222 protein-coding genes, 3 tRNA genes, 7 pseudogenes and 1 other annotated feature (1 of these 233 running past the window's edge) are annotated in these 221,896 nt (G+C 68.2%); of the genes and pseudogenes, 103 read left to right on the top strand and 129 right to left on the bottom strand.

Annotation, left to right across the window (positions count from 1 at the left end; translation table 11 throughout):
• The 5 genes from JOE48_RS14080 to JOE48_RS14060 form a co-directional block, all read right to left on the bottom strand.
• Nucleotides 1-192: the 5' portion of a hypothetical protein gene (locus JOE48_RS14080; protein ID WP_210030652.1), read on the bottom strand. The gene continues 72 nt to the left of window position 1, outside the view; 192 of the gene's 264 nt are visible here — the first part of the coding sequence; its start codon is at nt 190-192; its stop codon lies beyond the left edge, outside the window.
• On the bottom strand, nt 192-479 hold the full coding sequence (locus JOE48_RS14075) for a hypothetical protein (RefSeq protein WP_312893204.1): 288 nt from the start codon (nt 477-479) through the stop codon (nt 192-194). The genes JOE48_RS14080 and JOE48_RS14075 overlap by 1 nt, the downstream gene beginning before the upstream one ends.
• A gap of 58 nt (nt 480-537) precedes the next feature.
• Nucleotides 538-720, bottom strand: coding sequence for a hypothetical protein (locus JOE48_RS14070; RefSeq protein WP_210030650.1), 183 nt, complete (start codon nt 718-720; stop codon nt 538-540).
• Nucleotides 721-787: 67 nt separating this feature from the next.
• Nucleotides 788-967, bottom strand: coding sequence for a hypothetical protein (locus JOE48_RS14065; protein WP_210030648.1), 180 nt, complete (start codon nt 965-967; stop codon nt 788-790).
• A 149-nt stretch (nt 968-1,116) separates the two neighbouring features.
• Nucleotides 1,117-1,356, bottom strand: coding sequence for a hypothetical protein (locus JOE48_RS14060; protein WP_210030639.1), 240 nt, complete (start codon nt 1,354-1,356; stop codon nt 1,117-1,119).
• A 77-nt stretch (nt 1,357-1,433) separates the two neighbouring features.
• On the opposite strand from JOE48_RS14060, the gene JOE48_RS14055 reads away from it, so the two are divergent.
• The 5 genes and pseudogenes from JOE48_RS14055 (at nt 1,434) to JOE48_RS30825 (ending at nt 3,874) form a co-directional block, all read left to right on the top strand.
• The gene (locus JOE48_RS14055) at nt 1,434-1,826 is read left to right on the top strand and encodes a cytochrome b (protein ID WP_210035756.1); all 393 of its coding nucleotides are present in this window, start codon (nt 1,434-1,436) and stop codon (nt 1,824-1,826) included.
• 5 nt (nt 1,827-1,831) lie between these two features.
• Nucleotides 1,832-1,954 (top strand): annotated as a pseudogene (locus JOE48_RS14050) (VIT family protein); the annotation flags it as partial.
• Nucleotides 1,955-2,073: 119 nt separating this feature from the next.
• Entirely contained in the window at nt 2,074-2,847 is a 774-nt protein-coding gene (locus JOE48_RS14045; protein WP_210030637.1) for an SDR family NAD(P)-dependent oxidoreductase, read from the top strand.
• Nucleotides 2,848-2,903: 56 nt separating this feature from the next.
• Nucleotides 2,904-3,683 carry an alpha/beta fold hydrolase gene (locus tag JOE48_RS14040; protein ID WP_210030633.1) on the top strand — a complete coding sequence of 260 codons (780 nt, stop codon included), beginning with the start codon at nt 2,904-2,906 and terminating at the stop codon, nt 3,681-3,683.
• Nucleotides 3,684-3,748: 65 nt separating this feature from the next.
• A complete protein-coding gene (locus JOE48_RS30825) occupies nt 3,749-3,874 on the top strand; it encodes a hypothetical protein (protein ID WP_280921316.1) in 126 nt (41 codons plus the stop codon).
• 153 nt (nt 3,875-4,027) lie between these two features.
• On the opposite strand, the gene JOE48_RS14035 is transcribed toward JOE48_RS30825, so the two are convergent.
• The 3 genes from JOE48_RS14035 to JOE48_RS14025 all read right to left on the bottom strand — a co-directional run bounded on the left by JOE48_RS14035 (nt 4,028) and on the right by JOE48_RS14025 (nt 7,299).
• Complete coding sequence (locus tag JOE48_RS14035) at nt 4,028-5,740, bottom strand: FAD-dependent monooxygenase (RefSeq protein ID WP_210030631.1); 1,713 nt, start codon at nt 5,738-5,740, stop codon at nt 4,028-4,030.
• On the bottom strand, nt 5,737-6,261 hold the full coding sequence (locus tag JOE48_RS14030; RefSeq protein WP_210030629.1) for a MarR family winged helix-turn-helix transcriptional regulator: 525 nt from the start codon (nt 6,259-6,261) through the stop codon (nt 5,737-5,739). The genes JOE48_RS14035 and JOE48_RS14030 overlap by 4 nt, the downstream gene beginning before the upstream one ends.
• Before the next feature lie 144 nt (nt 6,262-6,405).
• Nucleotides 6,406-7,299: a LysR substrate-binding domain-containing protein gene (locus JOE48_RS14025; protein ID WP_210030626.1), complete on the bottom strand. Its 894-nt coding sequence runs from the start codon at nt 7,297-7,299 to the stop codon at nt 6,406-6,408.
• Between the two features lie 111 nt (nt 7,300-7,410).
• On the opposite strand from JOE48_RS14025, the gene JOE48_RS14020 reads away from it, so the two are divergent.
• The 3 genes from JOE48_RS14020 to JOE48_RS14010 all read left to right on the top strand — a co-directional run bounded on the left by JOE48_RS14020 (nt 7,411) and on the right by JOE48_RS14010 (nt 10,850).
• Nucleotides 7,411-8,166, top strand: coding sequence for an SDR family NAD(P)-dependent oxidoreductase (locus tag JOE48_RS14020; RefSeq protein ID WP_210030624.1), 756 nt, complete (start codon nt 7,411-7,413; stop codon nt 8,164-8,166).
• 720 nt (nt 8,167-8,886) lie between these two features.
• On the top strand, nt 8,887-9,387 hold the full coding sequence (locus tag JOE48_RS14015) for a hypothetical protein (RefSeq protein ID WP_210030558.1): 501 nt from the start codon (nt 8,887-8,889) through the stop codon (nt 9,385-9,387).
• On the top strand, nt 9,387-10,850 hold the full coding sequence (locus JOE48_RS14010; protein ID WP_210030622.1) for a hypothetical protein: 1,464 nt from the start codon (nt 9,387-9,389) through the stop codon (nt 10,848-10,850). Before JOE48_RS14015 ends, JOE48_RS14010 begins: the two co-directional genes overlap by 1 nt.
• A 36-nt stretch (nt 10,851-10,886) precedes the next feature.
• Here JOE48_RS14010 and JOE48_RS14005 read toward each other — a convergent pair.
• Nucleotides 10,887-12,115, bottom strand: a protein-coding gene (locus JOE48_RS14005) for an IS3 family transposase (protein WP_210025736.1) whose coding sequence is annotated in 2 segments (ribosomal slippage) — nt 10,887-11,827 and nt 11,827-12,115 — 1,230 coding nt in all. Because the reading frame shifts where the segments join, the coding sequence is not laid out codon by codon here.
• Nucleotides 11,718-11,834 (bottom strand) — a sequence feature (AL1L pseudoknot). (Overlaps the previous gene by 117 nt.)
• A 71-nt stretch (nt 12,116-12,186) precedes the next feature.
• On the opposite strand from JOE48_RS14005, the gene JOE48_RS14000 reads away from it, so the two are divergent.
• Nucleotides 12,187-12,882 carry a hypothetical protein gene (locus tag JOE48_RS14000; RefSeq protein ID WP_210030620.1) on the top strand — a complete coding sequence of 232 codons (696 nt, stop codon included), beginning with the start codon at nt 12,187-12,189 and terminating at the stop codon, nt 12,880-12,882.
• A 53-nt stretch (nt 12,883-12,935) separates the two neighbouring features.
• Here JOE48_RS14000 and JOE48_RS13995 read toward each other — a convergent pair whose 3' ends face one another.
• The 6 genes from JOE48_RS13995 to hsdR form a co-directional block, all read right to left on the bottom strand.
• Nucleotides 12,936-13,562: a recombinase family protein gene (locus tag JOE48_RS13995; protein WP_210030561.1), complete on the bottom strand. Its 627-nt coding sequence runs from the start codon at nt 13,560-13,562 to the stop codon at nt 12,936-12,938.
• Between the two features lie 826 nt (nt 13,563-14,388).
• Nucleotides 14,389-16,089: a DUF262 domain-containing protein gene (locus JOE48_RS13990; protein WP_210030618.1), complete on the bottom strand. Its 1,701-nt coding sequence runs from the start codon at nt 16,087-16,089 to the stop codon at nt 14,389-14,391.
• 35 nt (nt 16,090-16,124) lie between these two features.
• Nucleotides 16,125-17,048, bottom strand: coding sequence for a restriction endonuclease (locus tag JOE48_RS13985; protein WP_210030616.1), 924 nt, complete (start codon nt 17,046-17,048; stop codon nt 16,125-16,127).
• Nucleotides 17,048-18,310: a restriction endonuclease subunit S gene (locus JOE48_RS13980; RefSeq protein ID WP_210030614.1), complete on the bottom strand. Its 1,263-nt coding sequence runs from the start codon at nt 18,308-18,310 to the stop codon at nt 17,048-17,050. Before JOE48_RS13980 ends, JOE48_RS13985 begins: the two co-directional genes overlap by 1 nt.
• Entirely contained in the window at nt 18,307-19,791 is a 1,485-nt protein-coding gene (locus JOE48_RS13975; RefSeq protein ID WP_210030606.1) for an N-6 DNA methylase, read from the bottom strand. Before JOE48_RS13975 ends, JOE48_RS13980 begins: the two co-directional genes overlap by 4 nt.
• Nucleotides 19,791-23,189, bottom strand: coding sequence for a type I restriction-modification system endonuclease (hsdR, locus tag JOE48_RS13970; protein WP_210030601.1), 3,399 nt, complete (start codon nt 23,187-23,189; stop codon nt 19,791-19,793). The genes JOE48_RS13975 and hsdR overlap by 1 nt, the downstream gene beginning before the upstream one ends.
• Before the next feature lie 187 nt (nt 23,190-23,376).
• Here hsdR and JOE48_RS13965 point away from each other — a divergent pair, with 187 nt between their 5' ends.
• Together JOE48_RS13965 and JOE48_RS13960 are read left to right on the top strand one after the other, a co-directional pair.
• Nucleotides 23,377-25,608, top strand: coding sequence for an ATP-dependent RecD-like DNA helicase (locus JOE48_RS13965; protein WP_210030599.1), 2,232 nt, complete (start codon nt 23,377-23,379; stop codon nt 25,606-25,608).
• A gap of 147 nt (nt 25,609-25,755) precedes the next feature.
• A complete protein-coding gene (locus tag JOE48_RS13960) occupies nt 25,756-25,971 on the top strand; it encodes a hypothetical protein (RefSeq protein ID WP_210030598.1) in 216 nt (71 codons plus the stop codon).
• Between the two features lie 10 nt (nt 25,972-25,981).
• On the opposite strand, the gene JOE48_RS13955 is transcribed toward JOE48_RS13960, so the two are convergent.
• Nucleotides 25,982-26,821 (bottom strand): hypothetical protein, encoded by an 840-nt coding sequence (locus tag JOE48_RS13955; protein WP_210030596.1) that lies wholly within the window; start codon nt 26,819-26,821, stop codon nt 25,982-25,984.
• 619 nt (nt 26,822-27,440) lie between these two features.
• Between JOE48_RS13955 and JOE48_RS13950 the strand changes: the two genes are divergently transcribed.
• Complete coding sequence (locus JOE48_RS13950; protein ID WP_210030594.1) at nt 27,441-28,637, top strand: hypothetical protein; 1,197 nt, start codon at nt 27,441-27,443, stop codon at nt 28,635-28,637.
• A gap of 109 nt (nt 28,638-28,746) precedes the next feature.
• Here the strand turns inward: JOE48_RS13950 and JOE48_RS13945 are convergent, their stop codons facing one another.
• The 6 genes from JOE48_RS13945 to JOE48_RS13920 form a co-directional block, all read right to left on the bottom strand.
• Entirely contained in the window at nt 28,747-29,475 is a 729-nt protein-coding gene (locus tag JOE48_RS13945; RefSeq protein WP_210030592.1) for an endonuclease/exonuclease/phosphatase family protein, read from the bottom strand.
• A gap of 20 nt (nt 29,476-29,495) precedes the next feature.
• Complete coding sequence (locus JOE48_RS13940; protein WP_210030590.1) at nt 29,496-29,984, bottom strand: hypothetical protein; 489 nt, start codon at nt 29,982-29,984, stop codon at nt 29,496-29,498.
• Nucleotides 29,985-30,024: 40 nt separating this feature from the next.
• Nucleotides 30,025-30,402, bottom strand: a complete 378-nt coding sequence (locus tag JOE48_RS13935; RefSeq protein ID WP_210030588.1) for a hypothetical protein — start codon at nt 30,400-30,402, stop codon at nt 30,025-30,027.
• 138 nt (nt 30,403-30,540) lie between these two features.
• On the bottom strand, nt 30,541-30,825 hold the full coding sequence (locus JOE48_RS13930) for a hypothetical protein (protein WP_210030585.1): 285 nt from the start codon (nt 30,823-30,825) through the stop codon (nt 30,541-30,543).
• Entirely contained in the window at nt 30,822-31,073 is a 252-nt protein-coding gene (locus JOE48_RS13925; protein WP_210030583.1) for a hypothetical protein, read from the bottom strand. Before JOE48_RS13925 ends, JOE48_RS13930 begins: the two co-directional genes overlap by 4 nt.
• Entirely contained in the window at nt 31,070-32,035 is a 966-nt protein-coding gene (locus JOE48_RS13920) for a hypothetical protein (protein ID WP_210030579.1), read from the bottom strand. Before JOE48_RS13920 ends, JOE48_RS13925 begins: the two co-directional genes overlap by 4 nt.
• A 208-nt stretch (nt 32,036-32,243) precedes the next feature.
• On the opposite strand from JOE48_RS13920, the gene JOE48_RS13915 reads away from it, so the two are divergent.
• A complete protein-coding gene (locus tag JOE48_RS13915; RefSeq protein WP_210030576.1) occupies nt 32,244-32,477 on the top strand; it encodes a methionyl-tRNA formyltransferase in 234 nt (77 codons plus the stop codon).
• 295 nt (nt 32,478-32,772) lie between these two features.
• Complete coding sequence (locus tag JOE48_RS13910) at nt 32,773-32,922, top strand: hypothetical protein (protein ID WP_210030574.1); 150 nt, start codon at nt 32,773-32,775, stop codon at nt 32,920-32,922.
• 214 nt (nt 32,923-33,136) lie between these two features.
• Here JOE48_RS13910 and JOE48_RS13905 read toward each other — a convergent pair whose 3' ends face one another.
• The 5 genes from JOE48_RS13905 to JOE48_RS13885 all read right to left on the bottom strand — a co-directional run bounded on the left by JOE48_RS13905 (nt 33,137) and on the right by JOE48_RS13885 (nt 36,960).
• Nucleotides 33,137-34,345 (bottom strand): HNH endonuclease, encoded by a 1,209-nt coding sequence (locus tag JOE48_RS13905; protein WP_280921315.1) that lies wholly within the window; start codon nt 34,343-34,345, stop codon nt 33,137-33,139.
• A gap of 148 nt (nt 34,346-34,493) precedes the next feature.
• Nucleotides 34,494-34,751, bottom strand: a complete 258-nt coding sequence (locus JOE48_RS13900; RefSeq protein WP_210030571.1) for a hypothetical protein — start codon at nt 34,749-34,751, stop codon at nt 34,494-34,496.
• 59 nt (nt 34,752-34,810) lie between these two features.
• Complete coding sequence (locus JOE48_RS13895) at nt 34,811-35,611, bottom strand: hypothetical protein (RefSeq protein WP_210030569.1); 801 nt, start codon at nt 35,609-35,611, stop codon at nt 34,811-34,813.
• 239 nt (nt 35,612-35,850) lie between these two features.
• Nucleotides 35,851-36,663, bottom strand: a complete 813-nt coding sequence (locus JOE48_RS13890; RefSeq protein ID WP_245252823.1) for an alpha/beta fold hydrolase — start codon at nt 36,661-36,663, stop codon at nt 35,851-35,853.
• A 102-nt stretch (nt 36,664-36,765) separates the two neighbouring features.
• Nucleotides 36,766-36,960, bottom strand: a complete 195-nt coding sequence (locus JOE48_RS13885) for a hypothetical protein (protein ID WP_210030567.1) — start codon at nt 36,958-36,960, stop codon at nt 36,766-36,768.
• A 184-nt stretch (nt 36,961-37,144) separates the two neighbouring features.
• Between JOE48_RS13885 and JOE48_RS13880 the strand changes: the two genes are divergently transcribed.
• The gene (locus JOE48_RS13880) at nt 37,145-37,501 is read left to right on the top strand and encodes a hypothetical protein (RefSeq protein ID WP_210030565.1); all 357 of its coding nucleotides are present in this window, start codon (nt 37,145-37,147) and stop codon (nt 37,499-37,501) included.
• A 313-nt stretch (nt 37,502-37,814) separates the two neighbouring features.
• Here the strand turns inward: JOE48_RS13880 and JOE48_RS13875 are convergent, their stop codons facing one another.
• Entirely contained in the window at nt 37,815-38,534 is a 720-nt protein-coding gene (locus tag JOE48_RS13875; protein WP_210030564.1) for a hypothetical protein, read from the bottom strand.
• A 201-nt stretch (nt 38,535-38,735) separates the two neighbouring features.
• Nucleotides 38,736-39,524 carry a hypothetical protein gene (locus JOE48_RS13870; protein WP_210030563.1) on the bottom strand — a complete coding sequence of 263 codons (789 nt, stop codon included), beginning with the start codon at nt 39,522-39,524 and terminating at the stop codon, nt 38,736-38,738.
• Nucleotides 39,525-39,711: 187 nt separating this feature from the next.
• Here JOE48_RS13870 and JOE48_RS13865 point away from each other — a divergent pair, with 187 nt between their 5' ends.
• Both JOE48_RS13865 and JOE48_RS13860 read left to right on the top strand, forming a co-directional pair.
• A complete protein-coding gene (locus JOE48_RS13865) occupies nt 39,712-40,419 on the top strand; it encodes a hypothetical protein (protein WP_210030562.1) in 708 nt (235 codons plus the stop codon).
• 296 nt (nt 40,420-40,715) lie between these two features.
• The gene (locus JOE48_RS13860; protein ID WP_210030561.1) at nt 40,716-41,342 is read left to right on the top strand and encodes a recombinase family protein; all 627 of its coding nucleotides are present in this window, start codon (nt 40,716-40,718) and stop codon (nt 41,340-41,342) included.
• Between the two features lie 53 nt (nt 41,343-41,395).
• On the opposite strand, the gene JOE48_RS13855 is transcribed toward JOE48_RS13860, so the two are convergent.
• Both JOE48_RS13855 and JOE48_RS13850 read right to left on the bottom strand, forming a co-directional pair.
• A complete protein-coding gene (locus tag JOE48_RS13855; protein ID WP_210030559.1) occupies nt 41,396-43,570 on the bottom strand; it encodes a hypothetical protein in 2,175 nt (724 codons plus the stop codon).
• A complete protein-coding gene (locus tag JOE48_RS13850; protein WP_210030558.1) occupies nt 43,570-44,070 on the bottom strand; it encodes a hypothetical protein in 501 nt (166 codons plus the stop codon). Before JOE48_RS13850 ends, JOE48_RS13855 begins: the two co-directional genes overlap by 1 nt.
• 465 nt (nt 44,071-44,535) lie before the next feature.
• Here JOE48_RS13850 and JOE48_RS31235 point away from each other — a divergent pair, with 465 nt between their 5' ends.
• The 3 genes from JOE48_RS31235 to JOE48_RS13840 all read left to right on the top strand — a co-directional run bounded on the left by JOE48_RS31235 (nt 44,536) and on the right by JOE48_RS13840 (nt 46,092).
• Entirely contained in the window at nt 44,536-45,132 is a 597-nt protein-coding gene (locus JOE48_RS31235) for a DUF6538 domain-containing protein (RefSeq protein WP_409518581.1), read from the top strand.
• Between the two features lie 185 nt (nt 45,133-45,317).
• Nucleotides 45,318-45,818 carry a Crp/Fnr family transcriptional regulator gene (locus tag JOE48_RS13845; RefSeq protein ID WP_210030557.1) on the top strand — a complete coding sequence of 167 codons (501 nt, stop codon included), beginning with the start codon at nt 45,318-45,320 and terminating at the stop codon, nt 45,816-45,818.
• Nucleotides 45,784-46,092 carry a helix-turn-helix domain-containing protein gene (locus tag JOE48_RS13840; RefSeq protein ID WP_312893200.1) on the top strand — a complete coding sequence of 103 codons (309 nt, stop codon included), beginning with the start codon at nt 45,784-45,786 and terminating at the stop codon, nt 46,090-46,092. The genes JOE48_RS13845 and JOE48_RS13840 overlap by 35 nt, the downstream gene beginning before the upstream one ends.
• A 118-nt stretch (nt 46,093-46,210) precedes the next feature.
• On the opposite strand, the gene JOE48_RS13835 is transcribed toward JOE48_RS13840, so the two are convergent.
• The 9 genes and pseudogenes from JOE48_RS13835 to JOE48_RS13800 form a co-directional block, all read right to left on the bottom strand.
• The gene (locus JOE48_RS13835) at nt 46,211-47,134 is read right to left on the bottom strand and encodes a tyrosine-type recombinase/integrase (RefSeq protein WP_210030555.1); all 924 of its coding nucleotides are present in this window, start codon (nt 47,132-47,134) and stop codon (nt 46,211-46,213) included.
• Between the two features lie 240 nt (nt 47,135-47,374).
• Nucleotides 47,375-47,536, bottom strand: a pseudogene (locus JOE48_RS31230) (DUF6538 domain-containing protein); the annotation flags it as partial.
• Between the two features lie 87 nt (nt 47,537-47,623).
• Nucleotides 47,624-47,715, bottom strand: a tRNA-Ser gene (locus tag JOE48_RS13830).
• A 12-nt stretch (nt 47,716-47,727) separates the two neighbouring features.
• Entirely contained in the window at nt 47,728-48,573 is an 846-nt protein-coding gene (locus tag JOE48_RS13825) for a glycosyltransferase family 2 protein (protein ID WP_210035752.1), read from the bottom strand.
• 11 nt (nt 48,574-48,584) lie between these two features.
• Nucleotides 48,585-49,853: a diaminopimelate decarboxylase gene (gene lysA, locus JOE48_RS13820; protein WP_210030553.1), complete on the bottom strand. Its 1,269-nt coding sequence runs from the start codon at nt 49,851-49,853 to the stop codon at nt 48,585-48,587.
• A 126-nt stretch (nt 49,854-49,979) separates the two neighbouring features.
• A complete protein-coding gene (gene lptM, locus JOE48_RS13815) occupies nt 49,980-50,333 on the bottom strand; it encodes an LPS translocon maturation chaperone LptM (protein WP_210030551.1) in 354 nt (117 codons plus the stop codon).
• Nucleotides 50,334-50,447: 114 nt separating this feature from the next.
• Entirely contained in the window at nt 50,448-50,750 is a 303-nt protein-coding gene (locus tag JOE48_RS13810; protein WP_210030549.1) for a 3',5'-cyclic-nucleotide phosphodiesterase, read from the bottom strand.
• Nucleotides 50,751-50,895: 145 nt separating this feature from the next.
• Entirely contained in the window at nt 50,896-51,612 is a 717-nt protein-coding gene (locus tag JOE48_RS13805) for a hypothetical protein (protein WP_312893199.1), read from the bottom strand.
• A gap of 94 nt (nt 51,613-51,706) precedes the next feature.
• A complete protein-coding gene (locus JOE48_RS13800) occupies nt 51,707-52,327 on the bottom strand; it encodes a DUF1134 domain-containing protein (protein ID WP_210030548.1) in 621 nt (206 codons plus the stop codon).
• 161 nt (nt 52,328-52,488) lie between these two features.
• Between JOE48_RS13800 and JOE48_RS13795 the strand changes: the two genes are divergently transcribed.
• Complete coding sequence (locus JOE48_RS13795; protein WP_210030547.1) at nt 52,489-53,025, top strand: YHS domain-containing (seleno)protein; 537 nt, start codon at nt 52,489-52,491, stop codon at nt 53,023-53,025.
• On the opposite strand, the gene JOE48_RS13790 is transcribed toward JOE48_RS13795, so the two are convergent.
• Nucleotides 53,006-53,887 carry a 3'(2'),5'-bisphosphate nucleotidase CysQ gene (locus JOE48_RS13790; RefSeq protein WP_210030546.1) on the bottom strand — a complete coding sequence of 294 codons (882 nt, stop codon included), beginning with the start codon at nt 53,885-53,887 and terminating at the stop codon, nt 53,006-53,008. The two genes, JOE48_RS13795 and JOE48_RS13790, sit on opposite strands and share 20 nt — an antisense overlap.
• Nucleotides 53,888-53,975: 88 nt before the next feature.
• Nucleotides 53,976-56,903 (bottom strand): bifunctional [glutamine synthetase] adenylyltransferase/[glutamine synthetase]-adenylyl-L-tyrosine phosphorylase, encoded by a 2,928-nt coding sequence (locus tag JOE48_RS13785; protein WP_210035749.1) that lies wholly within the window; start codon nt 56,901-56,903, stop codon nt 53,976-53,978.
• 451 nt (nt 56,904-57,354) lie between these two features.
• Here JOE48_RS13785 and chpT point away from each other — a divergent pair, with 451 nt between their 5' ends.
• The 8 genes from chpT (at nt 57,355) to JOE48_RS13745 (ending at nt 66,162) form a co-directional block, all read left to right on the top strand.
• Nucleotides 57,355-58,065, top strand: a complete 711-nt coding sequence (gene chpT, locus JOE48_RS13780) for a histidine phosphotransferase ChpT (protein WP_210030545.1) — start codon at nt 57,355-57,357, stop codon at nt 58,063-58,065.
• A gap of 103 nt (nt 58,066-58,168) precedes the next feature.
• A complete protein-coding gene (locus tag JOE48_RS13775) occupies nt 58,169-60,907 on the top strand; it encodes a chemotaxis protein CheW (protein ID WP_210030544.1) in 2,739 nt (912 codons plus the stop codon).
• A 70-nt stretch (nt 60,908-60,977) separates the two neighbouring features.
• Complete coding sequence (locus tag JOE48_RS13770) at nt 60,978-61,481, top strand: chemotaxis protein CheW (RefSeq protein WP_210030543.1); 504 nt, start codon at nt 60,978-60,980, stop codon at nt 61,479-61,481.
• Nucleotides 61,482-61,491: 10 nt separating this feature from the next.
• The gene (locus JOE48_RS13765) at nt 61,492-61,884 is read left to right on the top strand and encodes a response regulator (protein WP_210030542.1); all 393 of its coding nucleotides are present in this window, start codon (nt 61,492-61,494) and stop codon (nt 61,882-61,884) included.
• A gap of 55 nt (nt 61,885-61,939) precedes the next feature.
• On the top strand, nt 61,940-63,136 hold the full coding sequence (gene cheB / locus JOE48_RS13760) for a chemotaxis-specific protein-glutamate methyltransferase CheB (protein WP_210030536.1): 1,197 nt from the start codon (nt 61,940-61,942) through the stop codon (nt 63,134-63,136).
• Nucleotides 63,133-63,999 (top strand): CheR family methyltransferase, encoded by an 867-nt coding sequence (locus JOE48_RS13755; RefSeq protein WP_210030535.1) that lies wholly within the window; start codon nt 63,133-63,135, stop codon nt 63,997-63,999. Before cheB ends, JOE48_RS13755 begins: the two co-directional genes overlap by 4 nt.
• Before the next feature lie 371 nt (nt 64,000-64,370).
• Nucleotides 64,371-64,988, top strand: a complete 618-nt coding sequence (locus JOE48_RS13750; RefSeq protein WP_210030531.1) for a hypothetical protein — start codon at nt 64,371-64,373, stop codon at nt 64,986-64,988.
• A gap of 145 nt (nt 64,989-65,133) precedes the next feature.
• The gene (locus JOE48_RS13745; protein ID WP_210030529.1) at nt 65,134-66,162 is read left to right on the top strand and encodes an asparaginase; all 1,029 of its coding nucleotides are present in this window, start codon (nt 65,134-65,136) and stop codon (nt 66,160-66,162) included.
• A gap of 334 nt (nt 66,163-66,496) precedes the next feature.
• Here JOE48_RS13745 and JOE48_RS13740 read toward each other — a convergent pair whose 3' ends face one another.
• Nucleotides 66,497-66,778, bottom strand: a complete 282-nt coding sequence (locus JOE48_RS13740) for a hypothetical protein (protein WP_210030527.1) — start codon at nt 66,776-66,778, stop codon at nt 66,497-66,499.
• 658 nt (nt 66,779-67,436) lie between these two features.
• Between JOE48_RS13740 and JOE48_RS13735 the strand changes: the two genes are divergently transcribed.
• On the top strand, nt 67,437-67,970 hold the full coding sequence (locus tag JOE48_RS13735; RefSeq protein ID WP_210035747.1) for an isochorismatase family protein: 534 nt from the start codon (nt 67,437-67,439) through the stop codon (nt 67,968-67,970).
• A gap of 24 nt (nt 67,971-67,994) precedes the next feature.
• Here the strand turns inward: JOE48_RS13735 and JOE48_RS13730 are convergent, their stop codons facing one another.
• The 5 genes from JOE48_RS13730 to JOE48_RS13710 all read right to left on the bottom strand — a co-directional run bounded on the left by JOE48_RS13730 (nt 67,995) and on the right by JOE48_RS13710 (nt 72,479).
• Nucleotides 67,995-68,591, bottom strand: a complete 597-nt coding sequence (locus tag JOE48_RS13730) for a sigma-70 family RNA polymerase sigma factor (RefSeq protein WP_210030525.1) — start codon at nt 68,589-68,591, stop codon at nt 67,995-67,997.
• Complete coding sequence (locus tag JOE48_RS13725; RefSeq protein ID WP_210030522.1) at nt 68,588-68,845, bottom strand: NepR family anti-sigma factor; 258 nt, start codon at nt 68,843-68,845, stop codon at nt 68,588-68,590. The genes JOE48_RS13730 and JOE48_RS13725 overlap by 4 nt, the downstream gene beginning before the upstream one ends.
• 540 nt (nt 68,846-69,385) lie before the next feature.
• Nucleotides 69,386-69,886 carry a hypothetical protein gene (locus JOE48_RS13720; RefSeq protein ID WP_210030520.1) on the bottom strand — a complete coding sequence of 167 codons (501 nt, stop codon included), beginning with the start codon at nt 69,884-69,886 and terminating at the stop codon, nt 69,386-69,388.
• Nucleotides 69,887-71,831: 1,945 nt separating this feature from the next.
• Nucleotides 71,832-71,906: transfer RNA gene (locus JOE48_RS13715), tRNA-Thr, on the bottom strand.
• Between the two features lie 291 nt (nt 71,907-72,197).
• Entirely contained in the window at nt 72,198-72,479 is a 282-nt protein-coding gene (locus tag JOE48_RS13710; RefSeq protein WP_210030518.1) for a hypothetical protein, read from the bottom strand.
• A 280-nt stretch (nt 72,480-72,759) separates the two neighbouring features.
• Here JOE48_RS13710 and JOE48_RS13705 point away from each other — a divergent pair, with 280 nt between their 5' ends.
• A complete protein-coding gene (locus JOE48_RS13705; RefSeq protein WP_210030509.1) occupies nt 72,760-73,398 on the top strand; it encodes a hemerythrin domain-containing protein in 639 nt (212 codons plus the stop codon).
• Between the two features lie 135 nt (nt 73,399-73,533).
• On the opposite strand, the gene JOE48_RS13700 is transcribed toward JOE48_RS13705, so the two are convergent.
• The 3 genes from JOE48_RS13700 to JOE48_RS13690 form a co-directional block, all read right to left on the bottom strand.
• Nucleotides 73,534-73,788: a hypothetical protein gene (locus JOE48_RS13700; RefSeq protein WP_210030507.1), complete on the bottom strand. Its 255-nt coding sequence runs from the start codon at nt 73,786-73,788 to the stop codon at nt 73,534-73,536.
• 490 nt (nt 73,789-74,278) lie between these two features.
• Nucleotides 74,279-74,587, bottom strand: a complete 309-nt coding sequence (locus JOE48_RS13695; protein WP_210030506.1) for a hypothetical protein — start codon at nt 74,585-74,587, stop codon at nt 74,279-74,281.
• Between the two features lie 211 nt (nt 74,588-74,798).
• Nucleotides 74,799-75,050: a hypothetical protein gene (locus JOE48_RS13690; RefSeq protein ID WP_210030504.1), complete on the bottom strand. Its 252-nt coding sequence runs from the start codon at nt 75,048-75,050 to the stop codon at nt 74,799-74,801.
• A gap of 829 nt (nt 75,051-75,879) precedes the next feature.
• Here JOE48_RS13690 and JOE48_RS31055 point away from each other — a divergent pair.
• Nucleotides 75,880-77,259, top strand: a complete 1,380-nt coding sequence (locus JOE48_RS31055; RefSeq protein ID WP_210030502.1) for an FAD/NAD(P)-binding protein — start codon at nt 75,880-75,882, stop codon at nt 77,257-77,259.
• 105 nt (nt 77,260-77,364) lie between these two features.
• Here JOE48_RS31055 and JOE48_RS31050 read toward each other — a convergent pair.
• The 5 genes and pseudogenes from JOE48_RS31050 to JOE48_RS13665 form a co-directional block, all read right to left on the bottom strand.
• Nucleotides 77,365-77,856 (bottom strand): annotated as a pseudogene (locus JOE48_RS31050) (hypothetical protein); the annotation flags it as partial.
• Between the two features lie 224 nt (nt 77,857-78,080).
• Nucleotides 78,081-78,416, bottom strand: a complete 336-nt coding sequence (locus JOE48_RS13680) for a class I SAM-dependent methyltransferase (protein ID WP_210030500.1) — start codon at nt 78,414-78,416, stop codon at nt 78,081-78,083.
• Nucleotides 78,417-78,833: 417 nt separating this feature from the next.
• Nucleotides 78,834-79,199: a response regulator gene (locus JOE48_RS13675; RefSeq protein WP_210030498.1), complete on the bottom strand. Its 366-nt coding sequence runs from the start codon at nt 79,197-79,199 to the stop codon at nt 78,834-78,836.
• Complete coding sequence (locus JOE48_RS13670; RefSeq protein ID WP_210030496.1) at nt 79,196-80,683, bottom strand: sensor histidine kinase; 1,488 nt, start codon at nt 80,681-80,683, stop codon at nt 79,196-79,198. Before JOE48_RS13670 ends, JOE48_RS13675 begins: the two co-directional genes overlap by 4 nt.
• Before the next feature lie 517 nt (nt 80,684-81,200).
• Nucleotides 81,201-81,713: a DUF3016 domain-containing protein gene (locus JOE48_RS13665; RefSeq protein ID WP_210030492.1), complete on the bottom strand. Its 513-nt coding sequence runs from the start codon at nt 81,711-81,713 to the stop codon at nt 81,201-81,203.
• Nucleotides 81,714-81,941: 228 nt separating this feature from the next.
• On the opposite strand from JOE48_RS13665, the gene JOE48_RS30820 reads away from it, so the two are divergent.
• A complete protein-coding gene (locus JOE48_RS30820; protein ID WP_280921314.1) occupies nt 81,942-82,070 on the top strand; it encodes a hypothetical protein in 129 nt (42 codons plus the stop codon).
• A gap of 9 nt (nt 82,071-82,079) precedes the next feature.
• On the opposite strand, the gene JOE48_RS13660 is transcribed toward JOE48_RS30820, so the two are convergent.
• Both JOE48_RS13660 and JOE48_RS13655 read right to left on the bottom strand, forming a co-directional pair.
• Nucleotides 82,080-82,358: an adenylosuccinate synthase gene (locus JOE48_RS13660; RefSeq protein ID WP_210030490.1), complete on the bottom strand. Its 279-nt coding sequence runs from the start codon at nt 82,356-82,358 to the stop codon at nt 82,080-82,082.
• 57 nt (nt 82,359-82,415) lie between these two features.
• Entirely contained in the window at nt 82,416-82,664 is a 249-nt protein-coding gene (locus tag JOE48_RS13655) for a DUF6894 family protein (RefSeq protein WP_192709570.1), read from the bottom strand.
• A gap of 122 nt (nt 82,665-82,786) precedes the next feature.
• On the opposite strand from JOE48_RS13655, the gene JOE48_RS13650 reads away from it, so the two are divergent.
• Nucleotides 82,787-83,041 (top strand): hypothetical protein, encoded by a 255-nt coding sequence (locus JOE48_RS13650; RefSeq protein WP_210030488.1) that lies wholly within the window; start codon nt 82,787-82,789, stop codon nt 83,039-83,041.
• Nucleotides 83,042-83,191: 150 nt separating this feature from the next.
• Here JOE48_RS13650 and JOE48_RS13645 read toward each other — a convergent pair whose 3' ends face one another.
• From JOE48_RS13645 to JOE48_RS13620, 6 genes are all read right to left on the bottom strand, one after another.
• The gene (locus tag JOE48_RS13645) at nt 83,192-83,659 is read right to left on the bottom strand and encodes a MucR family transcriptional regulator (protein WP_210030486.1); all 468 of its coding nucleotides are present in this window, start codon (nt 83,657-83,659) and stop codon (nt 83,192-83,194) included.
• A 371-nt stretch (nt 83,660-84,030) separates the two neighbouring features.
• Nucleotides 84,031-84,675 (bottom strand): hypothetical protein, encoded by a 645-nt coding sequence (locus tag JOE48_RS13640; RefSeq protein ID WP_210030484.1) that lies wholly within the window; start codon nt 84,673-84,675, stop codon nt 84,031-84,033.
• A 29-nt stretch (nt 84,676-84,704) separates the two neighbouring features.
• Entirely contained in the window at nt 84,705-85,082 is a 378-nt protein-coding gene (locus tag JOE48_RS13635; protein WP_210030482.1) for a hypothetical protein, read from the bottom strand.
• A gap of 212 nt (nt 85,083-85,294) precedes the next feature.
• Nucleotides 85,295-85,519 (bottom strand): hypothetical protein, encoded by a 225-nt coding sequence (locus JOE48_RS13630; protein WP_210030481.1) that lies wholly within the window; start codon nt 85,517-85,519, stop codon nt 85,295-85,297.
• 386 nt (nt 85,520-85,905) lie between these two features.
• The gene (locus JOE48_RS13625; RefSeq protein WP_245252821.1) at nt 85,906-86,334 is read right to left on the bottom strand and encodes a DUF1440 domain-containing protein; all 429 of its coding nucleotides are present in this window, start codon (nt 86,332-86,334) and stop codon (nt 85,906-85,908) included.
• A gap of 580 nt (nt 86,335-86,914) precedes the next feature.
• The gene (locus JOE48_RS13620) at nt 86,915-87,064 is read right to left on the bottom strand and encodes a hypothetical protein (protein ID WP_210030477.1); all 150 of its coding nucleotides are present in this window, start codon (nt 87,062-87,064) and stop codon (nt 86,915-86,917) included.
• Between the two features lie 564 nt (nt 87,065-87,628).
• Here JOE48_RS13620 and JOE48_RS13615 point away from each other — a divergent pair.
• Complete coding sequence (locus JOE48_RS13615) at nt 87,629-88,465, top strand: outer membrane protein (RefSeq protein WP_210030475.1); 837 nt, start codon at nt 87,629-87,631, stop codon at nt 88,463-88,465.
• A 158-nt stretch (nt 88,466-88,623) separates the two neighbouring features.
• On the opposite strand, the gene JOE48_RS13610 is transcribed toward JOE48_RS13615, so the two are convergent.
• The 7 genes and pseudogenes from JOE48_RS13610 to JOE48_RS30815 form a co-directional block, all read right to left on the bottom strand.
• Nucleotides 88,624-88,959, bottom strand: a complete 336-nt coding sequence (locus tag JOE48_RS13610) for an HPF/RaiA family ribosome-associated protein (protein WP_210030473.1) — start codon at nt 88,957-88,959, stop codon at nt 88,624-88,626.
• Between the two features lie 88 nt (nt 88,960-89,047).
• The gene (locus JOE48_RS13605) at nt 89,048-89,461 is read right to left on the bottom strand and encodes a VOC family protein (RefSeq protein ID WP_210030472.1); all 414 of its coding nucleotides are present in this window, start codon (nt 89,459-89,461) and stop codon (nt 89,048-89,050) included.
• 422 nt (nt 89,462-89,883) lie between these two features.
• Nucleotides 89,884-90,381 (bottom strand): annotated as a pseudogene (locus tag JOE48_RS13600) (SDR family NAD(P)-dependent oxidoreductase).
• A gap of 80 nt (nt 90,382-90,461) precedes the next feature.
• Complete coding sequence (locus JOE48_RS13595; RefSeq protein ID WP_210030469.1) at nt 90,462-91,796, bottom strand: MFS transporter; 1,335 nt, start codon at nt 91,794-91,796, stop codon at nt 90,462-90,464.
• A 540-nt stretch (nt 91,797-92,336) separates the two neighbouring features.
• Nucleotides 92,337-93,908 carry an ABC transporter substrate-binding protein gene (locus JOE48_RS13590; protein WP_210030467.1) on the bottom strand — a complete coding sequence of 524 codons (1,572 nt, stop codon included), beginning with the start codon at nt 93,906-93,908 and terminating at the stop codon, nt 92,337-92,339.
• A 203-nt stretch (nt 93,909-94,111) separates the two neighbouring features.
• A complete protein-coding gene (locus JOE48_RS13585; RefSeq protein WP_210030463.1) occupies nt 94,112-94,300 on the bottom strand; it encodes a sensor histidine kinase in 189 nt (62 codons plus the stop codon).
• Entirely contained in the window at nt 94,297-94,428 is a 132-nt protein-coding gene (locus JOE48_RS30815; RefSeq protein WP_280921313.1) for a hypothetical protein, read from the bottom strand. Before JOE48_RS30815 ends, JOE48_RS13585 begins: the two co-directional genes overlap by 4 nt.
• 283 nt (nt 94,429-94,711) lie before the next feature.
• On the opposite strand from JOE48_RS30815, the gene JOE48_RS13580 reads away from it, so the two are divergent.
• Both JOE48_RS13580 and JOE48_RS13575 read left to right on the top strand, forming a co-directional pair.
• The gene (locus tag JOE48_RS13580; protein ID WP_210030459.1) at nt 94,712-94,945 is read left to right on the top strand and encodes a hypothetical protein; all 234 of its coding nucleotides are present in this window, start codon (nt 94,712-94,714) and stop codon (nt 94,943-94,945) included.
• A gap of 184 nt (nt 94,946-95,129) precedes the next feature.
• Complete coding sequence (locus JOE48_RS13575) at nt 95,130-95,702, top strand: hypothetical protein (RefSeq protein WP_210030458.1); 573 nt, start codon at nt 95,130-95,132, stop codon at nt 95,700-95,702.
• 28 nt (nt 95,703-95,730) lie between these two features.
• Here JOE48_RS13575 and JOE48_RS13570 read toward each other — a convergent pair whose 3' ends face one another.
• Nucleotides 95,731-96,003, bottom strand: coding sequence for a hypothetical protein (locus tag JOE48_RS13570; RefSeq protein WP_210030456.1), 273 nt, complete (start codon nt 96,001-96,003; stop codon nt 95,731-95,733).
• Nucleotides 96,004-96,048: 45 nt separating this feature from the next.
• Nucleotides 96,049-96,522, bottom strand: coding sequence for a CYTH domain-containing protein (locus JOE48_RS13565; RefSeq protein WP_210030455.1), 474 nt, complete (start codon nt 96,520-96,522; stop codon nt 96,049-96,051).
• Between the two features lie 300 nt (nt 96,523-96,822).
• Between JOE48_RS13565 and JOE48_RS13560 the strand changes: the two genes are divergently transcribed.
• Complete coding sequence (locus JOE48_RS13560; RefSeq protein ID WP_409518580.1) at nt 96,823-97,227, top strand: NUDIX hydrolase; 405 nt, start codon at nt 96,823-96,825, stop codon at nt 97,225-97,227.
• 500 nt (nt 97,228-97,727) lie between these two features.
• Entirely contained in the window at nt 97,728-97,925 is a 198-nt protein-coding gene (locus JOE48_RS13555) for a hypothetical protein (protein WP_091782746.1), read from the top strand.
• A gap of 102 nt (nt 97,926-98,027) precedes the next feature.
• Here the strand turns inward: JOE48_RS13555 and dxs are convergent, their stop codons facing one another.
• The 8 genes from dxs to JOE48_RS13515 all read right to left on the bottom strand — a co-directional run bounded on the left by dxs (nt 98,028) and on the right by JOE48_RS13515 (nt 106,967).
• Nucleotides 98,028-100,022, bottom strand: coding sequence for a 1-deoxy-D-xylulose-5-phosphate synthase (dxs, locus tag JOE48_RS13550; RefSeq protein WP_210030452.1), 1,995 nt, complete (start codon nt 100,020-100,022; stop codon nt 98,028-98,030).
• A gap of 43 nt (nt 100,023-100,065) precedes the next feature.
• Nucleotides 100,066-100,326, bottom strand: coding sequence for an exodeoxyribonuclease VII small subunit (locus tag JOE48_RS13545; RefSeq protein ID WP_192711363.1), 261 nt, complete (start codon nt 100,324-100,326; stop codon nt 100,066-100,068).
• Between the two features lie 199 nt (nt 100,327-100,525).
• A complete protein-coding gene (locus JOE48_RS13540) occupies nt 100,526-101,038 on the bottom strand; it encodes a tyrosine phosphatase family protein (RefSeq protein ID WP_210030450.1) in 513 nt (170 codons plus the stop codon).
• Nucleotides 101,039-101,089: 51 nt separating this feature from the next.
• Nucleotides 101,090-101,650, bottom strand: coding sequence for a hydrolase (locus tag JOE48_RS13535; protein ID WP_210035745.1), 561 nt, complete (start codon nt 101,648-101,650; stop codon nt 101,090-101,092).
• A gap of 41 nt (nt 101,651-101,691) precedes the next feature.
• Nucleotides 101,692-102,306 (bottom strand): DNA-3-methyladenine glycosylase I, encoded by a 615-nt coding sequence (locus JOE48_RS13530; RefSeq protein WP_210030448.1) that lies wholly within the window; start codon nt 102,304-102,306, stop codon nt 101,692-101,694.
• A gap of 48 nt (nt 102,307-102,354) precedes the next feature.
• A complete protein-coding gene (locus JOE48_RS13525; RefSeq protein WP_210030446.1) occupies nt 102,355-103,797 on the bottom strand; it encodes a polysaccharide biosynthesis C-terminal domain-containing protein in 1,443 nt (480 codons plus the stop codon).
• A gap of 127 nt (nt 103,798-103,924) precedes the next feature.
• Entirely contained in the window at nt 103,925-106,024 is a 2,100-nt protein-coding gene (locus JOE48_RS13520; RefSeq protein WP_210030445.1) for a methyl-accepting chemotaxis protein, read from the bottom strand.
• A 436-nt stretch (nt 106,025-106,460) separates the two neighbouring features.
• Entirely contained in the window at nt 106,461-106,967 is a 507-nt protein-coding gene (locus JOE48_RS13515; protein WP_210030443.1) for a GNAT family N-acetyltransferase, read from the bottom strand.
• A gap of 719 nt (nt 106,968-107,686) precedes the next feature.
• Here JOE48_RS13515 and JOE48_RS13510 point away from each other — a divergent pair.
• The 5 genes from JOE48_RS13510 (at nt 107,687) to JOE48_RS13490 (ending at nt 113,557) form a co-directional block, all read left to right on the top strand.
• Complete coding sequence (locus JOE48_RS13510) at nt 107,687-108,853, top strand: type III PLP-dependent enzyme (RefSeq protein ID WP_210030441.1); 1,167 nt, start codon at nt 107,687-107,689, stop codon at nt 108,851-108,853.
• A 227-nt stretch (nt 108,854-109,080) separates the two neighbouring features.
• A complete protein-coding gene (locus tag JOE48_RS13505) occupies nt 109,081-109,632 on the top strand; it encodes a GNAT family N-acetyltransferase (protein ID WP_210030440.1) in 552 nt (183 codons plus the stop codon).
• 318 nt (nt 109,633-109,950) lie between these two features.
• Nucleotides 109,951-110,964 (top strand): N-acetyltransferase DgcN, encoded by a 1,014-nt coding sequence (gene dgcN, locus JOE48_RS13500; RefSeq protein WP_210030439.1) that lies wholly within the window; start codon nt 109,951-109,953, stop codon nt 110,962-110,964.
• A gap of 165 nt (nt 110,965-111,129) precedes the next feature.
• The gene (gene dgcA, locus JOE48_RS13495; protein ID WP_210030438.1) at nt 111,130-112,113 is read left to right on the top strand and encodes an N-acetyl-D-Glu racemase DgcA; all 984 of its coding nucleotides are present in this window, start codon (nt 111,130-111,132) and stop codon (nt 112,111-112,113) included.
• 394 nt (nt 112,114-112,507) lie between these two features.
• Nucleotides 112,508-113,557: a ketopantoate reductase family protein gene (locus tag JOE48_RS13490; RefSeq protein ID WP_210030437.1), complete on the top strand. Its 1,050-nt coding sequence runs from the start codon at nt 112,508-112,510 to the stop codon at nt 113,555-113,557.
• A 138-nt stretch (nt 113,558-113,695) separates the two neighbouring features.
• Here the strand turns inward: JOE48_RS13490 and JOE48_RS13485 are convergent, their stop codons facing one another.
• Nucleotides 113,696-114,034 carry a DUF1491 family protein gene (locus tag JOE48_RS13485; protein ID WP_210030436.1) on the bottom strand — a complete coding sequence of 113 codons (339 nt, stop codon included), beginning with the start codon at nt 114,032-114,034 and terminating at the stop codon, nt 113,696-113,698.
• A 307-nt stretch (nt 114,035-114,341) separates the two neighbouring features.
• Between JOE48_RS13485 and JOE48_RS13480 the strand changes: the two genes are divergently transcribed.
• The 3 genes from JOE48_RS13480 to JOE48_RS13470 all read left to right on the top strand — a co-directional run bounded on the left by JOE48_RS13480 (nt 114,342) and on the right by JOE48_RS13470 (nt 117,363).
• Nucleotides 114,342-114,632 carry a hypothetical protein gene (locus JOE48_RS13480; RefSeq protein ID WP_210030435.1) on the top strand — a complete coding sequence of 97 codons (291 nt, stop codon included), beginning with the start codon at nt 114,342-114,344 and terminating at the stop codon, nt 114,630-114,632.
• A 387-nt stretch (nt 114,633-115,019) separates the two neighbouring features.
• Entirely contained in the window at nt 115,020-116,672 is a 1,653-nt protein-coding gene (locus JOE48_RS13475; protein WP_210030434.1) for a sensor histidine kinase, read from the top strand.
• Nucleotides 116,673-116,793: 121 nt separating this feature from the next.
• On the top strand, nt 116,794-117,363 hold the full coding sequence (locus tag JOE48_RS13470; RefSeq protein WP_210030433.1) for a fasciclin domain-containing protein: 570 nt from the start codon (nt 116,794-116,796) through the stop codon (nt 117,361-117,363).
• Between the two features lie 89 nt (nt 117,364-117,452).
• On the opposite strand, the gene JOE48_RS13465 is transcribed toward JOE48_RS13470, so the two are convergent.
• The 5 genes from JOE48_RS13465 to JOE48_RS13445 all read right to left on the bottom strand — a co-directional run bounded on the left by JOE48_RS13465 (nt 117,453) and on the right by JOE48_RS13445 (nt 123,398).
• Complete coding sequence (locus JOE48_RS13465; protein WP_210030431.1) at nt 117,453-118,148, bottom strand: anti-sigma factor domain-containing protein; 696 nt, start codon at nt 118,146-118,148, stop codon at nt 117,453-117,455.
• Complete coding sequence (locus JOE48_RS13460) at nt 118,145-118,696, bottom strand: sigma-70 family RNA polymerase sigma factor (RefSeq protein ID WP_210030429.1); 552 nt, start codon at nt 118,694-118,696, stop codon at nt 118,145-118,147. Before JOE48_RS13460 ends, JOE48_RS13465 begins: the two co-directional genes overlap by 4 nt.
• Nucleotides 118,697-119,208: 512 nt before the next feature.
• Nucleotides 119,209-120,033 (bottom strand): outer membrane protein, encoded by an 825-nt coding sequence (locus JOE48_RS13455; protein ID WP_210030427.1) that lies wholly within the window; start codon nt 120,031-120,033, stop codon nt 119,209-119,211.
• Between the two features lie 731 nt (nt 120,034-120,764).
• Nucleotides 120,765-121,481 carry a peptidoglycan-binding domain-containing protein gene (locus JOE48_RS13450; protein ID WP_210030425.1) on the bottom strand — a complete coding sequence of 239 codons (717 nt, stop codon included), beginning with the start codon at nt 121,479-121,481 and terminating at the stop codon, nt 120,765-120,767.
• 27 nt (nt 121,482-121,508) lie between these two features.
• Nucleotides 121,509-123,398, bottom strand: coding sequence for a sensor histidine kinase (locus tag JOE48_RS13445; protein WP_409518579.1), 1,890 nt, complete (start codon nt 123,396-123,398; stop codon nt 121,509-121,511).
• A 254-nt stretch (nt 123,399-123,652) separates the two neighbouring features.
• Between JOE48_RS13445 and JOE48_RS13440 the strand changes: the two genes are divergently transcribed.
• On the top strand, nt 123,653-123,958 hold the full coding sequence (locus JOE48_RS13440) for a hypothetical protein (RefSeq protein ID WP_210030421.1): 306 nt from the start codon (nt 123,653-123,655) through the stop codon (nt 123,956-123,958).
• Between the two features lie 10 nt (nt 123,959-123,968).
• Here the strand turns inward: JOE48_RS13440 and JOE48_RS13435 are convergent, their stop codons facing one another.
• The 5 genes from JOE48_RS13435 to JOE48_RS13415 all read right to left on the bottom strand — a co-directional run bounded on the left by JOE48_RS13435 (nt 123,969) and on the right by JOE48_RS13415 (nt 126,959).
• A complete protein-coding gene (locus JOE48_RS13435; protein ID WP_210030419.1) occupies nt 123,969-125,099 on the bottom strand; it encodes a DUF2336 domain-containing protein in 1,131 nt (376 codons plus the stop codon).
• Between the two features lie 383 nt (nt 125,100-125,482).
• Nucleotides 125,483-125,839: a hypothetical protein gene (locus JOE48_RS13430; protein ID WP_210030416.1), complete on the bottom strand. Its 357-nt coding sequence runs from the start codon at nt 125,837-125,839 to the stop codon at nt 125,483-125,485.
• Between the two features lie 70 nt (nt 125,840-125,909).
• A complete protein-coding gene (locus JOE48_RS13425; RefSeq protein WP_210030414.1) occupies nt 125,910-126,371 on the bottom strand; it encodes a GNAT family N-acetyltransferase in 462 nt (153 codons plus the stop codon).
• A gap of 60 nt (nt 126,372-126,431) precedes the next feature.
• Nucleotides 126,432-126,695: a hypothetical protein gene (locus JOE48_RS13420; RefSeq protein WP_210030412.1), complete on the bottom strand. Its 264-nt coding sequence runs from the start codon at nt 126,693-126,695 to the stop codon at nt 126,432-126,434.
• Nucleotides 126,696-126,707: 12 nt separating this feature from the next.
• Nucleotides 126,708-126,959 (bottom strand): hypothetical protein, encoded by a 252-nt coding sequence (locus tag JOE48_RS13415; protein ID WP_210030410.1) that lies wholly within the window; start codon nt 126,957-126,959, stop codon nt 126,708-126,710.
• Here JOE48_RS13415 and JOE48_RS30315 point away from each other — a divergent pair.
• On the top strand, nt 126,949-127,317 hold the full coding sequence (locus JOE48_RS30315; protein WP_245252819.1) for a hypothetical protein: 369 nt from the start codon (nt 126,949-126,951) through the stop codon (nt 127,315-127,317). The two genes, JOE48_RS13415 and JOE48_RS30315, sit on opposite strands and share 11 nt — an antisense overlap.
• Nucleotides 127,318-127,390: 73 nt before the next feature.
• Here the strand turns inward: JOE48_RS30315 and JOE48_RS13405 are convergent, their stop codons facing one another.
• Nucleotides 127,391-127,894, bottom strand: coding sequence for a MucR family transcriptional regulator (locus tag JOE48_RS13405; RefSeq protein ID WP_210030409.1), 504 nt, complete (start codon nt 127,892-127,894; stop codon nt 127,391-127,393).
• Nucleotides 127,895-128,328: 434 nt separating this feature from the next.
• Between JOE48_RS13405 and JOE48_RS13400 the strand changes: the two genes are divergently transcribed.
• The 5 genes from JOE48_RS13400 to JOE48_RS13380 all read left to right on the top strand — a co-directional run bounded on the left by JOE48_RS13400 (nt 128,329) and on the right by JOE48_RS13380 (nt 132,390).
• On the top strand, nt 128,329-128,742 hold the full coding sequence (locus tag JOE48_RS13400) for a PaaI family thioesterase (RefSeq protein ID WP_210030408.1): 414 nt from the start codon (nt 128,329-128,331) through the stop codon (nt 128,740-128,742).
• A gap of 69 nt (nt 128,743-128,811) precedes the next feature.
• The gene (hemF, locus tag JOE48_RS13395; RefSeq protein ID WP_210030407.1) at nt 128,812-129,744 is read left to right on the top strand and encodes an oxygen-dependent coproporphyrinogen oxidase; all 933 of its coding nucleotides are present in this window, start codon (nt 128,812-128,814) and stop codon (nt 129,742-129,744) included.
• Complete coding sequence (locus JOE48_RS13390) at nt 129,741-130,859, top strand: ATP-dependent RecD-like DNA helicase (protein WP_210030406.1); 1,119 nt, start codon at nt 129,741-129,743, stop codon at nt 130,857-130,859. Before hemF ends, JOE48_RS13390 begins: the two co-directional genes overlap by 4 nt.
• A gap of 82 nt (nt 130,860-130,941) precedes the next feature.
• Nucleotides 130,942-131,031, top strand: a tRNA-Ser gene (locus tag JOE48_RS13385).
• Between the two features lie 189 nt (nt 131,032-131,220).
• The gene (locus JOE48_RS13380; protein ID WP_210035743.1) at nt 131,221-132,390 is read left to right on the top strand and encodes an alpha/beta fold hydrolase; all 1,170 of its coding nucleotides are present in this window, start codon (nt 131,221-131,223) and stop codon (nt 132,388-132,390) included.
• 5 nt (nt 132,391-132,395) lie between these two features.
• On the opposite strand, the pseudogene JOE48_RS13375 reads toward JOE48_RS13380, so the two are convergent.
• A pseudogene (locus JOE48_RS13375) lies at nt 132,396-132,626 on the bottom strand (transposase); the annotation flags it as partial.
• Nucleotides 132,627-133,016: 390 nt separating this feature from the next.
• Here JOE48_RS13375 and JOE48_RS30310 point away from each other — a divergent pair.
• Nucleotides 133,017-134,546, top strand: coding sequence for a Dyp-type peroxidase (locus tag JOE48_RS30310; RefSeq protein ID WP_245252818.1), 1,530 nt, complete (start codon nt 133,017-133,019; stop codon nt 134,544-134,546).
• Between the two features lie 253 nt (nt 134,547-134,799).
• Here the strand turns inward: JOE48_RS30310 and JOE48_RS30305 are convergent, their stop codons facing one another.
• A complete protein-coding gene (locus tag JOE48_RS30305; protein WP_245253293.1) occupies nt 134,800-135,015 on the bottom strand; it encodes a DnaB-like helicase C-terminal domain-containing protein in 216 nt (71 codons plus the stop codon).
• A 274-nt stretch (nt 135,016-135,289) separates the two neighbouring features.
• Here JOE48_RS30305 and JOE48_RS13365 point away from each other — a divergent pair, with 274 nt between their 5' ends.
• Complete coding sequence (locus JOE48_RS13365) at nt 135,290-135,652, top strand: hypothetical protein (protein WP_210030405.1); 363 nt, start codon at nt 135,290-135,292, stop codon at nt 135,650-135,652.
• A 100-nt stretch (nt 135,653-135,752) separates the two neighbouring features.
• Entirely contained in the window at nt 135,753-136,724 is a 972-nt protein-coding gene (locus JOE48_RS13360) for an alpha/beta fold hydrolase (protein ID WP_210030403.1), read from the top strand.
• 14 nt (nt 136,725-136,738) lie between these two features.
• Here the strand turns inward: JOE48_RS13360 and JOE48_RS13355 are convergent, their stop codons facing one another.
• From JOE48_RS13355 to JOE48_RS13345, 3 genes are all read right to left on the bottom strand, one after another.
• On the bottom strand, nt 136,739-137,746 hold the full coding sequence (locus JOE48_RS13355) for a dienelactone hydrolase family protein (RefSeq protein ID WP_210030402.1): 1,008 nt from the start codon (nt 137,744-137,746) through the stop codon (nt 136,739-136,741).
• Between the two features lie 94 nt (nt 137,747-137,840).
• Complete coding sequence (locus JOE48_RS13350) at nt 137,841-138,098, bottom strand: hypothetical protein (protein ID WP_210030401.1); 258 nt, start codon at nt 138,096-138,098, stop codon at nt 137,841-137,843.
• Nucleotides 138,099-138,267: 169 nt separating this feature from the next.
• Nucleotides 138,268-139,629 carry a TAXI family TRAP transporter solute-binding subunit gene (locus tag JOE48_RS13345; protein ID WP_210030400.1) on the bottom strand — a complete coding sequence of 454 codons (1,362 nt, stop codon included), beginning with the start codon at nt 139,627-139,629 and terminating at the stop codon, nt 138,268-138,270.
• A 69-nt stretch (nt 139,630-139,698) separates the two neighbouring features.
• Here JOE48_RS13345 and JOE48_RS13340 point away from each other — a divergent pair, with 69 nt between their 5' ends.
• Entirely contained in the window at nt 139,699-140,196 is a 498-nt protein-coding gene (locus tag JOE48_RS13340) for a potassium channel family protein (protein WP_312893193.1), read from the top strand.
• A 188-nt stretch (nt 140,197-140,384) separates the two neighbouring features.
• Nucleotides 140,385-142,022, top strand: a complete 1,638-nt coding sequence (locus tag JOE48_RS13335) for a SulP family inorganic anion transporter (protein ID WP_312893192.1) — start codon at nt 140,385-140,387, stop codon at nt 142,020-142,022.
• Nucleotides 142,023-142,102: 80 nt separating this feature from the next.
• Here the strand turns inward: JOE48_RS13335 and JOE48_RS13330 are convergent, their stop codons facing one another.
• Both JOE48_RS13330 and JOE48_RS13325 read right to left on the bottom strand, forming a co-directional pair.
• Entirely contained in the window at nt 142,103-142,516 is a 414-nt protein-coding gene (locus tag JOE48_RS13330; RefSeq protein WP_210030398.1) for a hypothetical protein, read from the bottom strand.
• A gap of 91 nt (nt 142,517-142,607) precedes the next feature.
• Nucleotides 142,608-143,048, bottom strand: coding sequence for a hypothetical protein (locus JOE48_RS13325; RefSeq protein ID WP_210030397.1), 441 nt, complete (start codon nt 143,046-143,048; stop codon nt 142,608-142,610).
• A 461-nt stretch (nt 143,049-143,509) separates the two neighbouring features.
• Between JOE48_RS13325 and JOE48_RS13320 the strand changes: the two genes are divergently transcribed.
• The 6 genes from JOE48_RS13320 to JOE48_RS13295 all read left to right on the top strand — a co-directional run bounded on the left by JOE48_RS13320 (nt 143,510) and on the right by JOE48_RS13295 (nt 150,607).
• On the top strand, nt 143,510-144,076 hold the full coding sequence (locus JOE48_RS13320) for a hypothetical protein (protein WP_210030394.1): 567 nt from the start codon (nt 143,510-143,512) through the stop codon (nt 144,074-144,076).
• A gap of 96 nt (nt 144,077-144,172) precedes the next feature.
• Complete coding sequence (locus JOE48_RS13315) at nt 144,173-145,291, top strand: efflux RND transporter periplasmic adaptor subunit (RefSeq protein WP_210030392.1); 1,119 nt, start codon at nt 144,173-144,175, stop codon at nt 145,289-145,291.
• A 4-nt stretch (nt 145,292-145,295) separates the two neighbouring features.
• A complete protein-coding gene (locus tag JOE48_RS13310) occupies nt 145,296-148,487 on the top strand; it encodes an efflux RND transporter permease subunit (RefSeq protein WP_210030390.1) in 3,192 nt (1,063 codons plus the stop codon).
• 15 nt (nt 148,488-148,502) lie between these two features.
• Nucleotides 148,503-149,342, top strand: coding sequence for a polyphosphate kinase 2 (gene ppk2, locus JOE48_RS13305; protein WP_210030388.1), 840 nt, complete (start codon nt 148,503-148,505; stop codon nt 149,340-149,342).
• 312 nt (nt 149,343-149,654) lie between these two features.
• Nucleotides 149,655-150,227 carry a helix-turn-helix domain-containing protein gene (locus JOE48_RS13300; RefSeq protein WP_210030387.1) on the top strand — a complete coding sequence of 191 codons (573 nt, stop codon included), beginning with the start codon at nt 149,655-149,657 and terminating at the stop codon, nt 150,225-150,227.
• A gap of 14 nt (nt 150,228-150,241) precedes the next feature.
• Nucleotides 150,242-150,607 carry a PRC-barrel domain containing protein gene (locus tag JOE48_RS13295; protein WP_210030385.1) on the top strand — a complete coding sequence of 122 codons (366 nt, stop codon included), beginning with the start codon at nt 150,242-150,244 and terminating at the stop codon, nt 150,605-150,607.
• 194 nt (nt 150,608-150,801) lie between these two features.
• On the opposite strand, the gene JOE48_RS13290 is transcribed toward JOE48_RS13295, so the two are convergent.
• Complete coding sequence (locus tag JOE48_RS13290) at nt 150,802-151,722, bottom strand: DUF4344 domain-containing metallopeptidase (RefSeq protein WP_245252817.1); 921 nt, start codon at nt 151,720-151,722, stop codon at nt 150,802-150,804.
• A 405-nt stretch (nt 151,723-152,127) separates the two neighbouring features.
• Between JOE48_RS13290 and aspT the strand changes: the two genes are divergently transcribed.
• The 3 genes from aspT to JOE48_RS13275 all read left to right on the top strand — a co-directional run bounded on the left by aspT (nt 152,128) and on the right by JOE48_RS13275 (nt 157,755).
• On the top strand, nt 152,128-153,804 hold the full coding sequence (gene aspT / locus JOE48_RS13285; protein ID WP_210030381.1) for an aspartate-alanine antiporter: 1,677 nt from the start codon (nt 152,128-152,130) through the stop codon (nt 153,802-153,804).
• A gap of 26 nt (nt 153,805-153,830) precedes the next feature.
• Complete coding sequence (locus JOE48_RS13280; RefSeq protein ID WP_210030379.1) at nt 153,831-155,480, top strand: bifunctional aspartate transaminase/aspartate 4-decarboxylase; 1,650 nt, start codon at nt 153,831-153,833, stop codon at nt 155,478-155,480.
• 115 nt (nt 155,481-155,595) lie between these two features.
• A complete protein-coding gene (locus JOE48_RS13275; protein ID WP_210030378.1) occupies nt 155,596-157,755 on the top strand; it encodes a hypothetical protein in 2,160 nt (719 codons plus the stop codon).
• A gap of 282 nt (nt 157,756-158,037) precedes the next feature.
• On the opposite strand, the gene JOE48_RS13270 is transcribed toward JOE48_RS13275, so the two are convergent.
• The 4 genes from JOE48_RS13270 to JOE48_RS13255 form a co-directional block, all read right to left on the bottom strand.
• Nucleotides 158,038-158,478, bottom strand: coding sequence for a hypothetical protein (locus JOE48_RS13270; protein WP_245252816.1), 441 nt, complete (start codon nt 158,476-158,478; stop codon nt 158,038-158,040).
• A 44-nt stretch (nt 158,479-158,522) separates the two neighbouring features.
• Nucleotides 158,523-158,858 (bottom strand): hypothetical protein, encoded by a 336-nt coding sequence (locus tag JOE48_RS13265; protein ID WP_210030375.1) that lies wholly within the window; start codon nt 158,856-158,858, stop codon nt 158,523-158,525.
• Nucleotides 158,859-158,873: 15 nt separating this feature from the next.
• Nucleotides 158,874-160,007, bottom strand: a complete 1,134-nt coding sequence (locus JOE48_RS13260) for an AraC family transcriptional regulator (RefSeq protein WP_312893191.1) — start codon at nt 160,005-160,007, stop codon at nt 158,874-158,876.
• A 540-nt stretch (nt 160,008-160,547) separates the two neighbouring features.
• On the bottom strand, nt 160,548-161,783 hold the full coding sequence (locus JOE48_RS13255; protein WP_210030372.1) for an MFS transporter: 1,236 nt from the start codon (nt 161,781-161,783) through the stop codon (nt 160,548-160,550).
• A gap of 260 nt (nt 161,784-162,043) precedes the next feature.
• On the opposite strand from JOE48_RS13255, the gene JOE48_RS13250 reads away from it, so the two are divergent.
• Both JOE48_RS13250 and JOE48_RS13245 read left to right on the top strand, forming a co-directional pair.
• Complete coding sequence (locus tag JOE48_RS13250) at nt 162,044-162,298, top strand: hypothetical protein (protein ID WP_210030370.1); 255 nt, start codon at nt 162,044-162,046, stop codon at nt 162,296-162,298.
• A 382-nt stretch (nt 162,299-162,680) separates the two neighbouring features.
• Nucleotides 162,681-162,905 carry a hypothetical protein gene (locus tag JOE48_RS13245; protein WP_210030369.1) on the top strand — a complete coding sequence of 75 codons (225 nt, stop codon included), beginning with the start codon at nt 162,681-162,683 and terminating at the stop codon, nt 162,903-162,905.
• Between the two features lie 65 nt (nt 162,906-162,970).
• Here the strand turns inward: JOE48_RS13245 and JOE48_RS13240 are convergent, their stop codons facing one another.
• Nucleotides 162,971-163,645: a sigma-70 family RNA polymerase sigma factor gene (locus JOE48_RS13240; protein ID WP_210035739.1), complete on the bottom strand. Its 675-nt coding sequence runs from the start codon at nt 163,643-163,645 to the stop codon at nt 162,971-162,973.
• Nucleotides 163,646-164,166: 521 nt separating this feature from the next.
• Here JOE48_RS13240 and JOE48_RS13235 point away from each other — a divergent pair.
• On the top strand, nt 164,167-164,361 hold the full coding sequence (locus JOE48_RS13235) for a hypothetical protein (protein WP_245252815.1): 195 nt from the start codon (nt 164,167-164,169) through the stop codon (nt 164,359-164,361).
• Nucleotides 164,362-164,434: 73 nt separating this feature from the next.
• Here the strand turns inward: JOE48_RS13235 and JOE48_RS13230 are convergent, their stop codons facing one another.
• Nucleotides 164,435-164,761 (bottom strand): helix-turn-helix domain-containing protein, encoded by a 327-nt coding sequence (locus tag JOE48_RS13230; protein WP_210030365.1) that lies wholly within the window; start codon nt 164,759-164,761, stop codon nt 164,435-164,437.
• A 364-nt stretch (nt 164,762-165,125) separates the two neighbouring features.
• Here JOE48_RS13230 and JOE48_RS13225 point away from each other — a divergent pair, with 364 nt between their 5' ends.
• From JOE48_RS13225 to JOE48_RS13215, 3 genes are read left to right on the top strand one after another with little or no spacing between them, the layout of a single operon-like run.
• Entirely contained in the window at nt 165,126-166,889 is a 1,764-nt protein-coding gene (locus tag JOE48_RS13225; protein ID WP_210030364.1) for a type I secretion system permease/ATPase, read from the top strand.
• Nucleotides 166,890-166,892: 3 nt separating this feature from the next.
• The gene (locus tag JOE48_RS13220) at nt 166,893-168,254 is read left to right on the top strand and encodes an HlyD family type I secretion periplasmic adaptor subunit (protein ID WP_210030363.1); all 1,362 of its coding nucleotides are present in this window, start codon (nt 166,893-166,895) and stop codon (nt 168,252-168,254) included.
• Between the two features lie 38 nt (nt 168,255-168,292).
• Nucleotides 168,293-170,746: a hypothetical protein gene (locus tag JOE48_RS13215; RefSeq protein WP_210030361.1), complete on the top strand. Its 2,454-nt coding sequence runs from the start codon at nt 168,293-168,295 to the stop codon at nt 170,744-170,746.
• Nucleotides 170,747-170,803: 57 nt separating this feature from the next.
• Here the strand turns inward: JOE48_RS13215 and JOE48_RS13210 are convergent, their stop codons facing one another.
• The 4 genes from JOE48_RS13210 to JOE48_RS13195 form a co-directional block, all read right to left on the bottom strand.
• Nucleotides 170,804-171,265, bottom strand: coding sequence for a sigma factor (locus JOE48_RS13210; RefSeq protein WP_210030360.1), 462 nt, complete (start codon nt 171,263-171,265; stop codon nt 170,804-170,806).
• 534 nt (nt 171,266-171,799) lie between these two features.
• Nucleotides 171,800-173,125: an alpha-amylase family glycosyl hydrolase gene (locus JOE48_RS13205; RefSeq protein ID WP_210030359.1), complete on the bottom strand. Its 1,326-nt coding sequence runs from the start codon at nt 173,123-173,125 to the stop codon at nt 171,800-171,802.
• 107 nt (nt 173,126-173,232) lie between these two features.
• Nucleotides 173,233-174,531, bottom strand: a complete 1,299-nt coding sequence (locus JOE48_RS13200; protein ID WP_210030357.1) for an ammonium transporter — start codon at nt 174,529-174,531, stop codon at nt 173,233-173,235.
• A gap of 253 nt (nt 174,532-174,784) precedes the next feature.
• Nucleotides 174,785-175,807, bottom strand: coding sequence for a transporter (locus JOE48_RS13195; protein ID WP_210030356.1), 1,023 nt, complete (start codon nt 175,805-175,807; stop codon nt 174,785-174,787).
• 874 nt (nt 175,808-176,681) lie between these two features.
• Here JOE48_RS13195 and JOE48_RS13190 point away from each other — a divergent pair.
• The 3 genes from JOE48_RS13190 (at nt 176,682) to JOE48_RS13180 (ending at nt 179,775) form a co-directional block, all read left to right on the top strand.
• Nucleotides 176,682-176,972, top strand: coding sequence for a hypothetical protein (locus JOE48_RS13190; protein ID WP_210030354.1), 291 nt, complete (start codon nt 176,682-176,684; stop codon nt 176,970-176,972).
• A gap of 188 nt (nt 176,973-177,160) precedes the next feature.
• Nucleotides 177,161-178,084: a formylglycine-generating enzyme family protein gene (locus JOE48_RS13185; RefSeq protein WP_210030352.1), complete on the top strand. Its 924-nt coding sequence runs from the start codon at nt 177,161-177,163 to the stop codon at nt 178,082-178,084.
• A 110-nt stretch (nt 178,085-178,194) separates the two neighbouring features.
• Nucleotides 178,195-179,775, top strand: a complete 1,581-nt coding sequence (locus tag JOE48_RS13180; RefSeq protein ID WP_409518633.1) for an arylsulfatase — start codon at nt 178,195-178,197, stop codon at nt 179,773-179,775.
• Nucleotides 179,776-180,145: 370 nt separating this feature from the next.
• On the opposite strand, the gene JOE48_RS13175 is transcribed toward JOE48_RS13180, so the two are convergent.
• From JOE48_RS13175 to JOE48_RS13160, 4 genes are all read right to left on the bottom strand, one after another.
• Complete coding sequence (locus tag JOE48_RS13175; protein ID WP_210035737.1) at nt 180,146-182,185, bottom strand: YgiQ family radical SAM protein; 2,040 nt, start codon at nt 182,183-182,185, stop codon at nt 180,146-180,148.
• Nucleotides 182,186-182,387: 202 nt separating this feature from the next.
• Nucleotides 182,388-182,567 (bottom strand): hypothetical protein, encoded by a 180-nt coding sequence (locus tag JOE48_RS13170; protein ID WP_210030348.1) that lies wholly within the window; start codon nt 182,565-182,567, stop codon nt 182,388-182,390.
• 71 nt (nt 182,568-182,638) lie between these two features.
• A complete protein-coding gene (locus JOE48_RS13165) occupies nt 182,639-182,842 on the bottom strand; it encodes a hypothetical protein (RefSeq protein ID WP_210030347.1) in 204 nt (67 codons plus the stop codon).
• Nucleotides 182,843-182,933: 91 nt separating this feature from the next.
• Nucleotides 182,934-183,125, bottom strand: a complete 192-nt coding sequence (locus JOE48_RS13160) for a hypothetical protein (RefSeq protein WP_210030346.1) — start codon at nt 183,123-183,125, stop codon at nt 182,934-182,936.
• A 106-nt stretch (nt 183,126-183,231) separates the two neighbouring features.
• Here JOE48_RS13160 and JOE48_RS13155 point away from each other — a divergent pair, with 106 nt between their 5' ends.
• The 4 genes from JOE48_RS13155 to JOE48_RS13140 all read left to right on the top strand — a co-directional run bounded on the left by JOE48_RS13155 (nt 183,232) and on the right by JOE48_RS13140 (nt 186,042).
• The gene (locus JOE48_RS13155) at nt 183,232-183,741 is read left to right on the top strand and encodes a DNA polymerase ligase N-terminal domain-containing protein (protein ID WP_210030345.1); all 510 of its coding nucleotides are present in this window, start codon (nt 183,232-183,234) and stop codon (nt 183,739-183,741) included.
• A 14-nt stretch (nt 183,742-183,755) separates the two neighbouring features.
• Entirely contained in the window at nt 183,756-184,895 is a 1,140-nt protein-coding gene (locus JOE48_RS13150; RefSeq protein ID WP_210030344.1) for an acyl-CoA dehydrogenase family protein, read from the top strand.
• Between the two features lie 226 nt (nt 184,896-185,121).
• Entirely contained in the window at nt 185,122-185,661 is a 540-nt protein-coding gene (locus JOE48_RS13145; RefSeq protein WP_210030343.1) for a cytochrome b, read from the top strand.
• Nucleotides 185,662-185,832: 171 nt separating this feature from the next.
• Nucleotides 185,833-186,042 (top strand): hypothetical protein, encoded by a 210-nt coding sequence (locus tag JOE48_RS13140; RefSeq protein ID WP_210030342.1) that lies wholly within the window; start codon nt 185,833-185,835, stop codon nt 186,040-186,042.
• 178 nt (nt 186,043-186,220) lie between these two features.
• Here JOE48_RS13140 and JOE48_RS13135 read toward each other — a convergent pair whose 3' ends face one another.
• The 9 genes from JOE48_RS13135 to JOE48_RS13095 all read right to left on the bottom strand — a co-directional run bounded on the left by JOE48_RS13135 (nt 186,221) and on the right by JOE48_RS13095 (nt 196,213).
• On the bottom strand, nt 186,221-187,699 hold the full coding sequence (locus tag JOE48_RS13135; protein ID WP_312893188.1) for a PAS domain-containing methyl-accepting chemotaxis protein: 1,479 nt from the start codon (nt 187,697-187,699) through the stop codon (nt 186,221-186,223).
• Nucleotides 187,700-188,035: 336 nt separating this feature from the next.
• Complete coding sequence (locus JOE48_RS13130; protein ID WP_210030338.1) at nt 188,036-189,208, bottom strand: zinc-dependent alcohol dehydrogenase; 1,173 nt, start codon at nt 189,206-189,208, stop codon at nt 188,036-188,038.
• Nucleotides 189,209-189,746: 538 nt separating this feature from the next.
• The gene (locus JOE48_RS13125; protein WP_210030337.1) at nt 189,747-191,003 is read right to left on the bottom strand and encodes a cytochrome P450; all 1,257 of its coding nucleotides are present in this window, start codon (nt 191,001-191,003) and stop codon (nt 189,747-189,749) included.
• Nucleotides 190,996-192,315, bottom strand: a complete 1,320-nt coding sequence (locus JOE48_RS13120; RefSeq protein ID WP_210035736.1) for an NAD(P)/FAD-dependent oxidoreductase — start codon at nt 192,313-192,315, stop codon at nt 190,996-190,998. Before JOE48_RS13120 ends, JOE48_RS13125 begins: the two co-directional genes overlap by 8 nt.
• Nucleotides 192,315-192,554, bottom strand: a complete 240-nt coding sequence (locus tag JOE48_RS13115; RefSeq protein ID WP_245252814.1) for a ferredoxin — start codon at nt 192,552-192,554, stop codon at nt 192,315-192,317. Before JOE48_RS13115 ends, JOE48_RS13120 begins: the two co-directional genes overlap by 1 nt.
• On the bottom strand, nt 192,551-193,870 hold the full coding sequence (locus JOE48_RS13110) for a nucleotide disphospho-sugar-binding domain-containing protein (protein ID WP_210030336.1): 1,320 nt from the start codon (nt 193,868-193,870) through the stop codon (nt 192,551-192,553). The genes JOE48_RS13115 and JOE48_RS13110 overlap by 4 nt, the downstream gene beginning before the upstream one ends.
• A gap of 268 nt (nt 193,871-194,138) precedes the next feature.
• Entirely contained in the window at nt 194,139-194,771 is a 633-nt protein-coding gene (locus JOE48_RS13105) for a TPM domain-containing protein (RefSeq protein ID WP_210030335.1), read from the bottom strand.
• Complete coding sequence (locus JOE48_RS13100; protein ID WP_210030334.1) at nt 194,761-195,576, bottom strand: TPM domain-containing protein; 816 nt, start codon at nt 195,574-195,576, stop codon at nt 194,761-194,763. Before JOE48_RS13100 ends, JOE48_RS13105 begins: the two co-directional genes overlap by 11 nt.
• Before the next feature lies 1 nt (nt 195,577).
• Nucleotides 195,578-196,213 carry a LemA family protein gene (locus tag JOE48_RS13095; protein WP_210030333.1) on the bottom strand — a complete coding sequence of 212 codons (636 nt, stop codon included), beginning with the start codon at nt 196,211-196,213 and terminating at the stop codon, nt 195,578-195,580.
• A gap of 192 nt (nt 196,214-196,405) precedes the next feature.
• Here JOE48_RS13095 and JOE48_RS13090 point away from each other — a divergent pair, with 192 nt between their 5' ends.
• The 5 genes from JOE48_RS13090 to JOE48_RS13070 all read left to right on the top strand — a co-directional run bounded on the left by JOE48_RS13090 (nt 196,406) and on the right by JOE48_RS13070 (nt 201,751).
• On the top strand, nt 196,406-196,780 hold the full coding sequence (locus JOE48_RS13090; RefSeq protein ID WP_210030332.1) for a hypothetical protein: 375 nt from the start codon (nt 196,406-196,408) through the stop codon (nt 196,778-196,780).
• A 29-nt stretch (nt 196,781-196,809) separates the two neighbouring features.
• Entirely contained in the window at nt 196,810-197,751 is a 942-nt protein-coding gene (locus tag JOE48_RS13085) for a LysR family transcriptional regulator (protein WP_210030330.1), read from the top strand.
• Nucleotides 197,752-198,076: 325 nt separating this feature from the next.
• On the top strand, nt 198,077-199,270 hold the full coding sequence (locus JOE48_RS13080) for a CaiB/BaiF CoA transferase family protein (protein ID WP_210030329.1): 1,194 nt from the start codon (nt 198,077-198,079) through the stop codon (nt 199,268-199,270).
• Nucleotides 199,267-200,190: a hydroxymethylglutaryl-CoA lyase gene (locus JOE48_RS13075; RefSeq protein WP_210030327.1), complete on the top strand. Its 924-nt coding sequence runs from the start codon at nt 199,267-199,269 to the stop codon at nt 200,188-200,190. Before JOE48_RS13080 ends, JOE48_RS13075 begins: the two co-directional genes overlap by 4 nt.
• Nucleotides 200,191-200,425: 235 nt before the next feature.
• On the top strand, nt 200,426-201,751 hold the full coding sequence (locus tag JOE48_RS13070) for an MFS transporter (protein WP_210030325.1): 1,326 nt from the start codon (nt 200,426-200,428) through the stop codon (nt 201,749-201,751).
• A 32-nt stretch (nt 201,752-201,783) separates the two neighbouring features.
• Here the strand turns inward: JOE48_RS13070 and JOE48_RS31225 are convergent.
• A pseudogene (locus tag JOE48_RS31225) lies at nt 201,784-202,720 on the bottom strand (helix-turn-helix transcriptional regulator).
• A 250-nt stretch (nt 202,721-202,970) separates the two neighbouring features.
• Here JOE48_RS31225 and JOE48_RS13060 point away from each other — a divergent pair.
• Both JOE48_RS13060 and JOE48_RS13055 read left to right on the top strand, forming a co-directional pair.
• Nucleotides 202,971-203,378 (top strand): MucR family transcriptional regulator, encoded by a 408-nt coding sequence (locus JOE48_RS13060; protein WP_210030323.1) that lies wholly within the window; start codon nt 202,971-202,973, stop codon nt 203,376-203,378.
• 3 nt (nt 203,379-203,381) lie between these two features.
• Entirely contained in the window at nt 203,382-203,633 is a 252-nt protein-coding gene (locus JOE48_RS13055) for a hypothetical protein (RefSeq protein WP_210030322.1), read from the top strand.
• Nucleotides 203,634-203,719: 86 nt separating this feature from the next.
• Here the strand turns inward: JOE48_RS13055 and JOE48_RS13050 are convergent, their stop codons facing one another.
• Nucleotides 203,720-205,348 (bottom strand): inorganic phosphate transporter, encoded by a 1,629-nt coding sequence (locus JOE48_RS13050; RefSeq protein WP_210030320.1) that lies wholly within the window; start codon nt 205,346-205,348, stop codon nt 203,720-203,722.
• Between the two features lie 309 nt (nt 205,349-205,657).
• Between JOE48_RS13050 and JOE48_RS13045 the strand changes: the two genes are divergently transcribed.
• From JOE48_RS13045 to phnE (JOE48_RS13015), 7 genes are all read left to right on the top strand, one after another.
• Nucleotides 205,658-206,806 carry a ceramide glucosyltransferase gene (locus JOE48_RS13045; RefSeq protein ID WP_210030318.1) on the top strand — a complete coding sequence of 383 codons (1,149 nt, stop codon included), beginning with the start codon at nt 205,658-205,660 and terminating at the stop codon, nt 206,804-206,806.
• A gap of 28 nt (nt 206,807-206,834) precedes the next feature.
• Nucleotides 206,835-207,521 (top strand): DUF1045 domain-containing protein, encoded by a 687-nt coding sequence (locus tag JOE48_RS13040; protein WP_210030316.1) that lies wholly within the window; start codon nt 206,835-206,837, stop codon nt 207,519-207,521.
• Complete coding sequence (locus JOE48_RS13035; protein ID WP_210030314.1) at nt 207,514-208,134, top strand: chloramphenicol acetyltransferase; 621 nt, start codon at nt 207,514-207,516, stop codon at nt 208,132-208,134. Before JOE48_RS13040 ends, JOE48_RS13035 begins: the two co-directional genes overlap by 8 nt.
• 111 nt (nt 208,135-208,245) lie before the next feature.
• Nucleotides 208,246-209,094, top strand: coding sequence for a phosphonate ABC transporter ATP-binding protein (phnC, locus tag JOE48_RS13030; protein WP_210030313.1), 849 nt, complete (start codon nt 208,246-208,248; stop codon nt 209,092-209,094).
• Between the two features lie 102 nt (nt 209,095-209,196).
• Nucleotides 209,197-210,126 carry a phosphonate ABC transporter substrate-binding protein gene (phnD, locus tag JOE48_RS13025; RefSeq protein ID WP_210030312.1) on the top strand — a complete coding sequence of 310 codons (930 nt, stop codon included), beginning with the start codon at nt 209,197-209,199 and terminating at the stop codon, nt 210,124-210,126.
• A 16-nt stretch (nt 210,127-210,142) separates the two neighbouring features.
• Nucleotides 210,143-211,024, top strand: a complete 882-nt coding sequence (gene phnE, locus JOE48_RS13020) for a phosphonate ABC transporter, permease protein PhnE (protein ID WP_210030311.1) — start codon at nt 210,143-210,145, stop codon at nt 211,022-211,024.
• Nucleotides 211,021-211,890: a phosphonate ABC transporter, permease protein PhnE gene (gene phnE, locus JOE48_RS13015; protein ID WP_210030310.1), complete on the top strand. Its 870-nt coding sequence runs from the start codon at nt 211,021-211,023 to the stop codon at nt 211,888-211,890. Before phnE (JOE48_RS13020) ends, phnE (JOE48_RS13015) begins: the two co-directional genes overlap by 4 nt.
• Before the next feature lie 207 nt (nt 211,891-212,097).
• Here the strand turns inward: phnE (JOE48_RS13015) and phnF are convergent, their stop codons facing one another.
• Complete coding sequence (gene phnF / locus JOE48_RS13010; protein ID WP_210030308.1) at nt 212,098-212,841, bottom strand: phosphonate metabolism transcriptional regulator PhnF; 744 nt, start codon at nt 212,839-212,841, stop codon at nt 212,098-212,100.
• A gap of 79 nt (nt 212,842-212,920) precedes the next feature.
• On the opposite strand from phnF, the gene phnG reads away from it, so the two are divergent.
• The 8 genes and pseudogenes from phnG (at nt 212,921) to phnN (ending at nt 219,224) form a co-directional block, all read left to right on the top strand.
• Nucleotides 212,921-213,391, top strand: coding sequence for a phosphonate C-P lyase system protein PhnG (phnG, locus tag JOE48_RS13005; protein ID WP_312893185.1), 471 nt, complete (start codon nt 212,921-212,923; stop codon nt 213,389-213,391).
• A 2-nt stretch (nt 213,392-213,393) separates the two neighbouring features.
• Nucleotides 213,394-213,981, top strand: coding sequence for a phosphonate C-P lyase system protein PhnH (phnH, locus tag JOE48_RS13000; RefSeq protein ID WP_210030304.1), 588 nt, complete (start codon nt 213,394-213,396; stop codon nt 213,979-213,981).
• Between the two features lie 3 nt (nt 213,982-213,984).
• Nucleotides 213,985-215,091, top strand: coding sequence for a carbon-phosphorus lyase complex subunit PhnI (locus tag JOE48_RS12995; RefSeq protein ID WP_210030303.1), 1,107 nt, complete (start codon nt 213,985-213,987; stop codon nt 215,089-215,091).
• 152 nt (nt 215,092-215,243) lie between these two features.
• Nucleotides 215,244-216,074, top strand: a pseudogene (locus tag JOE48_RS12990) (alpha-D-ribose 1-methylphosphonate 5-phosphate C-P-lyase PhnJ); the annotation flags it as partial.
• Complete coding sequence (gene phnK, locus JOE48_RS12985) at nt 216,071-216,844, top strand: phosphonate C-P lyase system protein PhnK (protein ID WP_210030299.1); 774 nt, start codon at nt 216,071-216,073, stop codon at nt 216,842-216,844. The pseudogene JOE48_RS12990 and the gene phnK, both read left to right, overlap by 4 nt.
• Nucleotides 216,841-217,548 carry a phosphonate C-P lyase system protein PhnL gene (gene phnL, locus JOE48_RS12980; RefSeq protein WP_210030297.1) on the top strand — a complete coding sequence of 236 codons (708 nt, stop codon included), beginning with the start codon at nt 216,841-216,843 and terminating at the stop codon, nt 217,546-217,548. The genes phnK and phnL overlap by 4 nt, the downstream gene beginning before the upstream one ends.
• A gap of 9 nt (nt 217,549-217,557) precedes the next feature.
• Nucleotides 217,558-218,694 (top strand): alpha-D-ribose 1-methylphosphonate 5-triphosphate diphosphatase, encoded by a 1,137-nt coding sequence (locus JOE48_RS12975; protein ID WP_210030295.1) that lies wholly within the window; start codon nt 217,558-217,560, stop codon nt 218,692-218,694.
• Complete coding sequence (gene phnN / locus JOE48_RS12970) at nt 218,694-219,224, top strand: phosphonate metabolism protein/1,5-bisphosphokinase (PRPP-forming) PhnN (RefSeq protein ID WP_210030294.1); 531 nt, start codon at nt 218,694-218,696, stop codon at nt 219,222-219,224. The genes JOE48_RS12975 and phnN overlap by 1 nt, the downstream gene beginning before the upstream one ends.
• A gap of 7 nt (nt 219,225-219,231) precedes the next feature.
• Here phnN and JOE48_RS12965 read toward each other — a convergent pair whose 3' ends face one another.
• Nucleotides 219,232-220,335, bottom strand: coding sequence for a TAXI family TRAP transporter solute-binding subunit (locus JOE48_RS12965; protein WP_210030293.1), 1,104 nt, complete (start codon nt 220,333-220,335; stop codon nt 219,232-219,234).
• Nucleotides 220,336-220,380: 45 nt separating this feature from the next.
• On the bottom strand, nt 220,381-221,448 hold the full coding sequence (locus tag JOE48_RS12960) for a hypothetical protein (RefSeq protein WP_210030292.1): 1,068 nt from the start codon (nt 221,446-221,448) through the stop codon (nt 220,381-220,383).
• Nucleotides 221,449-221,896 lie beyond the last annotated feature (448 nt).

The following is a 221,896-nucleotide window of genomic DNA, read 5'->3' as shown; positions in this document are numbered from 1 at the left end:
CTCATAGGCCTCCTGATCCGTCGCGATCGTCTCTTTTCCCGCAGTGCAGCCGCCGGACGACGGGTGGATCACGACCAGCTGCCACGGATCCTGCGTGCCGGCATAGCGGTAGACCTCGACGTCGACGGTTTCGCCATCGCGGCTGAAGGAGCCGGACAGCGGCGAGTGCTCGAAGTCGCGGTCCTCGTCCATCAAGGATCGCCACGCGGCCGAGTAAGCTGCACCACTACGTCGTCGCCCCTCGATGTAGGCTCAAGCTCCTCGACCCGCTTGGCGACCTCCATGACGAGGTGCTCCACCGACGGTGGCCAAGGCACACCATTGTCCAGCAGCATCCGGGCGGCGCGGACGAGCATTCTGAATTGCTCCGGGGGGATCGATGTGCCCACCATCTGCTGTTCGAGGATGCGGTCGGCAATCGCCGCCGCCAGCCCGGCTACCTCAGCCATCTTGTTGGGCTGATCGCCGTCTTCGCTCACTTCAGGTAGCCCTTCGCCTTCAGGTGCTCGGTGACGCCTTCGCGTCCAACTTTGCGCGTCATGGCTTTTTGGACCCGATCTTGGCGGCATCCCTTTCGAGGCGCGCAGCCTTCAGGCGGGCGGTATTCTGATCGGCTGCACTGATTGGCGGCCGGTCAGAGGCTTTGGTGCCGGGCAGGTCCTGCGTTTTCGCGAAAGCGGCCTCAGCCTGAATCCGCTCTTTACTGTGGTTGTTAGCCATAGAAGGCTCCTCAATTCGCGCCTTCCGGATCCTCGCGGTGCCGCACGTAGCCCCGGCCGGTACCGCGTTAGGATTTCTCGTTCTCCCGCGCCAGGCGCATGGCCCGCAGCCGCGCTGTCCGATCGTCGATGCCTCGGCGCTCCGCCTCGATCTCATCCCTGACTTCAAGTGCTGCCGACTCGCGCGTCTCTGCCTTCATGCGCGAGCTTGTGCGATCGAAGTGTCGGGAAGCCTGGAAGTGGGACATGCACCTTCTCGTTGACTGACGTTGGGCCGAGATAGGGCGCCGATCCGCGCCGTCACCACCGCATCGCGTTGGACGCCTCTTCCACGGGATCGCTAACCCCACCGCTTGTATGACTCAAAGCCTTCACAAAACGCCTGGGGCTCTGCCGATCAACCGTCATGGACCAAGACGCCGCCGCCGAGCCACGACACGGCCGCCTCAAACGACTTGAACTCGTGCGTCTCTTGAGTGAACGGCGCTGGTAAGGGCAGCTCACCGCTCATGAGTTCAACGCGCCAGCCCCGGATCTGCCCACTCTTTCCGACATCGCGCACAACGCTGCCGATAACCGTGCCCTCGAGCAGCAAATCGTAGCTGCCGGCAGCGAGGCGGTGCAAAGTGTAGGGCATCAAGGTCCTTGCAAGCGTGGTGGGCTGGGAAGGTCGCCCCTACTTGAGCGCCTCTTCCGCGACGCAGAGGAGGGGTTATCGGGTCGGCGCAATTCGACCTGGGCTTTGTCCTCACCGGCTTGGTCGTCGCCCTCTTTATCTGGCGACGGGCCGACGGCCGCGACCTGCCAGTGGAGGACCCGGGACCGCTCCATCGCCTCGCCAAGGCGACCCACGCCGCGCTGTACGTCCTGCTGCAGGCAATCGTCGGCCTCGGCATCGTCAACGCCTTCGTGCGCGGCGTCTCCCTCGGTCCGGTCAGCCTGCCGCAGCTCGGCGACCCGGAATGGCGGTGGGCGCTGACGCACTGGCACGGGCTCGCGGCGAACGTGCTGATGGCCCTGGCCCTGTTCCACGCGGTCGCCGCCCTCGTGCACCACTACCTCTGGCACGACGCCGTCCTGCTGTGCATGCTGCCACGGAGATCCTAACGACCATGCGACCCGTCCACCAGGAGCGACACCTCATCGACCGTATCGGCTGGCTGCGCGCCGCCGTGCTCGGCGCCGACGACGGCCTTGTCTCCACCGCCAGCCTGATCGTCGGCGTGGCTCGGTCGAGGCGAGCATCCCGCACATCGTCGACACCGTCGATGCCAACCGGGGCTGCGCTCCCTCGACCGGTTCAATGCGAACCTGCCTTGGTAAGGTCTCCGACGGACGCTGGGGAGGTGTCGACATGGCCCGCATCCTGATCACCGGCTCGTCGGACGGCCTCGGCCTCATGGCGGGGCGGCTGCTCGCCCGGGACGGGCACGAGGTGACCCTCCACGCCCGGGACGAGCGGCGCGCGGAGGCCACGCGTCGGGCGCTCCCCGAAGCGCAGGGTGTGGTGGTCGGCGACGTAATCACGCTCGCCGGGATGCACGCCGTGGCGGAGCAGGCAAACGGGACGGGCCGCTTCGACGCCGTGATCCACAACGTCGGGATCGGCTACCGCGAACCCCGCCGGAGTGTGACCGCGGACGGACTGTCCCACCTGTTCGCGGTCAACGTGCTCGCGCCCTATCTCCTCACCGCCTTGATCGAACGCCCGGGCCGGCTCGTTTACCTCAGTTCCGGCATGCATCCGGGCGGACGGCCTGACATGGACGACCTTCAGTGGGAGAAGCGGCGCTGGAACGGGGCGCAGGCCTATGCCGAGAGCAAGTTCCTCGACGTGCTGCTTACCTTCGGGATCGCCCGACGCTGGCCGGACGTGCTGTCGAACGCCCTGGAGCCGGGTTGGGTGCCGACCCGGATGGGCGGTCCGGGTGCGCCGGACGACCTGGCCGCCGCGCCCGTCACGCAAGCATGGCTCGCCACCAGCGACGAACCGCTCGCCCGCTCGACAGGCCGGTACTTCTACCACAAGGCCTTGCGCGCGCCGCACCCGGTCACGCGGGACGAGGCCACCCAGGAGGCGCTGTTGAACGCCTGCGCCCGGCTCTCGGGCGTAACGCTTCCGCGCTGACCTTCGAACAGGTGTGAGCCCCGGGGCTCCCGGACCCCGAACGGAGACATGCACCCATGATGACCCGACGAGACCTGAGCCGCGCGCTCGCCGCGGGCGCCGCGGCGGCGCTGCTCCCCGGACCGGCGACCGCCCAGGACCTGCCGCGGGCGCGCAACGTCGTGCTCGTCCACGGCCTCTTCGCCGACGGTTCGTGCTGGTCCGCGGTGATCCCGAAGCTGCAGGCGGCTGGCCTCAACGTCACCTCGGTGCAGAACCCTTTGACCACCTTCGAGGAGGTGGTCGCCTCCGCGAAGCGGGTCTTGGCGCGCCAGGAGGGACCGACGGTCCTGGTCGGCCACTCGTTCTCCGGCATGATCGTGACCGAGGCCGGCGTCGACCCGAAGGTGTCCGCCCTGGTCTACGTTGCGGCCCGGGCGCCGGATGCGGGCGAGGACTACACGGCGCTGGCCAAGACCTACCCGACGCCACCCGCCTCGGCCGGCATCGTGTTCGACGGCGACGAGGGGCGCCTGAGCGAGGCGGCCTTCCTAAAGGACTTCGCGGGCGACCTGCCGGCGGACAAGGCCCGGGTGCTGTTCGCGGTCCAGCAACCGTTCCAGAAGGCGTTGCTGGCGGGAAAGACCACCCAGGCGGCCTGGCGGTCGAAACCGAGCTTCTACGCGGTGTCGACCGAGGATCGGACCATCGACCCGGACCTCGAACGGTTCATGGCCAAGCGCATGAACGCGCGGACGATTGAGCTCAAGGCCAGCCACCTATCCCTGATCTCGCAGCCGCAGGCCGTTGCGGATCTCATCCTGGAGGCCGCTGGCCAACGGCATGCGCACCCCTAGGCCCGAGGGGCCGGGGTAAACCACAACACCACCGACATCGTGGGACCGGATCACGTTTCGCGGGCGTGTCCCTGTCGTCGGCCTATGTCGGCGCCGGTGGCGAGGAGGCGGGCGACGTGTACGCCATAGCGACCGACGCCTTCCTGAGCGTCTGGAACAGGCCCGCAGTCTTTGGGGCGATCGGCTGCTGACTTATTCACACGCGCCTCAATCCGGGCCGCTGGAAGGTTATCCGGGCCGGCGCGTGCGAGCTTCCGGGCGGGACGAAGTTCTTGGGCGTCTACGTGAGGGATAACAAAAGCTCGTTATCCGGTATGACACCATGACAATCGGCCACGACATGCTCAGGTCGTAAGCGCCGATTCCCTTCGACGGGCGGCTGCCACGCGTGTTTCGTGCGCCGGGCCGAAAACCTTGCGGCAATAGGCCACCAAGCGATCGGCTTGGTCGGCGTCACCGCGGAACGCGATGTGGCCGTCCGGCCGGACGAGCACCAACGCCGGCCGACCCTCCAGCCCGTAGGCCCCATGCGCCTTGCCGTCGAGGTCGGACAGAACGGGCACGTCGGCACCAGCCACTATCGGGCCCGCCAGCACAAGGCGCGGCCGCACCCAGGGCCAGGGCGTGACTGCCTCAACGGCGTCGAGCAGGGCGGCGCCCGCCTCGGAGGACCGTCCGTCGAAGCACAGCAGCGCCCAGCCGGTCGTGTGGCTGTCCGGGTTGGCAAGGAACGGGAACAGGCTCGTGGTCTCGCCGCGATGCGTCACCTCCGCGTCCGGCGCCCGCTCGCCGGGTTTCGGCCCTGGCCGGAGTATGGTCGCCAGACCGGAAAGCCGTTCCTCGTTCAGGGCGCTCTTCGGGTACTCAACCCCCATCTGCTGCATGTCGTCGGTACCCTGCAGCAGCGAGCCGAGGTTCGGCAGAGCCTTCGCGGCCAAGCCCAGCACCGTATCGGTGACCGAGCCGCGGTAGACGGTCCACCGGAACCCGCGCGCCTGCTGGGCGCTGAGCCGGGCGTGTTCGCCGCCACGCTCGCCGTCGTAGGAACCGAGGATCACCGGCGCCGCCTCGCCTCGCAGGGCCATGGCCAGCCGCCACGCGATCTCGACCGCGTCGTGCAGGCCGGCATTCATGCCCTGGCCGCCGATGGGTAGCGACAGGTGCCCGGCATCGCCTGCCAGGAAGACGCGGCCCCGCGCGTAGCCCGGCGAGACACCGTAGGAGAAGCGACTGTGGGTGAGCCACTGCGGGTCCGACAGGGTCAGGGTCCCGTCGCCGGTCACTTGGCGCGCCAGCGCCTGCATTTCGTCGAGCGTCGGGTCTCGGTCCGGGACGCCGGTGTCGTCGGCGAGGAAGAACAACCGGTGATACCCGCCCCAGACCGGCAGGATGCCCGCAAAGCCCCGCTCGTAGTAGAAGAACCAAAGCTGGTCCGGCTCCAGCGAGCGGCGCCAGGACAGCTTTGCGTCGACCTGCCGGTTCATGCAGTTCGGCAGGCGCTCAGGCTCGAAGTCCAGGCCCAGCCTCGGCCGGATCGTGCTCTTGGCGCCGTCGGCCGCCACGAGGTAGCGGCAGCGGCGCCACTGCTCCGGCCCGTCCTCATCTCGCCTGAGCACCACCGTGACGCCGGTCTCGTCCTGGTTGACGCCCGTCACCCTGCAGCCGCGGTCGAGCCGGCCGCCCCGCTTTTCGAACTCGGCGGTCAGGGTTCGCTCGATGACGTCCTGCCCGCTGTAAAGGACCTTGGGGTAGGGGCTGGCGACGTCAGCAATGGGGATGGGCGTGGTCGGGGTGCCGTTGACGAAAAAGTTGATGGTGTGGATCGCATAGCTGTTCGCGGCCAGCGCATCCCGCAAGCCGATGCCGGCGAGCAGTTCCTGCGGGCGCGCCCAAAGGTTGTTGGCGCGCGAGTAGGCCTTCACGTCGGTCCGCTCGTCCAGGAGCAGGCACGAGACGCCGTGGTGGCGCAGGGCGTTGCCTGTCGTGAGGCCGATGGGCCCAGCGCCGACGACGATCACGTCGGCATGGTATCCCTGCTCGGCATCGGCATGGCTCATTCCTGGGTCTCCTTTCGTGTCGAGCTGGCGATGGTGGCGATGCGGCCGTGGGAGGCGGAGATCCGCTCCTGGAGGATGCGCAGGAGCTCGGAGGCGGCCTCGACGGCGGCGGGGGACATCCCCTCGGTGAGGACGTCCGCCCAGACGTCCTTGCGCGCCATGGCCTGTTCGTAGGCGGCCTCGCCCCTCGGGGTCATCGTGACGAGCGGCGCGCGGCGATGGTGGGGGTTGGGTTCGAGCCGGACGAGCCCGTCGTCGCGCATCTCGTCGACGACGCGCTGCACGGACTGGCGGGCGAGGCCCATGTTGCGGGCGATATGGGCAACGGGCAGCGGGACCGGGGATAGCGCAATAGCCCCTAGCACTTGCCAGCGGGCGCTGGTCAGGCCGAGGTCACGAACGAGCGCATCGCCCGCCTCGATCAAGTCGCCGTTCAAGCGGAACACGTCGATAACGAGCCCGGACCAGGCTCGGCGTGTTCGGAGGCGGTCCTCCGAGGCTGCACCGGGCTTGAGCCCCATGGAATGCTCCGGGTTGATGAGCTAACTGCTTTAATGACAGTTGGCTGTCATTTTCGCCGTAAAAAACGGGCGAGAGCGCATCCGGTTCCGGTCCACATCAGCGGCTTCCCGATGCACAGTGCGTCGACGATGGGCTTCACGCCCTCACAGGTCCGGAAACTCCTTCGCCAAGTGGTCGATGAGAGCGCGGACGGCGGGCGGCAGGCCGCGCCGGGTCGTGAACACGATGTGGACGATACCGTCCCGGCTCCGCCAGTCCCGGAAGACGCGAACGAGCTCACCGGCGGCGATGTGCGCCGCGCAGGCGTGATCGGGCAGGAAGGCGACACCCAATCCGTCCGCCGCGGCATCGCAGAGAACCGCGTAGTCGGCGCAGGTCAGCCGCGGCTCATGGCGAAGCTCATGCGCCGTTCCGTCCTCGCGCTCCAACACCCAGGTGATCTGGCCCGCCTCATCGCTCGTGCCCATCGTCGGGACGGAGGCGAGATCGTCGATGTCCACGCCGAGGCCGTTCGCGACCTGCGGGCTGGCGACGAGGATCCAGCGGGAGCGTCCGAGCGACCGCATGGTGAGGGAGGCATCGCTCGTCAGCTCGTGGCGGACGCGGAGCGCGACGTCGATGCGCTCCGCGATCAGGTCGACGGCCCGGTCCGAGGCGACGAGCTGCAACTGGACCTTCGGGTAGCGGTCAAGGAAACCCCGCACGATGGCGGATACGGCCTTCACAAGGTTGCGCGGGCAACTCATGCGGATACGCCCGTGAGGTTCGGCCTGGGCCTCCGCGACCAGCGCCTCCGCCCGCTCCGCCTCCAGCATCATGGCGCGGCAGCGCTCGTAGAAGGTCTGCCCGACTTCTGTAACGCGGAAGCGCCGGCTGGAGCGCTCGATGAGCCGCACCCCGAGCCGGGCCTCCAGCGCCGAGACGCGGCGGCTCAGCTTCGATTTCGGCTCGCGGAGCGCCCGGCCCGCGGCGGTGAAGCCCCCATGCGCGACAACCTCGGCGAAGGTGACATAGTCGTTGAGGTCTGGGCGCATCATCGTTCCCTGATTGGAACGCTACGTGCCAGATTTGCCGCCTGTCCGCATCATCGTTCCGAGCGCATCTCTCGTGGCAGCGGCTGACACGCAGCCGAATGATGGAGAACGACGATGACCGGCAGGTTTCAGGACAAGGTGGTGGTGGTGACCGGAGGCACCAGCGGCATCGGGCTCGCCACCGCCCGAGCCTTCTCGCGGGAGGGCGCCTCGGTGTTCGTCACCGGCCGTCGCCAGGACGCGCTCGACGCGGCGGTGAAGGAGATCGGCGGGCGGGTTACCGGCGTGCGCGGGGACATGGCGAACCTCGCCGACATCGACCGCCTCTACGATGCCGTGCAGCAGAAGCACGCGCAGATCGACGTCGTCTTCGCCAACGCCGGCGGGGGCGCGTTCGCTCCGCTCGGCGCCATCACCGAGGAGCACTTCGACACGACCTTCGACACCAACGTGAAGGGCACGCTCTTCACTGTGCAAAAGGCGCTGCCGCTTCTGAAGGACGGCGGGGCGGTCGTGCTGACCGGCTCGACCGCCGGCACGGAGGGGACGCCTGCCTTCAGCGTGTATTCGGCCAGCAAGGCGGCCATCCGCAACTTCGCCCGCACATGGGTCCTCGATCTGAAGGACCGCCGCATCCGCGTCAACGTGGTCAGCCCCGGCGCGACGCGCACCCCAGGGCTCGTCGGCCTCGCCGGCGAGGACGCCGAGAAGCAGCAGGGCCTGCTCGATTACCTCGGGACGCGCATCCCCCTCGGACGCGTCGGCGAGCCGACAGAGATCGCCAACGCGGTCCTGTTCCTGGCCTCCGACGAGGCGGGCTTCGTCAACGGCGTCGAGTTGTTCGTCGACGGCGGCCAGGCGCAGGTCTGACGATGTAAGCTGTGTGCTCCCCAGCCAGCGGGAACCGCTGGCCGGGGAGGGTTGGAGAGCACCCGGCGGCCAGTCGTGGCATGGAGGTGCCCGAGAACCTGACATCTGCTTGGGCGGGAGCCACGGATGGACTGCGCGTCGCCAATGTGCCCGTACCTGCTTCGGTCCTAGCTGATCCTCTCAATCCGCCCGGTCCAAAGCCAGCCGGTCAGGTCACGCCTGAGGAGTCGCGGCATCGAGCGCACGCGGGCGGTCCCTCTGTCCCAGCATTCTGTACAGAGAGGCGGATCGGCAGAGGCGTTTGGAAAATCAGGCAGCAGTAAGAGCGGCTTACAGCTAAGATGGCGGAGACGGAGGGATGAGCCGCCAGCGGCCAATTCTCCTGCTACGCCAACGATCTCGCTTCCCTCTGCTGGGGTAGCACCGTGCTGGCAGCCGTCAAGCTTCGTCTTCGCATGGGGATCGTCGTTGGTCGAATATGGTCGTCGTAGATCAGGCTGGCTGACCGAATAATTTTGACCTCAGTCAGGGTGGCCTTGGATAAGTACTCCCAGAGCGCGTTCGGCGCTCAGGCCCCTGGCGGGGGACGGCGTAAGCCTGCGACGATAAATACACCGACCGGGCAATACTCTGCCCGGCACGCTGTCGCAGGCGTCCGCAATCCCATGACCCGCGAGGTGCCGCCACCCCTCGCGGGTTGTTCATTAAAGGGATTGCAAAATGACCATCCATTACTTCGACGCGCTGGCGGGCGCCGGCAAAACCCGAGCACTGGCTCGATATGCTGACCGCTGCGCCCGGCGCGGCCTCAAGGTTCTCATCGTCCAGCCGACCCAGCACCTCATCGACAAGACGCTCTCCGACGAGCTTCTGCCCCTCGACCCGACCTATCCCTGCCGTGCCATCCACGGTGGCACGGTGCTCCGCGGTGCCTCGCCGGTCGGGGCGATCGTCGCCCACTTCCGGGATGCCGAGCCGGGCCAGGGTGAGGTCCTGCTCATCACGCACGCCGCGCTGATGCGTGCCCCCTACCTGCACAAGAAGGGTGACTGGCACCTCACCATGGACGAGGTCCCGCAGGTGGACGTGTTCGAGGACTTGCCGCTGCCAGACACGGGGCACCTGTTCCTGCCCCACCTCGACTTCCTGCCCGAGGGGCCGGTCTACGGTCGCCTCGACCCGTTCATCGCGGATCGGGCCACGATCGAGGAGGTCGCGTGATGAGCCTCGATAAGATCGCTCGCAACCAGTACGGAGACGCTCTCTACGCTGTCCTCGGGCCGCTCGCCCACCGGATCGCCTCCGAGGACTGGGATGTCTACGCCAAGCAGGCCGAGTTCGAGCGCCTGCGCCGAGGTGAGAAGACCGACGCCTCCCTCGTCACCTACTCGCTGCTCAAACCCTCGCTTCTGAGCGGCTTCGCCACGGTCACGATCGCCTCGGCCTGTATGACGGAGACGACTCTGTTCCGGCTGTGGTCGGCGATGGGAGCCACGATGAAGCCGGTGGGTGCGGGTCTGCGCAAGGATCTGCGCTACACCGAGCACGAGCACGGCGACCGGATCACCATCTACTTCGCCAGCCACGAGGCGTGGTCGAAGCGCTTCCGCGATCGTGCCGTGGAGGATGCGACGGGCGCCGAGGTGCGGATCCTGGACCGGATCCGGCAGGCGATCGCCAATCTGATTGGGGACGAGCCCTTCGTCTGGATGGGCAACAAAGACCTCGATGACGGCTTCTTCGGGCTGGCCAAGGCCGAGCGCTTGCCCAACACGCCCCATGGCCTGAACACCTACCAGGGCTACCACGCCGTCGTGGTGCTCTCTGCCCTCAACCCGCCGCCCGCGCACTTCCACTTCATGGAAGCGCATGGCGTCTCCGGCGAGGAGTTGCGCACCGGCTGCTATCGGACGGCCGTCTATCAGGCGGTGATGCGCTGCTCGATCCGCAACCCGGCCGATACGACGCCCAAGCGGGTCGTCGTCATGGATCGGGATACGGCCGAGTGGTTGGGGGCCCTGTTCCCCGGCGCCGCGGTGGTGCCGCTGCCGGGGCTCGGAGCGCTGCCGAGCAAGGGCAAAGCCGGGCGCCCGCGCCAGCACGCCGACGCCGCGGCCAAGACCAGGGCATACCGGGACGTGCAGGCGCGCAAGCTCTTGGCGCAACTCGACTTGATCAACGGGACGTCGCTCATCTGCGCGAGCTACCCGCTCCTTGCCGAGCAGGTCCGAGGCGAGATGCGTGAGTTCGTGCGTGACGATATCCCCTCTAAGGAAGGGGAATACGTCACGCCGTTGCCTGCGGCTTCGGCCACGACGTGCGGCACGGCCTACCTGTCGAAGTACGACTCGATGCCGTTCGAGCACTTCATCCACTACGACGACGACGGCTTCATCGCGGAACTGCGGGACCTGCATGACCGGCGGGTCCTCAAGGAGGAATCGGGCATGTTCTCCCCGGCCCACTTCGATCCGTCGAAGGCGGCCGACAACGGCCGCGGGCTGGACAACATCGTCCACCTGCGCGGCATCTGGCTCGACAACGACGGCGGCGACCTCACTCATGCCGCCTTCGCCGACCTGTTCCCGTACCTGCGCATCGTGGTCTGGAACACGGCCTCGTCCACGGCGGCGGCGCCGCGCTGGCGCGCGTTCATCCCGACGACCTACGCCTACTCGCTCTGAACCGCTCCGGATTTCCCGGAGGCTGTTCGGTTTGGGTCAGGCGGCCAAGGCTTGTACCTCGGCCCGAGCAAAGTAGCGCGCCTCAGCCTCGGCGGGAGGCACGTTGCCGATAGGTTCGAGCAAGCGGCGGGTGTTGAACCAATCGACCCATTCGAGAGTGGCGAACTCGACGGCCTCGAGGGATCGCCACGGCCCACGGCGATGGATCACCTCGGCTTTGAACAGACCGTTGATCGTCTCGGCCAGGGCGTTGTCGTAGCTGTCCCCGACGCTGCCAACCGAGGGCTCGACCCCCGCCTCCGCCAGCCGCTCCGTGTAGCGCAGGGCGAGGTATTGCGAGCCCCTGTCGCTATGGTGCACGAGCCCGCCGCCCCAGGGGGGACGACGTTCGTGCAGAGCCTGCTCAAGAGCATCGAGCACGAAGGCGGCGTGAGCCGTGCGGGAGACCCGCCAACCGACGATGCGCCGGGCATAGGCGTCGATCACGAACGCGACGTAGATGAAGCCGGCCCAGGTCGCGACGTAGGTGAAGTCGCTGACCCACAAGGCGTTGGGACGCGGCGCCTTGAACTGGCGGTTCACCCGGTCGAGCGGGCAGGCCGCGGCCGGGTCCGGGATAGTGGTGCGAACCTTCTTGCCCCGCACGATGCCCTGCAGCCCCATGACCCGCATCAGCCGGGCGACCGTACAGCGGGCAACCGCGATCCCTTCTCGACCGAGTTGCCGCCAGACCTTCCGCACCCCGTAGACGTGGAAGTTCTCCTCGAACACGCGCCGGATCTCGACCATTAGCGCCGCGTCCGAACGAGCCCGAGCCGGCAGCTTGCCGGGATCGGCCCGCCGCGCGGCATGGGCGTGATAGGTTGACGGGGCGATCGGCAGCACGCGGCAGATCGGCTCGACCCCGTAGGCCTCCCGGTGATCGTCGACGAAGGCGATCATGTCCGCGACCGGCGGTCGAGCTCCGCCATCGCAAAATAGGCCGACGCCTTCCTCAGGATCTCGTTGGCCTGCCGAAGCTCGCGGTTCTCGCGCTCCAGTGCTTTGATCCGCTCGCGCTCGTCCGTCGTTGGTCCGGGTCGCTGGCCCTGGTCCCGCTCGGCTTGCCGGACCCAGTTCCGCAGCGTCTCGCCCGAGCAGCCGATCTTGGCTGCGATCGAGCGGATCGCCCCATATTGCGAGCCGTGCTCGCCCTGGTGGTCGAACACCATCCGGACCGCGCGTTCGCGGACCTCAGGCGAAAAGGGTGTGCTGCGCTTCGTCATGGCTCCATCCTCTCAAGAGTTGGAGCCTCCGAAAATCCCGGGGCAGTTCACTCGACGTGTTGGCGCTGATCATGGCGCAGATCGTCAAGGTGCTGAACCGGGAGGGCTACTGGGGCAAGAAGCAGTTGGAGAAGCAGGCCAAGCGCTCGAACACCAAGCCGGGCCTCTGCCACGGCTTCGACGAGGGCAAGTTCAACGGCGCCGCGATGTTCTACCTGCCTGTCCAGGCCCGGGTCGCGGAGGACTCGTTCTTCATCGACTACGGCGCGGACAATCCGAAGCGCGGCCCCCTCGATCTGCATGCCTGGATCGAGCACTGCATCCTCGACCTTCGCCCGGAGCCCGAACCGGTGCGATCGGAGAAGGTCATCGCCCTGCCGGTGCCCGCGATCGCCCCTGCCCAGACGTCCGCGCCGGCCGTCAAGAAGCGTCAGGTCAGCGTTAAGCTCCAGGCTGCGCGCGATGCCATTGCTGCTCGGGACGCACATCTCGGTGCCGATCGTCGCGCGGCCCTGATCGAGAAGGCAGTCCAAGACTGGCGAATGACCCCACGGGGCTCGGGGCATGCGGCCTTCTTCAAGCTCGCCGCGGCCCTCAATCGGGCTGGTGTCGACCTGGGTGGGATCCAGGACAAGCTCTGGGAGGAAGCTGCCTACGGCAACTCGCCCCGGGAGCGTCGGGGTGAGATCAAGGACATCCTGAAGAGCCTTGGCCGTCGTGGGACCCTGGCGGGTGGATCTGCCCGGTCGAACCACTGGTGGAACTGACCCTGCCGGCATGAACATCGGCGACGGTCCGGAGGATGATCTCCGGACCGTCATCAAGCTGCGGCGGTGATCGTCTTCGGATCCTGGGGAGCGGTCATCGCCGCATGCACGCGCTGAACGGTCGAAACGCCTATGCCGGTCCGGCGTGCCGTCTCCCGGATCCCGACCCCGGCTGCCAGCATCGCGCGGATCGCCTCGGCCTTCCCGGCTTCCAGTGGAGGCCGCCCGAGGCGGGTGCCCTTGGCCCTGGTGCGTTCGAGCCCGGCCATGACGCGCGAGCGGATCAGCGACCGCTCGAACTCCGCAAACACCCCCAGCATCTGGAACATCATCCGCCCGCCCGGCGTGCTCGTGTCGAGGGCCTGCTGGTGCAGGAACAGATCGACGCCCCGTCCCTGAAGCTCACCCAGCAGGTTGATGAGGTTCGGCAGGGACCGCCCCAACCGGTCGACGCTCCAGGCAGCAACCAGATCGACCTCGCGCCGGGTCACCGCCTTGAGCAGCGCGTCGAGCCCCGGCCTACGATCCCGACCCTTGGACCCGGAGATGCCGTCGTCGCTGAAGATCGCCGTGACGTTCCACCCTGACCGGGCAGCGACCTCGTGGAGCGCGCGGATCTGGTTCTCCGTGGTCTGGCCATCGGCCGTGGAGACCCGGACGTAGAAGGCGACGCGCTTCATCCCCTCGACGGTGCCACAGGCCGCCGAGCCGTCAAGCGAAGGGTGATCCAGAACCAGATGGTTCCGGGACAGGCTGGAATGAGAGCCGCGCCGAAGGGGAAATGAGGGTCGGAAACGAGAGGGTTTTTGGGACAGGGGGGTGAGGGTGAGGAACGGTAGGGGCGAAGAGCCGTGGGAAGGCCGAGGTCGGAACGGTGACAGACGACGGGTTCATCGTCACCGGCCGGATCGGAGACAAGGCTGACCCTGCGCAGCGCTTCAGAAGGGCGACGTTCAACCGTTGAACGTCAGAGGACCAGATCCCGTGGACCACGGTGAACATGAGAGAGGGCCGTTTTCGCAGCGTCGCGCCCAACGGTCGGGCTGGATGTCCCTGACGTCGAGGATCAGCGCGGCCGATCCGCCGTAGCTTCGTTCGGCCGGCACTCGACAACCCGTTCACCGGGATGCTCAACAACGTGATGATCACGGTCCAGCCCATCGCGACGGACGATCGGGCATCTTGGATGATTAGACATCCTGGACGATTGGGCATCCTGGACAATCGCATCCAGCGTCAAGACGAACTCGGTGGACCGGGTACCACCGCAGGTTCATGGCGGACAGATCAAGAGGGTCGGAGCAAAGGTGAACCGATGGTGTGCCTTGCGAGTCGGCGACGATCTCGGACCAGGATCGTCTGAACTATAATCGTAGACTACAAAGACAATTCAATGAGTATAGGTTTCGGTCTCTTCGGAACTTTGTACCCGTCAGCAACGCATCGGTGCATTGTCGGCAAAATTTGCTTGGTAATGCGCCGATGCAGTCCTGGTGAATTGCGCGATTAGATTTCGTCCTCTCCGGCCTCGCCAGATAACGCCGCCGAAAGCGCGGGATCATCTAGCTCGGTTATCCGCGAAACAATTTCAAATATTTTTTCTCTCCTTTCTGAAACGAATGATCTAAATCTTCTCTGATCTAAAGAGTCTATATCGATAAGCGCATTCTTAAGCAATTTTTTATCTACAGCCGACAGAAACTCGCGAGGATCCTTGGCGCTTTTATTCCTGTTAGCGACCTGCTGTAGGATCCATAGGTTTCCTATATCGTTTACCAAGGCGCTGTCGTAGCGCTCCTCCATTTTGGATCGCGGAAATATGTGATCGATCTCAGGCAAGTTTTTGCTAAAATAGACTTTGCCGCCGCTTCTTTGTTGTAAGATGCTTAAGGCTAGCTCTACATTATATGAAATGAGACTACTATCAATGGCGTTGAAGCCGGTCTTCCAATTGACAAACTGCGCAGCGCCTTCAACAGGAAAGACAACGCTGCCTTCGTTGACGAAATCACGGATGAAGGCACCGGTCCTACTATCCGAATGTTGAGTAAAAACTTTAGAGAAGGCGAAAATATAAAGTGCTTTTCGCGCGGCACTCCCGTCGGTAGAAAATACGTCGGCCTTGTTTAGAAACGCGAAATGCACAAAGGGGATCAGTGTGTTCAGGCCGCCGATCAGCCTCGAAGAATCAATTTGACATGAAATTCTTACAAAATCTACGGTTTGCCGAATTGCGTTCAAGCAACCGTTGTAGCAGCCTCGTATTGCGTCAACATTAGATTTCTTGCGGAGGAGATCGAAATCCAATCGTGTTCCTATTCCTGACGTAGAAAATAGGCACCGTATCACAAAGTCGTTATCTATCTTAAGGTCAGATCCAGCATTTATTTCAGCAAGGAACTCCGGTAGAAGCGTGCTAATCTCGGGCCAATAAAGTCGCAGCATACTGATGATAAGGTCTGAACGACTCAAGCGTACGCCTTGGCTGTTTATGCGCACGAATATCTCAAGTATGTCGAATATTGTTTTTCGACCCTTATAGTCTGCGGGTAGGCTAGCGTCTATAATTTGCGTCTTGAGACATTCCGAGTTTTCGGTAAAAACGTACTTGATTTGGAATAGATTTTCTTCCAACTTAAGCTTTGCATCGTCAGACAAAAGATCAAGCTGCTGGATTTCCGATTTCAGCTTCATAGTTTCGATGGGTGTCATTTTTAAAAGTTTAGGCAGAGAGTACCAGTAACACGGCGATCCATCGGGCTGTATAGCAGCAGATATAGCCGAGTTTTCGGCATCGACATCTTTCTGGTCGGCAAATTTGAACGAATATTTCTCTTCGCTTGTGTCGTCATTGCTTGATCCGCTCAATAAATCGAAGAAAAATGTTTTCCCCTGGAAGGAGCCGTTAAGGGCTATATTGATGGAGGTAAGCCGCTGCTGGCCATCCAAAACGTACCTGAGACGCTTTCGATCATCGTTTTCAGCATAGATATATTGTTCGTCGTTCCGATGGTTTCTTGTAAAATTTCTATATTGAATGCGTTCGTACGTTTCCCACAAAAGAACTATCCCAACAGGGTAGCCACGCATCAAAGAGTCGAACAATTTCTCGATGCGTGATGTATCCCAGACGAAGTTTCTCTGAATTGCAGGTAGTACGATTTCGCCCGTTTCTATGTCATTAACGAGTGCGAAAATGGATGACATTTATGTGTCCTTAATTTCTCTAACTTGCGCCTGAGTTACCCGTCGAAAAATTCTTCGTCGAGTTTCTTGATAGTAAGCCGCTCCTCAATCCGGCAGCCGACCTCGTGGCGGATCATCAGCCGCGCAAGTTGCGGACCGTCGATCAGCACGATGCGCTTGCTCAGCATCTCTGCCGTCTCGCGGGCCGAGGACGTGAACGACGAGGTCGTCACGAACAGCCCCTTCGTCGCTTTGAAGCGGTCGAGACTCCCGAAGAAGTCACGGATGGCCGAGGCGCCAACCGTGTTGTCGGCGGAGTAGCGCTTGGCTTGGACGTAGATGCGGTCGAGCCCGAGAGGATCCTGGTCGATAACGCCGTCCACGCCGCCGTCGCCCGACTTGCCGACAAGGGCGCGATCAAGGTCATTGACCGAACCGCCATAGCCCATCGCGATCAGTAAGCGCACGACGAGGCTTTCGAAGAACGCAGGCGCGCCCGTCACAACGCGCTGGAGCAACTCGCTGGCCAGCGCCGCCTCAAGTTGGCGACCCGCCGCGCGCATAACCTCGTCTGGCGTCAGGCTCGCCGTGGCGTTGGCGGCTTGGACGGCTGCCTCGGCCTGTTCCTCTGCGCCGTCCTGGGCGAATCGAAAAGACTGGAACTCCGGAAACCGGGTCAGAAACTTGATGTCGATGCGATCAGGCTCTTGTGCGAGGATCTCTCGCCCACGAGGCGTGATCTGGAAGTGTGCTCGGCGGGTAAGTTCCACGAGACCAGACTTGCCAAGGTAGCTCTTGGCCCAGTGGACGCGGTTGGCGAAGGTTGTCTGGCGGCCCGATGGCAGGAGGTGGGAGCGGTCCTCAGGGCTAAGCCCAAATTCATCAGCGAGGTGCTCAACCACATCGCTGATACGCTTCTCGCCAGTGGCTGCCTCGCGCAACACCGGCAGCATCAGGGTCTGGAAGTCGGGAATGGACATCAAATCGCTGCGGAGAGACGTGGGCGACCACGTCCTCGACGAGCAGGTGTTACCCCCGTCCGTTCAGCCTTGATCCGCTCCAGCAGCACGCTTGCGGGTTCATCATCCGGATCCTGCGGTACAAGCTCGCCGCGGAACGCCTTCGAGAGGATGGCTTGATCGAGGCGGTCGATGAGCTTGCTGGCGCTGGTCGCCTCGGCGGCGAGCCGGTCGATCCAGGCAAACATTTTCTCGACACGTCGAATTAACTCAGCTTGCTCCTTAATTGTCGGCAGAGAAATATTAACCGCGTTCAAAACTGATTGATTTACATACGGCTGTCCGCTTCCACCGGCACGCGCGTTCAAGTCAGCGTGGCGAAATACCATAACCGCATAATCTAGGCTTATGATTTTCTGAGAAAAACTTGAAGCGTAAATTGCGTTGTCGGTTATCCAGGCAGGTGCTCGCGATAGGTGTACGTTCCCGCACTGAGCGCCCACTCGACCAATCACGATGGTGGGAAAGTCAACCAGCGCGGTATCATGATAGCCATTGATCCCATTTCCACCTAGAACCGGAATCGCTCCGGGCCTCATCGCTTTAGCCGTCAAATTTTTCCCGCTTGACCAGCGAAATAGCTCGGCCGCAGGCAGTGTTTTCCATTTACCGTGGTCGCTTAAATTGGCTCTCCAGGTGCGCGTCAAGTCACCTCTCAACGCAAAGTCGACAACACTTTTTTTGTACAATTCTACGAGTCTAGGCACATGACTGAGATGGCTGCGGACGCGCTTCGAGTTTGCAGAGAGTGTGTCAATCTTAGAGACGATCCGTCTCTGCTCGGGTAGGGGCGGTAGACTTAGAGACCGAGCTTCCATATCTCCCTTCGTGACATGAATCATTGTCGATCCTGTGCCATGATCCGCTTGAATATTTTTTTTATCCCAATCGAACCAATAATATAAAAACTGCTTGTGCAGCGCATGCTCTGCACAGCGCGTCTTCCAGATATGATAGTGGAAAATTGTTTTTCCGCCTTCCCAAATACGCGGCCCGAACGATGCCGACCACGCATACAGCAGATCACCATCGTCGCAATATTTGTCTTGTTCGAGTTCAAGATTAGAATAATACCAACTCTTATTTGAAAAAAAATTTCCCACTCTCAAAACCGGGTACTTGCCGCTCTCAAGAAGCTCGTCTTGTTTGTAGGCACGACCGTTTATGAGTTCGCAAACGTCGCCGAGTCGAACGGCGCTCCATCCTACGGGCAACTTGCTCACTCCGCTGCCTCCCGGAGCAAAACCGACTCGGTCGCATCCGGCTCCAATTCCTCCTGCAATGTCTCGATGTCCTCTAGTGCCGCCCGAAGGTGGCCGATGATGGCCCCAGCGATGTCCTCGGGATCGGTCAGCCCTTCCTCGGCGTCCGCCTCGGTGTCGCGCAACCACGATATGTCGAGACTGTCATTGCGCGCCGACACCTCTTCGCGATTGAAACACCGGAAGCGCCCAGTCTCGCCCTGGTCCTGGCGCTCAGCCCCGCCGTTCGGATCGGCACCATAGACGTTCTCGAAGTCCGCAAAATCCACGACGGTCAGCGGGCGTGTCTTGCCGAAGGCGGGCATGTCTGCGCGCAGGTCGTACACCCACACGGCCTTCGTATTGCCCCTATCCGTGTTCCCGCGTTGGAAGAACAGCACGTTCGTCTTCACGCCGATAGCGTAAAAAATGCCGGTCGGAAGGCGTAGGATCGTGTGCAGGTTGCATAACTCCATGAGCCATGTGCGCAGTCGACGACCGGTGTTGTCTTCGAACAGGACGTTGTCGGGAACCACGACGGCTGCCCGGCCGCCGGGCTTCAGCGCGCGCACAATATGCTCCACGAACGCCAACTGCTTGTTCGAGGTCTCGGCCGTAACCGAGAAGTCGTTCCGCGTTGGGCGTCCGCCGCCTTTCTTTGTCCCAAACGGCGGATTGGTCAGGATCAGGTCGGCCTTGCCGAGGGCCTCCCCGTCCGGTGACAGCGTGTCCACGTGCTCGACGCCCCCCTCGATGCCGTGCAGCATCAGGTTCATGAGGCAGAGACGGTGCGTGTCATGGACGAGTTCGGCGCCATGATAGGCGCCGTTGCGCTGGAAGAACGCCTGCGACTCCGGCAGCTTGTAGAGGTTGTCGGTCTTGTCCTTGATGTGGTGATCGGCGGCCACGAGGAAGCCCGCCGTGCCCGCGGCCGGGTCCTGGATCACCTCGCCGGGCTGCGGCTGCATCAGCCGCACGATGCAGTCGATCAGCGGGCGTGGCGTGAAATACTGGCCCGCCCCAGATTTCTTCTCCGCCGCGTTCTTCTCCAGCAGGCCCTCGTAGAGGTTGCCCAGACCCTCCTCGCGCGCTGAGAACCAGTCGAGCTTGTCGATCGCACTCGTGAGCGCCTTCAGGTTCGTCGGCCGGGTCAGCCGAGTCTGCGCGTCCGTAAAGATCGCGAGCACGAGGTGGTCGGTCTCGATCTTCGGGTTGCCGAGGTCGAGCAGCAGGCGCTTGTAGTGGTCGAGTTGATCGAGGCCCTCGCGCCCGGCGAGCCCCGCCCAGCGGTACTGCGCGGGCAGGCGCCCCTCGCCGCCGGTCTCGGCGAGCATCTTCAGGAACAGCAGGTAGGTGATCTCGGTGACGTACTCGTTGTAGCCGACGCCGTCGTCGCGCAGCACGTGGCAGAGCGACCAGAGCTTGGCGACGATGTCGCGTGTGGTGGGGGTGACCGCTTCCATTAGCCTGCCTGCTTCCAGAGTTCCTCGTTCACGTCGGCGAGGAGCGTCTCCACGCCGCCGCTGAAAATCTTGTTGAGGCGGTTGTAGCCGCCGTCTGCCCGGAAGGGCTCGCGGTCGAGCGCCTCGCGATCGACGACGACCTCACGCACGATCTGCTCGCCGATGCGTTTCAACCACCCACGCTGGGGATCCGTCCAGGGCTGGCGCGCCATGATCCGCTTCATCGCGGCGGCGACGCGCTCCTCGTAGGGCAGGAGCGGATCACCCAGTGCGGCTTGGCGGACGTACCCGATGATCGATGCGGCGATGTCCTCGTTCTTCGCGTCTTTCCAGGCGCGCTTGAGCGTCGCCTCGGGGAAGCCTGCGCGGTCGAGTTCAGCACGGAGTTCGCGTAGCTGCGCACGGGTGAGATCGCGCGGACGCTGCACCACCACCTTCAAGGCCGCGAGGGTGTTGACGTTCTCGTTCACGAAAGTGGCGAACCCGTCGAGGAAGTCCTCGGGCTTCTCGGCCGTCCCGTAGCCGCGCGTCACGCTGATCACCGCATCCGGGTGGTGGGAGATCGGCTTGCGGTCGGGCTCACCGTCGCCTCTGGACGCATCGAGCACCGCTCCGATGGCCTGATGCGCGCGCACCCAGGTGACGAGGTCCTCGCCGGGCGCCGTGTGCAATCGCGCCAACGTCGCCTCGGGTGTCTCGCCCGCGACCGCCTCGAAGCGTCTGCGCACCTCCTCGGACATGGTCTTGAGCCGACGCCGCAGCTTGACCACCAACTGCGCCCGCACGGTCTCACGCTGCCGCTCATCGTCGGCAGAGGCGAGTTCCGCGACCAGTTGCTCGAACCCGATCGAGGGCGAGACCACGATCGGCTTCATGTCGGTGATCTTCTGGAGATGGGGGTAGAGATCCACCGCGTCGAAGATCCGGAACACGTCCTTGCCGATGTCCGGGCACAACCGCGTCGCCCGGCCGATCATCTGCTCGTAGAGGATCCGGGAGTTCACCCGCCGCAAGAACACGAGGTTGGTGATCGACGGCACGTCGATGCCGGTGGTCAGGAGATCTACCGTGACGGCGATCTTCGGGTTGGCGTCATTCCGGAAGGCACGGATCAGGTCGCCGACCTTGTCCACCTTGCCGGTGATCTTCTTCACCGCGGAGTCGTCGATCTCGCCGTAGGCGGCCTGGAAAGCATCTTTGACCTGCTTCACCACGATGTCGGCGTGGTCGTTCGAGGCGGCGAAGATCAGGGTCTTCCCCGGCAGGCTCGGATCGATGTGCCGCGCGAGTTCCTCGGCCACGACCTTGTTGAAGTTCTCGGTGACCACCCGCTTGTTGAACTGCTCGACCTCGAAGCGCAGGGCGTCGGGCGCGTGCGCGAGGTCGATCTCACCCGTCTGGGGATTGAAGAACTCCAACTGGTCGGACTGGGCGAACTCGATGCCGTAGCGCGCCAACTCGGTCTCGATCCGGACCGGCGGCTCGTGGTCGTTGAGATGGCCGTCGATCACCGCGTCGCGATACGAGTAGGTGAAGATCGGCTCGCCGAAGATCTCGGTGGTGTGCAAGGCGGGTGTAGCGGTCAGGCCGACCTTCACCGCATCGAAGTAGTCGAGCACGCGTCGGTACTTCGAGACGTAGTCGGCCTCGTCGCGGAAGCTCAACTCGGCGTCGGAGAGTTCACGGTCGAGCAGGTAGCCGCGATGGCACTCGTCCACGACGATCAGGTCGTACTGGTCGATGGCGGGGGCCTGCGCCGGGTCGTCGGTGAGGAGGACCCGCTTCACCAGCCCCTGGATCGTGCAGATGTGCAGCCGCGTCTCGGCGTCCGGCACCACATCCCGGAGACCCTTGAGGCCGAAGATATCGGCGAAGGTTTTGCCGGTGACGACCTTGGTCGTCGAGAACTCGCCTTCGGTCTGGTCGCCCAGTGCCGAACGGTCCACGACAAAGCAGACGCGGCGAAAGCGCTTGGTGGACAGCAGGCGGTAGAGCAGCGCGATGGCGAGCTTGGTCTTGCCCGAGCCGGTCGCCATCGCCACCAGCATCGTGCGGCGGCCCGCCTCCAGGTTCTCCTCGACCGCGGCGACGGCGGCCTTCTGGTAGTCGCGCAACGGGAAGCCAAACGTCATCGGCTGGTCCTTGAGCGCCTGGGTCGCCGCCTCGACATCGACGCTCAGCTTATCCAGCAAGCCGTCTGGCGTCGGCCAGTCCACGAGCGCGCGGCGCAGGTTGGTGGAGCGGCGAACGTCGCGGAACCACACGCCGCTCTGCGTCTCGATCTGCCGGAGGTACACGCGACCGTTTGCGGCGAACACGAAGGGCACGCGGTAGGCGTGAGGTCCATCCTGCCAGGGTGCGCCCTCGGCGAACGTGATCCCGCTGATCTCTTGGATGTCGCGAGCGTAACGCTCCGCCTGATCGATGGCGCTCGACACACTGATGTTCTTGCGCTTCGCCTCGACTACCCCCACGAGGGTAAGGCCGACGAACAGCGCGTAGTCGGCACGCCCCTTGGCAACAGGCCACTCGGCGATGGCCATGTTGCGGCCTTTGAGTGGTCGGGCGCCCTCGCTCCAGCGCAATACTCGCGTGTCGGCCTCCCAGCCGTTGTCCCGTAGTTGCCTGTCGATCAGCGCACGGGTGTCAGCCTCGTCGAGGTCGATCTTCTCGGCCGCCTTCTCGCCGGATGTGACGAGAGCCTGGAGGGCGGCGACCGGTGTCCTCTCCGCCTGTGCCTGAAGGGCCGCGAGTCTGGAGGCCAACGCGGCCTTCTCGATCTCGCCCTCCTGGGCGAGCGCCTCCCAGATCGCGCGGTCCTCGCTCTCACGACGCAGGCGCTCGGACAGGCTCTCCCGCTCTCGCGCTTCCTGCTCAGCGAGCAGCCGCGCTGCTTCGGCCATCCCCTCGCTGTTGGCGAGGCTCAGCCGAAGCGCGGCGATCTCCTCGCGCAAGGTCGCCGAGGCATCGACCGGCGGCGGCGGCGGTAGAAACGGACCGGGCCTGAAGTCGGGCTGCTTGCCATAGGTTCGGTGGAACCAGATCGCGATCTGACGGGCAAACTTCAGCCCCGAGAGCGCCTCGGCGTGTGTGCCTTTAGCCTCGTGGGCGGCCTCGTTGCCGAGCTTGCGTAGGCCGTGGAAAAGGTCCGCCGTCTCGCGGGGCAAGACCCGCTCGTAGGACAGGCGCGACAGGATCGTCTCGAAGCTGTCGCGACGCTCGGGCTGGTAGAAGCCTTGGCGGGCGGCGACCTCCTTGGCGAGGAGTTCGGCGAACTGCCGCAGCTTGATCAGGGCCGTTGAGGGATCCGTCCGGAAATAACTCTCCGCGAGCGCGGGCAGCGCCTCAAGGTTCTGCCCGTACCCGCCCATGAAGCCGAAATTGGCGGTGCTGGCCATCGAGCCCCGACGCCGTTCATGATCCTCGCCGCACCGTAGGGTTGGGGTCCAGCATGCTCAACGTGTAGTTGGCTCGCTCGGGGCTTTTGGAGGTCCGGCGAGGCTTCTCTGTAACGGTCGAATTGCCTCACTGCTGTCGCTATGCAGAGGGTCATCGAACGGCTGGGGACGCGAAACGGGACCGGGCGTGGGGCAGCGAACCAGATCTCAGGAGTCTGAACGAGGCCAGCCCGTCGAGGCCCTCGCCGGGACGATCGAGCGCGTCACCTTCCACAACGCCGAGACGGGCTTCTGCGTGCTTAAGGTCCAGGCGCGGGGCAAGCGCGACCTCGTGCCTGTCATCGGCCACGCTCCTGCGATCGGCGCGGGCGAGTGGATCACGGCGACCGGGATCTGGTTCACCGATCGACAGCACGGGCTCCAGTTCAAGGCCGACACGCTGAAGGTCACCCCACCCACCGGGGTGGACGGCATCGAGAAGTATTTGGCTTCCGGCTACATGCGCGGCATCGGACCCGCCATGGCCAAGCGGATTGTCGCGCTCTTCGGCGAGGGCACCTTCGAGATTATCGAGGCCGAGCCGGACCGCTTGACCGAGGTGGGCGGCATCGGACCGAAGCGCGCCGCACGTATTGTCTCCGGCTGGGCCGAGCAGAAGGCCGTGCGCGAGATCATGCTGTTTCTTCACGCCCACGGCGTCGGGACGGCTCGGGCGGTGCGAATCTTCAAAACCTACCAGCATGACGCGATCCGGGTGATGACCGAGGACCCCTATCGGCTGGCCCGGGACATCCGCGGCATCGGCTTCAAGACGGCAGACGCCATCGCGATGAAGCTCGGATTGACGAAGGAGGCACCCCAGCGGCTCCGGGCGGGCGTCTCATTCGCATTGCAGACGGCCACCGACGAAGGTCACTGCGCCTTGCCGATCGAGCGGCTGGCGACGTTGGCGCAGAAGCTGTTGGAGGTCGAGCCCGCGCTGATCCGGTCTGCAATTGTCGAGGAACTCGCCCGCGCCGAGGACGTGATCGCAGACACGGTGAATGGCGAAGACTGCGTCTTCCTTCGCGGGCTTCATGCAGCCGAACGCGGCATCGCGGAGCGCCTGCTGGGACGTACTTCCGGATCGCCGCCCTGGCCCACCATCGCCTTCGACAAGGCGCGGCCGTGGGTCGAGGCCAAGACGGGTAAGACGCTCTCGCCGTCCCAGGCGGAAGCGATCCAGGTTTTGCTGGCCTCCAAGCTCGGCGTGATGACCGGCGGCCCGGGCGTGGGCAAGACCTCGACCCTCGACAGCCTACTGCGCATCCTGGGCGCCAAGGGCGTGCGGGTGCTGCTCGCCGCGCCCACCGGCCGGGCGGCCAAGCGCATGACCGAGCAGACCGGCTTGGAGGCCAAGACGATCCACCGCCTCTTGGAGATCGACCCCAAGCACGGCGGCTTCTCGCGCAATGAGGAGAGTCCGCTGGCCTGCGACCTGCTCGTTCTCGACGAGTGCTCGATGATCGACGTGCCGCTGATGAACGCCTTGACCAAGGCAGTGCCGGAGCACGCGGGGCTGCTGTTGGTCGGCGATGTCGATCAGCTTCCCTCGGTCGGACCGGGGCAGGTGCTTGCCGACGTGATCGCCTCCGGCGCCGTGCCCGTGGCGCGGCTGACAGAGGTGTTCCGGCAGGCTGCCGAGAGCCGGATCGTCGTCAATGCCCACCGCATCAACGCCGGACAGATGCCCGAGCGACCTCAGTCGGGCGAGAAGGCCGACTTCTACTTGATCGAGATCGACGATCCGGAGGTCGGGGTGGCCAAACTGATCGAAGTCGTGACCCGCCGTATCCCGCGCTCGTTCGGGCTCGATCCCGTCAAAGACGTGCAGGTGCTCACCCCGATGCAGCGCGGCTCGCTCGGCGCGCGCAACCTCAACCACGAACTCCAGTCCGTGCTCAATCCGAACCCACCCCAACAGGTCGAGCGGTTCGGGTGGCGGTTCGCGCCCGGCGACAGGGTGATGGAAACGCAGAACGACTACGATCGGGAGGTCTTCAACGGCGATCTCGGCATGGTAGCGCGCATCGACGACGAGGAAGGCGCGCTCATCGTGAATTTCGATGGCCGGGAGGTGATCTACCCGTTTGGCGAACTCGACACGCTGGTGCCCGCGTTCGCGACCACCATCCACAAGAGCCAGGGCTCCGAGTACCCGGCGGTGGTGATCCCGATCGTGACCCAGCACTTTACGATGCTGGCGCGCAACCTCCTCTACACGGGAGTGACGCGAGGCAAGCGGCTGGTGGTGCTGATCGGTCAGCGCAAGGCGATCGGCATGGCTGTACGCGGTGGTTCGCGAAGGCGGTACACCAAGCTTGCCGAGTGGCTGGTTCGAAAGGCGGACCGCGCTGATCGGCACGCCTCGCCCGCCTGACCGGGCGCCTCGAAGCGGAGGGAGCATGGCGCTCGCTCTCGGTCCTGGCTAGCTTCGGCATCGACACGAACTTCAATTCGTCGCCCTTGCGCGCCTAGATCGACTACCTCATCTCCTCGCCGTCGTGAGCTAAGCAGGAGATTGGCGATGCGGCGCCAGCCGTGGGTGATGTCGGAAGCGGACACTTTCGATCTGCTCAACGCGATCGACGAGCGACTCGCGACGCCGGCACTTCATCAGCACCAGCGCGATGTGCTCGTGCGCCTGCGGACCATACTGGAAGACGATATCGCGGTGGTCGAGGCCGCAATCGCGATGCGTGCCGCAAGTGACGGTCCATGCGCCGAGACGTGCACGGCTTGAACGCCAACTTTCAGTGCCTCAGTCCGCTCGGCTGCGCGATTTCGACCTCGAATGTGAGCGCCCGGTCGAACAGCGAGGTCGTGCGGTACTCGCGCACATAGCGCCACGAAAACGATCCCGGCTCGCCGACCCGGCGTGTCTCCAGGAGGCCGAACCACGTGAGTGGCCGCAGGATCCGGCATTCGAACGCGAAGGCTAGAAAGTCAGGTGCGGCCGCTTCCGCCGCCGCATCGATCACCGTGCAGACCGGCAGCAGGCCTCCGATGCTGCTCCACTCGCGCGCTGCGACCGACAAGCACCAGAGCACGAGCCCGACGTGATCCTGTGGCCAGCGGTCGATCGGCACGCGGTCAAGCGAGCCGAGGTCGATCCGCCAGAACACCAGAGCGAACAGCCGCTGGAAGAGTTCGAGGGCATGGTTCTCTACCGCCAAATCTTTCCCGACCTTCGTCGTGAGCAGCTTGCGTTCGCGACGGCGGAGGAACTTTGCCGCCTGCGCGATGAGGCGGGTGGTCTCGACCGGCATTACGTCGGCCTCGTTAAGTACCTTGTTGGCTGCCAGCACCTGGGCCTTGTCGTAGTCCGGCCAGTCGAGCGCATCGAACAGGGCACGCGTATCGGCGCGGGATACGGCATGGGTGGCGGTCAGCGTCAGCCCGCCGGTCGCCTGGGCTCGAACGAGCATGAGCCTCAGCGTCACCAGCAACGGCATCTTGGAAGTGCTGATCGCATCGAGGCCCAAACCGAGCCGGATCACCGAGGGTGGACCGCCGTCCGGTCGTGCGAGAAGTTCGGTCACGCTAGACCGAGCTAGAAGCGACCATGCGGGCAGAGGCTCGATCTTGGCCATAGGTCCGCTTCTTCCACAACGCCGCGTCGAAGGACAAGCTGGCATCCCCACGCATGACGTGCGGCGCTGGTCGCTAAGCCAGGACAGCGTTTCACAGTGGCCGGAACGAAGCGCGCAACGCCTGCGAGGTCAAAGCCTCGATGACCCAGCGTCCACCCGCCGAGAGCCCGAAGCCTTCTCCATGACGAGCCCGAAGCTCACCGAGTACCCGAGTTCGAGTCGCTTCGTAGTTCGCTCCGATGTGGGCTTGCCAGCGCGCTGCCCTCAGTTCGCGCTCGAACGTCTCTCGAACCGGCCAGAGCGGCAATCTCGCCTCACGCCGAAGAGCATTCCGGGACCAAATCCCACTTAAGATCGCCGCGCCATCCACGTCAGACGAGGTTGGTGAACGTATGCCCATCCACCCATCAGAACACGCCGCCGGCTTTGTACAAGCCAAAATTCGGCTCGGTTCGATGAACAATGGAGAGCCCGAAGGGGCTCGGCAGCAGCTATCTCACTGTAAGATGTAGCCGTTTCTCAGATCAGTGCTATATATTAAGCAGCAAACACAACCGTCGAGACGGGTACGCAGGCGCTACCTGCGGTGACCACGGCGACGCTCTCCATGGAGCGTGTCATGGCCGTTCACCTCGATGACAGCCGCATTGATCACGACACCGATCCCGACCGCACATCAGTGCCGATCACCGGTTGGCCGCTGGCAGCACTCGCCCGGCTTGATCGGAGCGGTGCTCGTGGCCTCGTCGCCGACCTGACGTTCGCGGGCGTGCTCACGAGGCAGGCTGCGTTCGTCCTACTCGCCGCCGTCGATCTTGATGTGCCCGGTGCCTTCCTAAAGCGGCTCGACATCCAAGTGGATGGCGCCGAAGGCATCGGGCTCGCGCTCCGCCTGAGACGTGCCCGTCAGATTATCGGGGCCGCCTATGACCTTGATCCCGACAACGTACCCACTGGGTTCCTGCGAGCGCTCGCGAAAGTCCAGGAGACGCGCGCTGATGAGCCCGGGTTCCAGCCGTTCAATGACCCGGCCACGTACCGTCGTCTGTTCGACATCCTCGTCGGCCAGCGAAACAGTCGAAGGGCGCAGGCGCTGCGGTACTGCGAAAAGTTGAAGTCGAGCACCATCGACGCGGCCACGACGCTGGATCCGCTGCTGCTCTGGCCTGAGATCCTCGCCGTCACCGGGACGCCGCAACGGGTTGAAGCGGCGAACTCGATGATCAGGCTCATCCGGGATTCCCACACCTCGGTGGACGAGCGATCACTCGTTACGGCAATGCGGCAGTCGTTCAAGAGCCTCGGTGTCCTGGAAGCATTCGCCAAGAAGGCCCTCGACAGTGCGGATCGACTGCCGACGCCAATCCCTGCGGCTGAAGGCGTCAGGCCGCTTCGGACCGCTGCGGATTACCGCGAGATTGGCACCAAGCTGCGCAATTGTGCGGCGACGAAGATCGGCGAAGTCGCCCTCGGGCTACTTGTTGTCGTCGAGGTGACCCATCGGACGGAAGACGGATCCGAGATGGTCTTCGCGGCGTCGCTCACGCCGATCTCCGACGGCCGCTGGACGGTCTCCGAAGTCAGCGGCGCCAAAAATAGGCGTCCGTCTAAGGAAGCCCTTCGTGATGTCCTGATGCGCCTGCAAGCCCTGGGCGCGATCATCCCCGGGCCGGCGATCGGTGGACCATATTCGAAAAGCCTCGCTAATCTCCTGGGCATCTATCGCTACGCCGCCCTCGAAGACGCCCTGCACCCGCAAGCCGTCGACGAAGCCGATGAACTGCTGGAAGCATTCGAGGCCGAGGTGGCCGCCTGATGGACACGGCGCGCCGTCAACCCGCACTCGTCCAGATCCTGCGCAATCGGCGCGGCGTCAGGACAGGCCAGCCAGAGGAGCAACATGGCCGCGCCCTTTGGTGCACGATCTACAGCGTGACTGCCACGGCCAAACCGCTGTGATCGCTCAGGCGAGGTCCTGTTCCGACGCGCCCCTCCCAGGTGCTTGCAACTGTTGAGCGACTTTCCCACACCATTGGCAGTAGTACGTGATCGATGGGTGGGTGCGACAGGGCGCCGGGCGGGATGCGCTCCGTCGCAGTGGCGCAGAACAGATCGGATTCGGCCATAGCCGCGCGTAGTAGGCGGCGGCCCTGTGTGGTGCCGTAGTAGTGCGGACCGCCGAGGTTCATGTTGAGATCGCCCGCGACGCACAGGTCGATGTTCGGATACTGGCAGCGCAGATCAGCCCATTCCTCACCCTGTTGGACAACGATCCGGTGGTGCTCGGACCAGTTCCTAACGGGCTCGTCAGACGTGTTGTCGCCACGGTCGCTCGCCCATGGCATCACCGTGCCGTAGACGAGCAGCGGGCCAGTCGGAGCACCGATTAGGGCGGCAACAGTGCGCCGTGGATCAATCAGCGGGATGGTTCTTACGATCGGAAAGCGAGTCCAGATCGTCACCCAGCGGCCGCCGTTCCGTCCAGTCGGACGCTGCGCGCTGCGGACAGCCGCATGCTGCATCGACAGGTCGAGGTCGTCGTGGGTTTCCGTGAGTACCCACACGTCGCAGTCCTGTTCCTCAAGCAGGGCAAGGCGTCGAACATTCTTCTCACGGGTAGCCGCGTACTCGACGTTCCACGTCCCGATGCGCATTCGAGAACTAATCCCATTGATCAAAGCGTCGATAGAAGCTGCGTATCCGTAATGCATCCATTCGGGAGTGGGATGCCGTGGGCATTAAGGCGCGCCTTGGCGGCCTCGACGGCGTCGTCTGGGAAGCGGTCGAAATGCGCCACCACCAGATACTCAATGGTGCAGACGCCCAGGCCGCCCGCGAGCAGAAGCTCGAAGCCCGAGCCCGCGCTTTGGCCGCGGGCGACCAAGGTCATGAACCCGATCTCGCCGTGGTTACGGATCGCCTGACGGCTGCGGTTCGACTTCCGGCCTTGTCCGGTCTCCTCCAGTCTGCACTGGTCCATCAGTAGGATCGTCCCCAGGCAGGCCCCGGCGACTGGGTCAGCGTGCGTGCGCCGCTCCCGGTCTTGAAGCTCCAGGGCCGCGGCGAGGCGGGCTGCCTGCGCCTCCGGGCCGCCCTTCCGGCGGGCGTTGCTCATAATCGTGGTCAGGCCGGTGGTCGAGCAGGTCTTCAGATCGATGGACATAGAGTTGGCTCCGTGGCGGATGAGGAGACAGGAGGGCGGATCACGCCTTCGGGTTCTTCATGGCTTCCAGAGCGCGGGGCCGCGCGCCCTCCTTCATCGCCTTCAGGGCTTGTGCCCCGCCATGCTTGCCGAGCCAGATCGTGCGACGGTTCGAGGCGGCCGAGACATGAATGTCGAATTGCTTGGCGACCTCAGTGACAGTGGCTCCTGAAGCGAAGGCGGCGTTGACGGCGGCGATGCCCGCCTCGGTCAGGCGCCCATCCTCGCGCTTGAGAGCGGCGTCACCGGATTTCGTGGTCTCCCGCTCGACAATCTGGATGAGACGCTCGGCGCGCTCTGCGTGCTTGCGAGCGGCGTCCTCCAGGGCGCGGGCGTCCTCGGCGAGAGCCTTAAGTTCGGAGAGGGTGGTAGCGCTCATGCTTCTTGCTCCTGACATCCGATGTGATGCATCGGATGTCAGGAACGTAGCAGCGTTTCCACACACGTCAAGTGTCAGAAATCTGTCTTCTGATATCAGTAATAAGTTGGAGATCTCACACCTCGGTGTTGGACCTTGTCACGACCTCCGGTGACGGCGGCGCCGATGGGCTGCGGTAACGAGGTGCCCATCGTCGGCAAGGACCGCGTAAACGTGGAGCCAGGGTTCGACCATGCGCAGGCCACGCTCGCCGCCGAGGTGGCGCGCAAGGCGGCGCTTGGCGGCCTTGTCGAAGATCAGGCGCTCGGCCTGACCGCAGCGCTCCGGGGATCCGAATTCCTCCAGAAGCTCGATCACGAGGGGCGGGATCGCCCGCTGCTGGAGGCGTTCCTGAGCGTGAATGGTCATCGTTCTCGCGATCATGCGGGCCTCCTGGCGAGATGCTTCATCGGCCGCCGCGCGGGCGAACGCTGTTCGAAGCGGCGAGCCGCGAGCTTGGCGGTGACTTCCCGGTCCATCTGCGCGATCTCGCGGAGGACCTGCTCGGAGGGGCCGGTCGGAAGCCCGCTCACCGGCTCCCGTTGCGGACGATGTCGAACGTGGCGGTCCAGCCAAGTGCCGGTGGGATCGCCTTCAAGACGGAAGAAGGTGTGTCCGCCGAGATAGCTCACCGCTGATCCCCCCCGCTCGCATCACGGCGCAGGGAGACTTCAAGCGCTTTGCCGACGAAATCCGGCACGTCGAAGTCCAGAGCCTGCGCGAGGGCCTGTGCCTTCGCCGCATCGAACGTGAACGTGCCCAGCTTCCATGCCATGACCTCCTCGTGGGACCAGTTCAGAGATGCAGCACCTCCCGCGCTCCGATCCACCTTGGCGGGAGTACGCTCGATGAAGTCGCTGTGTGGGCCAGGGGCTTCGAGCAGATCGCTATGCAGCCAGATTAGGGCGCCGAGTTCCTGGGCCGTTTTGATGGCCTTGAGCCGATCTCTCAAAACCTGATCTTGGCTCGGACGAGCCGGAGTTCGCACGAAGCCGCGCCGACCTTTGAGCCAACGCTCGGCTTCAGCCCACTCAACCTGCATAGGCTTCTTGCCGGGAACCGTCTTGAGGCTACCCTCGCCCTTGCCGGTCATGGCGTTGCGCACGGCCCCTTCCGTCATATTGGCCAACAGCGCCAGTTCACGTGCCGTGAAGGTTCCCTCCTCCTCGACCTCCAGGCGCCAGCGTGCTGCCGCGACCTCAGATACGATCTGACAGCAACCATCCGGCGTCATGAATGGACGTGTCTCACCAAACGTGCCGACGCGCGGGATACCCTGCGTGAAGAATGTAATCTGCTTTATATTCGTGTCGTATAATTCGTGAGACAAGCTTGGGCTAAAGGCAAATTCGAAGCATTTTATCAACGTCCTGGTGATAGAAAATCTTTCTAAATCTACTTTCTGCGGATCCATAGCGCTGTATTCTTCTTCCTCATACTCAAAATCTGAACTTTGTTCGCCCTCGCCTTCTAAGATGCTGTCATCGGTGGTCCATCTCGAAAACCCGATGAACTCGGCGGCGATCTCGTCATTCGCGGCCGCCCGGATGTGGTCTGCCTCGTAGAGCAGGATGGTCCGGAGTTCCGTGAGCATCTCGTCCTTAGCGAACGGGGGCATTCGGCGACCTCATGAATCACAAATTCATAAAGCAACATACTCGAGTCCTGCGCGCCCACAAGAGGCAAAATGAAAAAATTATTCATACGAGCATGACGGTCCTTGCTGTGGCCGTCCTGGGCTGTGATAATGACGCCTACCGGAGCCGTGAGTGGTCACGCACGGCTAGTTGGCGGGGATGGTGATGGCGCTGATCCGGCACTTCGAGCGCAAGGAGATGGACCGCAACGCGCTCCACGATGAGATCGACGCGACCTACAGCGTGTTCGAGCGTGACGGCCGCGTCCTCCTTCAGATCGACAGCTATGGCCGGGCCGAGCGAGAGATGCCCGGCAAGAAGAGCCAGACGCTACAACTCGATCGCGAAGGGGCCCTCGAACTGTTCGAGATCCTCAAGCGCGAATTTCACTTCGGCTGAAGCTTGCGGATTGATTGGCCCTCCCCAGCCTCGCCGCTGGGGCTCCCAATCACTGTGACCTGACCAGCTAACTGGACACGGCGCACCATCAACCCGCCCCCGTCCAGATCCTGCGGGATCGACGCGGCGTCATCGTTGGCCGGCTGGAGGAGCAGCGCTTCACCGGCAAGATCGTTGCCCGGGATGCGCGGGGCCTGTTCGTCGGGACCTTTGATCCACGGGAAGGCACAACACGCGACGCTCGCAGACTCGTAGTCGCCCGCGGCAATGTGCTGGCGGCGTTCCTGCTCAACCCGTGACGAAGCTCCACCCTATCGCGATCTACATCCTGGCGATGATCGGGCACGACGGGATAGCCGCCGGTAGCGCCCTGCCTCAAGCCGTTGAGCTTGAGAACGTGATCGCTGCCGTCGAGGCGGTGGCGGACGAAGAGGCGCGTCGATAGTTTCGAGGCTTGGCCAAAGAGATCCTCAGCGTCGGCGACCTGCGCCGCAAGCCCAAGGTTGACGAACGAGGAGATCGAGCCGGCGATGGCCGCCTACCTGAAGGACGAGGCCACCACGCCCAGCCTGCGCCGCACGATGGTGATGACCGCCGTCATCATGAACTTCCCGGTCCAGGGATGAGCGCCGACCCAGAAGCCGATCGCCTCTCGAAGCTCAGCGACCTCGCTTCTCGGCCCACGCCGTCCAGAGCGCGCGCATCTCCTCCGCGGAAACGGTCTCCTCGTGCGGCAGATCAAGTTGGTGTGCCGCAAGGCGGCCCGCCACTTCCCTGATGATCTGATCCTTCACCTCCTGAGTTGCCGAGGCGCTGCCGCTGACGATGCCGTGCTTCGCGATCACAGCATCGGTGATCCGGCTGAATTGCTTCGGCGTCATCAGCCTCTCATAGAGACGGCCCATGTCGTTGATACGCTCGCGAGCCATGTGCAGGTCGTCAGGGTATTCGGGCGCGTCGAGCCACGCGAACGGGATTGGCAGTTCCTCGGCCGCCTTATCAGTCCAGACTGCTGGTTCGAGGGGGTTCGAGATAAGGCCCGTCTGCCGCGAGGGTGTGCCACCGCTCTCAGCAAGGACGATGCGGAAGCCCAGAAGGTTGTAGAGCGTGTAGTGGCCGACAACGCGGCCGTTGGCATCGCTTGAGACGTAGATCGCATTGAAGATGGGACCGTACCGCCGCATCACCTCCGCACTGTCATAGATCTCTCGGGAGTCGAGCAAGCGGTAATCGCGCGCGAAGTCGTCGGAGCCTCGAAGCACAAAACTCCGGACCTTATTGTAGGGCGCTCGCCTCACCTCGTCGCTGCCAACATGCGTCGCCCAGAGCACCAAGCAAGCCTTGGCCATCGACCGGAGCGCGTCCGGGCCACCGAATTCGTAGGTGAAGTTCGCCACGTCGGGGCGTCGCTCAATAGATCGAGCGGTCGTACTCAGGATCTGCTCGCGCACCTGCTCCTCAGGGAGCTTGAGAGCGGCGGCTACGTTCGGGATGTGCCGGAATACCTCCTCAAGCGTGTTGACGTTGAACTGGACGTTGGCCTTGCCGTCATCCCCGTAGGTGATTTCGAACGGCTTGAGTACGAGCCGCATCGTGCCGTCGCCCTTGATGTTGATCTTGTCGTCACCTGCCTCAACGCTCCGCAGCATCGGCGCCTCGCCGCCCGAGCCCGACCGAAGTTGAAACAGGTTGCGAATATGAAGGGTCTGCTTAGCGAGTGCGTCGTCGGTCGTTCTGCCGAACGCTGAGTTGCAGGCAGAGCAGACGATTTTCCTCGTGGTCTTCCGGCCCCCGAACGCGTCCAGCAAGATGTGCTCCGGCTTGGTGTCGGGCGCCATCTCGGCATCGCAGAATATGCACTGGGGCATCGGTTCTCGGCATCCCCTTCGAGGCGATTGACCAGATCTGAAAATAGCGCGCGGCGTGGAACAGATCGACCGAGGGATGACGCAGCTAAAAGCTAGATTGGCACCTAATCTCTATCGTCGGCGGGACCGTCCCGGCGAGTGCCACGGGCTACGACGACCAGGGCATCATCGGCCAAGGGCCGCTGGAGATCCTTGGCTTCAGCATCGCGAAGGTACCGATCTTCTTCCGGATGTCGCGCTCGTGAAACACGACCTGATCATGGCCCCAGTAGGCGAACTTGAGCCGCTGGAGGGCAGGCGTCACCGTACCAACGTACTCATCACGGGTCATGACGATGAAGGCGAGCGCGAAGATGGGGTAGCCCGCGTCGATCGTGGAGGCCGTGGTCACCCCTCTCATCGGCATACACGACGAGGTCCGACAGGGTGCTGGGATCAATGCGGGCGCGGCTCACGCCGACAAGCTTAGCAGCGAACGCGATGGCTTTCGGGGTCTATCTTCTCCGCCGCGTAGAGACCGAACGCCGGGATCGCGGGATCGTCGAAGCACATCCTGACGACGCGCTCGCCCAGCGGGTAGATCTCGCGCAGATGGACGGTGAGGCCCAAGGGCTCCGCGGCTGCCTGTTCCGCCGGGTCGTACCAGCCGTCGTCGAGCGTCGCCACGACCATGCCAGCCCGCTCAAGCTCGTTCGCGGGGGCTATCCAGGAACTGAGCGGCATCGTGGCGTACATCAGCTTCGTGAAGTGGTAGGTCTTGCGCACGTCGTCCTCGACCAAGCCCATCTCCTGAGGGGTGAGGTGGTCGTTCTGAGCCCGGTAGATGGTCTGCAACAGGTGCAGCGACGGTTCGGTCAGGACATCGAGCGCGCGGGCGATTTCCAGCCGCTCGGCCGGAAGTAATTTGGACGCCCCCAACTCCGCGACCGCCCTCGCCAGAGCGTCGGCCATGTGCGGGTTGGTCTCCGTCAGCATCCGCCGGATCGCAGCCTGCGCCGAGAGTTGGTAGATCTCGTCCGCCTTTAGCCGCTCACGGGTTCCGGCTTCCATCCGATCGATGCGTTTGCCGAGATCGCCTAGCAGGCGGTCCGTCAGCCGCGCATTCCCGTAATCGACGGCGGCCTGACCGAGGTCGAAGACCAAGGCTGCCCACGGGATGGTGCTCAAGGCCGCCTTCGCACCCAGCACGCCGACCTTTTGGAGCACCTGTGCGCCGGCACCCATCGGGACGGTGCTGTTCCGGCTCGGGGTGATCTCGTCGCTCAACCTGCGGCTCCTATTGTGAAGGTCGTTCCCGCCTGACGGCGGGCGGCTGGCGCCTGAGGCTACGTCCACTCCTCGAACTACTGGCTCAGGCAGCTTCGGCCAAGGTCGCGGATGACGTTGTGTCCATTGCGTGCAGAAACACGTCGAGCAGCATCTCCTGCTCGTCGCGCGTCCACAGGATCTCCTTGGGCCCTTTCACGTACGGGCCTTCGCCAGCCGTCCCAGCGAAGACCCAGAGATCAAGCTCTGTCCAAGAGCACCGCAACGACTTTCTCGGGGTTTGCCACCTCCACATCGTGCGGCACCGGAAGCTCCCGGTAGTGCCAGCCAGCCTTCGATCGAGCCCGTTGCCGGCTCGGCTCAATCGAGGCGAGCGCCGGGTTTGTGTAGGCGACGTAGGTGACCGGCAAGCCGGCGCCCGCAGGCTTGCTCAGCCTAAGCGGACTCTCGTAGGTGCCGATTGGATGCGGCCGCAGCCGCTGCATGAACCAATCCTTGGACGGGCCTGCGGGGATTGGAAATGCATCCGGCCCAGGCACCGGCAGTGCCACGCCCGCACCCTGTTCGAAAGCCGCCTTGCGCCGCGCATTCGCCATGCCATCGGGCAGGAGCGCGAACGCGCTGTCTCCGTTCTCCGGGATCAGCGCATCAAGGTAGACGATCCGACTGATCCGGTCTGTCATACGGTCTGCGATCCCGGTGACCGCCATGCCGCCATAGGAGTGGCCCACGAGAACGATGTCGTGCAGGTCCTCCATCTCGATGAGATTCGCCACGTCCTGAACATGCGTATCGACCGTGATCTCGCGCGATAGGAGATGACTGCGGTCGCCGAGCCCGGTCTGCGTCGGTGTCCAGACCTGATGACCCTGCCGCCGCAATTCCGAAGCGACATCGCGCCAGATCCAACCGCCTCCATACGCTCCGTGCACGAGCACGTAGGTGTTGGACGGGTTCTGGGTTGGCTGCGTTTCGGCAAAGCTGCGCGATAGCGGCGCGGCTATTCCGAGAGCGGAGAGGCACGTCAGCACGCGTCGGCGGTTCATCGTCATCCCCGGTCAGCCTCCTGCACCGTTTGGGTGGAAGGGCTCAATGATCGCTTCAGCCCACGCCCACAGCAGGCGTCAACCATACCGGCTGCTCTGGAGCCGTCGTCAACTTCTACCCCCCCAGGCGATCATCGTCGCAGCGACGTGCTCGTCCCGATCGATCGCCGCGAGCACCCGGCGGATCTCGTCTGCAACGTTGCGGGGCACACGCGCGGCAACACGGACGAGATTTTCGCGTAGCCGTGCCGTCGTCACACCGTTCACTTGCCGCCAACCGCGATCCCTGAACTCGTAGTCCATCAGGTAGGTCTCTCCGCGGCCGAGCCAACGACGCGAGAAGTCGCGCTTGCATCGGACGAGACCCAGATCGCGCAAGACCCAGAATTTGCGAAGAAGGTGTGTGCCGTACATTCGTGCCGCCTTGAGTAAATACCTCTGGAAGAAGTTATCTTCCTTACGTCGCGTTACGGCGGAAAGGCGAAAGATGAAAATGTACGAACTTGTCGAAACGGCGAACAGCGCCGGCTTCCAGCACCTCGTGTCGCAGTACCTCTGTCTCCACAACGGGGAAACGACCTGGACGGTCGAGGGGGCATCCATCACCGTCCAAGACGCCCGACGCCGAACCGGGATTCCGGCTGACGCACGGCCGGTGCGTTACCTTGTCGAGCATCCGGAACAGGGGTGGTCGTTCGCCGGGCGCGCAGTGTGGCGCCTCGGGCGGCTATTCGAGCCTAAGGCGGTCCACAACTGCATCGAGCGGTACTGGGACGACCGCGAGCAGTACGGCGACGACAATGCCATCGTTGCTGCCGTGAATGAGTGGCTCAAGGCATTGTAGGAAGGTGACACGTCTTAAACTTGAGTGGACTTTGCCTTATTTGCCGGCACCCTGCGACGCCCTGTCTATTGGCCTTGTTCACCAAACATCTGATTATCGATGATAATCACTATCCATATGAGACACCCCCACCCCAAATTGTAGCCCATACGGCCATGGCCAGGAGTGCGGACGACGGCGCGTCAATCGTGCACCACTATGCTGGGACTCTGATACACGCAGACGATCGGCGCGACTTCTGCTGGTAGTCTGATCGTGATCTCGGCCCGCTGGGTTGGCAGGATTTCGAACTCGGCCGCCAAGGCTCGCACGCCTAAGCGGGATTGGCAGGCTGCCAGTCGAACTGAGGCCGGCAATTCCGGTTTGTCTGCCTCCGGCATCTTAATTGACGCCACCGCGCAGGCCTGAGCGCAACCTCATGCTCAGTAGCGAAAGCTAAGAGGACATCGCTCTTCCGAACCCTTGCGGACAGAATGATAGGAGCATCGTCGCGCCCGACTCCTCTACGGGCAAACCATTCCGCTACATCTCTACTTGTGGTCCAGCAGACGCCGAGGCCGATCATGTTTGGCGGGACCCCGTAACCACCGCGATATACCGTGAAGCGCTCAGGCAGCGCATCATAGAACGCGCGATCTTTGCCGACCAGAACATCTTCGGGTCGAACTTTGCCAAGATTGTAGAGCAACATATCGCCTTCAAATTCATAGTCATCTTCGTTCGTGGTCTTTGGATCAGGCATGTGCTGAAATCCAAACTTACCGCCGCCCCAAGTTCTGGCGATGATTGCGGCCCGCAGCTTCGAACATGGAGAATCAATCACCGACATAGCTATGCGATAAAGGAAATCATTGTTGTGCAGACTACCCGGTGTGAGGGTGGAAGCAATTCTCTGAAGTTCATCTGCGCTTTTGTCTGAATTGTCCTGAACAAGGAAATTCAATGGGTCGATAAATTGGGCAGCACTGTAAATGTTTCCATATCCTTCCCTGCACAGTATGTCATAGGCGGTTCTCGAAATATAGATGAGCATCGCCTGTAGCTCTTCCGTTCTCTGCGGTGCGATAGATTCGATCAACGTCGTCTACTTTCGGGTCGATAAGGATGCTGGCGTTTTTCGAGCCGATCTACTCGGCCAGTTTCTCGCGCCCGTTCTCCGACAATCCGACCCCGCTCATCCGTTTGCGCCGTTCGGATCGAGCCTCGACTACGAAGGGTTTAAGCCGCGACTCACTCATTTTGCCCGATGAGCTTCTTTCCCGGTCGGTTTTTGGCACACCCGGACCGCCGCAGCGGCCTTGACCAAGTCTGTAGTCAAGACGTTCAGGACTGTGACCGAGCCGTCAGCGATTTCGACTAGGGCAACTGCCCTGGCGCCCTCAGCGATGGCAGTATCATCAACTGCAAACATAGCCTCGTCCAGTCGGCCTTTGCCCGACTCCACGGTGTTGGTCAAAAAATTTGCGGCATTGCTAAGCATCTTCGATCTCTTATCCTGACGCTGCTTCTTACCCTGAGGCGTCAAGCTCCAAAGATGCTTCGTCTTCCCAAGCCCAGTCAGAGAACGGCCGCCGGTTCCTGTATCGAACGGTTCGTTCAACCATTGAACAGCGGCGCCGGGCTTGACCGCTGCTCCATCCAGCACATGGCAGGCCTGAGCGTAATGGGTGCAGAGCGACCGTACCTTCTTGGCGCCATTCCGCTCCATGACCGCTCGTGCTGTCGCGTGATACGGGTTCAGACTCTTGCTGGCTTCGACGCCGCGCTCATTCAGGAAAACCCTGTAAAGATCTCGATGCGGACTGATATTGCGGTGCAATTCGTAAATCGTCCCAATCAGCCGCTTGGCACAGTCAGCCCTCTGCTCAGGCTGATTCTCCTGCATCGCAAGCAAATCGCTCCACAGTTTGTCTGCCTCCGCGATGAGACTCGCTGAGGTCGCGGCGCTGTCGGCGTTGACATGATGGTTAATCGAGGCGTGTTCGATGGAGAAAGCTGCTTCCTGGGTAAGTTGGTCGGCCATAGCGTCGGGCTCACTCAATAGAGGAGGCACTTCCGCCGCTCTCGGCAGAAGGCTTTTGGAAGCTATTCTGTAGAAGGTCTGCGCCGCAGGTCAGCCGGCAGCCGCCAGGGACGAGCTTGTGTTAGGGCTGTTTTTTGGCTACGTCAACAGGCGTTGCAGGTTAGCAATTGCGATCGGGAGAGTGAGCATGACCGCCATCCTCGAAGAGGAGCCCAAAGCGAGGGTCGCAGCCCTGCGTCGAGCAAACGAGGTGCTGCGAGCGGAGACGGGGGTGATGGATTTGTCGGCGAGTTGGGTGCAGGTTCTGCTCTGCGTGGCGGAGCAGGAAGCTCAGCCGCTTTCCGCGATTGAGCGTGCGAGCGGACTACGAACGTCAAGTGCTCAGCGTATACTTCTAGGTCTTGGTCGGACTGATAGGTTTGGGAAGCCGGGCCTCAATTTGATCGAAGACATTGTAGACCCAAGACACGGCACAAGGAAGCTGTATTTTCTTTCCGACAAGGGCCGAACGCTGCTTACAAAAGTAGCAAAAGCATGCGGATGGACCGGAAGTGGCAACTATCCGGCGCGAACGGGTAGCGAGTTTTTGGAGAGATTTGCCGCCGAGCAGCGGAGCACACCTGCTTACGTTGATACAATGGCTTTCTCGCCACAGGAGATCGCGACAGGGAAGCGATCACTTTCGCGGAGGAAGCCAGACGGCATTGGTACTCATATCGTCGCTTTCCCACTGGCGCCCGCTTTATCGGTTATAGGCGAGATCAAGGAGTGGCTCGACGAGCACGGAGGAGAGCTTCACGAGCTTAAGTCGGTAGCGAAACCTACGGGAATGGCCATCGTGGATCTTCCGTCGGCCAAGGACGAAGTGCACTTCCGCCTCAGATGGCACGGCTGAAGGGCTTCCGATGTTCAACGGTTGAACGTGGCTCCCGGGCAGGTCCGCACCGTCGGCGCTGCGTCTGACCTTGCCGGTGACGATGAACCCGTCGTCTGTCACCGTTCCGACCTCGGCCTTCCCACGGCTCTTCGCCCCTACCGTTCCTCACCCTCACCCCCCTGTCCCAAAAACCCTCTCGTTTCCGACCCTCATTTCCCCTTCGGCGCGGCTCTCATTCCAGCCTGTCCCGGAACCATCTGGTTCTGGATCACCCTTCGCTTGACGGCTCGGCGGCCTGTGGCACCGTCGAGGGGATGAAGCGCGTCGCCTTCTACGTCCGGGTCTCCACGGCCGATGGCCAGACCACGGAGAACCAGATCCGCGCGCTCCACGAGGTCGCTGCCCGGTCAGGGTGGAACGTCACGGCGATCTTCAGCGACGACGGCATCTCCGGGTCCAAGGGTCGGGATCGTAGGCCGGGGCTCGACGCGCTGCTCAAGGCGGTGACCCGGCGCGAGGTCGATCTGGTTGCTGCCTGGAGCGTCGACCGGTTGGGGCGGTCCCTGCCGAACCTCATCAACCTGCTGGGTGAGCTTCAGGGACGGGGCGTCGATCTGTTCCTGCACCAGCAGGCCCTCGACACGAGCACGCCGGGCGGGCGGATGATGTTCCAGATGCTGGGGGTGTTTGCGGAGTTCGAGCGGTCGCTGATCCGCTCGCGCGTCATGGCCGGGCTCGAACGCACCAGGGCCAAGGGCACCCGCCTCGGGCGGCCTCCACTGGAAGCCGGGAAGGCCGAGGCGATCCGCGCGATGCTGGCAGCCGGGGTCGGGATCCGGGAGACGGCACGCCGGACCGGCATAGGCGTTTCGACCGTTCAGCGCGTGCATGCGGCGATGACCGCTCCCCAGGATCCGAAGACGATCACCGCCGCAGCTTGATGACGGTCCGGAGATCATCCTCCGGACCGTCGCCGATGTTCATGCCGGCAGGGTCAGTTCCACCAGTGGTTCGACCGGGCAGATCCACCCGCCAGGGTCCCACGACGGCCAAGGCTCTTCAGGATGTCCTTGATCTCACCCCGACGCTCCCGGGGCGAGTTGCCGTAGGCAGCTTCCTCCCAGAGCTTGTCCTGGATCCCACCCAGGTCGACACCAGCCCGATTGAGGGCCGCGGCGAGCTTGAAGAAGGCCGCATGCCCCGAGCCCCGTGGGGTCATTCGCCAGTCTTGGACTGCCTTCTCGATCAGGGCCGCGCGACGATCGGCACCGAGATGTGCGTCCCGAGCAGCAATGGCATCGCGCGCAGCCTGGAGCTTAACGCTGACCTGACGCTTCTTGACGGCCGGCGCGGACGTCTGGGCAGGGGCGATCGCGGGCACCGGCAGGGCGATGACCTTCTCCGATCGCACCGGTTCGGGCTCCGGGCGAAGGTCGAGGATGCAGTGCTCGATCCAGGCATGCAGATCGAGGGGGCCGCGCTTCGGATTGTCCGCGCCGTAGTCGATGAAGAACGAGTCCTCCGCGACCCGGGCCTGGACAGGCAGGTAGAACATCGCGGCGCCGTTGAACTTGCCCTCGTCGAAGCCGTGGCAGAGGCCCGGCTTGGTGTTCGAGCGCTTGGCCTGCTTCTCCAACTGCTTCTTGCCCCAGTAGCCCTCCCGGTTCAGCACCTTGACGATCTGCGCCATGATCAGCGCCAACACGTCGAGCGAGTAGGCGTAGGTCGTCGGGATGAACGCGCGCCAGCGCGGCGCCGCCGCCGTGGACGAGGCCGTGTTCCAGACCACGATGCGCAGGTACGGGAACAGGTCGGCGAAGGCGGCATGAGTGAGGTCGCCGCCGTCGTTGTCGAGCCAGATGCCGCGCAGGTGGACGATGTTGTCCAGCCCGCGGCCGTTGTCGGCCGCCTTCGACGGATCGAAGTGGGCCGGGGAGAACATGCCCGATTCCTCCTTGAGGACCCGCCGGTCATGCAGGTCCCGCAGTTCCGCGATGAAGCCGTCGTCGTCGTAGTGGATGAAGTGCTCGAACGGCATCGAGTCGTACTTCGACAGGTAGGCCGTGCCGCACGTCGTGGCCGAAGCCGCAGGCAACGGCGTGACGTATTCCCCTTCCTTAGAGGGGATATCGTCACGCACGAACTCACGCATCTCGCCTCGGACCTGCTCGGCAAGGAGCGGGTAGCTCGCGCAGATGAGCGACGTCCCGTTGATCAAGTCGAGTTGCGCCAAGAGCTTGCGCGCCTGCACGTCCCGGTATGCCCTGGTCTTGGCCGCGGCGTCGGCGTGCTGGCGCGGGCGCCCGGCTTTGCCCTTGCTCGGCAGCGCTCCGAGCCCCGGCAGCGGCACCACCGCGGCGCCGGGGAACAGGGCCCCCAACCACTCGGCCGTATCCCGATCCATGACGACGACCCGCTTGGGCGTCGTATCGGCCGGGTTGCGGATCGAGCAGCGCATCACCGCCTGATAGACGGCCGTCCGATAGCAGCCGGTGCGCAACTCCTCGCCGGAGACGCCATGCGCTTCCATGAAGTGGAAGTGCGCGGGCGGCGGGTTGAGGGCAGAGAGCACCACGACGGCGTGGTAGCCCTGGTAGGTGTTCAGGCCATGGGGCGTGTTGGGCAAGCGCTCGGCCTTGGCCAGCCCGAAGAAGCCGTCATCGAGGTCTTTGTTGCCCATCCAGACGAAGGGCTCGTCCCCAATCAGATTGGCGATCGCCTGCCGGATCCGGTCCAGGATCCGCACCTCGGCGCCCGTCGCATCCTCCACGGCACGATCGCGGAAGCGCTTCGACCACGCCTCGTGGCTGGCGAAGTAGATGGTGATCCGGTCGCCGTGCTCGTGCTCGGTGTAGCGCAGATCCTTGCGCAGACCCGCACCCACCGGCTTCATCGTGGCTCCCATCGCCGACCACAGCCGGAACAGAGTCGTCTCCGTCATACAGGCCGAGGCGATCGTGACCGTGGCGAAGCCGCTCAGAAGCGAGGGTTTGAGCAGCGAGTAGGTGACGAGGGAGGCGTCGGTCTTCTCACCTCGGCGCAGGCGCTCGAACTCGGCCTGCTTGGCGTAGACATCCCAGTCCTCGGAGGCGATCCGGTGGGCGAGCGGCCCGAGGACAGCGTAGAGAGCGTCTCCGTACTGGTTGCGAGCGATCTTATCGAGGCTCATCACGCGACCTCCTCGATCGTGGCCCGATCCGCGATGAACGGGTCGAGGCGACCGTAGACCGGCCCCTCGGGCAGGAAGTCGAGGTGGGGCAGGAACAGGTGCCCCGTGTCTGGCAGCGGCAAGTCCTCGAACACGTCCACCTGCGGGACCTCGTCCATGGTGAGGTGCCAGTCACCCTTCTTGTGCAGGTAGGGGGCACGCATCAGCGCGGCGTGCGTGATGAGCAGGACCTCACCCTGGCCCGGCTCGGCATCCCGGAAGTGGGCGACGATCGCCCCGACCGGCGAGGCACCGCGGAGCACCGTGCCACCGTGGATGGCACGGCAGGGATAGGTCGGGTCGAGGGGCAGAAGCTCGTCGGAGAGCGTCTTGTCGATGAGGTGCTGGGTCGGCTGGACGATGAGAACCTTGAGGCCGCGCCGGGCGCAGCGGTCAGCATATCGAGCCAGTGCTCGGGTTTTGCCGGCGCCCGCCAGCGCGTCGAAGTAATGGATGGTCATTTTGCAATCCCTTTAATGAACAACCCGCGAGGGGTGGCGGCACCTCGCGGGTCATGGGATTGCGGACGCCTGCGACAGCGTGCCGGGCAGAGTATTGCCCGGTCGGTGTATTTATCGTCGCAGGCTTACGCCGTCCCCCGCCAGGGGCCTGAGCGCCGAACGCGCTCTGGGAGTACTTATCCAAGGCCACCCTGACTGAGGTCAAAATTATTCGGTCAGCCAGCCTGATCTACGACGACCATATTCGACCAACGACGATCCCCATGCGAAGACGAAGCTTGACGGCTGCCAGCACGGTGCTACCCCAGCAGAGGGAAGCGAGATCGTTGGCGTAGCAGGAGAATTGGCCGCTGGCGGCTCATCCCTCCGTCTCCGCCATTTGGCCCTAAAGTGTTGTAAAAAAAGGGTTTTTCTCGCTTCGTCCGACCAGCTTTGGTGACACAGTGTCACCGTAGCCGTGAAGGGATGGGGCTAACGGTGCGGCGCGCCGACCATCTGCAATGCCGCCGTGGGCGCTGGTCCGTGCGACTCAGGGTACCCGCCCACCTTGTCGCCGCGGTCGGCCAGACCCACCTCGTTCGATCTCTCGACACGGTAAGCGAGACTGTTGCGCGGGAGCGACGGTGGATCGCGCTGGCGCTGCTCTGGGAGTGGATCGGTGCGCAAACCGTGTCGGACGGTTGGGAGCCCGCCTGGGCGGCTGCCCTGACCGGTTCAGGACGGTCCCGTGACGATACCGGGCGAGAGTGCCCGGACCCTACTCCTCATTCTCCTCCCCAGAGACGATCCCGACGGAGTGGCCAGGATCATGCTCACCCAGCGGGCTCATCGCGCCAGACCACGATCCTCACGACGATGGATCGCTGGTTGAAGGAGATCGAAGGGGTCCAGACTCTTGGAAGCTGCCGCTTCGACGCTTGGGAACTTCAATCCGAAATCATCTCGCTCCAATCCTTTCGGGGAGCGCAGGCGGAAGTAGAACCAAGGCGTTGGTCGGACGTGGTGAGACTGAACCCCCCACCGTGCAAACCCGCCAGAGCCGTTCCGGATCATCGAATATGACGCTGGACCAGACGCGCATCAGCGGTCATGCGGAAGGTCTGTTTTAGCCACTTCGCGGACCTTCGCATTGTCCGCTACAAAGTACGAAATCGGACGTAACGGTAACTCTCGACAGGAACGCTGCCAACCCAATTTAAGTTAACCGAGAGCCTAACGGTGGCCGGAAGCTTGAGGGAGGCCGTATCATGCCGAACCGCTTCATTCGCAAGTTGGCCTACGGTGCGGACCTCACGGAAGGTGATCGCGCCTGCCTAACCAACCTGATCCGTCGCACCCGTGCCGTCGAACCGCGCCAGTGTCTCGTGGCCGAGGACGAGGGCACCCCACGGGTGTTCGTCATGCTGGAGGGGTGGGCCTTTTGCTCCAAGCTCCTCACCAGCGGCCATCGCCTGATCACCGACCTGCTCCTGCCCGGTGACATGAACCACTGGCAAGCAAACCTGCTCGGCTACGCGGATCATTCCGTGACTGCGCTGACCAGAGGCGTTGTTGCCGAGATTGATTTCACAGAAATCTTGGAGGCGCTGGAGCGCTCGCCCAACATCGCGCGAGCCCTGCGTTGGTCATTGCTTCAGACCGACAGTATCCTGCGTCAGGCGCTCATCAACAACGGACGGCGCATGGCGGTTCTGCGCATTGCCCACCTGATTTGTGAGGTGCGAGCCCGGTTGCAGGGCCGTGGGTGAGCCTGTCGAGGGCGGCCTTGCTTGGCCACTGAGGCAAGATGATCTGGCCGACCTGACAGGCTTGACGAACGTTCACGTCAACCGCTCGCTGCGGCTGCTGCGCGACGAGAAGCTGGTTGTGGTGGAGCGCCGCAGAATAGGCTTGCCGAACCCAGATCGCCTCGCGGCCTTCTGCGAGTTCAAGCCGGACTACCTGCACCTCTCCCGCGTACCCCTCCGTGCCGGTGGGCTGAAGCCATGTCGCACTTCCACCTTCACCTGTGCTGCCCGCTAGGGCTGGAGCGGAACCTATTCGGTCCAGACCAGCCGAGCTTGAAAGCTTCCCGCCAGGAGGCATACCGCACAATCCTGCGCTCCCGATCCACTACCGACATTCAGGTGGGCACTGAGCGTTAGAGCTTAGCTACGAGGTGCTTGAGCACTTGAGGCTCGATCACGCGATCCAGAGCATCGATGGCGGCCCGGAGTTGCTCGGGCACAAGCCCGGATGAGTAGACGGCGAGGGCGAGCGTTGGCTTGGCGTGCCCCATTAGCTCAGCAATGACGCTGCTGTTCACCGCCATCGTGTGAGTGGAGGCCCGTTCAAGGTACGTCGCGAAGCACCGCCGGAAGCTATGGAAATCGACTTCCTTGTTTGGTCCAAGCACCTTCTGCCGGAAGGTCGCAAATCGCTTCACCACGATCCAGCTTCGCTTCCCGTCTGGTCCTGAGGGAGTGAGGCCCGAGAACACCCAGCCATCGAATGAGCTTGCCAACCGACGCTGCATGACGGGCCAAGCCAACGCATGAACTGGCACTATGCGCCGCGCATTCTCTGTCTTCCCGTGGGAGATGCGGAACGCCCGCTCCTCGACCATCACATCGGAAACCCGTAACTGGCAAAGCTCGCTGATGCGGCAGCCGGTCAGCAGACCGACCCGCATCAGGTCGAACAGTACCGTTCCGTACCGTTGGCCCATGATCGCGACAGGGTCGGCCGCGAGCAACGTGATAAGCTCATCAGCGGTATAGGCGCGCTTCGTTGGTTCATGCTTCGATCCATTCGCGAAGCTACCCTGGCCCTGCCACGGATTGTCGCTGACGTAGCCACGCTTGAGGAGCCACTGCCACATCGAAGAGAGCGAGGCGATCTTCCGATTGACCGTGGCCTGGGAAGCTCCACTCCGCAGGAGTACGTTGCTGACGAACTCACCTGCGGCGCGTCGATCCACCCTGCGGACAGTACAGCTTAGCGGCTGCGTTTGAGCGAACTCCCGCACGGCGAGGGCGTGTTGCATCCGCGATTGCTTTGTCTGGACCCCTTCGATCTCCTTCAACCAGCGATCCATCGTCGTGAGGATCGTGGTCTGGCGCGATGAGCCCGCTGGGTGAGCATGATCCTGGCCACTCCGTCGGGATCGTCTCTGGGGAGGAGAATGAGGAGTAGGGTCCGGGCACTCTCGCCCGGTATCGTCACGGGACCGTCCTGAACCGGTCAGGGCAGCCGCCCAGGCGGGCTCCCAACCGTCCGACACGGTTTGCGCACCGATCCACTCCCAGAGCAGCGCCAGCGCGATCCACCGTCGCTCCCGCGCAACAGTCTCGCTTACCGTGTCGAGAGATCGAACGAGGTGGGTCTGGCCGACCGCGGCGACAAGGTGGGCGGGTACCCTGAGTCGCACGGACCAGCGCCCACGGCGGCATTGCAGATGGTCGGCGCGCCGCACCGTTAGCCCCATCCCTTCACGGCTACGGTGACACTGTGTCACCAAAGCTGGTCGGACGAAGCGAGAAAAACCCTTTTTTTACAACACTTTAGGGCCAAATGGCGGAGACGGAGGGATTCGAACCCTCGATACCCATTTCTGGGTATGCTCATTTAGCAAACGAGTGCCTTCAGCCGCTCGGCCACGTCTCCGGCGCCCTGGCTCTAGAAGGTCGGATCGAGCGGGTCAACCCGATCCCGGCGGGCCGCGGCCAAACGGCGGCGCTCGACGTGCTTGGCGACGCGTAGATGCCGGGAGATGGCGTAGTTCATGGCGGTGAGGAAGCCGTAGGTGCCGCGCACGATGTGGCGGCGGCCGAGATAAGCCTTCAGGAAGTTGCCCGGCAATTCGACGAAGACCCGCCAGGTCGGGATTACGATGCCCCGCGCCTCGAGGTCGTCGGCCTGCTGGTCCGAGTAGCGGTTGAGCTTGTCCAGCTGGTCACCCAGCGAGCGCACCGAGAAATGGTGGATCGCGCCCTTGAGCCGGCCGGGCGTCACCCCGGGCTCCAGCACCACGCGGTCATGCACCGGCGAGGCCGAGTAGCGACCCCGGTCCCGGCGGTAGAGCCGCACCGGGGTCAGCGTGTAGGCGAGCGGATGCGGGCGGCCCTCGCCGGGGAAGATCTCGGCGATCGCGATCCGCCACGCCGGCCGGCGCGGCTCGCCCGCCGCGAACAGGGTGCGGATCTCCCGGGCCAGATCCTCCGGCACCACCTCGTCGGCGTCGAGATTCAAGAGCCAGATGTGCCGGCACTGCGCCTCGGCGAAGCGCTTCTGCGGGCCATAGCCCGGCCAGGGATTGTGGATCACCCGCGCGCCGAGCGCGGCGGCGAGCGCCTGCGTGCCGTCGGTGGAGCCCGAATCGACCACCACGATGTCGTCGGCCAGGTCGCGCACCGCCCGGATCGTCGCACCCAGCCGGTCCGCCTCGTTGCGGGCGATGATGAAGACCGACAGGGGCAGGCGGCCGGCCGGTTCCGCCGCCGGCGCGGCCGGAGCGGCGCCCATCGGGGTCTTACTCACGCCAGCCAATCCGGCACGCGGTCGAGGGCGACGAGCGCCGCGACCTCGACGCGCGGACGCACGATCGCCGCACGATCATCCCGAACCAGCACTTCCGGCACCAGCGGCCGGGTGTTGTAGGTGCAGGACTGGACCGCCCCGTAGGCGCCGGCGCTCATCACGGCGATCAGGTCGCCGGCCTGCACCTCCGGCATCTCGCGGTTGAGGGCGAGATAGTCGCCGCTCTCGCAGACCGGGCCGACCACGTCGGCGACGCGGCGCGGCGTGTCGGGCCGCGGCTCAAGGACGGGGCGCAAGCCGTGATAGGCCTCGTAGAGGGTTGGGCGGATCAAGTCGTTCATCGCGGCGTCCACGATCACGAAAGTGCGCCCCTCGCTGTGCTTCACGTAGAGCACCCGGGTGACCAGGATCCCGGCATTGCCGACGATCATCCGCCCGATCTCGAAGACCGGCCGCAGGCCGAGCGGGGCGAAATGGGGCCGCAGGGTCGCGGCCAGCGCGGCCGGGTCCGGCGGGGGGGCGTTGTCGTCGCGATAGGGGATCCCGAGGCCGCCGCCGAAATCGATGTGGCTCAGGGGATGGCCCGCCGCCATCAGCTCCCGGGCAAGGCCGGCGAGGAGCCGCGCCGCGTCGGCGAACGGGGCCAGATCGGTGATCTGGCTGCCGATATGCATGTCGACCCCGTGCACCGCGATGCCCGGCAGCGCCGCCGCGGCGGCGTAGACGGCCGGGGCCCGGGTGATCGGGATGCCGAACTTGTTCTCGTACTTGCCGGTCGAGATCTTGGCGTGGGTGCCGGCATCGACGTCGGGATTGACCCGGATCGAGATCGGCGCCCTCAGGCCGAGCCCCGAAGCCGTCTCCGAGAGAAGCGCGAGTTCCGGCTCGCTCTCGACGTTGAAGCAGTAGATCCCGGCCTTGAGCGCCGCCTCCATCTCGGCGCGGGTCTTGCCGACGCCGGAGAACACGATCTTGCCGGGATCGACCCCGGCGGCCAGCGCCCGATGCAATTCGCCCCCGGAGACGATGTCCATCCCGGCGCCCCGCGCCGCGAGCGTGCGCAGCACGGCCTGGTTGGAGTTCGCCTTCATGGCGAAGCAGACGAGCGCATCGTCGCCCGCGAAGGCCTCCGCGAACACGCGATAGTGCCGCTCCAGGGTGGCGGTGCTGTAGCAGTAGAACGGCGTGCCGACCTCCGCGGCGAGGTTGGTCAGGTCGACATCCTCGGCGTGCAGGCGCCCGTCGCGGTAGTGGAAATGGTGCATCTCGGCCGTGTCTCGTCTGCGCGCCGGAGCGGAGGCTGTTTCCCGTGAAACACCCGGCCGCGGGACGAGGCGGACGCGCTCCGACGACGGGTCACCGAATCGGAGCGGCGCTCCGGCCACCGCCGTCTACAGCAGCGGATCCAGAATGAAAGGTTCCTTCGGCACACGGTAGCCGCGCCGCGCGCCGCGGCTGGTCTCCACCGGCGCTTCGGTCCCGCCCGGCGGCACCGCCGACAGGGAGAGTTCGTCGCCCGCGCGCACCGAGGCCGGGTCCGGTTCGGGCGCGCCGCCGCCGAGGCCCACCGAGACCGGCAGGGTCCTGCGCCCGCTCACCGTGTCCGAGCCCGCCTGCGCGGAGGCCGGCGCAGCGGGCGCCGAGGTCTGGGGCGGCTCGAGCGCCCCGCGTCGGCCGCAGGCGGAGACCGCCAGGGCCACGAGACCGGACGCGGCGAGGAGCTTCAGGGCGGAATTCGACAACATCGCGCGAGGGTCCGGCGGGCTCGGCGCCGGCACGCGGAGGCCGGCGGGAGCGCCACCTTAGCCGTTGCCGCGCTCCGGCGCGAGCGCGGCGCCGCTACAGGCCTGGTCCGATGCTCAGCCCCGACGCTCCCGGCCGCCCTGCGAGCCCTGCCGCCCCTTGGCCGGCGCGCTCTGCTCCTGCTGGGCCTCGTAGGCGTCGATCGCGCGGCGGCAGTTCTCGCTGAGCTTCTTCCAGTTCTTCTGGAAGCAGGCATCGGTCGCCGGATCGTCGGGCGCCAAGTTGCCGCAATAGGTGAGGTAATCGCCGGTGCAGTACTTCTTCAGGGTCTCATTGCCCCGCTTCGACTGCTGCGCCGCTGCCGGCAGCGTCAGGGCACAAGCCGCCGTGACGGCGAGGATGATCGGCTTCAGGCGCATGGGTATCCGTACCATCTGTTGAGGAAAAAGTTCGCGGGACAAGTCCGGGTTGCGATGGCGTCTTTGCGTGGTCGAAACAAGGCCAACCGCACGGGTTTTCGGGCCGGACCGCGAGGCGAAGCCCGGTGCCGGGATGCGAACTCGGTCAGACCCGTTCGGGTTGCGGTTGCGGGACCGGGTATGCGGCCCTGGGCATCAGGCCCGGGCCGGTGAGGGCATCGGCGACCTCGGTGATCCGCCGACGCAGATCGGCGTTCTCCCGCTCGATCCCGGCGTGCTGCTCGCCCTGCCGGCCGGCCACCGTCAGGGCCAGAGCTTCCTCGGCCGCCTTCAGGCTCGCGCGCAGATCGTCGCGCTCGGCGGCCAGCACTGCAGCGTCCTGATCGGCCGGCGGGGTTGGACGGTGCCGCAGTGCCAGAAGGCTGTCGAGCAGATCGGCGTGGGCGTCTTCCAGGGCCTGGAGCGTGGCGAGGCTCGCGGTGCCGTCCTCGCGCGCCACGGCCAGTTCGGTCTCGAGTTCCCGGGTCTTGGCCTGCGCCTGGGCGATCTCGGCGTCGCGCGCCGCGACGTCCCGGGCGAGGGCCGCGACCCGCATGGTCCCCGCGCCGATCGCCGCCATATCGGCCTGGCGCTTGGACTCCACGGTCTCGACCCGGCGCTCCAGACGGCGCTGCTGCACGGCGAATTGCGCGCGCAGGAAATCGCGCTCGGCGGCGATCTCGGCCGGCGACAGGGGCAGGCGTGCCTCCGCCCGCCGCCGCTCCAGCCGCGCGGCGCGCGCGTTGAGGGCCGGCAGCAGCAGAAGGCCGCACAGGCTCGCCGCCAGGAAACCCAGCGCGAAGATCATTACCGTTTCGATCACGAGGGAACAGCCCGCGTATCCGGCCGGAAGACCCGGCCCGTCCTCAGTCTAGCCCAGGTCGGCCGCAAGGGTGAAATCCCGCCCTGCCGATCCCTCAGAACGGGTTCCAGGTCGGTTCGCGGGTGAACTTGAGATAGCCGACATTGATGCCGAGGCGCGCGCCGACGCCGCTGCGGATCGGCACCACGATGATCCGGTCGCTGACCACCGCGGTCATGCCGAAGCCGCCGACCAGATAGGCCGAGCCGTCGACGCCGGCGAAGCGGCGGTACAGGTCGCGGACGTTCGGCAGGTTGTAGACCAGCATCATGGTGCGCGCGCCGTCGCCGCCGACGTCGAAGCCAAGGGACGGGCCCTGCCAGTAGATGCGGCGCTTGCCGGCGTTCCGGGTGTAGAGAGTACCCTCGCCGTAGCGGACACCGGCCACCACCGCGCCGCCGCCCTCCTGGCCGAGGATGTAGCCGTTCGGCTCGCCCCAGCGCCGGCCCGCCTCCTCGACCGTGAGCGCGAGCCCGCGCGACACGCTGCCGAAGAAGCGGTGGCCCGATTCCACCACCTCGCCGGGGCGGAAGGTCTCGGGCGTGTCGAGATCCTCACCGGCCGCCAGGGCCGCGCCCACGGTACCGAGGCCGGCGAGCGGGGTGCCGAGCGCCAGGGCGAGGCCCGTGCGCAGCAGGTGGCGGCGGTCGGTGCCGCGAACGTCTCGTGCCGTCATCGTTGTCTCCTCGCCCGGTTCGATTAACGGTTCGTGCGATGGACCTGTGTCGCTCCTGCCCCAGCGCGCCGACAGCGGCCCGGGCACTGTCATCCGGCCAGGCTCGGTCCCGCCGAGGCCCGGGTGGAGGACTCGGACCAGCTTCTGAGGGAATTCGCAAGATGTGGTTAACGCGTCCCGACCCCGCACCCGGCGCGCCGCGCAGGCGGGGGCTGGCCCGCACGATCGCGCCGATCGCCGCCTTGGCCGCCGCCTTGGCCGCAGCCTTGGCCCTCCCCGCGCCGGGACGGGCGGAGCCCGTCGGGACGCGGATCGAGCTGCTGACCCTCAACGGCTTCGACCCGGTCAGCTACTTCCTGGAGGGCGGCCCTCTCGCCGGGGCGGCGCGGTTCGAGCTGACCTGGGGCGGGCGGGTCTGGCGCTTCGCCAGCGGCGCCAACCGGGCGGCGTTCCGCGACGAGCCGGCGGTCTACGCGCCGAGGCTCGGGGGCTTCGACGCCGCCGGGATCCTGGAGGGCCGGCTGGTGGAGTCCGATCCCCTGGTCTTTGCGGTGATCGGCGAGCGCCTCTACCTGTTCCGCGATGCCGAGCGCCGGGGCCGCTTCCTGACGGATCCGGACCTCGCCCGGCAGGCGGAGGCGGCCTGGCCGGCCTTGCGCAGCCTGCAGGACGTCCCGCCTAGGGACGCGCCGCGCTGAGCTGCGGGACCGCGGCTGGGCCGGCCGCGCGGGCGGGAAGGGCGAGCCGGGGCGCCAGGGTCGGGTCGCCGAGCGCCGCGAACGGGCCGTTGCGGTGGTCGGACCCCTGCCGCCCGTAGCGGATCGGGCCGCCGCCCGGCACCACCACGCAGCCCCCGGCGGCCGCGACGAGGTGATCGCCCGCGGCGGTGTCCCAAGCCATGGTCGGGCCGCAGCGCACATAGATGTCGGCCTCGCCGGCCGCGATCAGGCCGAACTTGACGGCGGAGCCGACCTGACGCGTCTCCAGCACCGGCAGGGCGGCGAGGCAGAGGTCCGAGGCGGCGTCGCCGTGGCGGCGGCTGCCCAGGGCGAGCAGGCCGGCCTCCGGCGCCGCGCGCACGTGGACGGGCCGCGCCGCGCCCGGCCGCCCTTCGAGCACCGGCGCCTCGAGGGCGCGCGGGCCCGCCCACCAGACCCGGCCGAGGCCCGGTGCCGCGAGGGCCGCCGCCACGGGACGCTCGCCCGCCACCAGGGCGATGTTGACCGAGTAATCCGGCGTCCCGGCGAGGAAGTCGCGGGTGCCGTCCAGGGGATCGACCAGGAAGAAGGTTTCGGCCGGCCGTCCCGCGGGCTCGCCGCCCTGCGCGCGCTCCTCCGCGACCACCGCGATGCCCGGGAATTGCCCGGCGAGGGCGGCGACGATCAGGTCCTCGGCCTCGACATCGGCGGCGCTCGAGGGGGAGCCGTCGGCCTTCAGGGCATGCGGGCAGGGACCCCGATGATAGCGGCGCAGGATCTCGCCCGCCGCGCAGGCGATCTCGGCGAGCACGGCGGCAATCCGCTCGCGCTCAGGCCCCGAAATCGTCGCCGCGCCCGTCATGGTCCCTCCCAAGACGTTCCTTCGAAGACCGCCCTGAATGCCCGAGCGGGCCGGCAATGTCGACGGTTTCCGGAGCGGATCGTCCGCCCTAGGCACCGCGCGGCCCCCGCACCGCGCGCCGGATCCGCGCCAGCAGGGCCTGGCTCCGGCGGCGGTGGCGGCGCAGCTCCGCCGCGAGGCTGCGCGCGTCCGGCAGGCCCACGGCCTTGGCGATCTGCCGGGACGCGGTCTCGGCCGGTTCGGCGGCCGGATCCGCCATCACCAGCCGCTGCCAGTGATAGACCGCGTCGAGGAAGCCGTAGGTCTCGGCGAGGGCCTCGGCCGTCGTCGCCGGCACAAGGCCGCGCGCCGCGGCGCCGCGGAACAGGTCCTCCGCGCCGAGGCCGAGGCAGCCCGGCCAGTCCCCCGCGTGGCTGAGCACGGTCGCCTGGGCCAGGAAGTCGAGGTCGAACAAGGCGCCCGGCGCGAGCTTCAGGTCGAACGGACCGGCATCGCCGCGCTCGCGGGCGACCAGGGCCCGCATCGCGCCCGCCTCGGCGCAGACCGTGGCCGGGTCGCGCGGGTGCCCGAGGATCCGGGCGATCTCCGCCGTGACCGCCGCGCCCAGATCCGCGTCGCCCGCCACGACCCGGGCGCGAGCGAGCGCCATGTGCTCCCAGGGCTCGGCCTCGTCCCGGTGGTAGGCGGCGAAGCCGGAGAGCTGGACGGCCGGCGGGCTGTGGCTGCCGTAGGGCCGCAGCCGCAGGTCGACCGCGTAGAGCCGGCCGCGCCGGGTGGCGGTGGTGAGCGCCGCGAACAGGCGCTGCGCCAGACGGTTGTAGGCCACCACGGCGTCGAGGGGGCGCCGGCCGTCGCTGGTGCGGTTCTCCGGATCGAAATCGTAGAGGAACACGAGGTCGAGGTCGGATTCGGCGCTGAGCTGCCGCGATCCGAGCCGGCCGAAGGCGAGGACGCAGCACCGCCCCTTCGGCACCGCGCCATGATCGCGTTCGAAGCGGCGTTCCTCCGCCTCCAGGCTCAGCGCCACCGTCGCCTCGGCGATCGCCGTGTAGGCTTCGCCAGCCTGGCGCGGGGTGAGGATGCCGGAAAGGAGGCGCGCGCCCGTGACGAACACCATCTGGCGCGTCGCGTCCCGGCAGCGGTCGAGGAATTCCTCGTGGCTCGCCGGCTGTCCGACCAGGGCCCGATACTGGGTCCGGACAGCCCCGGGATCGGTGGTCGGCACGACGAAATCCGCGTCGAGCACGGTATCGAGGACGTGCGGGCTCAAGCCCACCGTGTCGGCGAGGCGGGGCGCCGTGCCGAGGATGTCGGCGAACAGAAGGCGCAGCCGCTCGTGCGAGCGCAGGATCGCGAGCAGCTCGGCGACCGCCGGCATCTGCGCGAAGGCCCGGTCGAGGGCGAGCAGCGCCGCGTCCGGATCGGCGGTGCCGCCGAGCGCCCGCAGCAGGGCCGGGAGCATCTCGGCGAGGATCTCGCGCGCGCGGCCGGTCCGTAGGGCCGGGCGACGCCCGAGATGCCAGCCCTGCACGGTTTCCCAGGCCCGCGGTGGATCGCGGAAGCCGAAAGCGCCGAGCCGGGCGAGGGTCTCGGGCTCCGGCTCGGTCTCGCCGAAGACCAGCGCGTCGTCCTCCGCCGCCTCCGCCTCGAACAGCAGGGCGTAATGGGCCTGGACCCGGCCGGCATGGTGGAGCAGCGCGGCCTCGAAGGCCGGCAGGTCGGGGAAGCCCGAGAACAGGGCGAGCCCGGTCAGCGCCTCGGTCCCGGTGGGCAGGCGCTGGGTCTGCTCGTCCCGGACCATCTGGATCCGGTGCTCCAGGGTGCGCAGGAAGTCGTAGGCGGCACTCAGCTCGTCCCGGGCCTTGGCGTCGATCCAGCCTTCCGCGACGAGACGGCTGAGCATCGCGACGGTGCGGCGGCCGCGCAGGGCCGGCTTGCGGCCGCCGAAGACCAGCTGCTGCGTCTGGACGAAGAACTCGATCTCCCGGATGCCGCCGCGGCCGATCTTGATGTCGTGGCCGGCGACCGCGATGGTCTCGTGGCCGCGGACCATGTGGATCTGCCGTTTCAGGGCGTGGATCTCGGCGATGGCCGGGAAGTCGAAATGCCGCCGCCAGATGAACGGCGCCAGTTCCGCGAGGAACGCCTCGCCGACCGGGATGTCGCCGGCGATCGGCCGGGCCTTGATGAAGGCGGCGCGCTCCCAGTTCTGACCGAGCGTCTGATAATAGTCGAAGGCGAAGACGGTGGAGAGCGCCACCGCGGTGGAGCCCGGATCCGGCCGCAGCCGGTAGTCGATCCGGTGGACGTAGCCGTCGGCATTCCGGTCGGCCAGGAGCTTCACCAGGCCCTGCGCGAGCTTGACGAAGAACGCCTTGGGGTCCCCGCCGGTCGCGGCCGTGGCGGGCTCGGCCTCGTAGAAGACCACGAGGTCGATGTCGCTCGAATAGTTCAGCTCGCCGCCGCCCAGCTTGCCGAGGCCGAGCACGATCAGCCCGGAGCCGTCCTGCGGCGCTGCCGTGTCCGGCGGCCGGAAGCGCCCGGCCGCCATGCCCTGCCGGAGCAGCGCCTCGGTCGCGGCGCTCACCGACGCGTCGGCGAAGTCGGACAGGGCCCGGGTCACTGCGGCGAGGTCCCAGCAGCCGCCGAGATCGGCCAGGGCGACCAGCAGGGCGTGCGTTTCCCGATTCTCGCGGAGCCGGCGGCTCACCGCGGCGAGGTCCGGAGCGTCGCCGCACGCGCCTCCGACCGCGCGTTGCCGCGCGATGATCGCCCGGCTGGCCGCGTCCGGCGGTTGCTCCAGCAGGGCGACGAGGCGGTCCGGCGCGCGCGCGATCGCCCGCCAGAGGAACGGCGAATGTTCGGCGATCCCGAGCAGCAGGTCGCGGCAGGGCGCTGTCAGGAAGCCGGCCGGAAGGGCCGGCACGATCTCGGCAAGCCGGGTGCGCGCGGCCTCCGGATCGGCGACGCGGAGGCGGGGGCTCAGGCTCTCGCGCAGGGTGGGGGCGGGCGGCATGCTGGCGGGCGGCATGGGGGTGGCTCAATGGGGGTGGCTCAGCGGCGATCGAAGCCGCGGCGGGGCGCGCCGGTCCCGCGCGGGTGCGGCGGGCCCCCGGCCGCCGTGGTGCGGATGCCGGTCTCACGTCTCATGGCGCATCCTCCCTGGCCCGACGGATCGGGCATCGTACCCGATCCGCCCCGATCCTGTCCGGTGCCGCGTCACGGCCGCGGCGCGGCCTCCGAATCCGGGGCCGTCCCGTGCCATCATCCCAGCCGGTAACGCTTTTCAAAGGCGGCCGTGGCGTCTATCCGTGCGGACCGGTCGTCGCCCCCGGTTCGACCTGCGGCCGTGCGGGCTCCCTTCGGGCGACGCGATCGCCGCATCGGGCGGCCGAGAACCGGAGATCCCGTTCGGGATCCCGGCCCGCAGACGTCCGAATTCCAGATCCGCCCGCCCGGAGCGCGCCATGTCCTCCCCGAACTCGCCCACCCTGACCCTCGACGGCCTCGACCTCGCGGCTCTGCTCTGCTCCCGCGTCTGCCACGACGTGATCAGTCCCGTCGGCGCGATCGTGAACGGGCTGGAGGTCCTGGAGGACGACCAGGACGAATCGATGCGCACCTTCGCGCTGGAGCTGATCGGCAAGAGCGCCCGGCAGGCCTCGGCGCGCCTGAAATTCGCCCGGATCGCCTTCGGAGCGGCCGGGTCTGCCGGCGCCTCGATCGACGTGGCCGATGCCGAGAGCGTGGCCAAGGGCATGTTCTCCGACGAGAAGACCAAGCTGACCTGGAGCGCGCCGCAGGCCCTGTTCCCGAAGAACAAGGTCAAGCTGCTCCTGAACCTCGTGATGATCGCGACCTCGGCGATCCCGCGCGGCGGCGTGATCGACGTGACCGTCACCGGCGACGGCGAGGCGCCGACCTTCGTGTTCAAGGCCAAGGGCCCGCATGCCCGCATTCCCCCGCACGTGGAGGAACTCATGGCCGGCAGCCCCGAGAGCGGGACGGTCGACGCCCACGGCATCCTGCCGTTCTATGCCGGCCTCGTGGCGCGGGCCGCCAGCATGGCTGTTCGCTTCGCCATCCAGGATGACGAAGTGACGATCACCGCCGAATCCACAGTGATCGACGCGCCCGATGCTGCTGAGGGCGAAGCTTCGGACTCGGCGCTCGCGTGAAGAGCTGAAAAACATCGGCGCGGGGGCGGGCTGGAAACCCTTCCCTAACCCCGCGCGAGTAAGTAGGTTGCGCGAGACCTTCTCCGCGTAACGAGTAGCGACTATGGACGACCTGCTTCGCGAGTTTCTGACCGAGAGCGGGGAGCATCTCGACACGGTCGATGCAGAACTGGTGCGGTTCGAGCAGGACCCGAATAACGAGACGATTCTACGGAACATCTTCCGCTTGGTGCATACCATCAAGGGAACGTGCGGTTTCCTCGGTCTTCCGCGGCTCGAAGCCTTGGCGCATGCCGCGGAAACCTTGATGGGCCGGTTCCGCGACGGGCTGCCCGCCACCTCGGACTCGGTCACGCTGATTCTTCTGACGCTCGACCGGCTGAAGGCGATTCTCGCCGACCTCGAGGCCACCGGCACCGAGCCGTCCGGCTCGGACGACGACCTCATCTCCGCCCTTGAGCGCATGGCCGACGTGGTGGCCGAGGCGCCTGTGCAGGCGGCCCCGCCCGAGCCGGTGCTGCCCGATCCGGTGGTCCGCGAGCTGAAGCCCGGCGAAGTCTCTCTCGACGACCTTGAGGCGGCGTTCCTGGCGGCGCCGGGACCGGAGGAATCGGATTTCGTTCTCCCGCCGCCTGCCCCCGTGCCGGTCGCGAGCGAGGCGCCGAAGGCGAAGAGCGAGCCCGCCCGGGCCGAAGCCGCCAAACCTGCGGCCGCCAAGCCCGAAGCGATCGAGGCCGACAAGGCCGAGCCGGTCCGGGCCGAGAAGGCCGAAGGCGCCGAGGGCGAGACGACCGCCGCCGCCAAGAACCAGACGATCCGGGTGAACGTCGATACGCTCGAGCACCTGATGACCATGGTCTCGGAACTGGTGCTGACCCGCAACCAGCTCCTGGAGATCGCCCGCCGGCACGAGGATTCGAGCTACAAGGTCCCGCTGCAGCGCCTGTCGCACGTCACCGCCGAGCTGCAGGAAGGCGTCATGAAGACGCGCATGCAGCCGATCGGCAATGCGTGGCAGAAGCTGCCGCGGGTCGTGCGCGACCTCTCGGCCGAACTCGGCAAGCAGATCGACCTGGTGATGGTCGGCAACGAGACCGAACTCGACCGGCAGGTCCTTGAGGTCATCAAGGACCCGCTGACCCACATGGTCCGCAACTCGGCCGATCACGGCCTCGAATCGACGGCCGAGCGCATCGCGGCCGGCAAGCCCGCCCGCGGCACGATCCGGCTCGCCGCCTATCACGAGGGCGGCACGATCACGATCGAGATCGCCGACGACGGCAAGGGCCTGAACCTCGCGGCGATCCGGCAGAAGGCGGTGCAGCGCGGGCTGGCCTCCCAGGCCGATGTCGAGCGGATGACCGACGCGCAGGTCGCCAAGTTCATCTTCCACGCCGGCTTCTCGACGGCCGCGGCGGTGACCTCGGTCTCGGGCCGCGGCGTCGGCATGGACGTGGTCAAGACCAACATCGAGACCATTGGCGGCCTGATCGACATCGCCACCACGGCGGGCCGCGGCACCACCTTCACCATCAAGATCCCGCTGACGCTCGCCATCGTGGCGGCCCTGATCGTGCGGGCCGGCGAGCACCGCTTCGCCCTGCCGCAGGTGGCCGTGCTGGAGCTGGTCCGGGTCGATGCCGGGGCGCAGCGGGTCGAGCACATCAACGGCGCGCCGGTGCTGCGCCTGCGCGAGCGGCTCCTGCCGATCGTCTCGCTCACCGGCCTGCTCGGCCAGTCGACCCCGGGCACCGAGGCCGAGCAGGCCGGCTTCGTGGTGGTCGCCCAGGTCGGGCGCGAGCGCTTCGGCATCCTCGTCGACGAGGTCTTCCACACGGAGGAGATCGTCGTGAAGCCGATGTCGGTGAAGCTGCGGCACATCCCGATGTTTGCCGGCAACACGATCCTGGGCGACGGCGCCGTGGTGCTGATCGTCGATCCCAACGGCGTGGCCCGCCAGGTGGCGCAGGGCGTCCAGGGCAGCGGCGGCCACATCGATTCCGACGCCGACGAGGCGGTCGAGATGGCCGACACCAAGACGACGCTCCTGGTGTTCAAGGGCGGCCAGGGCAGCTTCAAGGCGGTGCCGCTGTCGCTGGTCACCCGCCTCGAGGAGATCGAGTGCGCCAAGGTCGAGTGGCTCGGCGGCCGCGCGCTGATCCAGTACCGCGGGCGCCTGATGCCTCTGGTCCCGGCCGACTCGGCGATCACCATCAAGTCGGAAGGCACGCAGGCCCTGGTGGTATTCTCCGACGGCGAGCGCGCCATGGGCCTCGTGGTCGACGAGATCGTCGACATCGTCGAGGAACGCCTCGACATCGAGATCGCGGCCGAGCGTTCGGACCTGATCGGCTCGGCGGTGCTGCGGGGCCGGGCGACCGACATCATCAACATCGCGCACTTCCTGCCGCTGGCCTACGACGATTGGGCGCGCGGCCTGAAGCGGCCCGAGCAGATCTCCACGGTTCTGCTGGTCGACGATTCGGCCTTCTTCCGCGACATGCTGAGCCCGGTGCTCAAGGCGGCGGGCTACCAGGTGGTCACGGCGGCGAGCGCGGATGCGGCGCTGGCGGCCCTTCAGTCCGATCCGAAGATCGAAGTGGTGGTCACCGACCTGGAGATGCCGGGCCGCAGCGGCTTCGACCTCGTCGCGGCGATGCGCCGGGCCGAGCCCCGTCTCGCGGCCCTTCCGGTGGTCGGCCTCACCGGCGCCATCGGTGCCGACGCGGTGGAGCGGGCCCGGACCCTGGCGATCAACGACCTCGTGGCGAAGTTCGACCGCAGCGGCCTGATCGCGGCGCTCGCCGAGATCGGCGCCGGGACGGTGGCGAAGGCCGCCTGATCCCCGCGCCGTCCGCCCCAAGACAATCGATACGATCGAGACGATCGACGATCGAATCCGGAGAGTTCCGATGCAGGCTGCCAACGCCAACGCCAACGCCACCAGCACCGAGACCGGTGCCACCGATGACTTCGTCACGGTCTATGTCGGCGAGACCCTGTTCGGTCTGGCGATCGAGCGGGTCCACGACGTGTTCGTTCCCTCGGGCGTGACGCCGGTGCCCCTGGCGCCGGCCGAGATCGTCGGCCTCCTCAACCTGCGCGGCCGCGTGGTCACGGCCATGAGCCTGCGCCGTCGCCTCGGGCTGCCCGAAGCGGAGGCCGACGGCGCCAAGGCCAGCCCGAAGATGGCGATCGGCCTTGAGCAGGCCGGCGAGACCTTCGCGCTCGTGGTCGACGGTGTCGGCGAGGTGCTCAAGCTCGGGGCCGACAGCCGCGAGGCGGTGCCGATCAACCTGGATTCCCGCTTCCGCGACCTCGCCACCTGCGTCCACCGCCTCGACGGGCGCCTCCTGGTGATCCTCGACGTGGACGCGCTCCTGGGCTTCACGGCCGCCGGCGCCAAGGCGGCTTGAGGAGACGATCATGAAGGCGCCGCACGAGATCACTTGCCTGGTGGTGGACGATTCCGCGGTGATCCGGAAGGTCGCCCGGCGGATCATCGAGGATCTCGGCATCAACGTCAGCGAGGCCGAGGACGGGAGCGCCGCCCTCGAAGCCTGCGCGGCGGGCATGCCGGACGTGATTCTGCTCGATTGGAACATGCCGAACATGGACGGCTACGCGTTCCTCCAGGCCCTGCGCCAGAGCGAGGGCGGCGATGTGCCGAAGGTCCTGTTCTGCACCACCGAGAACGACGTCGGGGCGATCGCCCGGGCCCTCCGGGCCGGGGCGGACGAATACATCATGAAGCCCTTCGACCGCGACATCCTGACGGCCAAGCTCGAGCAGGTCGGCCTCGTCGCCGACGCGGCCTGAGCCCACGCCCAACACACGTTTCCGCATCCGCGACTGAGTAGCCGAGGCAAGCATCATGGCCCTGAGTCCCGCGGTCGCGCCGCTTCGCAGCCCATCCACCCCCAGCACGACCGCGTCGGCCTCGGCGATCCGCGTGCTGGTGGCCGATGATTCCGCCGTGGTGCGCGGCCTCGTCGCCCGCTGGATCGGCGAGGCCGGATTCGAGCTCGTCGCCACGGCCTCGAATGGCCGCATCGCGCTGGAGCTGATGGCCAAGCACGATCCGGACGTGGTCCTGCTCGATATCGAGATGCCGGAACTCGACGGCACCACGGCGCTGCCGCGCATGCTCGCCATGAGCCCGAGCGTGCAGGTCGTGATGATGTCGACCCTGACCACGCGCAACGCCGACATCTCGCTGAAATGCCTCGCCCTCGGTGCGGTCGACTACATCGCCAAGCCCGAGAGCAGCCGCGGCGTCACCACCTCGGACGTGTTCCGGGCCGAGCTGATCGAGCGCGTGCGCGTCTTCGGTGCGGCCCGGGCCCGGACCCGGCGGCCGGCCTCCGCCCTCGCGCCGGCGGCCCACCCGGCCCCCGCCGCCCCCGTGACGGCGCATCCGGCGCCGGCCGCGCCGCGCGCACCGACGCCCTTCACCCTGCGGCCGAAGGTGCGCAGTCGCACGGCGCCCCGCGCCCTGCTGATCGGCTCCTCCACGGGCGGTCCGCGGGCGGTGGGCGAGATGCTGGAGGGGATCGGGGCGGCCGCGCTCCGCCGCCTGCCGGTGCTGATCGTGCAGCACATGCCGCCGATCTTCACGGCGGTGTTCGCCGAGCACCTGTCCACCCGCACCGGCCTTCCGGCCGCCGAGGGCAAGGCCGACGAGCGGGTCGAGGCCGGCCGGATCTACGTGGCCCCGGGCGGTCGCCACATGGGCCTCGCGGCGGGGCCGAGCGGGCCGATCATCAAGCTCACGGACGGGCCGCCGGTGAATTTCTGCCGCCCCGCGGTCGACGTGCTGTTCAAGGACGCGGCAATCGTGTTCGGCGCGGCCACCGCGACCGTCATCCTGACCGGCATGGGATCCGACGGCACCAACGGCGCCCGGGCGCTCACCGAGGCCGGCGGCCCGGTGCTCGCCCAGGACGAGGCCACCAGCACCGTCTGGGGGATGCCGGGTAGCGTCGCGCGGGCGGGCCTCGCCGAGGCCGTGCTGCCGCTGCCCGAACTCGCCACGGCGCTGCGCGCTCTGATCACGGGGCAGCCGGCATGACCGAACTCGAATTCGAATACCTGCGCAGCTTCCTCAAGCAGCGTTCCGGCCTCGCGCTGACGCCCGAGAAGCGCTACCTCGTGGAGAGCCGGCTGACCCCCGTCTGCCGCCGCTTCAGCCTCGCCAGCCTCGGCGACCTGATCGGGGCCCTCAAGCTCGCCCAGAACGGCGCGATCGAGCGGGCGGTGGTCGAGGCGATGACCACCAACGAGACCTTCTTCTTCCGCGACCGGCTGCCGTTCGACCTGTTCCGCGACACGCTCCTTCCGGAGGCCCTGGCGCGCAATGCCGGACGGCGCAAGCTGCGGATCTGGTGCGCGGCCTCCTCCACCGGGCAAGAGCCCTACTCGCTCGCCATGCTCCTGCAGGAGGCGGCGCCCCGGCTCGCCGGCTGGCAGGTCGAGATCGTGGCGACCGACCTGTCCACCGAGGTGATCGAGAAGGCGAAGCTCGGCCTCTACAGCCATTTCGAAGTCCAGCGCGGGCTTCCGGTGCAGTGGCTGATCAAGTACTTCACCCAGGTCGGGGAGCAGTGGCAGATCGCCCAGAGCCTGCGCAGCATGGTCGATTACCGCCAGCTCAATTTGCTGCACAGCTTCGCGTCGCTCGGCCAGTTCGATGTGATCTACTGCCGCAACGTGCTGATCTACTTCGACGCCCCGACAAAATCGGACGTGCTGGCGCGGCTCGCTGCCCAGCTCGCGCCCGATGGCGCGCTGCTGCTCGGCGCGGCGGAGACGGTGATCGGCCTGACCGACCGGCTGTCGCCACATCCGAAGCATCGCGGTCTCTACAGTCACGCGGCTCCCGCGGCGCGCCTGGCCGAGACGATGCCGCCGCTGCGCGTCGCCGCGGGTGTCTGACCCGGGGCGCGGCTGACGACTTCGGCCGACGTGGGCCGCACCGTCATCGCGCGCGGAGCGCGGCGGCCCTGGATGGCGCGACCCTGGGGAGGGTGACGCTGCTGGATCGCTTCGCTTCGCTCGCGAAGACGGGACCGTCGAGACTGTTCATTCATGGTGGTGTGACGCGTCGGCCGATCCCACAAAAGGCGGCTCCGGGTCATCGTGCCGGGCCTCGGGATCCGGCCTGCCGGAGGGGGGGCAGGACGGTATCGGCATCGACGGGTCGGATTACCAACCCGGCTGAAACGCGGCCTTAAGAACAGCGTGGGTAATTTGCACACGGACCCGCCGCCGGGCGATTCCGGCAGATCCGTGCCCCGAGCGACTTCATGAGTACCGTCTCATCGACCACGACATCGCAGCTCCACGCGCCGCGATGGTCCGGCCAGAACAACCCCAAGACGCAGATGTCCGACACGATCAGCAGCGCGCTGTCGGCCGGGACACTCAGCGGCACCGACGCCACAGCACTGACGAACGCCCTGTCGTCGATCGACTCGAGTCTGTCGGCGGACCGGACCGCCTCGAGCAGCACCTCCACTCCGGCGAAGCTCGATCCGTCCTCCATGAAGGACCGGATCGACAGCCTGATCTCCGATCAGGTCAGCAGCGGCGCGCTGACCAGCGACCAGGCCACCGAGCTGAAGAACCTGTTCTCCAGCCACGGCCGGAGCACGCAGACATCCGACGCCGCGTCGAATGACGGCAGCCTCTCCGGCGTCGGCGTCCCGCCTCCCGGTCCGCCGGGCGCCTCCGGATCCGGCGGCACCACGGACCGGGCTTCGTCCGCCACGTCGAGCGGGTCCGGCGCCGCGTCGACGGATGATTTGCTCTCCACCTTCATCCAGCAGCTTCAGAGCAGCCAGTCAGGCGGCGCGGGCTACGGGGCGGGCGGGACCAACACCGGCACCCATATCTCGGCCCTGCTGTTCGACTTCCAGAGCTGAGACCGAGACGCGTCCCGCCGGAGCGACTGCGTCCGTCGTCCGGCGCATCGCCCGAATGCGCCGGGTGGGGTCGACCCTCGCTGCGCGACGCGGCATCACGGTGCCCTCGCATTCGCGCGGCCGAGGACGGCCGGGAGGCATGGCAATGGCGGCAGGAACGGCAGCAGGGCACGGGGCCGGATTGCCCAAGGTCGCGTTCATCGGCACCGGCGGGACGATCTCGTCGCTGGGGCGCGACGCCCTCGACATCCTCGACTACACCGCCACCGACCGGCGCCTCGACGCCGGTGCGATCCTGGATTCCGTTCCCGAGCTGGCGACGGTGGCATCCGTGGTTCCGGTCCCGTTCCGGGCGGTCCCGAGCCCGGCGATCGGCTTTGCCGAGTGGCGCGACCTCGTCAAACTGTGCGCGCGCCTCGCGGACGAGCACCCGGACCTCGCGGGGATCGTGATCGGGCACGGAACCGCCACCCTGGAAGAGACCGCCTACGCCCTCAGCCTGACCCTGACGGTCGATCTGCCGGTGGTGCTGGTGGGCTCGCAGCGGCCCATGAGCGCGCTGTCCACCGATGCCAAGCTCAATCTCGTGGCCGCCATGCGCACGGCGGCGGCGCCGGAATCCCGCGGGCGCGGCGTCCTCGTGGTGCTCAACGACGAGATCCAGGCGGCCCGCGAGGTCACCAAGACCTCGGTGGCCCGCCTTCAGACCTTCCGGACCCCGGATTTCGGTGTGCTCGGCCACGTGGACGGCGACACCGTCCGCTATTACCGCCGCTCCGAGCGCGCGACCGCGCCGGGCACGCCATTCGACATCCGCGACCGTCCGGCGCTTCCGCGGGTCGACATCGCCTACGGTTACGCCGATGCCGACGGCACCGCCGTGCGGGCGTTCCTGGCGGCGGGCGCCCGCGGCCTCGTGTCGGCCGGGCTCGCCCCGGGCATGACCCCGCCCGCCGAGGCGGAGGCCCTGGAGGCGGCGGCCGCCGGGGGGATCGTGGTGGTGATGTCGACCCGGGCCGGGAGCGGCGTGGTGCCCCTCACCACCCGCTTGCGCAGCCGCGGCATCCTCAGCGCCGACAACCTGACGCCGCAGAAGGCCCGGATCCTGCTCGCGCTGGCGCTGACCGTCACGCACGAGCCGGACGCGGTGGCGCGCCTGTTCGCCACCTACTGAGACCGGTTCCGGATGATGAGGTCGGCCCCGCTTTCGTCGCGCGCGGAGCAAGGCCATCCATGCGGCGCCACGATCTCAGTGGTCGCGCTGCCTTCGGTAGCGTCGCTGCGCGCGCGACGACAGAGGGGCACCGCAACCGAGATGTTTAAACGGAAACGGCCTCAGCCGCCGCCCTCGAGCGTCGGCCAGCCGAGCACGGCCGCGACACCGGGCTGCCTGCCGAAGGACCCATCGGATCCTCCCCGGCGGCGTCGAAGACCGCGGCATCTGGAGCCTGAGGCGGGCGCGCGCAAACCGGTTTCCTGAAACCCCCCTCGGGATCAGTCAGCCGGGCTCACGCCACCGGCAGGCCCCGCGTCATGTCGAGGGCGAACGTCTCGATCTCGTCGATGAGCTGGTTGATCGTCGCCAAGCCGTCGCTGATCTGCACGCCGAGTTCGACGTTGAGCCTGTCGATCTGAGCATCCCCGGTCGGCCCGCGGCGATCCACGCCAGTCCTCTGTTCCGTGAGCTCGGCCCGTTTCCGATACAGCTCCGCCAGCAAGGCGTCGATCTGTGTCCCCACGAGAGCGGCGACAGGGTCCTGGGGCTGTTGCGGGACGATGAACTGGGACATGGCAGTCTGGCTCTTTCTCCGGGATGCGCAGTTTAGCGCCGCTGGCCTTCCTGAAGCTGGCTTCCGCGAACCGGTGGCGGCCGGTCGACTGGCCGCCAGTCCGTCCGCGCCGGTCGATAGCCGCGTGACCGGTCGGGTGGATCGGCCGAATCGCGGCGCACGATTGGAGTTCTCGCCCTGCTCCGGCGTGCCAATGGTTGAACTGGCCGCCATCGTATCCCCTCGCGTGCAAGGATGAAGATTTTTTAGGTCAACCGAAGCTACTGTTTGTCAGATCCTGGCTCATGGAATTGATATCCTGGATCATTATGAGAGGAAAATGCCTAAAATTGAAACAAAGTACCACTATCAAGTTCCGATTAGATAATATAATACGGAAAATGAACGGGCCGTATGACACAGAAGACGCGACGATTCATTCACAAATCACCGCCGAAAGCCGGCACGCGGAGGCGCCTCAATAAGCCCGCCGGCTGCGCGACAGAGGGGAAGCGGACCGCCAAGGATGGCCGTCGCGACGGACGTGCGGAAGCCGTGCGCATGGCCCGCGGCTCACCCCTCCGGCTGGAGGTCTGCCGGACCGCCACAGGAGCGGATTAGACATCGGGCCGCACGCCGATGCGGCATGCCCGTGCGCGAGACCGGAGACCCGAACCGAATGCCGCTGATCGATCCCGCCCGGACGCTCCTCCTCGTCATCGACGTTCAGGTCCGGCTGATGCCGGCGATCGCCGAGGGCGACGGGGTGCTCGCCAACACGGGCCGCCTTGCCGCGGCCGCGAAGCTTCTCGAGGTGCCGGTCCTGTTCACCGAGCAGAATGCCGGAGGCCTCGGGCCGACGGTGCCGGAACTCGCGCCGGAGCCCGGGATGGCCTTCCCGAAGATGAGCTTCGGTGCCGCGCAGGCCCCGGGCTTCCTCGACCGCCTGCCCGCGGAGCGCGACCTCGTGGTGGCCGGCTGCGAGGCGCATATCTGCGTGCTTCAGACCGCGCTCGGCTTGCTGGAGGCCGGGCGACGCGTCTGCGTGGTCGGCGATGCGGTCGGCTCCCGCCGGATCGAGAACCGGGACGCGGCACTTGTGCGCATGGCGGCCCACGGCGCCGAGATCGTCACCACCGAGATGGTGGTGTTCGAGTGGCTCGGCACCGCCCGGCACAGGCGGTTCTGCGACGTGGTCCGGCTCATCAAGTGAGCGGCGCGCCGCGGGCGCGGCGCCTCAGCTCCCGCCCAGGACCGCCCGGGTCTGGGCGTCGGGGCCGATATCGTCCGTGCCTGCCATGCCCAGCACCTCGATCAGGCGCATGCGCGCGCGGCTGACCCGGCTCTTGATCGTCCCGACCGCGACGCCGCAGATCGCCGCGGCCTCCTCGTAGGTGAAACTCTGGGCGCCCACGAGGACCAGCGCCTCGCGCTGGGCGGCCGGCAGGCGGTTCAGGGCGCTCTCGAACTGCGCCATCTCGATCCGGACCTCCTGCTCGGGCAGGGCGGTCAGCCGGCCGGCATGGACGCCGTCGGCGTCCTCCACCTCGCGCTTGCGCTTGCGCTGCTCCGAGTAGAACAGGTTGCGCAGGATCGTGAACAGCCACGCGGTCAGGTTGGTCCCCCGGCGGAAGCTGGCGGCGTTGATCCAGGCGCGCACCAGCGTGTCTTGGACGAGGTCGTCCGAGCGGTCGAAGTCGTAGGTCAGCGAGAACGCGAAGGCGCGCAGGGCCGGGATCGCCCCGAGCAGCAGGTCGCGCATCTCGGCATCGGCGCCGGCCGGCGTGGGGCCGGGCTCGTTCCCCGCGGGAGCGGCTTGCAACATCAGTGTCATGGCTGGGCCTCCGTCTCGGCGCAGGCGGCGAGGTCGTCGAGCAGCGCCCGGAGCCGGTCGGGGATCGGCTGGGCCAGGACGGCCGCGTAGTGCAGCCGCAGGCCGCGCCCGATCCGGTCCCGCGCCGCCGCATCGATCGGGCGGCTCTGCGCGCCGCCCTGCTTCGCCCGGCGCGGCGGCGCGGCGGCGCGATCGCCGGCTTCGACCGTCCCGGCAGAGCCTCTGATCGGCCGCTCGTCCTCGTTCGCCATCATGGCCGCGCCCCTATCGTGCGCGATGCGCCCCCCGAGGGGCAGTGCGGTCCGCCGCTCCGGTCATCGACCGGGCATTGCGCGGACATGCGTCATCGCCTTCCGGTGGCGCTGGTAGGCGCGGCGGATTTAATCGCCTCTGAATTGCGCATTCATCTAATCTTAATCTAATAGCGGCCGCGCTTGATGCGATATCGACCAGAATTACCTTGGTTACAAATCAGAAATACTTATCTATAGCTTGGCCGTTACGGTTATCGCGGGATCCGTCTGAACGGGGGCTGAGCGCCAGCCCGCCCGGGTGTGCGTCAAAGGCGCCTGTTTGCGCGCGCTCGGCCTGCCGCACGCCCTCGCCCCACGCGCCGGAGCAAAGGCGCGTATCGGGCGTGATCGATGGACAGGTGCGCCGCACTTCCCGCGGCCGTGCGGAAGGCTGGTGCCGGGAGGGCAACGGGCTCAACAGGGTGCCCGAAGTGGTTGATTTATAACTGTGCAGGTCGACGCTGAAGGCGTTTGATACATCCGATGCTGCACGTGGGGCGATTAGCCGTTGCCCTCTGCGTTCTGGTAAGAGTGGCGCTTGTTCAGGCTGCCGCCCTCGTAGAGGATGACCGGGTGTGGGCCCGCGAAGCTGACGCCAAGGTCGAACTTCGCCGATCCGCTCTTACGTGTCCCACGGTTGGGATTAGCCACGGCGAAATCGATGGTGGAGCGGGCTGCGCACTTCCGAGCAGCAGCGTTGCAGACCACCCGCAGGGTGCCAGGGCGATGGGCATAGTGCCTGACGGGCCATTGTGCGATGGCGCGCTGCTTCTCCGCCTGAAGGTCCGCCTGGGTGTATGATTTCCCGTAGAACAGGACCGTTCGCCCATACATGTAAGGTACCCCTGCAACCGGGCTGACGTTGTTGGAGGACCAAATCTGCAAGTAGCGACTGGCTATGAACGCGGTGCGATCCTTCATTTCTTGAGGACTCACGGCGTATGAGGGCGATACAGACATGAAGGCGACTGCGCCAATCAGCAGTTTCTTGCAGTATGCCATACAGGTCCCCGCCCGTTGCGAATTGAGGAGCTTCAACGTTCCACAAGCCACCGCATGACGCCTACAGGCTGGGTGGACGTGGCCTCCCTCCGGTACTGCCTTGGCTGATCCCCTGTCTCGCGCTCGTAACGGTCAGAGAGTTCGACATACCGGTGACCATAAGGCTGTCCTGCCGGATAGCCATAGCTCCGACCCGGAACATAGACACGGCGAAGCGGCCGCTCGACTGCGGGGCTCTCATCATCCTCGGCGTCGTCGTTTGAGGCTACGCGCGCCGTTTCAGGCTTATGGCTCAGCCTTGCCGTGAGCGGGTGGGATTGTGTCTTGCGGGCTGCCAAATCGTCTGAGGGCTTCGATGATGCAGGCCGCTCGATCGGCTTTGCGGCGAGGATTGGGCGACTCGGTGAGTCCGGCTTTGCCTTAAGCTCGGATGTGGATGGCCGAGACGGTGGGGAAACCTGGGCCACGATAGAACGCTGAGCCTGTCGCGCTCCGACCTTCTCGCCCTCCTGTGACGCGGCGCTCTTCGTGGGATCCGCCTTCTCATCCAGATGGAACACAAGCGGAGGCAGAGATGCACGTGTGGAGGGTGCCTCCGAGCTTCGCTTGATCGGATCGACCCAGCCATTCGAATCTGACGGCGGCTGAGTGCCTGTCGCAGGAAGTTCATCAGAATGGCGTGATGGGTTCTCAAGCGTAGCGATCTTTGCAGGCCTGGACGCTGCTGCGGATTCCGGTTCGATGGACGGACGGCCAATGAGAGCGACGGTTGCAGCAACCCCACCCGCGAAGGCGGCGATCAGGCCAAGAAACGGCTTTACAGGCGCACTCATGGGCACTCTGTCCAAATAGGTGGTCTGGATCGGGCGTATCGGCACAAACCCTGAGACGCCTGAAGTGGTTCCGATAGCCTGCGGTTCGATGCCCCCTCGCGCGCACCTGCAACCGTCGCGAGGGGGGGGCAGCGTTAGGAGGTCGCCCCGGTTCGCCTGGGAAACACATCCTGTTTCTCAGAATTTCTGAGGCTCCTAACGCTCCTGAAACATCATCCCGACCCTGTAGGCCAGCGTGCGGCCTGCCTTCGCCGGCAGCGATGCGTTGAACACTGATCTGAGCATCCACGCCCGTCCGCTTCGGTGAGGGGAATGCGGTGGGCGGGCTTGGATGGTACGCGCGAGCCGGCGCAAAGCCAGTACAACTGGCCGGCTGGTCGGTTCAACCGTTGCCTACGAACCTAGTCACACCAGCGGGCGGCTGCGCAAAAATGCATCTAGGCTCGCTCGATAGAGCCCTCTCGACCCTTCGGGCGAGCGTAAAGGTCGAACCGTGTCGACGCACACGCAATGCAATATTCGGACAACGTTTCAATTCAGACTGAGAGCGTCCACGCCCGCCCGTCTGCCTTGGGGGACAAGTTTGCGGGCGAGCGTGGAAGGTCGGCGACCCATCCTGCCGCCGACACCGGCAGCCTTACACAGAAGCTGCTGATGACGTCCCTGTGACGCATCCGCCACGTCCCACGAACGCCGCTCGCGCATCAGGTGTGCCCCATTCGAGGCAAAGGGTTGCGGCCTATCGGAACAACGGCGTGCGTGCGCCAAGGATGCAAAGGCCTGCAACGAAGAGGACACCGCCCGTCAGCTCGAGGATCACTTTACGCCGAACGCTCAGCAACGATGCCGCGGCGGACGCTGCACCAGCCACCAAGCAGGCCAACGAGATAACGGTCAATGCCACGCCTCCACTACGCGTTGAGGCGTCACCTACGGTGCGGAGGATCACGAAGTTTCGTCTTAGAGTTGGAAAGCCTGAACCGCCCTCACGAACGCCGCTCGCGCCTCCGGCGCGGGCGGCCGCAGCTTGGGCAAAATGGTGCGGCCGTTGCCCCAACTGACAAAACGAAGCGCTCGGCAGATGCGAAATGAAGCTAAGTCCGTGTGATAATTGGTGCCGGTGGAGAGGATCGAACTCCCGACCTTCGGTTTACAAAACCGCTGCACTACCGCTGTGCTACACCGGCAGGCGCACTGAAACCATTGAGGAATTTAGCGGTTTCCGTGCGTCGGAGGCGACTTTGACACCGTTTGGTGGCGTCTCGTCAAGGCACAAAGCCCGGCCCCTTCCGGTCCGCACGCCCCTTCGGGCGCGCGCAGCAGATCGGCGCCTGGGCAGATGCCGTGCGAGTCCCCGGGTGACGGTATGATGCCCGCGCCGGCTCACGACGCTGCTGGGCCGCGGCGCTCGACGGCGCAAACCACGCGGGTGTGACCCGGTGATTGCGCCGGCCGAGGGCGCGGCCTCGAAGGCGAGGTCAGTAGGCGTAGTCCCGGCGCGGGTAGGCCTGGGGCGGCCCGTATCCGGTTCCACGTGGTTGAACGCGCGCGCCGTAATCGATCTCGCGCCGCGCCTGACGGTTGGCCAGAGCACGTCCCGTCAAGCACCCTGCAACCGCACCGACCACGCCCCGCTCGGCCAGGTAATGGCCGGCGAGGCCGCCGATGATCGCGCCCTTGATGCAGCCCTTGGCTTCGGCCGCTCCGACACTCATGAGGGCCATAACGGCGACGATGGATGCGCGTCCGACAATTCGCATGCTGGTGCTCCCGGTGTTGATGCCAACAAGAACCTGCGCGGACGCAGGCGCGTTCCCCCTCCGGTCTCATCCGCTTCTGACCGAGCTGTCCGCCGATGCCGCGCTGGTCCGTGTCTGGGCGGTCGATGATCCGTCGGCAGGGATCCCGACCCTCAGACCGCACCTGAGGACGGCCGAGGCGGCTTCCGCGTCCGCCCCTTTTCTTCAGGGGCGGCCAGGAACGGTCCGTACGAGTGGATGGTTCGAAGCTGTTGCGACGCCACCGACACGGGAGACATGCATGGACATTTGGCAGCTCATCGAGCGCGACCACGAGAACATCGGTGGCCTGATCCGCGAGATTCCCTACGCGCTCAACGATCCCGGGGCGGTCGGCGGCCGAGAGCAGATGCTGTCCGATCTCAGGGCCGAGCTGGACCTGCATGCGATCGCTCTCGATGCAAGCCTCTACGGTCCCTTGAGCCACGAGCCTCCGACACGCGCGCTGCTGGAGGACTTGCACCGCGGCCACGCGGAGTTCAGGCGGCAGTTCCAGCGGCTCGCCCGCTACTCGCGGAAAAACTCGGCCGGCTGGCTCGACACGTTCGAGGATGTCACCTTCCTGGTGGATCAGCACCTGCACCGCCACGTTCACGAGCTGATCCCGGCAGCCCAGGCTCTTCTCGGGCCCGAGGAGGTCGCCGCGGCGACACGGGCCTTCGTGCGCGCGAAGACGAAGGCTCTTCAGGCGCGCCGGCGGCGCAATGCGGCGGGGGGCATGTCGAGCGAGATCGCCCTGGTTGCGACGCTCTCCGGCGTGGCGGTCGGACTCGGCTATCTGGTCTGGAACGGGGGCCGGTTTGGCGGCGCACGCTCGAGCCGTGCAGCCGAGGCGGCGGACCGTGTCCCCCGGCAGGCGGTCCGGCCGATGCCACGGTGATCGCCGCCGGCATCGAGGTGCGCGCGCGGCGCAATGGCACCCGCCCCCGATCTGCTCACGGGGCGGGGAGCGACCGATCTCACCCGCGTGTGAGCCGAGGCTCAACGCGGCTCGGTCGCGGCGCGCCAGACGCCACTAAGGTGCCGCCGGCCCTCTGAGCGTCCGGCTCACGGCTCGAACTCTGGCGCGGTTGGCTTCACCCTGCACGTAGCTGATGACGCGACGCCGAACCGCCACGTCCTCGATCTGCTCGAACGCCCGGATCAACTCGGCGTTCTCCGACAGGCTCAAGCCCTTCGCGTCGTTCAGCTGCCTCGCTACCCGGAGAGTCTCGATCGAGATGCCGAGCGCATCGGCGATCTGCGAGAGAGCTTGTGCCGTGTCATCCATGACCGGAACCCCAGGTCAGTTCGGAAGGCTCAACCGCTAGTTTTGTATGCAAGCGCGTACAAATCACGGAAGCGTGCGTCGTCTGGTTCGGTCGGCCTGCCGTGCTTCAGGCACATGGCTGGTTGCTTCGACGTCGAGACAACGTGCGGCTTGCTGGCAACGGGCAGGCCGGAGTGCGGTCCGGGATGCCGATAGCGGCCGCCAGCGCGTAGGGACCGCGTTCAAACGAAGTGCGGCGGCAGGATCAGAAACTGCGCGTGCACGATCAGACTGAGCGCCATCGCGGCCGTCACGACGGCGTCTACGAGCCGGCTGGTCCTCGTCGCTGGCTTGGTCATGGCGTGCCCTTCCGATCCTCTGGCCGGCGACCGGCTGCGTCGGGACAGGCTTATGGTTAAGCCTGATGTCCGGCTGATTGCGTCGCGTGTTGCGTCTGTGACGTCGTCTGTGCGCTCCCTCGAGGCCGCCGAGGGGCCCGAGTTTTCCGGCTCTATTGGAGCGTGCACATGTCTGCCGGCACTTCGCGCCCAGCTTCCAAGAGGGCACGCAACTTACGCGCGGCGATCAGGATGATGTCGGGACGCGCAACCCCGTGAGGCGTCTCGGTCACGAAGCGCCGAAGCGCTTCCGTGAGGTTCCTCTCGATCTCATCCATCAGCTTGAGGCCCTTGGAGCCCTCCAGCCTCAGGTAGGCATCGGACAGCGTGAGGTAAGCCGCGCTCGCAAGGAGGAAGGCAACGCCGTTGGCTTCCTGCACCTCATCAGGAAGCCACTCGCTTTCCGCGACGCTGTTTTCCATGGGCCGGGTCCCGCCGAGTGTGTCTCGGCGGGCTGTCTATCCAGTTTTGGAGCTGTGCCGATTGATAAAAGTGCGCTTTCACGCAGCGCTGCAATTCCTCCGATCCCTAAACGCGGGCCGCGCGCTGCCTATCCGGTGAAGGATCATCTGCGCGCGGCTCGGTGCCGGCCACATGGCCCTGCCGGAGGGTGGCTCCGGGCAAGCACGATCATCAGGGCGCAAACTTCAGGCTGATCTTACGGCCCTCGTGTGAGATGACGTAGCACAGCTTGTCGACTTCCAGAGCCGCCGAGATCAGTCGCAATTTCTGCGGGAAGGGTCCATCTGAAGCCACCTCGATGAGGGCCCCGCCTTTACTGAGGTTCCAAATCAGGCAGCCGCAGCGTTCCTTCGGATCGCCGAAATATATTTGTCCCGTCTTGAGGCCGGCTCGGATCGACTCGCTCTTCTTATTTTCAGACACGAAAATTCTCATACGCTTATAAAATCGAACATTTATTAGACTATCGCCCCACGGGCTAGCTTCCACATCAAATGATGCACGCGATCGTGGCATGGGATAAGTACTTACGCCCTCGTCACCCGCGAACTGTTCGGTGTGCCCTTGCCGCACGATCGGGACATCGGCAACATTCCGCGCCACCGGCCTCCATCGACGACGGGCCATGCTGCCGGAGTGCCCGATTTTGACCGTTGTGCAGGGGGCAGCGGCGTCCGAGAGACCCCGCTTCGATCGGCGGAGGGAGCGGGCCTGAGGCGGCGGAAGCTGCGGGCTTCCGCAAGATGTCGTCTTCCGGGACGTTCAGCGTGCGGGGGCTGAACCCGGAGCGGGGGGCTGCGGCAAGGCCGACCGGAACGCTGCTGAGACGCGGTGTGCTGCTGGCTCCCCGTCTGCCAGGTCCAGGACCCGGCAATGCCACCCGCGAGGACGAGCCCAACCACCGCGAGTCCGATCACGATCGCCTTGAGATCGGGCCACTCCCGACGCGTCGATGGCTCCAGGCATTCCCTCTCGCGTGGACAGACGGACGAAGGCACGCCCCGAGACGCTGACCGCCCGACGGCCCGACAGGAGTCGCCGCCTCGGCCCGCATCGGAGATCGGGACCTTCGCGCCGGTCGGGTGCGGATGGAGCGTCGTCGGCCCGCACAGGGCCTGCACGATGATGTGTGAAACGGCACGGCGGTTCGCGAGCCGGTCTTGTCATCGCCGCGGGCCGGGCTCACCCGCGAGACGATGATCGCGACACCGCGCCAGTCCGACCGACCTGCGGATGTTCCCGGAGATGCTGCGTGACCGCACCGCCCGCCTCGGACGCCCTCCGGCTCGTGATCGTCGGCGGCGGCTTCACCGGGGCGGCGCTCGCCATTCATGCGATGCGGGTTGCCGCTGGTCCCCTCGACATCGTCGTGCTGGAGCCCCGGGCGGAACTCGGGCGCGGCGTGGCCTACGGCACGGCGGACCGGAACCATCGGATCAACGTGCCGAGCGATCGCATGGACGTCGCCGCCGCAGATTCCGGAGCTGCGACCGCGTGGTTTCGCGCGCACGGCCTCCTGCCCGGGGGCGAGGCGGCGCGCTACCTGCCACGCGCCGCCTACGGGGCCTATGTCGGGGACCTGCTGGCCCGGACAGGCGCGGCGGCCGGCCATCGGGTGCGCCTGCGCCATCTGCGGATGGCGGCCACCGCGGTGACGCCGCGGAACGGCGCCTGGGAGGTTGACGCGGAGACGGGGGAGCGGATCGCGGCGGATCGCGTCGCCCTCTGCTTCGGCCACGCGGTGCCGGCTCTACCCTCTCGCCTCGGTCCGGGTGTCGCCGCGTCCCGCCGCTTCGTTTCGGATCCCTGGGCGGCCGATTCCCTGGCCGCCGTCGAGCCGGAGGACTCCGTCCTGGTCGTCGGCACCGGGCTCACCATGGCCGACGTGATAACGAGCCTCCGCGCGGGCGGCCATCGCGGGACGATCACCGCGGTGTCGCGCCGCGGCCTCCTGCCCAGGGCGCACGGCGTCTTCCTGACGAATCTCGACGTGCTGGGGCCGGATCGGCCGCGGACGGCGCTGGAGCTGCTCCGCCTGCTCCGACGGCAGGTCGCGGCCGTCGATCCCGCGCTGGGCTGGCAGCCCGTGCTCGACTCGTTCCGCAAGGTCCTGCCCGATGTCTGGAATGACCTGCCGCCCGTCGAGCAGCGGCGGATCGTGCGCCGCCTGCTGCCGTTCTGGGAGGTGCACCGGTTCCGAATCGCGCCGCAGATCGCGGCCGGCCTCGCGCAGGCCCGGGCCGAGGGGCAGCTCTCAGTGCAGCGGGCGTCGGTGACCGGCTTGGCGCTGGCCGCCGATGGCCGCCTGGAGGCGGAATTGCGGGCGGGCGGCGCGACGGCGCGCCACCTGTTCGACGCGGTGGTGCTCTGCACCGGGCCGGAGCGCGACGTCTCGCGAAACCCGCTGGTGGCGGCCCTGCTCGCCGACGGCACCGCGCGCCTCGACGCGGTCGGGCTCGGGCTCGCCGTCGATCGCTGCAGCCGCGTGCTCGGAGCGGCGGGCGCGCCGCAGCCGGGCCTCTACGCCTTCGGCCCGATGACCCGCGGCAGCTTCGGCGAGATGAGCGGCGCCGCCGACATCGCCCACCACATCGAGGCCGTCGTGGCCGGCCTGCTCGAACGGGATCCATAGAGCGTTTCCACCGAAGTGATCACCGGTTCGGCGCCAGAAAATGCGCTCGCCGACCCGCCGCACGGTCCGGCGCGGCTCGGCGCCCCAGCGGTACTTGTACGGCTCCTCGCCGCGCAGGAAGTCGGACTCCGCCGCCCCCGCCGCCGCGGCCGCCGCGATCAGGCAGGCGAAGGCGAGCGTACCGAAGCTCTGCCCCGGGACGCTCATGTCGGCGGCGTTGATGGAGGAATAACCGGCGCGCGGGTCGGCGAGGCCGTCGAGCACGGCCACGAGCGCTGCCGCTCGGCGGACCGCGTGCAGCGCGAACAGCGCCGGGCCTACCTCGGCGGGCGTGGCGAGCGCCTCGGTGACGCCGCCGATGCGCGCGGCCCGATGCCGGTCATGCACGACCTTGCGGCGCTGCGTGCCGGTGAGGGCGGCGAGTGGCGAGCCCGCGCCGAGCAGCGTCGGGACCGGGCAGATTTCCGCTTCGGCGTCGCAGGCCTGCCAGCCCTCGGGCACGGGCCTGAGGAGCGGGGAATCGACCCGCAGGTCCGGCAGCAGGAGCGCGTCCCACCGGTCCGCCGTCGCCAGAATGGCGGACCACAACCGGTCCATCGGCGCGCCGGGCGCGACCAGGGCATCGCAGCAATCGCTGTGTCCGGCCTCGTGCCAGACGAACAGCGGCAGGACCGCCACGAGATCGCCGGCCGGGTCGCGCACCGCCGCGTCAAGACGCTCGCCGCTCCCGAGATGCATCCACCACGCCTCCAGCCGGGCCGTGGACTGGAACGGCGTGGCGCGCGGGTCGCGCCGCCACAGGGACCAATGCTCCTGCCGGGTCACGCGCGCCGCCTCCGGTGGAATCCCGTTCCGTCCCCGATCCTGAACGAGCGCTCGCCCGCCCGCAGCACCCGCGCGGCTTCCGCCAGGAAGGCGTCGAGGCCGTCGACCCGGACCACGTAGGGCAGGCTGTCGATCGCGATCAGGAGATCCAACGCGCCGCCCAGCACCGGGCAGAGGCCGTCGGCATTCTGTCCGAAAGCCAGGTTGCTGCCTTCGCCGGCCCGCCGGCGGGCCTCGGCGACCATGCCGGCGGAGAGGTCGAGGCCGAGCACGCGTCCGGCCTCGCCGGCGAGCGCAGCCGCCTCCCGGCCGATGCCGCAGCCGAAATCCACCACCCGGCGTCCCGCTGGCGGGGCCGGGCGTCCAGCATCACCAGCGCCGCTTCGAGCTCGTCCGACCGGGCGCCGGCGTAATCCGCGCGGGTCGCGAAGCCCAGCCGTGCGGCATCCGCCATGCCGGCGGGCGCGCTGTCCGTGAGGCGGATCAGGATCAGCCCGGACGGGCGGGGGAGGGCGGTCCCCGCTTAGAGCGTCGCATCGTCGGCATGGGCCCCGACGAGGGCGACGGAGTCGGCGAGCGGCGTTCCGGACGCGAGGCGCCGCGCGAAGGCGAGGGACGCGCTCAAGGATCTGCCGGGCTGGGCAAGCGAGACACCCGCATGCTGGGACCAATGATGGCCGCTGCAGGTCGATCCGCCGCCGCGGCCGGAAATTCCCCGGCCCACTTGCCCTGCCCGGTTGCCCGGCGGGTCAGCCGAACAGGGTCCGGGCGACGATCTGCGGGTCGATCGGCTTCTGGCAGAGGGCCACGGCCCTGTGGGGCGCCGGCACGGCGGCCGGATCGTAGCCCGTGGCGAACAGGAACGGCACGCCCCGCGCGTGCAGGGCATCGGCCACGGGGTAGACGAGCTCGTCCTGCAGGTTGATGTCGAGCACCGCGGCGTCGATCTCGTCAGTGCTGGCGATCAGGGCCAGCGCCTCGGTCACGCTCGGCACCGGGCCGAGGACCTGGGCGCCGCCCTCCTCGAACCAACTCTTGAGGTCGACGCCGATGAAGTAGTCATCCTCGACCAGCAGGACACGCCGGCCGGTGAGCGCCTGGTTGGGCAGGGTCATGCGTGACTCCCGATGGCTTCTCCCGCGGGGAGGGGCAGGTCAATCGCGCAGTGCAGCGCCGTCTCGCCCAGTTCATAGCGGGTCTTCGCCTTGAGCGCATAGGGCAGCGCCCGCTCGATGAGTTCACGCCCGAAGCCGCCCCGCGTCACCGGGCACTCAAGCTCCCGCTCGCGGACGAGGCCCTCCTCGACCCACTCGACCAGCAGCCGGGGCCCGTCCTCCGACGCGCAGGTCCGCCACGTCACGCTGAGTCGCCCGTGGGGGGTGGTGAACGCGCCGTATTTCAGTGCGTTGGTGGCGAGCTCGTGCAGGGCCAGCGCGAAGGTCTGCACCGTCGCCTTGCGCAGCCGCACAACCGGCCCGTCAAGCCGGATCCGGCCCTGCATGGTTGGGGCGTCGAGGGCGGCCAGCTCGGTCTCGATCAGCGCCCGGAGCGTGATCGGCTCCTGGTCCGAGCGCGACAGGAGGCCCTGCACCCGGGAGAGCGCCGACAGGCGATCGTTGAACCGCTCCCGGAACGTCTCGCCGGGGCCGGTCTGCGCCATGGTCTGCTTGGCGATGGAGCGCACGACCCCCAGCAGGTTGCGGGTCCGGTGCTGCAGCTCCGCGACCATGACCTGCTGACGCTCCTGGAGCTGGCGCAGGTCGTCGATGTCGGTCGAGGTGCCGAGCCATTCGACGATCCGGCCCTGCGCATCGCGAACCGCAGCCGCGCGGGTCTGGAACCAGCAGTGGCGGCTTTCGGGCGCGTTGCAGAGCCGGTGCTCATACGAGAGATGGCCGGTCTCCGCCGCCTCGCGCCAAGCCGCCTGTGCGGTCGCCCAATCGTCGGGATGGACCGCTTGCAGCCAGCCCCAGCCGAGGCTCGTGACGTCGGTCTGGCCGGTATAGGCCTGCCATTGCGGGCTCGACCAGATGCAGGACCCGTCGAGCGCGGCCCGCCAGACGAGCTGCGGGATGCCCTCGGTCAGGGTGCGGAACCGCGCCTCGCTCGCGCGCAGGCGCCGCTCGGTGAGCACGCGCTCGGTGCTCTCGACCACGATGGCGATGACGCCGGCGGGCTGCCCGCCCGCGTCGAAGACCGGCGAATAGTCGAGGTTCATCCAGACCTGCTCGGGCCGCCCGTAGCGGTGCAGGGTGAGTTCCTGGTCCCGGTAAGACAGCGTGCCGCCGGCGAGCCCCACGCGCATGACGTTGTCGTTGAAGTCGGCGACCTCCGGCCAGCCCTCGCGCACCTTGGAGCCGAGGAGCTGCGGGTGCCGGCCGCCGGCGAAGCCCGAATAGGCATCGTTGTAGATCATGATGCCGTCCTCGCCCCACAGCAGGACGATCGGCACCGGCGAGAGCAGCACAGTGCTGACCGCGAAGATCAGGCATTGCGGCCAGCCCGTGATCGGGCCCAGGGGCGTCTGCGCCCAATCGTGGTTCCGGACGAGATCGCCGAGTTCGCCGCAGCCGGCCGGAAGGGGCCATGCCTCGTTCATGCCCGCAACGAATCTCGGGATTCCAGCACGATCCAGCGCGGGACTGAGAGAGATGGCGGCGATCCCACGACGGCACGGATCCATTGGCCGGGCCGGCTGCCGAACCCACCCGGCCGCGACGCTACTACAGGGCCGTAACCCTTGGTAGAGCCGCCCCGCCCCACGCGGGCCTGAGCCGCGGCGCGTTCCACGGCCTCGGCAACACCGGCCGGGCCGCCCCCGTCGGTCACCGCCGCGGACAGCCTGCTGACGACCGTCCGCGCCCGGCGCCATCGGATGCGGCGCAGCGCCCGGGTGCCGAGCGGTCGCCGATTCAACAACGTCACCCGAGGCGACAGCGGCGGCAACGCCGCCACCGGGAGCACCGCGACCCCGAGCGTTGGTCAGCAGCGCCGAGCCGGCACCCGGCCGGCCCGGATGTCACTCAGGCACCGTCGGGCTCGTTCATCGAAAGGCTCCTGATCACGGCGTGTCGCTCTGGTGACGGAGCGGCGGGCGGCCCGGTTCCGAAGGCGGCCTAGCCGCGGTCGGCATGCGCCGGAAAGCGCCGGGTGAACCAGTCGCGCAGGATCTGGCGCTCGTAGTACAGGCCGCCGGTCGAGAAACGCGGGTTCGACGTCAGCAGGAAGTTGATGTCGGTGATGGTGTCCGCGCCCTGCGCGACGATGCGGCCGCCGCGGTGCAGGGCGTAGGCGAGGCGGATCCGCGGCGGTGTGGCATCGGTCACGACCCGGACGCCCGTCGGCGTCGAGAAGCCCGGACGGTCGAAACCGGCGAGGTCGACATCGAGGACGGTGATGTCGAGGCGCTCCCCAGTCTGGAGCCGGGCCGCGCCGAGATCCTGGAAGATCCGGGTCAGCTCGGCGAGGGTGACCCGGAGCGGCTGCCCGGACGCGAAGCGATTCTCGGCGTCGGTGAAGCGCTCGGGTGACGCGTAGCGTACCTGCACCTCGGCGCGGGCCGGACCGGCCGCCAGCAGCGCCGCCGTGGAAGCCAGGCCGGCCCAGCCGCCGGCGAAGCGCATGCGCATGTCGCGTGTCCTCTCGCGTGTATCATCCGTGGCCGCCGCTCCGGGCGTCCGGGATCGCGGAAGTCCGCTGCCGGGGTAACGGAGCGCGCCGGCCATCATATCCGCGTCCTGCCCCACTGGGGGCCTGCGACGGAATAAGCTCGGTCCCGTTCATAGTCTCGCCGTGTTCCGGGCGCCTCGTGGCGCCATCAGCCCCGCGGGGCTGCCCAGTCCTGGGAGAACGACCGCATGATGAACTCTGTCCTCGCGCTCCTCACGGTCATCGCGGTGCTTGTGGTCACGGCGCTGTTCAAGCTGCCGCTCCTGCCGTTCCGCCTCGCCGGCCGCCTGCTGCGCAGCCGCCCGGCGGCCGCCTGACCGCGCCGTTCACTCCGCCGCGTCGATGGTGAACGCCATCCCGCGGCCGGGACCCTGATCGGAATAATCCACGAGCGCCAAGCCGCGCTCGGCCAGCGTCGCCGCGACGGTGTCCCGCTCCTTGCGCACCATCTGGCCGACCGCGAGCGGCGTCAGCCGCGGGCTCGCGCGCCGCAGCTGATCGACCCCGATATGCGCCGGCAGGCCTTCGCCCTCGGCGATCCGGGCGAGGGCGAGGCCCAGATCCTTCGCCTTCGTCTCCGCAGCGGATTTCGGCTTGAACGCCATTGCTGTCTCCTTCCTTGCTCGGCGCGCCGGCCCGACCTGAGGCCTGCGGTCTCACCGTCACGCGGCGCGCGCGTCGACGTTCACGTCGGGGAAAGCCCTGATCCAGACGCGGCGACCGCGCGCGTCGTAGACCTCAACCTGCCAGGCCGACCAGTCGAACCGCTCGACCACCCGCTCCATGAGAGCGAGCGCCACGCGCTCGGCATGAACGCGCATCCCCGCCGCGTTCGGAAGCCGGCTGCCCCTCAGGTCGGTCACCAGCTCGTGGCCGTCCGTGCAGTGGAAGCGGTAAAGCCGCATCGGCATTGACGTTTCCTCGACCAATCCACAGCGCTCCACAACGATCCGAGAACACGGCGCCGCGGCGGTTGATCCGGCCCGACCGATGCGCTTTGTTCATGAATTGTTCTATTCGGATTCGAGCCGCGATGCACGCAGATCCCGACGAAGCGCCTGTGGAGATGTGTCTCAGGGAGGCCGAAACGATCGCCCTGGCCTATCTTCGAGCGGCCCGGGGCGACGCGTGGCACGCGCTGGTCGCGGCGGTCGCAGACGCGCTCGTCGATCTCGCTGAGGCGGAGCGGTGCATCGCTCGGCAGGGGCAGCTGATCTCGCGCGGCTATGCCCGGGGCCGGACGGGTGCGCCCGGGACGGCGCGGCTGCCGAGACCCGAACAGGCGTAGCGTTCAGGTCGGGCCGAGTGTGGCCATCCAGGCGAGGCCTTCGCGCGGTCGGATGACCGTTCCACGTGAAGGATTGGCGCGTCGTTCTGCGACGGCTGCCGGCGATGGTGCTTTCAGGATCCGCGCCGGTCGGTGCGTCAGCGGGACCGTTCAGGCGGTCCGGCGACCCTTGCGCTCGCGCTCGGCCATGGCGCCGGGCTGTCCGAGGCCGATTGCCTTGGCCAGGGCCGAGCGCTGCTCGGCATAGCTCGGGGCAACCATCGGGTAGTCGGCCGGCAGGCCGTAGCGGTCGCGGTAGCTGCGCGGGTCGAAGCCGTGGCTGGTCAGGTGGCGCTTGAGCGTCTTGTAAGTCTTGCCGTCGATGAAGCTGACGATCCCGTCGGGGCGGACCGACTTGCGGATCTGGGCGGCGCTGGGCTTCTCGACATCGGCCTGCGCGGTCGCGCCGGAATCGGCGGTCAGGGTGCCGGAGACGAGGCCGGCGATCGCGCCGTGCACGCGCGTGATCAGGGCCGGCAGCTCGGCAACCGGCACGGGATTGTTCGACACATAGGCGGCAACAAGCTCGGCGGTGATAACGGCCAAGGTGTCGGTCGTGTCGTCGGGTATTTCGTTCATAAGACGTCTTCCGGTCCCTGTGGTATCTTCTTGTTGTTTGAGGCCAGTAAAGGTTTATACGAGGTAAATTTTGACGGAACATCTTGCGAATATGTGGCGATATTCCGTGCTGCGCTGCGCGATGAGCGGCGGCCGGCAAACCTGCCGCGATTGACCGAGCCGTCTCACCGAACGCAACGATCGGTCCTGCGGTCGGGGCGGCCCGTCTGCCGACTTCGCGGCGTCGTCGGGTCTGCGCGGCGGGGGGGCCGGGATCCGGCTCGAGACGGGAAGCGGGACCGACGGCCCTTCGGGTGGACTATCGATCCCGCTTCCAGGCGGGACTGCCGCGCACCGGGATTGGCCCCGGCGCGGCAGTGATCGCAGTGCGGTCAGAGGTCGGTGGTTGCGGGATAGGCCCGGACCCGGCCCTGGTTCGCCGTCGAGCCGGCGGCGCCGGTGCCGGGGTTCGGTGCCGTCCAGCCGTCCGCGCGCCACGCGCTCGCCTTCTCGTCGAGATCGACCGCGCCGTGCCGCTCCAGGATCTCCGTCACGGCCGAGGCCGGAACCGTCCGGGCTTCCGCGATCCGGACCGTGACGAGGGTCCCGCCGCGCCGCACGCCTTCGCCGTAGGCATGGGCATCCGTCTCGCTGACGCCGGCCCCGGTAAGCGCGCCGGCCAGGCCGCCCGCGGCCGCACCGATCCCGGCGCCCGTCAGGGTGGCGACGAGCCAGCCGGCGGCCACCACTGGCCCGACCCCGGGGATCGCGAGCAGGCCGAGGCCCGCGAGAAGACCGGCGGCGCCGCCCACGACGGTACCGAGGGTCGCACCGGCGCCGGTACCATCCTTGGCCCTGTCGGCGGTATCGGCGGTCCCGTGCGCGCCGCCCGTGAGGTGGCCGGCATGGCGATCCCCCTCGTTGTTGCTGACAAGACTGACATCGCTGTGCGGGATGCCGGCGCCTTCGAGTTCGCCGACTGCGGCGCTGGCGTCTTCATAGCGATCGTAGAGGGCCGTGATGGTCTGTTGTGCCATGATCATTCTCCTGCCGGGTTACGAGGGGCTCACTGCGCCGACACGTTGCCCTTGAAATCGAGGCCGACCGGCACCGCCTGGCCGCCATGCGTGGCGGTGCCGCGCCAGATGCCGTCGGCATCCTTCTTGAGGTCCTTGGCGTCGGTGTAGCCGGCCTTAGCGAGACGCGAGCGTGCCTCGCCCTCGGTGAAGCTGTTGGCGCCCTTCTCCAGCTTGACGGTGCCGGCGGTGCCGGTCCCGCCGCCAGGCGCCATCTTGTCGGTGTTCGGCCGCGTCACGCTTTCCTGGCCGCCGGATTGCTGGCTCGTCTTGGCGTCGGGCGCGGCAGGCGTCCCCGTGACTGTGGTCTGGGCGACGGCGCTCGATCCGAGCAGGGTCGCGAGGACGATGGCGAGAGGTATACGCATGATGGACTCCGTCGACGGTTTCACAATGACCAATTCGACAGATGGGCGTTACGTTCCTGAAAGAGAAAAACTTGTCCGCAGGCGATTATAGTCGCATTCGCCGATGCTCTCCTTCTTTGTCGCGCAAAGATAAATCTTCCATTGCTCTTGAATCGAGCCCACGGAGACCCGATGGCCGGTGCAGGACGACCCCGCACCGATTCCAGGTCGCCTCAGCCGGCGCCGTAGCCGCCCTTCCGGTTATCGGGCTGATCGGCCGGCGGCCGGATGTCGTAGCCGCCGCTCTCCGGTGCGTCGCTGGATGCGGGCTCCACGGGACCTGGCGCGTTCGGCCCGCTGCCTCCGGCTGCAGGGTCGATCTGCTTCGCCTGACCGGCCGGCCGTCCCGGCGGGACCGACCCGAGCGCTTCGCGCGCTGCATCGACATCCTGTCCCATGCGACCACCTCCTGATCCGTCCCTGCCGTGTGACAGGCCAAGGCGGCAGGCAGGCGCATGTTCCCGGAGCGACGGAGTTGCGACGCTCCGGCATCGTACGCCATGGTCCCGCCAGCGATGTCCCAATCCCAGGTTCCGACCACACAGGACGCGTCCAGTGCGGCGCGGAGCCTGTCGCGCGGCGCGCTGAAGCCGTCCATCGCGGCGATCGGCACTTCCGATTCTTCCTCCATGTGCCGGTTCCACCCCACAGTTTCAGGATGATCTGGCGCAACGAGATGCCATTTCATTCCGGACCGCGCGGAAAATTCACGATCCGGTGAAGGAGGCAAGCAGCCGATGGGTGCGCTCACGACCGGCGGCGCACCCTCGGGCGGGACCGACGATTAATGCGCCTCGCGCGCGCAGAGCATCGCGCGCCGCACGATCTCGATGGTCCAGGCCCAGAGCAGGTGGCCGAGCACCTCCGAGAACGTCTCGTGGGCCGAGATGTCCCAGATCTGCGGCGCCCAGCCTCCGAGGGGCAGCAGGATGGCGTGGAACAGGACGGTGACGACCAGCCCGAAGGCCAGTCCCTGCCACAGGGTGACGCGCGGGATCGCGACGGCCAGGAGGCAGTAGAGCAGACCGAAAACGACCGAGAAGCCCTGATGCATCAGGGCCACGCCGTAATTGATGATGTGGCCCGTGAAGACATAGGTCATGTCCTCGGCGTTGAGGCCGAGCCATTTGAGGATGGCGAAGGGCGGCGAGATGCGGCCTGCCTCCCGTGGCGGGAACGGGATCTCGGATCCCCATTTGACGAAGCTCGACAAATTCCCGCCCAAAAAACCCGTAAGAGCAGCTGTTCCAAAGTTGTATTGCGGCTTCGTGCCCGACTGAGCAACCGTGATCGACCCCATCTTCAGACACCCATTGTTTTTGTCCCGATCAAGACGCGATCCGTAGTCGGTCCGCAGCTCCCATGCTTCGCGAGATCTGGGTAGGGGCGGCCAGTCCACTTGATTCGTCCTCGGCCAGCCCTGCTATCAGCAAAAAATCTCCACTCTCAAGACGGGGGCATGATTTTGTGTGAGATGCTTCGTGTAAAAAATCTTACTTCAATTGACTAACCAAAATATACAGTCCGATGAGACGGCGAATATAGACCGATAACGCGTGAATTGCCGGAAATTTTAACGTGTTCAAATTATAAACGAGCACTGAATGTTGCTCAGGCAGCGGGGCGTGTCGGCCGGGCCGGCCGAGACCGGCAGGCTCACGGCGTGTCCTCGTCGACGATGAGGCCAGGCGAAGGCAGAGTGAGGCCGGATGGCGCGCACCCGGTCCTGGAACCGATCCCTCCGAACTGGGCGCGGGCCTGCGCGCCCGCTCAGCCCTGTCCGGTGCGGGGCGCTACTTCCGTTGGCTCGTGGGATTCGGGGTCGCCGACGTATCGGGCGACACGGCCGGGTTCACCGGCGTGACCTTCGACCACGTGGCCGCGATCGCCACGATGGCGGCCAGCAGGGCAATGAAAATTCCGATGAGGACAAGGCGCTTCATGGCGGGGCTTTGAGCTTCCGTACGAGCCCGGCCACGCCGGGAGCGGCCGGGGAACCGTCGGGGCCGATGATCGATCCCTGCCGCAACCCGAATCCGGCCGCGCGGGCCGATGCCGGATCGCGGCAGGGATTGAGACGGTCGGCCCACGCTCGCGCGGAGACGGGAGGACACCGGGTCGCGACGCTTGAAGGGTTGCCATCGCACGGGGCCGCTCAGCGCGGCGGCGCGGGTTTTTCGAGCGGCCCCATGAATGCGCCGATGGTAACCTGCGACAGGATTTCCGCCTTGCCTGCTCGGCTGCGGCCAGCATCTGCGCGCCGCCGTCAGACGACCGCTTGCCAGCACAATGTAATTTGTCTGGCGCTCGGAGCTTCGCAGCAGAAGTATCAGAATAGTTCCCGATCGATTGACCATTGGACGGCGATGATGTGTTTTATCGCACTTTCCTGCCGATCCGTTCCGAACGGTACCCAACCGGTGTTGCAGCGCTGCACTATCGCCAAGGCCCATCCTGACGTCCTGTCGCGCCGCACACATCCCGCCTAACGGGAGACAGAGGACCAGATGATCAAGAAGCTTCTTCTCGCCAGCGCCGCCACGGCTCTCCTGGCCGGCGCCGCCTCGGCCGCCGACCTGCCGCGCCGCGCTGCGCCGCCGCCGGTGTTCACCCCCGTCCCGGTCTTCACCTGGACCGGCGCCTATTTCGGTATCAACGCCGGCTACGCCTTCGACGCCAGCAGCCGCTCGAACAGCTCGGTGTTCGGCGTGCCCTTCCCCTACGCCGCCCCCGGCACGACCGCGACCTTCCGCGACCGCAGCCAGGACGGCTTCTCGGGCGGCGCCCAGGTCGGCTACAACTACCAGTTCACCCCGGGCTCGGGCGTGGTCGTCGGCATCGAGGCCGACGCCCAGTACCTCGACTTCGGCCGCAACCGGAACAACGCCTTCGTCAACGGCGCCGTCGCCCCGGGCTTCTACGTGACCGACCCGCGCGGCCTGTCGAGCCTCGACTACTTCGGCACCGTGCGCGGCCGCCTCGGCTACGCCTTCGACCGCACTCTCGTGTACGGCACCGGCGGCTTCGCCTACGGCTCGGGCAGCGCCGACCGTTCGTTCGGCGGCTATGCCGGCAATGACAGCTTCCGCACCGGCTACGCCGTCGGCGGCGGCGTGGAGTTCGCGCTCCCGACCGAGTCGTTCCTGAACTTCTTCCGCTCCTCGGCGGTGACGTTCAAGATCGAAGGTCTGTACGTGAACCTCGAGCGCGGCAACCGCAACCAGGGCGCCCTGGTGGTCAACGCCGCCAACCTCGTCCCGGTCGCCTACAGCGCCATCGGCCGCCGCGACGACGAGTTCGCCGTGGTCCGCGCCGGCCTGAACTACAAGTTCGGCTCGTACTAAGAACCTGCACGGGCCTGGGAGGCGGTTCCGCGTCCCAGGCCGGGTCAGGGCTCGCAAGTACCGCACGATCGCGCGAGGCTGTCTCCGAAAGGAGGCGGCCTCGTTCGCGCTTGGGGGTGCAAAAGTCCGGCCTGCTGCCGTTCCGCGCGGATCCGGCTCTAGGCCGTGATGATCCTGTCGGGCTGGTGCGCCCGATCCTCGCGCTGCAGGCGCTTCGTGCGTCGCAACAGCTTCTCGACCTTGTTGTTGGCTGCGCGGAACGCCCGCGGGACGCTCTCGCCCAGGGCCTCGGCGCTCATCATGCCCTGGCCACTCATCTGCTTGTTCACCGAGCAGCGGAAATCTCCGCCCGCCCGCGCCACGTGGAGGGAGGCCGTGACGCGATTGCCGAGATACTTGTCGGCGGCATCCTGGATGCGCCGCTGCGCCTGATCGCGAAAGCTCTCGCCGAGTTCGAGATGCGCGCTGCCGACCGTAATCGTCCCATTGATCATGGGTGCCTCCCGTGCGGGGACAACCGGGGCGGCGGGCTGGGGTTCGGTCACGGGGGTGAGGCGACCGGCCCCGCCGTCTGACCGGGGCTCAATAGCCCTTCCAGAGGCCGGGCGTGGCAAGCTCCAGCAGGTGTGTGTCCGGATCGCGGAAGCAGAGGCTGGTCCCGCCCCGCGGCCAAAAGGTGCGTCCCTCGACGGCGATGCCGGCGGCCGCGAGCTGACCCTCCCAGGCGGGGAGGGCATCGGCGTCGATCGAGAAGGCGTTATGCGCCGGCCCACGCCCGTCATGGGGCGGAATATCCCCGCCCGGCGTCCGGATCGGGTGCAGGGATCCGCCTTCCGGAAAGAGCAACAGGACACCGCCGCCGCCGACGTCGAAGGCGCGCATCCGCGCATCGGTGTGGATGCAGGTCAGGCCGAGGATGTCGCGGTAGAACGCGTCCGCGCGCGCGAGATCCGTCACGTAGAGGGCCGGCTCGAGCACCGCGCTGAGCTTCGGCATGGAGCCCCATCCCGGTTGGATGGCTTACGGGCCGCCGGCGAGCGCGCCCGCGATCACCATGATCAGCGCCGCGATGTCGATCCGCCCGTCGATCCGCACCTAGCCCGGATCGGACAGATCCACCTTCGGCGCAAGATCCTTACCTCCGCCTGGCGCTGCCGTTCCGCCACGATGGCGTCGCGCACGGCGTCGTTCAAGTCCACGATATCTCCCGCTCTCGACGTCGCGCGCCCATCCGCGATCCCGGCGCTCAGGCCTGCTTCGGCTGTCCGTTCGAGGCGGTGAGGTCGCCGACGACAGGCAGGTTCACGCCCGTGACGTAACGGGCGGCGCCGCTGGCCAGGAAGGCGATCACGTCGGCAACCTCCTCCGGCGCATCAGATCCTGATCGCGCTTGATGTCCTGCGTCAGTCCCGTGAAGGTCAGCCTGGGATTGACCGCGTTGACCCGGCCTCCCTGGCAGCGTCGTAGAAGCTCATGTTCCCGTCGCCGCCGAGGCCCGAGACCGACGAGACGTTGACGATGTTGCCGCCAACCTGAACCAAATGCGGATGCGCGGCGCGGGTACAGAAGAACACGCCGTCGACATCGACCGCCATGACCTTGCGCCCATCCTGCACGGAGGCTTCCAGGATCGGGCCGGTGGGCACGGCACCGGCATTGTTGACGCGCACGTCGGGTCGGTGGAACCGCTCGATCGCCGCGGCGACCAGCGCTTCGGCCGCTGCCTCGTCCGAGACGTCGCCGGTCTAAAGCGCGACCCGGCCGAGGTTGAAATCGGCGGCGACCGCCTCGAGCGGTTCCCGCGTCCGGTCGTTCAGGACGACCTGCGCGCCTGATTTCGCGAGCCGCCTCGCCGTGGCGGCCCCGATCCCGGATCCGGCGCCCGCCACGATCACCACTTTGCCGTCGAACGGCATGCCGATGCCTGGGGTCCCACGTGTCCGGCCGTTGCGCAGGGCTAACCGCCCGGTTCCGGAACCGGTTCTCCCCAGCCCGCTCAGGCGGTGGACGGCCGGCGCGCGTTCGGGTCGGCCTGCGGGGTCCGACCGGGTACGAGCGACAGGGCGGCCGAGAGCAGGGCGAACACCACCAGGGGGACGAGGCTCAGGGTGAAGCTGCCGGTCCCGTCCTTGATCGCGCCGATCAGGTAGGGGCCGAGAAAGCCGCCGAGGTTTCCGACCGCGTTGATCGCCGCGATGCTCGCCGCCGCCGTGGCGGGCGGCATCTGCTCGGTCGCCAGCGCCCAGAACGGACCCTTGAGCATGTAGACGCCGACCGCCGCCACCGTCAGCGCCGCGACGACCGGGCCGAGCCCCGTCAGCACCGTGCCACCCGCCAGCCCCAGCGCGAGGATCAGGAAGGAGAGCGCGAGGTGCCAGCGCCGCTCGGCCGTCCGGTCGCTGTGCCGGCCCCAGAGGATCATGGCGACCGAGGCGAAGCCGTACGGGATGCTGTTCAGCAGGCCCGTCTCGAAATTGCCGAGGCCGAAGCTCTTCACGATCTGCGGCGTCCAGAACGAGAGGCCGTAGCTGCTCGCCGTCGAGCCGAAATAGATCGCCGCGAACAGCGCGAGCCGCCGGTCGCTCAGGATCTCCCGGAGCGGCGGCTTCGCCGGCTGGCCGCGGCGGGTGTTGCGCGCCGCTTCGGCCTGGAGCTGCCGCTGCAGCCAGTCGCGCTCATCCGCCGGCAGCCACGCCGCGTCCCGCGGTCCGTTCGGCAGCAGCCACAGGACTGCGCCGGCCATCAGCACCGCCGGCAGGCCCTCGAGGATGAACAGCCACTGCCAGCCCGCGAGTCCGAATCCGGTCACGTTGAGCAGCGCGCCGGAGATCGGCGAGCCGAGGAACGACGAGATCGGGATCGAGATCATGAAGACCCCGATGATCCGCGCCCGGTAGGCGGAGGGGAACCAGTAGGTGAGATAGAGGATCACGCCGGGGAAGAAGCCGGCCTCGGCGAGCCCGAGCAGGAAGCGCAGGCCGATGAACGACCAGGGCCCCTGCACCAGGGCCATGGCGGCGGAGATCAGCCCCCAGGTCGCCATGATCCGGGCGATCCAGAGCCGCGCACCGAAGCGTTCCAGCATCAGGTTGCTGGGGATCTCCATCAGGAAGTAGCCGATGAAGAAGATCCCGGCACCCCAGCCGAACACCGTGGCGGACAGGCCGACATCGTGGTTCATCTGGATCGCCGCGAAGCCGACGTTTACCCGGTCAAGGAAGGACACGAAGTAGGCGAGGATCAGGAACGGCACGAGCCGCCAGCCTATCCTGCGCATCGCCGAGCGTTCCAGCGCGGCGTCGTCCGGGGAGCCTGTCACCAAGCCTGTCATCGGGCGTGTCCTCGTCGCGTCGTGGAATCCGCGCGGTGTCGAGGGCGTCGATGCACCGCCGCGATGGCGGTGAGACGGACGTCTCGGGCTTCCTCGCGGGCCGGTCAGCTCTGGCGGTGACCTGTGCCGACCCTGCTTAACCCGTTCGCGACACGGCTGGGAAGCGCTCCCGGGGCTTCAACGGAGCGGATCTGTTGATCATGACGGCGTATCCGTGTGGCAGGATACCGTTGAAGGCCGCCGAACCGGAGATACAGCAGGCTCTTGGAGGAGGGCTTCAGGGGTGCCGGTTGCCGGTTCGCCGTTGCGAGCGCAGCGAAGCAACCCAGGAATGCGGGACATCGGTCAAGCCTGACGCCGCTGGACTGCTTCGCTGCGCGCGCAGAGACGCGGAGCCGGTTCCGCGCGAGCCCTGTCGCGGGAACGCGGCCCTTTCCGCGTCCCGGGTATCCGGGAAAAGGCCGCGCGCACGCGCCCGGAGCCGCTGAGCCCGCGCCCTCGGCCCGACGCTTTGAAAGGGGGCCGGCCGGCCCGTCCGCCTCAGCCCTTCTTGACGTTCCAGAACACCGGGACGCCGTCGAGCACCCCCGTCAGGGACGGCTTGAACGAGGTCTGGTTGAAATATTGCCCCAGCGGCAGGTAGGGCAGGTCGGTGAAGGCCTGCTGCTGGAGCTCGTCCGCGAGCTTCTTGCGCGCGGCGGTGTCGGGGGCGTCGAGCCATCGATCCCGCAGCGCCTCGATCGCCGCGCTGGTCGGCCAGCCGATCGCGGCGCTCTGTCCCGTTCCCCGGAGGAAGGCGCTGACCGCCGGGTTGGCCTGATCGAGCCCCGCCCAGAAGGTGCAGAACGCGCTCCACCCGCCCTGGGCGACCGGATCCTTCTTGGCGCGCCGCTGCACCACCGAGCCCCAATCCATAACCTGGTAGTCGACGTTGAAACCGGCGCGGGTCAGCATGTCGGCCGCCACGTCGGCGAGCGCCTTCAGGCTCGGGAAGTCGGAAGCGCCCATCAGCACCACCTTCTCCCCCTTGTAGCCCGCCGCCGCGAGCGCCTTTTTGGCCGCCTCGTAGTCGCGCTTGCCCGTGAGCGCCCCGAGGCCTACATCGCTCGCCATCGGCAGGCCGGGGCAGAAGAAGCCGGTCGGCACATGAATCAGCTTGGGGTCGGTGCCGGTCACGGCCTGCATGAAGTCGGTCTGGTCGACGACCTTCAGCAGCACCTGCCGGATCGCCGGATTGTCGAAGGGCGGCTGGAGCTCATTCATCCGCAGGCAGCCGATCAGGCCGGTCGGGTCGGTGATCCGTGTCGTCAGAGTGCCGAGCGTCGGCACGAGGTCGGCCGGGGGCTGCTCCCACCAATCCATCTCGCCCGTCTGCATGGCCGAGGCGGCGGTGGCCTGATCGGGGATGACGGTCCACTCGACCCGGTCGACGAAGACGCGCTTGGGACCGGACGTCCATTGCGGCTCGCCGCCCTCGCGGGGGACGTAGCCGGCAAAGCGCTCATAGACGACGCGGGCGCCGACCACGCGCTCGTCCGCCTTGAAGCGGAACGGGCCGCTGCCGACCATCTCGGTCACCTGGGTGAACGGGTCGGTCTTGGCGAGGCGCTCCGGCATGATCGCGCAGATCGACGAGCCGACCTTGCCGAGTGCGTCCGGCAGGAGCGCGAAGGGCTTCTTCAGGCGGAACTGGATCGTCCGGTCATCGGGGGCCGAAAGCTCGTCCGTGTAGGCCATGAGCGTCTGACCCATGGCGTCGCGCTTGCCCCAGCGGGCGATGCTGGCCACGCAGTCGCGGGCCAGCACGGGGCTGCCGTCGTGGAAGGTCAGCCCGGGCCGCAGGGTGAGGCGCCACAGCGTGCCGTCGTTCTCCACCGTGTGGCCGGCGACCATCTGCGGCTGGGCGGCGTAGCCGGCATCGGTGCCGTAGAGCGTGTCGAACACCGCGAGCCCGTGATTGCGGGTCACGTAGGCGGTCGTCCAGATCGGATCGAGCACCGTCAGGTCGGCCTGCGGGATGAACTTGAGCGTCCGGGACGCCGTGCCCTGCGCCAGCGCCGGAGCAGCGAGCGCGGCGCCCGTGAGCGCCACGAAAGATCGTCTGTTCAGCATGCCCGCCCGCCCGCCCGATTTGTCCCGCCGGATCGTAGCACGCACCGGGCCAAGGAACGCCAGGGTCGTGTCCGGACACCGTCAAGCCCGCCTTCATGTCTCCCGCAGGCGCTGGATCGCGGCCTTCATCGGGCAAGTGACGCCGTCCGGCGCGAAGCGGAGCGCCACCTCACCCCCGGGCGTGTCGGTCAGGGTGCGCTCGATCAGCCGGGATCCGAAGCCGCATCGTTCGGAGGGGGCGTCACCGGCGGGCCGCCATGCTCGCTCCAGCACAGATGAAGGGTTCGCCCGGTCTCGCGACGGGCCGTGTGCCACACGATCCGCACGCGCCCCGCCTCGCAGGAGAGGGCGCCATACTTCGTCGCGTTGGTCGCCAGCTCGTGCAGGATCATCGACAGGGCCACCGTCCGGCGCGGGCCAGGCGCACGGCTGGACCCATCACGGCGAGCCGCTCGGCGGCATCGGTTCCGGCATGTATGGCCAGGGCCGTCGCGACGGTGTGCTGGACCGAAATGCCCATCCCGCGCTCCTCGACGAGAATCCAATGAGCCTGCCTCAGCGCCACGACCCGCGCAGCCGGGCGGCTCCGCCGTCGGCCGGCCTCTGCGATCCCCGGGGCGCGACTGGCTGGAGCCTCTTAACCCCTTAAAAAGGTCGATGATAACAAGCTTTCGTCAATATAAGGACTTTATTGAAAGTCATCAGGCCGCGGTCACCGCATTGAGCGGACCGGATCCCGGCCCTCGCGCGGCGTTGCCGTCCTCCAGGTCCGAGGGCGGGCGGGGCTTTCCAGGATCATCGTCATGAACTTCACCGTCTCCGCACGCCTGTCCGCGCGCCGGTTCGCCTATCAGCACGCCTCAATCCTGACCGCTCTGGATCAAGGCATGAGCCTGATCGCCGCCGGCATGGCCGATGTGACGATCATGGACGGCAGCGGTCGGACCCGGACGCCGGCGGCTCTGTACCGGTCCCTGTTCGAGCCCAGCCGCGCGGTGGCGGCGCAGGTCCCGACGGCCCAGGCGCAGGCCGCCTGATCAAGCCGAAATCCGGCGCTGTTCCGAGGTTCCGACCCTCGGATGCCGTGAGAGCTGGTCCCAATACCGAAGAAATCGATCACGTTCGGGTTCGTCTTTCTGGACATCTCCGGAGATCAGGCTTAGCCTGTGGGTGTTCGCGCCGTTGATGTATCGGCCCGAATGCTTCCAAGGATCGTTCTGCATGAAGCGCCGCAGCGCGCGACCGTTTATGGTCGAAGTCAAGCACACTCGTACCGCACGCACAGCGCTGACCTCACCTCATCCCGCGACACGCTCCGACAAGAGCCTGTGGCCGGAACTGGCCGAGGCCGAGGTGAAGCCGACCCAGCCGGCCCTTCAGGCTGCACCGGCTCCCCGGCAGGAGGAGCGGCCTGTGCAGGCGCCGGCCCGGCGCGTCCTTCCGAGCCTGGTCCCGATGTTCGAGATCTCGGCCGAGCCGGAGGCCATCTCCGCATCGGAGGCCGAACCGGCCGCGACGCCGCGGGTGCGCCGTCCGCGGGTCCGCGTCGAGCAGGCCTCCGCAGTGGCGACCGCACCCCGCGCCCCCGCGGTGGAGCCTGCGGCCAAGCCTCGCCGCGCCTCCCCACGGCCCGCACCGGCCGTCGCTCCTGAGGCTCCCGAAGCGTCCGCCCGCGCGATCCCGGCCCCGCCCGGTCAGGCTCCGTCGCCGCGACCCGTTCCCTCCTGGCGCCGGGGGAACGAACTGCGGCTCGGCGAGCGCTGGAAGCGTCGCCTGCCGCAATATTGTCGGTGATCCTGCGCCTGACCGACCTCCGGCGCGGTCAGGCGAAGAACGGCCTGAAATTCTCGATCCAACCGCGCAGCCAAGCCTCGCAGCCCCGCTGAGCGCCCTCGGCATCCTGGCCATGGCCCCAGATGTCCTCGGCGAGGGGGCTCCACCACGTCCAGAACCGGCTCGATCCGTCGTACTCGCAGATTCCGACCTCTACTGCGCCGACTCGCCCGACGAAGCGCGGGAGCGGCACGCCGGCCGTTACATCCTGCGTCCAGGTGATGAGGCGCTTGGTGGGTACGTTGGTCGGGCTGTCGGGCATTCCGTTAGAACGGCGCCGCGGCCCGGGCGTTCACGCGTCGCGCTCTCACGCCGCCAGCTGCTCGGGAAGGGCGCCCGCGGCCAGCCGGGAATTGCGGTAGCGCGCGTCCGCCGTGACCTCCCGCTCGACCCACGGGGGCAGCACCACGGGCTGGTCTTCCCGCTCGAGCTCGATCTCGGCTAGGATGAGACCGGCGAGGCCGCCGCCGAACACGTCGACATCCCACACGGCGCCGGCATGCTCGACCCAATAGCGCGTCTTCTCCAGCCGTCGACCAGGCGGCAGGCGGGCCAGGAGCTCCGCGCCGTCCTCGGGCGCGATCGGAAACTCGATCTCGTCGCGGCTGACCCCGCGCCGCGGACTTTTCCAGGTCACCAGCATGTGCTCGCCGGCTTTGCGGATGCGGATCGTGTTGGTGCCGTCGGCGACGAGATAGCCCTGAACGAAGGGCGTCCCCGATTGACACAAGGTCAGAACCGAGGGGCTTGCAATGAACTTGCGCTCGATCTCGACCGCCATGCCGCGACTCGCTGCTGTTCGACCCCGAAAGCTTTCGCGGACAAAGCGGTGCAAGGCAAGCGCGCCAGTCGGCTCCGGGCACCGCGTTACAGGCATGGCTCGCCGACACTTTAGCCAGGATGCAAACCCCCCATCTTCAACTATGTAAAAGCGGGAGGAGACTTTCGATTGCAGGATGGTGCGCAGAAAATCCAATCGCTCACAGTTCCGAGGTCAGCACTGAAGACGGTATCCAAGCGTCCCAGCCTCAAGAAGCTGCTGCGGAAGGCGAATGCCAAACCGCTCAAGCAGGTCGCGGCCTTGCCGTTCCGCGTCGGTGCGGACGGCCGGATCGAGGTTCTCCTGATCACCTCGCGCGACACCGGGCGGTGGATCATCCCGAAGGGCTGGCCGATGCTGGGCCGCAAGGCGCACCGGGCGGCCGAGCGGGAGGCGTTCGAGGAGGCCGGCCTGAAGGGCCAGATCGCGGCCAGTCCGGTCGGGTGGTATCGTTACGAGAAGCGCCTCGATGGCGGCCTCGCGCTCCCCTGCAAGGTGCGCGTGTATCCACTGCGGGTCGAGGTGCAGCACGAACGCTGGCCGGAGCGGGATCAGCGGACGTTGCGATGGGTCGCGCCGGAGGAGGCCGCGACCCTCGTCCACGAGGACGAACTGCAGCAGCTGCTCGCGGGCTTTACGGTGGGGCCGCGCGCGCGCCGCGCGTGACCGCTGCAGACGACTTGCCCAGGGTCGTGGTGGTTCTCGTTCCGGTGGATCGCGGCCTTCTCATGATCCGTCGCGATCCGGCTGGCGGTGACAGCCAGCTCGCCTAGCCTGACGGCGAGACCTGGCAGGAGTCGGGGGCACGGGACGGGTTGGGGGATTGCGCCTTGCGGCCGAGCCGCCACGCCTCCTCTCGGTGGTGACCACGCCGGACCGGCGGCAGAACTTACTGTTCCGCGAGAGCCAACTGGCCCGTTCGAGGATCGAGGCGATCCCGGCCGCGAGGTTCTCGTGGTTCTGGTTGCCGACGCGACCGTCCGGACGGCCAAGCCGACCCACAATGCCATGGTGGCGCACTGACCCGCGCTTCGCCGGAAGGCTTATGCCAGGGAACCGGCCGGGCGTCCTGCCGTTGGCTCGGTAGATTGGATCTCTTCTAAGTTCCAAGTCCGTTTGTTCCAGGTCGGGCGGCCTTGAGCCGCCGATCCCGCAGGAGCCTGACCATGAACGCGAAGTGCGAGACCTGCCGGTTCTTCGACGAGCACAAGGGCAACGGCGCCGTCGCGCAGAACGATGCCGGCCTGTGCCGCTTCAATCCGCCCGTCAGCCAGCCCGCGCCGGAGTCCAAGGGACTTTGGCCGGTGGTCGCCGCACAGGATTGGTGCGGCCACTACACACCCGAGATGACGGCGGCCGAATAAGGCCGCTCCCGAACCAAGCAGAAGGGCCAGCCTGACGGCTGGCCCTTCTCGTTTCGCCGCAGCGCAGGATGTGCGGGTCGCCGCGGACCAGAATGTCCGGGATCAGCGCGGCCGACGGCGAACGCTCACCACGTTGCTGGCCGGCTCCGCCTTTCCGGCGGCCTCCGGCAGGGTGTCGAGGGCGGTCCGGACGATGGTCTGCGCGTCGAGGCCGGCCTCGGCGTACATCTTCTCCGGGCTGTCGTGGTCCTGGTAGCTGTCCGGCAGCGTCATCGTCCGCACCCGGACCCGGCCCGCATCCAGCGCGCCCCGCTCCGAGAGGAGATGCAGCACCATCGCGCCGAACCCGCCCCGCGAGCCCTCCTCGATCGTGATCAGGACCTCGTGGTCCCGCGCCAGCTCCAGGATCAGCGCCGCGTCCAGCGGCTTGGCGAAGCGCGCATCCGCCACCGTCACGGCAACGCCCTGCTCGGACAGCGTGTCCGCCGCCTTCAGCGCCTCCGCCAGACGCGTGCCGAGCGACAGGATCGCCACCCGCGCCTCCGCGTCCCGGCGCACCACCCGGCCCTTGCCGACGGCCAGGACCTCGCCCCGCTCCGGAAGCTCGATGCCGACCCCCTCGCCGCGCGGGTAGCGCAGCGCGATCGGCCCCGAATCATGCGCGTGCGCGGTGGCCACCATGTGGACCAGCTCGGCCTCGTCGGACGCCGCCATCACGGTCATGTTCGGCAGGCAGCACAGGTAGGCGAGGTCGAACGCGCCCGCATGCGTCGCCCCGTCGGCGCCGACCAAGCCCGCCCGGTCCATGCAGAACCGCACGGGCAGGTTCTGCAGCGCCACGTCGTGCACGACCTGATCGTAGGCCCGCTGCAGGAAGGTCGAGTAGATCGCCACGAACGGCCGGTAGCCCTCCGTCGCCAGGCCGCCCGCGAACGTCACCGCGTGCTGCTCGGCGATGCCGACGTCGAAGGTCTTGTCCGGATGCGCCTTGCCGAACAGGTCGATGCCGGTCCCGCCCGGCATCGCCGCGGTGATCGCCACGACCTTGTCGTCGGCATCGGCCGCCTTGATCAGGCTCTCGCCGAACACCCGCGTGTAGGCCGGCGCGTTCGGCTTGGCCTTGGCCTGGACCCCCGAGACCACGTCGAACTTGACCACGCCGTGGTAGCGGTCGGCGCTGGCCTCGGCCGGGGCGTAGCCCTTGCCCTTGCGGGTGACCACGTGCAGCAGGATCGGGCCGTGCTCGGCGTCGCGGACGTTCTTGAGCACCGGCAGCAGGTGGTCGAGGTTGTGCCCGTCGACCGGGCCGACATAGTGGAAGCCCATCTCCTCGAACATGGTGCCGCCGCCCACCACCAGGGAGCGGGCATATTCCTCGGCCGCGGCCGCGCGCTGGTAGAGCGCCTTGGGCAGGAGCTTGCCGAGCTGCTTGGCGGTCTCGCGCAGGGACTGGTAGGCGCCGCCCGAGGCGAGCCGGGCGAGGTAGGCCGACATGGCGCCGACGGGGGGCGCGATCGACATGTCGTTGTCGTTGAGGATGACGATCAGGCGCGAGTGCAGGGCGCCGGCGTTGTTGAGCGCCTCGTAGGCCATGCCGGCCGACATCGAGCCGTCGCCGATCACCGCGATGGCGTTGCGGCGCTTCAGGGCGCCGCCCTTCTGCTTGGCGGTGGCGTTGTCGAGGTCGCGGGCGACCGCCATGCCGAGCGCGGCCGAGATCGACGTCGAGGAATGCGCCGCGCCGAAGGGGTCGTAGACGCTCTCGGACCGCTTGGTGAAGCCCGACAGGCCGCCGCCCTGGCGCAGCGTACGGATGCGGTCGCGGCGCTCGGTGAGGATCTTGTGCGGGTAGCACTGGTGGCCGACGTCCCAGACGATGCGGTCGTCGGGCGTGTCGAACACGTGGTGCAGCGCGACGGTGAGCTCGACCACGCCGAGCCCCGAGCCGAGATGCCCGCCGGTGATCGACACCGCGTCGATCATCTCGGCGCGCACCGCGTCCGCCACAGCCGGCAGATCCGATTCCGGAAGCCCGCGCAACGCCGCAGGATTCGGGATTCGGTCGAGAAGCGCGCTCTGCTCGGGGGTAATTGCCACGGCATCAACCTCTAACGGATGGGATCGGTTTGATCGCCGAGCCTCAGGACATATCGAGCGGGGCGACGCCCTCGGGCCGCCCGTCGGCGCCGAGGGTGATCCGCTGGATCCGCGCCTCGGCCCGCTTCAGCAGCGCCTCGCAATGCTTCTTCAGCACCTCGCCGCGCTCGTAGATCGCCACCGATTCGTCGAGCGGGACGTCGCCCCGTTCGAGCCGGCGCACGATTTCCTCGAGCTGTTCCAGCGCCTTCTCGAAGGGCAGGTCGCCGGCAGCGGGGGCCACCTCGGGTCTGCTCGCACTCATCCCAGATACTTCCTTTGGAGGGTTTCTACGGCGCCAGCCCCCGTCGCCACAACCCGGGGCACAGGTTTGGCGGCCGGCTCCGCACCGTTTTGGAAGCGTGCGGCGGCGTTTTCGCCACACTTGGAGAGAGCGGGAGATTGCCGCCATTCGGTCGCAGACTGGGAGCGGCGGCCGTGACGGAACCCGTTCCGGACGGCGGTCACGCGAGCGTCAGGCAGAACGGTGTGCCCTCGAACGCGTCGGCGCCGCGGCCGATCCGCGCGATGGCCGCGACCATGCGCCCGTCGCGGCCGAGCATCCGGTCGGCGATGGCGACGAAGAGCGGATTGGGCGTCGCCGACGGGGAGGCGGCCCGCAGGGCGTCGGCGATCGCCGCCTCGTCGCGCTCGGGCGTCAGGGCGCAGGCCGCGATGAAGGCCGCGGCGGTGGAGCGGCTGATCCCGGCATAGCAATGGATCACCAGCGGCTTCTCCCGCGGCCAGGCCCGGACGAAATCGAGAACCCGCGCCACGTGCTCCTCCGCCGGCAGAACGTGTCCGTCGCGCGCGGCCGCGATGTCGCTGACGCCGATGACGGCGTGGTTCTCGGCGTCGATCACCGCCGGACGCTCCAGCGGCGTGCCGACATTGATCAGCGTGAGCACGTGACTGGCGCCGGTCGCCGCGACGGTCTCGGGCAGGCGTGAGAGGGGGCAGACGTGGAGGCTCGGCATGGTCAGCGCGCCATTGGCGTGCGATCGTGACGGATCGAGGGCAGCCGCGTGTCAGCTTGAGCGGAGCGCGTCGAAGCGCGCGAGGAACCGCGTCTCGGCTTCGGCGGTCGGCCAGGGCTCGGCGAGCGCCAGGACCCGGTCCGGCAGGTCCGCGGCAGGTCCGAAATAGCGCTCGGCCTCCTCCGGCGCGAAGCCGGCGAGGCGGATCGCTTCGAGATGGGCGGCGATCCGGTCGGCCTGCTTCACCAGGCGGACGAGCGCCGCCGCCGGGGCCGACAGGCCGAACCGGCCGCGGATGGCGTCCAGCAGGCGCAGCTCGACGCCGCGATAGGCATCCCCGATCGCGGCCTTCAACGGCGAGATGATGTCGCCGACCACGTATTCCGGCGCGTCGTGCAGCAGCAGCTCCAGCCCGTCCGGGTCGGTGCAGGCCGGGGCGACGTGCCGGCCCACCGCCTCGACCAGCAGGCTGTGCTGGGCCACCGAGAAGACGTGCGGGCCGCGGGTCTGGCCGTTCCAGCGGGCGACCCGGGCGAGGCCGTGGGCGATGTCGGCGATCTCGATGTCGCGGGGCGCGGGATCGAGGAGATCGAGGCGCCGGCCGGAGAGCATCCGCTGCCACGCGCGCGGCGCCGGATCGGGCGCAGATCCGCTCATCGCGCCTGCCCCAGGCGCGCGCAGGGTCCGTGCCGATGGCAGCCGACGAGGTGATCGTTGACCATGCCGACCGCCTGCATGAAGGCGTGCACGATGGTCGGCCCGCAGAACGAGAAGCCCTCGGCCTTGAGGGCCTTGCCGATCGCCCGGGAGATCGGGGTCTCCGTGGCGATCTCGGCGCGGCTCCGGGCGATGCCCTGCACCGGCTGCCCGTCCACGAAATCCCACAGGAAGCGCGCGAAGCCGGGGCCGCGCTCCTCGATCCGCAGCCAGGCCTGAGCGCCCGCGATGGTGCCCTGGATCTTGGCGCGGTTGCGGATGATGCGGGTGTCGCCCATCAGCCGGCCCACGTCCTCGTCCGTGAAGCGGGCGATCCGCTCCGGGTCGAATCCCGCGAAGGCGTCGCGAAACCCCTCGCGGCGGCGCAGGATGGTGATCCAGGACAGGCCGGCCTGGAAGCCGTCGAGGATCAGCTTCTCGTAGAGGGCCCGGCCGTCACGCTCGGGCACGCCCCACTCGGTATCGTGATAGGCGACGTAGAGCGGATCGAGGCCGGCCCACCAGCAGCGGGGGCAGCCGTCGGGGTGATCGATCAGGCCGGTTTCGGACATGGGCCCGGTTTAGCGAGAACAGGAGCGGAACGCCATGGCGGTCCGCACCTACTCCGCGGCGACCGTCCGCGCCGGGCGGAAGCGGGCGAGGACCTGCCGCCGCAGGCCCGCGATGTCGAAGATCCAGACCAGGGCGCCGTAGGCGGCAACACCGGCCGGGACCAGGACCGCCAGCGCGGTGGCGGGCGGGAGGTGGCGGAACGGGGCGAGGACGAGCCCCATCGCCGCGCAGGCGAGCGTCGCGACTCCGATCTCCCCCCACGGCAGGACGACGCGCTCCGGACCCGTGAGCGCGCGCCAGCCGAGCCACAGCCCGGCGGCGGCGAGGCCCGCGGTCTGCGCCAGGGCGACGCCGATCCCGCCCATCCGATCGGGCAGGATCAGCAGGCCGGCGCCGTTGACCGCGAGCCCGACCAGCGCGGCGGCGATCACGGGAAATGTCCGGCGGCGGATCTGGAAGACCGGGTTGAGGGCGTAGAACATCATCGACAGGCAGAACAGGCCGGGCAACAGCGCGACGCTGTAGGTCTCGAACGGCCCGCGATAGGCGTCCGGCACCACCAGCCCCTGGAGCGCCGGCAGCACCGCCCAGAACCCGACCGCGCAGGGTGCCAGCAGCGCGAAGACGGTGCCGGCATTCTCCGCCACCTGCGCCTCGGCGGCCGCGCGTCCGTGCTCCTCTTCGGCCTGGACGGCGAGCTGGAACAGCAGCAGGTCGAGCGCCGTGCCGAGCGTCGTCAGCGAGCGGGAGGTCACGTCCGCCGCGAGGGCGAAATAGCCGGCCTCCGCGAAGCCGGCATGGCCCGCGATGGCGCCGCGGTTCACGAAGGCAAGGCACTGATAGGCGGTGTTGGCCGCGATCAGCGGCAGGCCGTAGCGGGCGAAGACCCGCCAGGTGCCGGACAGGCGCGGCCGCTCGAACGGGGTGCGCGGGTCCCGCAGGGGATGGCGCAGGACGAACACCGCGACGAGCTGGCTCAAGCCCGCCGCCGCCAGCACCCAGGCCGGCTGGACGAGCCACCAGGCGGCGGCCGCCATCATGGCGAAGGACAGGACGTTCTTCACCGCGACGAGGCCGAGATAGAGCCGTCCGTCGAACCGCGCCCGGGCGAGCGCCGCGTGGTAGTCGAACACGCCGATGCCCAGGGCCGCCATCCCGGTGCCGCACAGGACCGCCTCGCGGCCGTCCGCGCCGCCGGCGAAGCCGAAGGCGCCGCACAGGGCGGCGGCGGCGAGCAGCAGCAGGCCGAGGCGCAGGTAGGCCCGGTCGAGCCCGTGGCGGATCCAGGGTTCGTCGAGTCGCACGCGCCCCGAGTAGAACCGCGTCGCCGAGAGGCGCAGCCACTCGAACAGAACCGTGTTCAGCACGATGGCGCCGGTGGTCGCCAGCGCGAACCGGCCGAAATCGGCCGGCCCCAGAAGCTTGGCGATCAACAGCCCGAGGACGAAGTTCAGCCCCGCATTGATGATGAAGGCGGCGATCACGGCCATGGACGGCGTCTCATGAGCGGCGGGGTCTCTCACGGGCAATCCGCAGGATGTAGCGCGGCACACGTAAAACTCCCCTAACCGGGCGGGATCGGGGCGGAACACGCCGCGATGCGGCCGCCACCGGCCCTCAGGCGGCGCGGACGGTGTCCAGGAAGCGCGCGACTTCGGCCCCGAGATGCTCGGATTGCCGCGACAGCGCGGAGGCCGCTTCGAGCACCGCGCCTGCCGCCCGGCCGGTCGTCTCGGCGGCTCCGGCGACACCGAGGATGGTGCTGGTCACCGCGCCGGTGCCGATCGCCGCCTGCCCGACATTCCGGACGATCTCCTGCGTGGCCGCACCCTGCTCCTGCACCGCCGCCGCGATCGCGTTCGCCACACCGCTGATCTCCTGGATCCGCCCGGTGATCGCGTCGATCGCCGCGACGGCCTCGCCGGTTACCCCCTGAATGCCCGCAATCTGGCCGGCGATCTCCTCGGTCGCCTTGGCGGTCTGTGCGGCCAGGGCCTTCACCTCGGAGGCCACCACCGCGAAACCGCGCCCCGCGTCGCCGGCGCGCGCCGCCTCGATCGTGGCGTTGAGCGCCAGCAGGTTCGTCTGCCCGGCAATCGCGGCGATCAGCCCGACGACGTCGCCGATCCGCGCCACCGCGCCGCGCAGTTCCCGGACCAACGCCCCCGTCTGGTCGGCTTCCGAGACCGCGCCCGCGGCGAGCCGGGTCGAGCCCGCGACCTGCCGGCCGATCTCCTCCACGGAGGCGCCGAGCTCCTCGGCGGCCGCCGCCACGGTGTTGACGTTGGCGGCGGCCTCCTCGGCGGCGGCCGCTCCGGTGCTGGACTGGCCGGCGGTCTCGGTCGCGGTCACCGTCATCGTCTGGGCGGTGGCCTGCAGGGCACCGGCCGAATCCGAGACCTGGCCGATAATGCCGCCGACCGTGCGCTCGAAGTTCTCAGCCATCGCCCGCAGGTCGGATCTGCGCTGGCTCTCCGCCGCCGCCCGTGCCTCGGCCGCCTCGGCTTCGATCCGGCGGCCGCGGATCAGGTTGTCCTTGAACACCTGGACGGCCCGCGCCATCGCGCCGATCTCGTTGCGGTAGGCGCGCCCCGGGACCGTGGCGGAGGCGTCCCCGTCCGCCAGCGCCTGCATCGCCGCGGTCAGCGCCCCAAGCGGGTGCAGAACGCCGGCAAACAGGGTCCACAGGCCCAGGGCGACCAAGAGGATCACCGCCAGCAACGTCACCAGGCTGCGCGCAACGACGCTCCGGGCTGCGTCGGCGAGGGTCTCGGCACGCGCCACCATCGCGTCGAGGGCCGCGTCGCAGAGGTCGACGATGAAGCGCTGGTTCTCCATGTTGCGCTGGCGCAGCTCGTCGAACGTGTAGCCGGCGGCGGTGCGCGTGCTCAGCGCGTCGAAGACCGCTTGCGCGATGACCTTGGTGTCCCCCTCGAAATTGCTCGCCTTTGCCTTCTCGAACGCGGCCCGTACCGCCGCGGTGACGTCGGTCGCGGCCTCGGACGTGCGCCGCCACGCGTTCAACAATTCGGCCCGCTCTTCCGCGGCCGCGACCGTCTCGGGCAGGGACCACGACGTCCCGGTGACCAGGGACGTCTGCACCCGCACCGCGACGTTGCCGCTGGCGACGCGCGTGTCCCAGGCCGCCTGCTTGAGGGCGAGATAGCGTTGCAGGACGGGATCGGACCGGGGAATGGCCGCGTCGACCGCCTTCAGCGTTGCCGTCAGGGCCTCCAGCAAGTCCCGGAACGCGGCCAGCGCGGCGTCCCGCAGTGCCGGGTCACGCCGGGCTTTCGGCAGTCCCAGGGCTTCATCGATGCGGGGCCGGACGGCCGCCATCACCGCCTGGGCTTCGTTCAGGCGACCGAGCGTCGCGCCGACCGCCGGCTCGGCCAGATCCCTCAGGCTGTGCTGAGCGCGGCGGTAGTTCTCGATCGTCGCCTGCCGGCTGGCCGCGATGGTCGACAGGGTCTTCGTATCCGCGGGCGCCTCACCCCCGAGGGCGATCGTCGATCCGCGCTCGATCCGCAGTTGCAGGATGGCCTTGAGGAGTCCCCGGCTCGCCTGGGTCAACGTCACGGCCCCGTCCGCAGCCGTCGCCTGAGACCGCGCGTCGATGAGGGTCCGGACCGCGTCGCCCAGCGCCATGCAGGCCATGATCACGATGACCAAGCACAACAGCGTCCGGATCGAGAAGCGTCCCAGCCAGAGGGTCATGGGTCAGGATCCCAGATTACGTGATGTTCTGTCTTATGGTGTAGGATCTAAGCAAGCAACAAACGGAATGAATTTTTCCTGACTTGGTCATGCAGTTTATTTATGTGACTAAATACGCTCAGATTGATAAAATATACTATAGTAAAATCTCAATCCGGTCGGCTGATGTTATAAATTACGCCTGAGAAGCGGCCTCTCATCCGGCTCTGCGACGGGTCCCGTCGGGTTCATGTCGGCGCAACGGCACGAAACGGAGCCGATCTGCATTGTCCGGGCGCATCCGTCTGCGCGCGCGCAGCGGGGCCTTCCCATCCAGGGCGGCGCGGCCGCGGCCGGCGTTTCTCGGCCACTGGTCGCGCCGCGGGGCGCGGGATGGCGGAGCGGGCTGCATAAACTGTCGCGGTCGGTCGGGCCCGGAACCGCGCCGGCGAGATCTTTACACCCCGCGCTCGTAGCGCCAGGCCTCCATGCCATCCTCATAATAGTCGGGCCGCACCGCGAAGCGGACGTAGCCCCGGCGGTCGTAGAGGCGGATGCCGGCGCCGTTATCGGCGCGCACCTCTAGCCGGAGGCGGTCGCAGCCCCGGGCGCGGGCGTAGGCCTCCGCGGCGTCGAGCAGCCTGCCGCCGAGGCCGAGGCCGCCACGGTTCGGCGCCACCGCGATCGAAGCCAGCCGGGCGATCCGGCTGCTGCGCCGCCGCTCGAGCACCGCGGCGCCGACGAGGACCGGGGTCGGATCCGCGTCCGGCGCGTCGATCAGCGCCGCCAGCACGTCCATCGTGGGCGACAGGATCGCGTGGCGGATCGCCCGGCGCTCGGCTCGGTCGGTGGCGAAGGCGGCGTGCTCCAGGGCGACCAGGGCGTCGAGATCGGCGAGCGTGGCGGTGCGGATCGTCGGCTCGGGAAGCCCGTCGCCGACCGGGTTGCGCAGGGGGGCGCTCACGCCCGCGCCGTCGCGGTGGATCTGATCGGCCCGGCCATCGCTTGCTCGCCTGAGTACTCTGCCTACTCCGGTCAGATGCCCGCTTCCACCCCGCTTGGGAAGCCCGCACGGCTTGCCGCGCACCGTCGGAATGCGTCGTTTTTGCAACGGACCGCGCGGGGTGTGAATTCCGGGCGGAAAAGCGGGCGTTGCGGGGGCTCGTCCCCTTGCCGCGCGGGGCTCGTCTCCGTATATGCGCCGTGCCCAATTTCGCACGTGCCTGTGGCCGCGTGTCGGTTGGTGGGCATCCGGTCAACTGCCGGACAGCCGCCAGGGGTCTTAAAGGATCGATGGTCGCAAGGGTGGATCCCTACGGCCGGCATCCAGGTGGCAACACCGGACCCCGACAACAACCGGCAGCCGGAGGCGAAACCGGCGAACCCCGCTCTCCACGGGGGACGCAGCTTAAAGCAACGACGAACGGGCTTTTTTGGTCTCGTCGGCCCTCCAAAGGCCGGCACCGAAGAGGCTTGTTTCTCTTTGCCCGGCGTGCGGTGGGGGTCCTCCCTTCCAATCCACGGCAGCTTCCGGGTGCTCTGCGCCCGCACGGATGCACGCGTCTCCAAAGCGCGTGGGCCGGCGCGACGCATCGCCCCCTGACGCCGGCGGCCTGTCAGGCCGTCATCTTCGACAGCGCGCCCCGCGTAAGGGCGCTCGCGAACCCGTGCCGGGAGACGACCATGACCGACCGCATCCGTGACTACCTGCGCGTGCGCCGCGACCTCGGTCAGGACGAGGGCCCCGTGATGGTCCTCGATCTCGACGTCGTGCGCGACAATTACACCGCCTTCGCGCGCTCCCTGCCGGACACCCGGGTGTTCTACGCCGTGAAGGCAAACCCGGCCCCCGAGGTGCTGCGTCTGCTCGCCGAGATGGGCTCGTGCTTCGACACCGCCTCGGTCGCCGAGATGGAGATGGTGCTGGCCGCTGGCGCCACCGCCGACCGGATCTCCTTCGGCAACACCATCAAGAAGGAGCGCTGCATCGGCCGCGCCCTGAAGCTCGGCATCCGCCTGTTCGCGGTCGATTGCCAGGCCGAGGTGGAGAAGATCGCCCGGGCCGCCGACGCGCTGGGCGTGCCGGCCGGCACGGTGCGGGTGTTCTGCCGCATCCTGTGCGACGGCGCGGGCGCCGATTGGCCGCTGTCCCGCAAGTTCGGCTGCGTGCCCGAGATGGCCGCGGACGTGCTGGAGCACGCCCATCGCCAGGGACTCGAGGCCTACGGCATCTCATTCCATGTCGGCTCGCAGCAGGGCAACACCGAGGCCTGGGACGGGGCGCTCGGCTCCGCGGCCGGGATCTTCCGCGAGTGCGCCGAGCGCGGCATCGGCCTGTCGATGGTCAATCTCGGCGGCGGCTTCCCGACCCAATACCTGAAGGCGGTGCCGGGCGTGGAGAGCTACGGCGAGGCGATCTTCCGGGGCCTGACCAAGCATTTCGGCAACCAGATCCCCGAGACGATCATCGAGCCGGGCCGCGGCATGGTCGGGAATGCCGGCCTGATCGAGGCCGAAGTCGTGCTCGTGTCGAAGAAGTCGGCCGCCGAAGACGAGGTCCGATGGGTCTACCTCGACATCGGCAAGTTCGGCGGGCTGGCCGAGACCATGGACGAGGCGATCCGCTACCCGATCCGCACCGCGCGGGACGGGGATGCGACCGAGCCGTGCGTGATCGCCGGCCCGACCTGCGATTCGGTGGATGTGCTCTACGAGCGGCAGCTCTACCCGCTGCCGATTTCGCTCTCGATCGGCGACAAGGTGCTGATCGAGGGCGCGGGCGCCTACACCACGACCTACGCGGCGGTGGCGTTCAACGGCTTCCCGCCCCTTCAGCAGATCGTGATCTGATCGCGCGTGCCGCCCGGGACATTCCGGGCGGCCTTCTTCCGAAACCGTTCCCGGCGGGTGACGCGCGGCAGGAGGCGGACGCACGGATCCCGTTCGTCTGGAACCACCCTGCGGTCACGCGGCGATAAGGGCCGCTGTCGTTTCTCCGGAAACGTCGGCCGGCCCTGATCGCTTGCCGAGACGATCCATCGCTTCTCCCGCATGCCGGCCCCGGGGAGGGCATTGTCATGATCGAGATCCGCGCGGAGCACCTTCACGACGTCCCGGCGCGCGAGCGCCTGCTCGACGCGTGCTTCCCCGGCAACCGACGCGGAAAGACTTCGGAGCGCCTGCGCGAGGGACGCCTGCCGGCGCGCGGCCTCGCCTTCGCGGCGACCCGCGCCGGGCGGCTGGTGGGCACCCTGCGGCTGTGGCACGTCGAGGTCGGCCTCGGCCGCCCGGCGCTGCTGCTCGGCCCGCTGGCGGTCGATCCGGCGATCCAGGGACAGGGGCTCGGCTCGGTGATGATGCAGGCCGCCCTCGGCCGGGCCGAATCGCTCGGCCACGGCGCCGTGCTGCTGGTCGGCGACGCGCCCTATTACGCCCGCTTCGGCTTCGACCGGGCGCTTGCGGAGGGCCTCACCCTTCCGGGTCCGTTCGAGCGCGCGCGTTTCCTCGGGCTGGAACTGCGCGCGGGCGCGCTGGCGGGGGCCGAGGGGCTGGTCCGGGCGACCGGCGTGCTGTCGCCGGTCGAGGCGGTGGCGAACGAGGCCCAGGTCGCGCGACGACGCGCCGCCTGAGCGCGGACGCCACCCGCCTCCGGGGTAAGACCGGCTCTAGCAAACGCGACCTCATCCTGAAGTGCCCGCGCGCGGGCCTCGAAGGGGTCCCCCAGCCAGCGGCGCGATCCCTAGAGGCCTCCTTCAAGGCCTCCGCTGCGCTCCTGCACCTCAGGATGAGGGAGAGGGTTGGACGGGCGCCCATCTCGGGTGGCGCAGCCCCGGCATGCGCCTGTCGATGGGCGCGTGCACGGCCCTGGCCGGCCTCATGCATTGCGCCCGGCGCCCGCGATCCCGCATAGACGGTCCGCCGGCCTCCCGGAGAAGGTTGCTCCACCGATGCAGATCGCCACGCCCTACCTGATGTTCCTCGGCGACGTGCCCGACACGCTGGCGGCCAAGACCGCCTATGGGATCAAGGACTGGCGCCCCGAATGGTGCGTCGGCCAGACGCGCCTGCCGGGCTGCGCCGCCGATCTCGGCATCCCCGACATGACCCTGCCCGAAGCCCTGGCGAAGGGCTGCCGGACCCTGGTGATCGGCGTCGTCAACGCCGGTGGCGTGCTGCCCGACCACTGGGTCAAGGAGATCGTCGCGGCGATCGAGGCCGGCCTCGACGTGGCGAGCGGCCTGCACGTCAAGCTCGGCGCCGTGCCCGCCATCGCGGAAGCCGCGGCGCGGCGCGGGCGCCAGCTCCACGATGTCCGTCACACCGACGAGCGCTTCCCCACCGGCAAGGGCACCAAGCGGGCGGGACGGCGCCTGCTCACCGTCGGCACCGATTGCTCGGTCGGCAAGAAGTACACCGTGCTGGCCCTGGAGCGCGGCATGCGCGAGCGGGGCCTCGACGCCGATTTCTGCGCCACCGGCCAGACAGGCGTGTTCATCTCCGGCCGGGGCGTCGCCATCGACGCCGTGGTGGCGGATTTCATCTCCGGCGCCGTCGAGACGATCTCGCCCGAGGCCGCCCCGAGCCACTGGGACCTGATCGAGGGCCAGGGCTCGCTGTTCCACCCCTCCTTCGCGGGCGTCAGCCTCGGCCTGCTGCACGGCGCCCAGGCCGACGCCTTCGTGGTCTGCCATGAGCCGACCCGCACCACGATGCGCGGCGTGAAGCACGAGCTGCCGACGATCCAGCAGGTGATCGACCTCACCGTGCAACTCGGCAGCCTCACCAACCCGGCGATCAAGCCGGTGGGCATCGCGGTCAACACCCAGGCGCTCGCCGAGGGCGAGGCCCGGGCCCTCCTCGAGACGCTGGCGGCCGAGCACGGCCTGCCCGCTACCGACCCAGTGCGGTTTGGCGTCGACGGGCTGATCGATCGGATCGTCGCCGACTTCCCGGCGATCTGATCCTCCCGCCTGCGCTGGCTCCGACATCGTCTTTGCGGGCGGAGCGAAGCAATCCCAGGTAGCGCCACGGTCTCGAGTGCCGCGCATCACTGGGTCGCTTCGCTGCGCTCGCGATGACGGCGAGGACTGCCTCGACCAAAGGCTCCAACCGGGAAACCGTACGCCATGGCCCGCCGCCTGACCCTCGCCGTCGAACGATTCCCGATCGCGGGGGCCTTCACGATCTCCCGCGGCAGCCGCACCGAGGTCGCCGTGGTGGTCGCGACCATTACCGACGCGAACGGGGTCGGGCACGGCGAGTGCGTGCCCTATCCGCGCTACGGCGAGAGCGTGGAGAGCGTCAGCGCCCTGATCGAGGGGCAGGCGGAGGCGATCGCGGCCGGGATAGGCCGGGAGGCGTTGATGGCGCGCATGACGGCGGGCGCCGCGCGCAACGCCCTCGACTGCGCGCTGTTCGACCTCGAAGCCAAGCTCCAGGGGCGTCCCGCCTGGGCCATCGCCGGGCTCCCTGAACCCCGGCCGGCGATCACCGCCTACACGCTGAGCCTCGGCACGCCGGAGAGCATGGGCGAGGCCGCCCGCAGGGCCGCCCACCGGCCGCTGCTCAAGGTCAAGCTCGGCGGGGACGGGGATCCCGAGCGCATCGCCGCCGTGCGGGCCGGCGCGCCGGAGGCCCGGCTGATCGTCGACGCCAACGAGGCGTGGCGGCCGGAGAACCTGGAAGCCAACCTCGAAGCCTGCCTGAAGGCGGGCGTCGCGCTGATCGAGCAGCCGCTGCCGGCCGATGCCGATGCCCTGCTTGCCGAGATCGCCCATCCGGTGCCGGTCTGCGCCGACGAGAGCCTCCATGACCGGGCCGGCCTCGACGCGCTCGCCGGGCGTTACGACGCGATCAACATCAAGCTCGACAAGACCGGCGGCCTGACCGAGGCGGTGTTGCTGGCCCGCGAGGCGAAGGCGCGGGGGCTCGCGGTCATGGTCGGCTGCATGCTGGGCACCTCGCTCGGCATGGCGCCGGCGGCTCTGCTCGCGAACGACGCGGCGTTCGTCGACCTCGACGGGCCGCTGCTGCTGGCCCGCGACCGCAATCCGCCGCTTCGCTACGAGGGCAGCCTGATGCATCCCCCCGCGCCTGAGCTGTGGGGGTAGCGTTTATAGGGGGCAGCCTGCCACCAACCGTAGCTCGGATCTCGCTGCCCCCGCGTGCGGCATCGTCATTCCGGGTCGCCCAAGGCGAGCCCGGAATCCAGAACCACCGACGGTGCAAGCTCCTGGCACGCAACGTATTTTAATTACGGACGCCGCTGCGCGGTCCCGGAACGACGATCGCACCCTGTGGAGATCCCAGGCCGCGAGGATAGGGATCGACCCGGCTGTCACCCGCGGGGCATCACAGCGGCTTTGGGATTAGGTATACCAGAAGGCTTGCCTTCCTCTCGCCCGGCTGCCATCCATCGCATGTGCGATTGGGGCCGTGGCGCGGACGCGCTGTTCCCAGCAGCCAGACAACACACAGCAGTCTTCAATGCTGGGGAGGAACGACGTGGCCAAGAACATCCTGATCCTGGGGGCCTCCTACGGCTCGCTCCTAGGGACCAAGCTCCTGATGGCCGGTCACAACGTGACCCTGGTGTGCCGCCGGAAGACCGCGGACCTGATCAACCGCGAGGGGACCGAGGTCCGCATCAAGCTGCGCGACGAGAAGGAGCACCGGGCGATCCACTCGCGCGACCTGCCCGGAAAGGTCGACGCCATGCCGCCGGAAGACGTGGACGTGTCGCGCTACGACCTCGTCGGCCTCGCCATGCAGGAGCCGCAGTACAACAACCACACGATCCGCGTCCTGATGATCAAGATCGCCGCGGCGAAGCTGCCGTGCCTGTCGATCATGAACATGCCGCCGCTGCCCTATCTGAAGCGGATCCCGGGGCTGGCCGCCATGGACCTCGAGGACGCCTACACCAATGCGGGCGTCTGGGACCGGTTCGAGCCGGGACTGGTGTCGCTGTGCTCGCCGGATCCGCAGGCCTTCCGGCCGCCCGACGAGGAGGCCAACGTCCTCCATGTCGGCCTGCCGACGAACTTCAAGGCCGCCACCTTCGACGATGAGGCCCATAACCGCCTGCTCCGGGAGCTGGAGGCCGATATCGACGCGGTGCGCCTCGACGGGCAGGACGTGCCGGTGAAGCTCAAGGTGTTCGACTCGCTGTTCGTGCCGCTGGCCAAGTGGTCGATGCTGCTGACCGGCAATTACCGCTGCATCACGCCCGGCGAGCCGCAATCGATCCACGACGCCGTGCACGGCGATCTGGCGCGCTCGCGGGCGATCTACGAGCACGTCGACGGGATTGCCCGGAAGCTTGGCGCCGATCCGGCCGATCAGGTGCCGTTCGAGAAATACGCCAAGGCCGCAGAGAGCCTGCTGAAGCCGTCCTCGGCCGCGCGGGCGGTGGCGAACGGCGCCCCCTACATCGAGCGCGTCGACCTGCTGGTGAAGCTGATCGCGCACCAGCTCGGCGAGCCGAATGCCGAGATCGACCGCACGGTCGAGACCGTCGACCGGAAGCTCGACGAGCGCATCATCGAGGGCTGACGGGCGCGTCATCGGGCGCGACGCGGCGCAGCGCGCCGTCATCACGAGCACAGCGAAGTGACCCAGAGCAGCGCGCCTACGGTCGGCGTGGCGCTTCTGGATTGCTTCGCCCTGCTCGCAAAGACAGTCTAAGCTCCGTCACTCCGCCAGATCCAGGAAATGCCGCCCCTGGCGGTCGTCGATCTCGATGATCCAGAGATCGGAATCGAACCGGATCTCCTTGGTCAAGCGCTCCTCCACGGCGAGCGGGCTCGCGCCGGTGACGATCGCGGCGAAGCGCCGGTCGCCGCTCTCCTCGGCCTCGAACAGGGCTTGCGGCGCTGGTCCGTAGAGGTCGGCGCTGCCGTCGAGGCGGTCAACCTTCACGAAGATCGCGCCGGCCTCTGCGGCCCCGCGCCGGCGCAGCACCGCCGGGATGCCCGCGACGTCGAGCCGACGGAGATGGGCCGAAACCCAGAAATCGGAGCGCAGGCGCATGCGTCTGTAGCCCTGTGACCCTCGGCTGGCCGCGATCCGGGCCGCCCGCGGTACGGCGGTTGGCGAAAACGGAACGGCACCCCGTTCGCCATGCGCGAAAGCGCCGGTTCGAGCAACCTCCGGCGCGCAGCCCCGCCAGCCTGCAACGGCTCGGCGCCTGAAATATTCCTTCAAAAAAATCCGGCTTTTTCGGGATTAAAATAGAATTGATTGATGTGTTTCAGCGCACATCGACAGTATTTATTGCTGATTAACTGAGCAAAGGGCGCCCGAATTCGCATCCTCCGATGATTGAAGGAGCATTCCGATGTGGAGAATGACCTCGCTTGCCACGCTGATCGTCGCCGGCCTGTGCGGTGTTGTGCCGTCGGCCCACGCTCGTTCGGAGACGCTTATGGATTTGCTGGGCAACCGCGATTCCAAGTCGTGCCCGCGCTATCAGCGGACGCCGCAGGATGCCTGCAACATCGTCGTGCACCGGCCGGGCGGGAATCCCACGCAGGACATGACCGGTTCGATCGGCCACGCGAAGTCCTGGCAGGCCAATGGCGGCCCGCGTTGCAAGACGATCTGCCGATTTACCGGCACACAATACTAGAGCCGCGCGCCTAAATGCCGAACGCGCGTCCTCTGCGGCGGAGGGCGCTTCCAGGGCTGCCATTTGATGCTAGGACCTCCGCTCGCGATGTCGGCAGCGGATCGCCCTGGACCTCGACCCCGTGTTCGGAAGCGGGCGTTCCGCTTCCGATCCCGAACCTCGCGATCGGCCGGACGGAGCGCGCTTCATCCCGAAGCCGTTCTCGGCCGAACGGCTCTGCGCGCACCGCAGGGAGATCCCGCCCGGCGGACGGAAGCCGGAGCCCCTGCGCGACTGAACCTGCGGCTCCGTGCGCCCTTACTCTCATCGACCATCTGGTGGTGTTGCGGCTGACACAGGCTCTGGAAGTCGCTACGACTGAAGGCCAAGCCTTGTATTCCCCCGGTCATGATCCACCCCGTCGAAAGCTCCATCAGGCCGGATACGTCCGACCCGGACCGCCTCGCCGAGCTTGATGCCTTTGACGTCCTCGACACGGGGCCCGAGGAGGGCTTCGAGGATGCGGTGCAGATTGCCCGGCTGATCTGTCAGACTTCGGTGGCCCTCGTCAGCCTGGTCGCGGCCAAGCGCCAGTGGTTCAAGGCGCGGGTCGGCTTTCCGTCTTGCGAAACCGACCTGGACAGATCGGTCTGCGTGTACGCGCTGAGCGAGCCGGACCTGCTGATCATCCCCGACCTCAGTGCAGATCCGCGCACTCGCACGAACCCGCTGGTGACGGGCGAGCCGCATATCCGCTTCTATGCCGGAGCCCCGCTGCGCACACGCAGCGGACGTGTGCTCGGGAGCCTGTGCGTCATCGACCACCAGCCCCGGCCGGACGGGTTGACGGAGGCGCAGCAGGACGCGCTGCGGCGACTGGCACGGCAGGTGATGATTCTGCTGCGCGAGCGCCGCCAGCTCGCCAGGATGCTGGCCTCGGAGGGGATGGCTCGTGCCGCCACGATCCGCCGCCTTGCGCTGATCGAGTTGGGCGATCAGTTGCGCGACCTTTCCACGATCGACGCGATGACCGCGAAGGCGGCCGAGATCGTCGGCCGGACCCTGAACGCCAGCCGCGCCGGCTATGGTGAGCTGGACAGCACCGGCCAATTCATCACCATTCCGGACGATTGGGCCTTGCCCGGCGAGGTCCGGCTGATCGGCCGTCATCGCTTCGCCGATTACGGCACGTTTGGATCCGGGCTCAAGCGCGGCGACACCCTCGTGGTCGCGAACGTCGAGACCGACACCCGCACCGCCGGCCACGCCAAGCCGTTCACGGCCATCAACGTTCACGCCATGCTCAACGTGCCGGTGCATGAGCGGGGACGCACGGTCGGCGTGTTCTTCGTGCACAATCCCACGGTGCGGGAATGGGGGCCGGAGGAGGTCGCGTTCGCCCGCAACGTGGCCGACCGGGTGCAGGTCGGCATCGGCCGCCTGCGGGCCGAGGAGCAGCAGGCGACCCTCAACCACGAAATCAGCCACCGTATGAAGAACACGCTGGCGATGGTGCAGGCCATCGCCACGCAGACCATGCGCAATGCCGTGGACCTCGATGCGGCCCGCAGCGCTCTCGCGGCGCGGCTGGTCGCTCTGGGCAAGGCCCATGACCTGCTGTTGAGCGGCACGCGCGAGAGCGCCAGCATCGGCGCCATTCTGCGGGGTACGCTGGCGATTCACGAAGACGCGCAGGCCAATCGCCTGCGGCTGGACGGGCCTCCGGTGCAGGTCGGCGCCCGTGCCGCGCTGTCGCTGGCGCTGATCGTCCACGAACTGGGGATCAATGCGGCCAAGTACGGGGCGCTGTCGGTTGCCGGAGGCCATGTCCGCGTTGGGTGGACGATCGACACGACGGGTCCGGAGCCGATCGTGCGCCTGTGCTGGATCGAGCAGGACGGTCCGCCGGTGATGCCGCCTACCAGCCGGGGGTTCGGCAGCCGCCTGATCGAGCGCGGTCTGGCCGGGGCATTCGGCGGCGAGGCGAGCCTGACCTACGAGCCCACGGGCGTGGTGTGCGAGCTGACCGCCCCGCTGGCAGCGATCGAGGCGGACGAATAGGCGGCATCGGCTGGGACTGCCGTCCCATCCGTTTGCCTCCGCGCGGCGAAACTTTCCCTCTGACGTCTCCGTAAGTGGGCCCGTTACCCCGCTCACAGGGGTTGGGACGGAAGGAAATACGATGCTCACCATGAACACGGGCCGCCGCGCCGCCAAGGCGCTCGCCCTTACCCTCGCGCTCGGCCTCGGGGCGAGCGGCGCAGCCTACGCCAAGAACCCAATGGTCGGCGGCGCGCCGATGTATGCCCAGAAGACCATCGTCGAGAACGCGGTCAATTCGAAGGATCACACCACCCTGGTGGCCGCCGTGAAGGCTGCCGGCTTGGTCGACACGCTGAACGGTCCGGGTCCGTTCACCGTGTTCGCACCGACCAACGCCGCCTTCGCCAAGCTGCCGCCGGGGACCGTCGAGAACCTCGTGCAGCCGCAGAACAAGGCGACGCTGACGAAGATCCTGACCTACCACGTCGTCCCGGGCGTCTACACGGCTAAGGACCTGATGGCGCTCGCCAAGAAGGGCGGCGGACAGGGGACGCTCACCACCGTTGCCGGCGAGCCGCTCGCCGTCGAGGTGCAGGGCAAGAAGGTCTACGTGACCGACGTGAAGGGCAACACCGCCACCGTGACCATCCCGAACGTGATGCAGTCGAACGGCGTCATCCACGTCGTCAACGCCGTGCTGATGCCCTGATCGGCCCGAGCGGTGCGGCGCCCGCAGCCTCGCCGAGGCTGCGGGCGCCGATCCCGCCCAGGACGAGCCGGCGGCGCGCCGACATCGTGTCAGTCCGCGAGAAGCTTGCCGGTATAGACCACAGGGCCGGTGGGCTGGCCGGTCGGCGAACCTCCGGGCGGCTCCACCGAGACGGCGAGCACCCCATCCGGCGCGGTGCCCGTCGGCAGCCTCACCTCACTCTGTCCGGCCCCGACGAGGCCGAGCGGCCTCGGCCCCTGCGCGCCGACGTACCAGAGCTCCAGGCTGCGATCCGCGGGTGCCTCGGCGTTGACGGGTCTCACCTGCGCGAGGCCGGTTCCGAGGTCCACACGCACGATCAGCGCCGGCACCGTGCCGCCGCCCTGCACCACGGCGAGGTAGCGGCCGCCGGACGGCGTCAGCGACGGCCCCACCACGACGAACAGGGCGAGCCCGGCCGCCAGCAACCCGGCTCCGCCGGCGGCGATCCGCCAGCGCCGGAGCTGAGCGCGAAGTAGCGCGATCTGACCGGCGTCTGCGCGGCCCGACCGCGGCAACGCCCGCAACAACGCGGCGCGCACCCGCGGCGGCGGCGTCTCGGCGGGGACCACCTCGGCCAGAGGGCCGAAGCGCTGTTCCCAGGCGCGGATTCGCGCCCGTGCGGCCGGATCGCCGGCGGCTGCGCGCTCCACGGCTTCGCGTTCCCGGGCGTCGAGCGTTCCGAGCACGTACTCCGCCGCGCGCAGGTCGGGATCGTCGGGGTCGGGTCCGCCCGGTCCGGTCACGACACGGCCTCCAGGCAGGTCTTCAAAGTGGCCAGCGCGCGATGCAGCCAGGTCTTGATGGTGTTGACGGGGCAGTCGAACCGGCGGGCCAGTTCCTCACGCGAGCGACCCTCACAATACGCCAGCACCACGCAATCCCTGTGGCGCGGGTCAAGCCGGCTGAGGCAAGCCGCCAGGGCATCGCGGTTCTGGAACGCGACCGCCTCGTCGTGCGGGTCGATCAGCCGTGCCACCCAATCCTCGCCGCTCTCCAGTTCCGGCCCCTGAACCTCGACTTTCCGGCGCACGCTGTCGATGGCGCGGTTGCGTGCGATCGCGATCAGCCAGGGCATCGGCGGGCCGGCGTCCGGCCTATAGGTGCCCGCCGCCTGCCAGATCCGCATGTAGACGTCCTGGAGCACGTCCTCGGCCAAGGCCCGGTCGCGCTGGATACGCAGGATCAGCCCGTAAAGTTTCGGGCTCGTGAGATCGTAGAGTTCGGCAAGCTGGTCCGCCTCACCTCGGCCGATCCCAGCAAGCAGCCGGCGCAGCGTGGCGTCGTCGGCCAAGATGGGCCCTCCGCAAAGCCTCGAGGCGTCCTGTGTCGGGCGCCCTCCCCACCGCTGCTTTAGCCCACTTTTCGTGACTGGGAAGATACCGTGGCAGGGACAGGGGATCCCGGCGCAGCGTTCGACCTCGGTCGGCGGCGTCCGGGATGAAGATCTCAGGGCTCGGCCGCCCTGAAACATGGGCGCCGGACAGTCGGCGATTTTTGATGCGTCTCGAACGCACCGCAATACGGACCGTCCCAGCACAGGGGCGAGGCTTGGTCCGGCCGGGGCCGGCCGCCGGATGAACGTGTTCTCGATCGACATGGAGAGCGCTTGAAACAAAAAACACCCTGGCCGCTCGCTCGTTCAGGGTGTCATCGACCTCGCCGACCCGGTGATGCCACTTGGGCTGCGGCGGTCAAATCAAGTTGTCACGATGCTCGCGGCCGACGCGTGACGCGGAAGACCCGTTCCTCGCCCGGAGGCCGCGAGCACCTTGGCACGGAAGGCGGGTTCCGCTGCGCGTCGCGCTAGTACGACCCGAACTTGAAGTTCAGGCCGGCGCGCGCGATGCCGCCTTCGGTCCGGAACCGGGAGATGTAGCCGACACCCGGGCCGCCCACGGAGCCGACGAGCAGATTGTGGCTTCCGAGATCGTAGCGCAGGTACTCGGCCTTGAGGGTCACCGCGCTGGAGCGGAAGAAGTTCAGGAAGGAGTCGGTCGGCAGCGCGTACTCGATCCCGCCGCCGTAGGCGTATCCGGTGTCCAACCGCGAGCGGCTGCCGAAATAGGTCAGCGGCGCCCCGGTCTGGAACCCGACGCGCTGGGTCACGTCGCCGTAGGCGAAGCCGCCGGTGCCGTACACGAAGACGCGGTCGAAGGCGTAGCCGACGCGCCCGCGCACGGTCCCGAGGAAGCTCAGATCCGTCCGATAGGTGTTGGTGAGGACGTTGGGATTGAAGGCCGGGCGGAAGATCGACTGCACGCCGGTGCGCTGGAGATCCATGTACTGGGCGTCCGCCTCGACGCCGACAACGATGCCGGACCCGGGCGTGAACTGGTAATTGTACCCGACCTGGCCACCGGCGGTGAAACCGTCCTGCGGCAGGCGGACCGCCGGGCTGCGCAGCAGGTTGTTCACGTTGTTCTGAAGGGTGCCGATGCCGACGGTCCGGATCGTGTCCGACTCGGTGTAGGCGTAGCCGGCGTTGACGCCGAAATAGGCGCCGGTCCACGTGAACACCGGCACGGGCGTGAAGACCGGCGGCGGGGCCGCGCGACGCGGCAGGTCGGCGGCCGAGGCGGTGGCCGTCATGGCGGCGAACGTGGCCAGCGCGGCCAGAAACTTATTCATGCGCAAGTGGCTCCCCGAATTCCAGTCGGTCGGAAGCTACCCACAAATGTTCGTATGTCCTGTATCTACAAAGTCACATCGAAATCTAAAACCCGATTCTACTCGCCATGTCTGACCGACAATGCCAGGAAAGTCACGATTTATCCTGCGACAACATGTCTATATACTGGTAAAATCAGTGCCACGGATGAGTATTTGATTTAATCCCCGCTCGATCAGGATTTTTACGGATCGCCTGACCGGCTCTCCTGATCGCCGAAGCGGATCCGATCCGCCTGTGATGCACCGGCGATCCGGATCACGACGAGGGCGCGCCGCGCACCGTCTCGACAGGTCACGCAACCCTCAGCGCCGCGCAGCACGGTGGCGTTGCCGGGGGCTGGGATGGCCAGGGTCTCGTCTGCGCCAACCCATCACGATGACGGCTGGCTCGATGCCGCTCGCGATGAGCGTCCGGATGGTGTGACGTGCCCGCAAAGCCCTGAACACCGGCATCCGCCGAACCCATCGAGCCGCTTGTCATCACGCGTGCTCGTCGGCGAACGAATTCGCCTGTTCGCCACCCGCCATGGGGCGCTGACGCCTCCCCTGGCAGGGTTCACGAAACGGGGTGTCGTCATCCCGCGACCCGCTGTCGGCGAGAGCCCGCAAGCCAGAGTTGCAGATCGCGTCGGGGCCGCGTCGACGCAGCGCGCGATGGGCTTCGCGACGGTACCGGTCGACGAGCCGTGCTAGCCGTGACCGGCCCGGGTGACCAGCTCGCGCAGGGTCCGACCCGAGGCCTCGCCGGTGACCGGCAGCTTGGCATTGCGCTCGAACTTCTCGATCGCCGCCCGCGTGCCCGGGCCCATCGCGCCGTCGGCCTTGATCGGATAGCCGAGCTTCGACAGCGCCTTCTGGGCCCGTAGGATCGGATCCGTCTCCTTCTCGGGCTTGGCCGTCTTCGACGCCTCCTTCGAGGCCTCCTTGGACGCCGCCGGTTTCGCGGCGGCCCGCGGCGATGCCTTCGGGGTCACCGAGGCCGTGGTCTCGTCCGCATGGATCAGATCGCCGATCGCGTCCCGGCTTGCCGACTTCGCCGGAGCCGGCGTGGCCGCCCGGTCGGGCTCGGGGCGGGCCGGATCCCGCGCGACGTCCCTGACGGGCTCCTTCGCGGCCGGGGCCGCGTCGCGCGGCGGGGGCGCCTTCTGAGCCAGCTTCGGCAGGATCGGCGCGGGATGCCGCCCGGCCTGATAGCCCAGGGCGTTGACGCAGACGAAGGCCGCCGCGCCCACGGCCACGAGGCTCCCCAGCACGGTGCCGGGTCTGGTCCGGCACGTCGTGCCCGTCGCCTTCAGCACGCCCATGAGGACGGCGCGCCAGTCGCCCGGGACGGCGGTCCGGCTGGGGCCGGGGCGGCGGGCACGGCCGACTTCACCCGGGATGGCGATCTCGCGGTAGCCTGACATCCTAACTCCTTCCGGGGGACCTGGGGCTCACGCCGTGCGGCGCAGGGCTGGGCCGGCGGGCGCCGCGGCGGGACCCGGCTCCGCGTCGAACAGCCCGAGGGGCAGGCGCACCACGCGGCGGGACGGTGGGGCCCCCCGCACGGACGTACGGACCGGGGCGGGGCCCGGCGCAGCCGACGGTCGGCACACGAGGGGCAGCGTCACGGTCACGGCGGTGCCGGCCTGCGGGGCGCTCTCGATCAGCAGCGCCCCGCCGTGCAGTCCCACAAGGCCCTGCACGACCGAGAGGCCGAGGCCGGTCCCCTCGTGCTGGCGCTTGTAGTCGCCGCCACCCGCCTGGAAGAACGGGGTGCCGAGCTTGGGCAGGTCGTCCGCGCCGATCCCGGCGCCGGTATCGGCCACGACGATCTCCAGCCTGTCCGCGCGCCGGTGCAGGGACAGGTCGACCCGGCCGCCCCGCGGGGTGAACTTCACGGCGTTCGAGAGCAGATTGATCAGAACCTGTCGGCACGCGCCCGGATCGGCGGTGATCTCCACGGGCCCCGCCGCCGAGACCGCGAGCGTGACGCCGGCCGCTTCGGCCTTGAGGCGCATCAGGTCGCAGCAGCCCTGGAGCAGCGCCGCGATGTCGAAGCTCTCGGGCGCGTAATCGAAGTTGCCGCTCTGGATCCGGCTCATGTCGAGGAGCGTGTTGACGACCCCGAGCAGATGATGGCCCGACGCGCCGATGATCCCGGCATATTCGCGCGCCTGGTCCGGGCTGAGGCTGACGACGCCTTCGCCCGCCAGGACCTCGGAGAAGCCGATGATCGCGTTGAGCGGCGTGCGCAGCTCATGGGTGACGTTGGCCAGGAAGCGACTCTTGATCGCGTCGGCCCGTTCGGCCTCGGCGCGGGCGCGCTCCAGCTCCTCGGCGTGGCGATGGTGCTCGGTCATGTCGCGGGTCACCGCCACAACCGCCATGGCGCTGTCGTGCGACCCGTGCTCGATCCGATGGGCGCGCATCTCGGCATGGATCAGCCGCGCACCGTCCGGCCGGCCGGCCTGCGGCTCGACATGCAGGCGCAGCGGCAAGGTCGCGGGGCGCCCGGTGGCGGCGACGTCGCTGACGGCCTTGAGGAAGGCCGGCCGGTCGGCCACGTGAACCCGTTCCAGCAACCCGTGGCCGCGCAGCCGCGTCGGCTCGCTGCCGAGGAGCCGCGCCGCCGAGACCGAGGCCTCCAGCACGCGGCCGTTGCGGTCGTGCCAGGTTACGAGGTCGTCGATCGCCGAGAGCAGCAGCCGGTCGCGCGCCTCGTTGTCGCGCAGGCGGTCGCGCCACGCGCCCTCGTTGCGCATGTGCTCCAGGGCCTGGGCGGCGACATGGCCGATCGCCGTGATGGCGAAGGCCGGCAGGGCGAGGCTCGCCGAGATGTCCATGACCGGAAGGGTGTCGGCCCAGGCGCCGAGGCCCACCACGGCCAGCACGCCGAGGATGGCCATCACGGCCGCCGCGGCCGTCGCGCGCAGCGAGCCGGAGACCAGCGCCTCCAGGGGGATCGCCACAAGCCAAACCGAGGCGGGCGAGGAGACCCCGCCGGTGACGCTCGCCAGGGCGACCACGATGCCGGTCAGGCCCGCCGAGGAGACGGCGTGCGCGAGCCACAGGGATCCCGTGCGGGCGAGCAGCACGGCGGCGAGAACCGGCAGCAGCAGGCTCGCGATCGCCAGCACCTCGATGCCCGAGGGCACGCCGCGCCAGAGCAGATAGGGCGGCAGCCCGACCATCATCACGGCACCGGTGGCGAGGCGCGACACCAGGAAGCGCTGGTGGCGGGACTGGGCGGCCGCGTTGTCGGCCACGGATTCGTGGACGAGACCCGCGAGGCGGTCGTCGATCAAGGACGTCACGACTTTCTGAATGGGCAAGGCTGGCACGCGTCGCGCTGGATACGTTTTGCGCATCCGTCGCGCCTCCGGTTCGACTTCGAACGACTTCCGAAGACTCGCAGAGCCGGCTTAAACGAGTGTTGCGGGATTTATCCGAATGAACGGGATGCTTTCCGCAAGGTAACCAGCCGCAGTTCGGCAAGATTTGTTCACCATCGCGCGGGAAAGCGCGAGCCGGTTGAGGACCGGTTCACGAAATCTGTCGAAATCTGCCGCTCGACACCGAGCGGAGGAGCCGTCCCATGACCGTCCTGCTGCGCGCCGCGCTGGTGATCGGCGTGCTCTCGTACCTGGCCTTGTTGCGAAACGGTGCCGATCCGGCCGCCGAGGCGCGCAAAGCCGCGGGCGCATTGCCGAGCGCCCAGGCCGTGCTGCCGGCGGTGCTCGATGCTGTGCCGTCCGAGACCCGCGAGCGCGCGGTCCGCGCCGTGCTGGCCCGGGGCCTGATGGCCGAGCTGAGCCGCCGCGCTGCCGACCCGCCGGCCTCGAACGACACCCTTGAGGCGGCCGACCGGCAGCCGGCCTGGCGGGGTATCGAGCCCCGCTGAGGACAGGCCGTCAGCCCGTCTCGCCGCCACTCGCCGAACGCGCGCGGATCGGCAGCGGCGCGCGCTGCGCGGCGCTGCGCTCGGCACCCTGGCGCAGCTTGGCTTCGGGACCGTGCAGCGGCTGGTGTGCCTCGCTCCGCCCCCGCTCGGTGAAGGGTCGGTCGAGGATCGCCGCGACGAGGTCCCGAGACGCCGGCCGGCTGACGGTCCGGAACAGGCGGACGAGGCCGGCCACCCGTTCCGCCGAGCGCGCCACGCCCTGGTTCAGGGTGAGGAAGATGTAGACCGCCTCTTCCTCGTGCAGGCCAGCGGCGCGCAGGCCGAGGGTCAGGAGATCGTAGCGAGCCCCCGGATCCGAGACCACGGTGAGGAAGTCGCGGGGCAGGCCGAGGCCGTCCGCCAGGGCGGCCATAAAGGCGGGCACGTCCTGCGCGCCCGAGAGCCGGGTCAGGTCCTCGCCCAGGCCACGCAGCGGCGCGGGGCAGGGACGCAGGGCCGCGGTCGCCTCGACGGTCCGGCCGATCACGTCGCGGCGGATCGGGTCGGCATTCAGGTACAGGGGCACGAGATCGGCGGCCGAGACGTCGGGGCGCACCAGGAGCAGCTTGGCCAGATCGGGATCGCCGCGGCCGCGGCCCACGAGCCGGGCGAGCGTCGCCCCGCGCAGGGTGATGCCGAGATTGGCGGCCAGGGCCCGGTCGATCTCCGGGCGGCCCTCCCGGGAGAGCTCGTCCACGACCTCGCGGTTCAGGCCGGTCCTGGCCGCGATGCGGGCGGCGACGTCCGACCCGTCCGCGAGGGCCGCCTCGATCAGGCGATGGCTCAGGGTCGGGGCCAGTTCCACCACCGCGTCGCGGGCACCGCCGCCCCGGAGCGCCAAGGCCTCCAGCACCGTCGGCGGCGTGTCGGGGCAGGGGGCGAGCTTGCCCGCGACCACGCGGGCCGTCTCCTCATCCACGGTGGGAATCAGGCCGCAGGCGAGGGATTCGAAGATCTCGACCTGCGTCCGATCCCGGCCGGGTGCCCGGACGAACAGGTCGGTCTGCACCCGGAGGATCACCGGCTTGAGATCGAGATTCTCGATGCGGGACAGTTCGAGGAGCCCGGACAGGTCCGGCGGAGCATCGACGGATGGGGGCATGGAGGATCGGTTTACGCAGGACTGCAGTAAGGCCACGCTAACCGCATCGACGTGAATCGACCTTTAAACCGTCGCGCGCGGACCCGTGCCGTCCTGCATCACCGGGGCCTGCCGCGACGGCCGCAGAGGATCATGAATTGGCGGCTCCGTCCCCAGGCGCCGGCGCGGTCCCCCGCGGCAGAGCGCTGTCCTGGGCCGGCCAGACCGCCCCGGCGGTCCCGGATGCGGACCTCCTCACCGTCCGACGGGCGGCGTCCGGGCTCTCCGCCGTGGAGCCCGTCGGGGCCTTCGTGTAGGCCCACGGCATCAGGGCCTCGGGGGGGGGCGGCAGTCGCCGAGCCCGTACCGGCGATCAGGAGCGGCGAGCCTGTCGCGGTGCGGCCTCAATGCGTCAGCCAGAGCCCGAGGCCGAGCGCCAAAGCGGCCAGCACGATGAAGCCGATATAGACCGGCAGAACCCAGGGTTGCCGCTGGTGCACGTAGCCCTTGGCCGCCTTCTCGGAGGGTGCCCGCTCGTTCTGCCGTGCGAGCCGGACCTCTTGAGACGTCGGCGGTGTGCCGCCGGCCTCCTCGCAGGTCCCGAGCGGGGCGGCGCCGATATCCATGTGCGGGGTCTTGTCGCCCGTGCGGCCGCTGTCGATGTCGCCCTTGAGCTGGGCAGAGGTCGGCGCATCCGAATCCGGTGGCGGATCGGCGGGCAGGTTCGCGGGTGGCGGTGGGGTCTCGGATCGCAGCGTCATCGGCGGGGCTCCAGCGTGTCCTGGTCAACGCCCGGAACCGTCGTCGGCTGCGGTCAGGATGTCGCGGGCCTCAGGCATCGCCGGATCCGCGCTTCAGCAATGGGCGCGCGAGGGTTCGACCCTCCGCGATGAAGCCGGCGGCGGCGCAGAAGGCGCGCAGGTCGTCCTGGGTCGGGCCGACGGTGAGGAGCAGCCGGTCGCAGCCGGCCTGCCGCGCCGCACGCCCAACCGCCTTCAGTAGGATCCGGCCGATGCCGTTGCGCCGGGACTCGGCTGCGACCACGAGGGTGGTGATGAGGCCGGACGGCCGGGGCGCGTCGAGGGTGCGGACCGGCGCGAGCGCCACGAGACCGCTCGGCGGTCCCCATTCGACGGCGACGAGGGCGGTGCCGCCGTTGCGTTGCAGGTCGTCGAGCCGCGTCGCGAGATCGGCTGCCCCGACCGCGATTCCCGCCTCGCCCAGCAGGGCTGCGAGGCCTGCGGCGTCGGGGCCCGTCGCCGCGCGGATCTCCAGCCCGTAGCGATTGCCCAAATCCCGCTCCCGATCGAAAAGCTCCGGCCGTTCAACGCGGGGCCGGCTGATCGGTCGCCCTTAGACCCGGCGCCAGCCCGGCTGCGACGGGTCGACCAGCCTGTAATTGACCGGCGCCAGGCCGCAAATAGCGATGACCGCAGGCTCGGTGCCGTCGCGGACGACGCCGTCGTAATGCGGCGTTCCCGCAACCCGGCGCACGAAGCTGCCCGCCTTCACGGGCTGGCAGGCGGCCGGATCGAAATCCGCCCCGCTGTTGCACCACCACGTGCCGGCCAGGACCATGCAGAACCGATCCGTGGTGTAGGTGTGCGGCGCGCTCATGTAGCCCGGCCATCAGCGGATCAGGGTGTAATAGAGGCCGCTGCCGTTGATATCGCCCGTGAGCGTGCAGCGGTCGACGCTGCGCTCGGGATAGCCCTTCGACGGCACCCATGGGAGGTCGTCGGGCGCGCGGATGATCGTCTGCTCCGGGTTGAGCAGGCTGGCTTCGGCGCCGCCGGCCAGGAGCAACGGCCATGTTCCGAGGACCGAGGCCGCGAGCAGGTCGCGCCGGCTCGCTTCCGCCCGGGTTTGCGTGTCCGTCATCGTGCGTCCCATCCCTGTCGCCGCCAGCCTTCCCGGCGGCATCCGATCAGGCAATGCGGATGTTTCGCGTTTTTCTCTCTGGGCGCGCGAAACCACGCCGCTCCTGTCAGAGCCCGGAACGCGCAGGGCGCGCGAGGCATTGCTCCGCAGCCGCAGGGTCGGCGGGGAGTGCAGCATGGCGGCGGGGCGGGTGCCGGATCGATCTCCGGACGGACAGGGCGACGCACAGGCGTCGCAGACGGCACAACCGGATCGCCGGTCCGAGGACCGGAACGCGCGCGAGGGGGGCGAGCGCGAGAAGGCCGAGACGGAGATTGCCGCCGGGGATGTGGCCGACGACCTCGCCGATTTCGCCTGACGGGGACGGCACGCGGGTCGCGTGCCGTTCGAGATCGTGGAGCCGGCTCGCGATGGAGAGCCGGCGCTTGGCGTCAGGCCGTTTCCTTGGCCTTGCGCGGACGGCTCGCGCGCTTCGGCTTCTCGGCAACCGGCTCGACGGGCTCCTCTACCGGCGCGGCAGATTTGCGGCGCTGCTGGCCGAGGCCGAGGCTGCGCGCGAGTTCCGAGCGCTGGGCGGAGTAGCTGGCGGCCGTGGACGGGTAATCCCGCGGCAGCCCGAAACGCTCGCGATACTGCTCGATCGTCAGACCATTGCGCGAAAGATGGCGCTTGAGCGTCTTGTACGGCTTTCCGTCGATGAAGGAGATCAGCGCATCCGGGGTCACCGACTTGCGGATCTGGGCCGGCGTCGGCTTGTCGGCCGTCTCGGTGACGGTCGCCGCGGGGGCGGACAGCTTCGTCAGAGCCGCGTGGACACCGGCGAGAAGACCAGGCAGCTCGCTGATCGGAACGGAGTTGTTCGAGACATAGGCCGATACGATATCCGATGCCTGCTCGATAAAGGTCTGCTGCTGTTCAGTGGCGTTGTCGTCCATCGATGATTCCCTCTATCTGACGGTGGTCACACGGATCTATCGTCCTTGCAGCAAAATCAAGTCGTCGTCGAGCATTTCCCTGCACAAGGCGCAGGTCGTGAACACGCATATTATTCAAGCCGACGGTGGAGCTGAAATCGTAGCTTGAGAAATCCAAGCCCCAGCTGGCACACTTGCACGCGCTGGCGCCTCTCGACCCCTCTCCCCTCTGCCTGGCACCGAAACCCGGCAGGTGCCTTCGTCTGCAAAGAGCATTGGCCCATCTGACAAGAAGCGCGAAGTCTCTCAGGATGTCATGCGGGAGGCGCCCCTCTGCGTGTCCGGTCGTCGCCAAGTCTCGCGGAGATGTCTCGGACAATGTCGCGGGGGGCGTGGGCAAGTGTACGGGCCTCAGCCATAACGGGTCCGCCAGGGAGAGGTCCGGAGCGATCGGCGTGAACCAGCAATCGGAGCCGGACACCGTCTTCGGCGCCCATATCCCCTTCGTGCGTTTCTGCGGGATCGAGGCGCTCGATGTGCGCGACGGCCGGACGCGGCTGCGTCTGGCTCTCCGGCCGGAGCATGCCAACAATCTCGGCATCGCGCATGGCGGCGTGATCTGCACCCTGCTCGACGTCGCCCTCGGCACCGCAGCCCGTCTGCGGGCCGGCCGGCCCGTGGTCACCCTTGATATGCAGACCCGCTTCCTCGCCCCCGGCCGCGACGTCCTGCTCGCGGAAGGCCGCGTCACCCGGGCAGGGAGCTCCGTGATCTTCTGCGAGGCCGAGATCCGCGATGCGGCCGGCGAACTGGTCGCCAGCGCCACCGGTCTGCTGAAGCCCGTCGGCGAGCCGCCGGCGGCGCGCTAGCGGCGTGTGGGCCGGCATCTGGCGGCAAGCGAATTGACGCCGGCGCGGCGCGGTGGGAAAGCCTCGTTCATGACGATGCCGGACGACGCGCGCGCAGCCCTGGCTGCGCCTCCTTCCGAAGCCGATGTCACGGCCATGAAATCCGCGGCCGCGGCGTGGTTCGAAAGCCTGCGCGACCGGATCGTCGCCGCGTTGGAAACCCTCGAGGCGGAGGCGGCGGGCCCGTTCCACCCCGACGCGCCCGAGGGGCCCGGGACGTTCGAGAAGACGCCGTGGAACCGGACCGACCATACAGGACGGCCGGGCGGCGGCGGCGTCATGGCGATGCTCCGGGGCCGCGTCTTCGAGAAGGCCGGCGTGCATATCTCGACGGTGCACGGCGAGTTCGCGCCGGAATTCCGCGCCCAGATGCCCGGGGCCGCCGAGGATCCGCGCTTCTTCGCCACCGGCATCTCGCTGATCGCCCATCCGTGGAACCCGCACGCGCCGACGGTGCACATGAACACCCGGTTCGTCGCGACGACGCGGGCTTGGTTCGGCGGCGGCGCCGACCTCACTCCGGTCCTGGAGCGGCGCCGCAACCAGGACGATCCGGACAGCCGCCACTTCCACGCCTGCCTGGAACGCGCCTGCGCTTCCCACGGCATCGATCACGCCCGCTACAAGGCGTGGTGCGACGAGTATTTCCACCTCAAGCACCGGAACGAGCCCCGGGGCATCGGCGGGATCTTCTACGATTATCTCTGGAGCGGCGATCCGCAGGCCGACCTCGCCTATACCCGTGACGTGGGACGCGCCTTCCTGGAGGCCTACCCGAAGATCGTCCGCGACAATTTCTGCACGCCCTGGACCGAGGCGGACCGTCACGAGCAGCAGGTGCGGCGCGGTCGCTACGTCGAGTTCAACCTGCTCTACGACCGGGGTACGATCTTCGGCCTGAAGACCGGCGGCAACGTCGCGTCGATCCTGTCCTCGATGCCGCCGACCGTGCGCTGGCCGTGAGCGCGGGCCTGCCGGCTGCCTACGCCCCGCAGCAGGACGCGGCGCTGAAGGCGATCGCTGCGTGGCGGCGGGATGGCGGATCCCAGGTGTTCCGGCTGTTCGGCTATGCCGGCACCGGCAAGACCACGCTGGCCCGCCGCATCGCCGAGGATGTCGACGGCACGGTGGTCTACGGGGCCTTCACCGGCAAGGCCGCCTCGGTGATGCGCCAGAAGGGCTGCTACGACGCCGCCACGATCCACTCGCTGATCTACCGCACCAAGGAGGCGGAGGAGGGCGGGCCGACCTTCACGCTGAACCGTTCGGGCCCGGCCGCCAAGGCGGACCTGATCATCATCGACGAGTGTTCGATGGTCGATTCCGACCTCGGCAACGACCTGCTGTCGTTCGAACGGCCGGTTCTGGTTCTGGGCGACCCGGCGCAGCTGCCGCCGGTGCGCGGCGGCGGCTTCTTCACCGAGGCCGAGCCCGATGTGATGCTGACCGAGGTCCACCGGCAGGCCAAGGACGACCCGATCGTCCGCATGGCGATGACCATCCGCGAGGGCGGACGGCTGGAGCTCGGCAGCTACGGGCAGAGCCGCGTGGTGTCGCGCCGGGACCTGGATCCGGCCGAGGTGCTCGAATGCGACCAGGTTCTGGTCGGTCTCAACAAGACGCGCCGCCTCTACAACGCCCGGCTCCGGGAGCTCGCCGGCCACACCGATCCGATGCCGGCCATCGGCGAGAAGCTGGTCTGCCTGCGCAACGATCGGGTGAAGGGCCTGCTCAACGGCTCGACCTGGACCGTGCAGGCCCTGCGTGCGCCGCCGCGGCCTGACCTGATCCGCCTCGACGTGGTGCCGGAGGACGACCCGGCGCTCCGCCGGAAGCCCACCGACATCAAGGTGCTGCGTGCGATGATCTCCGGCACGGACGAGGAAATCCCTCTGTTCCTGCGCCGCGAGACCGACGAGTTCACCTACGGCTACGCGCTGACCGTGCACAAGGCTCAAGGGTCGCAGTGGGATCGGGTGACGCTGTTCGACGAATCCTACGCGTTCCGCGAGCACCGGGCGCGCTGGCTCTACACGGGCCTGACCCGGGCGGCGCAGGCGCTCACCGTGGTGATCTGATCACCCACCGCCACGCTTCAACATCGCTTGTGAAGCCCGATCCCGCATGCTAGGCACCGCCCGTCTCATCGAGGCACCTTGCGGAGAGGTGGCAGAGCGGTTGAATGCACCGCACTCGAAATGCGGCATGCCTGCAAGGGCATCGGGGGTTCGAATCCCCCCCTCTCCGCCACTTAAATGGCATAAGCCATTGTTTTAATTTGAAAACTCAGCCTTACAAAGGCAGCAGCCCCACTTTATCACCCATATTTTGTAGCGGCTTGTACCGGCTTATGTCGGACGTTGACGGACAACGACCTCGCGCGCGCAACGGGTGACCGCCCAGCTCCACAGGGGGAGACGGCGTGCAATAGGGTTGGAAATGAACGCACCGAACCTGCCGCCCCTGGACGACGCCGTTCTCCCCACGGGCATTCGTTCGCGCTTCGTCGACGGCGTGAACGGCCTGCGAATGCATCTGCTGGAGGCCGGGCACGAGGATCCGGGCCGACCCTGCCTCCTGCTGCTGCACGGCTTCCCGGAGTTGGCCTATTCCTGGCGAAAGGTGATGCCCGCCCTCGCGAAGGCCGGCTACCACGTCGTCGCCCCGGATCTGCGCGGCTATGGGCGCACTGCGGCGGGGCCAGTCGCCTACGAAGCCGACCTTGCGCCCTTCCGCATGCACAACTTGCTTCTCGACCTGCTCTGCCTGATCGCGGCGCTGGACCGTGAGCGGGTCGCGACGGTGATCGGACACGATTTCGGCTCGTGGGTGGCCGGCTTTTGTGCCCTGGCCCGACCCGACGTGTTCGGATCGGTCGTCCTGATGAGCGCGCCGTTTGCGGGGACACCCACCCTCGACGCCATAGCAGAGAGTCTGCGCCCGCCTGCGCAAGATCCGATCCACGCCGCGCTGTCAGGTCTGCCGCGCCCACGCGAGCACTACCACCGCTACTTCGCCTCCCCGGCTGCAGCGCCCGATATGGACGGCAACCCGACACGGGTTGCCGCGTTCCTGCGCGCCTATTTCCATCACAAGAGCGCCGACTGGCCAGGCAACGCGCCGCATCCGCTCGCCGGCTGGACACCCGAGGCGCTCGCCGAGATGCCGACCTACTACATCATGGACCTCGGCCGAAGCATGCCCGCAACGGTGGTGCCCGAAGCGCCGGAGGGCGGTGCCGGCTGCGCGTGGCTCACCGACCGGGAACTCGCCGTCTACGCGACCGAGTACGCGCGCAGCGGCTTCCAGGGACCATTACAGGGCTATCGCTGCCGCATGGATGGAAGTCTCGCTCGCGACCTTGGACGCTTTGCGGGAGGCCGACTTGCCGTGCCGGCGCTCTTCATCGCTGGACACAGCGACTGGGGTCCGTTTCAGGCACCCGGCGCGCTGGAGCGGATGGGCGCGCGGACTTGCGCCCATTTTTACGGCTGTCATTTCGTGGATGGTGCCGGGCATTGGGTGCAGCAGGAGCAGCCGCATGCTGTCGCCGACCTGATCCTCGATTTCCTACGCCGCTCGATAGATGACGCGGGCCACCGGATTTAGAGCGTCTAACACAACCAGCGTTCGATGAAACGCCAGACGATGAGGGCTGCGGCCAGGGTCGAGAAGGCGAGATGGATATCGGCCCGTCGCTCATGGCGGATGGCGAGGCGGCGGAACTGGGCGAACCAGGCCAGGACCCGCTCGACGACCCACCTGTATCGCCCCAGACGTTGGCTGCTTTCGATGCCGCGGCGGGCGATGCGATGCTGGATGCGACGGCGGGTGAGCGCCTGACGATTGAAGATAAGTCGTGAAGCGATCGCATGCGCGCGGATGAAAGTTCTGATCGCAACCGTACTTCGGCATTTTACCTAAAATCAGATGTTCAATTCCTGATTTTAAATGCTGTATTCCATAAAAGACCCCAAATCGTTCGCTGTGGATCTTCGATTGTGGCGAGCTTGCATGCAACGAAATTCGCCCAATCCGCCGAATTCGCTTAATTATATCGTCGTTAGAGCAGATTTTGTAAATCAATGCAATCGAAAAACTGGACTCGCCCGCTATCGAATTCTAGCGTACCGGTGTCTCGATTCGCCGTTATGAATAATGGATGCCGATTTCGGCAGCGGATCGCGGGGCGCATACTGATGACCATCTGCACCATAAGCTAGGGAGCGATTTCGATGACTGATCTGAATAATCTGTTAGACAAACCGATTAGCTGGCACCAGGCGGCTTCGAACCCGGATGTTAAACTTTTTCTTGAGGATCTTCAGGCAAACATCCTGAAAGGTCACGGCAGGCATCACGCAGCGCATCTGTTCATTGGCTTCCACGGTCTGTCACCCGATAAAGTGGCACATGTCGTTCGAACGATCGGACGTCACTGCACAAGCGCCGCCAATCAACTCCGAAACAATCGCCGCTACCCGCCGCATCTGGACGGCGGCACAGTGCGATGCTTCTTCCTGAGTGCGAGCGGGTACCGCGCGCTCGGAGAACATGCGGAAATGCCTGACGGACAGGCTTTCCGGGACGGCATGGAAAATCGCCGATCGGAATTGTCCGATCCGCCGCGTTCCGATTGGGGCGCGCCCGCCTGGGCTACGCATCGCCCCGATGCCATGCTCCTCCTGGCAGACGCATCGGACCACATCCTCAACATCCAGGTTGGCATCATCAAGCAGTGGCTGAAGCTCGCGGGCTGCCACCTCCTCATGGTGGAGACCGGGCTGCAGCAGACCCGCAAGTTCCGGAAAGACGGCGACCCCGAGGGCGTGGAACACTTTGGATACGTGGACGGGCGCAGCCAGCCCCTGTTTCTCCAGGAGGATCTAGACAGAGAGCTTGAGAGCGTCGCCCACGAACCCAAAAACACGTTCGACACCAGCGGTGTGATCTGGGAGCCCGCGTTCAAGCCATCGCAGTTCATATTGGAGGACAAGAACGGGCGTTTACCTCTATCCGCCGGAAGCTACTTCGTGTTCCGCAAGCTCGAGCAGAACATACGCGGGTTCAATGCCGCCGAAGACGAACTTGGAAGGGCGATCTTCGGCAAGGGCGCGACCCCCGACCAGCTGGATCGCGCAGGCGCCATGGTCGTCGGACGGTTCGAGGATGGAACGCCGCTGACCGCCTCGAAGGCTGGCACGGCGTCGGCCGTCCCGAACGGATTCACCTATGCAGCCGATGCCGATGGCGATCGCTGTCCGTTTCACGCCCATATCCGCAAGACCAACCCGCGCGGCGACGTGCAAAGACAGGTCCCTCTACCGGACCAGACTGGAGACCGGGCGCCCATCATGGCGCGGCGGGGGATCACGTACGGGCCGAAGCGGCCGATGAGCCCAGACGGCAGCGAGTTCGACGACAAGGATCGCGAGCCTGTTCACGGCTCCGGACTGCTGTTCATGGCTTACATGGCCAGTCTCGAAGACCAGTTTGAATTCACTCAGAAATCCTGGGCCAACAACGCGCAATTTGCCGGCAATATCGGCGAGGCGATGCACCCTCCGACGGGTATCGATCCGGTGATCGGTCAGGCCGCTGGAAACCCGACCACGACGCGCGAGCACACGTATCGCGATGGACACACGCCGGGGTCCCAACCAATCCTGCACACATTCGAGCAGTTCGTGCACATGAAGGGCGGCGAGTACTTCTTCGCCCCGTCCCTCTCATTCCTCCGTAGCGTGGGAGCGGCGGTGGCCTGATCCACACCCGAGGAGTGTCGGCGGATCCGTGGCGCCCGATGCGCGACGGATCCTTCGTCAAGCCGTCGGGAGCAGACGGCCCGAAGGATCTGGATGCCTCGGAATACCGGCTCATAGAGACCTCGTGACGTCTGGGCGATGGCGGAGGCGGCCACGTCGCACCACAGGTCGAGGGTGGGGCAGGGGCCGGAGCGCTTCCTGGCGAGGATGAGTTCGAGGGCGTTCTGCCCGCTCGATCAGGCGCGTGCCGATCTCAGGGTCGCCGGCCGGAGGCCTTCAGCTTGCGCTCCAGGTGGTAGGCCTCGCGGTCCAGCATCAGCACCGCGTCGGCGTCCTGATCGATCTCGCCGGAAGCGCGCAGGTCCGCGAGGTTCGGGCGGCGGTCGGTTCTGGCCTTGGCGTCGACGGCGCGGTTGAGCTGCGTCAGCAGCACCACGCAGATGTCCTCGGCCTTGGCGAGATGCTTCAGACCGCCGGTGATCGCGCCGATCTCCAGTACCCGGTTGCCGTCGTAGGTTTCGGCCGCTGTTCATCCGATCGCTGGATGACCATCGATCGATCGCAGCGATCTTTCTCCGTGCGCGTCGGATCATTCGCCCGACCCGGATGTTGTCATATTGCACCGCAGCAATTTGCACGCCCGTTCGCCCAAGGCGAACGGGCGTGCCGCCCCTCAAGCCGCGTCGTTCGCGGCTTCAGCCTGGCGCCGCGGATCGCTGCCTCGCAGCACAAAGGACATCTCCATGCGCCTCGAATTCTCCCTGGCGATTTCGGCCCTTCTGCTCGGCCTCGTGCAGCTGCCCGCCCAGGCCAGTTCCTGCGCCGAGCAGATCGGCACGATCGAACGTCGCCTCGACAGCGCCGGTGCAGTTCATGTCGCCGGACTTCAGGACGGCCATGCGATCCGCAGCAGCCACTCGCCGAAGGCTCTCGCCGCTGCACCAGCCGGCGATCCCAGCGATGCCGCGATGATCCCCACGTCGGCGCACGTGGCTGATGCCCGGCGCTTGCTCGACCGAGCGGTCGCAGAGGATCGCCAGGGCCATCAGCGTGCGTGCGAAGACACGATGACCCAGGCCAAAGGCATGATCGGCGCACTGCCGTAGTGCCGTCTATCGAGCCCGCCCCCGCGAACATCCCATGGCATGACTTCGGACCGATCCAGCTGATCGAGGAGCATGTCCCGCACTCCACCAGGATCACCGCATGACACGCTCTTCCTCCACGGGTCGCTGGCTTGCGCCGACGCTCATCGGGTCCGCGGCCGCGCTTGCCGCATCAGCGCTCTACGCCGCCTCGAAGACGCGTGAGGCCGAGCGCCAGACCCCGCCGATCGGCCAGTTCCTGAACGTCGACGGGGTGAGGCTGCACTATGTCGAGCGGGGGCGTGGCGAGCCGTTGGTCCTGATCCACGGCAACGGCATGATGATCCATGACTTCTTGGTCAGCGGCATCGTCGACGCGCTCGCCGAGCGCTACCGGGTCATCATCATCGACCGGCCCGGCTACGGCTACAGCGATCGCCCGCGGGCGCTGTGGACACCGCGCGCCCACGCCACGCTGTTCCAAAAGGCGCTTCAGCAACTCGGCGTGACGCAAGCGATCGTACTCGGGCATTCCTGGGGTGCGCTGGTCGCGGTCGCGCTCGCGCTCCAAGCCCCCCAGCTGGTCCGCAGCCTCGTCCTGGCGTCCGGCTATTACTACCCGACGCTGCGCGCCGACGTGATGCTCTCGTCTCCGGCGGCGATCCCGGGCATCGGCGACCTGATGCGCCATACGGTATCGCCCGTGGTCGGCCGGATCCTCCAGCCCGCCATGATCAAGGCCATGTTCGCACCGGCGGACGTCACGGAGCGCTTCGACCGCGAATTCCCGAAGGCCATGATGCTACGACCGTTGCAACTGCGCGCTTCGGCGGAGGACGCCGCCCTCATGACGCCTGTGACTGTCGAGCTTGAGAAGCACTATCGCGACCTGCGGCTCCCGGTTGTGATCATCGTGGGTGGCGACGACCAGATCGCCGACGTCGACCGACAGTCGAAGCGGCTGCACAGCGAACTGTCGAACAGCGAGCTCGTCGTCGTCCCCGGCATGGGCCACATGATCCAGCATCTCGCGCCGCGGGAGGTCGTCGCGGCGATCGATCGGGCCGCGGAGCGGGTTCGCGAAGCCGCCTGACACCCGGCGGGGTCTCAGCGCCGTCCGAATGCGGCCCCGAGCGCATCCGTGACGCCCTTCAGGGTCGCGACGCGGGCAGCCTCGTCCGACCCGATATGCGGATCATGCTGCACGCACGGAGCGGCATAGGTGAACGGCGTGTCCTTCGGCCCCTCGACGATCACCCCGTCCGCTGCCTCGTGGAGCGAACAGGCGCGGACCGTCTGCGCGCCCTTGGCCACCGTCGGCTGAGGCGGGCCCGCCGGGTTGTCGAAGACGTGCTGGGCCCCCGGGAACACGGTCAGGCTGACGTCGGCCCCCGCGGCCTTGAGCCGCTCGGTGTAGGCGGTGCAGGTCGCGGCCGGGTTGTAGTCATCGCCACTGCCGCCGAACATCCGGATCGGCCGGCCGACCGTCGCGGTGTCGTCTTGGAAGCGGATCGAGCAGTCGGGGTACACCGGCAGGAAGACGGACGGCGTGAGGCCTGACCTGTTCCAGGCCGCGTCGAACCGCTTGAGGCTGGCATAGAGTGCCGCCTGTCCGCCGCGCGAGAAGCCCATGACGGCGACCTGTGCCGGATCCACGCGCGGGTGTTTCCCGAGCACCCCCAGGGCCCGGTAGATGTCGAGGATCAGGTTCGTGCGTGACAGCAGGCTCTGGTCGGTATTGACCGAGGTCAGGCCGCGCCCGGTGAAGCCGTCGAGCGCGAAGGTCGAGATGCCGCGCGCAGCGAGCGCCCGTTGCCAGAACTCGATGTTACCACTCAGGCCGCCGGACCCATGCATCAGGATCACGGTCGGCAGACGCTCCGTCCCCGCTTTGGCGATGCGCAGGACACCTGTGACCATCACGGGCTTGGCCCCCTCCGACGTGCCCGTCAGGAACTGCCGGTCGGTCAGCGTCAGGCTCTCAAAGGGATGGATCTCGACACGGGCGGCATAGCTGCCGAGGTCGGCGACGCCATCTCCCGCCGGCTGTGCCAGCGCGCCGTTGAGGCCACAGGCCATCAGACCGGCCGCGAGAAACAGGATCGAGAACCGCATCGTATGAACCTCCCAGGTCGCGGCACCATAGCCGCAGCCTCGGATCCCTGTCGTGCAGTCGGCGGCACCGCTCGTGTCGCGATCGGCCTTCTTGTCAGGGGCTCCCGAAGGAGGAACCCGGCACCTCGAAACCTGTCGGCTCCGCCGCTGAGCTTGGCGAGCGCGGCAGGACGATCCCCCAGAGTTCCCCGACATGGATGCGGCAGAGCCGGTGATCGTACTGGACCGGATCGGTCGGGTGGCAGACGCCGTTCAACGCCGGTACCGTCCTGGCGATGTGGTCGGCGCGCTTCGCCCGCGTCTTCATCGGTCCGAAGCCGACGCGTGTCGGAATCCCGGTCCAGACGCGCACTTCGCCCTGAGATCCTGGGCGAGCGCCAGCCGGTCACGCGCGCGCATGTCCGACAGATCCAAAAGACCTTTGTCGACCCCCACGTCCTGCGTCGCGCGCCTGCGAAGCCTCGCTGACCCCAGCGAGACCGATCGTTCCTGTCACCCGGGAGGTCTCCGTCGAACTTCCGTCAGCAGGCCGGCTGATCGGGGCGCGTCGCGGCGCGACGGACCGTCGAGCGCGCGGCCTCGATCGCCACCGTGGCGGCGCCGAGCAGCCGCGGCTCCGTCGGTCTGTTCAGGGCGTGACGGGCGATGCTCGCCGCAAGGTCGTCGACCTCAGCCGCGATGGCGTCCAGACGGTTCCGGTCGGTCTCCCGCCGGGCGGTCGAGCGGAGTGCGAGCAGGCGCGTCGTCGCGACCTCGATCCGCTGCCGACGGATGCGCCCGAGGCGCTGCCGCAGCCAAGCGATGGTCGAGCAGACGCCGCCGCCCAGGATGGCCACGAGATAGATCCAGCTCTCGTAGCGCTCGATGAAGGTCTCCTGCTCACGCTCGTAATAGTCGATGGCACCCGGATGAATGGGCAGGCGGGCGGTGGTGGCATCCGCCGTGTCCTCATAGGCCGGATAGGTGAGCGCCTCGGCGGCCGGTACGGTCTCGGCCAAAGCCGCGCGCATCTCGAACAGATGCTGCGTGACCTCGGCGGCGACGCTGCGCGACAGGCTGGCGCGCGCCATCAACCGGTAGGAGGAGCCGACCGTCGCGACATCCTCGGCCGGCAGGCGTGGGTTGCCGCTGAACAGCCCGGCCGGCACCGTGACCGACTGGAGGCGCGGCCATCGTGCCAGGACCGCGGCGGTGTCCGGCACGCCGACAAGCACGACCGTACCGTCCCCACTCGCCGCGCGGACGAAGCCGACCAGCCGCCGCGCCGCCGGAAGGGTGGCCGTCGTCACAAGCGCCATCGCGTCGATGCGCCCGTCGCCGAACGCGGCCGTCACGTCCGCTTCCTCGAGCGGCACGAGGAGAACGGCCTGCGGCGGAACGGTGCCGTTCGGGGCGTCGGTGAGCGGTTCAAGCCCGTCGCGGGTGATCAGGTCCCGCAGAAGCATCCTGTCCGCATCCCGGCTGGCCAGCATGCCCAGACGTTTACCCGCCAGATCCGGGATGCTCCCGATGCCGGATTCCGCCGGCGCCGCCGCGAAGGCCGCGAGTTCCCGCAGGATCGCGAGGGTCAAGCCGTTCCCGGGCATCGCGACGTCCGGTCGGACCACCGCCAGATCCGCCTTGCCGGTTCTGAGCGCCTCCGCGCTCTCGCGGACCCCGGGGAAGTCCAGGATCCTGAGTTGGACGCCGGTTTTCCTGCGGGCGAGTTCGCCCGCGTAGGCCCGCAGCAAGTCCGGCTCGGTCCCGCCGTTCGGGGCGACCGCAAGAGTCAGGGTCGTGGCGCGGGTGAAATGGATCCCCGCCGCCGCGGTGACGACGAGCACGAGCACCAATCCGAGGGTGAGCCATGCCTCACGACCGACAGGAAACGCCGATTTGCGCATGCCTCCTCCCGGCCCTCAGCCGCTTGACGTGTCCGTTGCGCTCTGCCGGGCAAGCGGCTCCGGACCGCGATGGCGCGCCATCATGATCGACTGTTGTCCTGGCGCGTGCTCAAGTATCATCGATTCCGGGGGAACGACATGCTGGCGCAACTCGCGGTCGGCGCGCTCGGGAGCGTGTGCAGCATCACGATCCACGCCTTCATGATGACCATCATCCTGAAGGTGGTTCGTGTGCACGGCGCCATACGCGGCTACAGCAGCGTGACCCTGTGGCGCATCATGTCGTCAGCCGTGTGCGTCATAATGGCGGCGCATACGGTTGAAGTTGCGATTTGGGCCGCGATCTACAAAGTGATCCGCATAGCACCGGCAGGATCCGACTTCCTGTACTTCGCGTTCGTCAATTATACAACGCTAGGCTACGGAGACATCGTTCCGGCCGAACGCTGGCGACTCCTCGGCCCGGTTGCCGCAATGAACGGGATCCTGCTGTTCGGCTGGTCGACGGCTGTGATCTTCGAGATCCTGCGACGAACCCTGGCCCTGATGGAGAGAGACGCGTTCTGAGGCCAGGGCCAGCTTCCGGGCGCCGTCCGGCGTCGATCTTTCAAAGCCGACGCGAAAAACAGATTAGACGTCGCCGCGTCTTCACCCCGCAACACTCTCCCGAACGGTGCTACAGTCGGTTGTGTGCCCTGAAGACGGGGGTTCCGATGAGAAATCCCGGCACGGCGCTGCGAACTGACGGGAACCGTGTGTCACCGGATCTCGGCCACGACGTCGTGGCGGGGCTCACGGCCGCGACCGTCGTCCTGCCGAAGGCAATGGCCTATGCCACGGTGGCCGGACTACCGGTGTCGGTGGGGCTCTACACCGCATTCGCGCCGCCGCTCGTCTACGGATTGCTTGGCTCGTCGCGCGTCCTCAGCGTGAGCTCGACGACGACGCTGGCTATCCTGACCGGGGCCGAACTCGGCAATGTGGTTCCGGACGGCAATCCGGCGAGACTTGCGGTCGCCGCGGCGACATTGACGGCCCTTGTGGGCGCGCTGCTTCTGGCGGCGCGGCTCCTGAAGCTGGGCTTCATCGCAAGCTTCATCTCCGTGCCGGTGCTCACGGGTTTCAAGACCGGCATCGGTCTCGTGATCCTGCTGGACCAGGCCCCCAAGCTCCTCGGGCTGCATATCGCGAAGCAGTCGTTCTTCGCCGATCTGGCGAGCGTCGTCCGCCACCTCCCCGAGATCTCTCTGCCAACCTTGGCCGTCGGTGGCACGACGCTGGCCATCCTCATCGGCATGGAACGGTTGAAGCCGCACTCGCCGGCGCCCCTGGTCGTGGCCGCCGCCGCGATCGCCGCCTCGTGGGTGCTGGACCTCGGCGCGCGGGGCGTCTCCACAGTCGGGCCGATCCCGCAGGGCCTGCCGTCCCTGACCGTGCCCGATCCCGGACTCGTCCTCGCGCTCCTGCCGGGCGCGGTCGGGATCGCCCTGATGAGCTTCACGGAGAGCATCGCAGCGGCACGGGCCTTCGTCGGCCCCGGCGATCCGCCCGTCGATGCCAACCGCGAACTGGTCGCGACCGGATTGGCAAACCTGGGCGGAGCCCTGCTCGGCGCCATGCCGGCGGGTGGCGGGACTTCGCAGACGAGCGTCGTTCGCGCCGCCGGCGGCCGGACGCAGGCGACCTCGCTCGCGACCGCCGTCGCCGCGCTCGCCACGATGCTGTTCCTCGCCGGGATCCTCGGCCTCCTGCCGCAGGCGACCCTCGCGGCGATCGTCGTCGTGTACTCGGCCAGCCTGATCCAGCCGGCGGAGTTCCGCGCCATCTATACGGTCCGTTCCATGGAGTTTCGCTGGGCCGTCGCGGCGGCAATCGGCGTCCTCGCCTTCGGGACGCTCCAGGGGATCGTCGTGGCCGTCGTCCTGTCGTTCCTGGGCCTCGCCCTCCAGACGGCTCAGCCCCGTATCTCGATCATCGTCCGTAAGCCCGGGGCCGACGTTCTGCGTCCACAGTCACGCGACCATCCCGAGGATGAGACCTTCGACGGCCTTCTGATCCTCCGTCCGGAGGGCCGTCTGTATTTCGCGAACGCCCAGACCGTCGGGGACCGGATGCGGGCGCTGATGGAGGAGCACAAGCCGCACGTCGTCGCTCTCGACCTCAGCCGCGTGCCCGACATCGAGTATTCAGCGCTTCAGATGCTGCAGGAGGGCGTACGGTCCGCTGCCGTGAGCGTCTGGCTCGTAGGCTGCAACCCGGACGTGCTCCGGATGTTGCGGCGCGCGGGCCTGGACCGGGAACTCGGCCCGGACCGCCTGTTGTTCAACGCCCGTATGGCCATTGCCCGCTACGGGGCGCTCCGGACGCCCACGGCACCGTCTACGCAACCCTGAGCGGCAGCCCGGCCGGCGCCGGCCGTCCGCGCCTGCGTGACCGCTCTTGGATGACGGCCCTCGGGTGACGCCTCCGGAGGCTAGTAGTCGTACCCGACGCGCACACGGTGGCGGACATAAGGGCCGGCGACACTGGGCGCCACGACCATCACGGCCCGCGGCGCCGGGTCGAACGGCATCGTCGCGGCGCTGAACGCAATGAACCCGGCCGCCGCCCGAACGTCGTCGGGCTGGCGGGGATCCCGGGAGATCAGGTCTGCCTCCCGCGACAAGCGGAGATTGCAGGGCCGGGACGGCAATCCGCCCGTGGGCGTGCACGCATCATGGCGCGCGCAGGCGCGATCCAGCGCGTCGACGGGGGGAAGCGGCGCGCGGTTGCCAAGGCCGCAGTAATTGCCGTGCACAAGGAGCGGCGGCGTGCTCGAAAAGTCCTGCGCCTGTGCGGACGACAATCCGGCGGCGGCGAGACATAGGGCAGCGATCCTGGTTCGCATGACGGACGCCTCATCGGATCACGTGACGGGATGATGCGGAACGCCGGAGGTCGGCGTTCTAGGCGCGGTATCGCCGGACGTGCGGCTGATTTCAGTTCGGGCGGCAGACGCCGGCGTAGGCGTCCCAGTATTGGTACGGGCCACAGCCACCGGACGTCGCTCCGTAGTAGCCCGCCGCTGCCGCGGCGGCACCGACGCCGGCGGCCGCCAGCCCATAGCCATACGGCCGATAGCGATAGCCGTAGGCCCCGTATCCGGGGCGTGCGTAGCGGCCATAGCCACCGCGATAGGCATAGGCACCGCCGTAGCGGCCGACACCGCCGCGGTAGGCATAACCACCGCGGTATCCGCCGCGATAGCCTCCTATCCCGCCGCCATGAAAACCGCCGGCTCGGAAGCCGCCTGCGTGAAAGCCACCACCGCGAAAGCCGCCGCCCCGGAAGCCGCCACCCCCAAAGCCGCGTGCCTCCGCAGCGGCGCTGGTGAGGATCAGGGCGGTGACGGCAGAGACAGCAATGATGAAGCGCTTCATGAGATCGGCTCCTCCTTGTTGATGGAACGGCCGGCCCAGCCTTGTCGCGGGCCAAAGCGGAGAGATGAACATTCCACCATTCGAGTAGATTGGCTCGACTTCTAATCTAGGCCGGATCGGTACGCTTGATCGAAAGGGACACCCGCCATGGTTCCGGGCCGAGGCCGCCCGGCCGAATCGGAAGCAGGACTGACGGCCGATTCCTGTCCGAGACGCGTGCCGGTAGATTCGATCGGCCTGGATTGCTTCAGATTAAATTTTATAGACGAGGCAGAAGTGCATTCCTGGGCCGATTGTTTTGGCCTATGATCGGAATGACCGTTGCGTATTGTCGCTCGACAAGGCCGAGCTGCTGCCCTGCTGCGCGTGCGTAGGGGACGGGCGGCTGCCGATGATCATGCGTCGCCGCTCACGGCGTTCGAGATCGGACGACCCATCACGGTCGGGCAGGAGAGGAGCGGATGGGCACGCCCGCTGATCCGGCGATCGTCCGCAAGACTGGGGCGACGGATCGCTGGCGACGCATCGGACGGCGCGTGTCCCAAGAGGCGAGACGCATCGCCACGATCTTCATCTATCTGTGGGTCGTATTCGGCGTGCTGGTGCTGCACGAATCGGTGGTGCTGTCGCGGCACGGCCTGAGCACCCAGTTCTACGGCCTCGCCTTCGTCAACGCCTGGATGCTCGCCAAGGTGATGCTGGTGGCGGAGGGGCTCGACGCCCGTCCGCACTTCGAGGGTCGGCCGTTGATCCTGCCCGTCGCGCTGCGGTCCGCCGGCTTTGCCCTGCTGCTGGTCTGTGCCTACGCGGCGGAAGAATCGGCGATCAATCTGTGGAAGGGCCATAGCCTCGCCGACGCCCTGCCGGTGATCGGCGGCGGCGGCGTGCGCGGCCTCGCGGTCATGACGGTGATCATGGCCATCGCGCTCGTCCCCTACTTCACGTGGCGCGAACTCGGCCGCGTGCTCGGCCGCGACAAGCTGAGGGCGCTGATGCTCTCGGGTTCCGAGGTGCCACCGGGGGCCTGATCGCTCCGGGCGGGACGGCCGCCTGTCCCGTTCGATCAAGCCGGGCAGACGTAATCTGCAAGGATACGAGGGGGATTCTCCGGGCGAGGGACGGTCATGTTCCGCTGGTCGCGTTGTCTCTTCATCCTCGCTCTGCTGACCGCAGGATCGCATTCCGCCGCCGCGGAGACGGCGCCCGCGGCGGCGCTGCCCGTCGGCACCGTCGCCGCGCAGAAGAAAGCCATCGATACGGCGCTCGACTTCGTCGGCCGGGTGGAGGCCGTGAGCCGCGTCGAGGTGCGGGCGCGGGTCACGGGGTACCTCGACGCTGTCCTGTTCAAGGAGGGCGAGCTGGTCGCGGACGGAGCGCCGCTCTACCGGATCGAGCCCGACCTCTTCGAGGCCGCCGTCCGTCAAGCGGAGGGGGCGCTGGAGCGGACCCGCGCAGCCGAGACGCTCGCGGCGATCCAGCTTCAGCGCGCGCAGGATCTCCTCGACCGCAATTCCGGCACCGTGGTCGCGCGTGACCAGGCGCGCGCCGCCCTCGAACAATCCCGAGGCGCCGTGATGGGCGACGAGGCGAGCCTGAAGACGGCGCAGATCAACCTCGGCTACACGAAGATCCTCTCCCCGATCGCCGGCCGGATCGGACGCACCAGCGTCACGAAGGGCAACGTGGTCGGACCGGATAGCGGGGTGCTCACCTCCATCGTGAGCCAAAATCCCATGTACGTCGCCTTCCCGGTCAGCCAGCGCGAATTCCTCCGGGTGCAGCAGAGCGGTGTCCAGCCGGACCGGAGCAAGATCGCCGTCCGGATCCAGTTCTCCGATGGCTCGACGTACGACCAGACCGGCCGGGTCAACTTCGTGAACATCAGCGTCGACCGCACCACCGACACGGTGCTGGTGCGCGCCAGCATGCCGAACCCGGCCGGCACCCTGCGGGACGGCCAGCTCGTCAAGGTCGCGCTGCAGACCGGGGCGCCGGTGGAGAAGGTGATGGTGCCCCAGGCTGCCCTCATCGCCGACCAGGGCGGCGTCTACGTCTTCGTCGTCGAGGACGGGCGGGCCGTGATCCGGCGGGTCAAGCTGGGCTCCAGCGGCACCGGACCGGATGCCATCGTCGACGAGGGCCTGTCGGGCGGCGAACTGGTCATCGTCGATGGCCTGCAGCGGGTGCGGCCCGGGATCGCCGTCCGGGCGAACCCGATCGCCCAGTCGGCAAGCGGGATCTGAGGCCATGCTGTCCGCGATCTTCGTCGACCGACCGCGCCTGGCGATCGTCATCGCGATCGTCACGTCGATCGCCGGTGCCCTGGCGCTGTTCACCATCCCGGTCGCGCAATACCCCGACATCGTGCCGCCGCAGGTCTCGGTGACGACGACCTACCCCGGCGCCGCCGCCGCGGTGGTGGAATCCACGGTCGCCCAGCCCATCGAGTCGCAGGTCGTGGGCGTCGACAAGATGATCTACATGAAGAGCGTCAGCGGCAACGACGGCAGCTACACGCTCACCGGGTCGTTCGAGCTCGGGACCGATCCGGACATCAACGCCGTCAACGTCAACAACCGGGTCCAGATCGCCCTGGCCAAGCTGCCCGAGGACGTTCGCAAGCAGGGGATCACGGTCAAGAAGAAGTCGTCCGCCCTGCTCGGCGTGCTCGCGGTCTACTCGCCCAAGGGCGTCCAGGACCCGCTCTTCATCTCGAACTACGTCACCATCAACCTGCTCGACCGCATCAAGAGCACGCCCGGCGTCGGCGACGCGACCTTGTGGGGGCCGCAGGATTACGCGATGCGGGCCTGGGTCCGGACCGACCAGCTGACCGGGCTCAACCTCACCACGAGCGACGTGATCGACGCGATCAAGGCGCAGAACGTCCAGGCGCCCGTGGGGCGGATCGGTGCCCGGCCGATCTCCAACGCGCAGCAGCTTCAGCTCAGCATCCAGACCCAGGGACGGCTCACCTCGCCCGAGCAGTTCCAGAACATCGTCCTGCGCACGAACCCGGACGGCTCCCTGCTCCGCCTCGGCGACGTCGCCCGGATCGAACTGGGTGCGGCGAGCCTCGACCGTGAGACCCGGCTCAACGGCAGCCCGGCGACCGTCGTGGCGATCTACCAATCGCCGGGCGCCAACGCGATCGCGACGCTCAAGGAGGTCAAGGCCCGCGTCGCGACGCTCGCCGCCTCCTTCCCGGAGGGGCTGGAGTGGAAGGTCACCTACGACCCGACGGCCTTCATCACCGAGACCGTCCACGAGGTGCAGAAGACCCTGATCGAGGCGTTCGTGCTCGTGGTGGTGGTGGTGTTCCTGTTTCTCGGCAGCCTTCGCGCGACGCTCATCCCGACGCTGGCCGTGCCCGTCAGCCTGATCGGCACCTTCATCGCCCTGAAGGCGGTGGGGTATTCGGCGAACTCCGTCTCGCTGCTCGCCATGGTGCTCGCCATCGGCATCGTGGTCGACGACGCCATCGTGGTCGTCGAGAACGTCGAGCGGGTCATGGAGGAGCATCCCGACCTCTCCCCGCGCGAGGCCACCAAACGGGCCATGGCCGAGATCACGGCCCCGATCATCGCGATCACCCTGGTCCTGCTGTCGGTCTTCGTGCCGGTGGCCTTCGTGCCGGGGATCTCGGGGGAGCTGTTCCGCCAGTTCGCCGTGGCGGTCGCGGTCTCGATGTTTCTCTCGGCCATCAACGCGCTGACACTCTCGCCCGCGCTCTGCGGGGTGCTGCTGCGCCCGCACCACGGCCCGCGCCGCGGGATCATGGGCTTCGTCATGCGCGCGATCGACGGGGTGCGCGACGGCTATGGCGTGGCGGTCGCCCGCATCGTCCGCCTGTCGATCATCGGCGTCGTGCTGTCGCTCGCGGCGGCCTGGGGCACGGTCGAACTCGCCAAGATCACGCCCACGGGCTTCCTGCCGGAGGACGACCAGGGCGCGTTCTTCGTGGTCGTGCAACTGCCCGAGGGGGCGTCCGTCGACCGGACCTCGGAGGTCGCAGCCAAAGCCGAGGCGATCCTGCGCGAGGAGCACGCGGTCGCGGACACGACCACGGTGGTCGGCCTCAACTTCATCGACAATTACTCGCAGGGCAACGCCGCCTTCCAGGTGGTGACGCTCAAGCCCTTCGAGGAGCGGAAAGGCGCGGACGACGGCGCGGCGGCGTTGATCGCGCGGCTCGGCCAGCGCTTCCGCGAGATCCCCGGCGGCACGGTCGTGCCGATCGCGCCGCCGCCGATCATCGGTCTCGGCACGGGCGGCGGCTTCGCCTATGTCCTGGAGGACCTGCGCGGCGGCGATCCGAAGGAGCTCGCACAGGTCTTGCGCGGGCTCCTCGTCGCGGCGAACCAGGAGCCGAAGCTCAATCGCGTCTTCAGCACGTTCTCGGCGACGAACCCCTCGGTCTACCTCGACATCGACCGCAACAAGGTCCAGATCCTCGGGGTGTCGCTCGACGCCGTGTTCCAGGCGCTGCAGGCCTCGCTCGGCGGCTACTACATCAACGACATCAACCTGTTCGGCCGCGCATGGCAGGTCCAGGTCCAGGCCGAGGCGACGGACCGCCAGAAGGTCGACGACATCTACCGCATCAACGTGCGCAACAAGGACGGCGGGATGGTGCCCTTGCGCAGCCTCGCGGAGGCCCGCATCGTCGTCGGGCCGCCCGCGCTGATCCGGTACAACAACCTCCGCGCCGTGACGGTGCAGGGCGGCCCCGCGCCGGGCGTCTCCTCGGGCCAGGCGCTCGCCGCCATGGAGGCCGTCGCCGCGCGCACGCTGCCCGCGGGCTTCGGCGGGGAATGGACCGACACCGCCTTCCAGGAGAAGCGGGCGGAGGGCAAGACCGCGATCATCCTCGCCTTCGCGGTTCTGTTCGCCTTCCTGTTCCTGGTCGGCCTGTACGAGAGCTGGACCATCCCGGTGCCCGTGCTGCTCTCCGTGACCGTCGGCATCGTCGGCGCCTACGCGGCGATGGTCTGGGGCAATCTGACCCTCGATCTCTACGCACAGATCGGCATGGTCGTGCTGATCGGCCTGGCCGCCAAGAACGGCATCCTCATCGTCGAGTTCGCCAAGGAGCAGCGGGACAAGGGCGTCCCGCTGCGCGAGGCCGCGACCGAAGGCGCGCGGCTCCGCTTCCGCCCGGTGATGATGACCTCCTTCGCCTTCATCCTCGGGCTCCTCCCGCTCGTGATCGCCACGGGCGCCTCGCAACTCGCCCGGCGCGATGTCGGAACGCCCGTGTTCGGCGGCATGATCGCCGCATCGTTCCTCGGCATCTTCGTGATCCCGCCGCTCTACGTCGTGTTCCAGGGCCTGCGCGAGCGGGCGTGGCGGCTTCTGGGCCGCGGGAAGGACACGGATCATCCGGCAGCGCCGCCCAAGGTGCCCGCCGGCACGCCGGAGCATCTGCCGGCCGAGTAGCGGAAGGTGGGCCAGATGGACGAGACCGATCAGGTGCTGCTCGCCGAGAGGTCCGCCGGCGCCGAGCCGATCCTCGAGCACAGCCGGCTCAAGCGCAAAGCCTATGAGCGCGCGCTGCGAAAGCTCCAGGTGCAGCTCTGTCACCTCCAGGCCTGGGTGAAGGCCACCGGCGCGCGGATCATCGTGGTGTTCGAGGGCCGCGACGCGGCCGGCAAGGGCGGCACCATCAAGGCGATCACCGAGCGGGTCAGCCCGCGCGTGTTCCGAGTCGTCGCTCTGCCGGCGCCGTCCGACCGCGAGAAGAGCCAGCTCTTCCTGCAGCGCTACATCGCGCACTTCCCGGCTGCGGGCGAGATCGTGATCTTCGACCGCAGCTGGTACAATCGCGCGGGCGTCGAGACCGTCATGGGCTTCACGAGCGAGGCCGAGCAGCGTCGCTTCCTGACCCTCTGTCCGCAGATCGAGCAGTTCATCACTGGGAGCGGGATTCAGCTCATCAAGTTTTGGCTGGAGGTCGGCCGCCAGGAACAGAAGCTCCGCTTCGAGGCCCGCATCAGCGATCCGCTGCGGCAGTGGAAGCTGAGCCCGATGGACCTGGAATCTTATCGGCGCTGGTATGATTATTCCCGCGCTCGCGACGCGATGCTCGCGGCAACCGATTCCGACGATCTCCCGTGGTATGTGGTGCGCTCCGACGACAAGCGCAGGGCGCGGCTGAATTGCATCGCGCACCTGCTGCATCTGATCCCCTACAGGAAGCTCAAGCCCGAGCCGGTGACCCTGCCCAAGCGCTGCAAGAAGCACGCATACGACGACACGCTGCGCGACCGGCGCTTCGTGCCGGAGCTGTACTGAGCGCAGGCCGCTGGCGCCGTCCTCCGCGTTTCACCTCTCGCGGTCTTGGGTGAATGCGGTGTCGTCCGGGTGCGCAATCCGAGCCGGATGGGCCGAGGGCACGGCCTCGACGACGCGTGAACTCTTCCTGTTCAGCGGCTCCTGATGCATCCCGCCAATCCTCATAGGGGTAAGGATAGTATCGTCGCGAGAAATCTCTCGCTCCGCATCGATGAAGATCGGGCCGGCGCTCGCCAAGATCGGTGCTGTTCCGGTGTCCTGTTCGATCAAGCAAGAAACGACGGGTCGGATTAGCTGGCGTTGGAGTTCGCGATGATGCCCCTGTCCGCCCCGTCGCGCAGCGGCTTCTGCTTGACGGAGGCGGCCTTGGCCGAGCGCTTCCACGTACCCGCCCGGTTCGATCGGGACAGGGCCGACTGGGTCTTCCCGACGGCGCTCCTGCAGCAGACGATTGCGGGCGCGGACCCGGCCGTTCGCCGACGGGTGGAAGACGGGATCGGCCCGATCGAGGGGGCTCCCCATTCCAAGCTGACCGATGACCTCGGCCACTATCTCCGCGCCACGGTGATCAAGCAGCGCTGCAAGGCGGAGCGGATCGCCCGCCTGCGGCTGGTCAACCGCCGCACCCTGAGCCGTCGCCTGAAGGCAGAGGGTACAACCTTCCGCCAGCTCGCCAACGAGGCCCAGTTCGCGGTGGCCAAGCAGCTCCTGGCCGACACGCATTTGAACCTGACGCAAATCGCGGTGGTCCTCAATTTCTCCGAGCTTGCCGCCTTCACGCATGCCTTTCGGCGCTGGTCTGGGATGGCGCCGAGTGCCTGGCGGAAGGCGAAGCGCGCGGAGGTGAACGGCCCCGCAGACAACGAAAAGCCTCGCTCGGGTTAGGGGAGGGACAACGGATGCGACACCCCGCTCGCATTGCGGCCTGCACCCTCGCCGTGCTCGTCACCGCGGCGCACGCGCAGGAGACCCGCTCGCTGGTCTCGGTCGAAGCGGATTCGCGCATGCAGATGGCCGCGGCCTCGCTGATCCCGACACTCCGGGGACGATGGCTCCATGCCGATCACAGGCTCGCCGTCGGGCGTGTGCGGGATGTCCGGGTCTCGCAGGACGGCCATACGCTGATTGCCGTCGTGGCCCGCCGGCGATGGCTCGGGGGCGGGGAGATCGGCATCCCGGTCCCACGGCTGCATCAGCGCGACAATGATCTGACCGTCAGCGCCACGCGCGAGGATATCCGGCAGCTCCCGGTGATCAGACCCTGAGACGAGGGCCGACCGGACGGACGCCAGGCGTCTTCAAGACCGCAATCCGGGTGTCCGTCGATCGCGGCGGCGTCAGCGCGGACGACGTGACCTTTATTGCCGGCCCGACGGGGGACGATGACGAGACCATCGCCAGCATCACGGATTCCGTCGACCTGGGCACGGCGGTCGCCGGCCCCGTATTGGTCTTTGCTCTATCGCGGCTGGCGCGCCTGCCACGCGCGCCGCAGGCGTTCGCCGCGATGCGGGCGCACGCGCAGGTGCGGCCCGATCAGCCGCCTGAACGCGTACGCGACCTGTTTGTACTCATCGCCGCAGGTCGTGGCGCGATCGGCCGGTAGATAGCCCTTCGCGACGATGTCGGCGTAGCGCCGCGGATCGGAGCCGTAGGCAAGGCAGGCGAGACTGTAGAATCTCTGCCACGACAGGCCGTGCACATCGGCGAAACGGCTTGTGTCGACCGCTTCCTGCCGCCCGAGCATCGCGAAGAAGGACCCGCTGCCGCCGACGAGATCCCGGGCTTGCGCGGGGGCGAGGTGGAGCAGGAGCAGGGCGGCGAGTTGGTCGGCCGCATCCTCCTCGCGTCCGAAGATCGGGACGCGCAACAGGTGGAACAGGGCATGTCCGGTCTCGTGCACCAGGATCTGGGCGATCGGCCCGCGGATCGCCTGCTCCGGGGTGACGCCGGCCGACGAGGCCTCGTGCGGCGCGCGCGCGACGATGCCCGCGACCAGTTCGTAGCACATCGTGACGGCGCGGCTGTCAGGATCGTACCAAGCGTTCGCCTCGCCCGCGCACCCTGTCAGCCGGAGGGTCAGGCGACGGGGGAGCCGCACGAGGCGAACGACCGCGCCGAGCCGCTCCAGCACCTGCCGCCGCCGCAGAGCCCGGTAGATCTCGCCATGCGCGGGGTCGCTTGGCGGCACGTAAGCCACGACGACACGATCGCGGCCGTGCGGCACAGGCAGGGCATGGGCGGCCGCCACCGACAGGAGGGTGGCGGCCATGAGCAAGACCCCGCGGATCACCCCGACCCGGTCGCGCCCGGGCCTGTTGCCGTTCCGGCCCCGACTGCTGAATTCGGATGTCGGGATCGCCTGGGGGGCGTGTGCCATGTCCATCGAGGGCAACCCGGCCGATGCGAGGTCCGTCAGGGGTCGGATCGGCCGGGTTACGGTCTCAAGGCGCTCATCGGACCTGCGGATGCACGCCCCGTTTCGGGGGACCTGTCCGGTCGAGCGCTGCGCCACGTCTCATTGGCCGTCGCGAACATAACCGCTTTCCGGCCGCCCAACATAGCAGAATGTCGGCCAACGAAAATTAGACCTTTCGAGTAGAGATTTGTCCCATGCGATCAAGCGAAATGTATCCGTTTCGCTAAAGATCCGAATGTTCAGCGCTTCGCCCAAGCGTTCGCGCCGCGACGCAGCGTGTTGGCTGTCGCGGTAAGATTGGCAGCTGTCATCCGCGCGCCCGGTGCCGCTGAAGCGAGGGCGAGCGGCCAGATAGGGACGCCTCCCATGGCCGATTGGCTCGTCAGGACCTTTCAAACCTATCCCGAGTTGGCGATATTTCTGTCTCTGGCGATCGGGTTTGCGGTCGGTCCCCGGAAAGTCGGGGGCTTCAGCCTGGGCAATGTCACGGCGACCCTTCTCGCCGCGGTTGCCATCGGTCAACTCGGCATCGCCATTTCACCCAACGTCAAATCGACCTTCTTCATCCTGTTCATCTTCGCGGTCGGATATGGCGTCGGGCCGCAATTCGTGAGCGGCCTGACCAAAGAGGGGCCGAGGCAGATCGGCTTCTCCCTCGTCGTCCTCGTCCTCTGCCTGCTGTCACCGGTCCTGTGCGCGAAGCTCGCCGGCCTCGATCTCGGCTACGCGGCGGGGTTGTACGCCGGTTCGCAGACCATCTCGGCCTCGATCGGCGTCGCATCCGACCAGATCGCGCGGCTCGACATGCCGGCCGACCAAGCCAAGACCTATCTCGATCAGATTCCGATCGGGTATGCGGTCACCTACATCTTTGGCACGATCGGGTCGGCGATCATCCTGGCGCAGCTCGGGCCGAAACTGATCGGCGTCGATCTTGAGAAGGCCTGCAAGGACTACGAACAGAAGATGGGCGGCCAGGTGAGCGAGGGTGGCCTCATCTCGGCCATCCGGCACATCGAGCTGCGGGCGTACCGGGTGCCGGACGACGACAGCATCGTCGGCCGGCCGGTGCGGGATATCTGGCCGGGGATGCGCGTCTTCGTCGAGCGCGTGCGACGCGGTGATCAGATCATCGAGGCCGATGGCGAGACCATGCTGCGGCCGGACGACGTCGTGGCCGTCTCCGGCCGTCGCGAGCGCCTCGTCGATAGCCTCAACCCCATGCTCGAGGAGGTTCAGGACCGGGAACTCCTCGATGTTCCGGCAGAAGTTGTCGACGTCCTGGTCACGCACCGAGCCGTTGCCGGCATGACCCTGGAGGCGCTTGCGGGCCATGAGTGGGCACGCGGCGTCTATCTGCGCAAGATCATGCGCAACATGGTCGAGATCCCCGTGCTGCCGCGGACCGAGATCCTGCGCGGGGACATCCTGACGCTCGCCGGAGGCCGGCGGCACGTCGAAGCGGCGATCAAGCATCTCGGTTACCCGGACCGGACGGTCGAGACGACCGATATCGCCTTCCTGGCCGCCGGCATCGTCCTCGGCGGCCTCGTCGGCGCCCTGAGCTACAAGCTCGGCGGCATCCCGATCAGCCTGTCGACCTCCGGCGGCGCCCTGCTGGCCGGTCTGGTGCTCGGCTGGCTGCGGACCATCCGCCCGGTCTTCGGGCGTATCCCCGGACCGGCCCTCTGGCTGCTCAATACGCTGGGCCTCAACATCTTCATCGCCGTCGTCGGCATCAGCGCCGGTCCGGGCTTCGTGGCGGGCGTTCAGGCCGTGGGCCTGAGCCTCCTTCTCTGGGGTGCCCTGGCGACCGCCATCCCGATGGTCCTGTCGGTCTATATCGGCCGGTACATCTTCAAGTTCGACCCGGCGATCCTGTTCGGCGCCTGCGCGGGCGTGCGGACCACCACGGCGGCCCTCGGCATGGTCCAGGAAGCCGCCAAGAGCAAGATCCCGGCCCTGGGCTACGGCATGCCCTACGCCATCGGCAACACTGTGCTCACCATCTACGGGATGGTGATCGTGCTCGCCTTTTCCTGAGACAACCCGCGACGGGGAGTATTGTCATGGCAGAATCGTTCGATCTACGAGATTTCGAGTCGCTTAGCCCATTCGAGATCAAGGACGAACTGATCAAGCTGGCTAAGTCGACGTCGCGCCGGACACAATCGGCCTTCCTCAATGCGGGGCGGGGCAATCCGAACTGGGTCGCGACGACGCCGCGAGACGCCTTCTTCCTCCTCGGCCAATTCGCAATGAGCGAGAGCCGGCGCGTGATGACTCACCCGGCCGGGCTCGGCGGCATGCCGCAGGCGACCGGAAGCGCGGAGAGGCTCGCGGCCTGGCTGCAGTCGCGTACCGATCAGCCCGGCGCCGACTTCCTGGCAGCCCTCGTTCCCTACGCGACCAAGACGTTCGCCTTCGAGCCGGACGCCTTCGTGCACGAACTCGTCGATTCGATCGTCGGTGACAATTATCCCGTCCCGGATCGTATGCTCGTCCACAACGAGCGTATCGTGCACGAATACCTGATGTGGGCGATGTGCGGGTCGCGCAAGCCACCCGGCCGGTTCGATCTCTACGCGGTCGAGGGCGGAACGGCGGCGATGTGCTACCTGTTCAAGTCCCTCAAGGCCAACCGGCTCCTGATGCCGGGCGATACGATCGCTCTCGGCACGCCGATCTTCACGCCGTATCTCGAGATGACGCATCTCGAGGACTATGCCCTCGACGTGGTTCACATCAAGGCGCCGCAGGAGAACAAATTCCAGTACACGGATGCCGAGATCGACAAGCTGCTCGATCCGAAGGTCAAGGCGTTCTTCGTCGTCAATCCCGGCAACCCGACCGGGATGGCGCTGAGCCCGGAGACGATCGCCAAGATCACCCGGTTGGTCAGGGACAAGCGGCCCGATCTGATGATCCTGACCGACGACGTCTACGGCACGTTCGTGCACGACTTCCGGTCGCTGATGGCGGAGCTCCCGCACAACACCATCGGTGTCTACTCGTTCTCGAAATATTTCGGCTGCACCGGCTGGCGGCTCGGCGCGATTGCGATCCATGAGGACAATATCTTCGACAAGGCCATCGCGAAGCTGCCGCCCGACGTGACCGCCGATCTCGACAGGCGCTACGGGCCGCTGACCCTGGAGCCGCGCAAGCTCAACTTCATCGACCGCATCGTGGCCGACAGTCGCGACATCGCGCTCAACCACACCGCCGGCCTCTCCCTGCCGCAGCAGGTGATGATGAGCCTGTTCTCGCTCGCCGAACTGATGGACGACAACAAGGCCTATCAGGATGCCTGCATGGAGATCGTCAACCGGCGCGCCTGGTCGATGATCGAGGGGCTCGGCCTCCAAATCACGCCCAACCCGAATTACGATGCCTATTACGGGCTGATCGATTTCGAGTTCTGGGCGCGCAAGAACATCGGCGAGGAGGCCGTGGCCTACCTGAAGCGCAACGTCCATCCGCTCGACCTCGCCTTCCGGCTGGCGGAGGTCCACGGTATCGTGCTGCTCAACGGCGGCGGGTTCGAAGCGCCCGACTGGTCCCTGCGGGTCTCCCTCGCCAACCTGCCCGACGAGGCCTACGCCGATATCGGACGCGGCGTGCGTGCCGTCGCGCGCGGGTATCGGGATGCCTACGAGGCTGCCACGCGCGCCGCCAAGGCGAACGTGCAGGCGGCCGAGCAGGTCCCGGCCGAGTGATTGTCCGACGCCGCTACCGGGTCCGCGCGCCGGACCCGGGCCGGTCGATCGCTTCTCCGGGCCGCCCCGAGCGTCGGGGCGCCGACGATGGCTTTCGGTGAAGGCGGACGCCGCCATGAGACATCCGCCGGCCCGGCGCGACGTGCTCCAGGGCGGCCGCCGCGTGCGGCGCCTGCTCGCGGCAGGGCTGCTTTGCCTGGGGCCTCAGGCCGCCCTGGCGCGGACGATCTACGTCACGCCCGCAGGGTCGGGACCGGGATACGACGCGGACGGCCGGATGGTCAGCCCGCAGACGCAGGCCTTCTCGACCGAGGCGATGCGGGACCTGCGCCCGGGAGACGTTGTCCAGCTTCTCGCCGACAGTCCCGATCCCGCCGTCGCGGCGCTCTACGCCAGGCGGATCGTGCTGTCCGGATTGGGACAGCGGGACGCGCCGCCGATCCTGATCAAGGGCCTCGGTGGGCGCACGCGACTGGTCGGACGCACGGTCGACGAGGTCCGCGGCTGCCCGATGCCCGAGGACGATGTCGAGCAGGCCTGCGGCGGCCTCGCCACGGCCCTTGCGGCCCCCCAGGCTTCGGACCTGCTCGGTGCCCTGACCACGCCGGCGTCGACCGGCGAGCGGGCGCGCAGCCGCCGCTCGCGGCTCGCCATACCGATCGGCCGTGCCGGACGGCTTGCGGAGGCAGCCTGCCTCGACATCGACCGGGGGGACGGCGTCACGATCGAGGATCTGACGTTCGACGGGTGCTGGCTCGCGGCCGTCCGGGCGATTGGCAGTCGCCGCGTCACGCTGCGTCGCTCCCTCGTGATCGGGAGCAGCTACGGTCTCGCGGCACGCGGCAGCCGGGAGCGCCCGGCCGACTCGCTCGTGGTCGAGGACGTGACATGGGTGCAGGACGCGAGCGGCTACGACGCCGCTTCCCTGAGGCGTGATGGTCCGTTCCGCTGCGCCGACGGCCGCGCCCGCGCGCTGGGCTGCCCGGGCCTGCTCTGGCGGAGCATCCCGTGGGGCGCGGGCCACCACGGCGCCTACGATCACTTCAACGGCGCGCTGCTCGGCGGAACCGACGTGCGCGGGCCGATCATCTTCCGCCGCAACACGGTCGCTTCGGCCTATAACGGCGTTCGGCTGAAGGCTGCCGCCTGCGAGGACCGCAAGGCCTCGGACCTCTCGCCGGAAACCTGCCCCTACAATCAGGATGTCTGGATCTACGACAACCTGTTCGCCTACGTGCGCGACAACCCCGTCGAGCTGGAGACCTGGGCGACGGACGTCCGGATCTACCGCAACCGGATCGTCAATGCCCATGCGTGGTTCTCGTTCGACGACATGGCGGGCGGCCCGATCTACATCTACGGCAATCGCGGCTGGTTCGACGACGTCCCCGCGACCGCCTTGCCGGATCGTTCACCGTTCCCGCCGCCCTGCACACGCCACCCCGTCTTGAAACCGGCCGCCGATGGTGCGTTCGACCCGAAGCTCGACCGGCGCTACGACTTCGCACGCGCCCGCTGGCTGCCCGTCGGGGTCGAGAGCGTCGACCCGGCCGGTGAGGTCTCCTGGATGGATCCGCTCGATCAGATCTGCGAGGCAAGCCTCCAGGGCCGCGTCGTCAAGCTCGCGCTTCCGCCTCGGGACAGCCCGCCCGGGACCTATCGCTACGCGGCGCGCGGGGCGATCTACCTGTTCAACAACAGCTGGTACCTGCGTTCGCCCGTGACCGGGATCGGCCCGGCCGCCAATCTCAGGCACTGGAACAACGCCCTGCTGTTCTGCGAGGACGGCGTGCCCGGCTACAAGAGGGAGCTGTGCCGGCCGAGGCCCGAGACATTCGATGCGAGCACCTGCGGACGCGGCGTCGTCGGTGGAGAGGGTCTCGCCCGCTATCTCGGCGAGACCGGAACGCTGCCGTTCTTCGATTGCTTCCGGTGGCTGCCCGTCGACGCGTCCGGACGCGATCTCCCGGCGCTCGCGAGCGCCTTCGATTACGACGTCAGCAGCAACGGTTTTCCGATCGCGCTCAAGCGCGAACACGGGATCGAGTCCCACGGACGCGCCGGCAATCCGGGCTTCGCGGCACCGGAGCGCGGCGACTTCCGGCTCATCCCAGGGGCGTTGGCCGCAAGTTCGGAGTGCGCGGTGACGGAGGCTTCCGAGCATGAGCTCGTCTGCGCGGAAACGACCGGGAGTCAGGCCTTCGCCGGTGCGTTCGGTCCTGACGGCCGCCTCTACGCGGGACCCGCCTCGGCGCGATTTCGACCGCCGGAATAGTGTGAGCTTATGTTGGTTCGGCGCGCTCACGTCTGCCTAAGCGCCGTGGACCGGTGCGGAGCTGAATGCCCGCCGCACTCGGGTGGATCGCCGTTGCTAGGGGCGTTGTCTTCGGCTTGGCGCACCGAGGCAAAACCGGCAGGTTCTCTATCGGCCGAGACTGCGCGACCACGGGGCTCTTGCCGCCGACCGGACACGCACGTCGGCGTCACTGATCGCTGCGGCGCTGCTCGGACCCGGACGGCCTGAACTGCCGGATCGACGCCCCTGATCTCGCGCGCCTCACCGCGAGCAGCGCCGGTAGCCGACCCCTGTCGTATCCCGAACGTCGTAGTAGCGCGTGATAACCCCGCCCGCAGGCGCCATCAGGACCGTGACCGCGTTACCGGCAACGGCGTTCGTACAGTCGAGGAGAAGACGCTGGCGGTCCCCGGCCCGCCGGACCGATTTGATCTGGCATGTCGCCATCGGAGTCCTCAGCCGCTTGCCGGAGACGATGAAAGCAGGTGCAAAGATGTCGACCGGCTTCTTAAACGCTGGCGTCTTTCCATCCGAGGCATAGACATCCTCGCAGCCGCGCCCGTCCAACACCCAGGCGCCCTGATAATCCGTTAGGCCGCCCTGAGCCGCCGATGCGTTCGGCATTCCAGCCAATATGGCGAGGCCTGGATAGAGCAAGGCGGCTCCCAAGATGCTCGCAGTCTCCATCGCGCCCTTTCTCATGGAAGATCTGCATCGTGCAATGACGCGTGTGGGTGCCAAGCAAATCATCGCTCAAATTCTTGTTCGCTTCGGCTGTTTCTGTTTTGTTCACAGGCTCCCAGCGTATCGAAGAGCTTGAACTCTGGACCAGTCCTGCTCCGACAGTGCTTCCCGTGACCACGCGGCAAGGCGATGTTTTTGCACGCGTAATGCGCGGACAGCCGGGACGCGAGCAGCGCGCTCACCCGACCGCACTTGTTTTGATCGTATTGTTTGTCGATCTTGTAATAAAAATTACCTATTGTCCCCGTATTATTCGCCGTAGATTCCGGTGATTGGTATGCCGAGGCAGCAACACACAACAGTACAAATCCAGAATTGATGGTGAAAACCTTGGCCATCGGTCGACGTATGTCCTAGTTCCGAACGGCGGCCACCGGTTCTGGGGAGCGCCTTGCTAAGGCGTCAGCAGGAGGCGGCCGGCGGCCGGACGGCGGCACTTCAAGAAGGCTTATGCTGGATGAAATCTGTGGCTTTCCTGGCGGGGTCTGAGTGTCGACGGGCTGAACGACGTCCGCCGGCTCGTTCGCGCGCCGCCACGCGCTCGGCGTCGTGCCCGACCAGCGCCGAAAAGCATGTGTCAACGCGGCGAGTTCGGAAAAACCCAGGACCTCCGAAATCTGCGTCACGCTCATGGTGGTGTCGGCGAGCAGCTGCTTGGCCACCCGGAACTTCGCCTCGTTGGCCAGCTGCCTGAAGGTTGTGCCCTCAGCCCTCAGGTGACGACTCAGGGTGCGGCGGTCCACGAGCCGTAGGCGCGCCACGCGCTCCGCCTTGCAGCGCTGCCGGGTCACCTGGATCCCAAGGTATTGACGAAGTTCATCCGTCAAATTGGACGCTTGGTCGGCCTCAAGACGGCGAATGCGGTCCTCCGCCATCCGGCAGACAACCGGTTTTGCCCCGGCAACACGCTGCTCCAGTAGTTTGGCCGAGAAAACCAGGGCGGCGACTTCCTGATCAAACCGAACGGGCGCTTGGAAGAAGCGGTCGTAGGGAATGGCGTCGCGGGGCTTGGAGCGCGGCAGCAGGACCTCCTGCAGAGCCCAATCGGCTCCGTGCAGCGCCCGAAGAACTTTGGCCATCGTGGCGAGCGCGCGCTCCGAATGGACGGCCGCCCAATCGGCGTCCGGACCATACGGCGCATAACTGAGGACGGCGACCTCGCGGTCGACGCAAAGCACGACCACCGCCCCCCAGTGCTGCGTGCCGACGTGCGAGACGAGCGCGCGCAGGGCGTCGCCAACGGTCTCCGAGTGCCGCATCAGCACGCCGAGGTGTCGCAGCGACCCCAGGGACGCGCGCTGGCCGATGAGCAGCCCGAGATGCGGACACTTCGTCCGGTCGGCCCCAAGCGTGATGAGGCGGTTGAGGTCTGCATAGGGGACGCGCTTGCCGCCGTCGAAGAGACCGGGGTCGAGCTTCAGCTCGGCCAGGATTTCGCCCGGATCGGCACCGAGCTCGACAAGGGTGGCGTGGATCGCCTGCTTCACCCCCGGACGACCCAAGGCAACAGGAAGCGGCTGCCCGTTCGCACCGGAACTGCCGCCTCCCAAGGGCCGCGTGGCGGTTCCCGGCGCTCCTCCTATCCCAGAAGAGGACATGGCCACCCCTGTTGCAAGCCTGAGTCGGTGCAAGCAGCGTAGTTGACATCAGATAAGCCAGCCCGGCTTGATCGAATGGGACATCGCCCCGGAGCCGCCGGGCGAGAATACCCCAAACCGCTCACGCGGCGAATATTCGCGGCCAGCTGAGAAACTGCCCGTTGCGCCTCTTCGGTGCGCGCCCGTTGCCCTCTAAGCCTGGCTCGACACGCGCCGAAGGTGCCCGCGGGGGTGGCCCGCAACCATCCGGGTTGCGCATTGCGCGGCGGAGGGTGCGTCCGCAGCCCTCCTCGGTCGTCTGCTGCCCCGACGGGCTTCGTTCGCGTGGCTTTCCAGAGCCATCGCCCGGCGTCCTTGGCGGCACGCCTCGCCTAAGAGCTGGGCTCCGGCATGCCGGCGCTCGCGGGTGCGGGCCCGTCGCGCCCCGGGTCAGGCAGGTTGCAAGCGCCCGGCCGAGCGCTCGCGCCTGCGCGTCCGGCGTCCCGGCTCGCTGGTCGCATCGAGCCAGACGACCAGGGCGAGGGCAATCAGCGCGGGTGCGCCGAGCGCCAGGAACGAGCCGGTCCAGCCGAGCACGGATTGCGCCAAGCCGCCGTACCAGGCGGAGAGCGCACCGCCGATGCCCTGCACGGCGTTGACGGTGCCGAGCGCGGTCTGGGTGCGGCCCGAGCCCCAGGTGAGATCCGCCACCACCACGGGCACGGCCACCCCGACGATGCCCGAGGCCACGCCGTCGAAGATCTCGGCCGCGATGAGCCAGACCGGGTCATCGATGAAGGCGGACAGGGCTGCACGCACCGGCAGCGCAGCCAGGGCGACCAGCAGGATCTTGCGGCGCCCGCGCTTGTCGGCGAGCGAGCCTGCGAAGAGGGCCACCGGGATCATGACCAGCTGCGCGACCATGACGTATCGGGCCGTCCAGGCCGTGGCGTCCGCGCCGGCCGCCACGAGCTTCTGCCCGAGCAAGCTCAGCATGCCGCCGTTGCCGAGGTTGAACAGCGCGAGCGCCACCGCCAGCACCATCAGCTTGCGGTTCGAGAGCACGCTGCGGGTGGCCGCCCGTTCCGGCTTGTCGTCCGGATCGTCCTCCTTCCAGCCGACCGCGCGGCGTCCGTTGTAGCAGTGGCCGGGGGTCGTCACGCTGGCCGCGATGGCGAGCACGGCCATGGCCCCGAGCACCCAGAAGGCCACGGCGGGTCCGAACTGGACAGTGCCGAAGCTGATCAGCCCCGCCGCGACGAGGATGCCGAGGTGGTTGTAGGCTTGGTTGCGCCCCTGCTGCTTCGGGAAGCGGTCCTTGCCGACGATGCCGAGCGTCAATTCGGTGACGGCAGGCAGAAGGAGCACGCCGCCGGCCGCCGCCAGGAGCTGGGCGGCGAACACGGCCGGGAAGGACTTGGCCGGCAAGACCAGCAGCGTGCCGGCCAGGATGGCGGCGCAGGCGGCGGCGATGAGGAGACGGGGCCGCCCGAACCGGTCGACAAGGGCGCCAGCGGGCCCGCTGAGGCATAGGGCACCGACGCCCACCAGCGTCGTGACGAACCCGACCCGCGCCGGCGACCATCCCCCCGTCTCGGCGAGCCACGTTCCCAGAAAGGGACCGAGGCCGCCCTGGATGTCGCCGGTGAAGACGTTGATGAGCGCAAGATGTGTGGTGGCGAGCATGCTCTCAGACCGGTGTGCCGCGACCCCGCAGAACACGGGCATCGCGGCCCGCGCTTGTCGCGCGAAGACAGGTCACCAGAGACGTTCGAACAAGCTGAACCGTTCCCCGTCCCGCGCGATGCGCGCGATCGCAGTTAGACAGCCGGCGGCGCCGGGCCGGAGCAAGGTTAGCGGCCGCACCAAAGCAGGGGCCGTACTTCGCGGGAACGGTTTTCACGACGACGACGTTCTTGGGGCCATCATCGAAACGGAGACACAGCTTGAAGACAATCGCTTTGACCCTCGCCGCCGGTGCCGCCCTTGTGGGCGCCGCCTCGACCGCCCAGGCGCATGAGTGGGGCGGCGGCTATGGCTATGGACCGGGCTACGGCCACTCCCGCGTCATCGTGCGGGAAGGCCGTCGCGACGGCTACCGCGGCGTCGACTTCCGGCATCGCGACTGGGATCGCCCGGGCGTGCGCGTGATCGAGCGTCGCGACGGCGGCTTCCATCGCCATCACGACTGGGACGACTGAGCGGCTGCCCCGTTCAGAGATTCTCGGGGGCGCCCTGTCGGGCGCCCCTTCTGCGTTCTTGGGGTCAAGTGCCGGACGCATCGCGGCTTTGGAGCCGTTCCCGGTCACGGTGAGATAGCCGACCACAGAGCGCGGGTCGTTGCGTCACGGTGGATCGCTGCGGCGCGCCAGCACGCCCGGGCACTCGGCCGCGCGGATGAACGGCTTCGTCGACGGCCGCCAGTGCGCGCAGGACGGCGGCAAGTCTCGGCCGGGTGGCCTTCTACCGACCGCGTCGGAGTTTTACTGTACGGCGCTGGATCGGTTTGGCGGCCGGGGACGTTAGAGGGCCCATGCACCGGTCCGATGGGGCTGCCTGCTTTGGCTGGGGGAGCACCCTGCGATGCATCACAACCGGTTCCGGGTGACGCTGGAAACCCGCGACGGCCGACGCGTCCTCACCGCCGCAACGGAGCGCGAGGCCGCCCTGATGGCCGAGTCTGTCCTGCGCCGCTACGCGGGCGAGCCTCTCACAATCGGCTTCAGCGTCGAGTGCGCGGATCGTGAGGCGAGCCGCCGCATCGCCTTCTACCTGACGGATCTGGTCCTCGAACTCGATCTCGCCTGAGGCATGACCCGAGCATCCGGGCGCGGATCGCCCCGGAATCCCGGCTGCGACCTGCGTCGAAAGCCCTACGCGAGCTCGGCCACGAGCATGGCTCGGGCGCGGCTCACCCGGCTCTTCACGGTGCCGGTTTGACAGCCCATCACCTCGGCAGCCGCTTCATATGTCAGGCCTTGTGCGCCCACGAGCAGCAGGGCCTCGCGCTGAAGTTCGGGCAGCTTGCCGATATGGGACCAGACGGTCTGCAGGTCGGAGCCGTGCTCCTGCGCGGCCGGAGCCGTGAGTTGCGCCGCGGCGGCGCCGTCGACATCCTCGATCTCGCGCTTCCGCTTGCGGCACTCGGTATAGAACTGATTGCGCAGGATGGTGCACAGCCACGCCTTCAGGTTCGAGCCTGCTGCGAACAGGTCCTGGCTAGCCCAGGCCCGCAGGACGGTCTCCTGCACCAGGTCGTCGGCGCGCGAGGCGTCGGCCACGAGCGACAAGGCGAACGCGCGCAGCCCTGGAAGCGCCTTGGTCAGCTCCGCGCGAAAGACCAAGGCTCTCTCGCGGCTTTGCCCCTCCAGAGCAGTCTCGAGCTGCGCGACGAGATCAAGCAGGCGCCGCGGTGTTTGCGCCCCCGTCAGCGCTTCGTAGGCGCCGCGCAGGTGGGCGCCGAGATGATCCCGCACCCCGGCAGGGAGTGAGGCCGTATCCAGGAGGGCAAGGGGTTTCGGCCGGCCAGATGCCGTCCTTTCGCTCATCAACCTGTCCGTCACGACATGTCCTCTCAAAGCCTCAGCCGTCTTGCCGAGCCCCGGTCCACCGTGCGCGTCGCCCGCCGCGACGGCGAGGCGCAATCGGCCATCCCGCGATGGCGTCCCGGAAATGCGCGTCTTCAAGCGTCCAACCTCTGCCATAGGCCCAGCCACCTGACTGTACAGTGAACACCTAACCCTGCAACGAGAGGATCGTTCTCGGAGCCTTGTGCGTTTGTGGTGGCTCCGTTCGGTGAGCGGCGAAGGTCGGTGAGGCGCGCAGGAGCCGCGAGGATCGTCGCGTTCCGGGATACCCGGACCTCGGCGCTGACTGAACCCGAGCGCCCGAACCCAGGCCGTGCCCGACGAGGTGGCCGGTCGGGAATCGCGCTCGATCGGAGCGAGGCCGTGGGCCGGGTTCGGATCGCTCCCGTTGTCGTTCGAAGAGGAGCTGCTGGGCAGCGACGATGCCACAGAATGTAGTCTATCGGATCGAAGACAGGGCGGACGGCCGCTTCGACGTTGTGGTGACGCTCGAGTCCGGCAAGGTCTTCAAGCGTTCCGGCTGCGTCACGCGTGCCGAGGTCGATGCCTGGATCGACGGCTTACGGGTTCTGATGGCGGCGGTCGGTGCGCCCGTATCGTCGGCCGACGCGGCGTCGCAGGATGCGCGGCGCTTCGGATCGCAGTCGGCGCACGATGCCGATCAAACCACGTCTTGAGCGTGGGCCCGGCCGCTGTCCGCCTCGGAGCCGGCTTTTCCACGGATCCGCGACCCGAAGGACGGCCGATGGCCTAGGCTTCGTCGTCCTCGGCCCGGGTGGTGAGATCGCCGAACAGGATCTCGTACGTCATCGGATCGTAGAAGCGCATCACGTTCCGGACGAACTCTCGAGGCTCGATTTTCAGCGCGTCCGCCCAGGCACGGTAGCGATCCGGAGGGATCCGGCCGCGCCCGGTCTCGAGCTGCGAGATGAACGTATAGTATTCCGCGCCCACGAGAGCGGCGAGCTGCCGTTGTGACAGGCCTTGCGCGTCCCTCAATTCCTTCAGATACCGCCCACCTTCCCGACGCAGCTCCAGCACCTCTTCCGAATCCAGGCGTTGGTAATGCGCATACACGAGGGTGTGCCTTCCTGCGTGCGGTCGCTGCTGCACGCGGTGCTTATACAGTAAAAGCCATATAGCTACGACGGCCCTACGATGTCCAGACGCTGGCCGGTGGACTCGGTCGCTCCCGCGACGTGATGCTTGGCAGGATTCCGAATGGCTCTATCATGTCGACCTCAGGGACCAACATGAACGGGGGTGCCGATGGCCAGCCTGTCGTAGGGTGTTCCTGATCGGCCGCGCGGAACTGTCTACGATCAGACCCTTGGTTCAAGGGGGCGGATGCCGGCTTCGGGTGGTGTTCGACGCGATGAAGTCGCGAAGTATGTTTTTGAAGGCCGCTGATGGCGCCGGTCGATTGCAGGAAGAAGGCGGTATGGGCGATCATTCACTGCAGTCGACATTGACCACCGGACTGCGCGCGCTCCGGCCGGTCCTGGCAACGGCTGTGATTTTTGGATTGTTCATCAATCTGCTGCTCTTCGTCAGCCCGCTGTATATGCTTCAGATCTATGATCGGGTCATTCCGAGCCGCAGTGAAACGACCCTCGTCGGGATCACGCTGATCGCAGCGTTCGGCCTTGCCGTTTACGCGACCTTGGACATGTTGCGCGCGCGCCTTCTGGTGCGTGGGGGGGTGATCTTCGATCGGGAGATCGCCAATCCGATCTTCGATGCCGCCCACCAAGGCATGCTGATCCGGCCCGGCGCGCGCCACGAGACGGCGCTGCGCGACGTCGATGTCCTGCGCGAGTTCCTGACCGGCAGCGGGATGCTGGCCTTCTGCGACCTGCCCTGGATCCCGATCTTTCTGCTCGCCTGCTTCGTGCTCCATCCCTGGTTCGGCTGGATGGCGCTCGTGGGTGGCGGCACGATCCTCGGACTGACGCTGCTCACCGAGATCGCGACGCGCTGGACGCTCGACGCCGCCAGTCACGCCTCGCGCGAGGCGGGGCAGCAGGCCGCCGCGGTTTTCCGGAACGGGGAAGTGTTGCAGGCCATGGGCATGCTGGCTGCCCTGCGTGGCCTCTGGCGTCGGCGCCACGACGACGTCCTGGTCCTTCAGGCGCGGGCGAGCGATCGTGCCGGCCTGATCGTCGCCGCGACGAAGTTCGTCCGCATGCTCCTGCAGACCCTGGTCCTGGGGGCGGGCGCGTACCTGGCCATCCACCGCGAGATCTCCGCCGGGTCGATGATCGCCGCCTCGATCATCATCGGCCGTACGCTCGCGCCGATCGAGGCCGTCGTCGGAAACTGGAAGGGCTTCACGGCCGCCCGCGCAAGCTACCGGCGGCTGACGGATCTCATCGACATCGCCAAGCCGGAGAGCCGCCGCCTGATGCTGCCGCGCCCGCAGGGTTTGATCCAGGCCGAGAACATCTCCGTCGCGGCACCCGGCTCGACGCGGCCGATCCTCAGCGCGGTGAGCTTCCGGCTCGAGCCCGGCAGCCTCGTGGGCATCATCGGCCCGAGTGCGGCCGGAAAGTCGACCCTCGTGCGCGCCCTGACCGGGGTCTGGCCTCTGCTCGACGGCACCGTGCGCATCGACGGGTCCGACCTGCGTCACTGGGACAAGCAGGCGCTCGGCCAGCACGTCGGCTACCTGCCCCAGGACGTGGAGCTGTTCGACGGCACGGTGGCGCAGAACATCGCACGGTTCGCCGCCGCAGACGACGCGCGTGTCATCGCGGTGGCCCGGAGGGCGGGCTGTCACGAGCTGATCCAGTCCCTTCCGGACGGGTACAACACGGTGATCGGGCGGGATGGCCACGGATTGTCGGGCGGTCAGCGTCAGCGCATCGCGCTGGCCCGCGCCCTCTACGGCGAGCCGAGCTTGGTTGTGTTGGACGAGCCGAATGCGAGCCTCGATCAGCTCGGCGAGGCTGCGCTGATGCGGGCCGTGGCGGAGCTGAGGCAGTCGGGCACGACGGTGGTGATCGTGACCCACAAGGTGAGCCTGCTGGCCGAGGCCGACCGCGTCCTGCTGATGAGCGGGGGCACCTTGCAGAGCGACGGCACCGCGGAGCAGGTTCTGTCACAGATCACCGGTCCGCGTCCGGTCCCGACCCTGGTGCCGCCCGTCGCTCCCCCGGCGTCCCAGAGCCGCCGGGATTCCGACGCACAGCGGAGCGCGGGATAGGCGATGACCCTCTCGCGAGCCGCGATGCCGAGCCTGTCGCCCCCGCGGCGAACGCCTGACGAGGAGCGGGCGGGCGGCGGTCCGACCAACTGGCGTGTGTACGCCGTCGCCGGCTATGCCGTCATCGTCGTGACGTTCGGCGTCGTCGGGACCTGGGCCGCCCATGCGCGCCTGGACCGGGCGGTCATCAGTCCCGGGATCATCGTCGCGGAAGGCAGCCGCAAGGTGGTGCAGCATCTCGAAGGCGGCATCGTGCAGGAGGTGCTGGTGCGGGACGGGCAGACCGTCCACGACGGCGACGTCCTGCTCCGCATCGATCCCGTGCAATCGCGCGCCAGCAACGATCTGCTCCGCGGCCAGCTCGACGCGGCGTTGATCCTCGAGGCGCGATTGCGCGCCGAGCAGGAGCAGGCGCCGGATCTGGTCCTGCCGCCGGAGATCGCGGCGCGACGGGATGACCGTGCCGTGGCCCGCATGATCGACGACCAAGCCAGTCAGCTGTCGGAACGGCGCGCGTCCTTTCAGGCACAGCTTGCGCTCATCCAGGCGCGGGTCACGCAGCTGAACACCGAGATTGCCGGCCTCGCGGTCGAGAAGGCCTCGGTCGAGCAGCAGGTCGCCCTGATCCAGCAGGAACTGGATGGCCTGCGCGGCCTGCGCGAGAAGAACCTCATCCCGCTCTCCCGTGTCCTGATGATGGAACGCGAGCACGCCCGCCTCGCGGGTGTGATCGGGCGGTCCGTGGCCGAGACCGCCAAGGCGCAGAACGGCATCAACGAGGCGGGGATGCAGGCGGCGCAACTCAAGCAGAAGCTTCAGGAAACGCTGACGGCACAGCTGCTGGATACCCGTCAGAAGAGTTCCGAGCTGCGCGAGAAGCTCATCGTTGCCCAGGATGTTCTCCGGCGGCACGAGGTCCGGGCCTCGCATCAGGGTGTCGTCCAGGGCTTGAAGGTCTACACGATCGGGCAGGTGATCCGCTCCGGCGAGCCGCTGATGGAGATCGTCCCGACCAACGACCGGCTCGTGATCAGCGTCCAGTTCGCGCCGAACGACCTGGAGGCTGTCCATGCCGGCATGCGCGCCGAGGTCAAGTTCCCGGCCTTCCAGACGCGCCGCACGCCCGCCATCTTCGGGACGCTGACGATGGTCTCGCGCGATCGCCTGATCGACGAGGGGACGAAGCAGCCTTATTTCGCCGGCATGGTCGAGATCGACGACCATCAACTGCCGGAGGAGGTACGGCCCCGTCTCCTGGCGGGCCTGCCCGCCGAGATCGTCGTGTCGGCCGGCGAGCGTACGGCGCTCGACTATCTGGTTGCGCCGTTCTTCGAGGCTCTCGGACACGGCTTCCATGAACGCTAGAGCCTGTTCGTCAGTTCACTTTCGGACGTGAGGTCCTGATGGGTGCGGTCATCTCCTTCTTCCGGCCCGCAGCGACCAGCCAGGGCGGCTGGTCGCAGCAGGAGCTCGCGGAGTTCTACCGCGTCGAGGCCGCGCTGATCCGGGCCGGACTGCAGATCGGCAGCGAACAGGGTCTGAGCGACGAGGCGGAGCCCTGGTTCGTCTTCTGCCGGCCGGACGGCGACGCGATCATGCATTTCGCCCGGATCGACGGCAGCTACGTCATCGCCTCGGAGGTCCTGGACAGACCGATGCGGGGCAGCGATTTCCGCACCCTGATCAACCAAGTCGCCCAGCGCTACCCGGAGCTCCTTCCGATCCCGCAAGGCGCCGACGGAACGAAGCTCTCGGTCCATCCGGCCGCCCTGCTTGCCGCTCTCGTCGCGGCTGCGGCTTTGAGCCTGTCACCCCAAGACGCGTTCGCGGCTGACCAAGAGCACGCGGGCGACGGCCCGGTTCCGGCCGGTCCATTGGGCCAGACGCTCCAGCAACGGGCGGCGGGCGCCCGAGATTCCGGCGATGCCGATGAGCGCGACAGCCATCGCAAGCAGTTCGGCGTCATCGTGTTCTCCGCGATGGTCTTCGCGGCCGATGCCTTCGCGGCCGACCTTGGCGAGCCGGCGACGGAGCCGGGCCTGTCCTTCGGCTCAGCGGGCGGCCACGCTGTCGCCTCGTGGGAGCAGGGCAGCGTCCCGGTGCCCGCAGGCGAGGCGCTCCGCACCGCCAGCGCGGGTGTGCCGCTCACGTCCGGCGCGAGCGGCCAGGCAGCGAGCGGGACTGCCGGTTCCACGACGGCCGAGCCGATTTCGGCCGCGCCCTCCCAACCGGGCAGCACCGATGTCAGAGCCATCGGTCCCGGACATCCGACGCTCGTGCACGGTCCTGCCTGGGCAGGCCTGGAGCCCGCCTATCAGGCTTCAGCCCAAGCGGCGGAGGCGGGCACACCCCGAACCGCTGGGTCGTCGACGTCGCCGGAGGCCCGGTCGGACGCCGGTGCGGCTGCGTCGGGCAGCGCCGACGGTGCGGGGCAGGCGGGCCCGTCGCCCGCCACAAATGGTGAGACCGCGTCTCAGCATGAGAGTGCAGCGCAGACAATCGGGCATTCCGCGACCGAGACACCGTTATCGCCGATCGACGGGGTCACTGCGACGACGCAGGCCGACCTGACTCGTTTGGCGCCTGCGCTGCGGGAGGAGGGGACCGGGGGACAGGAGCACGCCGCGCGGGGCGGCCCCGTTTCAGAGGGAGAGGCCTTGCGTGCCGCGAACGCGGTTGGAGATCGGGCTCATTCCGGCAGAAGCGAGCCGGATCAAAGCCGGACCGGCGCCGAGGGTCATGGCGGTGCCAACGGCACGAATGCGGGCCATCAGTCCGGCGCGTCGCAGGCCGAGGCGAACGGCGCGGATCCAGGCGCGGCTCAGGCCGACGGGGCGCCCGGCAAGAGCGGCGAGGCACCGGGTCAGCTCAAGGAGGCCGGATCGGCCACGCACGGCGCCGACGGCCACGGTGCGGCCAATGGCGCGAGTGCGGGCCATCAATCCGGCGCGTCGCAGGCCGAGGCGAACGGCGCGGATCCAGGCTCGGCTCAGGCCGGCGAGGCACCCGGCAAGAGCGCCGAAGCGCCCGGTCAGCTCAAGGAGGCCGGATCGGCCACGCACGGCATCGAGGGTCACGGTGCGGCCAACGGAGCGAATGCGGGCCATCAATCCGGCGCGTCGCAGGCCGAGGCGAGCGGCGCGGATCCAGGCTCTGCTCAGGCTGAAGGGGCGCCCGGCAAGAGCGGCGAAGCGCCCGGTCAGCTCAAGGAGGCCGGATCGGCCACGCACGGCATCGAGGGTCACGGTGCGGCCAACGGCGCGAGTGCGGGCCATCAGTCCGGCGCGTCGCAGGCCGAGGCGAGCGGCGCGGATCCAGGCTCTGCTCAGGCTGAAGGGGCGCCCGGCAAGAGCGGCGAAGCGCCCGGTCACCTCAACGAGGCCGGATCGGCCACACAGGGCACCGAGGGTCACGGTGCGGCCAACGGCGCGAATGCGGGCCATCAGTCCGGCGCGTCGCAGGCTGAGGCGAACGGCGCGGATCCAGGGCACGTCCAACCCGGCACCGAGGCTCAGGGCGCGCCTCACGCCAACACTCCTGCGGCGGCAGATCCTGGGCCGCACATAAGCTCCGGGCAGCCGGTTGATCCGCCAGGTTCGGGCGCATCGCCCGCCGTGAGCGGTGGTCAGCCGTCCTCCGTCAGCCAGACGTCCCATGCAGGTGGGCAGAGTCAGGCGCAGCCGCCGGCAGCGCAGGTCGACCCGGCCGGAAACCTCGTGTTCTCATCCGATGGCCAGCGCGGGCATGCCGCCGCGCCAAGCCATACGCCGGCTGAGGCTGGGTCGCACGGCAACGTCGAGCTGGTCGGGCTTTCGGATCAGGGCACGAACGCGCATCACATCGATCTGCACTCCTGATGAACCTGTCGAGCACGCGACCGCTCGGGAGCTTCAGGGTCGGCTGGACGTGAACCCTCAATCAACGGAACCGGCCGGTCGCCCTGCGGCGGCCATGCCCAGATCGGGGCGTTCGCGGTCCGTGTCGCGCCTGTGGAATGAGACGCCGTTCCGCATCATCGCGAAGATCCAGGCCCTCAGGTCGCCGCCCGGCCGATATCGATCTTGGCTCTGCCAAGCCCTGAGAAGCGTCTCTTGGACGAGGTCTTCGGCCTGCTCTGCCGCCTGCGTGACCGATCTCGCAAAGTGCCTCAGTTCGGGCAGCAGCCGCAGAAGGTCATCGCGAAACTGGTCCGGGTCAGGCGCCTGCGACGGCTCCGCATCCGCCCGAGTGATCTGCGCGGGCAGGCTGTGCAGGCGAAGGTCCGCGGTGCGGGCTTGGGCGCGCGGCAGGCCCGGCCGGCCTTCGACCTTCGGGCGCGGCGCCGTTCCGCTTTCATCGGCGTAGGGCTGTGAGCGGGCATCCGGATGGAGCGGCATGGGGTGACGGATCCTGATCTCACCATGCAAAATCGTACAGTGAGTATACGATAGAGGTTTGCTGTATGGCTAGCTGCGCAGTCGCTCTCGGCTCTCTGCGGCCACCCGCTGGAGGTGGCGGTGCGCCTGTCAGCTTCCAGCCGAGTGCCGGATGGAGCCGACGCCGCTGTGGCGACCGTGCCCGACCCTCCCCGGACGTTGAAGTATGCAGATCGACAAGGCCGGGAGGGGAGGCGGAGCGAAAGGCACGGCGCGTTTCAGCCGCCTCTCGCGCCCTTGCCGCCGCGCAGCAGCTCATGGCCAAGGCGGGACCGCGCTCAGCATCAGCAGGGCGGCAGTGGTCACGAACAGGCTTTTCACAGGACGCCTCCTCGCGGCTCAGCGGTCTGGACGGCAACGCCGCACCTTGCCATCGTGGCAAGGTCAACCCGTTTCGTAGGCCGCGCGCTCGGCGTTCACCCGCCGCGTCATCCGGACGTGATCGACGCTCCGGTCTGTTGACGGGGCACGAGCGGGGCTACATCCGGCCGCTGTTCAAGCGGTCAGGATCGCCCAGCCGTGGGGGGCGAGATTCACCCGCACGCCACCCGCGTCGCCGACGAGATGACCGTCTCCCACCTCGATGCGCTGAGCCTCCGGTACGGGCAGCGATACCGGCTCATCGGCGAGGTTCAGCGCGACGAACAGCGTCCGAGGCGCCTCCGTCACCGCGAGCACGAGCTGCGCGTTCGCCAAATGGACCTGCCGCGTCCGGGCCCGATGCAGCCAGGGATGGCGTCGGCGCAGGGCGATGAGGCTCTGATGCAACCGGTAGATCGGCCAGCCGTAGGGAGCGAGCCCGTCCGGCGCCGGCGGGAATTGTGGGCGGATCGCATCGTCCCCACCCACCCGTTCCTCCTTCACGCCGCGGAAGGCTTGCTCGTCGCCGGCGTAGATCGAGGGCGTGCCGCCGCAGGTGAACAGGAGTGCGAGCGCATGGGGCAGGTGCCGCTCATCCGTGAGACGGCTGGCGATGCGCGTGACATCGTGATTGCCCACGAAGGTCAGCGGCACGAAGGCATCCAGGTAGCCGTTGTGGCGTTCCAGCGCGTGGGCGAGTTCGAACAGATTGCGGTCGTTGAGACCGCTCCAGATCGCCTTCCAGAGCTCATATTGGGTCACGGCATCCATGCCGGTATCGCGCACGATGCCGGTATAGTCGCCGTGGATCACCTCACCGACGATGTAGGCGTCCGGATGCGCGGAGCGGACCTCAGACAGAACCTGGGCCCAGAACCGCCGCGGGACGGCGTAGGCCGCGTCCAGGCGCCAGCCATCGGCGCCGCGGTCGAGCCAGTGGTCCATGATCGCGGCGACGTAGTCCGCAACCTGCGGCGCGTCGTGATTGAGTGTGACAAGCTGCCGATGCCCCTCGAAGCAGGCATAGTCCGGCTCGGACCCGGGCGCGGTGCCCCGCGGCCAGGACAGCTTGAACCAGTTCGCCCGGTCTGCCTGCGGGCCCCGATGCAGGACCTCCTGGAAGGCCGGGTGGCTGCGGCCGACATGGTTGAAGACCCCGTCGAGGAGGATGCGCAGGCCGCGCGCGTGCGCGGCCTCGATCAGGGCATCGAAATCGGCATCGTCCCCGAGACGCGGATCGATCCGGAAGGGGTCGACCGTATCGTAGCCGTGGGTCGCGGCCGCGAAGATCGGCCCCAGCGCCAGCCCAGACGCGCCGAGTTCGACGATATAGTCGAGCCAATTGTGCAGCTGGGGCAAGCGATGCACGACCGGCGCGGCGGGAGCAGCCTCGGGCTCGGCTCCGACGAAGCCGAGTGGGAAGACCTGCCACCAGACAGTGTGTTGGATCCAGGCCGGCACCAGACCTCCTTGCACCGCGAGCCGCGGATGAACGTCACGCCGCGGATAACGTTGCCGTGCCGATCCCGTTCGTTCTCACCGTCGCCGGTCGGGGGCGGGGCGTCCGATCAGGTTGTGTACTCATAGGCGCGCTCGCCATGGCTCGCCAGGTCCAGTCCGTCATGCTCGGCTTCCTGGTCCACGCGCAGCGGGGTCACGACGCCGAGAAGCCGCGCCAGGCCGAAGGTGAGGAGCCCCGACCACAGGGCGGTCACCCCGACGGCGAGAGCCTGAACCGCAAGCTGTCCCAGAACCGTGCGGCCTTCGCCAAGGCCGATGCCGCCGAGGTCCGGCAGCAGGAAGAGCGCGAGCAGGAGCGATCCGAGAATGCCGCCCACGCCATGCACGGCGAAGACGTCGAGGGAATCGTCGATGACGAGGCGGTGCTTCACGTACAAGGTCACGAAGAAGCAGACGAGCCCGCCGGCGGCACCGATCAGGAGGGCCGCGGCCGGCGAGACGTAGCCCGCGCCCGGTGTGATCGTGGCCAGACCCGCCACGCAGCCGGTGACGATCCCGATCGAGGTCGGCTTGCGGATCTTCACCCATTCCGCCGCCGTCCACGCCATGGCGCCCGCAGCGGCCGACAGATGCGTGACGAGGATCGCGTTCGCGGCGCTCGCGTCGGCGGCGAGGGCAGAGCCGCCGTTGAAGCCGAACCAGCCGACCCAGAGCATGCCGGCGCCCATCATGGTCATTCCTGGGCTGTGTGGCGGCGTCAGCGTCGTCGGGAAGCCACGACGGCGGCCCACGAGAATGGCGAGGAGCAGGGCTGAGATTCCCGCCGTGGTGTGGACCACGATGCCGCCGGCAAAGTCGAGGGTTCCGAGCGCGGCGAGCCAGCCGCCGCCCCAGATCCAGTGCGCCACCGGGATATAGACGAGCAGCAGCCACAGGGCCGAGAACAGGGCGACGAAGGGAAAGGCCACGCGCTCCGGGATGGCGCCGATGATGAGGGCCGGCGTGATCACCGCGAAGGTCATCTGATAGAGCGCGAACACGGGCTCAGGGAGGAGCGTCCCGGCCCGCAGCGGCTCCAGATGGGCCAGGAACGCCTTGTGAAGCGTCCCGATGATCGCGCCGTCACCGTCGAACACCAGACTGTAGCCGCAGATTGCCCAGAGCACGGAGGCGATGCAGCAGATCGCGAAGCACTGCATCAGGACGGACAGGACGTTCCGTGCGTGAACCAGCCCGCCGTAGAAGAGGGCGAGGCCCGGCAGCGTCATGAACAGGACGAGTGCGGAGGCTGTCAGGATCCAGGCCGTGCTGCCGCTGTCGGGCGCGGGGGCCGCCGCCAGACTGGGCGTGGCGGCCAGGACCAGGAGCGCGAGGCCGGACAGGCCCCGCTTGGACAGCGACAACATGGGGAGCACCCTTCGGAACAGCCGCGCTTCCAAGCAGACTGCCTAGCAATCAGGCAAGCGCGCGCGTCCGCGGTGGCTAACAAGATCGCGTGTGTCGCTGCCGCGATACACCGATGACGGCCACAAAGGATGGGCCCCGACGCGCCCCATCACGGCGGCGGGGCGTGTCGGGCAACCCTGCCGTCGCGGGCTTGAATGCGGTCAGGCCCGGAACGCGTGCCGCAGGCCGCTCACAGGGCGGTCCCTGCGCTCCTCAATACTTTGCGACAACCGGCTTGGCCTCCGCGGCGGCCTTCGGCGGCGCGACCCAGAGCGGAGCCGAGATGGTCAGGTACGTTGCGGTGCCTTGGAACCGGTTCCGGACATCGAATTCGCGATAGACCCGCACGCTCGTGGCAATCGGGATCTCGCCGGCGTGAAAGGTGTAGCCGATCTGGCCGCCCAGCGACACGACCCGGCCCTTGAACGGGCCGATCCTGTCGCCGGACCCGCTGTCACCCGTAAGCTGGTCGTAGAAATAGCCGACGAGGCCGATCGACAGGTCCTTGCTCAGGTACTTCGATGCCGACCACTCCAGGTGGAACTCCGTGCCGGTCAGGTACCGTGTCGCGGGATTGATCCAGTTGAACGTGATGCCGGGGACGACCGAGAGCTCGTAGCCGAGAACCGGGTCGAGGTAGGTGAGCGCGCCGCTGAGATCGAGGGCCGGGCGGTTCAGCGCGATGTTGGACAGCTGGCCATTCTCGAACGAGCCCGACGGGACGACGCCGAGCGCCGTCACGGTCCAGTGCACATTGCCGGAATGCCAGCCCACGAAGGACGCGAGATAGATGTCGCCGACGTTGAACACGGCATCGTGCTCGCGTCCGGCGATGATGCGGTCGATGCGCGGGGAGGACAGGACCGCGGCGGCGCTGACGTCCGGCGTCCCGAACGGGATGGTGATGGAGAAGCCGAGGTTGCCGCCCAGGATCTCGACCGGCGTCACCCAGATCGGCGACGCGAAGTTCGCGACGGTGGAATTCTTGACGCCCGCGGCCACGACACCGCCGCCCTGGAAGACACGGTTCGCCCCCAGGTCACCCTGATAGAAATACGTCTCGTTCTCGAAGTAGAAGCCCGGCGGTGGCGTGACGCCCGCGAGCGGGCCACGATTGCCGAGCACGTAGACGCCCTGCGCATATTCGGCCGCTCGGGCCTCCTCGGCCGTGATCAGGGCCGATACGCCCAGGAGAGCTGCCGCAGCCCATCGGATCGGCGTGCCGAGGCGTTGCATGTCTTCAGCTCCCAAGTTTTGGCGAGGAGACTCGCTGAGAGTTAAAGCAAAGCTGTCATATTACGCGCCGGTAAACAAGCGTTCGAGCGGCGCGGATTTTATGAATGCCGACCATTTGATGTAATTTTGCGACACGCTCTGTGGATCACGTTGAATTCGATGTGTTGGATACGATACGATTTTGCATGAGACTGTGTTCCGGCATCGTCGCGATCGCGCTCAGCAGAGCCAGGAGATCGTGACGCCGCGTGCGCCGCTGTCGTTCCTTGTGCATCCCGGCGCAGGACGCGCGCCGGCCAGAAGAACCTTTGCGAGGATGACGTCGGAGAAGGGTGCCGTCTGTGGCGCCTTTCCCATGCTGGCCGCAGGATCGGCGGAACCGGAGCGTCCGGGTCGGCGCATCTCGGCGCCCGGATCGGATCAGCGATGTGGACCGAGAGGCGCGCCGCTTAAGGCCGGCGATCTACCTGACACCCTACGCATCGACCCTTCGAGCACTTGTTGATGTTGAGTGTTCGGTAAGGGTTTCGCAATTCACTTCCATCTGGAATTCGTATAAATTCTATCCATTCCGTGTAAATCGATCGCGGCGCGACTCATGTCACATTCCCGATCGGCAGCCGCCTACTCAATTCCGCTTGGGTGTCGCTCTTGATGACACTTTATTTCGAAGAGTCCGCTTGACACGCTTCGATATCGAATGTTTATTGTATCCCCGATTTAACAACGATTCGACTGCCGATTACAGACGTGGCGCAGCGACCTATTACTTAACGCGGAGCGTGATGTTGCTCGGGCAAGAGCCGGGCAGTCCAATCCTCCCGCGTTGAATGAGAAAGCTGATTGCATCGAAGTCCAGCGAAGGGGGCAATCGATGTTGAAGTCATTGAGCCTGCTGTTCCTGGCACTTCCCGCCGCTACGGCTGCCTATGCCGAGGAGGTGCCGCGCTTCGACATCAAGGCAATCTGCGGTGCGGCGCCGTCGATCGGTCAGAGCGCCCAGGCCACCGATCAGGGCTGCATCCACGACGAGACGCTGGCGCGCGCGCAGCTTGAACAGCAATGGCCGGGCTTCAAAACGAACCGCCGCAACGCCTGCGTTCAGGAAGTGAACATCGGTGGCCCCCCAAGTTACGTCGCCTTGCTGACCTGTCTCCAGATGTGAACCCATAATGCGTCCGATGGGCCGGCATGGGTGCATCGATGGCCCTTTGCTTGCGCAGATCTACGATTCTGCTGCCTTGCCAGACGTAAGAGTACCCATTTCGATCAGGGGGGGCCGCGATGTCGGGTGCTTCGCTCTCCGCGCTGGCGCGACGTGGTCCCGAATTGTCGACGAGGACTGTGGAAGGGATGATCCGTATTCCCGGCGGAACGTTCCGCATGGGCTCGAACGATCACTATCCCGAGGAAGCACCGGCGCATCGTGTCGGCGTCGACAGCTTCTGGATCGACCCGGTGCCGGTCACCAACCGCCGTTTCAAGGACTTCGTCCGCGCGACCGGCTACCGGACAGTCGCGGAGAGCCCTCCGGATCCGACGAACTATCCGGGCGCGCAGCCGGAGATGCTCTATCCCGGCTCGCTCACCTTCTGTCCCCCGCGTGAGCCCGGCGACAGGCGCGACTGGACCCGATGGTGGACGTTTCTGCGGGGGGCGAATTGGCGGCATCCCTACGGTCCGGGAAGCTCGATCAGGGGCCTCGACGATCATCCCGTCGTGCACGTCGCGCTCCGCGACGCCGAGGCCTACGCCGCATGGGCCGGCAAAGCCCTTCCGACCGAGGCGGAGTGGGAGTTCGCGGCCCGGGGCGGCCTTGAGGGCGCTGAATACGCCTGGGGTGACGCGTTCGCGCCCGCGGGACGCCGGATGGCCAACACGTGGCAAGGCGACTTCCCGCACCTCAACACCGCCACCGGACCCGACAAGCGCACGACGCCAGTCGGCGCGTTCCCCCCGAACGGCTACGGGCTCTTCGACATGATCGGCAATGTCTGGGAGTGGACGTCCGATTGGTACGGAGCGACGCATCCGGCCGATGCCGCGAAGGCCTGTTGTATCCCTCGGAACCCGCAGGGCGCGCGCGAGGAGGACAGCGTCGACCCACGCAATCCGCAGGTTCCGATCCCCTGCAAGGTCGTGAAGGGCGGCTCGCACCTCTGCGCGCCGAATTACTGCCGCCGCTATCGGCCGGCGGCCCGGCACGCACAGCCCGTCGACACCTCCATGAGCCATGTCGGCTTCAGGTGCATCCTGAGAGAGAGGGATCGGTCATGACCCACGATGACGCGCACCAAAACGATCAGACGCGCTTCGGGCCGGAAAGCGCCCTCAGCCGCCGGACCATGCTCCTCGCCGGCACCTCGCTCGTGGCGACCGCCGGACTGATGTCGAGCAGTCCAACGGCCGTCGCGCAGGCTCAGCAGCCGTCTTCGTCGGGGCAGAAGCCGAACATCATCGTCATAACGGGCGACGACATCGGCATCTGGAATATCGGGGCCTACCATCGCGGCATGATGGCGGGACGGACACCCAACCTCGACCGGCTGGCCTCCGAGGGCATGCTGTTCACCGACTACTACGCCGAGGCCAGCTGCACGGCGGGGCGCGCGGCCTTCATCACCGGCGAGTTGCCGATCCGCACCGGCATGACGACGGTCGGCCAGGCCGGCGCGCCCATCGGCTTGCCCGCCCAGGCTGTCACCATCGCCACGGTGTTGAAGGGGATGGGCTACGCCACCGGGCAATTCGGCAAGAACCACCTGGGGGACAAGAACGAGTTCCTGCCCACCGTGCACGGCTTCGACGAGTTCTTCGGCTACCTCTATCATCTCGACGCGATGGAGGACCCGTCCCACCCCAGCTACCCGCAGGAGCTTCTGGGTCAGGTCGGCCCACGCAACATGATCCATTCCTGGGCGACGAGCGTGGCCGATCCCACCGACGACCCGCGCTGGGGCGTCGTCGGCAAGCAGAGGATCGAGGATGCGGGGCCGCTCTATCCGAAACGGATGGAGACGGTGGACGACGAGATCCGCGACCTGGCGCTCGGCTTCATCGACAAAGCCAAGTCCGATGGCAAGCCGTTCTTCGTGTGGCTCAATCCGACCCGGATGCACGTCACCACCCACCTGTCGCCGAAGTATCAAGCCCTGCGCAACTCCAAGAACGGCTGGACCATCCATGAGGCCGGCATGGCGCAACTCGACGACGTCGTCGGGGCGGTGATGAAGAAGCTGGCGGATTTGGGCGTGGACGATAACACCATCGTCGTCTTCAATACCGACAACGGCACGGAGGTCTTCACCTGGCCGGATGGCGGCCAGACCCCGTTCGCACAGTCGAAGGGCACGGTCATGGAGGGCGGCTTCCGGGCTCCGGCGATGATCCGCTGGCCCGGCAAAGTGCCTGCCGGCAAGATCGAGAACGGCGTCATCTCCGGCCTCGACTGGTTCCCGACGCTGGTCGCCGCGGCGGGCAACGCCGATATCGGCGCGGAACTGAAGATGGGCAAGAAGATCGGCGACGAGACCTACAAGGTTCACCTCGACGGCTACAATCAGATGGACCTGATTACCGGCAAGGGCCCGTCGCGGCGCAACGAGATCTGGTATTTCGGCGAGAGCGAACTCGGAGCCGTGCGGATCGGGGATTACAAATATCGTTTCATCGACCAGCCCGCCGGCTGGCTCGGGGACAAGACCAAGCCCGATGTCCCCTACATCACGAACCTGCGGCTCGACCCGTTCGAGCGGACGGGGTGGCCCGACAACGGGACCAAGACCGGCACACAGAACTACATGAACTGGTTCCTGTACGAGTTCTGGCGCTTCACCTTCGTCCAGCAGGAGGTGGAGAAGCTGGCGATGACCGCCGTCGAGTTCCCGCCGATGCAGAAGGGCGCGAGCTTCAACCTCGACGCCGTTAAGGCGAAGATCCAGGCCGCGCGGGCCGCGATGGCGAAGTGAGCGGGGACATGGCCGGGCCCCTCGGCGCCTGTCCGGTTTCACGGCGGCTCATCCCCGCAGCGGACCGGCGGCGTTCGGCCATGCCCGCCCGCCGTTTTGCGCGGAACGCTCCTCTTCGCGACGCCTGAAAACCTGCCCCGTCGGCGGGACCTTGGCTCTTGTCGCGCCGGCATCCGTCGAAGGGCCTGACGGTCGAACACGCGTCCGCACGGCCGAAGCTTCGGACTTGACCGCCGGCGCCGAGACAGCGTGAACGGTGCAGGATCGGTCGGGGTGGCGTTCCAGAGCGGACGGAGATGCCAGGTCGCTGATGGGCGATCCGGGTCGGAAGCCGGCCATGGAGCATCTGTTCACCGGCGGCGCGGAACCGTCACTTCCGCAGCGGCACGCCCTTCGTGGTGAAACGTGGCCCGCCGCCCGTGTAGCGGGGTCGCGGCTGGCCGCCCGTCTTGCCTGCCCCCGCGCCGGTTCCCGGCGGCTGCGAGAACGGCACGAGCTGGTCCGGCCGCGGCCCGATCAGATCGGCGCGGCCCATCTCGCGCAAAGCCTCGCGCAGCAGTGGCCAATTCTCAGGGTCGTGGTAGCGCAGGAACGCCTTGTGCAGCCGGCGCTGGCGCAGCCCCTTGATCGCATCGACCGGCTCGCTGCCGCCGCGCCGCACGCCCCGCAGGGTGTTGATCTCGGTGTGATACATGGCGGTCGCAGTCGCCATCGGCGAGGGCAGGAACGTCTGGACTTGGTCGGCGCGGTAGTTGTTCGCCTTGAGCCAGAGCGCGAGGTGCATCATGTCCTCGTCGGTCGTGCCCGGATGCGCCGCGATGAAGTACGGGATCAGGTAGTACTTCTTGCCCGCCTCCTTGGCGGCGGCGTCGAACATCTCCTTGAAGCGGTCGTAGGTGCCGATCCCCGGCTTCATCATCTTGTCGAGGGGGCCGCGCTCGGTATGCTCCGGCGCGATCTTCAGGCGGCCGCCGACATGGTGGGTGACGAGCTCCTTGACGTATTCCGGGCTCCTGACCGCGAGGTCGTAGCGCACGCCGGATGCGACCATCACCTTCTTGACGCCCTTGACCTCGCGGACCTTGCGGTAGAGCCGGATCAGGTCGTCATGCGAGGTGTTCAGGTTCGGGCAGATGTCCGGAAAGACGCAGGAGGGCAGCCGGCACGCCGCCTCGATCTTCGGATCCTTGCAGGCCATCCGGTACATGTTGGCGGTCGGCCCGCCGACATCCGAGATCACGCCCGTGAAGCCCGGTGTCTTGTCGCGGATCCGCTCGATCTCGCGCAGGATCGAGCCCTCCGAGCGGTTCTGGATGACGCGGCCCTCGTGCTCGGTGATCGAGCAGAAGGTGCAGCCGCCGAAGCAGCCGCGCATGATCGTCACCGAGAACTTGATCATGTCCCAGGCGGGAATCTTCGCGTCGCCGTAGGACGGGTGCGGGGCGCGGGCATAGGGCAGGTCGTAGACCGCATCCATCTCGTCGCTGGTCAGCGGGATCGGCGGCGGGTTGAGCCACAGGTCGCGGTCCCCGTGGCGCTGGACGAGCGGGCGCGCGTTACCGGGATTGGCCTCCCGGTGCAGCACGCGCGAGGCGCGGGCATAGGCCTCCTTGTCGTCCTTGACCTGCTCGTAGGCGGGGAGCCGGATCACGGTCTCGCCGGGCCGGCGGGTGGCGGCCTCGTCCGCGGAATCGAGGTCGTCGGCGGGCAATTCGGTGTAGTGTGCGGGCACGCGGCGGAACAGGGCGACGCCCCGGATCGCGTCGAGCTGGTGCGGCGCCTCGCCGGCCGCGAGCCGGTTCGCCACCTCGACTACGGCGCGCTCGGCATTGCCGTAGACCAGCAGGTCCGCCTTCGCGTCCGCCAGGATCGAGCGGCGCACCTTGTCGGACCAGTAATCGTAGTGGGCGATCCGGCGCAGCGACGCCTCGATGCCGCCGAGCACGATCGGCACGTCCTTGTAGGCCTCGCGGCAGCGCTGCGTGTAGACGATGGTGCAGCGGTCCGGGCGCCGGCCGCCTTCGCCGCCGGCCGTGTAGGCGTCGTCGTGGCGAAGCCGGCGGTCCGCCGTGTAGCGGTTCACCATCGAATCGAGGTTGCCGCCGGTGACGCCGAAGAACAGCCTCGGCTTGCCGAGCGCCTTGAACGGCTCCGCCGAGTGCCAGTCGGGCTGGGCGATGATGCCGACCCGAAAGCCCTGCGCCTCGAGCAGCCGGCCGATGATCGCCATGCCGAAGCTCGGATGATCCACGTAGGCGTCACCCGTCACCAGGACGATGTCGCAGGATTCCCATCCGAGCGCGGCCATCTCGGCGCGGCTCATCGGCAGGAACGGCGCCGCCTGCGCGCGCGGCGACGGCGGAGCGGCGAGTAGGGCCAAGGGGCGGTCGGCGGAGGCTTGGAGTTCCATGGGCCCCTGCATAGGCCTCCGAGGCCGCGATCTCAACGAAGGGACCGGGGAAGGCAGGGCCGCGAACGCGGGTTTACGGGTTGCCACGCGTCCGTGTGGCGTTTGCCGCGTAACAAATCCGCCGTCATGCCGGGGCGCCGCAGGCGGGCCCGGACCCGGAGGGGCACGCCGGAATCAGACGCGGAACTGGGATGCGCGCTGGTCAGCGGCCATCCGTCGTGGATCGACCGGACGGGTTCCGCATCTCAGTTGACCGCGCACCGGACGCCTGGAGGCCGCGGCTGGCCTCGCTTTCGAGATGCATCTCCAATGCGGAGGCCGTCATGTGCACGACGGCCTTGAATTCCTTGTGGTTCGTCGCGTGGTCGTCCGTCTCGGCCATGGGTCACCTTCCAGTCGCGGGAGGGGCGGCCCCGCAGGCGCGGCCGCCCTGAACAATGGGATTGTTGGGGATCAGCTGTCGGCGCTGCCGCCGTCGAGGGTCAGGTCGAGGTCACCGGCCTGACGAGCGCGACGATCGTCGCGGCCGCCGCTCGAGCTGGTCCAGGCCCTGCTGCTCCAAGGCGCGCGCGTCGCGCAGCGGTCCCCGTCCATCGTGCCGATATCCGTACTGGCCATGTTGTCGCGATTCCAGGCGCGTTTCGGGTTCGTCGGCAAACGTCGGCGGCTCTTCCCGTTTCCGGTCCAAAGCCGCGACGTAAACGCCGGCCGTCGGCGACGGACGGCGGTTTTGCTTGGCGCGCCTGTTTCAGCAGGTGTTGGCGATCACGAAGATTTCTGCCGGCCTGTCGTTCATCCAGATGGCGGCCTGCCAGATCGACGAATGCCAGTGCTGTCCTGAGACGCGGTCGTTTTGGTCGCAGCTCGGCGCAGGAAAGTTCGCGCTTGTTTTGTGTTGGCTTTTGAAGTCGCCGGGCAGTCTGGTGCGGTTGTTGGACACTGGCGCGACATGGACACGGAGACGGCCTGGCGAGGCCGGGACCAGGAACCGTCGCTGACAGGCGGCACCGCCATCCCGGTTCGGGATCGGGCGGAGCGGGCCGACCATGTCTGAGTTGGGAATCCTGGCCGACCGCGTGCAGAAGCACGCGGCCCGTCGGCTGCACGACGACGTCCGGCTGCAAGTCGGCGGAGTCCTGAAGAGCTCGGCGGTCGCGCGCGGGCCGAGCCTCGTCGCGGGCGAATGCCGCCTCGCCATCGCCGTCGAGGACCACGGCCTGGACTACGCCGACGACGAGGGCGTGATCGCGCCGGGCCAAGATGGCGCCGGCACCGTCCTGCTCTGGGACCACGGGACCTGGGCGCCGGAGGGCGATCCGGACGCGGCGCTGGCCTCAGGGTCGCTCGCCTTCGCCCTGCAGGGGCGGAAGCTTAATGGTTGCTGGCGTCTGCTACGCATGAGGCCGAAGCCGCGCGAGCGCCAGGTCTCGTGGCGGCTGGTGACGTCGCACGACGGGGCGGCACGCGCGGCCGGCGAGCCCGACATCCTGGAGGAAGCGCCGCAATCGGTCCTGACCGGGCGGACGGTCGAGGAGATCGCCGCTGCGGTGGCGTGAAGGAGGGAAGGCGCATGGACCAGAGGACTCCGACCGACCTGGCCTTCGACGCCGTCGTGGCCGCCCGGCTGGCGGCGGCTGCCGCCGCCGAGCGCGCGGATGCCCAGGATCGCGATGACGGCTTTCCGGCCGAGGATGTCGTCGACCTCGCCCGTCGCGGCCTGCTCGCCGCGCCCGTCCCGTCCGACGCCGGTGGCGCCGGGCTCGGCGAGGAGCCGGGCGCGCGCAACCTCGCGGCCGTGTTGCGGCTCGTCGGATACGGCAGCCTGGCGCTCGGGCGGCTCTACGAGGGCCACGTCAATGCGCTCCAGCTCGTCGCCCGCTACGGTACCCCCGCGCAGCAGGCGCGCCTTTTCACCGATGCCGGCGGTGGGCACCTGTTCGGAGTCTGGAATACGAACCCGCCCGGCGACGGCCTGCGGCTGCGAGAGGATAGCCGGCTTCGGGGCGTGAAGACCTTCGCGTCGGGCGCCGGCTTCGTCACCCGCGCCCTCGTGACGATCACGCGGGAGGGGGATGCGGCCTCGCTGATGCTGGTCGTGCCGCTGGAGCCCGGCAGCCGCGCCGACCTGACCGGCTGGCGCGCCCACGGCATGCGCGCCTCCGCCACCGGCACCGTCGATTTCGACGACATCGTCGTCGGTGCGGACGCGATCCTGGGCGGCCGGGACGATTACCAACGCCAGCCGGCCTTCTCGGGCGGGGCATGGCGGTTCGCCGCGGTGCAGCTCGGCGGCATCGAGGCCGTGTTCGATGCGTGGCGCGCCCATCTCCGCGCGGCCGGTCGCGGCGGCGATCCCCATCAACGCGCGCGGCTCGGCGAGGGGGCCATCGCGGTCGAGGGCGCCCGGCAGTGGATCGAGCGCGCGGCCCGGATCGTCGCGGAGAACGACCTTCCACCCGAGCGGGTCGTCGCCTTCGTCAATCTGGCCCGGCTCGCCGTGGAGAAGGCCGGGCTCGACGTGCTGCAACTCGCCCAGCGATCCGTCGGCCTGCAGGGGTTCCTGCGGCCCCATCCCCTGGAGCGCCTGTCCCGCGACCTCGCGACCTACCTGCGCCAGCCGGGGCCGGACGGTGCCCTCACCAGCGCGGCCGAAGAGATCCTGCGGGCGCGCGGCGCGGCGGAGGACCTGTGGGCCGGAGGCGCCGAATGAGCGGGCTTGCCACCGCATCGTCGCCGGGCGGGAGCGACACGCGCCGCGACGTTCTCGGCGCTCACGGGATGCGGGTGCATCCGACCGGGGAAACCCGCTATCCTCCGACCGGTGCGGCGGCGGCCGGACGCCGCATCGCCGGTGCGCGCGCGATCCGGCCCGTGCAGGGCCGAATCCGGACGGAGCCCACGCGGCGCGATGTGCGCGCCGGCCAGGAAGGCCAATCATGCGGGTGAACGGCTGGCTCGATACGCCGCAGCGCTACGGCCGCATCAGCCGCGCCTTCCACTGGCTCATGGCCGCGCTGTTCGCGTGGCAATTCGCCGGCGCGCTCCTCTACGTCGCCATCGGTGACACGGCCCTGACGCGCTTCGTCGGCGGCAGCCACTTCACCCTCGGCTTCACCCTCTTCGTCCTCGTGCTCCTGCGCGGCCTCTGGGGGCTTGCGAACATGGCGCGCAGACCGCCGCATCCCGGACGCCTGGGGCGTGCCGCGGTGGCCGGTCACGCATTCATCTACCTCCTGATGGTCCTCACGCCGGGGCTCGCCCTGCTCCGCCAGTACGGATCCGGCAAGCCGTTCACGCCCTACGGCCTTCCGCTGATGCCGGGGCGGGACACCAAGATTGCCTGGATGATGGCTCCGGGCGACCTCCTCCACCCCTGGCTCGGCTTCACCCTGATGGTCGTCGTGCTCGGGCATGCGGCCATGGCCCTGATTCACCGTCGGGTCCGGCAGGAGAATGTCTTGGCCCGGATGGCCTGACGCGGTTGCCGCGGCACCGCGAGGCCGCCCGGATGCGCGGCCACCGAACCGGCGGCGCTTCGGCTCGGGCCGTCGCCCGGGAGCGGCCGGTTCCGGCATCCGGCAGGAACTTCGATCGTCGACGATACTTTGCTCGACGCGCGGGCACCCCGCCCGCCGGCGAGGTCCGTCATGTCGAGCGACACCGAAAAGCACCACGCCCTTCTAAGCGCGCTGAGAGCAGCCCAGGGCAAGGGCGACGGCAGCTTCGAGCAGGCCGTGACCGATGCCTTCGCGCATGTCTTCGAGCATCTGAGCCGGCTCAACAATCACGTCGCGCTCGGTGGGCCCGACGGCGAGGACCGGCATCTGCAGCCGGGCGAGTCGCAGACCCTGCGTTAGCCGTCTCGCGCGGGGCCGGTTCCCCGGCCCTGGATCGCGCGGCCCCGGCGGCCGGGACGGCGCGCATCCGGGCGCGCCCGCCGCAAACTGGCCGCGGCCGCGATCCATACGCCGCGTCGATGCTGAGCTGGCTAAACATCGACGCGGCTGCGGCGCGGGTGAGCCCGCGGCCGGCGCGCTAAGCGAGACTCTGCGCCGCCGCACGCAGCGTCTGCGTCGCCTCGTCCGCGTGGCCGGCGGATTCGGCGATCAGACCGAGACCGGAGGTGATCGCCCCGACCCCCTGAGCGGCGGTCTGCATGGTCGTCGACATCGCGCGGGTCACCGCGGATTGCTCCTCGACGGCCGTGGCGATGGCGCCCGCCACCGCGTTGAGACCCACGATCGTGGCCTGGATCGAGCCGACCGCCGCCACCGCCTTCTCGGTCGCGGTCTGGGCCCCGGTGATCTGGGCGGCAATCTCCTCGGTCGCCTTCGCGGTCTGGTCGGCGAGCGCCTTCACCTCGGAGGCGACCACCGCGAATCCCCGGCCTGCCGCGCCGGCGCGGGCCGCCTCGATGGTCGCGTTGAGTGCCAGCAGGTTGGTCTGGGCCGCGATGGTCTGGATCAGAGACACGACCGCGCCGATCTGCTCGGCCGAATGGCTCAACCCCGCGATGATCGCCTGCGTCGCCTGGGCCTGCTCCACGGCCCGTCCCGACATCTCGGACGCCTGAACGACCTGCGCGCTGATCTCCGCCACCGAGGTGGCGATCTGCTCCGCCCCCGAGGCGATCGACTGGATGTCGCCGGAGACGTGGGCCGACGATTGCGCGCCCTCCCCAGCCTGTCGCGAGACCTTCGAGGACGCTTCCGCGATGGCGTTCAGGTCCCGGGCCAGGGCCGTCTGCAAGTCCGCCCGGCGCTGGCGATCGAGCACCTGCGCGGTGACGTCGGTGGCGAATTTGACGATCTTCAGGAGGCGTCCGTCCCGATCGAAAATTGGATTGTAGCTGCCCTGGATGAAGACTTCGCGGCCACCCTTGGCGAGGCGCTTGTACTCGGCGGCTTCGTACTCGCCCTGGCCCAGACGCGCCCAGAACGCCCGGTAGGCGGCGCTGTCGCGGACCTCCGGCTCGATGAACAGGCTGTGGTGACGCCCGGTGACCTCGTCCAGATGGTAGCCCATGGCGGCGAGGAAGTTGTCGTTGGCGGTCAGGATCGTCCCGTCGAGCGCGAATTCGATCACCGCCTGGGAGCGGTTGATCGCCCGGATCTGCCCCTCGTGGGCGATCGTGCGCGACACCTGATCGGTGACGTCGCTGGCGAACTTGACGATCTTGAGCGGCCGGCCGCGTCGGTCCAGGACGGGATTGTAGGTCGCCTGCAGCCAGACCGTACGCCCGTTCTTGCCGATCCGCTTGAATTCGCCCGCCTGGTAATCTCCACGACGCAGCGCCGCCCAGAATTCGCGATACGCGTCGCTCTCTCGGAAGGCCGGATCGACAAGTTCCGCATGCGGTCGTCCCTGGATCTCGTCGAGCGCATAGCCCATCGTATCGAGGAAGTTCTTGTTGGCAGCCAGGATCGTGCCGTCGGTCGCGAATTCGATGACGGCCTGAGATCTGTCCAGAGCCCTGATCCTGGCGTGCAGATCCTTGTCGAACACGAAACCCACTTGTCGTCCCCCGCCTTGCTTCATCCCGACCGGATGAAGGCTTTATGCTTGATCCGCCGCCGCGTCGGACTTGGGGTGCCAAATGTGGGCGCAAAATTCATTGCTGTCGATGATCCCGTCAAGAATTAAGTGTGCATGGTCGACGAGGATTAACATGTCTGGCTGCATATCGGCCGACAGATACTGTTTTTATCCGCCGAAATATCAGTTTGGTATTTTTCTTATCAATGTTTGAGCCTGAAAATTGGTATCACTTACAAACTGATTTCTGGAGGATCGTTAAAGCAGAAGCGGGCGCGCCGCGGACGGTTCCGATCGTGGCGCGCCCCGTGCGGGTTACAGGTGGAACACCACCTTCACGCAGCCGTCCTTCTTGTCGCGGAAGGTCTTGTAGAGGTCCGGCCCCTCCGCGAGGTCCTGCGAGCGGTGCGTGATCAGGCCGGTCATGTCGATCTTGCCCTCCTGGATCAGCTTGGTCAGCGTCTCGAGATAGCGCTTCACGTGGGTCTGGCCGCTCTTGAGGGTCAGGCCTTTCTGCACGATCGAGCCCATGTTGACCGGGATCGGCCCGCCATAGACGCCCGGCACCGAGACGATGCCGCAGGGCCGGACCGCCTTGATCGCCTCGGCCAGCGCGTAGGGCCGCTCCGTGGCGGTGAGCTTCTCCTGGACCGCGGAGAGCACGCCGGTGATGCCGCCGTGGCCGGCGCTCGCCTCCATGCCGACGCAGTCGATCACACCGTCGGCGCCCTGGCCCTTGGTGATCTCCTTGATCCGCTCGAACACGTCCTCGTTCATGAAGTCGATCACGTCGGTGGCGCCGACCTTCTCGGCCAGGGCGATCCGCTCGGGCACGGTCTCGATGGCGATGATCCGCCCGGCGCCCATGATCTTGGCCGACTGGATCGCGAACAGGCCCACGGGACCCGCGCCCCAGATCGCGATGGTCTCGCCGCCCTGGATCTCGCAATGCTCGGCGCCCTGCCAGCCGGTGGGCAGGATGTCGGTGAGGAACAGGACCGACTCGTCATCCATCCCGTCCGGGACCTTCATGGGCGCGACGTCGGCCATCGGCACGCGCACATACTCGGCCTGACCGCCCGCATAGCCGCCCGTGAGGTGCGAGTAGCCGAACAGGCCGGCCGTGGTGTAGCCGAACTGGGCCGCTGCCATCGCGGCGTTGCGGTTCGAGCGCTCACACACGGAGAAGTTGCCGAGCTTGCACTGACGGCATGACCCGCAATTGATGTTGAAGGGCACGATGATCCGATCGCCCTTCTTGAACTTTGTGAAGCCCTGGCCGACCTCGACGACCTCACCCATGAATTCGTGGCCGAGGACGTCGCCGCTCTCCATGGTCGGCATCAGCCCGTCCATGAGGTGCAGGTCCGAGCCGCAGATCGCGCAGCTCGTCACCTTGATGATTACGTCGCGGGAATCCTCAATGACCGGATCCGGGACGGTATCGCAGCGGATGTCGTTGCGGCCGTGCCAGCACAGTGCCTTCATCGCAAGCTCTCCAAAGGACGAGGGGGGTGTGACCAAGGCGGCCACGTCCGAAGTTAAGCCCGCGGCGGTACGGCCAAGTTCCGGGACGGCGACGTCGCGACCGCGGATGCAGGGCGCAGGGATGCCGACGGTTCATCCATCGGCCGAATTCACAGGCCGATTCCCCCGGTTGTCTGGCCGGCAGCGGGATCGGCGGGCCTCTCGCTGTCCGGCCGCGCCGCCAGATCGGGGCGCGACACCGGCCGTCCTCGCCGGCCCGGTACCGATACACCGGTGACGTTTCCGGTGTGGCCAGCTTTGGTCAGGCGGATGGTTTACAAATGTTTCACGTGAAACGTCCGTCTTCACCCGTTTTTCGGGCTTGAACCGCGTCCTTCCGGGGCAGCGCAACGGAGCCCGGGTTCCCGAAGCGTCGACGCGCCGCGCCTCGACACCGAGAGCGGTTCTGGGTTCCGGGCTCGCCTCCGGCGCCCCGGAACGACGACCGGTCGTTCGTGGAAGATCGGCGCGGCGTCGGATTCCCCAAGCGCGTGTCGCCCTATGATTCCTGCGCGGGGGCGATCCCGTCGATTCCGATCGCCAGCTGCTCGGGGCCTCGGAGCGAGGCGCCGGACCGATAGGGCGGCGGATCGCGCACCAGGCGCGGCGCGATGAGGCGTCCGCTCAAGGCAACGAGCGCGATCTCGGCCTCGAGCCGCGCCAGCGGCGCACCCACGCAGAAATGCAGGCCGCCGCCAAAGCCGAAATGCTCGACATCCGGACGGTCCGGATCGAAGCGGTCGGGGGCCCCGAAGCGGGCGGGATCGCGATTGGCTGCGGCGAACAGGAGGATCACCGACGCGCCCTTCGGGATCGTCTCGCCGGCGTGCGTGATCGCGCCGAGCGCCTTGCGGGTCCGGAAATGCACGGGCGGCTCGTAGCGCAAAACCTCCTCGATCACCCGCGGGGCACGCTCGGGATCGGCGCGCAGGCGCTCCAGCTCCTGTGGATGCCGGAGCAGGGTCAGCATCGCGTTGGTGATGAGGTTCACCGTCGTCTCGTGGCCCGCGACCAGCAGCAGGATCGCGGTGGAGATCAGATCGAAATCGCTCATCTGCTTCGCGCCGCCCGGCCCGGGCGCGGCAAGCCCGCTCAGCATGTCGTCGGCCGGCCGGCTGCGCTTCTCGCGGATGAGGTTGCGCATGTAATCGGAGATCGCGTCGAAGGCCGCCACCGTGTGGCGCCGGCTCTCGACGTCGCCGCGCGCATCCGGCTCCAGCGCGGTGGCGAGCTGCGTCGCCCAGGACTGGAAGCGCGGCTCGTCGGTCACCGGCACGCCGAGCAGTTCGCAGATCACCGAGACGGGCAGGGGGTAGGACAAATCCTCCACGAGGCAGAGGCGGTCGCGCTCGCGGCACTTGTCCAGAAGCGCGTCGACCTCGCGGACCACGCGGGAGCGCAGGCCCTGGACCCGCGCGATGGTGAATTCGCGCATCACCGCGGCGCGCAGGGTGTCGTGGTCGGGCGGGTCGCGGAAGATCAGCGGGCGGTGCGCGGTGGCGATCCGGCTCCGGATCGGGTTGATGATCCAGTCGCGGATCGGGTTTCCGGTGGCCGGCCGCTTGAACGGCGGCAGATCCTCCGAGCTGAGGCGCGGATCGAAGATCAGCGACCGGATCGCCGCGTGGGTGCTCACCACGTAGCTCCCGTCGCGCTGGCGCGAGACCGGGCGCTCGCGCAACCGGGCATAGAGCGGATAGGGATCGGCCCGGTTGGCCGGGTCCATCACGGCGGCGAACAGCGCGTCGTCAGGCATGCACGGTCTCGGAGCGGCTGGGCGCCGGGGCGGTCGCCCGCGGGGGGAAACCCGGCGCGGCGGTCTCGATCCGGGGCTGATCGGTGGCGTCCAGGATCGGCGGAAAGGCGCCGCCCGCCGTGATCGCCTGCGCGTAGGCCGGCAGCCAGCGCGCCTGGTCGAAGGAGAGTGCGGCGATGCTGCGCCCATTCCGGCCATAGACCGCCAGGAATCGCCGCGACGCCCGGGAGCCCTGAACCACGGCCAGCGCGTCGGCGCCCGCGGTTAGGCCGACCAGCTTGATGTTGATGCCGAACTGGCTCGACCAGAAGGCCGGCACGTGCTGGTAGGGGCGCTGGTCGTCCGGTCTCGCCAGCATGTTGCGGGCGGCATGGCCCGCCTGCTCGACGGCATTGCCCCAATGCTCCACCGAGACCAACCGATTGCCGTAGAGTGGGATCGGCCAGCGCGCCACGTCGCCGGCGGCGTAGATATCGGGGCAAGGCGCTCCCTCGGCGTCGAGGACCCGGCAAGCCGCATCGCAGGTGACGCCGCCGGGATCCGCCATCAGGCCGGCGCCCTGGAGCCAGCCGGTCGCCCGGGTCGCGCCGAGGGCGGCGATGACGAGGTCGGCCTCGATGGCCCCGCCATCCGACAGACGCGCGCGGACGACCCGGCCCGATCCATCACCCTCGAAGGCGCGCACCATCGTGCCGGGGCGGAACGCCGCGCCGGCATCGCGCAGGCAATCGGCGATGACTCCGCCGACGAAGGTTCCCAGAGAGGCGGCCAGGGGCGTGGGATTGGGATCGACCAGGGTCACCGCCAGGCCGAGGTCGCGCAGGCACGAGGCCGTTTCGCAGCCGATCAGGCCGCCGCCGACGATGAGCACCCGGCGCGGGCGGGCCTGCACGGCCGCGCGCAGGGCGGCCGCGTCATCGCGTCCGCGCAGGGTGAAGACGCCGCTCAGCCGTCCACCGGTCTCGGCCGGCCAGGATCGCGCCTCGGCCCCGGTCGCGATGAGAAGCTTATCGTAGGCCAGCGCGGTCCCGTCCGCGAGCCGGAGCGTCCGGTTGGTGCGGTCGAGGGCGATGGCCGGGCTGCCGAGACGCCACCGGGCGTGCAGGGATGCCAGCTCCGGCAGGCGGGTCGCGTCCGCGTCCAGGTCCCCGACGAGCACATGCTTCGACAGGGGCGGGCGGTCGTAGGGGCGGTGCGGCTCCGCGCCGACCAGGGTCAGGGGACCGGCATAGCCCGAGCGTCGCAGGGCCTCGGCACCGCGCAGGCCGGCGAGCGAGGCTCCGACCATCACGATCCCGGCCGGTTCAGGCATCACGGCGTCTCTCCATCATCCGCGCCGGCCTGAAGGCTGATGGCGCGGACCGGGCAGGCTTGAACGGCCCGCTCGATCGCGCCGCGCCGTGCGGCCGGCGGGGCCGGATCGTAGAACAGGATCTCGTGGCCGCGTAAGGTGAACGCATCGGGCGCCGCGTAGCAGCACTGCGCGTAGCCCTGGCAGCGGTTGAGATCGACGACGACGCGCAGCGGCTTCGCATCCGCAACAATCTTCATGCCGACCTCGCGATCGGGGCGGCGTCGCGGCCGGCGACCACGCCGGACCGGCCGAGATCGTCCACCGCCATCAGGATGGCAGCCATCGCGTCCCGGGCCGCGAACGCCGCGCCGATGTCACCGGCGCGCTGCCGAAATCCGGGATCGTCGAGAACCCGCGACACCGCCTCGCCCACTGCCTCGGGCGTCGGCGCGTTGGTACCGAGATTGACGCCGACGCCCGACCAGCCGATGCGCGCGTTCACCTCGGCCTTGTCCTCGGTCAGCCCGGCCGAGACGATCGGGACCCCGGCGGAGAGCGCCTGCGAGACGCTGCCGTAACCGCCATTCGTGACGAGCACGTTCACCCGGGGCAGCAGCTCACGGAACGGCAGGAAGCAGGACACGCGCGTGTTGGCCGGGATCGGCCCGTGCAGCGCATCGACGGGACGCCCCCCCGTGGTGGCCAGGACGAGCAGGTCGTCCCGATGAGCCAGCGCCGCGAGGGTTGGTTCGACCAGCTCGCCGAAATCCGCGTTGGCGAGCGTCCCCTGCGTCACCAGCACGACGGGCTTGCCCGCCGCATTCGCTCGCTCCAGCTCTGGCCACCAATCCGGCAGCGGCGCCGGAGGTGTGGGTGGCTGCAGGAGGCCGATGAAGCGCACGCCTGGCGGCAGGGTGCCGTAATCGTACTCGAAGCCCGGCACGGTGGGCTGGAGGAACAGGTCCGGCAGCAGCACGATGGAATGCGTCAGCGAGGCCGGGATCGGCGGCAGGCCGAGCCGGGCGAGCTGGGCATCCGTGTAGGCGCGCACCGGGTTGACGAAAGCTGCATCCATCCCGGCCTTCAGGGCCGCGTAGCGGACCTGGTCGGCCTGGTCCCGGGCGGGCGGCAGGCCGAGACCGACGGGCGCGTGGTCGGGCCGGTCCAGGAACAGGAAGCTGACATTGACCGTCACGATCGGCGGCCGCGGCGCCGTGTCGAGCAGAAGGGGCAGAACGCCCAGGAACATGCTGCCGGCCACGATGACGTCCGGCGCCTCCTCGGCGATCAGCCGACGCAGGGTCTCGGCCTGGACCGGCATCGGATCGATGAACCGCCGCTCGAATTCGCGCCGGTAACGCTCCGGTCCGGCGGGCAGGTCGGTCTCACGGAACGTCGCCGAATCGTTGTCCGGATAACCCGTGAAGCGCAGGCCGGCCGCCTCGACCTTCGGGCGGAAGGCCGGATCCGTGAGGACCAGGACCGTGTCGCCGCGCGCGGCGGCGGCGCGGCCGACGGCGAGCAGCGGGTTCACATGGCCCGTCAGCGGCGATGCGGCGATCAGGATCTTCATCACGGCCTCCTCGGGCAGGGGTCCAGTCGTGCCGGCCGCGCCCCTCGTCACCCGGCGCCGTCGCGAGGCGGCTGCCGCCGCAGCGGCGCGCGGGTCTCGACGGGAAAATCGCGCGCGCCGCCTGATGGTTACGGTCCGCCAGAAACCTTCGTGTGGCGCCGCACAAACTGTACCGGATGATATCTCTCATATCAGAAGCTGCATCACCAAACAGGCTCCCGTCAGCAGGTGATGGCACGCCTGCACAGACCCGGAAGGCGGGTTCGGTTCAATCGACCACGATCACGCGGTTGGGCAATTCGTCCGGATCGCCGATCCCCGCCGGAAGATGCTCCGCCAGGCACAGGCCGACCTGCTCCACCGCCGCATTCAGCCCGGCCTCGACCGCGCCGCGTCCCAGGGCGGCGACGAGGTCGTTGAGGATTCCGTCCCAGGCCGCGGGCGCGATGTGCCGGAGCACGCCGAGATCCGTGACGATCTCCGCATGGCGTTCGGCGAGCGACAGGTAGAGCAGGATGCCGGTGCGCCCGCGCGTGAGGCTCAGGCCCCGGGACCAGAAGGCCCGCTGGGCCGCCTCGCGAGCCCGGGCCCTGCGCAGCCGCCGTGGGACCAGGGCAAGGCGCAGGCGCTCGTTCTCGCTCGCCAGCAGGATCGCGGCCACGAGGGCGGCCTGGGCCAGGACGATCGACGCCGCGCTCCAGCTCGTCAGCGCGATCAGCGGCCAGGGCAGGACCAGCGCGGCGATCAGGGCCGCGAGCAGGGTGATCGACCGGTAGGCGCCCGCGCGCCGGCTCACCATCACGACGATCTCGCCGGACGTGCCGGCCTCGGCCCGCGACACCGCCCGGGCAAGCCGCTCCCGTGCCTCCGGCGTCAGCACGTCCGCGCCGCTACCAGTCACCGGAGGCTCCCCCACCACCCGACGAGCCGCCCCCGCCGGAAAATCCGCCGCCGAAGCCCCCGGACGAGCCGCCGTCCGAGAAGCCGCCGCCCCATCCGCCCGAGCCCGGACCCGGCAGGATCACGAGGCCGCCGCGTCCGCCCCGGCTGCCGACCCGGCCGCCGCCGCGGCTCATGCGCCAGGCGACGAACAGCACGATCAGGAACAGGATGATGAAGACCGCGACCTGGCCGCTATCGACCTCGTCGGCGCGCACCTGCGGCTTGCGCTGCCATTCCTGCGCGTCGCCGGACAGGATCGACAGGATCCCGTCGACGCCCGCGTTGAGACCCCCGTAATAGTCGCCGGTCTTGAAGCGGGGCGTGATCGCGCTGGCGATGATCACCCGGGAGAGGGCGTCGGTGAGCGCGCCCTCCAGCCCATAGCCGACCTCGATCCGGACCTTGCGCTCGCTCGGCGCCACCACCAGCAGGACGCCGTTGTTGGTCTTGGCCTGCCCGAGCTTCCAGGCCCGGAACAGGCGGTTGGAATAGTCCTCGATGGTCGTGCCCTGGAGATTGGGCACGGTGGCGACGACCACTTGGTCCGAGGTCTTGTCCTCGTGCGCCTTCAGCTTGCCTTCGAGCTGGCCGCGCTGCTCCGGCGTGAGGATGCCGGCCACGTCGACCACCCGGCCGGTCAGCGTCGGGAAGGTCAGCTCGGCCGCGAACGCCCCGACCACGTAGATCATCAGGCAGGCGCAGAGGACGGCGAGCGCCAGGGCGAGCCGCACCCGGTTGGGGATGCTCCGGCCCATGAGCGGCATCCTAGAACTTCACGTTCGGCGGCCGGTCGGCGTTGGGCGTCGCCGTGAAGGTCTCCATCGGCTTGGCGTCGGGATACAGGAACGCCGCGATCCAGCGGCCCGGGATGGTACGCACCTCGGTGTTGTAGGCCTGGACGGCGGTAATGTAGTCGCGCCGCGCCACCGCGATGCGGTTCTCGGTGCCTTCCAGCTGCGATTGCAGGGCGAGGAAGTTCTGGTTCGACTTGAGGTCGGGATACTTCTCCACCGTCACCAGCAGCCGACCGAGCGCGCCCGACAGCTGGTTCTGGGCATCCTGATAGTCCTTGAATTTCTGCGGATCGCTGACCGTGGAGGCGTCGACCTTCACGCTCGACGCCTTGGCGCGCGCCTCGGTGACGCCGATCAGCACGTCCTTCTCCTGCTGGGCGTAGCCCTTGACGGTCTCGACGAGATTGGGGATCAGGTCGGCCCGGCGCTGGTACTGGTTCTGCACCTCGCTCCAGGCGGATTTGGCCTGCTCCTGCAGGGTCGGCACTTGGTTGATCGCCCCGCAGCCGGACAGGCCCGCGGCCACAAGGATCACCGAGAGCACGCCGAGGAGGCGCGCCACCGCGGATGTCGGGCGCCACGCGCCGGCGCTCAGCGTCGTTCCCATATCGTCCCCCGTTCGCCGGGCCGGTCCGGCCCGTTGATCACAGAACCGAGAGATAAGGGGCTCCAACCGCCAAGGTAACCCCCTGGCCGGCGCCGCCCTGAAGGATTGTCGCAGTGCCCGGTCGGGCCTCACGGGCAACGGACCGCGCCGCAGGGCGTTCGGGCAATCGAGTCGGAGCCGCGGAGACCGGGAATGGATGCAGCACTCGCCGACCATGTCAGGGCCGCCAGCGCCGCCGCGCGGCGCCACGCCCTGGCCTTCCGGGCGCCGTCCGGCAAGGACGCACTGCCCTGGTCCGTCATCGAGGCGTTCGACGCCCGGATTCGCGGCCATGTCGCCCGCGACCCGCGGATCGAGGACGAGCGCGACCGCGTCCTGATCGCCGCCGTGAAGCTCGCCGAGACGCCGGTCGAGGAGGGCGAGGACAGCATCGCGGAGGCCCGCACTCACTTGGTCGACGCGATCGCCTATCTGGAGCAGGCGGTGCTGCGCTTCGGCCTCGTCAACCGGGCGGGGGCCAAGCTCGGCTACGGCAACTACGGCCAGCCGGTCGGGTCTCGGGACTAGCGCGGACGACCGACCGGGACCGCCGCCGGATGTCCGCAGACCTGCCCGCGGCCGCGACCCTGAGCCGCCTCGATCTCAAGACGCTCCGCCTGTTCGCGGCGATCTGCCAGGAGGGGACGCTGAACGGGGCGGCCCGGCGGGCGGCGATCGCCCCTTCGGCGGTGAGCAAGCGCTTGGCCGAGCTGGAGCACGCGCTGGGCTGCACCCTGCTCACCCGTGAGCCGCGCGGCATGCGGCTTACGCCCGCCGGCGAGACCCTGCTGCACCACACCCGCCGCATGTTGGCGAGCGCCGAGCAGATCGCCCTGGAACTCGCCGAGCATGCCCGCGGGGTCCGCGGCTTCGTGCGCGTGCTCGCCAACCTGTCGGCCATCGTGGAATTCCTGCCCGAGGACCTGCAGGCTTTCCTGGCGGCGCAGCCGGGGATCCGGCTCGATCTCGAGGAGCGCCCGAGCGGCGGCGTCGTGGCCGGCGTCGAGGAGGGGCTCGCCGATCTGGGCCTCTGCGCGGACAACACCGACACACGCAGCCTCACCGCCTATCCGTACCGGAGCGACCGCCTCGTCCTGGTGATGCCGATCGGCCACCCCCTGAGCGGGCGCGAGGCCGTCGCCCTGGCCGACACCCTCGATCACGACCATGTCGGGCTGCACGCGGAGAGCTCGATCTACGCCGCCCTGCGCGACGAGGCCCGGCGCCTCGGCCGTCCGCTGCGGCTGCGGATGCACGTGCCGAGCTTCGACGCGATCTGCCGGATGGCGCAGGTCGGCCTGGGTCTCGGCACCGTGCCGGAGCACGTCTACGCCCTGCTCGGGCCGCCGATGCGCCTCGCGGCGGTGCCGCTCACCGATCCGTGGGCGGCGCGCACGCTCCGCCTCGTGGTCCGCCCGGGTGCCCTGACACCGGCGGCGACGCTCCTGCTGGAGCATCTGCGCGGCGCCGCGGCCGGACGGGGTGGGGATCCGGGTTGACGGATTGTGCTGCTGGCCGATGAGGCCTGCCCTCGGACACCCGCGCCGTCGTTCCGGGGCGCCGCAGGCGAGCCCGGAACCCAGAGCCGCTGCTGGTGCCATGACTTGACGTGTCGGCGGGTCCGGATCCCGGGCGCCGGTGCGCGGCGCGGGATGACGGGTCGGTCATCCGGGACGCGGCCCGCTTCCGGAAATCCGACGCTGTGCCACCCCTTCGTCCCGAGACGGTGCGTTCTCCACCGGCGAACGCAGGATGGCGCATGACGTTTGGACTTCACGGCGGCAACGGCAGTATGGCCAGGGCAACAAAACATGGAGGAAAGCCGTGTCCGGTCCGCTCAGCGGTATCCGCGTTCTCGAGCTTGGTCAGCTGATCGCCGCGCCGTTCGCGACGCGGCTGATGGCCGAGTTCGGCGCCGAGGTCATCAAGGTCGAGCCCCCGGGCGAGGGTGACCCGCTCCGGAAGTGGCGCAAGATGCACGAGGGCACCTCGCTCTGGTGGTACCTGCAGTCGCGCAACAAGAAGTCGATCGCCGTCAATCTGAAGACGCCGGAAGGCCTCGACATCGTCAAGCAGCTCGCCGCGAGCGCCGACGTGGTGGTCGAGAACTTCCGCCCCGGCGGCCTCGAGAAGCTGGGGCTCGGCTGGGACGTGCTCTCGGCGCTCAACCCCAACCTCGTGATGGTCCGGATCTCGGGCTACGGCCAGACCGGCCCCTATCGCGACCGCCCGGGCTTCGGCGCCATCGGCGAATCGATGGGCGGCATCCGCTTCACCACCGGCAGCCCGGATTCCCCGCCCGCCCGCGTCGGCGTCAGCATCGGCGACACCCTGGCCTCGCTCCACGGCGTCATCGGTGCGCTGATGGCGCTGCTGCGGGTGAAGACCGGGCAGGGCGCCGGACAGGTCATCGACGTCTCGCTGGTCGAGAGCGTGTTCAACGTCATGGAGAGCCTTGTTCCCGAATACGACCTGCTGGGCGAGGTCCGCACCCGCACCGGCGGCGCGCTGCCGGGCATCACCCCGTCGAACACCTATCCGACGCGGGACGGGGGCTACGTGGTCATCGCCGGCAACAGCGACCCGATCTTCCGCCGGCTCATGACGGCGATCGGCCGGGCCGACCTCGCCGAGGATCCGGCGCTGCGCAACAACGAGGGCCGGTCGAAGCAATCCGGCCTGCTGGACGGATTGATCGCCGATTGGTCGAAGACCAAGACCGTCGAGGAGGCGCTCGCGGTCCTCGACGCGGCGGACGTGCCGGCCGGCCGGATCTACTCGGTGGCCGACATCGTGGCCGATCCGCACTACCAGGCCCGCGACATGATCCTCCAGGCGGAGCTCCCCGGCGGGAGAGCGGTCAAGATGCCCGGCATCGTGCCGAAGCTGTCCGACACACCCGGCGAAGTCCGCTGGCAGGGGCCGGCGCTCGGCGCTCACACGGATGCGGTGCTCGGCGAACTCGGCCTCGATCCCGAGCGCATCGCCGCGCTGCGGGCGAAGGGAGCGGTGGCATGAGCGAGCAGATCCTCGTCCAGGAGGTCGCCACCCGCGACGGCTTCCAGATCGAGCCCGTCTTCGTCGAGACCGCGGAAAAGATCCGGCTGATCGATGCCCTCGCGGAGGCCGGGTTCAGCCGGATCGAGGTCTCGTCCTTCGTGTCGCCGAAGGCGGTGCCCGCGCTCGCCGACGCGGCCGCGGTCTTCGCCGGGATCCAGCGCCGGCCCGGGACGGTCTACGTCGCCCTGGTGCCGAACCCGAAGGGCGCCGAGCGGGCACTGGCCGCCAAGGTCGACGAGATCAACCTCGTCGCCTCGGTGAGCGAGACCCACAACCGCGCCAACATGGGCATGAGCCCGGCCGACTCGATCGCCGGCTTCGCCCGGATCATGGATTCGGTGCGCGGCGCGCCTGTAAGCACCAACGCCACGGTGGCCACCGCCTTCGGCTGCCCGTTCGAGGGCGACCAGCCGGCCGACACGGTGGTGGCCCAGGTGGAGCGCTACCTGTCGCTCGGGGTCGACGGCGTGACGCTCGCCGACACGACCGGCATGGCCAATCCCCGGCAGGTGGCGCGCCTCGTCGCGCGCGTCCTGCCGCTGGTCGGCGCCGAGCGCCTGACGCTCCACTTCCACAACACCCGCGGGCTTGGCCTCGCCAACGTGCTGGCGGCCTACGATGCGGGCGCAAGGCGGTTCGACGCGGCGCTCGGCGGGCTCGGCGGCTGCCCGTTCGCACCCGGCGCCACCGGCAACATCTGCACCGAGGACCTCGTCAGCATGGCCCATGAGATGGGCGTGCCCACGGGCCTCGACCTCACGGCGCTGATCGGCCTGTCGCGGGACCTGCCCCGTCTCGTCGGCCACGACGTGCCCGGCCAGGTCGCCAAGGCCGGACGCCCCTGCGACTTGCATCCGGCGCCCGCCAGGGCGGCTTGAACCTGCTGACGGTGACCGCCCCACGGCACGCCACCGTGAAGCCCCGACGTCTCTGACGGACGCGACGGTCTCCCTCCCCCCTCTGGGGGGGAGGGGATCCGCACCGCGTTCGGCGCAGGGCTCATCGCACCGGTTGCTGTCGGCCCACGCACCCGAACCGTATCGCGCGGAAAAGCCACCCGCCCGAAGGCGGCATCGCCCACGACGCATCCCAAGAAACACCACGGAGGAAACCATGACCGCAGCCCTGTCCGGGTCGTCGGCCGCCGAGGCCGGCGCGGTGACGGAGACCAGCGTCGTCCGCAAGGTCGCGTGGCGGCTCATGCCGCTGATCATGATCTGCTACATGTTCGCGTTCTTCGACCGCATCAACATCAGCTTCGCCAAGTTCCAGCTCCAGAGCGACCTCGGCTTCAGCAACGTCGCCTACGGGCTCGGCGCCAGCATGTTCGTCGTCGGCTACGTGATCTTCGAGGTGCCCTCGAACCTGTTCCTCTACCGGGTCGGGGCGCGGCGCTGGATCGCCCGGATCATGATCTCCTGGGGCATCGCCACCGCGCTGATGATCTTCATCCGCAGCGAGTGGCACTTCTACGCCCTGCGCTTCCTGATCGGCGCCATGGAGGCGGGCTTCGCGCCGGGCATCCTCTATTACCTGACCCTCTGGTTCCCGGCCTCGCATCGCGGGCGGATCACCTCGTTCATGTTCGTCGCCTCGGCCTTCTCGGGCATCTTCGGCGCGCCGGTGGCGGGCCTGATCCTCGGCGGCCTCAACGGCGTCGGCGGCCTCGCCGGCTGGCAATGGCTGTTCCTGGCCGGCGGCCTGCCCTGCCTCGTGCTCGGCCTGCTCGTGCTGACGCGCCTCGACGACCGGATCGCCGACGCGAAGTGGCTCTCCGAGACCGAGAAGGCGCTCCTGTCCGGCCGCATCGCCCACCACAACCGCGAGATCGGCGACCACTCCCTGCTCGGGGCGATCCGGCAGCCCGGCTTCCTGATGATCGGGCTGATCTATTTCCTGCTGCAGATCGGCTCCTATGGCCTCAACTTCTGGGGGCCGGACCTGATCAAGACCGCGAGCGGCGGGCAGGCGGCCTCGGTGGGCTTCCTCACGGCGATCCCCTACATCTGCGGCGCAATCAGCATGGTGGTGATCGGGCGCCTGTCCGATGCCTCGGGCGAGCGGCCGAAATTCGTCGCCGGCCTCGCCGTCGCGGCGGCGCTCGGCTTCTTCGGCGCCGGCCTGTTCGACAAGCACATCGTGCCGCTGATGTTCGCGCTGGCGCTGCTGGGGGCCGGCATCGTGGCCTCGATCCCGACGTTCTGGACGCTGCCGGCCAAGCTCGTCACCGGCGTCGGCGCGGCGGGTGGCATCGCGCTGATCAACACCCTCGGCCAGTTCGGCGGCATCGTCAGCCCGGTGATGGTCGGGTGGGTCAAGGACCTCACCGGCTCGACGACGCCCGCCCTCTACGGCATCGGCGTCCTCTGCCTCGTCGCGGCGGTGCTCGCCCTCTTCGCCCTGCCGGCGAGCCTGCGGCGCAGCGACCGCTCGGCCTGAGCCCAGCCCCGCGGACGTCCCGGATCAGCGGATCACGGGGCGCCCAAGAGAGCCGCGTGCCGGTAGGCGCGCGGCGTCATCCCGGGACGCGCCTTGAAGCGGCGTGCGAAGTGGGCCTGGCTGGCGAAGCCGCACCCGTAGGCCAGCAGGCCGATCGGCAGATCCGCACGGGCCGGATCGGCCAAGCGCTGAGCCGCCGTCCCGATCCGACAGTCTCGGATGTCGTCCGAGATGTGCTCGCCGCGTTGGTGGAACAGCTCCTGCTGCCGGCGCAGCGAGACGCCGGCCGCGGCCGCGAGCTGCGGCGGGTCAAGGGACAGGTCGCCGAGATGGGCCTCGACATGGGCCTCGGCGCGGGGACCACGACCGAGCCGTGGACGGGCCGGCGCACCTCCATTCTCATCCGCTCGGCGATGCTGGCCACGATCAGCTCCATGCCGATCCCGGCCATGCGCGCGATGGCGCGCGGTGGCGGCGGATGCGCCTCAGCTCGTGGTGAGCGCCGCGGCGGCGCGGCTCGGGCCGACCGTCAGGGCCGTAAAGAGCCGAGACGGGCCCAGCACCCTGTCCAGGCGCGCGCAAAGGCTCCAGAAACTTGGACTGGCTGGCCGCCCCCGATGTCAGCACGACCGGGCGGTGATCGAGCACGAGCAGATCGCCCTGTCGTTGCAGGCAGGGCCGCTCGTCCGGCTGCGTGGCCAGCACGCCTGCGAGCTTGACGATCACGACGCGCGTGTCGCCCTTGTCAAAGCGCCGGATCGTGGCGGGCGTGACCGCGCTGCGCTTCGAGCCTTGCGAGATGCGGGTCATCAGCAGCGGGCCGATCTCGGCAGCGTCGAGCCTGCCCTCGAACGAGCCGGGGTCGAGCCGCGTCTGCTCGAGGGGCACCGGCTGCTCGAGCAGGAACTCCTGCCACCGCTGAAAACTGTTCCTCGGATGGAGCCCTGCGGTCGAAAACAGTGACTGCATCAATCGTTTACCTTGTCTGGGCCCCCGTTCGCGCGATCGGGCATAAGATATCGCGCTCCCGGACAAGATGCCGGCGTTTCATATTGTACATTATCTGCATCCTCAAGAATTGGCGGTTGGAAAACTTGAGGTAGTGCAAGATCCAGACCTGGCGTGGCCCTGCCTATCCGCCAAAATCCATGATTTGCAGGCTCTTACGATCTGAGCTTTCCGAGACCAGCCGACACATCCCACCACAGTGATGACCCAGATGAGCAACCTGAACGAAACGCCCTCCTCCTTCATGCTGGAAAAGGTCGGCGCGATCGTCGCCGCCTACGTGTCCCGCAACGCGGTCGGAATGGCCGAACTGCCAGGCCTCATCGACCAGGTCCACTCGGCGATCTCGGTCCTCCGGGGCGGCGGCTCGGGTGCTGGCTCGGCCGGGCTGACGCCTGCGCAGGTCGAGGCCTCGATCCAGCACGATGGGCTGATCAGCTTCATCGACGGCCGCTCGTACAAGACGATGAAGCGCCACCTGACGGCGAACGGCCTGACGCCCGAGCGCTACCGGGCCAAGTACGGCCTGCCGGCCGATTACCCGATGGTCGCCCCGGGCTATGCCGCCCGGCGGTCGGAGATCGCCCGCGCGATCCAGCTCGGACAGAAGGTCGGCTGAGCCATGGCGTCCGGTCTCTCGCAACCTCCGGCTAGGTCGCCGGAGCCGCGCCCGGAAACGGCGCGGTCCCGGGACGCCCTGGAGCGCGTCGCCCGGACGCTCGGCATCCCGGTCACGAACTTCTTCCCGGACGAGGAATGTCCGGACGCGGCGATCACGCAGGCGGCCGACCTCGTCTCCGCCTTCGTGGCGATCGCGAACCCGGCCGCGCGCCGGACCTGCCTGGCTTTCGTCCGGGCGATGTCGAGTTCCTGAGGGGTCGGGGGGCACCTCGGGAGGCTGGGTCGGAGACCGCGCGTTCCGGTGTTCGGGGCAGGTGCGGTCACCGGCCCGGCTACGCGTCAGAACAGGTGGCGCAGCAGGAAGAACAGGCTTGCCGCGAGCGTGATCGCCGCCGGCAGGGTCAGGATCCAGGCCAGCGCCATGTTGCGCACCGTGGACATCTGGAGCCCGGAGCCGTTGGCCGCCATCGTGCCGGCGACGCCCGACGACAGGATATGCGTGGTCGAGACCGGCAGGCCGTAGAGTTCGGCGAGCCCGATCGTGCCGGCGGCCACGATCTCGGCCGAGGCGCCCTGGGCGTAGGTGAGGTGGGTCTTGCCGATCTTCTCGCCCACCGTCACGACGATGCGCTTCCAGCCGACCATGGTGCCGAGCCCGAGGGCGAGGGCGACGCAGACCTTCACCCAGCCCGGGATGTAGCGGGTGCCGTCGTTGAGCAGGCCGGAATAGCCTTTCAGCGTCGCCGTGTCGGTCTCGGAGAGGTTGGCCCCCGTGGCCGGCAGCAGCCGCACCGCGTCGGCGGCGAGGTACATGTCGCTGCGCAGGTTCTGCGTCTGGGCGGCCGGCACGGTGCGGATCGCCCCGTAATTCTTGACGCTCGCGGCGATGTCGGTCGCGAGCGCCGCGAGCGCGGCATAGACCGGCGGCTGGTCGAGCGCCTTCGTCTTCAACGCCTCCGTCACCGTCCGGCGCGCCGCGGCGGCGTCCGGCACCGGCGCGCCGGGGGCGCGGGCGGAGAAGACCCGGCTCGCCGCCGTCGAGCTCTGCACGAAGGCCGGGGTCGTGTCGTCCGACATGGTGCGGTTCAGCGCGTAGGCGGTGGGGGCAGCGCCGATCAGGATCAGCATGATCAGGCCCATGCCCTTCTGCCCGTCATTGCCGCCGTGGAAGAAGGAGACCAGCGTGCAGGTGAGGATCAGCAGGCCGCGGATCCACAGGGGCGGGGGGGCATCGCCCTTGGGCGCCTCGTAGAGGTCCTTGCGGCGCACCGCGAACTTGAGCGCGAGCAGCAGCAGGGCCGCCAGCACGAAGCCGCAGACGGGCGAGAACAGCAGCGCCTTGAACACGTTGAGCGCCTGGTTCCAGTCGACGCCCGCGGTGCCGTCGCCGCCGCTCATCAGCTGGTTGGCGAGGCCGACACCGAGCACCGAGCCGATCAGCGCGTGAGACGAGGAGTTCGGCAGGCCGAAGGCCCAGGTGCCCAGATTCCAGATGATCGCGGCCAGCAGCAGCGCGAAGATCATCGCGTAGCCGGCATGGGAGCCGACATTCAGGATGAGTTCCACCGGCAGCAGGGTGACGATGGCATAGGCCACCGCCCCGGAGGATAGCATCACGCCGAGGAAGTTGAAGAAGCCCGACCAGATCACCGCCACCAGCGGCGGCAGCGAATGCGTGTAGATCACCGTGGCGACCGCGTTGGCGGTGTCGTGGAAGCCGTTCACGAATTCGAAGCCCAGCGCGATCAGCAGTGCGAGCCCGAGCAGCGCGAAGGCGCCATAGGCCAGCGGTGCCTCGCCGACCGCGTTCATGTCGGCGATCAGGCTCACGACGGCGTAGCCGAGCCCGGCCACCAGCACGAGCAGGAAGGCGACGAGGCCGCCCAGATGCATCCCGTGATCGAGGCGCGGGCCGCCCTCGGGCCTGCCTCGCGCGGCGGCCGACGGCATCGCGGCGGAATCGGACATGCAGCCTCACGCGGAATCATTTTTGATGGTGAGGCGGGATTAAATTGCGCGCGTGACGGTCCGGTGACGGGGCGCCCGTTGACGGTCGTGAAGACCGCATCCGATGGGCGGGGACCTTGCGACGAGCGCGGGCGTCGCCGCCTCGCCTGTCTTCGCTTCGGAGAATCCGGTCGCCGACCGATGGAAGACGCGTCCGGGCCCGTCGGCCGGCCGCCGCGATGAGCGCGCCGGCCGTCAGGCGGCTGTCACACGCCTGACGCGATCCGGCCGCTAGCGACCGGGCCGCGCAGGAGCGAACGAGAGATCCGCATGATTGACGCCACGGTGCCGGCCCTGTCCTTCGGCGCGCTCCTGGCCCTCATCCAGATCGGCAGCATCGCCATCGCGGGCCGGCGCCTCGGGCAGGTGCACGGCCCGTCGCGGTTTCCGGCGGGCGCGCCCGTCTCGCTGATCCGCCCGCTTCACGGGCTGGAGGCCTACAGCGAGGAGATGCTGACGCGGAGCTTCCGCCTCGATTATCCCGCCTACGAGCTGATCTTCTGCGTCGCCGATCCGGGCGATCCGATCCTCCCGCTCGTCAGGCGCCTGATCGCCGCCCACCCGCAGGTTCCCGCCCGCCTGATCCTCGGCGACGAGCGGATCAGCGAGAACCCGAAACTGAACAATTGCCTGCGCGGCTGGCGCGCCGCCGCCCACGACTGGGTGGTGCTGGCCGATTCCAACGTGGCGATGCCGCCGGACTACCTGCAGCGCCTCCAGGCGGCGTGGCGGGCCGAGACCGGCTTGGTCTGCTCCACCCCCGCCGGAGCCCGGCCGGGCAGCTTCATGGCCGAGGTGGAATGCGCCTTCCTCAACACCCTGCAGGCACGCTGGCAATACGCCGCCGAGGCCTTCGGGCTGGGCTTCGCGCAGGGCAAGAGCATGCTCTGGCACAAGCCGTTCCTGGACCAGCGCGGCGGCCTTCAGGCGCTGGCCGCCGAGATCGCCGAGGACGCGGCCGCCACCAAGCTGGTGCGCGCCGCCGGCAAGCGCATCCACCTCGTGGCGAGCCCGTTCGAGCAGCCCTTGGGCCCGCGCGGCTTCCGGGAGGTCTGGTCCCGCCAGCTCCGGTGGGCGCGCCTGCGCCGCGTGACCTTCCCGCTGTTCTTCGCGCCCGAGATCGGCAGCGGCGTCCTGCTGCCGGCGCTCCTCGTCGCCCTCGGGGCCGGCAGCCTCGCGGGCCTCGCCGGCGCTGCCGGCCTCGCCGCCCTGTGCTATGGCGCCGAGCACCGGCTCGCGCTCCGCGCGGGCTGGCACCGTTCGCCCCGCATGCTGGCGGCCTTCCTCGTGCGCGACGCCCTGATCCCGGCGATCTGGCTCGGCGCCTGGGTCCAGAGCGCCATCGTGTGGCGCGGCAACGCCATGGACGTGCGCCCGCGCCGGGCCGCCGAGGCGCGCAGCTACGCGCCGACGGCCTGACGGCGCTCGAAGACCCGGAGGCCGAGACGTGTCGCGCCGCTACGCCCTGTACTGCCTGCCCGCCCCGGGCTCGCGCCTCGAAGCCTTCGGACGGGGCGTGCTCGGCTACGACACCGTGTCCGGGGCACCAGTTCCCCATCCGGAAGGCCTCGAAGCCCTCGCCGCCGTCACCGCGGGGGCCCGGACTTACGGCTTCCACGCCACCCTCAAGGCGCCCCTGCGCCTCGCGGCGGGCGCCACCGAGTCCGAGCTCGTTGCCGCCGCCCGCGCCCTCGCGGCCGCCCACCCGCCGGTGACGGTCGGGCCTCTGACGGTCGCCGCGCTCGGGGCGTTCCTCGCCCTGGTGCCGGACGCCCCGCCGCCGGCCCTGGGGCTGTTCGCCGCCGAGTGCGTCGCGGCGCTCGACCCGTTCCGCGCGCCGCCCACCGAGGCCGAGCGTGCGAAGCGCCGCCCCGAGCGCCTCGATCCGCGCGGCCGCGCGCTGCTCGATCGCTGGGGCTACCCGTACGTGTTCGAGGCCTTCCGCTTCCACATGACCCTGACCGACGCCCTGCCGGAGGCGGATCGCGACGCCTGGCACCGGCGCCTGTCGGAGGCCTATGCCGCCTCCGGGCCCGAGCCCCTGGTGATCGACGCCCTCGGCCTCCTGACCCAGGACGGGACCGCGCCGTTCCGGCTCCTGGCACGCCTGCCCTTCGGAGAACCCCGTGGCTGACCTCTCCCTCGGCCTCGAGCCGGCGATCGATCCGAGTGCCCGGATCGTGGATTGCCGCCTCGGCCGCTACACCGAGATCGGCGCGCGCACCCGTCTCACCGAGACAAGCCTCGACGATTATTCCTACCTCGGCCCGGACGGCGAGGTGATCTACACCACGATCGGCAAGTTCTGCTCGATCGCCGCCAGCGTCCGGATCAACCCCGGCAACCACCCGATGGAGCGCGCCTCCCAGGCGCATTTCACCTACCGGGCGCATTCTTATTGGCCCGAGGAATCCGACGAGCCGGCCTTCTTCGACCGGCGCCGGGCGAGCCCGGTGGCGATCGGCCACGATGTCTGGATCGGCCACGGCGTGGTGGTCCTGCCCGGCCGCACCATCGGCACCGGCGCGGTGGTCGGCGCCGGCGCGATCGTCACCCGGGACGTCGAACCCTACACGATCGTGGTCGGCAATCCCGCCCGGCCGGTCCGGCGCCGGTTTCCGGACGTCGTCGCCGCGCGGCTGGAGCACCTCGCCTGGTGGGACTGGGACCACGAGCGCCTGCGCCGGGCGCTTCCGGATTTCCGCGGGCTTTCGATCGAAGCCTTCCTCGACCGGTACGAATCCTGATGCGGCGAGCGACAGTAGACGTTGCGCCGGCAAACAACATCGGATCGTATTCGTCATCCAATCGTCGTAGAACAGGCGTTTAGCTGCGACCATTCCCCGGCGGATGGATGCATGCTGGTCATCGAGGATCTTACGCGCCAGTACGGTGATCGGCGCGCCGTCGACGGTGTCTCGCTGCGGATCGAGCCCGGCAGCTTCGTCGGCGTGATCGGCCGGTCCGGTGCCGGCAAATCGACGCTGCTGCGGCTCATCAACCGCCTGGCGGACCCGAGTTCGGGGCGCATCCTCCACGACGGGCGCGACGTCACGCGGCTGCGGGGACGCGCCCTGCGGGACTGGCGCACCCGCTGCGCCATGATCTTCCAGCAGTTCAACCTCGTCGGCCGCCTCGACGTGATGACCAACGTCCTGATGGGCCGGCTGAGCCACGTGCCGAGCTACCGATCCCTGCTGCGGCAATGGTCCGAGGAGGACCGGGCGATGGCGCTCGCCGCCCTTGAGAGCTTCGACATGGGCGAGTTCGCCGGCCAGCAGGCCGACGGCCTGTCGGGCGGCCAGCAGCAGCGCGTCGCCATCGCCCGCGCCCTGGTGCAGGAGCCCGAGATCCTGCTCGCCGACGAGCCGGTGGCCTCCCTCGACCCGCGCAACACCCGCTTGGTAATGGACGCGCTGGCCGAGGTGAACCGCCGCTACGGCATCACCGTCCTGTGCAACCTGCACTCCCTCGACCTCGCCCGCGCCTATTGCGACCGCCTCGTCGGGCTCAGTGCCGGCCGGGTGGTGTTCGAGGGCGGGCCGTTCGACCTCACCCAGGATGTCGCCCGCCGGCTCTACGGCCTGGAGGCCGGCGAGGTGCTCGACGATTCGGCCCGACGCGAGGCCGAGCAGCGGGCGGCGATGCCGGGCCGGCCCGGCTTCGTGCCGGCGCGGCCCGTGCGCGAGGCCGCCCTCGGCGCCTGAACCGGGCCGTCCGGCCCCAACAGCAACGACAAATCGGGAAACGCCCGGCCGGCCCCGCGCCCGGCCGAACCCGCGACACACGCCGACACGAAGGATGACACGATGTTCACCCGACGCACCCTCGCCGCAGCCGCCACGGCCCTCGCGCTCCTCGGCCTGCCGGCTGCCGCCCAGGACTGGAAGGCGCAGTATCCCGAGCTGACCCTGGCGGTGATTCCGATGGAGAATGCCAGCGGTACGGTCGACCGCTACGCGCCGCTTGCGGATTACCTGACCAAGACGGTCGGCGTGCCGGTGAAGCTGCGGGTCGCCAGCGACTACGCAGCGGTGATCGAGGGCCAGCGCGCCGGCAACATCCAGCTCGCCTTCTACGGGCCGGCCTCCGTCGCCCGCGCCGCGATGACCGGCGTGAAGGTCGAGCCGGTGGTGAGCCCGATCCACGAGACCGGCGCCGCGGGCTATTACTCGGTGATCTACGCGCTGGCTTCCAGCCCGTACAAGACCATCGAGGATCTGAAGGGCAAGAACCTCGCCCTCGTCGATCCGAATTCCACCTCCGGCAACCAGGCGCCGCGCTTCTTCCTGAAGCGGGCCGGCTACGACGTGGACAAGTTCTTCGGCAAGGCGGTCTTTGCCGGCAGCCACGAGAACGCCGTCCTGGCGCTGACCCAGGGCACGGTCGAGGCCGCCGCCAACCTGTGGAATTCCGAGACCGACTCGATCGTCACCCGCATGATCACCAAGGGCATGCTGAAGAAGCCCGACGGCACGCCGCTGCAGACCTCCGACTTCCGGGTGGTGTTCAAGTCCGACTTCCTGCCGGAAGGCCCCTACGCCATGCTGGCCACCCTGCCGGACGGCCTGAAGGCCAAGATCCGGGAGGCGTTCATCGCCCTGCCGAAGGCCGACAAGGCCGCCTTCGACCGGCTCTCCGACGGCAAGGACCAGGGCCTCAAGCCGGTGACCCTCAAGGATTACCAGCCGATCATCGACATGCTGCGGTTCAACGACGAGCAGCGCAAGAAGTCCTGATCGGGAGGCGGCGGCCTTGCGTGGCCTGACGAAGCTGCCGCCGGAGCGGGCAGCCGCCCTCTCCGGCCTCTACGCGGCCTCGACCGGGGCCGCGCGCCGCCGGACGCTGGCGGGCTTCGCGGCGGTGGCGGCCCTGGCGCTCCTCGCCGGGTACGCCGCCGAGGTGCGGCCGCTGGTCCTTGCCGGGAACATCGGCAAGTTCACCGCCTACATCCAGCAGATCCTGCCGCCGGTCGGCCTCGACCATCCGGTCGAGGATCTGCGCGCCTGGTACTGGAACCTGCCCGGCTGGCTCGCCTTGCTGGGCGAGACCCTGCTGATGGCCTATCTCGGCACGCTGCTGGGGGCGCTGGCGGGCTTCGCCCTCAGCTTCGTCGCGGCCGCCAACTTGGTGCGGTCGCGCCTGCTGCGAATCCTGGCCAAGCGCTTCCTGGAGGTCTGCCGCACCGTCCCCGATGTGGTGTTCGCGCTGATCTTCGTGATCGCCTTCGGCCTCGGACCGATGGTCGGCGTGCTGGCGATCGCGATCCACACCACGGGAGCGCTGGGCAAGCTGTTCTCCGAGGTGGTCGAGAATAGCGACATGCGGCCCGTCGAGGGACTAGCCGCCTCGGGTGCCTCCTGGGTCGAGACCGTGCGCTTCGCGGTGCTGCCGCAGGTGCTGTCGAACTTCGCCTCCTACGGGCTGCTGCGCTTCGAGATCAACGTGCGCGGGGCGGCGGTGCTGGGCTTCGTCGGGGCAGGGGGGATCGGCCAGGAGTTCCTGGCCGCAATCCGCAACTTCTACTACGCGGACGTGAGCGCGATCCTCGTGCTGATCATCCTGACCGTGTTCTGCATCGACCTCGCCACCGAGCGGGTCCGCCACCGGCTGATCGGCCCGGAGACCGCCCGATGAGCGCGGCCCGCACCGGAGCCCTGCGGGCGGCGGCCCGGGCCGATCTCCAGCGGCTGCGCGCCCGCTACCCGGCGCAGTTCCGCGCCGACCGGGCCGCGCGGGCGCGCCTCGTTGGCGTTCTCGGCGTCCTGGCGGGTCTCACCGCCCTGGCGTGCTGGCGGCTCGACATGTCGGCCGCGCGGATCCTCCACGGGCTCGGGCGGCTCGGCACCTTCGCGGTGCTGATGCTGCCGCCATCCCCGGAGGGCCATCTCTGGACCTTCCTGCACGCGCTCGGCGAGACGCTGGGCATCGCGTTCCTCGGCACGCTCACGGCGGCGCTGCTGGCCTTCCCGGTGGCGTTCCTGGCCGCCCGGAACGTCGTGCCGAACCCGTTCGCCCGGTTCGCGGTCCGCCGCGGCCTCGACATCCTGCGCTCCGTGGACGTGCTGATCTGGGCGCTGATCTGGATCAACGTGGTCGGGCTCGGCCCCTTCGCCGGCCTGCTCGCCATCGCCTGCTCGGATGTGGGCGCGCTGGGCAAGCTGTTCTCCGAGGCGATCGAGACCTGCGACCGCCGCGCCGGCGAGGGCGTCGTCGCCTCGGGCGGCTCGGCCCTCCACCGCATCCGCTTCGGGCTGATCCCCGGGGTGCTGCCGGTGCTGGCGAGCCAGGTGCTGTACTTCTTCGAGTCGAACACCCGCTCGGCCACGATCATCGGCATCGTCGGCGCCGGTGGCATCGGCCAGTACCTCACCGAGCTGATCCGCGTGCTGGAGCTGCAGCAGGTCGCCTTCCTGGTGCTGATGATCCTCGTCACCGTGGCGGCGATCGACTGGGTCTCGACGCGCCTGCGCCGGGCGATCATCGGGCCGGCGGCGCGTTGAGAGTCCGGCGGGGTGACGTCATTCCGGGGCGCCCCAGGCGAGCCCGGACCCGAAGGGGCACGCCGGAGGCGGGCAATCCAGAACCGCCGTCGCGGCAGGCTTGCACACCGCAGGTGGTTCTGGGTTCCGGGCTCCGCTTCGCGGCCCCGGAACGACACGCTGCGTGATCGGGACCCGCCGCCGCATCCAGGCCTCATCCAAGTCTGCTCACCCGCCGATCACCAGCTCCACCCGGTCGGCGGCGAACAGGGTGCGGTTCGCCTGGATCGGCACGCCCGCGGGATCGACGTTGACGCTCGACACCACGAGGACGACCCGCCCCGGCGCGATGTCGAGGCGCCGCGCCTCCTCGGCATCGGCCGGGCGGGCGCGGACCCGCGTCGAGAGCCGGGTGTAGTCGGGGACGCCGCAGGCCGCGAAGGCCCGGGTGATCGAGCCGCGCGCGGCATAGGCCTCACCGAAGCCGGCGAAGCGCGGCAGCGGCAGCCAGGTCAGCGCGGTCGAGAGCGGCGCGTCGTCGGCCCGGTGGACCGTCAGCAGTTCCAGGGTGGGCGCGCCGGGGGCGAGGGCGAGCGCCGCCGCCTGTTCGGGTCCGGCCGGACGGGTGGTGGAGCCGATCAGGTCGCCCCAGGCCTCCCGGCCCGCCCCGGCGACGATCTCGGAGAAGCGCGTGCGCGGCCCGATCGGGTAGGCGAGGGGTGCCTCCTCCACGAAGGTGCCCCGGCCCTGGCTGGCGCGGACGAGGCCGCCCTCGGCCAGGGCGGCCAGCGCCCGCCGCACCGTGTGCCGGTTCACCGCGAACCGCATCGCCAGCACCGCCTCCGGGGGCAGTTTCTGTCCCGGCGCGTAACCGCCCGCCGCGATCTCTGCCGTCAGGGCGTCGGCGATCTGCCGCCACGCCGTGAGCCCCTCGCCTCGGACAAGCCCGGGTGCCTGCGCCTGCGCATCCATCCTGTCATCCAAACTTCATTTGTGGCCGCCACGCCAGTTGTCTATACACCTATACAACCGAGCGATGGAGGGAGTCGCGGTGACGACGAACCCGAGGGATCCGGAATCCGGCGGCGATGGCGCGGCGCGCCGGGCCGTGATGGCGCTCTGCGCCGAGGCGAGCCGCACCGACCTGGAGGCGGCGCTGTCGGCGCTCGACAGCCCGGCCAGCGCCGATCTGCGGCCGCCGGAGACCGGTCTGGTGATGGCGACCGGCCGGATCGGCGGCGACGGGCGCCCGTTCAATCTTGGCGAGGTCAGCGTGACCCGGGCCGCGATCCGCCTCGCGGACGGCCCGGCCGGCTTCGCCTACCATCTCGGCCGCGACCGCACGAAAGCGCGGCTCGCCGCGATCCTCGATGCCCTCTGGCAGGACCCGGCCCGGCGCGCCCGGGTCGAAGCGGCCCTGGAGCCCGCCGCCCGGCGGGTCGAGGCGTCCCGCGCGCAGGCGGCCCGGCGCACGGCCGCGACCCGGGTCGATTTCCTGACCCTCGCCCGCGGGGAGGATTGAGCATGCTCGCACCCGGCTTCGCCGATCCCGTCCACGATGCGCAGGCGGCGTTCCGCGCCGTGATGGACGCGCTCGCCCGGCCCGGCCGGATCCGGCCGCTCGACCCCGGCCTCACGCCGCCCCTGCCGCTGACTCCGGAACTCGCCGCCGTCGCGCTGGCGCTCATCGACGCCGACACGCCGGTCTGGCTCGACGCCGCGCTCGCCGCTGCGCCGGACGTCGCCGCATATCTGCGCTTCCACACCGGAGCGCCGCTCACCGACGACCCGGCCCGGGCCGCCTTCGCGCTGGTCCGCGAGCCCGCGCGGTGCCCGCCGCTCGGCCGCTTCGCGCCGGGGACGCCGGCCTATCCCGACACCTCGACCACCCTGGTTCTCGCCCTCGACACCATCGCCCCGGGGGCGGGGCTGCACCTGACCGGTCCCGGCATCGCGGGGAGCGCCCGCATGGCACTGACGCCCCTGCCGCCGGGCTTCGTCGGCCAGCTCGCCGAGAACCGCGCCGCGTTTCCCCTCGGAATCGACCTGATCCTCACCGCTCCGGGCCAGGTTGCCGGCCTGCCGCGCTCCACCATCGTGACGGAGGCTTGAGCCATGTACGTGGCCGTGAAGGGCGGCGAGGCCGCCATCGACAACGCCCACCGGCTCCTCGCCGAGACGCGCCGCGGCGACCCGTCGGTGCCGGAACTCTCCGTCGCGCAGATCCGCGCGCAGATGGCGCTGCTGGTCGACCGGGTGATGACCGAGGGCTCGCTCTACGATCCCGACCTCGCGGCTTTGGCCCTCAAACAGGCCCGCGGCGACGTGGTCGAGGCGGTGTTCCTGGTCCGCGCCTACCGGACGACGCTGCCCCGGTTCGGCGCCTCCGTGCCGCTGGAGACCGGCGCGATGGCGGTGGAGCGCCGGATCTCCGCCACCTTCAAGGATCTTCCGGGCGGCCAGGTGCTCGGGCCGACCTTCGACTACACCCACCGGCTGATCGACTTCGCCCTGGCCGCCGAGGGGGAGGTCGAACCCGCGGCCGAGGCCGAGCCGCGGGCCGATGCCGGCATCTGCCCACGGGTTACCGACCTGCTGGCGCAGGACGGCCTGATCGAGCCGTCGCCGCCGGATGACGGCGCGCCCGCGGGCGACCTGACCCGCGAGCCGGTGGATTACCCGGCCGACCGGGCGCTGCGGCTCCAGGCGCTGGCGCGGGGCGACGAGGGCTTCATCCTGAGCCTGGGCTACGCGACCCAGCGCGGCTACGGCCGCACCCACCCGTTCGTGGGCGAGATCCGGGTCGGCGAGGTGGCGGTGGAGTTCGTGCCCGAGGAGCTGGGCTTCGCGGTGCCGCTCGGCCGGGTGCGGCTCACCGAGTGCCAGATGGTCAACCAGTTCAAGGGCTCGCGCGCGGCGCCCCCCCAGTTCACCCGCGGCTACGGCCTGAGCTTCGGGCAGTGCGAGCGCAAGGCCATGGCGATGGCCCTCGTCGACCGGGCGCTCCGCGCGGAGGAGCTCGGCGAGCCGGTGGCGAGCCCGGCCCAGGATCAGGAATTCGTCCTGTCCCATTGCGACAGCCTCCAGGCGACCGGCTTCGTCGAGCACCTGAAGCTGCCTCACTACGTCGACTTCCAGGCCGAGCTGGAACTGGTCCGGCGCCTGCGTGCCGAGTTCGAGCAGGCATCCGAGTCCGTCGAAATGCAGGAGGCCGCGGAATGAGCGCGACAGGGTTGTCCGAGCCGTTCCCCTCCCCCGTGTCGGGAGGGGTCAGGGGTGGGGGCGGTGCAGGAGGTACCGCTGCGCTCAATCCTGCAGCACCCCCACCTCCGGCTCCTGCGCGCACGGGAGAGGAGAGGGGTGACACAGGCACCGGCTACAACTTCGCCTATCTCGACGAGGGCACGAAGCGGATGATCCGCCGGGCCATCCTCAAGGCGATCGCGGTGCCGGGCTACCAGGTGCCCTTCGCCTCCCGCGAGATGCCGATGCCCTACGGCTGGGGCACCGGCGGCGTGCAGGTCACGGCCGCGATCCTCGGGCAATCGGACGTGCTCAAGGTCATCGACCAGGGCGCCGACGACACCACCAACGCGGTCTCGATCCGCCGCTTCTTCGCCCGGACCGCCGGGGTGGCGACCACCACCCGCACCAGTGAGGCGACGATCATCCAGACCCGCCACCGCATCCCCGAGACGCCCCTCGCCGAGGGCCAGACCCTGGTCTATCAGGTGCCGATCCCTGAGCCCCTGCGCTTCCTCGAACCGCGGGAGACCGAGACGCGCCAGCTTCACGCGCTCGCCGAGTACGGCGCCATGCACGTGAAGCTCTACGAGGACATCAGCCGGCACGGCCACATCGCCACCACCTACGCGTATCCGGTGGAGGTCGCCGGCCGCTACGTGATGGACCCGTCGCCGACGCCGAAATTCGACAACCCCAAGATGGACGATTGCCCGGCCCTCCAGCTCTTCGGCGCGGGCCGCGAGCGGCGGATCTACGCGGTGCCGCCCTACACGCGGGTGCGCAGTCTCGACTTCGAGGACCACCCGTTCCGCGTGCAGGAATTCACGCAGCCCTGCGCGCTGTGCGGCGCAAGCGGCCACTATCTCGACGAGGTGGTCACCGACGATGCCGGCGGCCGGATGTTCATCTGCTCCGACACCGACATCTGCGAGACCCGCGTGGCGGAGGCCGGCCGATGAGCGCGCCGCTCCTCTCCGCCCACGGCCTGACCAAGGCCTACGGCAACCGCCTCGCCTGTGCGGGCATCGATCTCGACGTCACCGAGGGCGAGGTGCTCGCCATCGTGGGCGAGTCGGGCTCGGGCAAGTCGACGCTCCTGTCGCTGCTCGCCGGCGAGCTGGCCCCCGATTCCGGCGCGGTCCGCTACCGGATGCGCGACGGGCGGACCCGCAGCCTCGCCGATCTCGGGCCTGCCGAGCTGCGCCGGCTGATGCGGACCGACTGGGGCTTCGTCCGCCAGGATGCCCGCCAGGGCCTGCGCATGGCGGTCTCGGCCGGCGGCAATGTCGGCGAGCGGCTGATGGGGATGGGCGAGCGCCATTACGGCCGGATCCGCGGCCAGGCGCTCGACTGGCTCGGCCGGGTCGAGATCGAGGCCGGCCGGGTCGACGACCCGCCGAGCCAGTTCTCCGGCGGCATGCGCCAGCGGCTCCAGATCGCCCGCAACCTCGTCACCGGGCCGCGTCTCGTGCTGATGGACGAGCCGACATCGGGCCTCGACGTCTCGGTCCAGGCCCGGCTCCTCGACCTGATCCGGCGCCTTTCGGCGGAACTCGGGCTCGCGGTGATCATCGTGACCCACGACCTCGCGGTGGCGCGGCTGCTCTCGCACCGGATCGCCGTGATGCGGGCCGGCCGTGTGATCGAGACCGGCCTGACCGACCGGGTGCTCGACGATCCCGAGCACGCCTACACCCAGCTCCTCGTCTCCTCGGTGCTCGCGGCATGAATGCGCTTCTGACTTTCGAGGACGTCGCCAAGAGCTTCACCCTGCACCTGCGCGGCGGCATCGTGCTGCCGGTGGTGGGCAATGTGAGCTTCACGGTCGCGCCCGGCGAGTGCGTCGTGCTCGGCGGCCCCTCGGGCGCGGGCAAGTCCTCGCTCCTCAAGATGGCCTACGGCAATTACCGCTGCGACGCGGGTGCCATCCTGGTCCGCGACGGCGACGCCGTGGTCGACGTGGTCCGGGCCGACCCGCGGGTGGTCCTGGCGCTGCGGGCGCGGGTGATCGCCTACGTGTCGCAATTCCTGCGCGTGATCCCGCGGGTCTCGGCCCGCGACGTGGTCGAGTCCGCAGGCCGCGAGGGTGGGCTCGACGCCGGGACGGCGCAGGCCCGCGCCAAGGACCTGCTCGCCAGGCTCAACCTGCCCGAGCGGCTCTGGGACTTGCCGCCCGCGACCTTCTCGGGCGGCGAGCAGCAGCGGGTCAACATCGCCCGGGGCCTGATCGCCGACAGGCCGCTGCTGCTCCTCGACGAGCCGACCGCCTCCCTGGACGCGCAGAACCGCGCGGTCGTCGCCGGGCTCGTGCGCGACAAGCTCCAGGCCGGGGCCGGCGTGCTCGGCATCTTCCACGACAGCGAGATGCGCGACGCTGTGGCGACCCGGGTGGTCGATGTCACCCGCTTCGCGCCGCAAGCCCGGGCAGCCTGAGGAACACCCATGGACGACCTGATCCTCGAGAACGCCACCCTGGTCCTGCCCGACCGGTTGCAAAGCGGCTGGCTCGCCGTCTCCGACGGGGCGATCGCCGAGATCGGCGAGGGCCGGGCGCCCGCGCGCGGCCTCGACTGCGCCGGCGATTACTTGATTCCCGGGCTGATCGAGCTGCACACCGACCATCTCGAGAGCCACTACGCGCCGCGCCCCAAGGTCCGCTGGCACCCGCTCGGCGCGGTGCTCGCCTACGACGCGCAGATCACCGCCTCGGGCATCACCACGGTGTTCGATTCGCTGCGCGCCGGCAGCGATCCGGACGGCAGCGGCCTCGGCTCCGAGCTGGAGCAGCTCGCCGGCGCCATCGCCACCGCCCGGGCCGGCGACCTGTTCCGGGCCGAGCACTTCACGCATCTGCGCTGCGAATTGCCCTCCACCGACGTCCTCGACACGGTGGCGTCCTTCACGGCCCGCTATCCGGTGGGCCTGATCTCGCTGATGGACCACACCCCGGGCCAGCGGCAGTTCCGCGACATGGAGAAGTACTACACCTACGCCACCCGCGGCGGCCGGCCCATGGAGGAGATCCGCGCCAACACCGAGCGCAAGATCCGGGACGGCCGGGCGCTGAACGCGAAGAACCGGCCGGCCCTGGTCCAGTTCGCCCGCGAGATGGGAATCCCGCTGGCGAGCCACGACGACACCACCCTGGCGGATGTCGATCTCGCGGTCGGGGAGGGGGTGCGGCTCGCCGAATTCCCCACCACCCTGGAGGCGGCCGAGTCCGCCCACCGGCACGGGATCACCGTGATGATGGGGGCGCCGAACCTGATCCGCGGCGGCTCGCATTCGGGCAACGTCGCCGCCGCCGCCCTGGCCGAGGCCGGGCGTCTCGACATCCTGTCGTCGGATTACGTGCCCGCCAGCCTGCTGATGGCGGCCTTCCTGCTGCCCGAGCAGGTCCCCGGCATCTCCCTGCCGGCGGCGCTCGCCACCGTCACGGCGAACCCGGCCCGGGCCACCGGCCTGACCGACCGCGGCGCCCTGGAGGCCGGCCTGCGGGCCGACCTGGTGCGGGTGCAGCGGGCTGAGGGCGTGCCGGTGGTCCGCGCGGTCTGGCGCGCCGGCGCGCGGGTCGCCTGATGCCGGGCCGCCTCGTCCTCGTTGTCGGCCCGAGCGGGGCCGGCAAGGACACGCTGATCCGGCTGGCCCGCGAGGCTCTGGCCGGCGATCCGCGCTACGTCTTCCCGCGCCGGCTCGTGACGCGGCCGCCCTCGGCGGACGAGGACAACGACCAGATCGACGAGGCCGCCTTCGCCGAGGGCTGCGCGGCGGGCCGCTTCACCCTGAGCTGGCGCGCCCACGGCCTCGGCTACGCCCTGCCGGAGGCGGCGGGCCGTCTCGCGGCCGACGGGCACGTGGTGGTCTGCAACGTCTCCCGCCGCATCGTCGCCGAGGCCCGGGCGGCTGGCCCGCCTGTGAGCGTGGTCGAGATCACCGCGCCCCCCGAGATCCTGGCGCAGCGCCTCGCGGCCCGCGGCCGGCCGGAGGACGGCGACCTCGCCGCGCGCTTGGCGCGGGAGGCAGAGGTCGAGCCGGATGTGCGGATCTTCAACACGGGGGCGCCGGAGGAGGGCGCGGCGCGCCTGGTGGCGCACCTGCGCGGGTGTTGAGCGGCGATCACTGGCCCTGCCGCCATTTCAGATAGGCTTGGTAGATCTCTTCCTTCCCGGCCTTCCGGTTGGGCTGTGACTGGAAGAACCGGTCGAGATCCGGCCTGTCGGCAGCCTCCGGCTCCCGGTGGCGATCGAGCCATTCCTGCGCGGGCCGGAAGCGCGTCCAGCCGTTCACCGAGGCCGCAAGGTTGACCTCGCGCCATTTGGGATGCCGCTGCGGAGCCAGGAACTTGTCGAACTGGCCGAAGAAGGCGTCGACGAAGCGGACGAGCTTGTCGTAGCGCGCCGATCCCCGCGGGCTGTTGTAGACGCCGAGGATCGTGCCCACCGCGACGGTCTCCACCGCCTCGTCGGCCACGAGCTTCGGATAATCGGCCTGGGTCAGGGCCGCGGGCATGTAGGCCTCGTTCATCGTGTCCGGGTAGGGCGCCTTCACGAAGTGGAAGCGGTCCCCCGGCTCGAAGCCCGCGATGAAGGCCACGGGCTTCGCCGCCACCGACACGACGGCCGCGATCTCGCCCTTGCGCAGCATCTCGAGGGCGGTCGGCTGGTCGACGTTGATCGCCTCCACGGTCACGCCGAGTTCGCGGAACATGGCCCGGCCGCTGTAATCGGTGCCGCTGCCCTTGACGTCGAAGCTGACCCGCTTGCCGGCCAGATCGCCGATTGTCCGGACCGCCTTGGGCGCGATGACGTGGAGTTCGTCATCGAACAGCTTGGCGATGAACTGGATGTGTCGCTCGATGTTCTTGAGCCGCTTGTCCTGCCGAAGCTGCTCCAGCGTGTCGGTGCGGACGAAGCCGAGGTCCACGCCTTTCAGGAAGCGGATGTCGTAGGCGTTCTCGCCCGCTCCCTTGCCGAGGATCGGCAGGACCCGCAGCTTGTCGCCGTCGTCCAGCACGAAGGCGAGATCGGCACCGACGCGGAAGTAGGTTCCGCCGGGCGTGCCGGTCACCACCGTCACGGTGTTGGCGTTCATGCGCTCGCCGAGGGCGGCTTCCGTTGCCGGGCCGATCTCGGGCGGTGTGGTATCGGGCGCGGCGGCGGCGGGGCCGGACGCCATCACGGCGAGCCCGAGAAGGGCGGCGTATCGGGCAAGCCTCTGCATGTGCGTGTCCCTCGATGATCGTCGGAATGCGGTCAGGGCGCGCTGTCAGCGGCCCGTCGCGGCGAGCAGCCGCTCATCCGTCTGGGTCTGGCCCGCGGCCTTCGCGTACAGGCTTCTGGCGAGATCCGGATCGGCCCGCAGGCCGCGCACGTTCCAGCGTCGCAGCATGGCCGGGTCCCAGGTCTGGGCCAGGAGGAAGGTCGCGTTCGGCGCGTTGCGCGCCTGTGCACGCTCCAGCAGGAGGCGGGCGCCGCTGATATCGCCGCGCTGGATCAGGCCCCTGGCACGCTCCACCAGCGGGTCGGCCGGCGGCGCCGGCTGTGCCTTCCCCACGGGACGCGCAGCCCGTCCCGCCTCGTCCCCGGCGACCGGCCGTGCCGCGACGACGGCCGACGACGCCGGGCCAGCGTTCACCGGGGTGTTTCCGGCAGGCGTGCCACGGGTTGACGGCACCCCGACCCCCTCGGTCGCGACCGAGGCATCCGGCGCCGCTGTGTTGGCAACGATTGGGGTGGCCGACGCCGCGCCGCGCGTGGGCGCCGTCGGCGTCTCGGGGCCACGCGGTTCGTTGCCTCGGACGGTCGCGGGGCGGTCAGGCGTATTGGGCAGGAAATTGACGTTGAGGAGGCTCGTCGCAACATCGACCTGCCCGCCGGGTTCCGGTGTCCAGATCGCCGCGACGGCGAGCGGAAAGCTGCTCTCGCGCTCGTCGGTCTGCGTGATGTGGATGTTCGGAAGATCCCACGCGCTGATGTCCACCTCCCGCTTGTCGTCGGACGGCGAGAAGGTGTTGGTCGAATCGCTGATCGTCACCCCTCGGGGCAGGCCGAGCAGGTGGATGGCCTCGATCGAGATCGCGCCCACGCGGATAAGTCTGACCTCCAGCGGGAGCGGGATGCCGAGCTTTCCGGTCACATCGTGCGTGGCAACGAACAGTTCCGAAATCCGGCCCTGCCCGGGATCCGCCTCGCTTCCGCTGCCGGGTGTGGCGGCATCGCCAGGCGCCTTGCCGGCCGCGATCTGCGCAGAGGCCGGTAGCGCGAAGCAGACGATCGACGCGAGCGCTGCCAGAATCGGCGCGTGTCCCGCTCTATTTCGGTAAGGCGTTTCCATCGGATGCACTCCTTATAGGGCGCTATTCCGTTATATATCGTGCCGATTACAATAATGGTCCTTGAGCGTCAATTAACGTTGGTTAGCGTGTGAGGCGATCTCGTGAAAAACAGCGACGAAATCAGTGTCCTTGAAACTGATGCCGGCACGGGATCTGGTCACGTCACAGGGATCACGTTCGGTGCACGCGCACGGGCGGCTCCATCTCGACCACGTCACGACTCTGGGTCGTTTTGGCCGATCGAGATCGTCAGCTTGCGCGAAGAGCGTGCCGCGAAGCCGGGTCGCGTAAGTCAGGCGGTCGAGCGGAATGCCACCTGAATGAAGGCCATACTGGCCGGCAAGTTCTCCGGGAGGCAGGTAAATGACTTGAGATCAGTAAGCGAAAAAGGCTGCTCCGGAGCGGCTTTGATCAATTTTGGCTGCCGAATCCTGTGAAATAATAAAC

It is taken from the genome of Methylobacterium sp. PvR107 (assembly GCF_017833295.1).
Lineage (GTDB): Bacteria > Pseudomonadota > Alphaproteobacteria > Rhizobiales > Beijerinckiaceae > Methylobacterium.
The sequence above is the reverse complement of the archived record's forward strand: the minus strand, read 5'-3'. Positions and strand labels throughout refer to the sequence as shown.

Bases quoted from the DNA above. Each gene is read 5' to 3' on its own strand.
- JOE48_RS13615 (WP_210030475.1), top strand. From the start codon at position 87,629: ATGATCAAGAAGCTTCTTCTCGCCAGCGCCGCCACGGCTCTCCTGGCC.
- JOE48_RS13155 (WP_210030345.1), top strand. From the start codon at position 183,232: ATGTCTGAGTTGGGAATCCTGGCCGACCGCGTGCAGAAGCACGCGGCC.
- JOE48_RS13100 (WP_210030334.1), bottom strand. From the start codon at position 195,576: ATGCCGCTCATGGGCCGGAGCATCCCCAACCGGGTGCGGCTCGCCCTG.
- JOE48_RS30310 (WP_245252818.1), top strand. From the start codon at position 133,017: ATGACTGATCTGAATAATCTGTTAGACAAACCGATTAGCTGGCACCAG.
- JOE48_RS13645 (WP_210030486.1), bottom strand. From the start codon at position 83,659: ATGAACGAAATACCCGACGACACGACCGACACCTTGGCCGTTATCACC.
- JOE48_RS13060 (WP_210030323.1), top strand. From the start codon at position 202,971: ATGAGCAACCTGAACGAAACGCCCTCCTCCTTCATGCTGGAAAAGGTC.
- JOE48_RS13295 (WP_210030385.1), top strand. From the start codon at position 150,242: ATGCGACACCCCGCTCGCATTGCGGCCTGCACCCTCGCCGTGCTCGTC.
- JOE48_RS13985 (WP_210030616.1), bottom strand. From the start codon at position 17,048: ATGTCCATTCCCGACTTCCAGACCCTGATGCTGCCGGTGTTGCGCGAG.
- JOE48_RS13450 (WP_210030425.1), bottom strand. From the start codon at position 121,481: ATGTCAGGCTACCGCGAGATCGCCATCCCGGGTGAAGTCGGCCGTGCC.
- JOE48_RS13880 (WP_210030565.1), top strand. From the start codon at position 37,145: ATGAAAATGTACGAACTTGTCGAAACGGCGAACAGCGCCGGCTTCCAG.
- JOE48_RS13940 (WP_210030590.1), bottom strand. From the start codon at position 29,984: ATGTCCATCGATCTGAAGACCTGCTCGACCACCGGCCTGACCACGATT.
- JOE48_RS13095 (WP_210030333.1), bottom strand. From the start codon at position 196,213: ATGGGAACGACGCTGAGCGCCGGCGCGTGGCGCCCGACATCCGCGGTG.
- JOE48_RS12975 (WP_210030295.1), top strand. From the start codon at position 217,558: ATGGACGACCTGATCCTCGAGAACGCCACCCTGGTCCTGCCCGACCGG.
- hemF (WP_210030407.1), top strand. From the start codon at position 128,812: ATGACGATGCCGGACGACGCGCGCGCAGCCCTGGCTGCGCCTCCTTCC.
- JOE48_RS13420 (WP_210030412.1), bottom strand. From the start codon at position 126,695: ATGAGCGCGCCGCACACCTACACCACGGATCGGTTCTGCATGGTCCTG.
- JOE48_RS13745 (WP_210030529.1), top strand. From the start codon at position 65,134: ATGGCGGCAGGAACGGCAGCAGGGCACGGGGCCGGATTGCCCAAGGTC.
- dgcA (WP_210030438.1), top strand. From the start codon at position 111,130: ATGGCCCGCCGCCTGACCCTCGCCGTCGAACGATTCCCGATCGCGGGG.
- JOE48_RS13700 (WP_210030507.1), bottom strand. From the start codon at position 73,788: ATGGATGACACGGCACAAGCTCTCTCGCAGATCGCCGATGCGCTCGGC.
- JOE48_RS13520 (WP_210030445.1), bottom strand. From the start codon at position 106,024: ATGACCCTCTGGCTGGGACGCTTCTCGATCCGGACGCTGTTGTGCTTG.
- JOE48_RS13635 (WP_210030482.1), bottom strand. From the start codon at position 85,082: ATGCGTATACCTCTCGCCATCGTCCTCGCGACCCTGCTCGGATCGAGC.
- JOE48_RS13240 (WP_210035739.1), bottom strand. From the start codon at position 163,645: ATGAGCGAAAGGACGGCATCTGGCCGGCCGAAACCCCTTGCCCTCCTG.
- JOE48_RS12960 (WP_210030292.1), bottom strand. From the start codon at position 221,448: ATGGAAACGCCTTACCGAAATAGAGCGGGACACGCGCCGATTCTGGCA.
- JOE48_RS13915 (WP_210030576.1), top strand. From the start codon at position 32,244: ATGGCGCTGATCCGGCACTTCGAGCGCAAGGAGATGGACCGCAACGCG.
- JOE48_RS13505 (WP_210030440.1), top strand. From the start codon at position 109,081: ATGATCGAGATCCGCGCGGAGCACCTTCACGACGTCCCGGCGCGCGAG.
- JOE48_RS13855 (WP_210030559.1), bottom strand. From the start codon at position 43,570: ATGAGCCTCGATAAGATCGCTCGCAACCAGTACGGAGACGCTCTCTAC.
- JOE48_RS13145 (WP_210030343.1), top strand. From the start codon at position 185,122: ATGCGGGTGAACGGCTGGCTCGATACGCCGCAGCGCTACGGCCGCATC.
- JOE48_RS13675 (WP_210030498.1), bottom strand. From the start codon at position 79,199: ATGACCCTGCCCAACCAGGCGCTCACCGGCCGGCGTGTCCTGCTGGTC.
- JOE48_RS13435 (WP_210030419.1), bottom strand. From the start codon at position 125,099: ATGCCCCCATCCGTCGATGCTCCGCCGGACCTGTCCGGGCTCCTCGAA.
- phnN (WP_210030294.1), top strand. From the start codon at position 218,694: ATGCCGGGCCGCCTCGTCCTCGTTGTCGGCCCGAGCGGGGCCGGCAAG.
- lptM (WP_210030551.1), bottom strand. From the start codon at position 50,333: ATGTTGTCGAATTCCGCCCTGAAGCTCCTCGCCGCGTCCGGTCTCGTG.
- JOE48_RS13785 (WP_210035749.1), bottom strand. From the start codon at position 56,903: ATGCCGCCCGCCCCCACCCTGCGCGAGAGCCTGAGCCCCCGCCTCCGC.
- JOE48_RS13530 (WP_210030448.1), bottom strand. From the start codon at position 102,306: ATGTCCGAAACCGGCCTGATCGATCACCCCGACGGCTGCCCCCGCTGC.
- dgcN (WP_210030439.1), top strand. From the start codon at position 109,951: ATGCAGATCGCCACGCCCTACCTGATGTTCCTCGGCGACGTGCCCGAC.
- JOE48_RS13195 (WP_210030356.1), bottom strand. From the start codon at position 175,807: ATGCAACGCCTCGGCACGCCGATCCGATGGGCTGCGGCAGCTCTCCTG.
- JOE48_RS13800 (WP_210030548.1), bottom strand. From the start codon at position 52,327: ATGACGGCACGAGACGTTCGCGGCACCGACCGCCGCCACCTGCTGCGC.
- JOE48_RS13870 (WP_210030563.1), bottom strand. From the start codon at position 39,524: ATGGCCGACCAACTTACCCAGGAAGCAGCTTTCTCCATCGAACACGCC.
- JOE48_RS13215 (WP_210030361.1), top strand. From the start codon at position 168,293: ATGGGTGCGGTCATCTCCTTCTTCCGGCCCGCAGCGACCAGCCAGGGC.
- JOE48_RS13050 (WP_210030320.1), bottom strand. From the start codon at position 205,348: ATGTCCGATTCCGCCGCGATGCCGTCGGCCGCCGCGCGAGGCAGGCCC.
- JOE48_RS13620 (WP_210030477.1), bottom strand. From the start codon at position 87,064: ATGAAGCGCCTTGTCCTCATCGGAATTTTCATTGCCCTGCTGGCCGCC.
- JOE48_RS13115 (WP_245252814.1), bottom strand. From the start codon at position 192,554: ATGAAGATTGTTGCGGATGCGAAGCCGCTGCGCGTCGTCGTCGATCTC.
- lysA (WP_210030553.1), bottom strand. From the start codon at position 49,853: ATGCACCATTTCCACTACCGCGACGGGCGCCTGCACGCCGAGGATGTC.
- JOE48_RS13695 (WP_210030506.1), bottom strand. From the start codon at position 74,587: ATGGAAAACAGCGTCGCGGAAAGCGAGTGGCTTCCTGATGAGGTGCAG.
- JOE48_RS13740 (WP_210030527.1), bottom strand. From the start codon at position 66,778: ATGTCCCAGTTCATCGTCCCGCAACAGCCCCAGGACCCTGTCGCCGCT.
- JOE48_RS13540 (WP_210030450.1), bottom strand. From the start codon at position 101,038: ATGCCGAGCCTCCACGTCTGCCCCCTCTCACGCCTGCCCGAGACCGTC.
- JOE48_RS13265 (WP_210030375.1), bottom strand. From the start codon at position 158,858: ATGGCCAAGGTTTTCACCATCAATTCTGGATTTGTACTGTTGTGTGTT.
- JOE48_RS13905 (WP_280921315.1), bottom strand. From the start codon at position 34,345: ATGCCCCAGTGCATATTCTGCGATGCCGAGATGGCGCCCGACACCAAG.
- phnE (WP_210030310.1), top strand. From the start codon at position 211,021: ATGAGCGCGGCCCGCACCGGAGCCCTGCGGGCGGCGGCCCGGGCCGAT.
- JOE48_RS14000 (WP_210030620.1), top strand. From the start codon at position 12,187: ATGGCGCAGATCGTCAAGGTGCTGAACCGGGAGGGCTACTGGGGCAAG.
- JOE48_RS13110 (WP_210030336.1), bottom strand. From the start codon at position 193,870: ATGAAGATCCTGATCGCCGCATCGCCGCTGACGGGCCATGTGAACCCG.
- JOE48_RS13210 (WP_210030360.1), bottom strand. From the start codon at position 171,265: ATGCCGCTCCATCCGGATGCCCGCTCACAGCCCTACGCCGATGAAAGC.
- JOE48_RS13750 (WP_210030531.1), top strand. From the start codon at position 64,371: ATGAGTACCGTCTCATCGACCACGACATCGCAGCTCCACGCGCCGCGA.
- JOE48_RS13485 (WP_210030436.1), bottom strand. From the start codon at position 114,034: ATGCGCCTGCGCTCCGATTTCTGGGTTTCGGCCCATCTCCGTCGGCTC.
- JOE48_RS13070 (WP_210030325.1), top strand. From the start codon at position 200,426: ATGACCGCAGCCCTGTCCGGGTCGTCGGCCGCCGAGGCCGGCGCGGTG.
- JOE48_RS13665 (WP_210030492.1), bottom strand. From the start codon at position 81,713: ATGCGCATGCGCTTCGCCGGCGGCTGGGCCGGCCTGGCTTCCACGGCG.
- JOE48_RS14025 (WP_210030626.1), bottom strand. From the start codon at position 7,299: ATGATGCGCCCAGACCTCAACGACTATGTCACCTTCGCCGAGGTTGTC.
- JOE48_RS13710 (WP_210030518.1), bottom strand. From the start codon at position 72,479: ATGCGAATTGTCGGACGCGCATCCATCGTCGCCGTTATGGCCCTCATG.
- JOE48_RS13850 (WP_210030558.1), bottom strand. From the start codon at position 44,070: ATGACCATCCATTACTTCGACGCGCTGGCGGGCGCCGGCAAAACCCGA.
- JOE48_RS13650 (WP_210030488.1), top strand. From the start codon at position 82,787: ATGCACGCAGATCCCGACGAAGCGCCTGTGGAGATGTGTCTCAGGGAG.
- JOE48_RS13875 (WP_210030564.1), bottom strand. From the start codon at position 38,534: ATGCTCATCTATATTTCGAGAACCGCCTATGACATACTGTGCAGGGAA.
- chpT (WP_210030545.1), top strand. From the start codon at position 57,355: ATGTCCTCCCCGAACTCGCCCACCCTGACCCTCGACGGCCTCGACCTC.
- aspT (WP_210030381.1), top strand. From the start codon at position 152,128: ATGGCCGATTGGCTCGTCAGGACCTTTCAAACCTATCCCGAGTTGGCG.
- JOE48_RS31235 (WP_409518581.1), top strand. From the start codon at position 44,536: ATGGGGCTAACGGTGCGGCGCGCCGACCATCTGCAATGCCGCCGTGGG.
- JOE48_RS13535 (WP_210035745.1), bottom strand. From the start codon at position 101,650: ATGCTCTCCGGCCGGCGCCTCGATCTCCTCGATCCCGCGCCCCGCGAC.
- JOE48_RS13660 (WP_210030490.1), bottom strand. From the start codon at position 82,358: ATGGCGTTCAAGCCGAAATCCGCTGCGGAGACGAAGGCGAAGGATCTG.
- JOE48_RS13900 (WP_210030571.1), bottom strand. From the start codon at position 34,751: ATGCCGATGAGAGGGGTGACCACGGCCTCCACGATCGACGCGGGCTAC.
- JOE48_RS13605 (WP_210030472.1), bottom strand. From the start codon at position 89,461: ATGCCGAAGCTCAGCGCGGTGCTCGAGCCGGCCCTCTACGTGACGGAT.
- JOE48_RS13595 (WP_210030469.1), bottom strand. From the start codon at position 91,796: ATGACAGGCTTGGTGACAGGCTCCCCGGACGACGCCGCGCTGGAACGC.
- JOE48_RS13975 (WP_210030606.1), bottom strand. From the start codon at position 19,791: ATGGAAGCGGTCACCCCCACCACACGCGACATCGTCGCCAAGCTCTGG.
- JOE48_RS13810 (WP_210030549.1), bottom strand. From the start codon at position 50,750: ATGCGCCTGAAGCCGATCATCCTCGCCGTCACGGCGGCTTGTGCCCTG.
- JOE48_RS13930 (WP_210030585.1), bottom strand. From the start codon at position 30,825: ATGATCGCGAGAACGATGACCATTCACGCTCAGGAACGCCTCCAGCAG.
- phnF (WP_210030308.1), bottom strand. From the start codon at position 212,841: ATGGATGCGCAGGCGCAGGCACCCGGGCTTGTCCGAGGCGAGGGGCTC.
- JOE48_RS13090 (WP_210030332.1), top strand. From the start codon at position 196,406: ATGGATGCAGCACTCGCCGACCATGTCAGGGCCGCCAGCGCCGCCGCG.
- JOE48_RS13945 (WP_210030592.1), bottom strand. From the start codon at position 29,475: ATGCGCATCGGGACGTGGAACGTCGAGTACGCGGCTACCCGTGAGAAG.
- JOE48_RS13825 (WP_210035752.1), bottom strand. From the start codon at position 48,573: ATGGGCGCCGCTCCGGCCGCGCCGGCGGCGGAACCGGCCGGCCGCCTG.
- JOE48_RS13580 (WP_210030459.1), top strand. From the start codon at position 94,712: ATGAACTTCACCGTCTCCGCACGCCTGTCCGCGCGCCGGTTCGCCTAT.
- JOE48_RS13790 (WP_210030546.1), bottom strand. From the start codon at position 53,887: ATGACGGGCGCGGCGACGATTTCGGGGCCTGAGCGCGAGCGGATTGCC.
- JOE48_RS13455 (WP_210030427.1), bottom strand. From the start codon at position 120,033: ATGAATAAGTTTCTGGCCGCGCTGGCCACGTTCGCCGCCATGACGGCC.
- JOE48_RS13130 (WP_210030338.1), bottom strand. From the start codon at position 189,208: ATGAAGGCACTGTGCTGGCACGGCCGCAACGACATCCGCTGCGATACC.
- JOE48_RS30820 (WP_280921314.1), top strand. From the start codon at position 81,942: ATGATGAACTCTGTCCTCGCGCTCCTCACGGTCATCGCGGTGCTTGTG.
- JOE48_RS13705 (WP_210030509.1), top strand. From the start codon at position 72,760: ATGGACATTTGGCAGCTCATCGAGCGCGACCACGAGAACATCGGTGGC.
- JOE48_RS13865 (WP_210030562.1), top strand. From the start codon at position 39,712: ATGACCGCCATCCTCGAAGAGGAGCCCAAAGCGAGGGTCGCAGCCCTG.
- JOE48_RS13955 (WP_210030596.1), bottom strand. From the start codon at position 26,821: ATGGCCAAGATCGAGCCTCTGCCCGCATGGTCGCTTCTAGCTCGGTCT.
- JOE48_RS14010 (WP_210030622.1), top strand. From the start codon at position 9,387: ATGAGCCTCGATAAGATCGCTCGCAACCAGTACGGAGACGCTCTCTAC.
- JOE48_RS30815 (WP_280921313.1), bottom strand. From the start codon at position 94,428: ATGGGCATTTCGGTCCAGCACACCGTCGCGACGGCCCTGGCCATACAT.
- JOE48_RS13405 (WP_210030409.1), bottom strand. From the start codon at position 127,894: ATGGACGACAACGCCACTGAACAGCAGCAGACCTTTATCGAGCAGGCA.
- JOE48_RS13245 (WP_210030369.1), top strand. From the start codon at position 162,681: ATGCATCACAACCGGTTCCGGGTGACGCTGGAAACCCGCGACGGCCGA.
- JOE48_RS13055 (WP_210030322.1), top strand. From the start codon at position 203,382: ATGGCGTCCGGTCTCTCGCAACCTCCGGCTAGGTCGCCGGAGCCGCGC.
- phnL (WP_210030297.1), top strand. From the start codon at position 216,841: ATGAATGCGCTTCTGACTTTCGAGGACGTCGCCAAGAGCTTCACCCTG.
- JOE48_RS13140 (WP_210030342.1), top strand. From the start codon at position 185,833: ATGTCGAGCGACACCGAAAAGCACCACGCCCTTCTAAGCGCGCTGAGA.
- JOE48_RS13360 (WP_210030403.1), top strand. From the start codon at position 135,753: ATGACACGCTCTTCCTCCACGGGTCGCTGGCTTGCGCCGACGCTCATC.
- JOE48_RS13415 (WP_210030410.1), bottom strand. From the start codon at position 126,959: ATGACGGACACGCAAACCCGGGCGGAAGCGAGCCGGCGCGACCTGCTC.
- JOE48_RS13185 (WP_210030352.1), top strand. From the start codon at position 177,161: ATGATCCGTATTCCCGGCGGAACGTTCCGCATGGGCTCGAACGATCAC.
- JOE48_RS13440 (WP_210030421.1), top strand. From the start codon at position 123,653: ATGACCGTCCTGCTGCGCGCCGCGCTGGTGATCGGCGTGCTCTCGTAC.
- JOE48_RS14040 (WP_210030633.1), top strand. From the start codon at position 2,904: ATGATGACCCGACGAGACCTGAGCCGCGCGCTCGCCGCGGGCGCCGCG.
- JOE48_RS13655 (WP_192709570.1), bottom strand. From the start codon at position 82,664: ATGCCGATGCGGCTTTACCGCTTCCACTGCACGGACGGCCACGAGCTG.
- JOE48_RS13735 (WP_210035747.1), top strand. From the start codon at position 67,437: ATGCCGCTGATCGATCCCGCCCGGACGCTCCTCCTCGTCATCGACGTT.
- JOE48_RS14065 (WP_210030648.1), bottom strand. From the start codon at position 967: ATGTCCCACTTCCAGGCTTCCCGACACTTCGATCGCACAAGCTCGCGC.
- JOE48_RS13220 (WP_210030363.1), top strand. From the start codon at position 166,893: ATGACCCTCTCGCGAGCCGCGATGCCGAGCCTGTCGCCCCCGCGGCGA.
- JOE48_RS13545 (WP_192711363.1), bottom strand. From the start codon at position 100,326: ATGAGTGCGAGCAGACCCGAGGTGGCCCCCGCTGCCGGCGACCTGCCC.
- JOE48_RS13310 (WP_210030390.1), top strand. From the start codon at position 145,296: ATGCTGTCCGCGATCTTCGTCGACCGACCGCGCCTGGCGATCGTCATC.
- JOE48_RS13175 (WP_210035737.1), bottom strand. From the start codon at position 182,185: ATGGAACTCCAAGCCTCCGCCGACCGCCCCTTGGCCCTACTCGCCGCT.
- JOE48_RS13935 (WP_210030588.1), bottom strand. From the start codon at position 30,402: ATGAGCGCTACCACCCTCTCCGAACTTAAGGCTCTCGCCGAGGACGCC.
- JOE48_RS13860 (WP_210030561.1), top strand. From the start codon at position 40,716: ATGAAGCGCGTCGCCTTCTACGTCCGGGTCTCCACGGCCGATGGCCAG.
- JOE48_RS14045 (WP_210030637.1), top strand. From the start codon at position 2,074: ATGGCCCGCATCCTGATCACCGGCTCGTCGGACGGCCTCGGCCTCATG.
- JOE48_RS13525 (WP_210030446.1), bottom strand. From the start codon at position 103,797: ATGGCCGTGATCGCCGCCTTCATCATCAATGCGGGGCTGAACTTCGTC.
- JOE48_RS13885 (WP_210030567.1), bottom strand. From the start codon at position 36,960: ATGGACTACGAGTTCAGGGATCGCGGTTGGCGGCAAGTGAACGGTGTG.
- JOE48_RS13795 (WP_210030547.1), top strand. From the start codon at position 52,489: ATGTGGTTAACGCGTCCCGACCCCGCACCCGGCGCGCCGCGCAGGCGG.
- JOE48_RS13575 (WP_210030458.1), top strand. From the start codon at position 95,130: ATGAAGCGCCGCAGCGCGCGACCGTTTATGGTCGAAGTCAAGCACACT.
- JOE48_RS13480 (WP_210030435.1), top strand. From the start codon at position 114,342: ATGTGGAGAATGACCTCGCTTGCCACGCTGATCGTCGCCGGCCTGTGC.
- JOE48_RS13610 (WP_210030473.1), bottom strand. From the start codon at position 88,959: ATGATCAATGGGACGATTACGGTCGGCAGCGCGCATCTCGAACTCGGC.
- JOE48_RS13725 (WP_210030522.1), bottom strand. From the start codon at position 68,845: ATGATGGCGAACGAGGACGAGCGGCCGATCAGAGGCTCTGCCGGGACG.
- JOE48_RS13765 (WP_210030542.1), top strand. From the start codon at position 61,492: ATGAAGGCGCCGCACGAGATCACTTGCCTGGTGGTGGACGATTCCGCG.
- JOE48_RS13755 (WP_210030535.1), top strand. From the start codon at position 63,133: ATGACCGAACTCGAATTCGAATACCTGCGCAGCTTCCTCAAGCAGCGT.
- JOE48_RS13225 (WP_210030364.1), top strand. From the start codon at position 165,126: ATGGGCGATCATTCACTGCAGTCGACATTGACCACCGGACTGCGCGCG.
- JOE48_RS13330 (WP_210030398.1), bottom strand. From the start codon at position 142,516: ATGCGAACCAGGATCGCTGCCCTATGTCTCGCCGCCGCCGGATTGTCG.
- phnC (WP_210030313.1), top strand. From the start codon at position 208,246: ATGCTGGTCATCGAGGATCTTACGCGCCAGTACGGTGATCGGCGCGCC.
- JOE48_RS13590 (WP_210030467.1), bottom strand. From the start codon at position 93,908: ATGCTGAACAGACGATCTTTCGTGGCGCTCACGGGCGCCGCGCTCGCT.
- JOE48_RS13290 (WP_245252817.1), bottom strand. From the start codon at position 151,722: ATGGCACACGCCCCCCAGGCGATCCCGACATCCGAATTCAGCAGTCGG.
- JOE48_RS13170 (WP_210030348.1), bottom strand. From the start codon at position 182,567: ATGGCCGAGACGGACGACCACGCGACGAACCACAAGGAATTCAAGGCC.
- JOE48_RS13995 (WP_210030561.1), bottom strand. From the start codon at position 13,562: ATGAAGCGCGTCGCCTTCTACGTCCGGGTCTCCACGGCCGATGGCCAG.
- JOE48_RS13300 (WP_210030387.1), top strand. From the start codon at position 149,655: ATGATGCCCCTGTCCGCCCCGTCGCGCAGCGGCTTCTGCTTGACGGAG.
- JOE48_RS13085 (WP_210030330.1), top strand. From the start codon at position 196,810: ATGTCCGCAGACCTGCCCGCGGCCGCGACCCTGAGCCGCCTCGATCTC.
- hsdR (WP_210030601.1), bottom strand. From the start codon at position 23,189: ATGGCCAGCACCGCCAATTTCGGCTTCATGGGCGGGTACGGGCAGAAC.
- phnK (WP_210030299.1), top strand. From the start codon at position 216,071: ATGAGCGCGCCGCTCCTCTCCGCCCACGGCCTGACCAAGGCCTACGGC.
- JOE48_RS14015 (WP_210030558.1), top strand. From the start codon at position 8,887: ATGACCATCCATTACTTCGACGCGCTGGCGGGCGCCGGCAAAACCCGA.
- JOE48_RS13120 (WP_210035736.1), bottom strand. From the start codon at position 192,315: ATGCCTGAACCGGCCGGGATCGTGATGGTCGGAGCCTCGCTCGCCGGC.
- ppk2 (WP_210030388.1), top strand. From the start codon at position 148,503: ATGGACGAGACCGATCAGGTGCTGCTCGCCGAGAGGTCCGCCGGCGCC.
- JOE48_RS13275 (WP_210030378.1), top strand. From the start codon at position 155,596: ATGAGACATCCGCCGGCCCGGCGCGACGTGCTCCAGGGCGGCCGCCGC.
- JOE48_RS13200 (WP_210030357.1), bottom strand. From the start codon at position 174,531: ATGTTGTCGCTGTCCAAGCGGGGCCTGTCCGGCCTCGCGCTCCTGGTC.
- JOE48_RS14030 (WP_210030629.1), bottom strand. From the start codon at position 6,261: ATGGGGCTCAAGCCCGGTGCAGCCTCGGAGGACCGCCTCCGAACACGC.
- JOE48_RS13150 (WP_210030344.1), top strand. From the start codon at position 183,756: ATGGACCAGAGGACTCCGACCGACCTGGCCTTCGACGCCGTCGTGGCC.
- JOE48_RS13640 (WP_210030484.1), bottom strand. From the start codon at position 84,675: ATGGCACAACAGACCATCACGGCCCTCTACGATCGCTATGAAGACGCC.
- JOE48_RS13340 (WP_312893193.1), top strand. From the start codon at position 139,699: ATGGCGCGCCATCATGATCGACTGTTGTCCTGGCGCGTGCTCAAGTAT.
- phnD (WP_210030312.1), top strand. From the start codon at position 209,197: ATGTTCACCCGACGCACCCTCGCCGCAGCCGCCACGGCCCTCGCGCTC.
- JOE48_RS14060 (WP_210030639.1), bottom strand. From the start codon at position 1,356: ATGCCCTACACTTTGCACCGCCTCGCTGCCGGCAGCTACGATTTGCTG.
- JOE48_RS13510 (WP_210030441.1), top strand. From the start codon at position 107,687: ATGACCGACCGCATCCGTGACTACCTGCGCGTGCGCCGCGACCTCGGT.
- JOE48_RS13365 (WP_210030405.1), top strand. From the start codon at position 135,290: ATGCGCCTCGAATTCTCCCTGGCGATTTCGGCCCTTCTGCTCGGCCTC.
- JOE48_RS13380 (WP_210035743.1), top strand. From the start codon at position 131,221: ATGAACGCACCGAACCTGCCGCCCCTGGACGACGCCGTTCTCCCCACG.
- JOE48_RS13565 (WP_210030455.1), bottom strand. From the start codon at position 96,522: ATGGCGGTCGAGATCGAGCGCAAGTTCATTGCAAGCCCCTCGGTTCTG.
- JOE48_RS13950 (WP_210030594.1), top strand. From the start codon at position 27,441: ATGGCCGTTCACCTCGATGACAGCCGCATTGATCACGACACCGATCCC.
- JOE48_RS13890 (WP_245252823.1), bottom strand. From the start codon at position 36,663: ATGACGATGAACCGCCGACGCGTGCTGACGTGCCTCTCCGCTCTCGGA.
- JOE48_RS13470 (WP_210030433.1), top strand. From the start codon at position 116,794: ATGCTCACCATGAACACGGGCCGCCGCGCCGCCAAGGCGCTCGCCCTT.
- JOE48_RS13920 (WP_210030579.1), bottom strand. From the start codon at position 32,035: ATGCTCACGGAACTCCGGACCATCCTGCTCTACGAGGCAGACCACATC.
- JOE48_RS13045 (WP_210030318.1), top strand. From the start codon at position 205,658: ATGATTGACGCCACGGTGCCGGCCCTGTCCTTCGGCGCGCTCCTGGCC.
- JOE48_RS14070 (WP_210030650.1), bottom strand. From the start codon at position 720: ATGGCTAACAACCACAGTAAAGAGCGGATTCAGGCTGAGGCCGCTTTC.
- JOE48_RS13190 (WP_210030354.1), top strand. From the start codon at position 176,682: ATGTTGAAGTCATTGAGCCTGCTGTTCCTGGCACTTCCCGCCGCTACG.
- JOE48_RS13555 (WP_091782746.1), top strand. From the start codon at position 97,728: ATGAACGCGAAGTGCGAGACCTGCCGGTTCTTCGACGAGCACAAGGGC.
- cheB (WP_210030536.1), top strand. From the start codon at position 61,940: ATGGCCCTGAGTCCCGCGGTCGCGCCGCTTCGCAGCCCATCCACCCCC.
- JOE48_RS13730 (WP_210030525.1), bottom strand. From the start codon at position 68,591: ATGACACTGATGTTGCAAGCCGCTCCCGCGGGGAACGAGCCCGGCCCC.
- JOE48_RS13960 (WP_210030598.1), top strand. From the start codon at position 25,756: ATGCGGCGCCAGCCGTGGGTGATGTCGGAAGCGGACACTTTCGATCTG.
- JOE48_RS13630 (WP_210030481.1), bottom strand. From the start codon at position 85,519: ATGGGACAGGATGTCGATGCAGCGCGCGAAGCGCTCGGGTCGGTCCCG.
- JOE48_RS13845 (WP_210030557.1), top strand. From the start codon at position 45,318: ATGCCGAACCGCTTCATTCGCAAGTTGGCCTACGGTGCGGACCTCACG.
- JOE48_RS13720 (WP_210030520.1), bottom strand. From the start codon at position 69,886: ATGGCATACTGCAAGAAACTGCTGATTGGCGCAGTCGCCTTCATGTCT.
- JOE48_RS13075 (WP_210030327.1), top strand. From the start codon at position 199,267: ATGAGCGAGCAGATCCTCGTCCAGGAGGTCGCCACCCGCGACGGCTTC.
- JOE48_RS12965 (WP_210030293.1), bottom strand. From the start codon at position 220,335: ATGCAGAGGCTTGCCCGATACGCCGCCCTTCTCGGGCTCGCCGTGATG.
- JOE48_RS13770 (WP_210030543.1), top strand. From the start codon at position 60,978: ATGCAGGCTGCCAACGCCAACGCCAACGCCACCAGCACCGAGACCGGT.
- JOE48_RS13125 (WP_210030337.1), bottom strand. From the start codon at position 191,003: ATGCCTGACGACGCGCTGTTCGCCGCCGTGATGGACCCGGCCAACCGG.
- JOE48_RS13570 (WP_210030456.1), bottom strand. From the start codon at position 96,003: ATGCCCGACAGCCCGACCAACGTACCCACCAAGCGCCTCATCACCTGG.
- JOE48_RS12995 (WP_210030303.1), top strand. From the start codon at position 213,985: ATGTACGTGGCCGTGAAGGGCGGCGAGGCCGCCATCGACAACGCCCAC.
- JOE48_RS13315 (WP_210030392.1), top strand. From the start codon at position 144,173: ATGTTCCGCTGGTCGCGTTGTCTCTTCATCCTCGCTCTGCTGACCGCA.
- JOE48_RS13775 (WP_210030544.1), top strand. From the start codon at position 58,169: ATGGACGACCTGCTTCGCGAGTTTCTGACCGAGAGCGGGGAGCATCTC.
- JOE48_RS13320 (WP_210030394.1), top strand. From the start codon at position 143,510: ATGGGCACGCCCGCTGATCCGGCGATCGTCCGCAAGACTGGGGCGACG.
- JOE48_RS13990 (WP_210030618.1), bottom strand. From the start codon at position 16,089: ATGTCATCCATTTTCGCACTCGTTAATGACATAGAAACGGGCGAAATC.
- JOE48_RS13430 (WP_210030416.1), bottom strand. From the start codon at position 125,839: ATGACGCTGCGATCCGAGACCCCACCGCCACCCGCGAACCTGCCCGCC.
- JOE48_RS13280 (WP_210030379.1), top strand. From the start codon at position 153,831: ATGGCAGAATCGTTCGATCTACGAGATTTCGAGTCGCTTAGCCCATTC.
- JOE48_RS13325 (WP_210030397.1), bottom strand. From the start codon at position 143,048: ATGAAGCGCTTCATCATTGCTGTCTCTGCCGTCACCGCCCTGATCCTC.
- JOE48_RS13180 (WP_409518633.1), top strand. From the start codon at position 178,195: ATGTCGAGCAGTCCAACGGCCGTCGCGCAGGCTCAGCAGCCGTCTTCG.
- JOE48_RS13270 (WP_245252816.1), bottom strand. From the start codon at position 158,478: ATGAGAAAGGGCGCGATGGAGACTGCGAGCATCTTGGGAGCCGCCTTG.
- JOE48_RS14020 (WP_210030624.1), top strand. From the start codon at position 7,411: ATGACCGGCAGGTTTCAGGACAAGGTGGTGGTGGTGACCGGAGGCACC.
- JOE48_RS13345 (WP_210030400.1), bottom strand. From the start codon at position 139,629: ATGCGCAAATCGGCGTTTCCTGTCGGTCGTGAGGCATGGCTCACCCTC.
- JOE48_RS13475 (WP_210030434.1), top strand. From the start codon at position 115,020: ATGATCCACCCCGTCGAAAGCTCCATCAGGCCGGATACGTCCGACCCG.
- phnH (WP_210030304.1), top strand. From the start codon at position 213,394: ATGCTCGCACCCGGCTTCGCCGATCCCGTCCACGATGCGCAGGCGGCG.
- JOE48_RS13355 (WP_210030402.1), bottom strand. From the start codon at position 137,746: ATGCGGTTCTCGATCCTGTTTCTCGCGGCCGGTCTGATGGCCTGTGGC.
- JOE48_RS13585 (WP_210030463.1), bottom strand. From the start codon at position 94,300: ATGATCCTGCACGAGCTGGCGACCAACGCGACGAAGTATGGCGCCCTC.
- JOE48_RS13670 (WP_210030496.1), bottom strand. From the start codon at position 80,683: ATGAACGAGGCATGGCCCCTTCCGGCCGGCTGCGGCGAACTCGGCGAT.
- JOE48_RS14035 (WP_210030631.1), bottom strand. From the start codon at position 5,740: ATGAGCCATGCCGATGCCGAGCAGGGATACCATGCCGACGTGATCGTC.
- JOE48_RS13255 (WP_210030372.1), bottom strand. From the start codon at position 161,783: ATGCTCGCCACCACACATCTTGCGCTCATCAACGTCTTCACCGGCGAC.